The following is a 229,809-nucleotide window of genomic DNA, read 5'->3' on the forward strand; positions in this document are numbered from 1 at the left end:
AGGAGCCAGCCGCCTAAGGTGGGATAGATGATTGGGGTGAAGTCGTAACAAGGTAGCCGTATCGGAAGGTGCGGCTGGATCACCTCCTTTCTAAGGATAAGGAACTGCACATTGGTCTTGTTTAGTCTTGAGAGGTCTTGTGGGGCCTTAGCTCAGCTGGGAGAGCGCCTGCTTTGCACGCAGGAGGTCAGCGGTTCGATCCCGCTAGGCTCCATTGGTGAGAGATCACCAAGTAATGCACATTGAAAATTGAATATCTATATCAAATAGTAACAAGAAAATAAACCGAAACGCTGTAGTATTAATAAGAGTTTATGACTGAAAGGTCAGAAAATAAGGTTAAGTTAATAAGGGCGCACGGTGGATGCCTTGGCACTAGGAGCCGAAGAAGGACGTGACAAACGACGATATGCCTTGGGTAGCTGTAAGTAAGCGATGATCCAGGGATTTCCGAATGGGGGAACCCAACAGGTACTACCTGTTACCCACATCTGTTAAGGATGTGAGGAGGAAGACGCAGTGAACTGAAACATCTAAGTAGCTGCAGGAAGAGAAAGCAAAAGCGATTGCCTTAGTAGCGGCGAGCGAAACGGCAGGAGGGCAAACCGAAGAGTTTACTCTTCGGGGTTGTAGGACTGCAATGTGGACTCAAAGATTATAGAAGAATGATTTGGGAAGATCAGCCAAAGAGAGTAACAGCCTCGTATTTAAAATAGTCTTTGTACCTAGCAGTATCCTGAGTACGGCGGGACACGAGAAATCCCGTCGGAATCTGGGAGGACCATCTCCCAACCCTAAATACTCCCTAGTGACCGATAGTGAACCAGTACCGTGAGGGAAAGGTGAAAAGCACCCCGGGAGGGGAGTGAAATAGAACCTGAAACCGTGTGCCTACAACAAGTTCGAGCCCGTTGATGGGTGAGAGCGTGCCTTTTGTAGAATGAACCGGCGAGTTACGATATGATGCGAGGTTAAGTTGAAGAGACGGAGCCGCAGGGAAACCGAGTCTGAATAGGGCGCATTAGTATCATGTCGTAGACCCGAAACCATGTGACCTACCCATGAGCAGGTTGAAGGTGCGGTAAGACGCACTGGAGGACCGAACCAGGGCACGTTGAAAAGTGCTTGGATGACTTGTGGGTAGCGGAGAAATTCCAAACGAACTTGGAGATAGCTGGTTCTCTCCGAAATAGCTTTAGGGCTAGCGTCGACATAAAGATTCTTGGAGGTAGAGCACTGTTTGGGTGAGGGGTCCATCCCGGATTACCAATCTCAGATAAACTCCGAATGCCAATGAATTATGGTCGGCAGTCAGACTGCGAGTGCTAAGATCCGTAGTCGAAAGGGAAACAGCCCAGACCACCAGCTAAGGTCCCAAAATAATTGTTAAGTGGAAAAGGATGTGGGGTTGCACAGACAACTAGGATGTTAGCTTAGAAGCAGCTATTCATTCAAAGAGTGCGTAATAGCTCACTAGTCGAGTGACCCTGCGCCGAAAATGTACCGGGGCTAAAACAATTTACCGAAGCTGTGGATACCTTTATAGGTATGGTAGGAGAGCGTTCTATGTGTGAAGAAGGTATACCGTGAGGAGTGCTGGAACGCATAGAAGTGAGAATGCCGGTATGAGTAGCGAAAGACAGGTGAGAATCCTGTCCACCGTAAGACTAAGGTTTCCAGGGGAAGGCTCGTCCGCCCTGGGTTAGTCGGGACCTAAGGAGAGACCGAAAGGTGTATCCGATGGACAACAGGTTGATATTCCTGTACTAGAGTATGTAGTGATGGAGGGACGCAGTAGGCTAACTAAAGCAGACGAATGGAAGTGTCTGTCTAAGCAGTGAGGTGTGATATGAGTCAAATGCTTATATCTATAACATTGAGCTGTGATGGGGAGCGAAGTTTAGTAGCGAAGTTAGTGACGTCACACTGCCAAGAAAAGCTTCTAGCGTTTAAACATACTCTACCCGTACCGCAAACCGACACAGGTAGTCGAGGCGAGTAGCCTCAGGTGAGCGAGAGAACTCTCGTTAAGGAACTCGGCAAAATGACCCCGTAACTTCGGGAGAAGGGGTGCTGACTTTAAGTCAGCCGCAGTGAATAGGCCCAAGCAACTGTTTATCAAAAACACAGCTCTCTGCTAAATCGTAAGATGATGTATAGGGGGTGACGCCTGCCCGGTGCTGGAAGGTTAAGAGGAGTGCTTAGCGTAAGCGAAGGTATGAATTGAAGCCCCAGTAAACGGCGGCCGTAACTATAACGGTCCTAAGGTAGCGAAATTCCTTGTCGGGTAAGTTCCGACCCGCACGAAAGGCGTAATGATTTGGGCACTGTCTCAACGAGAGACTCGGTGAAATTTTAGTACCTGTGAAGATGCAGGTTACCCGCGACAGGACGGAAAGACCCCATGGAGCTTTACTGCAGTTTGATATTGAGTGTCTGTACCACATGTACAGGATAGGTAGGAGTCTAAGAGATCGGGACGCCAGTTTCGAAGGAGACGTTGTTGGGATACTACCCTTGTGTTATGGCCACTCTAACCCGGATAGGTAATCCCTATCGGAGACAGTGTCTGACGGGCAGTTTGACTGGGGCGGTCGCCTCCTAAAAGGTAACGGAGGCGCCCAAAGGTTCCCTCAGAATGGTTGGAAATCATTCGCAGAGTGTAAAGGTATAAGGGAGCTTGACTGCGAGAGCTACAACTCGAGCAGGGACGAAAGTCGGGCTTAGTGATCCGGTGGTTCCGTATGGAAGGGCCATCGCTCAACGGATAAAAGCTACCCTGGGGATAACAGGCTTATCTCCCCCAAGAGTTCACATCGACGGGGAGGTTTGGCACCTCGATGTCGGCTCGTCGCATCCTGGGGCTGTAGTCGGTCCCAAGGGTTGGGCTGTTCGCCCATTAAAGCGGCACGCGAGCTGGGTTCAGAACGTCGTGAGACAGTTCGGTCCCTATCCGTCGCGGGCGTAGGAAATTTGAGAGGATCTGCTCCTAGTACGAGAGGACCAGAGTGGACTTACCGCTGGTGTACCAGTTGTCTTGCCAAAGGCATCGCTGGGTAGCTATGTAGGGAAGGGATAAACGCTGAAAGCATCTAAGTGTGAAACCCACCTCAAGATGAGATTTCCCATGATTTTATATCAGTAAGAGCCCTGAGAGATGATCAGGTAGATAGGTTAGAAGTGGAAGTGTGGCGACACATGTAGCGGACTAATACTAATAGCTCGAGGACTTATCCAAAGTAACTGAGAATACGAAGTGTAAGGTTTTCTTGAGATTTGATAGATATTCAATTTTGAGTAGGTATTACTCAGAGTTAAGTGACGATAGCCTAGGAGATACACCTGTACCCATGCCGAACACAGCAGTTAAGCCCTAGAACGCCGGAAGTAGTTGGGGGTTGCCCCCTGTGAGATATGGAAGTCGCTTAGCTCGAGGGAGTTTAGCTCAGCTGGGAGAGCATCTGCCTTACAAGCAGAGGGTCAGCGGTTCGATCCCGTTAACTCCCATAGGTCCCGTAGTGTAGCGGTTATCACGTCGCCCTGTCACGGCGAAGATCGCGGGTTCGATTCCCGTCGGGACCGTTTAAGATAACGGCAGTTATTTTAGACTCGTTAGCTCAGTTGGTAGAGCAATTGACTTTTAATCAATGGGTCACTGGTTCGAGCCCAGTACGGGTCATATTTGCGGGTTTGGCGGAATTGGCAGACGCACCAGATTTAGGATCTGGCGCTTAACGGCGTGGGGGTTCAAGTCCCTTAACCCGCATAATAGAAAGTAGCCGGCTTAGCTCAGTTGGTAGAGCATCTGATTTGTAATCAGAGGGTCGCGTGTTCAAGTCATGTAGCCGGCATTTTTTTATATAGAATAAGAGGTCGATGCGAACGTAGTTCAGTGGTAGAACACCACCTTGCCAAGGTGGGGGTCGCGGGTTCGAATCCCGTCGTTCGCTTAGAGAGGCCGGGGTGGCGGAACTGGCAGACGCACAGGACTTAAAATCCTGCGATTGGTAACGATCGTACCGGTTCGATTCCGGTCCTCGGCATATAATGATGAGCACCCTTAGCTCAACTGGATAGAGTACCTGACTACGAATCAGGCGGTTAGAGGTTCGACTCCTCTAGGGTGCATTTTTTTATTTAACGCGGGAAGTAGCTCAGCTTGGTAGAGTACTTGGTTTGGGACCAAGGTGTCGCAGGTTCGAATCCTGTCTTCCCGATTTATGGCGGTGTAGCTCAGCTGGCTAGAGCGTCCGGTTCATACCCGGGAGGTCGGGGGTTCGATCCCCTTCGCCGCTATATTGATCTTGTTGGACCTTTAGCTCAGCTGGTTAGAGCTCTCGGCTCATAACCGAGTGGTCGTAGGTTCAAGTCCTACAAGGTCCATTGTAAATAATGGAGGATTACCCAAGTCCGGCTGAAGGGAACGGTCTTGAAAACCGTCAGGCGTGTAAAAGCGTGCGTGGGTTCGAATCCCACATCCTCCTTTTTATATTAACGCGGGATGGAGCAGCTCGGTAGCTCGTCGGGCTCATAACCCGAAGGTCGTAGGTTCAAATCCTGCTCCCGCAATTTGGCTCGGTAGCTCAGTTGGTAGAGCAATGGATTGAAGCTCCATGTGTCGGCGGTTCGATTCCGTCTCGCGCCATATTTTGTTTTATTAAGCGGGTGTAGTTTAGTGGTAAAACTACAGCCTTCCAAGCTGTTGTCGCGAGTTCGATTCTCGTCACCCGCTTTGAACGAAAGTTCATACCAAGTTTTTGAACTTGGGCGCGTAGCTCAGGTGGTTAGAGCGCACGCCTGATAAGCGTGAGGTCGGTGGTTCGAGTCCACTCGTGCCCATTAATAGGAGAATTACTCAAGAGGCTGAAGAGGACGGTTTGCTAAATCGTTAGGTCGGGTAACCGGCGCGGGGGTTCGAATCCCCCATTCTCCGTACGTTAAGAGCTGCTAGGCTCTTTTTTTGTATTTAAATCCCCCTTCTAAATCGTTAAAAGGGGGATTTTTTTATTACCATCTTGTTAGTGATATTTCTCCGCTATTTAGCCAGATAGTATGTTTATCTTCAAGTTCGACTTGAAGTTGACCAGATTCTGAGATTTCTTTTGCAAGACCTTTTGTCAATTTTCCATCTAGCTGGAAGGTAACTTCTTTTCCAAGAACGATTGATCTTTCTTTATAGATATAAAGTAGTTCATCTGAATCCGTATTGTAGAAACAATTCCATATTTCGCTGATGAGCTCATTACGACTAATTGATGCAGGTGGCATAAATAGGCTACCTGCTTTTTCTTTTAGGTCATCTGGGAAGTCTGCTATAGAAAAATTTATACCAAGTCCGATAATGACATCTGTAACCAAGTCCGTCTCAACTGATGTCATTGCTTCGGTGAGGATGCCTGCTATCTTTTTATTTTTAAAGTATATGTCATTCACCCATTTGATATCTACTTCTATCATAGTTAGATTTTTAATGGCTTTGTAGACTGCAGCAGCTACAAGGAGAGTATAGGATGGGAGTTTTTCGTAGGGAAGGTTTGGTTGAATATGCAAGGACATATAGATTCCCCCCTGAGATGGAGAATAGTAGGGGCGTTGAAAGCGGCCACGACCTGCTGTTTGACAGGTTGAAAGATAGAGTGTATTTCCTTGGTTTCCAGCCTCAATCCCTTCTTTTGCATCTGTTTGTGTTGATTTGGTCTCAGGTTTGTAGTGAATGGTTAAGTTTGTTTTCTCTTGAATCAAATCAGGCAATATCAGATCGCCTTGAATAAGCTTGTAGCCTCTATTTTTGATACTGTCAATTTCTAGCCCTTCTTGTTGAAGACGTTGGATCGCTTTCCATATGGACGTGCGGCTTAAATTCAGTTCTTCTCCGATTTTCTCTCCGCTGACATAATCGTTTTCTCTAGCTAATATTTGGTAGACTAATTGGTGTGATTTCATTGATTTTCCTTTCTAGCTAAGAGGGAGTGAGCGTATTCATTTCGAGTTTGACTAGGTGTTTTATGAAAGAACTGTTTGTAGGCTTTTGAGAAATGTAGTGGATCTGAAAAACCTACAGAATATGCAATGACTTTGATTGTTTCATTGGTGTGCTCTAGTAACTGTTGAGCACGGTTCATTCGAACGAAAAGTAAATATTCTTTTGGAGAGAGTTGGTGAAATTCTTTAAACACACTAGTTAAGTAACTTCTATGAACCGATAGCTCTTTTGCTAAATCTTGAATGGTGAGCGATTGTGGATAGTGACTATCAATTAATCGTTTGCAGTCAAGATAGAGTTGGTGGGTTGATGAAATATTCTCTTTTTTCTGATTAGGAGCAATAGTTCCTAGATGAAACATCAGTTCATGGAGTTGTCCCATGATGTGGAGTTGAGCCAATTCATTTGATTTTGTAATCTGAGCGAAACGGACAATATTTTCAACGAGTTTTGCAGTTGTCTGGGTATGACTAGTTTCAGATTGGATTAGGTAGGATTGGTCAGAAATTTGAGATAGAGCAAAGTAGTCAGGTGCTCTTCCTCCAGTGATCCCCAACCAGTAGTAAGCCCAAGGATCCTGGCTATCTGCTTGATAGAATGTTAATTCATCTGGTTTTAGTAAAAAGAAATCTCCTACCTTTAAATCAACAATTTTCCCCTTATAATGGAATTGACCTTTTCCTTTAGTAATGTAATGGAGTACATAGGTATCTCGAATAGCTGGGCCAAAAGAGTAGTTAGGCGTGCATTCTTCATAGCCGTAAAAGCTAAGAGAAAGATCAATTGTTCCAGTCTGGTATTCTGAAAAAACGAGCATGTGCTACCTCCTACCTAACATTTTACCATACTTTGTAGACATTTCTCTATTTTAGAAAGCGCTTTTATTTGCTAAAATTTTATTAAGAAATCAATGAGGTACAATTTATGGGAATTCGGATAGAGAATAATCTATTTTACGTTGAGAGTAAAGGTCTAAGTTTGATTATTGAAAATAGGGATGGGTTCTTATTATTAAAACATTTAGGAAAGACTATTAAGAACTATAGAGGTTCTAATAGTGTTTATGAACGCGATCATGCTTTTTCAGGTAATCCCATAGCTACTAATCGAACCTTTAGTTTGGATACGCAACGCCAAATTTTTGGGCAACATGGTTTGGGTGACTTTAGAAAACCAACTTTACAGGTTCAACATGATGCAACTGAAGTAACAGACTTTCGATTTGTAGAAGCAAAGATTTTAAAAGGTCAGAATGGTCCACAGGGCTTACCTTCTCCACACAGCATGGATGCTACAGAGACGCTTGCCTTGATTTTAAAAGATCCTAAGGCTCAACTTAGTCTGACTTTGTATTATACAGCTTTTGATAATGATGCGACAATTGCTAGCTACAGCAAATTGGAAAATAATAGCAATCAGGAAGTTGTCATCCATAAGGACTTTTCTTTCATGGCTGATTTTCCTGCTGCAGCTTACGAAATAGTGACTCTACAAGGAGCTTATGCTCGTGAAAAGACTGTCCGACGTCAACAGGTAGAACAAGGAATCTTTTCGATTAGTTCGAATCGTGGAGCTTCTGGGCATGCTCAAACACCAGCTCTTCTCTTATGTGATCAAGAAGTTACAGAGGATGCTGGGAATGTGTTTGCTCTGCAACTACTGTATAGTGGAAACTTTGAAGCTTTTGTTCAAAAGAATCAACTGAATGAAGTTCGGGTGGCTATTGGGATTAATCCAGAAAACTTTTCTTGGAAGTTAGATGCTGAGGAAAATTTTGAAACACCGGTAGCTTTAGTGACCTATTCAGATAAGGGATTAACTGGTATTAGTCATGAAAGTCAGAATTTTGTACTTAAGCATATTATGCCAAGTGAATTTTCTAAAAAAGAACGTCCAATTCTAATCAATAATTGGGAAGCTACTTACTTTGACTTTCAGAGAGAAAAACTGTTAGAGTTGGCAGATGAAGCTAAGAAAATTGGAATAGAACTTTTTGTATTAGATGATGGGTGGTTTGGTAATCGCTTTGATGATAATCGTGCTTTAGGTGACTGGCGTGTTAATGAGGAAAAATTGGGTGGAAGTCTTGAAAGTCTGATTTCAGCGATCCATGAAAGAGATTTACAGTTTGGGCTTTGGTTAGAACCGGAGATGATTTCTGTTGATAGCGACTTGTATCGTAAACATCCTGACTGGGCTATTCAGGTTCCAGGTTATGAGCATACCTATTCTCGAAATCAATTAGTACTTAATCTTGCCAATCCTCAGGTAGTAGAATATTTGAAAAATGTTTTAGATGAACTCCTCTCTCATCATAAAATTGACTACATCAAATGGGATATGAACCGCAATATCACTAATCTGGGGAATGGTTCAGTTTATCTGGAAACCCAGATGCAGTCTCATCAGTATATGTTGGGGCTTTACGAACTCGTTTCTTATCTGACAGAGAAACACAGTCATATTCTCTTTGAGTCCTGCTCTGGTGGTGGTGGACGAAATGATCTTGGCATGATGCGCTATTTCCCACAAGTCTGGGCTAGTGATAATACTGATGCCATTGCACGTTTACCAATTCAATACGGTTCATCCTATCTCTATCCAACCATTTCTATGGGGGCTCATGTGTCAGCAGTACCAAATCATCAGATGGGACGAATGACACCATTGGAAACTCGTGGTCATGTAGCAATGATGGGAAATTTGGGTTATGAGCTTGATTTGACAAGTTTATCAGATGATGAGAAAGCTGAGATTGCTAATCAGGTGAACTTGTATAAAGAATTGCGACCAGTAGTCCAGTTGGGAAAACAGTATAGGTTAATCAATCCCAATGCTGAATCCAATGAAGCAGCTGTACAATTTAACTATGGAAATCAAACGATTGTAACCTACGTCCGAGTCCTATCAGTTGTGGAAACAATGGAAACCACCTTGAAACTGAAAGACTTAGAAGTGGAAGGGCTTTATGAACTGGAAGGGACAAACATTGTTTACTCGGGTGCAGAGCTCATGTATGCAGGTTTAACTGTTACCTTATCACCAGGAGATTTTTTGAGTAGACAGTATAAATTCAAAAGACTATACTAAAAGCGTATAAATTTATCAAGGAGGCATTCCAATGAAATGGTATAAGAAAGCAGGTTTTCTTTTAGTAGCTGGGGCAAGTTTACTAGGCTTAGTGGCTTGTGGTCAGAATAATCAATCAGCTGATGGTAAGGTAACGATTGAGTTTTTTAACCAGAAGACCGAGATGGCAGACACCTTGCAAAGGATAGTGGATGATTTTGAAAAGGAACACCCTAATATTGATGTGAAGCTGACTACAGTACCCGCAGCTGGAATTGTTCTGAAGACTCGGATTTTATCAGGAGATGTTCCAGATATTATTAATATCTATCCTCAAAATATGGATTTTCAGGAGTGGGCGAAGGCAGGCTATTTTGCAGATATGACAGGAAAACCCTATCTTGAGAACATCAAGAATGACTATGCCGAAAAGTATGCAATCAATAACAAGGTTTATAGTGTGCCTTTAACGGCTAACCTCTATGGAATTTATTACAATAAAACAAAGTTTAAAGAATTAGGACTTGAGGAACCGAAGACTTTTAAAGAGTTTCAAGAGATTGTTAAAAAAATAAAAGATAGTGGGAATTCTCCATTTGCGGTTGCAGGCAATGAAGGCTGGACATTAAATGGTTACCACCAACTTTCTCTCATTACTCTTACGGGTAGTGGAGGCGCGGCTAATAATTACCTTCGCTTTTCAAAACCAAACGCCATCTCTGCAGATGATGCTATTTTAAAAGCAGATGCAGAACGACTCGATTTATTAGCAGATAATGCTCAAGATGGTTGGCGTGGTGCCTCTTATAATGATGCGGTGGTAGCATTTTCGAGTGGAAAAGCCTTGATGATGCCACAAGGATCATGGGCATTAGCCGCAATTAATCAACAGGATCCAAAATTTGAGGTGGGGATGTTTGCTTTTCCTGGAGAAGAAGTAGGAAAAGAAGTCACTGTTGGTGCAGGGGATATGGCATTATCAACTTCAGCTACTACCAAACACCCTAAGGAAACCGAAGAATTTATCAGCTATATGACTAGTCCAAAAGCTATGCAGTCATATTATGATGTAGATGGATCACCAGTTGCTGTAAAAGGCATACAGGAAAAAGAAGACTCAGCGCTTACAGAGATTTCTAAACTGGCATTTACTGACAAACATTATGTTTGGTTGGGCCAACACTGGAATTCTGAAGAAGACTTTTTTAATCTAAGTGCAGGTTACTTGATGGATAAAAATCTGAAAAATATGGCAAACAATCTCAATGCTTTCTTTAATCCAATGAAGGCAGATTTGGACTAGAATAGGAGTTAAGATGATATGGCTATTCGAAAATTTTTAAATAAATACTGGGGTTGGACTTTTTTATTCATCCCGCTTGCTTTACAAGCTATCTTCTTTTACTTTCCAATGGTGCAAGGTGCTTTCTATAGTTTGACGAACTGGACTGGATTAACCTATAATTATAAATTTGTTGGTTTGAATAACTACAAACTGCTGATGATTGATGGGAAATTCTTCACAGCTATATCCTTTACTTTGATTTTAACTCTGGCATTGATTATTGGAGAGATTACGATTGGGGTGGTTGTGGCTCGAGCCTTAAATTCTAAGATGAAGGGGCAGACCTTCTTTAGAGCTTGGTTCTTTTTCCCGGCTGTTTTGTCTGGTTTGACAGTTTCCTTGATTTTTAAACAATTCTTCAACTATGGGCTTCCAACGATTGGAAGAATTTTAGGGATTGGTTTTTTACAAGAGAGTCTATTGGGGACACCAGTCGGAGCGGTAGTGGCAACTATTTTTGTTCTTCTATGGCAAGGAGTAGCAATGCCAATTATTCTCTTTCTTGCTGGTCTTCAGAGTATTCCAAATGATATTTTAGAGGCAGCATCAATTGATGGTGCAACAAGCAAACAAACTTTTTGGAAGATTGAATTGCCCTATTTGCTGCCAACGATTTCTATGGTTTTTATTCTGGCACTTAAGTCCGGTTTGACAGCCTTTGACCAGATTTTTGCCTTGACGAGTGGTGGTCCAAATAATGCTACAACGTCTCTTGGACTTTTAGTCTACAATTATGCCTTCAAGAGTAATCAATATGGATATGCGAATGCAATTGCCTTGATTTTATTCTTAATTATTGGAATTGTTTCTCTGATCCAAATCAAGCTATCAAAGAAATTTGAAATCTAATAGAGGAGTCCTACACATGAAAAAAGAAGAAAAATTGAATCAGTTTTGGAAATATGTCCTCTTGATAGTCGGTGGTATTCTTATACTTGTTCCTTTATTGGTAACAGTATTTAGTTCTTTCAAAATAACTAAGGATATCATGAATCATTTCTTTAGTTTGCCCAATCCTTTTACCCTAAGTAATTATGAACGATTAATTTCGGATGGAATTGGAGGCTATTTCTGGAATTCAGCAGTTATTACGGTGTTATCATTGATTGTAGTAGCTTTCTTTATACCAGCTGCAGCTTATTCCATTGCTCGAAATATGTCCAAGAAAAAAGCCTTTGCAATTATGTATTCGCTCTTGATCTTAGGGATATTTGTTCCATTTCAGGTGATTATGATTCCCATCACAGTTATGATGAGTAAACTCGGTCTAGCGAATATGTGGGGGCTAGTAATACTCTATCTAACTTATGCAATTCCACAGACTCTCTTCTTGTATGTTGGTTATATTAAAATCAGTATACCAGATAGTTTAGATGAAGCTGCAGAAATTGATGGGGCTGATCGTTTTACAATTTATCGTCGAATCATCTTTCCAATGTTGAAGCCCATGCATGCGACAACTTTGATTATCAATGCTCTCTGGTTCTGGAATGACTTTATGCTGCCACTGTTGATTCTGAATAAGGATTCCAAGATGTGGACTTTGCCTCTCTTCCAATACAACTACCAAGGTCAGTACTTCAATGACTATGGCCCAAGTTTTGCATCTTATATTGTGGGAATTGTAACGATAACCATTGTCTACCTCATCTTCCAAAAACATATCATTTCAGGAATGAGTAACGGGGCAGTGAAGTAAAAAAGTGCTTAGGGAATTTATAATTCCACACATAGACGAACGGTTCAGCTTGTTGACAATTCTATGTAGAAAACAAGAAAGTAGTACTTAGTTACTTGCAGTTTATAGTAGTACGAGTTCGAAGTGAACAAAAAATCTAAAAATATCTTTCATTTACGAAGCCAGGTCATATAAGACTTGGCTTTCATCAGAAAAAGGAGACCATCTATGACCATTCAAAATAAAACTATGTTGATTACTTACTCAGATAGTCTTGGAAATAACCTTAAAGACCTGTATGAGAATTTGGAAGAACATTTTGGCGATGCTATTGGGGGAGTTCATCTTCTACCATTTTTCCCATCAACAGGGGATCGTGGATTTGCACCAGTTGACTACGATGAAGTGGATCCAGCGTTTGGTGATTGGGAGGATGTTAAGCGTTTAGGTGAGAAATATTATCTTATGTTTGACTTTATGATTAACCATATTTCTCGTCAATCTAAATATTATAAGGACTATCAAGAAAAACATGAAGCTAGTGAATTTAAAGATCTTTTTTTAAACTGGGACAAGTTTTGGCCAGAGAACCGTCCGACACAGTCTGATGTAGATTCAATCTACAAGCGTAAGGATCGTGCACCAAAGCAAGAGATTGTATTTGCAGATGGTTCAGTAGAACATTTGTGGAATACTTTTGGTGAGGAGCAGATTGATCTTGATGTGACCAAAGAAGTAACGATGAGATTCATCCGTAAAACGATTCAACATCTAGCAAGTAACGGATGTGATTTGATTCGTCTAGATGCCTTTGCTTATGCAGTGAAGAAATTGAATACCAATGATTTCTTTGTGGAACCAGATATTTGGAATTTATTGGACAAAGTTCGAGATATCGCTGCTGAGTATGGGACAGAGCTCTTACCTGAGATTCATGAACACTATTCGATTCAGTTTAAAATAGCGGACCATGATTACTATGTTTACGATTTTGCCCTTCCAATGGTAACCCTTTATACTCTTTACAGTTCCAGAACAGAGCGCTTGGCTAAGTGGTTAAAGATGAGCCCGATGAAGCAATTTACGACACTAGATACCCATGATGGGATTGGAGTGGTGGATGTCAAGGATATCCTGACTGATGAGGAAATTGACTATGCTTCAAATGAGCTCTATAAGGTTGGAGCGAATGTCAAACGTAAGTACTCTAGTGCAGAGTATAACAATCTAGATATCTACCAAATCAATTCAACCTACTATTCTGCGCTTGGAGATGATGATGTCAAGTACTTCCTCGCTCGTCTGATTCAAGCTTTTGCTCCAGGCATTCCTCAGGTTTACTATGTGGGTCTATTAGCAGGAAAAAATGACTTGAAATTGTTAGAAGAAACCAAAGAAGGTCGAAATATTAATCGCCATTACTATAGCAATGAGGAAATAGCAGAAGAAGTTCAACGTCCTGTGGTGAAGGCCCTTCTCAATCTATTTTCTTTCCGTAATCAATCAGAGGCCTTTGACCTAGAAGGGACTATTGACATTGAAACACCAACAGCTCACAGCATTGTAATCAAACGCCAAAATAAAGACAAGTCCGTAACAGCAGTAGCAGAAATTGATTTGCAAAGTCAGATCTATCAAGTAGTGGAAAATGGCAGAAAAATTCAGTTCTAATGCTATATTAATGAAAGAGTTTTTTTGTGGCGAAAACGTGTTCATTGTTCCCAAATGACGGAAAAAATGGTAAAATATAAAGATAGTTTAGCATTTATCTTCTGGAGAAATCCAGAACAGAAAGGATCCGTTTTGAAATCAATTGGATTACTGGATAAGATAAGAGGGCTTTCGAAAAAAGATTTCTTTTTGTATCTGATGATCATAAGTATCTTTTTACCTTTTTATTTATTCTTAGCGCTCTTTGCTTTATATTTGATAGGTTTACTCGTTACTGGTGAGATGAAGGGAATTATCAAAGGATTGGCCAAACATCCTGTACTTCTCTTTTTTATTGCCTACAGTAGTATCATCTCTATCGTCGCCAAGAACTGGCTTGGATTGGTTGCATCTTTACTGATGTTTCTCTTCCTCATTTTCTTTAGCTTCTACCAGAAACGTCTGACACATGCTTTCTTTCGACTGATACTGCAGACAATCTTGTTTGGTAGTGTGCTCTCTGCTGTTTTTGCTACTTTGGAGCATTTCCAAATTGTAAAGAAATTTAACTATGCCTTTCTTTCGCCCAATATGCAAGTGTGGCACCAGAACCGTGCAGAGGTCACCTTCTTTAATCCTAACTACTATGGGATTATCTGTTGCTTCTGTATCATGATTGCCTTTTACCTCTTTACAACGACAAAGTTAAGATGGTTGAAAGTCTTTTGTGTGCTAGCAGGTTTTGTGAATCTATTTGGTTTGAATTTTACGCAAAATAGAACAGCCTTTCCTGCCATCATTGCTGGTGCCATCATTTATCTCTTTACAACCATTAAAAACTGGCGCGCCTTCTGGCTCAGTATTGGAGTTTTTGGGATTGGCCTTTGTTTCCTCTTCTCAAGCGATTTGGGTGTCCGTATGGGAACGCTAGATTCTTCAATGGAGGAGCGCGTTTCAATCTGGAATGCGGGTATGACTTTGTTCAAGCAAAATCCGATTTGGGGTGAGGGTCCACTGACCTATATGAATTCTTTCCCGAGAATCCATGCACCTTACCACGAACACGCGCATAGTCTTTATATCGATACTATTTTAAGTTATGGTTTGATTGGAACCATTCTCCTATCCATTTCTTCGGTTATCCCGGTTCACATGATGATGGATATGAGTCAGGAGTCTGGTAAACGACCAATTATCGGTCTTTATCTCTCCTTCCTTACAGTAGTCGCTGTACATGGAATTTTTGACTTGGCTCTTTTCTGGGTACAGTCAGGATTCATCTTCTTGCTGGTTATGTGCAGTCTACCACTGGAACATCGAACCTTGGTGTCCGAAATGACAGATTAAGTTAATAAATAGTGAAGATCTTCTACTCTAGGTAGGAGGTCTTTTTTGTTGGTGAAAATTATTTCTAAATCGAAATAGTTGACAGATGGAACGAGAGGTGTTACAATAAAAATAATTCGATATAGAAATAAAATGGAGGGATCATGAAAGACAGTCATTTGGTAGCCCATCATATTCGTTTGTTGAATGGGAGGATTTTTCAAAAGTTACTGAATCAGGATCCTGAGGCCCTTTATCGGAGTGAACAAGGAAAGATTTTAGCGGTTTTATGGAATAGTGAGACAGGTTGCGCTACAGCCACAGATATTGCGCTTGCGACTGGTCTCGCTAACAATACGCTAACAACCATGATAAAGAATCTTGAGGAGCAAAACCTGGTCATCATTAGCCCATGTGGAATAGATAAGAGAAAAAAATATGTCAAGTTGACAGAGCGGGGTTGGTCTCAGAAAGAAGTTGGCCATCGTATCAGTCAAAAACTGGATGCTATTTTTTATAAAGGCTTCTCAGAGGAAGAAATTCGCCAGTTTGAAGCCTTTCAAGAAAGAATTTTGGCTAACCTGAAAGAGAAGGGAAATGAGGTTTAGAATGGAGTAAATTAGTTATTAAAAGTTTGGTAACTTGACCAACCGAGGAAAATTTTAAATTGAGGACAAAGAATGATTGAATACAAAAATGTAGCGCTACGCTATACAGAAAAAGATGTTTTGAGAGATGTCAATTTACGGATTGAGAACGGGGAGTTTATGGTTTTAGTTGGACCTTCTGGGTCCGGTAAGACGACCATGATCAAGATGATTAACCGTCTCTTGGAACCAACTGATGGAAATATTTATATGGATGGCAAGCGCATCAAAGACTATGATGAGCGTGAACTTCGTCTTTCTACTGGTTATGTTTTACAGGCCATTGCTCTGTTTCCCAATCTAACGGTTGCGGAAAATATTGCTCTCATTCCTGAGATGAAGGGCTGGACTAAGGAAGAAATAGCGACGAAAACAGAAGAGCTTTTGGCTAAGGTTGGCTTGCCAGTAGCTGAGTATGGGCATCGACTTCCAAGCGAATTATCTGGTGGAGAACAGCAACGGGTCGGCATTGTTCGTGCCATGATTGGTCAGCCTAAGATTCTCCTCATGGATGAGCCCTTTTCGGCCTTGGATGCTATTTCGAGAAAACAGCTACAGGTTCTGACGAAAGAATTACATAAAGAGTTTGGTATGACAACGATTTTTGTGACCCATGATACGGATGAAGCTTTGAAATTGGCAGACCGTATTGCTGTCTTGCAGGATGGAGAGATTCGTCAGGTGGCGAATCCTGAGACGATTTTAAAGGCTCCTGCAACAGACTTTGTAGCAGACTTGTTTGGAGGTAGTGTTCATGGCTAATTTGATATCAACTTTTCAGGATCGCTTTGGTGACTGGGTAACAGCTCTATCTCAACATTTGCAGTTGTCACTGTTGACCTTGTTACTAGCTATTTTTATCGCGATTCCTTTGGCTGTTTATCTTCGCTATCATGAAAAGATGGCGGACTGGGTCTTGCAGATTGCAGGAATTTTCCAGACTATCCCGTCTCTGGCCTTGTTGGGGCTCTTTATCCCTTTGATGGGAATTGGGACCTTGCCAGCTTTGACAGCTCTGGTGATTTATGCGATTTTCCCGATTTTGCAAAATACCATCACTGGGCTAAAGGGAATTGATCCAAGTCTGCAAGAGGCTGGGATTGCCTTTGGGATGACCAGGTGGGAGCGTCTCAAGAAGTTTGAAATTCCACTTGCCATGCCTGTCATTATGTCTGGGATTCGGACGGCAGCGGTCTTGATTATCGGTACGGCGACCTTGGCGGCCTTGATTGGGGCAGGCGGACTGGGTTCCTTTATCCTTTTGGGAATTGACCGCAATAATACCAGTCTGATTTTGATTGGGGCCCTTTCTTCTGCAGTGCTCGCCATTGCCTTTAACTTCCTACTAAAAGTGATGGAAAAAGCAAAATTGCGGACGATTTTCTCTGGTTTTGCCTTGGTGACCATATTGCTGGGTCTGTCTTATAGTCCAGCCCTCTTAGCTCAAAAAGAGAAAGAAAACTTGGTGATTGCTGGGAAATTGGGTCCAGAACCAGAAATTTTGGCCAATATGTATAAACTCCTCATTGAGGAAAATACCAGTATGACTGCGACTGTTAAGCCGAATTTTGGGAAAACAAGCTTCCTCTATGAAGCTCTGAAAAAAGGGGATATTGATATCTATCCTGAATTTACCGGTACGGTGACTGAAAGTTTGCTTCAGCCATCACCGAAAGTGAGTCATGAGCCAGATCAGGTTTATCAAGTGGCGCGTGATGGCATTGCCAAACAGGATCATCTTGCCTATCTCAAACCCATGTCTTATCAAAATACCTACGCTGTAGCTGTTCCGAAAAAGATTGCTCAAGAATATGGCTTGAAGACCATTTCGGACTTGAAAAAAGTGGAAGGGCAGCTGAAAGCAGGTTTTACACTCGAATTTAATGATCGTGAGGATGGAAATAAGGGCTTGCAATCAATGTATGGTCTCAATCTCAATGTAGCGACAATGGAGCCAGCCCTTCGCTACCAGGCAATTCAGTCAGGCGATATTCAAATCACAGATGCCTATTCGACCGATGCAGAGTTGGCGCGTTATGATTTACAGGTATTGGAGGATGTCAAGCAACTCTTCCCACCTTATCAAGGAGCGCCACTCATGAAAGAAGCTCTTCTCAAGAAACATCCTGAGTTGGAGACAGTTCTCAATAAATTGGCTGGTAAAATTACGGAAAGTCAGATGAGCCAGCTCAACTACCAAGTTGGTGTCGAAGGCAAGTCAGCAGAACAAGTAGCCAAAGAATTTCTACAAGAACAAGGTTTGTTGAAGAAATAGCTTGAAAACTTAAACTCAACTTGGTTAAACACCTATACAGAAGAATGCTCAGACAATGTTGTCTGAGCTTTTTTAGTATCAGAATTAATGATTTTCATTTTTAAATGGAAAATAAGAAGAAATTTTCAAGATTTTCTAAAATTTTACTGTAAATACACTTGACTATTCAGATAATAGGTGTATAATGTGTTGTGAACTACTTAACAAATAAGGATTTCCAGCTCATGTCGACTAAGGATGGAAATCTTGTGTATAGACAGTTCAGTAGATATATAATAGAGCGTTGCGTCCGAAAGTCTATCCAGACACGGCTCTTTAAAAACAAAAGGAGAAAATATGACGACTTATTTGCAAACAAAACTCAAGAATATCAAAATAACTCTTGGTGAAATGTCTGGTGGCTACCGCCGTATGGTTGCTGCTATGGCTGATTTGGGATTTTCAGGAACCATGAAGGCTATCTGGAATGACCTCTTTACCAATCGTAGTTTTGCCCAGTGGCTTTACCTACTGGTTTTAGGAAGTTTTCCAATCTGGCTTGAGTTGATTTATGAACACCGCATTGTTGACTGGGTTGGGATGATTTGTAGCCTGACTGGTATTATCTGTGTTATCTTTGTATCGGAAGGTCGAGCAAGTAATTACCTTTTTGGTTTGATTAACTCTGTCATTTACCTTATCTTGGCTCTGCAGAAAGGCTTCTATGGTGAGGTTTTAACAACTCTCTATTTTACAATTATGCAGCCAATTGGTCTCTTGGTTTGGATTTATCAAGCCCAGTTTAAGAAAGAACAACAAGAGTTTGTCGCGCGTAAACTGGACGGCAAGGGTTGGACAAAGTATCTTTCTATTAGTGTTCTTTGGTGGTTGGCCTTTGGGTTCATTTATCAGTCTATCGGAGCCAATCGTCCTTATCGTGATTCTATCACCGATGCGACTAATGGGGTTGGGCAAATTCTCATGACAGCTGTTTACCGTGAACAATGGATATTCTGGGCAGCTACCAATGTCTTTTCAATCTATCTCTGGTGGGGAGAAAGCTTGCAAATTCAAGGAAAATACCTGATTTACTTGATCAATAGTCTCGTTGGTTGGTATCAGTGGAGCAAGGCAGCAAAGAGTGCTTAAAAAGTAAAAAAGGATCAGATGATCCTTTTTTGTGTTAGAGCAAAATGAATAATACCGTAATGACAATAGCGCTCGTTATACGAACGATGTGGTGCGAGATATGTTGTTTTTCTTTCTGTTGGCCGTTCCAGTAGGCACCATAGCAGACGATACTCGAACCCACAATCCATAGAAGAATGGTTGCAAGTGGGACGAAGTAAAAGATGGCTAGAGCCAGAGAAGTGAGGCAACTGCCGACCAAGATGCATGTGTTTCCCAGACTGTAGTTCTTTTGTTTCATAGCTGAAAAAGCAGCAGCAAGATGAAGCAGTGAGAAGGCGAGAGCTAATACAATTGTTAGTATTCCTAGAATCATCGAAGTTAACATAGTTGGTTCCTTTCTGAGTTACAGGCTTAGTTATCAAGTGGAGTTGTAGAGGTCATCTCCATTACATCAAGGTAAAATCTCACCACTTGGTCTTCGGTATAGGATTGTCCTTTTTTTAGCCACCAAGTTAGGGTCTCGATAAAGTTCGTCACAACAAAATGCTGGAGGTAGGAGGCCGGAATGTTTGGATAGGCCTCTTGTAAGTCGTCCGCCACCATGGGATAAACGTGGTGTTCGAGTTCCTTGTGTAGTTGGCGGAGAAAGTAGTCATTTTTGGAAAAAAGGAGACTGGTGACATGGTCCTGGTTTTTCTGAAAATGTAAAAAGATATGTGCGAGGTAGTCCTCGGTAGTAAAGTGTCCTTCCCTTTCAAAGAGATGATGAAAGAGGTAGCGACAAAGCTCATCTAAAAGGAGTTCCTTGCTTTCATAGTGACAGTAAAAAGTAGAACGTCCAACATCTGCTAGGTCAATGATATCCTGAACAGTAGTGGCATCATAGCCCTTGTCGTTCAAAAGTTGTAAAAAAGCTTGATAGATGGCTTTTTTAGTCTTGCTGACTCGACGGTCTCTTTTTGGCATATAGACACTTGAGACAAACTGTTCAGAACTGAACAGGACTGACAGTTTGCTTCTATCCTTTCTTTGGATTTTATTAGATAATACAAATGAAAGAAGTATGTATATACCCATTATACCAAAGGAGGGAGAGAAATGAGTTCTAAAACATCTATCTGGTTAGCTTTTTTCTTAAATTTAAGTTATGCGATTGTTGAGTTTATCGCAGGAGGAATCTTTGGTTCGAGTGCAGTTCTTGCTGATTCTGTTCATGACTTGGGAGATGCTATAGCCATTGGCATCTCAGCCCTTTTAGAAACAACTTCAAACCGTGAAGAAGATAGACAGTACACCTTGGGTTACAAACGTTTTAGTCTTTTAGGGGCCATGCTAACGGCTGTGATTCTTATGATAGGGTCTGTCCTAGTGATCTTGGAAAATATCACAAAGATCGCTCACCCGCAACCCGTCAATGAGAATGGCATCCTCTGGCTGGGAATCATTGCAGTAGTTATCAATGTACTAGCAAGTCTGGTAGTTCGTAAAGGAAAGACAAAGAATGAGTCAATTCTTAGCTTGCATTTTTTGGAAGACACTCTTGGTTGGTTGGCTGTCATCCTAATGGCGATTATCCTCCGATTTACAGATTGGTATATCCTCGATCCATTTTTATCTCTGGTTATTTCTGTCTTTATTCTGTCGAAAGCCATTCCTCGCTTTTGGAGCGCACTGAAGATTTTCCTAGATGCTGTGCCAGAAGGGGTCGAGACAAGTGATTTGGAGAAGGATTTAGAGGCTCTTCCCAATGTCAAAAGTATCAATCAACTTAGTATTTGGTCCATGGACGGTCTAGAGAATAATGCTATTGTCCACATTTGTATTAAGGACTGGGAACAGATGATGGAAACCAAAGAAGTGGTGCGTCAATGTTTAGAAGAAAGAGGCGTGCAGAATATCACTATTGAAGTAGATAGCAGTCAAAGTAACCATGCGCAACATAGGCGGAAGGTGAGAGAGGTAGAGCAGAAGCATGGTCATCATCATTAACAAAACGACCTCTAGCGAGGTCGTTTCGTTATCCTATTCATTCCTCGTACTCTCTCTCAAAGTCAGTCTGGTGCCCAGCATAGTCAAGCTGGGGATTTTGCGACCGTGGAGAACTTCCTTATTAAGAATATCTATACCTGCTCGGCCCATTTCTTCGGTATAGACGGTAATGCTAGAAAGAGGAGGATAGACCTGCTTGGTCAGACTAGTGTCGTTAAAGGAAATAAGGCTGACGCGGTCTGGTAGGCTAATTCCAGCTTCTTGAAGGGCACGGAGGGCACCGATGGCTAAACTATCGCTGGCAGCGAAAAAGGCTGGTGGGAGTTGTTCTCCTAGCTTGTGAATGGCCTCCTTCATCAAGTCATAGCCAGACTGGGCAGTAAAGCTCCCTTGAAAAACCAGTTCTTCATGGTAGATACCATTTGATTGGGTAATGTCTTTGAAGTTTTCTAGTCGCTTATCCTGGATAATTTCTTCCTGGTCGGTTGTTTCCTCAAGGCCTGTGAGAATGCCAATCCGATCCACCCCCTGACTGAGGAAATGGTCTACAACTTGTTTCACAGCAGTGTAAAAATCAGTGATAATACAGGTATGACCTAGTGAGAGGGTGTCACTGTCTATAAAGACTAAAGGTTTTTGGTATTCTTCAAAGGCAGCAATCTGAGCTTGGCTAAATTTTCCGATGCAGAGAATGCCAATCACTTCCTCGCTTAGTGTAAAAGGATGGTCATTAAAATAGCGCAAGATGTCATAGTCCAACTCTTGGGCCCTTTTTTCAATACCGAGACGAATCTGATAGTAGTAGAGGTCGTCCAACTCCCCTTGTTCGCTGACCCATTGGATAATGGCAATCTTTTGCTTGGGTTTGTGGGATTCGCCTGTCTTGAGGTGCTTAGTATAGCCCAGCTCTTCAGCGACAGTTAAAATACGATGTCTGGTTTCTTCTGTGACAGATAGGCTCTGGTCGCGGTTGAGGACACGAGATACGGTCGCGATAGAGACAGAGGCTAGCTGTGCAATGTCTTTTAAGGTAGCCATAAATCCTCCTCCTTTTAGGTTAGTATATCATATTTTTCTGCTTTTTACTGATAGTTTAGTAAAAATTTAGTAAAAAGGATTGACCTTGGCAAATGCCTTGGATACAATAGAAGAAAACGATTACACGTTAAGGTGACTTAACGGACAGTCAAAGGAGAATTCATATGACACAAGATCTTACTACTGAAGCCCTTCGCAAAGACTTTCTTGCCGTTTTTGGTCAAGAAGCAGACCAAACTTTCTTTTCACCAGGTCGTATTAATCTGATTGGTGAACACACAGACTACAACGGTGGGCACGTTTTTCCAGCTGCTATTTCTTTGGGAACCTATGGAGTGGCTCGCAAGCGTGATGACCAAGTTTTGCGTTTCTACTCAGCCAACTTTGAGGACAAGGGTATCATCGAAGTGCCTCTTACTGACCTCAAATTTGAAAAAGAGCACAGCTGGACCAACTATCCAAAAGGGGTTCTTCATTTCTTGCAAGAAGCTGGACACGTGATTGACAAAGGGTTTGATTTTTATGTTTATGGAAATATCCCAAATGGTGCAGGCTTGTCATCATCAGCATCCTTGGAACTTTTGACGGGGGTTGTGGCAGAGCATCTCTTTGGTTTAAAACTAGGCCGTTTGGATTTGGTTAAAATCGGAAAACAAACAGAAAACAACTTTATCGGAGTCAACTCTGGTATTATGGACCAGTTTGCTATCGGTATGGGAGCTGACCAACGGGCCATTTACCTAGATACCAACACCTTGGAGTATGACTTTGTGCCACTTGATTTGAAGGACAATGTTGTTGTTATCATGAACACCAACAAACGCCGTGAACTGGCGGACTCTAAGTACAATGAACGCCGTGCTGAGTGTGAAAAAGCTGTGGAAGAATTGCAAGTTGCCTTGGATATTCAGACCCTGGGTGAATTGGATGAGTGGGCCTTTGACCAATACAGCTATCTAATTAAAGACGAAAATCGCTTAAAACGTGCTCGCCATGCTGTTCTTGAAAATCAACGTACCCTCAAAGCACAAGCAGCTCTTCAGGCAGGTGATTTGGAAACATTTGGTCGCTTGATGAATGCATCTCACGTTTCTCTTGAGCATGATTATGAAGTAACTGGCTTGGAATTGGATACCCTTGTTCACACAGCTTGGGCTCAGGAAGGTGTTCTTGGTGCTCGTATGACAGGGGCAGGATTTGGTGGCTGTGCCATTGCCTTGGTTCAAAAAGATGCTGTTGAGGCTTTTAAGGAGGCTGTAGGCAAGCGCTACGAGGAAGTAGTTGGATACGCTCCAAGCTTCTATATCGCTGAAGTTGCAGGTGGCACTCGCGTCCTTGACTAGTTAAAAGGAGGCTCTATCGTGACCTTAGTAGATAAATTTGTAACACATGTTATTACTGAAAGTTCATTTGAGGAAATGGATCGAATCTACCTGACCAATCGTGTCTTGGCACGAGTGGGAGATGGTGTTTTGGAAGTTGAGACGAATCTGGATAAATTGATTGACCTCAAGGACCAGTTGGTTGAGGAAGCGGTTCGATTAGAGACGATTGAGGATAGTCAGACTGCGCGTGAAATCCTTGGTGCTGAACTGATGGACTTGGTAACCCCTTGTCCAAGTCAGGTTAATCGTGACTTTTGGACAACCTATGCTCACTCTCCTGAGCAGGCGATAGGGGATTTTTACCAGCTCAGCCAGAAAAACGACTACATCAAGCTCAAGGCCATTGCTAAAAATATTGCTTATCGTGTACCATCTGACTACGGAGAACTTGAGATTACCATCAACCTCTCTAAGCCTGAAAAGGATCCAAAGGAGATTGCGGCGGCCAAGTTGGTGCAAGCTAGCAATTATCCCCAGTGTCAGCTTTGTCTAGAGAACGAAGGCTACCATGGTCGGGTTAACCATCCAGCTCGTAGCAATCACCGCATTATTCGTTTTGAAATGGCGGGTCAGGAGTGGGGCTTCCAGTATTCGCCCTATGCTTATTTTAATGAGCACTGTATTTTCTTAGACGGCCAGCACTGTCCGATGGCGATTAGTCGTCAGAGTTTTGAGCGTCTGCTGGCGATTGTAGAGCAATTTCCGGGATATTTTGCAGGTTCGAATGCCGACCTTCCAATCGTGGGAGGCTCTATTCTGACTCATGACCACTATCAGGGAGGCCGTCACGTGTTTCCTATGGAATTGGCTCCCTTGCAAAAGGCTTTCCGATTTGCTGGTTTTGAACAAGTCAAGGCTGGGATTGTCAAGTGGCCTATGTCAGTGCTACGTTTGACTTCGGATTCCAAAGAGGATTTGATTAACTTGGCTGACAAAATTTTGCAGGAATGGCGGCAATATTCAGACCCTGAAGTACAGATTTTGGCAGAGACAGACGGGACACCACACCATACCATTACACCGATTGCTCGTAAACGCGATGGACAGTTTGAGTTGGACTTGGTCTTGCGAGACAATCAGACATCGCCAGAGCATCCTGATGGCATCTATCATCCCCACAAGGATGTCCAACATATCAAGAAGGAAAATATCGGCTTGATTGAGGTCATGGGCTTGGCTATCTTGCCACCTCGTTTGAAGGTAGAAGTGGAGCAAGTCGCTAGCTATCTTGTAGGAGATGGTGAAGCAGTTGCAGACTATCATCAGGAATGGGCAGACCAGCTCAAAGTCCAACATCCAGATCTAGCAGATAAAGAAAAAGCCCTTGAAATCGTCAAGGACTCTGTGGGTGCTATCTTTGCGCGCGTTCTAGAGGATGCGGGGGTTTACAAGCAGACGGAACAAGGACAGGCAGCCTTTATGCGCTTTGTAGAGCAGGTTGGAATTTTGCCAGACTAGGAGCTTTCTCCTTGCACAGTTCTATAAAAAGTAGTATCATAGTGTCGTTTGAACTATCAGGAGGAAACGATGAAAGATTTTCATTTTGACGCTATATCTGCCTTTGAAAATTACGAAATAGAAAAAATGAGAGATGGTCACGTTGTGGTGACGACAAAAGTAGTGGATTCGTCGCTCAACTATTATGGCAATGCCCATGGTGGCTATCTCTTTACCCTTTGTGACCAGATTAGTGGTTTAGTGGTTATCTCACTGGGGCTTGATGGAGTGACGCTTCAGTCCTCTATCAACTACCTCAAGGCAGGAAAACGCGACGATGTGTTGACCATTAAAGGAGAATGTGTCCATCAAGGTCGCACAACCTGTGTCGTGGATGTCGATATCACCAACCAAGAGGGCAGAAATGTCTGCAAGGCAACCTTCACCATGTTTGTCACAGGACAGCGGTCAGAAGAGAGACAGGTGAGGATATAGAGAAACAAAAAAGAGGTCTACACCTCTTTTTTTTATTTCTTTTTCCGATTTAATACTGCATTGAGTACAATAGCCAGTAGGCTGGCTACGACGATTCCGTTTGAGAAGAACATTTGGAAGGCTGTCGGCATGCTGACAAAGAGATTACTATTGTTTAGACCTACACCTGCAGCGATGGATACAGCTGCGATAAGGAAGTTATGTTCATTGTTAGTAAAGTCAACGCGGGCAAGGATTTGCATCCCTTGAAGGGAAACAAAACCAAACATTACCAGCATGGCACCTCCAAGAACAGGGCTTGGAATGATTTGGGCTAGGGCTCCAAACTTAGGTAGGAGTCCAAGGAGAACCAGGAAACCAGCTGCGTAGTAGATTGGCAGACGGGTCTTGATACCTGACAATTTAACCAAACCAACGTTTTGTGAAAATCCTGTGTAAGGGAAGGTGTTAAAGATTCCTCCGAGAAGTACGGCCAGACCTTCTGCACGATAACCGTTGCGCAGGCGCGTGCTGTCGATTGGGTCATTGGTAATATCAGACAAGGCCAAATAAACACCAGTTGACTCAACCATGGACACCGTTGCGATGATACACATCATGACAATAGAGGAGATTTCAAAGGTTGGCACCCCAAAGTATAGGGGAGTGGGAACATGGACAAGCGGTGCTGCCGCAACAGGGGAGAAATCTACCAAGCCCATGGTAGCAGCAATGGCAGTTCCAACGACCAACCCAATCAAAATCGAAATCGACTTGATAAATCCTTTGGTAAAGATGTTGATCAAGAGGATAATCAGAACAGTGATAGCTGCAAGCAAGAGACTTTGACCAGTTGGCTCTGGAACATTATTTCCCATATTTCCAATAGCGACAGGAATCAGGGTCAATCCAATCGTGGTAATGACAGAGCCTGTTACGATAGATGGGAAGAGATTGGCCACTTTTGAGAAAATGCCTGAAATCAGAACTACATAAATCCCAGAAACGATAAGGGCACCAAACATAGCACCGCTACCGTGGCTTTGTCCAATCATAATCAAAGGAGCGACGGATTGGAAGGCAACTCCGAGAACGACTGGTAGTCCAATCCCAAAGTATTTGTTGAGTTGGAGTTGAAGGAAGGTGGCCACCCCACACATGAAGATATCTGTGGAGATAAGATAGGTCAACTGTTCAGCTGAATAGCCAAGAGCTGTCGCAATCATGATGGGAACCAGGATGGATCCTGAGTACATGGCTAGTAAGTGCTGTAAGCCAAGAACGGCTGCTTGCGAGTGTTTTTCTTGTTTTTGCATTAGAGATCTGCCTCCTTAAATACGACCTGACCATTCTCAAAACGATCCAAACGAGCGAGTGATAGAACTGGATAGCCAGCTTTCTCGAGCAAATCACGACCATCCTGGAAGGATTTTTCGATAACAATACCGATGGCTTCGACTTTAGCTCCGGCTTGTTCTATGATTTGGATCAAGCCTTTGGCAGCTTGGCCATTAGCAAGGAAATCATCGACAATCAAGACCTTGTCTTCGGGTGAGAGGAATTTTCCAGCGATGGAAACGGTGCTGGTCACCTGCTTGGTAAAGGAGTAGACTTGGGCGGTTAGGATGCCTTCGTTCATGGTGATGTTTTTAGCTTTCTTGGCGAAAATCATGGGCACATTTAAGGCTTCAGCTGTAAAAACGGCTGGGGCAATGCCTGATGCTTCAATGGTCACGACCTTGGTAATGCCAGCAGAAGCGAATTTTTCCGCAAAAATCTTACCAATCTCTCGCATTAAGCTAAAGTCAACTTGGTGGGTTAAAAAAGAATCCACCTTGAGGATGTTGTCCCCCAAGATATGCCCATCCTCAAGGATGCGCTCTTCTAATAATTTCATAAGACCTCCTAAAGTCTAAAAGTCAGTTTACTTGTTGGTTAACTGTTTCTATAGTGAACCAGTTTGCTAGTACTATGTATTTGATAAAACTAGTACGAGCGAAGCGAGTTTTATCAAATATTTCCCGCCGTAGTGGTATCATAGACAATAATCTTGTTATTGTCTATGACGGGATTTTTGAGACTTTTGGCTCAAAAATTAGGGATGAAATTCCGAAGGAAGTTGCTCCCGTCCGCACTAATTAAGGGAAATATTAAAAATATTTAGTTTACACTTAAAGGCGTACTTTAATAAAAATATTCAAAAAGGACCTACTTAATCCCCTAAGTAAGTCCCCAAAATAGGCATGGCCAACACCATCCCTTCAGCTGACATACTCATTGTTAGGTGTTCCGGCACCTTGTAGAAACGTCGTGCCAATTCACGACATAAACAAGTAAAATGATATTCAATTTTAAATAGGCTACTGCCAATGTTTTTATTTTACACCAATTAGCTTTATAAATCAAATATTTTGTTAGCAAATAGATCATAAAAGCGAACGAATAAAAGGCTGCAACGCTAGAAAGTATTGTAGCCTTTTATTTTTCTATTCGCTAAATCTTAAAAAATAACCATCTGGATCCAAAACGGCAAATTCGTGAGGATAGATGTAGTAATCCCCAACACGAAATGTTCGTTTGGTCAGCGGACGATGGATAGGGTAGTCAGCTTCCAGCAGTTTTTGGTGGAGCTGAGGGACATCTTCAATGCCAAAGGAAATATTGACACCGCGCCCGAAAGGATAGGTTAGTTGGGCTAATTCTTCTGTGCTGCCTTCTTCTAGCATAAGTTGGCAGTCTTCAAGCGAGAGGAAGAGAAATTTCTCCTCTGGACGCTCGTATTCGACAGAAAATCCCAGCAAGTCGCAGTAGAAGTGGCGTGACTTTTCGAGGTCAGATACTACAAATTCAGGAATGACAGCTTGATAGTCCATTAGCTTTCTCCTTAGAGTTCAATTTCCAATACAATCGGCGTATGGTCTTGACGCGCACCTGAGTCAATCATGTCAGACTTAGTCACCTTGTCAGCCACGCGATTGCTGGTGAGCCAGTAGTCGATTCTCCAGCCTGTATTGTTGATTTTAGAAGTCTTGCTGCGTTGTGCCCACCAAGTGTAACGCTCTGGGACATCACCGTGCAAGTAGCGGAAGGTATCGGTGAAGCCTTTAGCCAGTAGGTTGGTGAAGCCAGCACGTTCTTCGTCGGTAAAGCCTGGTGAGCGGCGGTTGCTGGCAGGATTTGCAAGGTCGATTTCCTTGTGGGCTACGTTGTAGTCACCGGTTGCAAGGACTGGTTTTTCTTTGTCTAGTTGAGCCAAATACTCAGCGTATTTGACGTCCCAGACTTGGCGTTCTTCCAAGCGTTTGAGCCCATCACCAGCGTTTGGTGTGTATACTTGGGTTACGAAAAATGTATCAAATTCCAAGGTGATGATGCGGCCTTCCAAGTCCATGGTAGAAGGAGCACCGATTTCTGGGAAGCTAATCGTTGGTGTGAGTTCTTTCTTATAAAGGAACATGGTTCCAGCGTAGCCTTTGCGAGCAGGTTCTTGAGAGGAACGCCAAGTGTTTTCATAACCTGGGAAGAGTTCTTCAAGTACTTCTAGGTGTTTCTTTGTAGGGCCCTTGGCAGAAAGCTTGGTTTCCTGGATAGCGATAATATCAGCATTTTCAGCTACCAAAGTTTGTAGGACTTCTTGGGACAATTTTGCACGAGCTGAGTCGCTCGTTAGGGCTGCATTGAGGGAATCAATATTCCATGAGATGAGTTTCATAAAGTTACCTTTTTCATTCAGATTACAGACTATATTATACCAAAAAAAGGCGCATTTCCCCAACGTATGGTTTGAAAAATCACCCTCTTTCGTTTATAATTAAGAATGATTTTATGAAAGGGAGTGAAAATAGATGAAATTCTATTCTTATGACTATGTCCTCAGCCAAATTGGTCAGCAAAATGGCATCATGATTGCCTTTGGCATCGTCTTATTAGCTGTGACAGGATTTTTTGCTTTTAAGGCTTACCATGATAAAAAGGGCACCAAATTTCGTGAGTTGGTCATGATTTCAGCTTTGACCTTATTAGCTCTCCTTTTGGTCAGCATCACGACTTATCAAAACAATCAAGTATCTAATAATAAATTTCAAGCTTCACTTCATTTCATCGAGCTTGTTTCCAAAGAATTGGGAGTAGACAAGTCAGAGGTCTATGTTAATACTTCTGCGGACACGGATGGCGCACTTATCAAGGTAGGTGATCACTATTACCGTGCCCTGAACGGTAGTGAGCCAGACAAGTACCTGCTAGAGAAAGTGGAATTGTATAAAACAGATGCGATCGAATTGGTGGAGGTGAACAAATGACACTTAATTATATCGAAATTTTAATCAAACTAGCCTTGGGTCTCTTTTCTCTGGTTTTCGTGATTAATGTGACAGGAAAGGGCAACCTAGCGCCTAACTCAGCGATAGATCAAATTCAGAACTATGTACTCGGGGGGATCATCGGTGGGGTGATTTACAATAGCGCTATCAGTATCCTTCAGTATGCAGTTATCCTGATTATATGGACCATTCTGGTCTTGACTCTCAAGTGGCTTAACAACAATGTTCACTTTGTGAAACGTTTGATTGATGGGAAGCCAACCCTGCTCATCAAAAATGGGAAGATTGATCCTGAAGCCTGCCGTTCGGTTGGTTTATCAGCAGCGGACGTAGCTCTTAAGCTCCGTAGTCAGGGAATTTTCCAAATGAAACAAGTCAAACGCGCTATGCAGGAGCAAAACGGTCAACTCATCGTGGTCCAAATGGGAGACGAAAATCCCAAGTATCCTGTTGTCACAGACGGTGTTATCCAAGTTGAAATTTTGGAAACCATTGGACGGAGCGAAGAGTGGTTGCTTGATAACCTCAGCAAACAAGGGTATGACAATGTTGCCAATATCTTTATCGCTGAGTATGACAAGGGTGTCGTCTCAGTCGTAACCTATGAATAAGAAAAACCTGAGGTCTCTGCCTCAGGTTTCCATTTGCAATCAGAAAGGGATTTTATGTCCATTATTCAAAAACTCTGGTGGTTTTTCAAGTTAGAAAAGCGCCGTTATTTAGTCGGGATTGTGGCCTTGGTCTTGGTTTCCGTCCTCAATCTCATTCCCCCCATGGTCATGGGACGGGTGATTGATGCCATAACTGGAGGACAATTAACTCAGCAGGACCTCCTTCTTAACCTATTTTATCTACTGCTGGCAGCCTTTGGGATGTACTATCTGCGCTATGTTTGGCGCATGTATATCCTTGGAACTTCCTATCGTTTGGGGCAGATTATGCGGTCTCGCTTGTTTGAGCATTTTACTAAGATGTCGCCAGCCTTTTATCAGACCTATCGGACAGGGGACCTGATGGCACACGCCACCAATGATATCAATGCCCTAACTCGTCTCGCAGGTGGAGGTGTTATGTCTGCGGTGGATGCTTCTATCACGGCACTGGTGACTTTGCTGACCATGCTCTTTAGCATTTCTTGGCAGATGACCTTGGTTGCCATTCTTCCCCTGCCCTTCATGGCTTATGCGACTAGTCGTCTAGGGAGAAAGACCCACAAGGCCTTTGGCGAATCCCAAGCAGCCTTTTCCGAACTCAATAACAAGGTGCAGGAGTCTGTATCAGGTATCAAGGTGACCAAGGCTTTTGGTTATCAGGCGGACGAGTTGAAGTCCTTTCAAGCAGTCAATGAATTGACCTTCCAAAAGAATCTCCAAACCATGAAATACGACAGTCTCTTTGACCCTATGGTTCTCTTATTTGTTGGTTCATCCTATGTTTTAACCCTTTTGGTCGGTTCCTTAATGGTGCAGGAGGGGCAGATTACAGTTGGGAATCTGGTTACCTTTATCAGCTACTTGGATATGCTGGTCTGGCCTCTTATGGCCATTGGCTTCCTCTTTAATATCACTCAGCGAGGGAAGGTGTCCTATCAGCGGATTGAGGAACTTTTGTCTCAGGAATCACCTGTACAAGATCCTGAGTTTCCTCTGGACGGTATTGAAAATGGACGTTTGGAGTACGTCATTGATAGTTTTGCCTTTGAAAATGAGGAAACACTGACGGATATTCACTTTAGTTTAGAAAAAGGGCAAACTCTGGGCTTGGTCGGGCAGACAGGTTCTGGTAAAACATCCTTGATCAAGCTTCTCTTGCGAGAATACGATGTGGATAAGGGAGCTATTTACCTAAACGGTCACGATATTCGGGATTATCGTCTGACAGACCTACGCAGTCTCATGGGATATGTCCCGCAGGACCAGTTTCTCTTTGCGACCTCTATCTTAGACAATATCCGCTTCGGCAATCCGAACTTGCCTCTTTCAGCAGTCGAGGAAGCGACCAAGCTAGCACAAGTTTACCAAGATATTGTGGACATGCCTCAGGGATTTGATACGTTGATCGGTGAAAAAGGAGTCAGTCTTTCAGGTGGGCAAAAGCAACGTCTGGCCATGAGTCGGGCTATGATTTTAGACCCTGATATCTTGATTTTAGATGATTCCTTGTCAGCTGTGGATGCCAAAACTGAGTATGCGATTATCGACAATCTCAAGGAGACGCGGAAGGACAAGACAACCATTATCACAGCCCATCGCCTCAGTGCAGTTGTCCATGCAGATCTAATCTTGGTTCTGCAAAATGGTCAAATTATCGAACGTGGCAGGCACGAAGACTTGCTAGCCCTGAATGGCTGGTATGCCCAAACTTACCAGTCTCAGCAGTTGGAAATGAAAGGAGAAGAAGATGCAGAATAAGAAAGAACAATGGACTGTATTGAAGCGCCTGATGTCCTATCTCAAGCCCTATGGCCTCCTGACCTTTTTGGCATTAAGTTTTCTCCTTGCGACTACGGTCATTAAAAGCATCATTCCACTTGTAGCTTCCCGCTTTATCGACCAGTACCTGAGCAATCTTAATCAACTGGCCGTGAACGTTTTGCTGGCCTACTATGGTCTTTATATCCTGCAAACTCTAGTTCAGTATGTCGGAAATCTTCTCTTTGCGCGGGTGTCCTACAGTATTGTTAGGGATATTCGTCGTGATGCCTTTGCCAATATGGAGAAGCTGGGCATGTCTTATTTTGACAAGACGCCAGCAGGTTCCATCGTCTCTCGTTTGACAAATGATACCGAGACCATCAGTGATATGTTTTCGGGGATTTTATCCAGCTTTATTTCAGCAGTTTTCATCTTTCTGACAACTCTGTATACCATGTTAGTACTGGATTTTCGTTTGACAGCTTTAGTCTTGCTCTTTCTTCCCTTGATTTTCCTTTTGGTCAATCTCTATCGGAAAAAGTCAGTGAAAATCATCGAAAAAACCAGAAGTCTCTTGTCGGATATCAATAGTAAGCTGGCAGAGAATATCGAGGGAATCAGGATTATCCAAGCCTTTAATCAAGAGAAGCACCTGCAGGCAGAATTTGATGAGATCAATCAAGAATACTTGGTCTACGCCAACCGTTCTGTAGCCTTGGACGCCCTCTTTTTACGTCCTGCCATGAGTTTACTGAAACTCCTAGGTTACGCCGTTTTGATGGCTTACTTTGGTTACCGTGGTCTTTCTATCGGGATAACGGCCGGAACTATGTATGCCTTTATCCAGTACATCAATCGTCTCTTTGATCCCTTGATTGAGGTGACGCAAAACTTTTCAACCCTTCAAACGTCCATGGTATCTGCAGGCCGTGTCTTTGCTCTGATTGACGAGAGGACCTATGAACCCCTTCAGGAAAACAGCCAGACCGAGGTCAAAGAAGGTAATATTCGGTTTGAGCATGTGTGTTTCTCATATGACGGTAAACATCCGATACTGGATGACATTTCCTTTTCGGTTAACAAGGGTGAAACCATTGCCTTTGTAGGACATACAGGTTCTGGGAAGTCTTCTATTATCAATGTCCTCATGCGTTTTTATGAATTTCAGTCAGGCCGAGTTCTCTTGGATGGTGTGGATATTAGGGACTACAGTCAGGAAGAGCTGAGAAAAAATATCGGTCTAGTCTTGCAGGATCCCTTCCTCTATCATGGGACTATCAAGTCCAATATCGCCATGTACCAAGATCTTAGTGATGAAGAGGTCCAGGCTGCGGCTGCCTTTGTGGATGCAGATTCCTTTATTCAGGAGCTTCCGCAGGATTATGATGCACCTGTGTCTGAGCGTGGTTCGAGCTTTTCTACTGGACAGCGTCAGCTTCTTGCCTTTGCCAGAACAGTCGCAAGTCAGCCTAAAATCTTGATTTTGGATGAAGCGACAGCCAATATTGACTCGGAAACAGAAAGTTTGGTTCAAGATTCCCTAGCTAAGATGAGACAGGGGCGGACAACCATTGCCATCGCCCATCGCCTTTCGACCATCCAAGACGCCAACTGCATCTATGTCTTGGACAAGGGGCGCATCATTGAGAGTGGAACCCATGAGGAACTCTTGGCCTTGGAAGGAACCTATCACAAGATGTATAGCTTGCAGGCAGGTGCCATGTCCTAATACTCGTTGAAAATCTATTCTAACCACGTCAGCTTTATCTGCAACCTCAAAGCTGTACTTTGAGCAGCCTGTGGCTAGACTCCTAGTTTGCGTTTTGATTTTCATTGAGTATAAGAAGGAAATTCTTTAAATTACAGATTTCTTGCACCGCCTTTTCTATTTTGTGGTATAATGAAAAATGTTGACAAATAGTATAATAAAAACAAAGGAGAAACAGCATGCTGAAATGGGAAGACTTGCCCGTGGAAATGCAATCAAGCGAGGTTGAGTCTTACTACCAGCTTGTCTCTAAAAGGAAAGGTTCGCTGATTTTCAAGCGTTGTCTGGACTGGGTTCTGGCCTTGGTTTTACTGATTTTGACTTCCCCCATCTTTCTCATCTTGAGCATTTGGATCAAGTTGGATAGCAAGGGACCTGTCATTTACATGCAAGAGCGCGTGACCCAGTACAACCGTCCGTTCAAGATTTGGAAGTTCCGTACTATGGTGACGGATGCGGATAAAAAAGGAAGTCTGGTGACTTCAGCTAATGATAGTCGCATTACCAAAGTGGGAAATTTCATTCGCCGTGTGCGCATGGACGAACTACCTCAGCTGGTCAATGTCCTTAAAGGCGAGATGTCCTTTGTAGGCACAAGACCTGAGGTGCCACGTTACACCGAGCAGTATAGCCCTGAAATGATGGCGACCTTGCTCTTACCAGCCGGAATCACCTCTCCAGCTAGTATCAACTACAAGGATGAGGACACCATCATCAGTCAAATGACGGAGAAAGGTCTGTCAGTTGACCAGGCCTATGTCGAACACGTCCTTCCTGAAAAGATGCGCTATAACCTCGCCTATCTCCGAGAGTTTAGTTTCCTTGGAGACATCAAAATCATGTTTCAAACCGTGTTTGAAGTGCTAAAATAAAGTAGTCATAAGAAAATGAGTACAGATAAAAGGAGCAAATCAATGCCAAATTACAATATTCCATTTTCACCGCCTGATATCACTGAAGCTGAAATTGCTGAAGTAGCGGATACCCTGCGTTCTGGTTGGATTATAACTGGGCCAAAGACAAAAGAACTAGAGCGTCGCTTGTCCCAATACACACAGACGCCTAAGACTGTCTGCCTCAACTCTGCGACAGCCGCTCTTGAGTTGATTTTGCGCGTTTTGGAAGTGGGACCAGGTGATGAAGTCATCGTTCCAGCTATGACCTATACAGCTTCATGTAGTGTTATCACTCACGTAGGAGCAACACCTGTCATGGTGGATATCCAAGCAGATACTTTTGAGATGGACTATGACTTGCTTGAGCAAGCTATCACTGAGAAAACTAAGGTTATCATCCCAGTAGAGCTTGCAGGGATTGTGTGCGACTATGACCGTTTGTTCCAAGTTGTGGAGAAAAAACGTGATCTCTTTACCGCTTCAAGCAAGTGGCAAAAGGCCTTTAACCGTATCGTGATTGTCTCTGATAGTGCCCATGCTTTAGGATCTAAATACAAAGGGCAACCAGCTGGTTCGATCGCTGACTTTACTTCCTTCTCATTCCATGCTGTTAAGAACTTTACAACGGCAGAAGGTGGAAGTGCGACTTGGAAAGCCAATTCAGCGATTGACGACGAAGAGATGTACAAGGAATTCCAAATTCTTTCCCTTCACGGTCAAACCAAAGACGCTCTTGCCAAGATGCAATTGGGTTCTTGGGAATACGATATCGTAACACCAGCCTACAAGTGCAACATGACGGATATCATGGCTTCGATTGGTTTGGTACAATTGGATCGTTACCCAGCTTTGCTACAACGTCGTAAGGACATCGTGGACCGCTATGATCGTGGTTTTACGGGTACTCGTATCCATCCACTGGCACACAAGACTGATACTGTCGAATCTTCACGCCACCTCTACATCACTCATGTAGAAGGAGCAAGCTTAGAAGAACGCAACCTCATCATCCAAGAATTGGCTAAAGCAGGAATTGCAAGTAATGTACACTATAAACCGCTTCCTCTCCTGACAGCCTATAAGAATCTTGGTTTTGATATGGCAGACTATCCAAGAGCCTATGCCTTCTTTGAAAATGAAATTACGCTTCCTCTTCATACAAAATTGAGCGATGAAGAAGTTGATTACATCGTTAAGACTTTGGTGAGAATTTCCGAAGAAATCCTCGGTTCTGGAAAAAAATCATAAAAAAATCTTGACAAAAAGCGGACAATAGCATATAATATTCTCAACAAATCAGAAAAGTAACTATATTTGATCTTCAGGGAGCCTGTGGTGATTGTGAACAGGTGGTTGGAAATAGTGAAAGTGGGCTGATTTTAAAAATGAATTTGAAACAATGAGAATTCGGTGCGCACACCTTACAGTGCAACTTGTTGTTAGACAAGGTAGAGATGTAAAGGGGATAGTCCCTTTATAATTGAGGTGGCACCGCGTTACCAACGCCCTCACACGGAATTTAATTCTGTGTGTGGGCTTTTTTCTATCCGTCATTTTGTTTATCTTTTATTAGGGCGTTGAGTCGCTTTGATGAACTTGAGTTCTATCTACAGCTCCTTGCCTACTACTAAAAGCAAACAAAAAGTCGGATTAATATGGAAAGAGGAAAAATTTTATGACAACTAAAGGTTATTTTGGACAATTTGGTGGTAGTTTTGTACCGGAACCGATTCAGGCTTTATTGGATGAGTTGGAAGTGACATTTGACAAATACAAGGATGATCCAGAATTTTTGGCAGAATTTCGCCATTACTTGAAGGATTATTCAGGTCGTGAAACACCGCTCTATTTTGCAGAAAGTTTGACAGACCACCTAGGTGGAGCTAAGATTTATCTCAAGCGCGAAGACCTGAACCACCTTGGTTCTCACAAGCTTAACAACGTTCTAGGTCAAATCCTTCTTGCCAAACGTATGGGCAAAAAACGAGTGATCGCAGAAACAGGAGCTGGTCAGCACGGTGTTGCGACAGCAGCTGCTGCAGCCAAGTTTGGTATGGCCTGTGATGTCTACATGGGGGCAGAAGATGTGGAGCGTCAACGTCTCAATGTCTTCCGTATGGAGATGATGGGAGCAACTGTTCACGCAGTTGAAACGGGGACACGAACTCTCAAGGATGCGGTCGATGCAGCCTTTGGAGCGTGGATGAATGATCTTGAAGCCTTCTATGTGTTGGGATCTGCTGTGGGTCCTCACCCTTATCCTACCATTGTTCATGAATTCCAAAAGGTCATCAGTGAAGAATCTCGTCGTCAAATCTTAGAAAAAGAAGGTCGCTTACCAGACTACGTTATTGCCTGTGTAGGTGGTGGTTCTAATGCCATCGGTGCTTTTTCACAGTATGTGGCTGATGAAGAAGTCAAATTGGTTGGGGTCGAAGCTGCCGGTCATGGACTTGATACAGACAAACACGCAGCCACTATGACAAAAGGTAGTGTCGGAATTGTTGACGGCATGAAGACCTATGCAGTCTTTAAGGAAGATGGAGAGCTGGCGCCAGTTTACTCTATCTCAGCTGGTTTGGACTATCCAGGCGTTGGTCCAGAACACGCCTACTTTAAAGACTCAGGTCGCGTGGAATATGTCGCAGCGACAGATGAAGAAGCTGTCCAAGCTTTGCTTTTATTAAGCAAGACAGAAGGGATTATCCCAGCAATCGAAAGTTCGCACGCGATTGCAGAAGCGGTCAAACGTGCACCGAAACTAAGTAAAGATGAGATTATCATCATCAATGTCTCTGGTCGTGGAGACAAGGACGTAGCTGCGATTGCAGACTACCTAGAAGCTGAAAAATAAGAGATGGAAAAATTACAGTCTTTTCTCTCACAGAGAGCTTGTGGTTGCTGGAAACAAGCAGAGAATGCTGTAAGGTTGGGTCCATCTGAAACGAGAGAAGAAAACATAATTCTCAAGGGAGTGCCCTTTATCGCACAGCCTGTTACAGAATCTTTCTAAGACAGGAATGAGAGATAGGAGAAATCCTATAATTGAGGTGGCACCGCGAATTTCGTCCTCACGCAAGTTATTTTGCGTGGGGATTTTTATATATTTATCGTAGATATGGTCATCAGTTTTAAACTATACTTCATCAATAGATAGATTTCTATAAAATATTTGTGAACGAAGTGAGCATTGAACCGCTATTTCCCGCCATAGTGGTATTCTAGAGAAGCAAAGATGCTTATCTAGAACGGAATTTTTGAGACCTAAGGCTCAAAAATTAGGGATGAAATTTTGGAGAAAGTTGCTCCCGTCCGCACTATTTAAGGGAAATAGAAAAAGATTAAAAATAAGGAACTGAAAGGGAAATTACAATGGAACGAATCATTCATGGAGATGTCTTATCACCAATCTTGGCTTATATGCGCCTAAAGGGGCAACACAAGGTTATCTTAGAAAGTATTCCGAGAGACAAGGAAACAGCTCGATTTTCTATCCTAGCCTATAATCCAGTTTTTGAGATTAAGTTTGAAAATGGAGTTCTTTATCAAAATGGTCAAGTGATTGATCGGGATCCTTTGGATTTCCTTTATGAAGTGACTCATAAGAGTCAGCACCATTCAGACCTACCTTTTGGTGGAGGAGCTATTGGCTTTGTGGGTTACGATATGATTTCTCTTTATGAAGAGATTGGCCAGATTCCTCAAGATACCATTGGGACGCCAGACATGCATTTCTTTGTCTATGAGAGTTACATAGTTTTTGACCATAAGAAGGAAAAAATCCATGTCATTGAGGATGCTCTTTATAGCAATCGCAGCCAAGAAGATTTGGAAAAAGCTTTGAACCAAGTGCTGGAGGAATTACGCAACCCTGCTCCAAATGAATTTGAAGACTTGGATTTATCTCCGTTGGATTTCAAATCGCATATTGCTCCTCAGAAGTTTGAGCAAATGGTGGAAACCACTCGTGACTTGATTCGTAACGGAGATATGTTCCAATGTGTACTCAGTCAACGCTTCTCAGCAGAAGTTACTGGAAATCCATTTGACTTCTATAGAAATCTCCGCGTGACCAATCCATCCAATTACCTCTATTTCTATGACTTTGGGGATTATCAAATCATCGGTGCCAGTCCGGAAAGTTTGGTTTCTGTCAAAAACGGCATCGTGACAACCAATCCGATTGCGGGTACGCGACCAAGAGGGGCTACGGATGAAGAAGACAAGGCCTTGGCGACTGACCTGCTTTCTGATGAGAAGGAAACAGCAGAACATCGGATGTTAGTAGACTTGGGACGCAATGATATCGGTCGAATCTCTGAAACAGCAAGTGTTCAAGTCACCAAGTATATGGAGGTTGAGCTCTTCCGCTATATTATGCATTTGACCAGCGTGGTCAAGGGGCGTTTGCTTCCAGAACTAACTGCCATGGATGCCTTGAAAGCTACACTTCCAGCTGGAACAGTTTCAGGAGCACCAAAGATTCGGGCGATGAGACGCATCTATGAACTGGAAACAGAAAAACGTGGCCTATACGCAGGAGCAATTGGCTACTTGTCTGCGACGGGTGATATGGATTTGGCCATTGCCATCCGAACTATGATTCTTAAAAATCAAACAGCCTATGTGCAGGCTGGGGCAGGGATTGTCTACGACTCCATCGCCCAAAACGAATACCAAGAAACCATTAACAAGGCTAAATCTATGACTAGAATTGGAGAACTAAGACCATGATTTTATTGATTGACAACTATGATTCCTTTACCTATAACTTGGCCCAATACATCGGGAATTTTGCAGAAGTACAGGTCTTGAGAAATGATGATTCCAAACTGTATGAAGAAGCTGAAAAAGCAGATGGTCTGGTCTTTTCTCCTGGTCCAGGTTGGCCAGTTGATGCTGGAAAGATGGAAGACATGATTCGTGACTTTGCAGGTAAGAAGCCGATTCTAGGAATTTGTTTGGGTCACCAAGCTATCGCAGAAGTCTTTGGTGGACAGTTAGGCTTGGCTCCCAAAGTTATGCATGGGAAACAGAGCCATATCAGCTTTGAAGTGCCTTCTGTTCTCTATCAAGGTATTGAGGATGGTCGTCCAGTCATGCGTTACCACAGTATTTTGATTGAAGAAATGCCAGAAGGCTTTGAAGTGACAGCTCGTTCGACTGATGACCAAGCCATTATGGGAATTCAACACAAAACCCTTCCAATTTATGGCTTCCAGTACCATCCAGAGAGTATCGGAACGCCAGACGGCTTGTCTTCTATTCAGAATTTTATCGAGAAGGTTGTAAAGTGAGGAAACTAGGATGAAAGAGATTATTGAAAAATTAGCAAAATTTGAAAATTTGACAGGTGTGGAAATGACGGATGTCATCGAGCGTATCGTAACCGGGCGTGTAACAGAGGCGCAGATTGCTTCTCTCCTCTTGGCCCTTAAGATGAAGGGGGAAACACCTGAAGAGCGCACAGCCATTGCCCAAGTCATGAGAGGCCATGCCCAACATATTCCAACTGAAATCCATGACGCCATGGACAACTGTGGTACTGGTGGAGACAAGTCCTTCAGCTTTAACATTTCGACCACTGCAGCCTTTGTCTTGGCTGGTGGCGGCATTCATATGGCAAAACACGGTAACCGCTCGATTTCTTCTAAATCGGGTTCGGCAGATGTCCTTCAAGCATTGGGCATCAATCTTGACCTCAAACCAGCTGAACTAGGTAAGGTTTTCGATAAAACTGGAATCGTCTTTCTCTTCGCTAAAAATATGCACCCAGCAATGAAGTACATTATGCCAGCTCGTTTGGAATTAGGGATTCCTACGATTATGAACTTGACTGGTCCCCTGATTCATCCAATGGCCTTGGAAACACAGCTTCTTGGAATTAGTCGTCCAGAACTGCTAGAAAGTACAGCTCAGGTATTGAAAAATATGGGTCGCAAACGTGCCATCGTGGTTGCTGGACCAGAAGGGCTTGATGAAGCTGGCTTGAACGGAACAACCAATATTGCTCTTCTTGAAAATGGCGAAATCACCTTGTCAAGCTTCACTCCGGAGGATCTGGGGATGGAACGTTACGCTATCGAAGATATTCGTGGAGGGAATGCTCAGGAAAATGCAGAAATTTTGCTTAGTGTTCTTAAAAACGAACCAAGCCCATTTTTGGAAACGACAGTTCTAAATGCTGGTCTTGGTTTCTATGCTAATGGTAAGGTTGATAGTATTAAAGAAGGTGTTGCCTTGGCCCGTCAAGTGATTGCTAGTGGCAAGGCCATTGAAAAACTCAGACTGTTACAGGAGTACCAAAAATGAGTCAGGAATTTTTAGCACGAATCTTAGAGCAGAAGGCGCGTGAAGTCGAGCAAATGGAGCTGGAGCAAATCCAGCCCTTGCGCCAGACCTATCGCTTGGCAGAATTTTTGAAGAATCATCAGGACAGATTACAGGTAATCGCTGAGGTCAAGAAAGCTAGCCCTAGTCTGGGAGATATCAATCTCGATGTGGATATTGTGCAACAGGCCCAGACTTATGAAGCAAACGGCGCAGTGATGATTTCGGTTTTGACAGATGAGATTTTCTTTAAAGGACATTTGGATTATCTACGAGAGATCTCCAGTCAGGTAGAGATTCCGACGCTCAACAAGGACTTTATCATCGATGAAAAGCAAATCATCCGTGCTCGCAATGCCGGTGCGACAGTTATTTTGCTCATTGTGGCTGCCTTGTCAGAAGAACGTCTCAAGGAACTGTATGACTACGCGACAGAGCTTGGACTGGAAGTCTTGGTGGAAACCCACAATCTAGCTGAACTAGAAGTAGCCCACAGACTTGGTGCTGAGATTATTGGGGTTAATAATCGCAATTTGACCACCTTTGAAGTCGACTTGCAGACCAGTGTAGACTTGGCCCAGCACTTTAAGGAAGATCGTTATTACATCTCTGAATCTGCTATTTTCACAGGGCAGGATGCGGAACGAGTAGCACCATATTTTAACGGAATTTTGGTGGGAACAGCTCTTATGCAGGCAGAGGATGTGGCTCAAAGAATCAAGGAGTTGCAGATTGACAAAGGTTAAAATTTGTGGACTATCGACCAAAGAAGCGGTAGAGACAGCCGTATCAGCAGGATCAGACTATATCGGTTTTGTCTTCGCACCTAGTAAAAGGCAGGTGACCTTGGAACAGGCTGATGAGCTGGCAAAGCTCATTCCTTCAGACGTAAAAAAGGTTGGTGTATTTGTTTCACCAAGTCGGGCAGAACTGTTAGAAGCGATTGAAAAAGTTGGCTTGGACTTGATTCAAGTTCATGGTCAGGTAGGGGATGATTTGTTTGAGGATTTACCTTGTGCCAGTATTCAGGCTGTGCAAGTGGATGGAAATGGACATGTGCCAAATTCTCAGGCAGATTATCTCCTCTTTGATGCCCCTGTTGCTGGGAGTGGCCAGACCTTTGACTGGGGTCAACTGGATACGACAGGACTAGCTCAGCCCTTCTTTATCGCAGGTGGGCTTAATGAAGATAATGTAGTAAAAGCAATTCAACACTTTACTCCCTATGCAGTAGATGTATCAAGCGGAGTGGAGATAGATGGACAAAAAGATCATGAAAAGATTAGAAGATTTATAGAGAGGGTAAAGCATGGCATATCAAGAACCAAATAAAGATGGATTTTACGGAAAATTCGGCGGACGTTTCGTCCCAGAAACATTGATGACAGCAGTTTTGGACTTGGAGAAGGCCTACCGTGAAAGTCAGGCAGACCCCAGTTTCCAAGAGGAATTAAACCAACTTTTGCGCCAGTATGTAGGACGTGAAACGCCTCTTTACTACGCAAAAAACTTGACCCAGCATATCGGCGGAGCCAAGATTTACCTTAAACGTGAAGATCTCAACCATACAGGCGCCCACAAGATTAACAATGCCTTGGGACAAGTTTTACTGGCTAAACGCATGGGCAAGAAGAAAATTATCGCTGAAACAGGTGCTGGTCAGCACGGTGTGGCAACTGCAACTGCTGCAGCTCTCTTTAACATGGAATGTACCATCTATATGGGTGAGGAAGATGTTAAACGCCAAGCCCTTAATGTCTTCCGTATGGAGCTTTTGGGAGCTAAGGTTGAGGCCGTGACAGATGGTTCGCGCGTGCTCAAGGATGCAGTTAATGCAGCCCTTCGTTCATGGGTAGCTAACATCGATGACACCCACTATATCCTTGGTTCTGCCTTGGGGCCTCATCCTTTCCCAGAAATCGTTCGTGACTTCCAAAGTGTCATCGGTCGAGAGGCTAAACAACAGTACCGTGACTTGACCGGCCAAGATTTGCCAGATGCCCTAGTAGCTTGTGTTGGTGGTGGTTCTAATGCTATCGGACTCTTCCATCCCTTTGTAGAAGATGAGTCAGTAGCCATGTATGGTGCTGAAGCAGCTGGACTTGGTGTAGATACAGAGCATCACGTAGCGACTTTGACCAAAGGCCGTCCAGGTGTTCTTCACGGTTCCCTCATGGATGTGCTCCAAGACGCCCATGGTCAAATTCTTGAAGCCTTCTCTATCTCAGCAGGTTTGGACTATCCAGGTATCGGTCCAGAACATTCTCACTACCACGATATCAAACGTGCCAGCTATGTTCCTGTGACTGACGAGGAAGCCTTGGAAGGATTCCAACTCTTGTCTCGTGTGGAAGGGATTATCCCAGCCTTGGAATCTAGCCATGCCATTGCCTTTGCGGTGAAATTGGCCAAAGAACTCGGACCAGAAAAGTCAATGATTGTCTGTCTATCAGGTCGTGGGGACAAGGATGTGGTCCAAGTCAAAGACCGCTTGGAAGCAGATGCAGCAAAGAAGGGAGAAGCTCATGCCTAAGACACTAACAGAAAAATTGAATGCTATCAAAGCAGCTGGAAAAGGAATTTTTGTTCCCTATATCATGGCTGGAGACCATGAGAAAGGCTTGGATGGTCTCGCTGAAACAATCCACTTTTTAGAAGATTTGGGTGTCTCAGCTATTGAAGTGGGTATTCCCTTTTCTGACCCTGTTGCAGATGGACCTGTTATCGAAGAAGCAGGCTTGCGCAGTTTAGCTCAGGGGACTTCGACCCAGGCTTTGGTTGAAACCTTGAAAACCATTGAAACAGAGGTTCCGCTTGTTATCATGACCTACTTTAACCCCCTCTTTCAGTACGGTGTGGAGAAATTTGTCAAAGATTTGGCAGATACAGCGGTTAAAGGATTGATTATCCCAGACCTGCCTCATGAGCATGCCAACTTTGTGGAGCCATTTTTGGCAGATACAGATATTGCATTGATTCCCCTAGTTAGCTTGACAACAGGACTTGAGCGTCAAAAAGAGTTGATTGAAGGAGCAGAAGGTTTTGTCTATGCCGTTGCCATCAATGGGGTGACAGGGAAGTCAGGCAATTACCGAGCAGACTTGGACAAGCACTTGGCACAATTGCATCAAGTAGCTGACATTCCAGTCTTGACAGGTTTTGGTGTATCAAGTCAAGCCGATGTAGAACGCTTCAATGCGGTGTCAGATGGTGTTATCGTTGGTTCGAAAATTGTAAAAGCTCTCCACCAAGGAGAGCCGATTGAGGACTTTATCAAACAAGCAGTAGCTTACCAAAAATAATCAAACAAGTAGCAAGTAAGAGGAAAGGCACAAAAGGAAGTCTTTCCTTTTTCTTTTGAGGGTATAAGTTCATGAATGACAGTTGAATATTAGTTTGGGTATTGCTTATGAATGGTATCTATATAGTTGGTGAAATGTTTCAGGAAATGCTTAGGAGATATAACAGTGATGTATTTTCCAAAAGCAAGCAAGGTATTGTATCCCCAATCATTGTCGTTTAACGGATAAGTAATCTCGTAAATATCGCTATTAATAGGTTTTATGGCATTATAGCCTAAGAGTTCCACAAATCGATCAAGAACAATTTTCTGGACATGCAGGATGACAGGTACTTTGTTTTCATTCATCCAAGCACCACCATCATAGGGAAGTGGTGTAAAATGTCTTTTTGAAAAAGTATCGGAGAGAGTAAGTTCACTAATTCTAGCAACTTTAAAAACAGAAAAACGCGCTTTATCAGTATCGTAGGCATCCATATACCAACTCCGGTCCTTATAGACAATACGGTAAGGCTCACAATTTTTTTGACTCACCAGTCCTTGTGAATTAATATAGGAAAATTTTATTTTTACTCTACCTCTGATAGCTTCCAATAACTTAAAAATCAAAGTTCGTATTTCCAAGTTCCCTTGAGATAGAGATAAATCAATTTCGAAATCAGAGTATGTATTGGTAGCATTTAATTTCAATATAGCATTGAAAGTAGAGGCATCTTCCAATACTTGATAACGGCTTTTTAAACCAGATTCGATCGAAAGCCTCTCGGATTGGGTCAGGGGAGGTTTATCAGTTTGGAAGTCTTCCATAAGAAAAATGCCTCCATTTTTTCCTTTCATTACATAGAGAGGAATGCCTGCAAGAGATAAATCATCAATATCTCTCATAATAGTTCGTGTGCTGACTTTAAAAAGTTCTGATAATTCTTTAGCTGTTGTTTTTCGTTTATTTACTAAATGAGAAATAATCCCCATTTGACGGTCGATTTTCATAATTTTCTCCTTAAATATGACAGATAGTTGTCATATTACTTTTGTTATGATTATACCATAAAGAAAGGAGTTCATATAATGAAACATCAAACTAAACCATCGTTTACCTTAGTTGGCAAGAGTATTTTGATAGAAGGAACTACAGTTCATGAACATCACTATTCTAAAGAGAAAACGGCATTCTATAATCAGTTATTTAAAGAAGGAATGCTGGGAAAATTGATGCCCCATTCCATAGATAAAAGAGGCTATGCTTTGATAGTTCCTCATAAAGATGGTATACAATACTACGCAGGAGTTGCGGCAAATAATGTTGTGGCAGGTTACGAAAGCATTCTTGTCCCAGAGAAAGATTATTTAGTAAGCTCAGCCAGTGGTGATAAATCAAGACTCTTGTTTGACAAATTGGAGGATAACTTTTTTGAGGGAGAATATAGCTCGCTTTACAATGATGGAATTATCTTAGAAATACTTTTAAACGGTAATCCCATGGATGCAGAAGTTGAGCTTTGGGTTCCCAATTCAACAAACTAATAAGAACTGATAGAAAATTATTATAGTCGCAGCAAGTAAGAGGAAAGGCACAAAAGGAAGTCTTTCCTTTTTCTTTTGCGGGAGAAAAGCTAGGATCCCCGTCGCAGAAGCAAACTGAATCAAGATGAGTAATTCGGTCACACTAAAGACGAGAGCACAAGAAGCCAGAAAGAGAAAATCCCCTGCGCCCATGCGGATATCGATAAAATGAGCCATGATTCCAAGGGCAAGGAAGAAGAGCATAACCAGATTCCAACCACAGAAAGCCATGAGGATTAGGTGGAACGTCAGCCAGACTAGTAAAGGATATTCCTGATGGCGAAAGTCGTAGATGCCCAAGGTCAAACCAGCAGTGATTAGGATGACTTGACCCAAGGAAAGAAAGTCCCAAGACCAAGACAGAAAGATGAGCCCTAAGCCTAGTTCAAAAAGGGCATACCAGAAAGGAAAGCGTACCTTGCAATAGCGACAGCGAAAGCGATTGAAGACCTGAGAGAGGATAGGAATTAGGTCTAACGGACGCAAGCGAGTCTGACAGGAATCGCAGTGACTAGCTGGTCGAATAATGGATTGCTCAGGGAAACGGTCAATGACCAAACCGAGAAAGGAAGCGAGAATGCTCCCGACGAGAAAAAAATAAAGATCAATCATACTTATCTATTCGTAAAAAATAGAAGAAGTAGTATAATAAAGAAACATTGATAAGATGGTGAGGTCAAGATGATGATTCGTTTTGAAGAAAATGTGAGCATAGAAAACGCTCAGCTCTTATGCCAATGGTCCAACTCCCTTGGCAAATCCTTTCAAGAACAATGGATGGGAACAATGATTCCTTTTCCCTTAACAATTCAAATCTTGCAAGATTTGGAAGGAATCTTTTCAATCTTTGATGGACAAGAGTTTGTGGGGCTTATCCAGAAAATCAGACTAGAAGACAGGAATCTTCATATCGGGAGATTTTTTATCAACCCCCAGAAACAGGGACAAGGCTTAGGTAGCCAGGCTTTAAGGAAATTTGTTAGTTTGGCCTTTGAAAATGAAGACATAGATACTATTTCTCTAAATGTCTACGAGGCAAATCAAACAGCTTACAATCTTTACCAAAAAGAAGGATTTGAAATCGTTCAAATGGTTGAAACACCTATACGAAAATACATCATGAAAAAGGGGAGATAGCAGTCACTTGAGATAGAGTTCCAAGGATTTTCAAGGAAAAGGAAGTTATCTTTCAAAGTTAGAAACAAGACTTCTATGATTTCTTAGATAGAGGAGATAAAAAATGTCAAGACCTAGAAAAATACGGATTTTGCTAGCTTCTGTACTTGCCTTAGTTGTTGGCATCAATCTTTATTTTCAGTATCAAAGCCACCAAGAACGCATCCAATTAAAGGCTTCCTTTGAAGAAAAGGACAATATAGCTGTCTTACATCGTTTAATGGATTCAGGGAAATATGCGTCTGACATGCAAAAAGCAGGTTATGTTGTTCCTCCCGACGGTGCTATCCGCTTGGATGGAGGAATTGGCTCCATAGGGATAAAAGGAGACATTGATTTGAAAATGTTGAATCCTGGCAGGGATGAAGTCTCGGTTTTATTTGAAACAATGGTAAATGAGGAAAAAATAAATGCCTACTATATTTTAGACAATCAATTAACCCTAAAACGTAGTTACTATTCACATATTAGGAATCAAAAAAAAAGAAAGTGTGAACATCTCTCAAGCCGAAGAAGAACGCCTGTTAAAGATTGTTCGAAAAGAGTTGAAAGCTTTTCTAGATAAGATGTATCAGACTTTGTATGGTTGATGTTACTAGTGAGAAATGGATGCGAGACTCTGTGCAGAACGTCAACGATGATAAGAAAGGAGGGACAAGAATGTTTACAGAATTGCTTTTTATTGTCTCTTTTGTGTTACTTTTACGTTTGTTTAAAAGTAGTCGCTCACGAATGATTATAGGAGTCTTGTATAGTTTGCTGCTAGTTTGGTTTATCTTTTCAGTTTTGAACTATGGCAAATACACTCTTCAACCCGGTCAATCCGTCAACTTAAGAGTAAATCCCAGAACACAAGATTTGGAATACTATTCAATCTTCATCTTGAAGAAAAATGATTCAGGCAGGATTAAATTAACTGGCTCAAGTGTTTGGAGTGAAAGAAATGGTGATGTATATTATGGAGTAGAGGAACAAAAAATTATAAAAAGCCATGGTTTGGACGAGGAGGATGAAGAACTTCCAAACAAGCAAGTAGATATTTATTTAGAAAAAGATGGAGTTGTTGTGAGTTACCAAGGTGAAAAAGTCTTTGATGCAACCAATAACAAGCCTTACACGATAACTATTACCAATGTGGACAAGAAACCAGCCCAATTTGAAGCTCAGGTGGTGGATAAATAAGCCAGTCTAGTAGTGTGTAAGCTTTTCAATTTTCTTTCTTTAAAAAGGGGCTATATTCTTTTAAACAAGCAAAAAAGCCTTGATTCCAAGGTTTTTTCCTACTGACTGACAATTCCTTTTAACGAAGAATCGGAATCGTTTTTAGGGTCTTATACACAAAAAGAGAACGGTAAACGTTCTCTCTTTGACTACTATTGTTATAAGATAAATTAACTTTTAGTCTTATTTTTCGTCTTTGTGAAGCATGTTTTTAACACCTTCAATAGCGCCTTCGACAGCATCTTTAGCATCTTCAGCAACTTCTTTTACTTTAGAAACAACTTTTTCAGCTGTTCCTTCTTTTTCCATTTTTTCATCGCCGATCATTTTGCCGACACCTTCTTTAATGGAACCTTTTGCTTGGTTTAATTTTTCTTCTGTTGACATGATTCTGCCTCCTTTAAATTGATTGATTTAGACCAGATGAATTAGTGTACGCGAGCATTTTCCTTTGCTTCACCCTTAACGGCTTCAACACCTTCGCCTACTTTTTCTTGAACAGCAGCAACACCTGAACCGATACCAGATTTTACTTTTTCAAATTGTTCTGAAGCAAATTCTCCTGTTGAAGAAGCCACGTCAGTTACTCGGTCTTGAAGGCTAACTGAATCTGCTTCATGCTGTTCCTTCGTTTTGATATCAACAACATTCACATTGACTTCAACAACTTCTAGATCAGTCATTTTTGTAACTTGTGATACGACAACATCTTTGATTTCTTTGTACAAAGCAGGGACATTCTTTTGGTATTCAACAACAATGTTCAAGTCAACTGCAACTTGTTCTTTCCCAACTTCAACATTGACACCATGAGTGACATTATCTGTATTGATAATTTTTTCTGTTAGATTAGAGAAGAATCCTCCATCGACATCCAAAAGTCCAGGTACTTTTTCAATTGAAAGACCAATGATTTTTTGGATGACTTTATCCTCATAAGTGAGTTCCCCTTTAACATCTTGAGAAACAACAGCAACATCTTTTTTTTCTACATTTTTATCTACGTTTGACATACGAGACTCCTTTATTTATTTAAATATTTTTCCTTAACATAGTATCCAGCAAATGCTCCTAAGGCTCCACAGATTAACACAAAGAGTGTTTTGAAAAAGCCAAAGGATAAGATAAAGCAAGCGAGAATGACACCTACTAAACCTGCAATAATTGGATACTGATATTTTTTAAACCATTCCATTTTTTACTTCCTTACTTTACACGACTAACAGTCTTTTTGGTCGTTTTTGGAGGCTCAAATTCTTTAACTTTAACTTCAAGTTTTACCTCACGTTCAATACCAAAGAACTGCTTTAATCCATGAGTTATTTCATTCTGAATGACAAGACATCGTTTTGAGATGTTGTCTGAAGGAAGAATTTTGCCCTCAACATAAACGAAACATTTATTTTTGCGGCTATTTACATGGACCGCTGGTTCTTTCATCAACTGATGATCAATGACCAAACATCGAACAAAGCCTTCAATAGCTGAATTTTTTAGTTTTAATGTATCTTCTTGAGTTTCTAATTGAATCTCTAAATACTGTTTAGGATAGAAGAGTATCGCTAACATTGAAATTAACACTAAAACAGATAGGACAAGTGTCCCCCAAAAGACATATCTAGCAATCAGAAATTCAGCGTAGAAATCTCTCCAACTGAATAAGTGGATTCCTAAATCACTGACCTGATGATAATCTATGAGAATAGGAAGGAAAATAGTCAAGATTAAGATACAGAAAATAAGTAACAATATTTTCTTTGATTTTGACATATTAAATCCTTTCAAATGAAAAGCTTTAAACCATAATTTTACCTGTCTACAGTATTCAAAATTATGGCTTATCACTTTTAATTTCTTATTAGGTAATGCTTATTTTTTACCAAATAGAAATGAAACGACTGCAACAACAATCACAGCACCAACGATTGACGGAATAATAGCCATTCCAGCCAATGAAGGTCCCCAGCTTCCGAGAAGAGATTGCCCTACAGACGAACCGATAAGACCTGCAAAGATATTTGCAATCAATCCCATTGAACCACCTTTTTTAGTGATTGCACCAGCGATGAGACCAATAAGACCTCCTACAATAATGGACCACAACATAGTGTATCCTCCTTTTCTATTTCTAAATCAAAGAGTCAATTTCTTTGATTGAACTAATTATATACTATCTCAACTTGGAAACATAATAGTTCGTCTTAAATTCCGTACTGTAAACATGTACTTTAGATACAAATAAATAAGAAAACCTTGATGCTACTGGGTTTCTAAGGGATTAGACTAGTCTTTTTATGACAAGTAAAAGTCGTTCTAAGAGGATAAATGCACCCCATGTGGTATAATTGCATGAAGATTGAAAGACAATCGTTTAGTTTATTATAAAGAGAGAAAAGCTATTCATGAGAGATTTATTATCGAAAAAAAGTCACAGACAATTAGAATTATTAGAATTACTATTTGAAAACAAACGCTGGTTTCATATTTCAGAACTAGCAGAATTATTGCACTGTACAGAACGTTCTGTAAAAGATGACTTGTCCCAGGTCAGGTCTTCTTTTCCTGACTTGATATTTCATTCCTCAACAAACGGCATCCGTATTATTAATACCGATGATAGTGATATTGAGATGGTCTATCATCATTTTTTTAAGCATTCAACCCATTTTTCAATTTTAGAATTTATCTTCTTTAATGAAGGATGTGATACTGATAGTATTTGCAAAGAGTTTTATATCAGTTCTTCCTCTCTTTACCGTATCATCCGTCACATTAATAAAATTATTAAGAAACAATATCGTTTTGAAATTAGCCTCAATCCAGTTCGAATCACTGGAAATGAAATCGATATCCGTTACTTTTTTGCCCAGTATTTTTCAGAGAAATATTATTTCCTTGAATGGCCCTTTGAAGATTTTTCTGTAGAACCTTTGTGTAAGCTGTTGGCACTGGTCTATAAAGAAACTACATTTCCTGTCAATTTCGCCACTCAACGAATGTTAAAGTTACTCCTCGTAACAAATTTATACCGAATAAAGTTTGGTCATTTCTTGGAAGTTGAGAAAAATTCTTTTAACAATCAATTGTTGGAATCTTTCATGCAGGCAGAAGAAATCGAAGACATTGTAGCCAGCTTTGATTCTGAATATCATATCTCTCTGAATAAAGAAGTGATAGGTCAACTGTTTGTATCCTATTTTCAAAAAATGTTTTTCATAGATGAAGAAGTATTTCTCAACCATGCAAAAACAGACAGCTATGTAAAAAAATCGTATCAGTTATTGGGAGATTTAGTAGATCAGGTATCAAGAGAGTATAATCTCCAAGTAGACAATAGAGATAATCTGATTTGGCATCTGCATAATACAGCACATCTGCATCGCCAGGAATTATCGACAGAGTTTATCTTATTTGATCAAAAAGGCAATACAATCAAAAACTTTCAAAATATTTTCCCTCGATTTGTTTCAGAGGTGAAGGAAGGGATTGAACATTATCTAGAGGCTTTGGATATGGATCGTAATTCAATGAAGGTCAATCATTTGTCTTATACTTTTATCACTCACAGCAAACACTTAGTGTTAAATCTTTTACAAAATCAACCTAAATTAAAGGTTTTGGTCATGAGTAATTTTGATCAGTATCATGCAAAATCAGTAGCTGAGACACTTTCTTACTATTGCAGTAACAATTTTGAACTGGAGGTTTGGGGTGAATTAGAGTTATCCCTTGATGCTCTAAAAGAATCACCTTACGACATCATTATTTCTAATTTTATTATTCCTCCTATTGAAAATAAGAGACTGATCTATTCCAATAATGTCAATACAGTCGCTCTCATCTCCTTGCTTAACGCAATGATGTTTATTCGATTAGACGAGTAACTAAGAATAAAAAAACGCTATCTAGCGTTTTTTCTTATAAGAAAAGAATTTCATCTGTATTAGACTCAGAAGATCCTAAAAAACTAAGCAAAAATGTTGAAATATAAGTGATTTTTGGAAGATACTTGAGGGGATATTATTTAAAACGGGATAACTAAACTGGTCAAAAAATGATTGAGAAATAGTTGCTAAAAAAGCGGTTGCATGATACTATATATTAAAAGGAGGTGAGAATATGGTAGAGCAAAAAAAATCCATTACCATGAAAGATGTTGCTCTAGAAGCGGGAGTTAGCGTTGGGACTGTTTCACGTGTGATCAACAAAGAAAAAGGCATCAAAGAAGTAACCTTGAAAAAAGTGGAACAGGCGATTAAAACCTTGAATTATATTCCGGATTACTACGCAAGAGGAATGAAAAAAAATCGAACGGATACGATAGCTCTAATCGTACCAAGCATCTGGCATCCATTTTTTTCTGAATTTGCCATGCATGTGGAAAATGAAGTGTATAAGAGAAATAATAAATTGCTCTTATGTTCGATAAATGGAACCAACCGAGAACAAGACTATCTGGAAATGTTGCGTCATAATAAGGTTGATGGAGTTGTTGCCATTACCTATAGTCCAATTGAGAACTACCTAACTTCAGGAATTCCCTTTGTTAGTATTGACCGTACCTACTCGGATCTTGACATCCCGTGTGTATCCTCTGATAATGATGCAGGTGGACGAGAAGCCGCGAGGCAACTCATTAAAAAAGGGTGTCAGCATTTGGCTTTTGTAGGTGGGCACAATACAACCATTAATGAAACGAAACGACGTAGGATTTCATTTGAGAAGTATGTCCAAGAAAATAATATACCTTTTAGTATCTTTGACCTAGATGAGACCGTTTCTGATTACCACGAAAAGTTAGAGCAATTTTTAGTGGAGAATCCTTCCATAGATGGAATTTTTACCATTAATGATTTCGCTGCTTTAGATGTTATTGAAATATTAGAGACAAATGGTAAACAAATCCCTGATGATGTTCAAATTATTGGGTATGATGGAATAAAAATGGCTGGAGATAGAAATTTTCTACTTTCAACAATTAAACAACCTTTGGAAGAAATGGCAAAAGAAGCTGTTCGTATTTTGTTTGATATTCTTGATGGAAAGACTGTTAATTTACAGACAATCTTACCAGTAGCATTTATTAAAGGAAAAACAACAAAAAAATAAAAGTAAGTCTTGACAGAAAACGCTATCAATGTTAAAATGAAGTCAAATAAAAGAGATTTATTTTTTAAAACAAAATTGAAACGTTTCAAATAATGATTAGAGAGCGCCGTGCGCTATCTTTTCTGAAACAAAATTGAAACGTTTCAAAAAGGAGGTTGCTATGAATAGCAAAGCGAAGCAAGTTTCTCTTTGGGAACGAATCAAGAAACAGAAACTCTTGTTATTGATGACCGTCCCCGGTTTAGTTTTGACATTTATCTTCAAGTACATTCCTATGTATGGTGTTTTGATAGCCTTTAAAGATTATAATCCCCTAAAAGGAATTATGGGAAGTGACTGGGTAGGATTTTCTGAGTTTACAAAATTTTTGTCTTCACCCAACTTTGGAATCTTGTTGGCTAATACTCTTAAATTGAGTGTTTATGGCTTGTTGCTTGGTTTTTTACCACCAATTATACTTGCGATTATGCTCAATCAGCTCTTGAGTGAAAAAGTTAAGAAACGGATTCAGCTTATTCTATATGCTCCAAACTTTATTTCTGTAGTTGTTATTGTCGGAATGATTTTCCTCTTCTTTTCAGTTGGAGGACCAATCAATAGCTTTCTTTCTATGTTTGGTATCAAAGCGGATTTTCTAACGGATCCAGACTTCTTCCGTCCGCTCTATATCTTTAGTGGTATCTGGCAAGGAATGGGTTGGGCTTCGACACTCTATACAGCGACCTTGGTGAACGTCGATCCTGCCTTGGTAGAAGCCGCTAGACTTGATGGTGCTAATATTTTCCAACGAATCTGGCATATTGACCTTCCTGCTTTGAAGCCAATCATGGTTATCCAGTTTATCTTGGCGGCAGGTGGCATTATGAATGTCGGTTATGAGAAGGCCTTCTTGATGCAAACATCTCTAAACCTTCCAACATCTGAAATTATCTCAACCTATGTCTATAAAGTTGGTCTTGTGTCGGGAGATTATTCTTACTCAACAGCTGTCGGTTTGTTTAATGCAGTGATTAATGTGGTCTTGCTAGTCGCTGTTAACCAAATCGTTAAACGTATGAATAATGGTGAAGGAATTTAAGGAGGAAAACATGAAAAATTCGATCATGGATACAAAATTTGATAGACGTATCTTGCTCTTAAACAAAATCATTATTGTCTTTATCGTTTTGATTACCTTGCTTCCTTTACTTTATATCGTAGTGGCATCCTTTATGGATCCGAAAGTTTTGGTTAGTAGGGGGATTAGTTTTAATCCAGCGGACTGGACAGTAGAAGGGTATCAGCGTGTATTTAGTGACCAATCCATTCTAAAAGGCTTTATTAACTCATTGCTCTATTCTTTTGGCTTTGCAACGTTGACAGTCTTACTATCGGTATTCACTGCCTATCCTTTATCTAAAAAAGATTTAGTAGGGCGTCGTTGGATTAACTATTTCCTTATTGTGACCATGTTCTTTGGTGGAGGTTTGGTTCCAACTTACTTATTGGTAAAAGATTTGGGCATGCTCAACACCCCGTGGGCTATTATCGTACCAGGTGCAATCAATGTTTGGAATATTATTCTTGCTAGAGCTTATTTCCAAGGATTGCCTGAAGAATTGGTTGAAGCTGCGGTCATTGATGGAGCAAATGATTTACAGATATTCTTTAAAATCATGCTTCCTCTTGCAAAACCAATTATGTTCGTTCTCTTTCTTTACGCTTTTGTTGGTCAGTGGAACTCATACTTTGATGCAATGATTTATATCAAGGATCCAAACTTGGAACCATTGCAACTGGTTCTTCGTAAAATTCTCATTCAAAGCCAACCAGGTCAGGACATGATTGGAGCGCAGGCAGCCATGAATGAAATGAAACGCTTGGCTGAATTGATCAAATATGCAACCATTGTCATTTCAAGCTTACCATTGATCGTTATGTATCCATTCTTCCAAAAATACTTTGATAAAGGAATTATGGCTGGTTCACTTAAAGGTTAATAAAATAGAAAAAAATAAGGAGTTTTATCATGAAATTCAAAACATTCTCAAAATCAGCAGTTTTGTTGACAGCTAGTTTAGCGGTGCTTGCAGCCTGTGGCTCTAAAAATACAGCTTCTAGTCCAGATTATAAGTTGGAGGGCGTAACATTCCCACTTCAAGAAACAAAAACCTTGAAATTTATGACTGCTAGCTCACCACTAGCTCCTAAAGACCCAAATGAAAAGCTGATTTTGCAACGTTTAGAGAAGGAAACAGGGGTTCATATTGAGTGGACCAACTACCAATCAGATTTTGCAGAAAAGAGAAACCTGGATATTTCTAGTGGTGATTTGCCAGACGCTATCCACAATGACGGTGCTTCAGATGTGGACTTGATGAACTGGGCTAAGAAAGGGGTTATCATTCCAGTTGAAGATTTAATTGAAAAATACATGCCAAATCTAAAAAAAATTATGGATGAAAATCCAGAATATAAGGCATTGATGACAGCACCTGATGGACATATCTATTCATTCCCATGGATTGAAGAACTTGGATCTGGCAAAGAGTCTATCCACAGTGTTAACGATATGGCCTGGATTAACAAAGATTGGCTTAAAAAACTTGGGCTTGAAATGCCAAAAACTACTGATGAACTTATCAAAGTCTTAGAAGCGTTTAAAACGCAAGATCCAAACGGGAACGGTGAAGCAGACGAAATTCCATTTACTTTTATCAGTGGAAACGGAAATGAAGACTTTAAATTCCTCTTTGGAGCCTTTGGTGTCGGGGATAACGATGATCATATCGTAGTTGGAAATGATGGGAAAGTTGACTTTACAGCAGATAACGATGACTATAAAGAAGGTGTGAAATTCATCCGTCAATTGCAAGAAAAAGGCTTGATTGATAAGGAAGCTTTTGAACACGATTGGAATGGTTATATTGCTAAAGGTCATGATCAAAAATACGGTGTTTATTTCACGTGGGACAAGAACAATGTCACAGGAAGCAATGATAGCTATGATGTTTTACCTGTCCTTGCTGGTCCAAGTGGTCAAAAACATGTAGCTCGTACAAATGGTATGGGATTTGCGCGTGATAAGATGGTCATCACTAGTGTCAACAAAAACCTTGAATTGACAGCTAAATGGATTGATGCCCAATACGCACCTCTTCAATCTGTTCAAAACAACTGGGGAACTTATGGAGATGACAAGCAACAAAATATCTTTGAATTTGACCAAGCAACTAACAGCCTCAAACATTTGCCACTAAACGGAACTGCACCAGCAGAACTTCGTCAAAAAACTGAAGTTGGTGGGCCGCTTGCTATCTTGGACTCTTACTATGGTAAAGTGACAACTATGCCAGATGATGCCAAATGGCGTTTAGATCTCATCAAACAATACTATGTGCCTTACATGAGTAATGATAATAACTATCCGAGAGCCTTCATGACTCAGGAAGATTTGGACAAGATTGCCCACATCGAGGCAGATATGAATGATTATATCTACCGTAAACGAGCTGAATGGATTGTCAATGGCAATATTGATACTGAGTGGGAAGACTATAAGAAAGAACTTGAAAAATACGGACTTTCAGACTACCTCACTATCAAGCAAAAATACTATGATCAATATCAAGCAAATAAGAACTAGAGGTTGATTATGGTTGATAGAACATTTACAGTAGAAAAAGCCAATCGTTTTATAGCAGAAAATAAACATCTTGTTAATCATCAATTTAAGCCAGAAGAACATTTTTCAGCTGAGATTGGCTGGATCAATGATCCAAATGGATTTGTCTATTTTCGTGGAGAGTACCATCTCTTTTATCAGTTCTATCCTTATGATAGTGTCTGGGGACCAATGCACTGGGGTCATGCTAAAAGTAAGGACTTGGTGACTTGGGAGCACTTGCCGGTGGCACTTGCTCCTGACCAAGACTACGATCGCAATGGTTGCTTCTCAGGATCAGCTATCGTCAAAGACGATCGCCTCTGGCTCATGTATACTGGACACATCGAAGAAGAAACCGGTGTCCGTCAAGTGCAAAATATGGCATTTTCAGACGACGGGATTCACTTTGAAAAGATTTCCCAAAATCCAGTTGCAACAGGAGCAGATTTGCCAGACGAGTTGATTGCGGCTGATTTCCGTGATCCAAAACTCTTTGAAAAAGATGGTCGCTATTACTCCGTAGTAGCTGCCAAACACAAGGATAATGTGGGCTGTGTCGTTCTACTAGGGTCCGATAACCTAGTAGAATGGCAGTTCGAATCCATCTTTTTAAAAGGGGTAGAACACCAAGGCTTTATGTGGGAATGTCCAGACTACTTTGAGTTAGATGGAAAAGACTGCATCATTATGTCACCAATGCGCTATCAACGTGAGGGAGATTCTTACCACAATATCAATTCTTCTGTTTTGGTTACAGGTAAGGTAGACTGGGCAGCTAAACAGTTCATTCCTGAAACAGTAGACGAAATCGACCATGGCCAAGATTTCTATGCACCACAGACATTAGAGGATGACCAAAATCGTCGTATCATGATTGCCTGGATGCAGATGTGGGGACGTACACTTCCAAATCATAATCAGGGTCACAAGTGGGCTGGTGTCATGACTCTACCTAGAATCCTCCGATTGGAAGATGGTAAACTCAGACAATTCCCTATAAAAAAAGGAAAAAGAATCCAAATTGACAACGATTGTCGTTACCACTTAGGAAATGATACAGATTATCTTGAATTTGGCTATGATAGTAAAACAAAACAAGTTTACCTTGATCGAAGCCATCTAGCCCAAAAGATTCTGGGTGAAGAATTGGATACCAGTAGACGGTATGTAAATATTGAAGCTAAAGAATTGGAAGTTATTCTAGATAAAAATTCCATCGAGGTTTTTGTCAATCAAGGCGAAGCAAGCTTGACTGCAACTTATTACTTAACAGTGCCAGCTGAGTTATTACGAATCAATTAAAAATTAATACTCTTCGAAAATCTCTTCAAACCACGTCAGCGTCGCCTTGCCGTATATATAGGTAACTGACTTCATCAGTCTTATCCACAACCTCAAAACAGTGTTTTGAGCTGACTTCGTCAGTTCTATCTACAACCTCAAAGCAGTGCTTTGAGCAGCCTACGGCTAGCTTCCTAGTTTGCTCTTTGATTTTCATTGAGTATAAGTTATTTCTCCTAAAGAAAAAGTTCTCTTTCAAGCAAAATGGAAAGAGAACTTTTTTCTAGTTTAGCTGAGAATGTTTCAGTTTAAACATCTCAATTTTATCATTGCAGTAAGCGATTAATTTTTGAGCTTTTTCAAAATCATATCCTTTTTCAGATACTGCCTTCACTATCTTCTCATCAAAATAGGAGCCAGTTAAACCAGTGATTTCTTCTGATAAGGTGAGGTAATAGCCTGTTTCAATCCCCTCATCCAGATCTTTTGAAAGAGACTTCATCAATCGTCCGAAGAGAGACTTTTTCGTCTTTTCATCACTGGAATCATTCCCCAAGTTAGTTGAAATCAAGCCAGGATGGTAGGAATTTATGGTGATGGTTGAACCTATTAAAAAGAACTCTCTAGCCAGATAGCGTGTCATCCAAATAGTGTAGAGCTTAGAATTATTGTAGGCTAAACCAGGATTGTAGTTCTTCTCAAATCCAAAGTCCAAATCCTTGACCTTGGCAAAACGATGCATATAGGAGGAAGTATTGATGACACGGCCATCAGGCGAATTTTCTAACAAGGGACTTAACTCAGTTGTTAAAACATAGGGAACGAGAACCGATAACATAAAGGTTCGTTCGATGTTTTCAGTACTCGTTTTTCGCTCTTTCCCGGCATATAGTCCTGCGTTGTTAAACAAGACATCGATACTTTCAAAATCTCGCTTGATTTCCTCCACAAATCGATAAACGTCCTCTAATTTTGAAAAATCTGCCAAGTAGCTAGACACTCGGCCTCTCAAGGACACTGCACGAACCTCTTGAGTGGCCAATTCCAGTTTTTGAGGATTGCGACCATGGAGGATGACATGATGGCCTTCACTGGCCAGTTTTTTTGCTAAATGCTTACCGATACCGTCAGTAGCACCTGTTATTAGAATTGTTTTGACCATATTAATCCTCCAAGAAAGCCATTAATTCTTTTGAAAATTCGTCTGCATATTGGAAAATCGAACCATGCCCTGCATTGGGATAGATAATGAGCTTGCTTTCTTTTATTTTCTCATGCATGTCATAAGAATTTTCAGTCGGAACCTGCATATCCTTATCTCCGTTGACGATTAAGGTTGGTTGAGTGATGAAGCCAAGGTCGTCCTGCGCATCCTTCCCCCAACATTTAATAGCTTTGAGTTGAGTCAAGAATCCTGGTACGTCCATGTCTTTATCTGCAAATTCCTTGGTGCGCATACCCATTCGGCCCAGAACTTTTAGGGCTTCGATTTTACCTTGTTCATCATGATTGTAGAAGATATAGCGCTTAGGGTCGATCCGTTCGAGTCCAGCTTTAAACATATAGTTAAAGGTTTTCCCGGTCACCTTATCGACCTCTTTTCCACCTCGAGGTCCTGTTCCTGCTAAAATCAAGCGATTGACCAAATTCGGCTTGATTCGGACTATTTCTTGTGCAATCATACCTCCCATGGAAAGACCTAGGAGATTGATTTTATCGTAACCTAGTGCTTCGATAAAGGAAATCGTCTGCTCAGCCATCCCAGGAATCGTCGGAGCAACTTTTCCTTGACTGGCTCCAACACCAGGAAGATCAACTACAATGACATGGTGCTTTTCAGCAATCAAGTCTAGTAGTTTTGGATCCCAGTTATCAAGAGTTGCTGCCAAATGGACAAGCATGAGAAGAGGTAGTTTTGATTTACCTTTACTGAGTTCGCGATAGGCAATTTGATTTCCTTGGATAGTGATGTATTGATTTTTTGTAGTAATATATGACATGATGTTTTCCTTTTTATTTCTTAAAGCTGAGGACTGTTTTACCACTAGAGCGCCCGTTAGCGACCTTGTCTAAGGCGCTATTTACTTCTTCAAATGGATAAACTGTATCGATAGATGGTTTGATTTCTAATTTACTAAAAAGGTCAGCTACCTCTTGTAATTGAGCACCGTTGCTTTCTACAAAGATGAAATGATAGTGAACACCATATTTTTCTGCCATCTTATCAAATTTGCGACCAGCTAAGCCGAGAATCATCTGTTTCCATTTTGGTAGCTTCATACGTTTGGCAAAGTCCCCGTTTGGCATAGCACGGAGAGACACAAGGTGGCCCCCTTTTTTCATGATAGACATTTGTTTTTCAGTTTCAGCCCCACCAAGGGTATCGAGTACATAATCCACCTCACTGACCGTTTTTGTATAATCCTCTGTCTTGTAATCGATAAAACGATCTGCTCCTAGTTTCAATACACGCTCAGCACTATCTCCAGCCCCATTAGTGATGACTTTCAAACCTTTGGCTTTGGTAATCGGAATGGCCATTCCACCAACTCCTCCAGTACCACCAGAGATAAAGATTGTTTTTCCAGCTTGAGCGCCCATGAGTTCTAAGGCTTGCATAATGGTTAGGGCAGTAAGAGGAACAGCAGCAGCTTCCTCATCAGATAGATAGTCTGGTACTTTGGCTAGAGCCTGGCTATCGACAGTTACGTATTCTGCAAAGGCACCGATATGGTCAAGTGGTAAACGACCAAAGACGCGATCTCCTACTTGAAAGTTGTTAACCTTCTTACCAATGCTTTCAATAATACCCACGCCTTCATTACCAGCAGTTTGAGGGAACTTGTAAGGAACAATCATCTTGACCTCACCACGTGAGATCATGTTATCCAGAGGATTGACACCAGCTGCGGTGACTTTGACCAAGACTTGTTTGTCTGTAATACTTGGTTTAGCGATTTCTGTGATGTTGAGTGTGATATTTTTTTTGTTATAAGTAGTGTGTTGTGCGACTTTCATATGATTTCTCTTTTCCTTTTTGATTTGATTTCATATACCTGTATCTAATACAAGTATATGTTGTTTCGAGTAAAAACTGACTTGCTATCAAATCAGTTCCGGACTTGTTTGGCTTGTTTATATAAATTGTCAATGACATCTTCTAAAGTTTGATTTTCTAATTCCTTCTCTAGTTGAGATTCGGCACTAGCGAAAAGCGGTGAAACTGCTCCTTGGATATGTTTTCCAACGGGACAATCAGGCTTGCTATTTTGGTGAACAGGAAATAAACTAATATGATTGATTTCTTGAGTTGCATAATAGATCTCAAGTAAAGTCATTTTCTTTGGAGACTTACTGAGTTGATAACCCGTTTTTCCTTGATGGGAATGAATCAGACCTTCATTTTTCAACAAGGCAATCACCTTACGAATGTAACTAGCATTGGTACCAACACTCTCAGCCAGAGCTTGTGAACTTAAGGCATCCTTGCTTTCACTAATCATGGTTAGGATATGTAAAGCAACTGAGAATTTTGTATCCATATGAACCCCTTTCTAAACCTGTATCCGATACAAGAACAAGTATATCACAATTAAAAAGAAAAGCAAGACTTTTGTTTTAAATTTTTAAAATTTTTTTGAAGAGTGTCATAAGATTAAAGATGTCTGGAAAGGAAGTTCATAAAAAATGTGGGGCAAATCTTGCTTAGACAAGCAAAAAAGCCTTGATTATCAAGGCTTTTTCCTGTTGTATTTAGATGCCCCCTGCATACATGAGTTATAATCCTTTAATTTGAAAAATGTTGATAGAATGGGCTTTTTAATGTGATAGACATGTATAAGTTTTGATAAGAGATGAGAAAAAATAGAAGAATGTCGGACAAATTTCGGACAAAATATATAAGAGGATGATTTAGATAATCTGGAAATATTTTATCAGAATTGAACCTTTTCTAACTTATTAAATTAGCATATAGCTTCTTTCTATATATAAATAGATGATACTATCAATGAAGATAAAATTTTGTCAATTCTAATCTTTTAAAAATTCTTTTCATAAACTTAAATATATTATTTCGTTAATGTTAAAATAAATGTAATATTTTTTTAGTACAATGATAATAAAGTATTTCAAATGCAATTTAGAGCTCTTACATAGTTAGGTTATTCACACTATAAAATTCGTACGAGAATTATTGAGAAAAATTTATGGATTAGTGCTAAAATAGCCTTAACGAAGATGGAAGAGCGATGATTGTCTTTTATAAAGAGGTGGATTATGACTGACTTTACATCGTTTAATAAAGCTTTAGAATATATTGATGCTAATTTAGATTCAGAAATTGAATTGTCAGAAATTTATCGAATAACTTCGTATTCATATGAAGTTTTTGCTAGAATTTTTTCGATTATAAGTGGTATTTCTTTAGGAGATTACATAAGGACTAGGAAGTTGAGTAAAGCGGCTGAGGATTTGCAGGAGAAGCGTGGGAATATTGCAGAAATAGCATTGATATATGGGTATAGTTCCTCTACTTCGTTTTCCTACGCATTTAAAAAGTTCCATGGGAAATCTCCATCGGATGTGAAGTCAGGACAAAGTTTCCGTATTGCTCAGCCGTTGAGACTTTCAGTATCAATCAGAGGAGGAGAATTTGATGCGAGCATTACAGAAAAAGAAACCTTTAAACTAGTAGGCGTTAGTCAGAAATTGAGTCCTAATGAAATGTCGCTGGAAGTTTGGCAGAGTCTAGAGCAAAAATTGCAAGAAAAATTAAGACATATTAAATCTAAAAGCATAGAAATGTATGGGCTTTATTTTGTAACTGAGGAAAATGATGAAAGTCAGTATATGATTGGTTATAGTATGTCTGATGATATAATTGAAAAGCAAGTAACTCGAAAAGGCCTTACTATTATTGAAATACCTTCGATGAAATATGCGGTTCTGCGCTTGGAAGGTGAGGTTACAACAAGCATTCATAACGCTTGGAGCTATTTAATTGAGGTTTTCTTGCCTCAAGAAGGATATAAATATGCGGATAGTTATGATTTGGAATTATATCACGGGAATGATGTTGAAAATTCCGATTTTTATATGGAGTTATGGGTGCCAATAAGAAAGTGTGAATAAAAGGAGTTTTATTATGGTAAACGCTATTGAGATTCGTAACTTAACAATTTCTTACTCTAATGGTAAGATTATTGATAATATTGATTTATTTTTAGAAAAAGGGAAGGTTTATGGTCTTGTAGGAGGAAACGGATCAGGGAAATCTACACTTGTTAATTGTATATTGGGTCTGCTTCCTTATAAAAGAGGGGAAATAGCTATTTTTGGCAAACAAATATACTTTAATAAAACTAGGAAATATGTTTTCTCTGTGTGTAGTGCTGTGTTGCAAGATGTTTCTCTACCTAAAAGACTCACAGTTAAGGAATGTTTACGGCTGTTTGCAATATTGGGGAAAGGTAATTTAGAAAAGGTTGAAGAAGTAATTCATCTTCTCCAACTAGATGAGCAAGAGGAAGTTGCTTATGATAAACTATCTTTTGGACAAAAACAAAGAGTTGTTATTGGCACTGCACTTTTACAAAATTTTGAAATTTTATTTTTAGATGAACCTACTAATGGCCTTGACATAGAAACTAGATATGCCTTATTTTCCATTATGAGTTCGCTACGACAGGAAGGAAAGACTATAGTATTTATTTCACATCGGGAAGAGGAAATTTCTGAAATTTGTGATGATATTATTTTTATTGAAAATAAAAAAGTAAAGGTTAGAAAGGGGAGTCTATCATGAAAAATCTACGAGCTATGATTGCATGCGAACTAAAAACCTTTATTAGAGAGCCGATGGGAGCAGCGTTTATTATTGTTTTTCCATTGATTATGTTCCTTAGTACTATTGTTTTACAAGGTAAAGCGGTTATACAAAGTACATTTCCAGGAAATGTTGGTATGACTGTTGCTGCCGCTGGGTTACTGGGAGTTACAATTAACTTGGCTATGAACCGTGAGAATAAAGTATTAAAGAGATTTCAAACAACAGGCCTTTCTTCTTTAACATTAATTTGTGCTGATTATATTGTCTTATGTATATTTTCAATCCTAGGGATATTAGCTCAACTTATTCTAGCTCTGCTGATCAATGGTATGTTTTTTACTAATTACACTCAATTTATTATTGACTTAATTATTTCATCAATTTACTTTTTTGCGTTAGCTTTCTTTATTGGTTCCTATGTAAAGGAAGTAAAATCTATTCATGCGATAACATCTACTTTATTTACTGTTATGATGATTTTTAGCGGGAGTACCTTTCCTTTAGATAATATGCCTACTCTAACTAAAGCGATTTCCAGTGTTTTACCGTTAACACAGGTAAATTTATTACTCCAGAGTGATTTGATTGGAACAGATTATAAATTTCGCGTAGCCTCTTATATGTATATATTTATAAGTACAATTGTATTCTTAGTAATTGGAAAAAAAACATTCAAGTGGGGGTGAAATAACATGAAAGTTCAAAAAAATTATTTGAATCATGATAATTCTTTGTTAAGAAATTTTACCAGTGAAGAGGATGCGAAGTCTACATTAGATTTGACTTCGTTTTTCTCCCCATACGGACCTTTTAAACGAAATTATTCATATTTTGGTCCGGGTGGAATTTTACAAATGTATGCTAGTTTCACTGAAAATTATGATGTTGATTATATTCTAAATAAGCTCTTAGGCTTATCTGACTTAAATACTGATTTTGATAAAAGTTTAAATGTAGGTGGTAAAGGAATTTACTTGCATCAGGCATTTATTTCTAGTATTTCTGAGATGGCAGAAAGAATGTTTGGTTCTTTAGCATATTTAGAAGCCAAGGACAATATAATTTATTCTACGTATAAGGATTTATTAAAGGAATTAAGCAACAATTAGTTGCTTAATTCCTTCCTAAAATTTTTCATCAACACTATTTGACAAAGAGCCTAATTTAATCAAATCAGAGATGCCTGGAAAGATTGCTCATAAAAAATGTGGGGCAAATGATGGGGCAAATCTGACTTAGACAAGCAAAAAAGCCTTGATTTCAAGGCTTTTTCCTGTTGATTTAGATGCCCCCTGCAGGGCTCGAACCTGCGACCCATAGATTAAGAGTCTACTGCTCTACCAACTGAGCTAAGGAGGCAAAGAAAAAGCTGTATTGGTGCCGAAACTTCACGGTTTGTATTGAACCCGCGCAATTAAGCAGGTGGGCAACTCGCTCTAACTGAAGCTGTTTCCGTGTGAGACGGCCTACATGCTGTTAGAAGACTTTTGTTTCCCTAATAATACAAAAAATAGTCGGTCAACACTTAAGTGTGAAGTCGTACACCACAGCGTTTCTATGTTTATATGATACCACTTTTTCAAAAAAAATCAAGAGGAAAATGCAATTATTTGAAAAGGATTTCACAAGTCTCGTAATTTATCGATGGTTTCCTTGCGTTGCGCCAAGGCCCGTTCGTATTTGCCAGTATCCTCTGGAGTGAAATAGTGCTGGTCTTTGATTTTTTCTGGCAAATAGTCTTGCTTGATCCAGTTTCCAGGATAGTTGTGTGGATAGAGATAGTTTTGCGCGTTGCCCAGTTCTTTGCTACCACTATAATGACCATCGCGCAGGTGTCGTGGGATGGGTAAATGACCTGATGTTTTGAGATCAGCCAGAGCCTTGTCCATCGCGACATAGGCTGAGTTGGATTTTGGAGAGAGGGCCAAATCAATCACCACATTTGCAATGAGGATGCGAGCTTCTGGGAACCCAATTTTTTGGGCAGCGTCTAGAGCAGTTACAGTATGGATCTGGGCTTCAGGATTGGCCAAGCCGATATCTTCATAAGCGATAACAGTCAAGCGACGAGCGAGACTAGGAAGATCCCCAGCCTCAATCAAGCGGGCAGCATAGTGGAGACTGGCATCGACATCCGAGCCACGGATGGATTTTTGTAGGGCTGAGAGGACATCGTAGTGACCGTCCCCATCCTTGTCCATAGTAATGTAACTCCTCTGCAGGCTATTTTCCATGATATCAAGAGTGATATGACGGATGCCTTTGTCATTCTCGGGAGTAGAGAGAACAGCCAGATCCAGCGAGTTAAAGGCAGAACGCAGATCTCCATTTGTAGAGGTCGCGATGAAATCCAGTGCATCATCATCTAACTCAACTGGGAAATCAAAACCTCGTTCAGGGTCAGTTAGGGCGATTTGAATCGCTTCTTTGACATCTTGATTAGATAAAGGTTCCAGTTCAAAAATCTGAACACGACTGCGAATGGCTGGAGTGACAGAAAAGAAGGGATTTTCAGTCGTAGCCCCAATCATGATGACCAGACCACTTTCTAAGAGGGGAAGTAGAAAGTCTTGTTTGGTTTTATCTAGTCGGTGAATCTCGTCTAGCAGGAGGACCAATCCACCAGAGAATTTAGCTTCTTCGGCGATTTCTTGTAGTCGCTTTTTACTATCCACTGTCGCATTAAAGGTCCGAAAGGCATACTTGGTCGTTCCAGCGATGGCAGAGGCAATACTGGTCTTGCCAATACCTGGAGGTCCGTAGAGAATCATGGAGGACAGACGATTGGCTTCCACCATGCGACGGATAATTTTTCCAGGTCCGACCAGATGCTCCTGACCGATGACCTGGTTGATGGTTTTTGGGCGCATGCGAAGCGCGAGATTGTCTGGCATAGCAGTCCTTTCTAACATGGATTTTCTGATGTATATGTGGTAAGATGGTAGTATCTATTTTAGCATATTTCCGAGCAATCGGGGCGATTTAAGAGTCGCATAGAAAGAGGACAAAATGGCAACATACGGATTTTTAGATGTTTTAGAGGAGGAGTTGGACAAGAACTTTCCCTTTGACTTTGAGATTAGTTGGGACAAGCGCAATCACGCGGTAGAAGTGAGTTTTTTACTAGAAGCGCAAAACGCTGCTGGTGTAGAGATGCTGGATGAGGACGGAGAGGTTTCTTCGGATGACATTCTCTTCGAGGAAGCAGTCCTTTTCTACAATCCTACCAAGTCAACAGTTAACGCAGAAGACTATTTAACAGTCATCCCTTACCTACCTAAAAAAGGATTTTCTCGTGAGTTTTTAGCTTATTTTGCCCTTTTCCTCAAAGATACTGCCGAGATTGGGCTGGATGCGCTTGTGGACTTTTTGGAAGACCCAGAAGCAGAGGAATTCGTCATGGAATGGAACCAAGAAGTCTTTGAAGAAGGGAAAGCAGGCTTGGAAGAAGGAGAGTTTTATCCTTATCCGAGATACTAGAGACTAGGGGAGAAAGTATATGAAGAAAATAGTCTTGTCTTTTATTTCTGGTCTGTCCTTTGTTTTTTTGATGCTGGGATTTGTTTTTGGGACGATTGCCTTTAAAGAGCTAGGTTTCTCGTTAGTCTTTGTTCCAGGCTATCTATTTACTTTTCTCAGCATTTATCTGATATTTATCCTTCATGAGCTAGGTCATGCATTTTGCGGTTACCTGACAGGCTATCGCCTGGTGGCTTTTGGATTAGGAAACTTTCTTTTGACCAAAAAGTCAGGCAAGTTTCATCTGAGTCGAACAGCCGTTCTGAAAAATATTGGTGCTCAATATATTGGATTAAAAGAAGATGAAAGCGATCAAAGAATCATCCTGATGCTTGCAGGAGGCTTGATGGTTCATCTTGGTTTGATTTTATTGGCTCTATTGTATGGAATTTTGACAGCTAACTGGTATTTTGCAGCTACTTGGATTTGTCTAAATCTATCTTTTCTTCTCATCAATGCTAAGCCAGTTGGGATTACCGATGGAGCGAAAATCTGGGAATTGCTACAACATCCTGGAAATACGAAATACGCCTACTCGGTGTTGAGGCATTCTGCTCAGACCTTGCTAGCTCCTCAAGAGTATGATTTGAAAGACTTTATCATTCCTGTTGATGAGGATGTGAGAGGGAGTTTTGCTGAAAGCATTCAGATTTTTCAGGGACTAGTATTCATATTGGATGATAATATAGAACTTGCTAAGCGACAGTTTCAGTCTTTGCTAGAGAAAACAGATAATCCAATGTCTAAAACGATTTCTCAATTATATCTTCTTCAAATTGCCTTGCTAGAAGAAGATCATGAAAAAGCGGAGGAGTATGCAAGTAATCGAGGAGTTAAATCCTTTTTGTCTCTAAAAATGGCAGACATGCAGAGCATTCAAGCCTGGTATCAATTTAAGGTAAGGAACGATATGGCTCAAACTCGCAAGGCTATGAAGATTGCTAGACAGAAAATGGATAGCAGTAGAATGTTGCGAGATGAGAAACGCTACTATGAAAACTGGTTAGCAGAGTTGGAGAAAGAATTATCCGAAGGAGTCTGATATGGAAATAGAAATTTCTGATTTTACAGGTTGCAAAATTGCCCTCTTTTGTGAGGATAGGATTTTAACTATCTTACGCGATGACAAAGCAGACATTCCATACCCTAATACCTGGGAATTGCCAGGTGGCGGACGAGAGGGTGATGAAAGTCCTTTTGAGTGCGCAGCGCGTGAAGTTTACGAAGAACTGGGAATTCATCTGACTGAGGATTGTCTGATTTGGAGTAAGGTGTACCCAAGCATGCTTTTTGAGGGGAAGGAATCCGTCTTTCTAGTTGGTAAGTTGGCTCAGGAACAATTTGACAAGATTGTCTTTGGTGACGAAGGACAGGGATATAGACTGATGAGCATTGACGAATTTCTTGACTCAGGCAAGGTTGTGCCCCAGTTGCAGGATAGGGTGAGAGATTATTTGGAGGAGAATAACTACAAGATATGAGTAAATTAACATATAAGTCATATTCATGGGATAAAGACTTTGAAATCAAAGGATATTTTTCTGATAATAAATCAAAGGTAGTTAGCTCTGAAGCAAATAGTGGTATTTTGACATACTCACCTAATGAGATTGTATTAGAAATTTTTGGGGAATTTCCAAATGACGAGGCTATATCTATTAATTTTGGTAATCCTGCTGATAAAATATATGGATTTGATTCCTCAGGCAATCTATTAATTTTGGAATCTTATGGCAGTCCGTATGGAACAGGTAGCAGTTCAGGATTTCCAATGAAAAAATATAGGATAAAGACTTTTAAAATTTTTGAGATAAATTATCAATGGCTTCCAAATACGAATAATTTCAAAGACTTGATAGTTGAATTGATTGACGAATTGGAAGATACTAAAGTCCAGTATTACCAATTCTCTTTTGATCATTTAGCAGATTGGATTGGTAAACCAATTATAAGTACGGAACGTGATTTCGAACAAAAAGATTTTAATATAGAGGTTAACATCTCAGATTATCCATTGACGGAAGTTTTGATAACATCAGAGGATTTGAAATTTAAAGATGTGCCTAGTTATATTTTTTCTTATGATGCACTTAGTGTAGAACCATCTTATAGAATTCACTTATCTTCTCCTACAGATAGAAAGGTCTCTTTTCAGAAATGTTATGATACTTCAATACGGATTAAAGAATTAGTTGAGATGTTATCTGAAAAGCCTTTATCTTTTGAAACGATTGAATTTTTGTGCGAAAAACGTAAGGATAACAACTGGTCTATAATTAGGGGGAAATATTTTGTACAACATTCAAGAAAAAACATTAAATGGGATAAGTATGAACTACACAAAATTTCACTTAATAAACTAGGTGACAATTTTGAAGCTATTATAAATAATTGGTTCGATAAAAGTGAGCAATTAGAATTTATTGTTCGAAGTTTTACAGCCAATTTGCATGGTACTCCTTATCTTGAAGATAGTTTTATAGATTCCATTCGTAATTTAGAAGTATTTGCTAGAAATTTTCGAGGTGAACAACAAGCTGATATTTCTAAAGAAGAAGATATAAATAAACAAAGAGTTTTTGATTTTATTAATAAAAATATTGATGAGAGTTTTAAAAAAATCTTTAGGAATAGGTTGAAATATCAGAGACAGGATAGTGACTTGAGAAAGAAATTACTGGATTTATTTACTAATGTCCCAGGAAAAATAGGGAAGAATAAACTTACTGAGACCTCCATTTCTAGTATTGTTAAAAAGTTGTATGACAGTCGTAACTACTATATTCATGGAGATGAGAAATCAAAATATAAAAATCTAGTAACAGACTTCAATGAAATGTATGAACTTCGTACATTGTGTCAAGAGGTATTACGTTTCTACATATTTCAGGAACTTGGATTAGAATATGACGAGGAGTATTAATAAAATGGAAACATGGCAAGAGTTAAAAGTTACAGTGAAGCGTGAGGGAGAGGAGCTGGTCTCCAATCTCTTGATTGAGCTGGGGGCGCAAGGTGTTGCGATCGAAGACAGCATGGACTATGTGGGAAATGTCGAACGTTTTGGTGAGATTTTCCCAGAGGTCGAGCAACAAGAAGAAATCATAGTGACAGCCTACTATCCTGATACGATTGATGTGGCAGTGGTTGAGGCGGACTTGCAGGCTCGCCTAGCAGAATTGACAGACTTTATGGATCTAGGAGATGTCAAGATGGGTACAACAGCCTTGGCTGAGGAAGACTGGGCTGACAACTGGAAGAAATACTATGAGCCAGCTCGCATCACTCATGACTTGACCATCGTGCCGTCTTGGACGGACTACGAGGCGACTGCTGGAGAAAAGATTATCAAGCTGGATCCTGGGATGGCTTTTGGTACTGGGACCCATCCAACCACTAAGATGAGCCTTTTTGCCTTGGAGCAGGTTCTTCGTGGTGGTGAAACGGTGCTAGATGTGGGGACTGGTTCAGGTGTCCTTTCTATTGCCAGCTCACTTCTTGGCGCTAAGGAAATTTTCGCCTATGACCTGGATGATGTGGCGGTTCGTGTCGCTCAGGAAAATATTGAGCTCAACCCTGGCATGGAAAATATCCATGTAGCAGCTGGAGATTTGCTCAAGGGTGTTGAGATTGAGGCAGATGTGATTGTGGCTAATATCTTGGCGGATATTCTCATTCATCTGACAGAGGATGCTTATCGCTTGGTCAAGGATGAAGGCTACCTGATCATGAGTGGCATTATCAAGGACAAGTGGAACATGGTGCGCGAGTCGGCTGAGTCAGCTGGATTTTTCCTTGAAACTCACATGATTCAAGGGGAGTGGAATGCCTGTGTCTTTAAGAAGACTAAGGATATTTCAGGTGTGATTGGAGGCTAGCATGCAACAGTATTTTGTCAAGGGCAGTGTAGTCTCTCCGGTTACCATTGAGGACAAGGAAACCAGCAAGCATATGTTTCAGGTTATGCGCCTGAAAGAAGAGGATGAAGTGACCTTGGTCTTTGATGATGGGATCAAGCGCTTGGCGCGCGTGCTAGATGTGGAAAATCGTCAGTTTGAGTTGGTCCAAGAATTAGCTGAAAATGTCGAACTTCCCATCCAAGTGACTATCGCATCAGGTTTTCCCAAGGGAGACAAGCTGGAGTTTATCACTCAAAAAGTAACGGAACTGGGTGCCAGCCAGATCTGGGCCTTCCCTGCTGACTGGTCAGTTGCCAAGTGGGACGGCAAGAAATTGGGTAAAAAGGTTGAAAAACTAGAAAAAATCACCCTTGGAGCGGCAGAACAAAGCAAGCGTAATATCGTTCCAAGTATCCAGCTTTTCGAGAAGAAAGCAGATTTTCTAACTCAGTTTGACCAGTTTGACTCTATTATAGTAGCCTATGAAGAATCAGCAAAAGAGGGAGAAGTCGCGGCCCTCTTACAAGCAGTCACTGGTCTTGAAAAGGGAGCTAAATTGCTCTTTATCTTTGGTCCAGAAGGCGGTCTCTCACCTGCAGAAATTGAAAGTTTTGAAGCTAAAGGAGCAGTCTTGGCAGGTCTTGGTCCTCGCATTTTGCGAGCGGAAACAGCACCGCTTTATGCCTTATCAGCCCTTAGTGTTTTAGTAGAATTAGAGAAATAAGAGGAAGAAAATGGAACAAAAACACCGTTCAGAATTTCCAGAAAAGGAACTTTGGGACTTAACAGTCCTATACCAAGACCGTGAGGATTTCTTGCGTGCAATCGAGAAAACGCGCGAAGACATCAACCAATTTAGCCGTGACTACAAGGGCAATCTTCACACTTTTGAGGATTTCGAGAAGGCCTTTGCGGAATTGGAGCAAATCTACATCCAGATGAGCCATATCGGTAATTACGCCTTTATGCCTCAGACGACAGACTATAGCAATGAAGAGTTTGCCAATATTGCCCAAGCTGGGATGGAATTTGAAACAGATGCCAGTGTAGCCTTGACCTTCTTTGACGACGCCTTGGTGGAAGCTGATGAGGAAGTCTTGGACCGTTTGGGTGAATTACCTCACTTGACGGCAGCCATTCGTCAGGCCAAAATCAAAAAAGCCCACTATCTAGGTGCCGATGTGGAGAAGGCTTTGACCAATCTCGGTGAAGTTTTCTACAGTCCACAGGACATTTACACTAAGATGCGAGCTGGGGACTTTGAAATGGCTGACTTTGAAGCCCATGGCAAAATCTACAAAAACAGCTTTGTGACCTACGAAAACTTCTACCAAAACCACGAGGACGCTGAGGTTCGTGAGAAATCTTTCCGTTCTTTCTCAGAGGGACTTCGTAAGCACCAAAATACGGCTGCGGCAGCCTACTTAGCTCAGGTCAAGTCTGAAAAACTGTTGGCAGATATGAAGGGCTACGACTCGGTTTTTGATTATCTTCTAGCTGAGCAAGAAGTGGACCGTGCCATGTTTGACCGTCAGATTGACCTCATCATGAAGGACTTTGCGCCAGTTGCTCAGAGATACCTCAAGCATGTTGCCAAGGTCAATGGTCTTGAAAAGATGACCTTTGCAGACTGGAAATTGGACTTGGACAGCGCCCTTAATCCTGAAGTGACTATTGATGACGCCTATGATTTGGTCATGAAGTCAGTAGAACCTTTGGGACAAGAATATTGTCAGGAAGTTGCGCGCTATCAAGAAGAACGCTGGGTGGACTTTGCTGCTAATAGTGGCAAGGATTCTGGTGGTTATGCGGCGGATCCGTATCGCGTGCACCCTTATGTCCTCATGAGCTGGACTGGTCGTTTGAGTGATGTCTATACCTTGATTCATGAAATCGGACATTCTGGTCAATTTATCTTTTCAGATAATCACCAAAGTTACTTCAATGCTCATATGTCGACCTACTACGTCGAAGCGCCATCAACCTTCAATGAATTGCTTCTTAGTGATTACTTGGAGCACCAATCTGACGACCCTCGTCAAAAACGTTTCGCTCTTGCCCACCGCTTGACAGATACCTACTTCCATAATTTCATCACCCACCTCTTGGAGGCAACCTTCCAGCGTAAGGTTTATACATTGATTGAAGAAGGGGAAACCTTTGGAGCAAGCAAACTCAACAGCATTATGAAGGAAGTTTTGACAGATTTCTGGGGAGATGCTATTGAAATTGATGACGATGCGGCACTGACTTGGATGCGCCAAGCTCACTACTACATGGGCTTGTATAGTTACACTTACTCTGCTGGTCTTGTCATCTCGACTGCAGGTTATCTTCATCTGAAACATTCAGAAACTGGAGCTGAAGATTGGCTTAATCTCCTTAAATCAGGTGGTAGTAAGACACCGCTTGAGTCAGCCATGATTATCGGAGCGGATATCTCAACAGACAAACCACTTCGTGATACCATCCAATTCTTGTCTGACACAGTTGACCAGATTATCGCATACAGTGCTGAGTTGGGAGAGTAAATTAAAAGAGTCTGGGACAAAAGTCTAACCTTAAATATAAAAAGCGAACAAAACGAGTTATCTGACACTCAGAATACTGTCTTGTTCGCTTTTTTTCTAATCTATCGATTTTAAAAATTTATAATAAAGAATTCTAAAATCAAAATTTTTTGTTCAGGCCTCTTAAGTTATCCCCAAAAGCTATCTTCTTCTGCTTGATCTGAAGAGAAGAGCCAAACTTCTTTGATTTTTCCGTCTTCAATACGGAAGAGGTCAATCCCGTTCATATTTAGTTCAGTACCATCAGCACGTGTTCCAAGAAAAGTAACATTAGCTGCGATTAAATCCTTATTGTCAGAAACCCAATTTGTTACCACCTTAAAGGTTCCATTAGTTTTCTCAGCAAATGTAGCCAGGTGAGTTCCTAGCTTGTCCTTACCAACAACTGTACCAGATATACTATGAGTACCAGGTTGATGCCAGATAATATCGTCTGCCATCGTTTCAAAGACACCAGGAAAGTCACCAGCAATTAAAGCTTGGTTATAAGCATTGAAAATTTCTAAGTTTGTTGACATATCTATTCTCCATTTCTTTTTTATGATATAATTGTAACAGTTACAATCTAAAAAACAAGTAGACACTTTTTCGATAGCTGGTATCAAAAGTAGTACTATTATTGATACTAAAAGATAAATTTTTTTAAAAAAATAGAAAGAAGATATTTTATGCCAAATAAAGTGAGTGAGTATGGTATTTGTCCATTTGCGACAACGCAGAGGGTTTTAACGGGGAAATGGGCACTGGTAATCATTTATCAGTTGAGTACGGGTACCAAACGATTTAAAGAATTGCAGAGATTATTGCCTGGGATTACTCAAACTATTTTGACCCGTCATCTCCGTCAATTAGAAAAGGATAAGATTGTTCAACGAAAGGTCTATGCCGAAGTTCCCCCACGAGTTGAGTACAGCTTAACCGAAATGGGGCAGGAATTCAGAGTTGTTTTAGATGCTGTCGAGAAATGGGGTCTGGATTATATTAAGTTGCTAAATGCTAATGAGATAGGCAACTGATAAGTCCCATAGAGGGAATGTATTTTTTATCGAATCCCTCAATTAAAAGACAGTAAGGCAAACCAGTAAATTTCCAATCAATTTTCTTGAAACCCTTTCCTTCTTTTGATAGACTAATACATAGTTTGAAAAAAGGAGACTTATCATGAAAAAATTTGTTGCTGAATTAATCGGTACATTTATGCTTGTGTTCATCGGAACAGGAGCCGTTGTTTTTGGAAATGGTCTTAATGGCCTTGGACACCTTGGAATTGCTTTTGCCTTTGGTTTGGCAATTGTGGTTGCAGCTTTCTCAATCGGAACTGTTTCAGGGGCTCACTTGAACCCGGCTGTTTCAATTGCTATGTTTGTAAATAAACGTTTGTCATCTTCAGAACTTGTAAACTATATCCTTGGACAAGTAGTTGGAGCTTTCCTTGCGTCAGCTGCGGTATTCTTCCTCTTGTCTAACTCAGGCATGTCAACTGTTAGTCTTGGTGAAAATGCCTTGGCAAACGGTGTCACTGTCTTTGGTGGTTTCTTGTTTGAAGTCCTTGCCACTTTCTTGTTTGTCTTGGTTATCATGACTGTAACATCAGCAAGCAAAGGCAATGGTGCGATTGCTGGTTTGGTGATTGGTTTGTCATTGATGGCAATGATCCTTGTGGGATTGAACATTACTGGACTTTCAGTTAACCCAGCTCGTAGCTTGGCACCAGCTGTCTTTGTAGGTGGCGCAGCCCTTCAACAAGTATGGATTTTCATCCTTGCCCCAATCGTTGGTGGTGTTCTTGCAGCTCTTGTTGCGAAAAACTTTCTTGGAACAGAAGAATAATTGAAACTCAAAAAGCCTTGCTCCTCATCTTGAGGAACAGGGCTTTTTCGTATGATACTCTTCGAAAATCTCTTCAAACCACGTCAGCTTCACCTCGCCGTACTCAAGTATAGCCTGCGGCTAGCTTCCTAGTTTGCTCTTTGATTTTCATTGAGTATGAGTTTAGCGGTTGTCAATTTTCTCTGGATAAAGATCGTGTTGGAAGAGGCGTTGTTCTGCCAAGCCTTCATACTTGCTTCCAGGTCTACCATAGTTGTAGTAGGGGTCGATTGAAATGCCCCCGCGTGGAGTGAATTTTCCCCAGACTTCTAAATAGCGAGGGTCTAGCAAGTTGACCAAGTCTTTCCCGATGGTGTTGATACAGTTTTCATGGAAATCTCCATGATTTCGGTAGCTAAAGAGGTAGAGTTTGAGGGATTTTGACTCGACACAGAACTTGTCAGGAATGTAGGAAATATAAATCGTCGCAAAATCTGGCTGAGCAGTGATTGGGCAAAGAGAGGTAAATTCAGGACAGTTGAATTTGATGAAATAGTCATTTTCCACATGACGATTGTAAAAGGATTCGAGGACATCTGGTTGATAGTCAAAGATGTAGTTGGTTTCTTTGTTGCCCAGTAGGCTTAGGTTTTTCATTTCTTCTTGTTGTGACATGATTTTTTCTTTCTAATCTTAAACACCACGTTGGTTGTCGTAGAGGAGGGTATGGAGTTGAGGAAGGACGCGGACATTGCCCCAGCTATCATCAGCGGCGATGCGTTCCCAAAGTTCTTTGAGACGGTCCAGTTGGTCTTGGACAATATTGCCTGTGGCCTTGGGCTCAGGATTTCCAGCCGATAAGAAGAGGACATCTGGTTGGTAGCGTTCTTGAATTCCTTTAGCAAAGGCCAAATCGGCGTCATCAAAGACAGGGATTTTAAAGGTGACTTTGTCTGGATCCAGTTGGGAAACGATGAAATCCAAGGTCTCAAAGTTGACTTCCATCTTGGAGGAAGGAGGTTTGGGGCTGAGAGTGACCTGGTCAATATCTTTTAACCAATTTTGCCAGCGAGAACCTTGGGTCTCAACAGCAAGGGTGACACCACGTTCTTTGAGCTTAGTGACCAGTTCAGCCATGTTGGCTGCTAGGATAGCAGGATTTCCACCAGATAGTGTAACGTAGTCGTAGCTTCCCAGTTTATCCAATTCAGCAATGACCTCGTCAGCCGTCATGCGAGTTGGTTTTTCAGAACCATCCCAAGTAAAGGCGGAGTCACACCAGTCGCAGTGGTAGTCGCAACCAGCAGTACGGACAAACATGGTTTTCTGCCCAATAGCACGACCTTCACCTTGAAAGGTTGGGCCGAAAATTTCCAGAACAGGTAGTTTGAGGACACGTTCCCTAGTCATCTAACCACTCCCGTCTAAACTCTGCAAAGGCAGTTGGAGTCTCATAGAGGCGAACGTATTCCAAACGGAGACCGCGTTCGTCTGGCAACTCTTGACTCATGGTTTGGAAAATCCAGTAAACCATGTTTTCAGCAGTCGTGTTCATATAGGGTAGAGTTTCGTTAAGATAGCGATGATCCAAGTGGGGCTCTAAGTAGTCCTTGTAGATACCTTTGATGTCTCCAAAGTCATAGGTCATACCCCGTTCATCTAAAAATCCACTGACAGCGATTTGCAGATGGTAGGTGTGACCGTGCAGGGATTTGCATTTTCCCTCATAGTGAAAGAGGTGGTGGGCAGCGTCGAAGGTGAACTCTTTTGATACCAGAGTTCTGTGAGGATTGTAGACAAGAGACTCCCCAGTTTCCTGTTTGATTTCTTTGGGTGCAAAAAACATTAACCCTCTCCTTTCTGTAAGAGATAAACATCTAAACCATGTTGACGTAAGTGACAAGCTGGGCAATCCCCACAGCCACTTCCGATAATTCCGTTATAGCAGGTCAAGGTCTTTTCACGGACATAGTCAAAGGCACCGAGTTGGTCGGCTAATTCCCAAGTTTCAGCCTTGTCTAGCCACATGAGAGGTGTTTGGATAACAAAGTTGTAATCCATGGCAAGGTTGAGCGTAACATTGAGAGATTTGACAAAGACATCCCGGCAGTCAGGGTAGCCTGAAAAATCTGTCTCGCAGACACCTGTCACGATGTCTTTAATGCCTCGTTGCTTGGCAAGAACTGCCGCAAAGGACAGAAAGAGGTGGTTGCGACCGTCAACGAAGGTATTGGGAACCTCTCCCTCTTTTTGCTCAATCTCTAAATCAGAGGTCAAGGCATTTTCAGTGATTTGCCCCAGTAGAGACATATCTAAGATGTGATGAGGAATGCCCTGTTCCTTAGCGATTTCTCTAGCAACTTGAATTTCGAGATGATGGCGTTGGCCATAGGCAAAGGTGACTGCTTCGACTGTTTCATAGTGTTCTTTAGCCCAAAAGAGGCAGGTTGTGGAATCTTGACCGCCACTAAAGACGACCAAGGCTGATTGACGTTTCATAGTACTCCTTCCAAAGTGGGACATGTTCAGAGCACGCAAAAAGCTCCCTTGAGGGGAGCTAAAAAATACCAAGTAGAGGTTTTTTTTAGCGATGGCATGTCCCAAACATCGTAATATTCTACCTACAGTCTAGCATATTTTTTGAAAAATGGCAAAGGGCAAGAAAAAAGAGACCAAATAAAGCACTTGGTCTCTCGTGTGATTAGCTCAATTCAGCAACGATGGCCTTGATTTGTTCTGCTGTGTGAACACCAGCAACTTGTTTCACCACTTGGCCGTCTTTTTTGAAGAGAAGAGTTGGGATAGACATGATTCCAAAGGCACGAGCTGTGTTTGGATTTTCATCTACGTCCATTTTAACGATTTTCAAGACATCTTCTGAAAGTTCTTCAGATAATTTATCCAAGATTGGACCTTGCATACGACATGGACCACACCAAGTTGCCCAGAAGTCTACCAAGACCAAACCGTCTTTTGTTTCTTGTTCAAATGTTGCATCTGTAATTGCTTTTGCCATTGTATTTCTCCTTTTTTAGTTATATTGGCTTAAATCTTGTTTCATGAGATAGAAGAAGACATCTCCATAAGTCCCATGGTAGTCCAAATCATGACCATTGTAGGTTAATTTTTGGACAGTGTAGTAATCAGCAACGCCGATAAGGTAGGCATGTTGAGAACGTTCAAAGTCTTGGTAAGACTCGAAAGTCATGGTTCTCTCTTGCTTGCTGGCGTCTAGATAAGTAATTTCGATCATATAAAACTCCTTTGTTCGATCTTGACTTTATTGTACTCCTTGAAAAGAGGAATGTCAAGAAAAATGATTGCGCACGCAACTTTTTTAGAAAATCTGATTATGAAATGAAATCAAGACTCGTCTCCAGTCTTTCTTCGACAGCCTTTTGCAGGTAAGCTAGAGTTGTCTGTCCCTCGTCAGTCAGGCAGATAAAACTTGCCCGTCTATCCTGATCGCAACACCGGCGACTAAGCAAACCACAGTTTTTCTCTTCTAGGCGAGCTACCATTCTAGAAACAGCGCTCGGGCTAAGATGGAGTTTATCTGGTAGGTCAATCTGCCGTAAAGATTTTTCATCAGCTAGGTCCAGATAGTAGAGCAGGTAAAACTCTTTCAAGGTCAACCTTTGTTCACTCTGCTGGGCAATAGTTTCTTCCAACAAGGTTTCCATTTCCTTTTGACGGCGGTTGTAGTCAAACCACTTTTCCAAATAGCTCATTGCTTTCTCCTTTCTTTTCAAAGTAAAAATCACAAAGTCATCACTGACTGTCTCTACAACACAAGATGATTGCGCATGCAATGATTATACTACTTTTAACTAATCCTTGCAAGAAAGAAGAATTGCGATATTTCCTTGAAATTTTCTGAAAAAAGAGTAAACTGGTATGCAAGAAGTCTATTTCGTGGAGTTTAGGATGAAATTATATGTTCAATTAATGATTCTCTTTGTGATTTCTCTAATCGGAGAGGGAATCTCTAGTTTCTTTCATCTGCCCATCCCAGGCAGTATTATTGGTTTGATTATTCTCTTTCTAGCCTTACAGTTCAAGTGGCTGAGAACCAGACATGTCAATATGGTCGGGAATTTCTTGCTGGCCAATATGACCATTCTCTTTTTGCCACCAGCAGTGGGAATCATGGAAAAGTTTGATGTCATTGCTCCTTATCTTTTGCCTATCGTCTTGATTGTCTTTTTTGCGGCTGTCATCAACATTATCCTCATCGCTCTAGTGGTTCAGTTTATCAAGAGACGATTTGAGGGAGATTATGAGAAAGGAGATTCCAAATGAGCGAATTTGTATCCAATCCTTTGTTTGGGATTGCATTATCTATTCTAGCTTATCTATTGGGTATGTTGATTTACAGACGTTTCCCCCATCCATTGACAACACCCTTACTTTTGTCAGCTATTTTTATCATTATTTTCCTTAAGGCGACGGGTATTTCTTATCAAGATTATTACCAAGGTGGCGTTTATCTGAACAACTTGATTGTCCCATCGACAGTGGCTCTAGGGATTCCGCTTTATAAGAGCTTTCACTTGATGAAGCACCATGCGCGGAGTATTCTCTTTGGTAGTCTGCTAGCAGTGGTTGTCAATACTAGCTTCACTGCCATAGTGGCGAAAATATTTGGTATGGACTTTTTCCTAGCTATTTCTCTCTTTCCCAAGTCGGTGACAACCGCTATGGCAGTGGGGATTACAGAAAAATTGCAAGGTCTGACCACTGTGACCTTGGTTGTCGTAGTGGCGACTGGGATTTTAACCAGTGTGATCGGGCCAACCCTTTTGAAGTGGTTGAAGATTGATGATCCAGTGGCTGTCGGACTCTCCCTTGGAGGAACAGGCCACGCAGTCGGAACGGGAACCGCCTTTCGATATGGTTCTATAGCAGGAGCCATGGGTGGTTTAGCTATCGGTGTTACCGGGATTCTCTATGTCTTTGTCAGCCCTATTGTAGCCAGTTTGATATTAAGTTAAAGAAAAACCCAGCTTTCTAGCTGGGCATTTTTTATTGCAAATTAACCTTGTTTTTCAAAATATAGTAGGTACCGAGATAGTAGATAGCTGATAAAAAGAGATCGCGCAAGATTTCTGTACCAATCATCATGTTAAAGTTATTTTCAATTCGGAAAAAGATAGAAACATAACCAATGACGATGGCAATGACGATATAGGCTAGAATTCCCATAGCTGTTCGATACTCGTTAAAGAGTTGTCCGATAGAGATGGAGAGGTAAATGGATAAAATCCATGCGATTGAACCGACAAATAGTGATAGGGCATACAGCCAGCCGTAGCTGAGGTAAGGGGAGATGAAGTTATAGAGGGCAGTGAAGTCTTTTTCTATTGGTGTTAAGAAGATGATGATCAATATACTCAAGATAAAGACAATATAGCTTAAGATGGACCAGACAAGACCGCCTAAAAGTTTTGCAGTGATGATTTGGTGCTCAGAGACAGGCAAGGTCAAGGTCAAGTACCCTTGGCGGTCATAAACACTGCCTTTAAATCTTCGGATGATTAAAAAGATTGTTGCAATCCAAAGAGTGACGCTGAGTCCTCCAAAGACTAGTACTAAAAAGAAGATGAAATAAGCAGCATTGTTAGGATTGTAACTCTGGCTAAGACTGTTAATAAAAGCTCCAATCAAAACTGAAATTGCAAGTACCGCACCGTAGAGTGCCAGATACCATTTATTGACATTTTTAAATTCATAACGAACTAGATTCCAAAACATAATAATCTCCTTTGCTTAGGCTTTAAATTCCTGGCGGAAGAGCTGGTCAATTGATTCACCTGACTCGTAACGAATATCATCAACATTTCCTTGGCGGACGACTTTTCCGTCTTTGAGGAAGATGATCTCATCCAAGATTGGCTCAATATCTGAAATCAAGTGGGTTGAAATCAGCACCGTAGAGGTTGGTGAGTAGTTATTGATGATGGTATTGAGGATATAGTCACGGGCCGCCGGATCCACGCCTCCGATAGGTTCGTCCAGAACGTAGAGGCGGGCTTCACGGCTCATAACCAAGATGAGTTGGACCTTTTCCTTGTTCCCTTTTGATAGTTTCTTGAGGCGACTGTTTTCATCAATACCGAGATCGGCTAAAAGGTGCTGGGCTTTTTCGAGATTGAAATCCTGGTAGAAGGTTTTAAAATAGGTTATAGCATCCTTAACCTTCATCTCTTCATTGAGGTAGGTTGTATCTGGTAGGTAGGAGACGATCGCCTTGGTAGCAGGACTTGGATCCTGTCCGTTAATGAGGACACGTCCTTTATTTGGTTGAAGGAGGCCATTGATCAGTTTGATTAGGGTTGTTTTCCCGGATCCGTTTGGTCCAAGGAGCCCGACAATCTTTCCGGCTGAGATCTCTAGTGAGATATTGTCAAGTGCCGCGGTTGCTCCATATGATTTTGTTACATTTTCAAGTGCTAGTAGTGTCATAGTCTTAAACTCCTTTAATATAGTCGCTTAATACATTTGGCAGTTCTTCTTTTTTGTAGCCAAATTGAAGCATGCAAGAGACGAATTGTTGCAGTTGCTCCTCGGAAAGTTGTTTGCGGGACTGAAGGATGAGGTCCAAATCCTCGGTGACAAAACGACCAGTTGTCCGCTTGCTGTATACAAATCCTTCACGTTCAAGGTCAGACAAGGCGCGCTGAATGGTATTGGGATTGACCCCGGCCTCGCTCGCCAAATCTCTCACGGTAGGGAGCTGTTGGTTGGGTTCCAGTTCATGGGAAACAATCTGTAATTTGATTTTTTCCATAATCTGTAAATAAATCGGTTTTGTATTATCAAATGACCAGGACATCATAGTCTCCTTTCTTTGTCTTTATTGTTCTAATTAAATAATACAATATAACAAAAAACTTGTCAAGTAAAAATAAGAATTGTTTTGGGAATTGCTCAAAAAATGGTATAATGAAAAGAAAACGACAAGGAGGGAAATGCATGCGTTGTCCAAAATGTGGGGCTACCAAGTCAAGTGTTGTTGATAGTCGACAAGCCGAAGAAGGAAATACCATCCGCCGAAGACGTGAGTGCGATGAGTGTCAGCATCGTTTTACAACCTATGAACGAGTAGAAGAAAGAACGCTGGTTGTCGTCAAAAAAGACGGTACACGTGAGCAGTTTTCGAGAGATAAAATCTTTAATGGGATTATCCGCTCAGCCCAGAAACGCCCTGTTTCGAGTGATGAAATCGGCATGGTGGTCAATCGTATCGAGCAAAAACTCCGTAGTCGTAGTGAGAATGAGATCCAAAGTGAATATATTGGGTCTTTAGTCATGGAAGAACTGGCGGAGCTTGATGAGATTACCTATGTTCGTTTTGCCAGTGTTTATCGTAGCTTTAAGGATGTGAGTGAGTTGGAGAGCCTTCTCCAGCAGATCACCCAGTCCTCTAAAAAGAAAAAGGAAAAGTAAATGAAGCCAAATGACCGTTTTTCTTTTCTAAAGAATAATCGGGTGTCGCAAGATACCTCTTCTCTGGTGCAGTGCTACCTCCCGATTATCGGTCAGGAGGCACTGAGCCTCTATCTATATACCATTACCTTTTGGGATGGTGGACAAAAGGAACACCTCTTTTCCCATATCCTCAATCACTTAAACTTTGGCATGCCGACCTTGCTCCAATCCTTTAAAATCTTATCTGCCTTAGATCTGTTGACCCTTTATCAAAGGGGAGAAATCTATGAATTACAGCTTCATTCTCCCATCTCCAGTCAGGAATTTCTAAGTCATTCTGTCTATAGCAGATTATTAGAGAAAAAGATTGGGGATACAGCTGTTTCTGCTATGAAGCAGGCTCCAAGTGAGGGAGAAGCACTCTCTGTTTCTTTGAGCCAAGTATTTCCAATCCTGACCGAAGAAGTGACACCAAGCGAGTCTAAAAGCAAGTTAAAAAATGATTTTGACTTGGAACATTTCCAGCGCCTGATGGCTCGAGATGGCTTGCGTTTTGAAGACGAGCAGGCGGATGTTTTGGAGTTGTTCGCCATCGCAGATGAAAAAAAATGGACCTGGTTTGAAACTTATCAATTAGCCAAGGCGACAGCGGTGGCTCAGGTTATTTCAGTCAAACGCATGCGTGAAAAAATAGCACAAAAACCAGCATCTTCTGACTTCAGCCCCAAAGAAATGACCATTATCAAGGAAGCCAAAAATAAAACTCCCTTGCATTTTTTAGCGGAAATCAAGCAAACGCGTAAGGGAAACATCACCCAGAGTGAGCGAGAACTCCTTCACCAGATGGCGTCTTTAGGCTTGTTGGACGAAGTCATTAATATCGTCTTACTTCTAACTTTTAACAAGGTTGATTCGGCAAATGTCAATGAAAAATATGCCATGAAGGTCGCAAATGACTATGCTTATCAAAAAATTCGGACAGCAGAAGAGGCTGTGCTTCGGATTCGAGAGCGTCAGCAAAAAGGGCAAGAAGACCAGAAATCGAAAACGAGCTCGACTAAGACAAATGTTCCCAAGTGGAGCAATCCAGAATATAAAAATCAAACCAGTGAGGAAACTCGTCTGGAACTAGAACGTAAAAAACAAGAAATGTTAGCCCGATTAGAAGAAGGAGGAGACTAGATGGAAAGTGTTGGTGATGTAATCAAACGTCAGACAAGTCGTTTTCAGTATCAGGACTTGGTCCAGCAGATCATGAAGGACCCCGATGTAGCGGCTTTTATCCAGAAAGAATCCCTCAGCCCAGAGGAGTTGAATCGTAGCGTCTCCAAGTTCAACCAATATATCACAGAACGGGACAAGTTTCTTCGTGGGGATGCGGACTATATAGCGCGTGGCTACAAGCCCATCTTGGTTATGAATCACGGATATGCGGATGTGTCTTATGAAGAAACACCAGAACTAATCGCGGCAGAAAAAGAGGCTGCAATTAAGAATCGTCTCAAATTGATCAATCTACCAGCCAGTCTCAAGAAAGCGAAGTTGGCTCAGATTGATCTGGATGATCTAGGACGGTTGCCGATTTTTGAGAGACTCTATTCCTTTGTTGACCTTTACCCAAGCATCCGAAAAGGCCTCTATCTTTACGGAGATTTTGGTGTTGGAAAGAGTTTTATGATGGCAGCCTTAGCTCACGACCTATCTGAAAAGCGAGGGGCATCAACGACCATTCTCCACTATCCAAGCTTTGTCATTGATGTGAAAAATGCCATCGGTGAAGGATCTGTGAAGACCTTGGTGGATGACATCAAGTTAGCAGAAGTCTTGGTCTTGGATGATATTGGTGCAGAGCAGTCGACTCCTTGGGTACGTGATGAGATTCTCCAAGTCATTCTTCAGTACCGCATGCAGGAAGATTTGCCGACCTTCTTTACTTCCAACTTTAATTTCCAAGATTTGGAAAAACATTTTGCCAAAGGAAAGAATGGAAATGATGAGACTTGGGAAGCTAGACGGGTCATGGAACGAATCCGTTATTTGGCTGAGGAGACAAGACTAGAAGGAGAAAATCGCCGATGACAGAAACCATTAAACTGATGAAAGCTCATACTTCAGTTCGTCGCTTTAAGGAGCAAGAGATTTCTCAAGAACACTTAAATGAAATCTTGACAGCTGCTCAAATGGCGTCATCTTGGAAAAATTTCCAATCCTACTCTGTGATTCTTGTGCGCAGTCAAGAGAAGAAAGATGCCTTATATGAACTGGTTCCCCAGGAAGCCATTCGCCAGTCAGCTGCCTTTTTGCTCTTTGTTGGTGACTTGAATCGAGCGGAAAAGGGAGCAAGCCTTCATACGGACACTTTCCAACCTCAAGGGGTAGAAGGTCTCCTTATCACGTCTGTGGACGCGGCTCTTGCGGGGCAAAATACCTTGCTTGCGGCTGAGAGTCTGGGATATGGTGGTGTTATCATCGGTTTGGTCCGTTACAAGTCAGAAGAAGTGGCAGCGCTTTTTAACCTGCCTGACTATACCTACCCTGTTTTTGGGATTGCCCTTGGCGTGCCAAATCAACAACATGATGTCAAACCAAGACTGCCTTTGAACCAAGTGGTATTTGAAGAAGAATACCAAGAACAGCCAGTTAAAGCGATTTTGGACTATGACCAAGTACAGGCAGACTATGCTGGTGCGCGTGCGACGACCTCTTGGAGTCAACGTTTGGCAGAGCAGTTTGGCCAAGCCGAACCTCGTTCAACTCGGAAGAATCTAGAACAGAAAAAGTTATTGTAGAAAGTGAGAAAACATGGCCTTACCAACTATTGCCATTGTGGGACGTCCCAATGTTGGGAAATCAACCCTATTTAATCGGATCGCTGGTGAGCGGATCTCAATCGTAGAAGATGTCGAGGGTGTGACACGTGACCGTATCTATGCAACGGGTGAGTGGCTCAATCGTTCCTTTAGTATGATTGATACGGGAGGGATTGACGATGTCGATGCTCCCTTCATGGAGCAAATCAAGCACCAGGCAGAAATCGCTATGGAAGAAGCGGATGTCATCGTTTTTGTGGTGTCTGGTAAAGAAGGGATTACAGATGCGGATGAATACGTGGCCCGCAAACTCTATAAAACCCATAAACCTGTTATCCTTGCCGTTAACAAGGTTGACAACCCAGAAATGCGAAATGATATCTTTGATTTCTATGCGCTAGGATTGGGGGAACCGCTGCCAATTTCGTCTGTCCATGGTATCGGTACGGGTGATGTGCTGGATGCTATTGTGGAGAATCTACCACACGAAGTTGAAGAAGAAAATCCAGACGTGATCAAATTCAGCTTGATTGGCCGTCCTAACGTTGGAAAGTCAAGTTTAATCAACGCTATTTTGGGAGAAGACCGTGTGATTGCCAGCCCAGTAGCTGGAACAACGCGTGATGCCATTGATACCCACTTTACAGATACGGATGGACAAGAGTTTACCATGATTGATACAGCGGGTATGCGTAAGTCTGGTAAAGTCTATGAAAATACGGAGAAATACTCTGTCATGCGTGCCATGCGTGCCATTGACCGTTCTGACGTGGTCTTGATGGTCCTCAATGCCGAAGAAGGTATCCGTGAGTACGACAAGCGTATTGCAGGTTTTGCCCACGAAGCCGGTAAAGGGATGATCATCGTGGTCAATAAGTGGGATACCCTTGAGAAAGATAACCACACCATGAAAAAATGGGAAGAAGATATCCGTGAGCAGTTCCAATATCTGCCTTATGCACCGATTGTCTTTGTATCCGCTCTTACCAAGCAACGTCTCCATAAACTGCCTGAGATGATTAAGCAAATCAGTGAAAGCCAAAACACCCGTATCCCATCAGCGGTCTTGAACGATGTCATTATGGATGCTATTGCTATCAATCCAACACCGACAGACAAAGGAAAACGCCTTAAGATTTTCTACGCGACCCAAGTGGCAACCAAGCCACCAACCTTTGTCATCTTTGTCAACGAAGAAGAACTCATGCACTTTTCTTACTTGCGTTTCTTGGAAAATCAAATCCGCAAGGCCTTTGTCTTTGAGGGAACACCGATTCACTTGATCGCGAGAAAACGAAAGTAAACCTTGCTTGTTTTTCTACAAAAATAAACTAAAAGAAGACTTCATAGTCTTCTTTTTTCTATACTAAAAGGGGAGAAAAGAACCTATCAAATTGGAGGAGAATCTGTCATCAAAATTCAATCATTCTCCTATCTTTTGTAATCTATTTGTAATGAAAATGCACTTTCTTTGTAAAAATCAAAATGCTATAATTCCTTAAATCAATTTTCCTTTATCAGGGAGGTTATTATGAAAAAAAGCAGATTATTTAAACATAGTTTGTTGGTTCGCTTGCTTGGGTTGCTGATGATCTTTCTCTTCTTGTCAGCATTCACAGCACCTGAAAAACCAGAGTACGGGATCTATGACCCGGATCATTATTTAACGGATGAGACTATAAGTCAGATTCGGGAATTGAATAATGCAAATAGTAAAAAATCGGAAAAATTCCAGATGGGTGTTTACGTTGTGAAAAGCCTAGATGGAGAAACAATCGAGACTGTAGCCAATGAAATAGCTAGAGCTTGGAAGATTGGCTACTCGGGAGACAATCACGGTGTCTTGATTGTGGTAGCAGTCCAAGATAGAAAATCACGGATTGAAACCAGTAATAATGTGGCCAGTAAGATCACTGACTATCAGACTCACAGGTTCTTGACAACAGCACGTCCTTACTTTAAAAATGGTGACTATAACAAGGGTGTTCTCTCAATAGTCAATAATCTCAACTACATGTTCTATAGTGGATCGAGTACGACTGCTTCAAGTTCTAAAAGTAGTTACGACTATACTACCAACTCTAGTCGCTTAAGGGAACTTGAAAGGTATGCTGGTGAGAGTAGTTCTTCGAGACGTCATCGAAAAAGCAGTTCGAGCGACGGAGTTATCGTATTTGGAGTTCTCATTTACTTCATCGTGATGATTATCGGATTTCTATTTGGTGGTCGTGGTTCACGTGGAGATGGTTCTGGCGGTGGCTGGTGGGGCGGTGACTCATCAGACTCAGGTTCCTCTTGGTCTGATTCGGGCTCCTCTTGGTCTGACTCAGGCTCCGACTCATCTGGAGGCTGGGACGGCGGTGGCTTCGATGGTGGCGGTTCGTCTGATGACTGGTGAGTAATCATATATTGCTCAAACCGATTTTTCCATACAGTAAGGTGACTCCTTTGCAACAGTTCACTCCTTAATTAAAAATAAAAACAAAGTTTGGGAAATTGATTTAAAATCTGAGTATTTTCTCAGAAAAGTTGATAAAAGAAAGTGTTAAGGTTTTGATATGAAACAAAATAAAGTAATTCTCTCAATAGTGGCGATTTTCTTTGGACTACTAGTACTGGGAAGTTGTTCCGCGGTGACGACCTATAATGGTCTGGTTGGTGAACAGACTAAAGTGGAGCAGGCTCAGGCTGATGTCTCGACAGCCCTCCAACGTCGTTCGGACTTGATTGGTAACTTGGTGGAGTCCGTTAAAGGACAAATGAATCATGAAACCGAAGTCTTTACCAAGATTGCGGATGCTAGAGCTAAAATCGGTAGTAGCTCAGTAACTTCGGAAGAAAACCAAAAGGCTCAGGGAGAGTTGAGCTCAGCTCTTTCCCGCTTGATTTCCTTAACGGAGAATTATCCAGAACTCAAGAGCAATCAAAATGTTGAGCAACTAATGGTCGAACTTTCAGGCAGTGAAAATCGTATCTTTGTAGCACGTAAGGATTATAACAAGGTCGCAGCCGAGTACAATCAAAAGTTGAGAAGTTTTCCAACCGTGCTTTTTGCGAATATGATGAACTTTAAAGAAGCTGAAACCTTTAAAGAAACAGAAGAAGCCAAGACAGTTCCTAAGGTCGATTTTGGAACATCTTCATCAAGTCAATAAAGTGAATCAGCCTATGAATAAAGGAATTTCTCTAGTATGACTAGTGATTTCAAACTCAAACCTGGAAAGTCTTTTCCAGGTTTTTTTGTTATAATAAAAGGGAAGAGACAGTGACTGAAATGGAGGTTTGCTATGGAGAAAACAAAAGCCTTTCTTGAAGCGCACTACAAGAGATATATTCTTACGCTTTGCATCCTCTGGTTGCTCGTATTTTTCCTTCCTTGGGATTGGCAAATAGGAGGAGTTTCAGTATATTATTTCGTTATGAAAAAACTCTTTGTGGTTTTTGGAGTTTTATCCATCCTATACTCCGTGCTGATTAAAAAATTCAGTCTTCTCATCTTTGGAATTATCTTTTGCTTGGCCTTCTGGATCAATCTCTTTTGGTATTTTGGGATATTGCCTGTATTCTTGGGAAATTAAACATTAAAAAATAAAGGACTAGACTAGCTTCTAGTCCTTTTTTCTTTCTTATTAAAATAGTTGGAGATATAAAAATAATTTTGTTGACAGCTGTCTGTATGATATAATAAGTCCCGTAAAAAGAAGATTAAGGGATTTGAAAAATGGCTAAAAAAGTAAAAGATTATTATGACTTGGCTTATGCTATGGATTTGAGTCGACGGTTGAAAGAAGCGTCCCCTGCATTTAATGAGCGAAAGTTTAGGCTGTTGTTAGAAAAAGACTTGGAAGAGTTGGAGTTTAGCCAGCGTCAAGAACTCTTGGCTAAAAGTATCAAAGATTGCCTTCCCCTATCTTATGAGGACTCTCTCAAGGTTTTTGAGAAAATTTTGGGTCCTGAGTTAGAGGGTGGTTTAGGTATGTTCTCAGAAGGATATTGGCTTTGGCCAATCGGAAAATATGTAGAGCTATTTGGGGACAAGGAATTTGAATTGAGCGCGGCCTTTAGTAAGGAACTAACCAAGCGATTTACTGGAGAATTTTCCATGAGACCCTTGCTGGCTCGTTATCCTAAAGATACAATGGTTTTGCTGTTAGAATGGAGTCAGGATGAAAATTTGCGCGTTCGCAGACTTGCCAGCGAATGCATGCGTATCCGTCTGCCTTGGGCTAAGAGACAAACCGTGGTATTGGATTATTTTGAGGATTTTACCACTATTCTGACCAATCTAAAGGATGATAGAGACAAGTCCATTCAAAAAAGTGTATCCAATAATCTAAATGATTTGTACAAGGAAGATCCTGATAAGTTTGAAAGGATTCTTCAAACTTGGCAAAAGGAGGAGCTGAGTCCAAGTTGTGCTTGGATCATCAAGCATGCATCTCGAACAAAAAACAAAAAGGTAGCCACAGAAGATTTATGCAAAAAAAGCTGAATTTTGGCTGGCCTTTTCCGTTGTAAATTAAGGATTCTTTCTTGAAAAATAATGGTAAATATGCTAAAATTAAAAGAACATTCTAAAATATTCAGAATAAAAAGTAAGGAAAATCATGGCTAATATTTTAAAAACGATTATTGAAAATGATAAAGGAGAACTTCGTCGTCTGGAAAAGATGGCTGATAAGGTTCTTAATTATGAGAGCCAAATGGCTGCGATGTCAGACGAAGAACTAAAAGCGAAAACTGACGAATTTAAAGAACGATACAATAAGGGTGAATCACTTGATTCATTGCTCTATGAGGCTTTTGCGGTAGTTCGTGAAGCTGCAAAACGTGTCCTTGGGCTTTTCCCTTATAAGGTTCAGGTCATGGGTGGGATTGTTCTTCACCATGGTGACGTTCCAGAGATGCGTACCGGTGAAGGGAAGACCTTGACAGCGACCATGCCAGTGTACCTCAATGCCCTTGCAGGTAAAGGGGTTCACGTAGTTACAGTCAACGAATACCTAACAGAACGTGACGCGACTGAAATGGGTGAATTGTACTCATGGCTCGGTCTGTCAGTAGGGATTAACTTGGCAGCTAAATCTCCAATGGAGAAAAAAGAGGCTTACCTTTGTGATATTACCTACTCAACAAACTCAGAGATTGGTTTCGACTACCTTCGTGATAACATGGTCGTTCGTGCAGAAAACATGGTGCAACGTCCACTCAATTATGCCTTGGTCGATGAGGTTGACTCAATTTTGATCGACGAAGCTCGTACACCATTGATCGTTTCAGGTGCCAACGCAGTTGAAACAAGCCAACTCTACCATATGGCGGACCACTTCGTGAAATCTTTGGACAAGGACGACTATATCATTGACGTTCAGTCTAAGACGATCGGTTTGTCAGATTCTGGTATCGACAAGGCTGAAAGCTACTTCAAACTAGAAAATCTCTATGACATTGAAAATGTAGCTCTTACTCACTTTATCGACAATGCCCTCCGTGCTAACTATATCATGATTCTCGATATCGACTATGTGGTTAGTGAAGAACAAGAAATCTTGATTGTCGACCAATTTACAGGTCGTACCATGGAAGGTCGTCGTTACTCGGATGGTTTGCACCAAGCGATTGAAGCAAAAGAAGGTGTGCCAATCCAAGACGAGACCAAGACTTCAGCTTCTATTACCTATCAAAACCTCTTCCGTATGTATAAGAAATTGGCAGGTATGACAGGTACTGGTAAAACAGAAGAAGAAGAATTCCGCGAAATTTACAACATTCGTGTTATCCCAATCCCAACTAACCGTCCAATTCAACGTATCGACCACTCAGACCTTCTCTATGCAAGCCTTGATGCGAAATTTAAGGCTGTGGTTGAAGATGTAAAAGCTCGTTATCAAAAAGGTCAGCCGGTCTTGGTAGGTACAGTTGCCGTTGAAACGAGTGACTTCCTTTCTAAGAAATTGGTAGCAGCAGGTGTTCCTCACGAAGTCTTGAATGCGAAGAACCACTACAGAGAAGCGCAAATCATCATGAACGCTGGTCAACGTGGCGCCGTTACCATCGCAACCAACATGGCCGGTCGTGGTACCGACATCAAGCTTGGTGAAGGGGTTCGTGAACTTGGTGGACTTTGCGTCATTGGTACAGAACGCCACGAAAGTCGCCGTATTGATAACCAGCTTCGTGGACGTTCAGGGCGTCAAGGAGACCCAGGTGAGTCACAATTCTACTTGTCTCTTGAAGATGATTTGATGAAACGTTTCGGTTCAGAACGTTTGAAAGGTGTCTTTGAACGACTCAACATGTCTGATGAAGCCATTGAATCTCGCATGTTAACGCGTCAAGTTGAAGCAGCTCAAAAACGTGTCGAAGGAAACAACTACGACACTCGTAAACAAGTCCTTCAATACGATGATGTTATGCGTGAACAACGTGAGATTATCTATGCGCAACGCTATGATGTCATTACTGCAGATCGTGACTTGGCACCAGAAATCCATGCTATGATTCGTCGTACCATTGGACGTATCGTGGATGCACATGCACGTTCTAAGGAAGATGAAAAATTAGAAGCAATCTTGAACTTTGCTAAGTATAACTTACTTCCAGAAGATTCAATTAGCCGTTCAGATCTTGCAGGTCTGTCAGACCAAGCTATCAAAGATGAACTTTTCCAACGTGCCTTGAAAGTCTATGATAGCCAAGTTGCTAAGCTTCGTGACGAAGATGCAGTGAAAGAATTCCAAAAAGTCTTGATTCTACGTGTTGTAGACAACAAGTGGACAGACCATATTGATGCTCTTGACCAGTTGCGAAATGCTGTTGGTCTTCGTGGATATGCCCAAAACAACCCTGTTGTAGAATATCAAGCAGAAGGTTTCCGCATGTTTAACGACATGATTGGATCGATTGAATTCGATGTGACCCGCTTGATGATGAAAGCACAAATCCATGAACAAGAACGTCCGCAAACTGAACACAATATCAGTACAACTGCGACTCGTAATATCGCAGCGCAGCAGGCAAGCCTTCCTGAAGATTTGGACTTGAGCCAAATCGGACGAAACGACCAATGCCCATGTGGATCAGGTAAGAAATTTAAGAACTGTCATGGTAAGAGACAATAATATGAGATAAGATACAGGCGGATACCTGGTAAAAATCATTTTTTGCTTGGTGTCCGTTTGCTTTATAAGGAGATGAATCATGGTATTTAAAGCTAAAAGTCCTAAAATTAACATTGAAGAAGTTCGCGCCTTGTCTAAATTAGAGGGAGCGGCTCTTGCGAGAAAAAATCAACGTGATCAGGAATTGGAAGCCATCATTCGTGGGGAAGACCAGCGTATTCTCTTGGTGATTGGACCATGTTCATCTGATAATGAAGAGGCGGTTCTCGAGTATGCCAAGCGTCTATCTGCTTTGCAAGAAGAGGTCAAAGACCGTATTTTTATGGTTATGCGTGTCTATACAGCTAAACCTCGTACCAATGGGGACGGCTATAAGGGCTTGATTCATCAACCAAATGCGACAGAAGCTCCTAGCTTGATCAATGGGATCAAGGCTGTTCGTCAGCTCCACTACCGTGTGATTACCGAGACGGGAATGACAACAGCGGATGAGATGCTTTATCCTGAAAATCTTCCGCTGGTGGATGATTTGATTTCTTATATGGCTGTTGGAGCCCGTTCTGTAGAGGATCAACAGCACCGTTTTGTAGCGAGTGGAGCAGACTTTTCAACAGGATTTAAAAATCCAACATCTGGAAATCTTAATGTTATGTTTAACGGGATTTACGCAGCGCAAAATAAACAGAGTTTCCTTTTCCTCGGTAAAGAGGTGGAAACAACGGGGAATCCATTGTCCCACGCCATTCTTCGCGGTGCCTTGAATGAATACGGGAAAAATATTCCCAACTACTACTATGACAATTTGATGGATACCATTGATCAGTATGAAAAGATGGGCTTGGAAAATCCCTTTATCATCATCGATACCAATCATGACAATTCAGGCAAGCAGTACATGGATCAAATCCGTATCGTTCGTCAGACCTTGATTAACCGTGACTGGAATGAGAAAATCAAGAAATACGTTCGTGGTTTTATGATTGAGTCCTATCTGGAAGATGGACGTCAAAATGAGCCAGAAGTTTTTGGCAAGTCTATCACGGATCCTTGTCTAGGATGGGACAACACAGAAGCACTTGTTCGCGAAATTTACCAAACGCTAGGAGAGTAAGATGGCATTTATCGAAAAAGGTCAAGAAATTGATATTGAAGCAATCAAGGCTGCGACCCAGTTGTCACCTGAAGCCTTGCGAAAGAAAGAAGCCCGCGATAGAGAGTTAGCAGCTATCATCTCGGGTGAGGATGATCGAATCCTTTTGGTGATGGGGCCTTGCTCTTCTGACAATGAAGAAGCAGTACTCGAATATGCTCGTCGCTTAGCAGACTTGCAGAAAAAAGTTGCGGATAAAATCTTTATCGTGATGCGTGTCTATACGGCTAAACCTCGTACCAATGGAGATGGCTATAAGGGAATGATTCATCAACCAAATACCAGCGAAGCGCCTAGTCTCATCAATGGTTTGCAGGCTGTTCGTCAGCTACACTACCGAGTGATTACCGAGACGGGCTTGACGACAGCTGATGAGATGCTTTATCCGTCAAATCTCGTTTTGGTTGATGATCTGGTCAGCTACCATGCTGTAGGGGCTCGTTCAGTGGAAGACCAGGAACACCGCTTTGTAGCCTCTGGGATTGATGCTCCGGTTGGGATGAAAAATCCAACATCTGGAAATCTTGGGGTCATGTTTAATGCCATCTATGCGGCTCAAAACAAGCAAACCTTCCTTTACCATGGTCAAGAAGTGGAAACTTCAGGAAATCCTTTGGCCCACGTTATTCTTCGTGGCGCCATGAACGAATATGGTAAAAATGAACCCAATTTCTACTATGAAACCCTCTTAAATGCCATCAATCGCTATGAGACTATGGGACTTGAAAATCCCTTCATTATCATCGATACCAATCATGACAATTCTGGCAAGCAGTATATGGAACAAATTCGCATTGTTCGTCAAGCCTTGCTGAATCGTGACTGGAATGAAAAGATTAAAAAGACGGTTCGAGGCTTTATGATCGAATCTTACCTAGCAGATGGTCGTCAAAACCAACCAGAAGTCTTTGGTTGCTCCATTACCGACCCTTGTCTAGGATGGGAAAATACAGTAGCTTTGGTAGAAGAAATTTATACTACCTTAACAAAATAAGTGAAAAGGATGGAGTTGGGGGAATCTCAGCTCCTTTTATGAGTATGATAGTTGGACACGGAATTGACATCGAAGAATTGGCTTCGATAGAAAACGCAGTTACACGACGTGAGTGCTTTGCTAAGCGCGTGCTGACCCCTAAAGAAATGGAGCGTTTTGCTAGTCTCAAAGGGCGCAGACAGATCGAATACTTGGCAGGTCGCTGGTCGGCTAAGGAGGCCTTTTCCAAGGCTATGGGAACTGGTATTGGCAAACTGACCTTTCAGGATTTGGAAGTTTTGAACAATGAACGCGGGGCTCCCTATTTTAGTCAGGCACCATTTTCAGGGAAAATTTGGCTATCTATCAGCCATACAGATCAGTTTGTGACAGCCAGTGTTATTTTGGAGGAAAATCATGAAAGCTAGTCCACATAGACCAACCAAGGCTCTGATTCATCTGGGAGCTATTCGACAAAATATTCAGCGAATGGGAGCTCATATCCCTGAAGGAACGCTCAAGTGGGCAGTGGTCAAGGCCAATGCTTATGGTCATGGGGCTGTTGCCGTTGCAACGGCGATTCAAGATGATGTTGATGGATTTTGTGTTTCCAATATTGATGAAGCCATCGAACTTCGTCAGGCTGGACTCAGCAAGAGAATCCTCATTTTAGGAGTTTCTGAGATAGAAGCTGTTGCTCTAGCAAAAGAATACGACATCACCTTGACTGTGGCTGGACTGGAGTGGATTCAAGCGCTCTTAGCTAGGGAGGCAGATTTATCTGGCTTAACTGTCCACCTCAAGATTGACTCAGGGATGGGACGGATTGGTTTTAGAGAGGCCGGTGAGGCTGAGCAGGCTCAAGCCTTGCTCCAACAACACGGTGCTCGCGTTGAAGGAATTTTTACCCACTTTGCGACTGCAGATGAGGAATCAGATACCTACTTTAATGCCCAGTTAGAACGGTTTAAAGCTATTTTGGCCAGTATGAAGGAAGTTCCAGAGCTGGTTCATGCCAGCAACTCAGCAACGACACTCTGGCATGCAGAGACTATTTTCAATGCGGTTCGTATGGGAGACGCTATGTATGGTCTCAATCCAAGTGGAGAGGTCTTGGACTTGCCTTATGATTTGACACCAGCCTTGACCTTGGAGTCTGCCCTGGTTCATGTCAAGACAGTTCCAGCTGGAGCTTGCATGGGCTATGGAGCAACCTATCAGGCGGATAGCGAGCAAGTCATCGCGACCGTGCCAATCGGCTATGCGGATGGTTGGACACGAGACATGCAGAATTTCACTGTCTTGGTAGATGGTCAAGCTTGCCCAATCGTCGGACGAGTATCTATGGACCAAATCACTATTCGGCTGCCTAAGGTTTACCCACTAGGAACAAAAGTAACCCTGATCGGTACCAACGGCGACAAGGAAATCACAGCTACTCAGGTAGCGACCTACCGTGGAACCATTAACTATGAGGTGGTTTGTCTCCTCAGTGACCGTATTCCGAGAGAATATTATTAAAAAAGAAAGGAGTGGAGCATGAATCTACATCAACCCTTGCATGTCTTACCTGGCGTGGGGCCAAAGTCAGCAGAGAAATATGCCAAACTAGGAATTGAAAACTTGCAAGACCTCTTGCTCTACTTTCCTTTCCGTTATGAAGACTTTAAGACCAAGCAGGTGCTAGATCTGGAAGATGGGGAAAAGGCGGTTCTGTCTGGTCAAGTTGTGACTCCTGCCAGTGTCCAGTATTATGGTTTCAAGCGCAATCGCCTGCGTTTTAGTCTCAAGCAGGGAGAAGTTGTTTTTGCGGTGAATTTTTTTAACCAACCTTATCTGGCTGATAAGATAGAGTTGGGTGCAACTCTTGCTGTCTTTGGGAAATGGGACCGTGCCAAGGCCAGTTTGACTGGGATGAAGGTTCTAGCTCAAGTGGAAGATGACCTCCAGCCGGTCTATCGTCTGGCTCAGGGAATCAGTCAGGCCAGTCTGGTCAAGGTCATTAAGACAGCCTTTGATCAGGGATTGGACCTTTTGATTGAGGAAAATCTGCCTCAGTCTTTGCTGGACAAATACAAACTCATGTCCCGTTGCCAGGCTGTCCGTGCCATGCATTTTCCTAAGGATTTAGCAGAATACAAGCAGGCCCTTCGCCGGATCAAGTTTGAGGAACTCTTTTATTTTCAAATGCAGTTGCAGACGCTCAAGTCTGAAAATAGAGTTCAGGGAAGCGGTCTGGTTCTGAATTGGTCTCAGGAAAAAGTGACAGCCGTTAAAGAAAATCTGCCTTTCGCCCTGACTCAAGCTCAGGAAAAGAGTTTGCAGGAAATTTTGGCCGACATGCAGTCCGACCACCACATGAATCGTCTCCTGCAAGGAGATGTGGGGAGCGGAAAAACGGTGGTTGCTGGTTTGGCCATGTTTGCGGCGGTGACGGCTGGCTACCAGGCAGCTCTTATGGTGCCAACAGAAATCCTAGCAGAGCAACACTTTGAGAGTTTACAGAACCTTTTTCCAGACTTGAAACTCGCTCTCTTGACAGGTTCCTTAAAAGCTGCAGAAAAAAGAGAAGTTTTAGAGACCATTGCCAAGGGTGAGGCTGACTTTATTATCGGAACCCACGCTCTGATACAGGATGGGGTTGATTATGCTCGTCTTGGTTTGATTATCATCGATGAGCAGCACCGTTTTGGTGTGGGCCAAAGGCGTATTTTACGGGAAAAAGGGGACAATCCTGACGTTCTCATGATGACGGCAACGCCCATTCCACGAACCTTGGCTATCACAGCCTTTGGCGATATGGATGTTTCTATTATTGACCAGATGCCAGCAGGGCGGAAGCCGATTGTGACGCGCTGGATCAAACATGAGCAACTGCCTCAGGTCTTGACTTGGTTAGAGGGAGAAATTCAAAAAGGTTCGCAAGCCTATGTCATCTCTCCCTTGATTGAAGAGTCTGAAGCTCTGGATCTGAAAAATGCCATTGCCTTATCTGAGGAGTTGACGGCTCATTTTGCTGGCAAGGCAGGAGTAGCCCTCCTACATGGCAAGATGAAGAGTGATGAAAAAGACCAGATCATGCAGGATTTCAAAGAGCGAAAAACAGATATTCTAGTTTCGACAACTGTTATCGAGGTTGGGGTCAATGTCCCTAATGCGACCGTCATGATTATCATGGATGCCGATCGGTTCGGTCTCAGCCAGCTTCACCAGCTCAGAGGTCGTGTTGGTCGGGGTGACAAGCAGTCCTACGCTGTTCTTGTAGCTAATCCCAAGACGGATTCTGGGAAGGACCGCATGCGTATCATGACAGAAACCACCAATGGATTTGTCCTTGCGGAGGAAGATTTGAAAATGCGTGGTTCTGGAGAGATTTTTGGAACCAGACAGTCAGGACTGCCAGAGTTTCAAGTGGCGGATATTATCGAAGATTTTACGATTTTAGAAGAAGCCAGAAAGGTTGCCAGCTACATTAGTTCGATAGAAGGTTGGCAAGAGGATCCGGAGTGGCGCATGATTGCTCTCCATCTAGAAAAGAGAGAACATCTGGATTAATACTCTTCGAAAATCTCTTCAAACCACGTCAACGTCGCCTTGGATTATATATGTAACTGACTTCGTCAGTCTTATCTACAACCTCAAAGCAGTGCTTTGAGCAACCTACGGCTAGTTTCCTAGTTTGCTCTTTGATTTTCATTGAGTATAAGCTTTCTCTAAGGAAAACTTAAGCTAGCTTTTAGGTTTGGGTCTTATATTAGAGTCATCAAAAAGAAACGAGGACTCATACATGACTATTAAAGTAACCTACCAAAAGAAATTTCAGACTTTCAAACTAGAGAAAGGAGCTAGCACCTATTGATACACAGAGAGCGGAAACGCTCTTTTTATTTTTAAAACTACTTTCAGACGATCAGTTTCAGGGAGGAGAATCTAAAATCACTTTCTATTTAGCATTCTTTCTTGCATTGCCTTCCTAGATATGCTAGAGTTATGATAGCGATTACACATCAAAAGGAGCATGCTATGAAAAATCCAGCTTTGTTAGAAGAAATCAAGACTTATAAAGGACGGGATGAGATTCCAGAAGACTTTGATGCTTTCTGGGATGAAGAGGTCAAAAAAGTTTCATCTCTTCCAACCTACCAGTTGGAGGAAAGAGATTTCCACATTCCCCAAGTCAAGTGCTATGAGCTCACTTTTGAAGGAACCAATGAAGGCAAGGTCTATGCGCGTGTCGTCCTTCCAAAGAGTGAAGGTAAAGTTCCGTTAATCTTCCACTTTCATGGCTATATGGGACGTGGTTGGGACTGGGCCGACATGCTAGCCTATACTGTAGCTGGTTACGGTGTTGTTTCCATGGACGTTCGAGGTCAGTCGGGCTATTCGCAAGACGGCTTGCGCTCTCCACTAGGAAATACGGTGAAGGGGCATATCATCCGTGGTGCTGTGGAAGGTCGGGAACAGCTCTTTTATAAGGATGTTTATCTGGATATATACCAGTTAGTTGAAATTGTTGCTAGTCTGCCTCAGGTGGATGAGAAAAGACTTTCTAGCTATGGTGCCTCACAAGGTGGGGCTTTAGCCCTGGTTGCAGCAGCGCTCAATCCTCGGATTCAGAAAACAGTTGCCATCTATCCCTTCTTGTCAGACTTTAGACGAGTACTTGAGATTGGCAATACCAGTGAGGCCTATGATGAACTCTTCCGTTATTTCAAGTTCCACGATCCCTTCCATGAAACAGAGGAGGAAATCATGGCGACCCTTGCCTATATCGATGTGAAAAATCTTGCCCATCGCATTCAAGGTGAGGTCAAGATGATTACAGGCTTGGACGACGATGTTTGCTATCCTATTACCCAGTTTGCGATTTACAACCGCCTAACTTGCAACAAGGCCTATCGCATCATGCCAGAGTATGCCCACGAAGCCATGAATGTTTTTGTCAATGACCAAGTCTATAACTGGCTCTGTGGCAGTGAGATTCCTTTTAAGTACGTAAGATAATGAATGAGAGAGCCCAGGAGCTCTCTTTTTTATGTCCAAAACCTGAAAGTACTTTTAGAAAATTTAAAATATTAAAATATTCTTAAAAGTAAAATCTATTCTGTGGGAACACAGATATAAATATAAGACTTTATTGTATAATAAAGGAAAAGTCACTTGTGAAAGGAGGAAAAAGGCTGCCGGGTGGTTAAAAACTCGGACTCAGCAGAAAATGGGAGAGGATTGGGAGCTCTCATTAAGTTGGATACTTTCTTGTAAAACTTGTCTCTTGAAGAGACAATAAAAATTTTTAAAGAAAAAAGAAAGCGCTTTATTTTATGGAAAATGAAAGGACAAACATGAATTACAAATCTTTAGATCGGAAACAGCGATACGGAATTCGAAAATTTGCAGTCGGGGCAGCATCGGTAGTGATTGGTACAGTGGTATTTGGAGCAAATCCAGTCTTAGCTCAAGAGCAAGCCAATGCAGCAGGAGCCAATACAGAAACTGTCGAACCTGGTCAAGGTTTATCAGAATTGCCAAAAGAAGTGTCCTCGGGAGATCTTGCTCATTTGGATAAAGATTTGGTTGGTAAATTGGCAGCAGCTCAAGACAACGGCGTTGAGGTGGACCAAGACCATTTGAAAAAAAATGAGAGTGCAGAGTCAGAAACTCCATCCTCTACGGAAACCCCTGCAGAAGAAGCAAATAAGGAAGAGGAATCAGAGGATCAGGGTGCTATTCCTCGTGACTATTACTCAAGAGATTTAAAAAATGCTAATCCTGTCCTTGAAAAAGAAGATGTTGAAACCAATGCAGCAAATGGTCAGAGAGTTGATTTATCAAATGAACTAGACAAACTAAAGCAACTAAAAAATGCTACAGTTCACATGGAGTTCAAACCAGATGCATCAGCTCCACGCTTTTACAATCTCTTCTCTGTATCCAGTGACACCAAGGAAAATGAGTACTTTACTATGTCGGTCCTTGATAATACAGCTCTTATTGAAGGGCGTGGCGCTAACGGAGAACAGTTCTATGATAAGTATACAGATGCTCCTTTGAAAGTTCGCCCTGGACAATGGAATTCTGTGACCTTTACTGTCGAACAACCGACAGCGGAGTTACCTCATGGTCGAGTTCGTCTCTATGTGAACGGTGTCTTATCTCGAACAAGCCTCAAATCTGGTAACTTTATCAAAGATATGCCAGATGTTAATCAAGTTCAACTTGGAGCAACCAAACGGGCCAATAAAACAGTTTGGGCATCAAACCTACAAGTGCGAAACCTAACTGTTTATGATCGTGCTTTAAGCCCAGATGAAGTTCAGACAAGAAGTCAACTATTTGAAAGAGGTGATTTAGAAAAGAAACTTCCTGAGGGAGCGAAAATCTCAGAGAAAGAAGACGTCTTTGAAAGTGGAATGAACAATCAACCAAATAAAGATGGCATCAAGAGTTATCGTATTCCTGCTCTTCTCAAGACAGATAAAGGAACGCTGATTGCAGGTGCAGATGAACGTCGTCTCCATTCGAGTGACTGGGGTGATATCGGCATGGTCATCAGACGTAGTGAAGATAATGGTAAAACTTGGGGAGATCGAGTAACCATTACCAACTTACGTGACAATCCAAGAGCTTCTGACCCATCAATTGGTTCACCAGTGAATATTGATATGACCTTGACTCAAGATCCTGAAACCAAACGCATCTTTGCCATTTACGACATGTTCCCAGAAGGAAAAGGGATCTTTGGAATGTCTTCGCAAAAAGAAGAAGCTTACAAAGAAATCAATGGTAAAACCTATCAACTCCTCTATCGAGAAGGTGAACAGGAAGCTTATACTATTCGAGAAAATGGTACAGTTTACACTCCAGATGGTAAAGCAACAGACTACCGCGTTGTTGTAGATCCTGTTAAACCGGCCTATAGCGACAAGGGTGATCTATACAAGGGTGATCAGCTACTAGGCAATATTTACTTCACAACAAACAAAACTTCTCCATTTAGAATTGCGAAGGATAGCTATCTATGGATGTCTTATAGTGATGATGACGGGAAGACCTGGTCAGCGCCTCAAGATATTACTCCGATGGTCAAAGCCGATTGGATGAAATTCCTAGGAGTAGGTCCTGGAGTGGGGATTACCCTTCGTACCGGACCACATAAAGGTCGAATCGTCGTTCCTGTCTATACGACTAACCGAGCTAACCACCTCAATGGTTCTCAATCATCTCGAATCATCTACTCAGACGACCATGGTAAGACTTGGCATATGGGTGGTGGTGTCAACGACAATCGTACACTTTATGATGGTACAGTAGTCGATTCAAGTACCATGAGCAATTATTATGCTCAAAATACGGAAGCTTCAGTTGTTCAGTTAAACAATGGGGACCTCAAACTCTTTATGCGTGGGTTGACAGAAGATCTACAGGTTGCAACCAGTCATGATGGTGGTCTAACTTGGGACAATAACGTTGAACGCTACGATGTGCCAGACGTTTATGTTCAAATGGCTGCGACTCACACGGTTCAAAATGGCAAAGAGTATATTCTATTAGCAAATGCAAATGGTCCTGGTCGTAAAAATGGTTATATTCGAGTGGCTCGTGTAGAAGAAGATGGTCAGTTAACTTGGTTGCACCACCATTTGATTCAAGAAGGTGAGTATGCTTATAACTCACTTCAACAAATCGGGCCAGATGAATTTGGACTTTTATACGAACACTATGCTCCTGGAGGTGTTCCATACACACTTTCCTTCAAGAAATTCAACTGGGATTTCTTAAGCAAAGACAGAATTTCTCCTAAAGAAGCAAAAGTAAAATATGCTATCCAAAAATGGCCAGGTATTATTGCCATGGAGTTCGATTCGGAAGTATTGGTCAACAAGGCTCCGACCCTTCAATTGGCAAATGGCAAGACAGCAACCTTTATGACCCAGTACGATACAAAAACTCTCCTATTCACAATAGATACAGAAGATATGGGGCAAAGAATTACAGGTCTAGCTGAGGGTGCAATCGAAAGCATGCACAATTTACCAGTTTCTTTAGCTGGCTCTAAACTAAGCGATGGTATTAATGGCAGTGAAGCTGCTATCCATGAGGTTCCAGAGTTCACAGGAGGCGTTAATGCGGAAGAAGCCGCTGTAGCTGAGATACCAGAGTACACTGGACCATTGGCAACAGTAGGTGAAGAACCAGCACCAACAGTAGAAAAACCAGAATTCACTGGTGGAGTCAATGCTGTTGAGGCAGCAGTCCATGAACTTCCAGAGTTCAAGGGTGGTGTCAATGCGGTTCTAGCAGCCTCAAACGAGCTTCCGGAATATAGAGGAGGTGCTAACTTTGTCTTAGCAGCTTCAAATGACCTGCCAGAGTATAAGGGTGGAGTCAATGGCGCTGAGGCAGCAGTCCTTGAAGTGCCAGAGTACAAGGGAGATACCAATCTAGTATTAGCAGCTGCAGACAACAAACTGTCTCTAGGCCAAGATGTGACCTATCAAGCGCCAGCAGCTAAACAAGATGAACTTCCAAATACGGGAAGCAAGGATACAAACTCACTAATTTCTCTTGGCCTTGCGGGCGTCTTCTTATCACTCTTTGCATTTGGCAAGAAGAGAAAAGAATAATAAGTAAAAGCTATTTGAGTAACTCTCAGAAGAGATAGCAGGTTTTAAGCCTGCTATCTTTTTTGACGATATTCAGGTTGATTTGAAATCATAAGAGGCCTGAAACTACTTTCAGGATAGTCTGTTCTATAAAATAGTTTTGAAACTGAAATCTATTCTACTACAAGTTATTGAAAGCGCTTAACAAATGATATATAATAAGCCCATAAGAACAAGAAAGGGAGGAAAGAGGATGCCACAGATCAGCAAAGAAGCCTTGATTGAACAAATCAAAGATGGAATCATTGTCTCTTGCCAGGCACTTCCTCACGAACCGCTTTATACAGAAGCGGGAGGAGTCATTCCCTTGCTAGTCAAAGCGGCTGAGCAAGGTGGAGCAGTCGGTATTCGAGCAAACAGTGTTCGCGATATCAAGGAGATTAAGGAGGTTACGAAACTACCGATTATCGGGATCATCAAACGTGATTATCCGCCACAGGAGCCATTCATTACAGCGACTATGAGAGAAGTTGATGAACTGGCTGAACTAGATATTGAGGTCATTGCTCTGGATTGTACCAAACGTGAACGTTACGACGGTTTGGAAATTCAGGACTTTATCCGACAAGTCAAAGAAAAATATCCGCATCAACTCTTAATGGCTGATACTAGCACGTTTGAAGAGGGTATAGCAGCGGTTGAAGCAGGAATTGATTTTGTTGGAACGACCCTATCAGGTTATACCTCCTATAGTCCTAAGGTAGATGGTCCAGACTTTGAACTGATCAAAAAACTCTGCGATGCCGGCGTGGATGTCATCGCTGAAGGGAAAATTCATACACCAGAACAAGCCAAGCAAATCCTTGAATATGGGGTGCGAGGTATCGTTGTTGGTGGAGCGATTACTAGACCAAAAGAGATTACGGAACGCTTTGTTGCCGGTCTTAAATAACACAATCTCAAAAAAGAGGAGAGTGGTCGATGCGTCGGATAAAATGAAAACGTATACAAATGTAAACTTGCTCATTATCCAATATGGATACGCTTATCAATTAGGAGAATACAAATGAAATTTAGAAAACTAGCTTGTACAGTACTTGCGGGTGCTGCGATTCTTGGCCTTGCGGCTTGTGGTAACTCTGGTGGAAGTAAAGATGCTGGAAGTTCTAGTAGCGATAGCGGAAAAACAGAAATCACTTGGTGGGCATTCCCAGTCTTCACACAAGAAAAAACGGGTGACGGTGTTGGAACTTATGAAAAATCAATCATCGAAGCTTTCGAAAAAGCAAATCCAGATGTAAAAGTGAAATTGGAAACCATCGACTTCAAGTCAGGTCCTGAAAAGATTACAACAGCCATCGAAGCAGGAACAGCGCCAGACGTACTTTTTGACGCACCAGGGCGTATCATCCAATACGGTAAAAATGGTAAATTGGCTGAGTTGAACGACCTCTTCACAGACGAATTTGTCAAAGATGTCAACAACGAAAACATCGTACAAGCAAGTAAGGCTGGAGACAAAGCCTACATGTATCCAATCAGTTCAGCACCATTCTACATGGCAATGAACAAGAAAATGTTGGAAGATGCTGGTGTAGCTAACCTTGTTAAAGAAGGTTGGACAACTGATGACTTTGAAAAAGTTTTGAAAGCCCTTAAAGATAAAGGCTACACTCCAGGTTCATTGTTCAGTGCTGGTCAAGGGGGAGACCAAGGAACACGTGCCTTCATCGCAAACCTTTATGGCGGTTCTGTAACAGACAAAGACGTAACCAAATATACAACAGACGATCCTAAATTCGTCAAAGGTCTTGAAAAAGCTGCTAGCTGGATTAAAGACGGTTTGTTGAACAACGGTTCACAATTTGACGGTGGAGCAGACATCCAAAACTTTGCGAACGGTCAAACTTCATACACAATCCTTTGGGCACCAGCTCAAAACGGTATCCAAGCGAAACTCTTGGAAGCAAGTAAGGTAGACGTGGTAGAAGTACCATTCCCATCAGACTCTGGTAAACCATCTCTTGAATACCTTGTAAACGGATTTGCAGTATTTAATAACAAAGACGATAAGAAAGTCGCAGCTGCTAAGAAATTCGTTCAATTCATCGCAGATGACAAAGAATGGGGTCCTAAAGACGTAGTTCGTACAGGTGCCTTCCCAGTTCGTACTTCATTTGGTAAACTTTATGAAGACAAACGTATGGAAACAATCAGTGGCTGGACTAAATACTACTCACCATACTATAACACTATCGATGGATTTGCTGAAATGAGAACACTTTGGTTCCCAATGTTGCAATCTGTATCAAATGGTGACGAAAAACCAGCGGATGCTTTGAAAGCCTTCACTGAAAAAGCTAACGAAACAATCAAAAAAGCTACAAAACAATAAGCACTAAGTCAGATTGATTCCCCCCTTTTCCCTGTGCACTATGGTGTAAGAAAAGGGGGACTTTTGTTTGAAATGGTAGGAACTGTCACGAAATTAAAATGAAGTTCTTACATAAGCGAATCTTAAAAAATTTCATTTTGGTTTTAAAACAGTTCAAGAAAATCAAAAACTATTCTATTTGAAAGAGAGGTGCCGACTGTGAAAGTCAATAAAATTCGTATGCGGGAAACAGTGATTTCCTACGCTTTCCTAGCACCAGTGTTATTCTTCTTTGTGATCTTTGTCTTGGCTCCTATGATTATGGGATTCATTACAAGTTTCTTCAACTACTCCATGACTAAATTTGAGTTTGTGGGCTTGGACAACTACATTCGTATGTTTAAAGACCCTGTCTTTGTGAAGTCTTTGATCAATACCGTTATCCTGGTTATTGGATCTGTTCCGATTGTGGTTCTCTTCTCGCTCTTTGTAGCATCTCAAACCTATCATCAAAACGCCATTGCCCGTTCTTTCTATCGTTTCGTCTTCTTCCTTCCTGTAGTTACAGGTAGTGTTGCCGTAACGGTTGTATGGAAATGGATTTATGACCCACTATCAGGGATTTTGAACTTTGTCCTTAAGTCAAGTCATATTATCAGCCAAAACATTTCTTGGTTGGGTGACAAAAACTGGGCTTTGCTAGCGATTATGATTATCCTTTTGACAACATCTGTTGGTCAACCGATTATCCTTTATATCGCTGCTATGGGAAATATTGACAACTCACTTGTTGAAGCAGCGCGTGTGGACGGTGCGACTGAGTTTCAAGTCTTCTGGAAGATCAAATGGCCTAGCCTTCTTCCAACAACTCTTTACATCGCAATCATTACGACCATCAACTCATTCCAGTGTTTCGCCTTGATTCAGTTGTTGACTTCTGGTGGTCCAAACTACTCAACAAGTACACTGATGTACTACCTTTACGAAAAAGCTTTCCAATTGACAGAATATGGCTATGCAAATACTATCGGTGTCTTCTTGGCGGTGATGATTGCCATTGTCAGCTTTGCTCAATTCAAGATCCTCGGAAACGACGTAGAATACTAAAGAAAGGAGACAGTTATGCAACCTACACAAAAGAAACCCTTAACAGCTTTCACTGTTATCTCAACGATTATCTTGCTCTTGTTGACCGTACTGTTCATCTTTCCATTCTACTGGATCTTGACAGGGGCCTTCAAATCACAGCCTGATACCATTATGATTCCGCCACAGTGGTTCCCTAAAATGCCAACCATGGAAAACTTCCAACAACTCATGGTGCAAAACCCTGCTATGCAGTGGATGTGGAACTCTGTATTTATCTCACTGGTAACCATGTTCCTAGTCTGTGCAACCTCTTCTCTAGCAGGTTATGTCTTGGCTAAAAAACGTTTCTATGGTCAGCGCATTCTTTTTGCAGTCTTTATCGCTGCCATGGCTCTTCCAAAACAAGTTGTCCTTGTACCATTGGTACGTATCGTCAACTTCATGGGAATTCACGATACTCTTTGGGCAGTTATCCTGCCTTTGATTGGATGGCCATTCGGTGTCTTCCTCATGAAACAGTTCAGTGAAAACATCCCAACAGAATTGCTTGAATCAGCTAAAATCGACGGTTGTGGTGAGATTCGTACCTTCTGGAGCGTAGCCTTCCCTATTGTGAAACCAGGATTTGCAGCCCTTGCAATCTTTACCTTCATCAATACTTGGAACGACTACTTCATGCAGTTGGTTATGTTGACTTCACGTCAAAACTTGACCATCTCACTCGGGGTTGCGACCATGCAGGCCGAAATGGCAACCAACTATGGTTTGATCATGGCAGGTGCAGCTCTTGCAGCCGTGCCAATCGTAACGGTCTTCCTTGTCTTCCAAAAATCCTTCACTCAAGGGATCACTATGGGAGCTGTTAAAGGATAATGCTCTGCGAAAATCGAGTTTAAACTACATCAGCATCACCTTGCCATACTTAAGTATTGCCTGGGGTTAGCTTCCTAGTTTGTTCTTCGATTTTCGTTGAGTATAAGAGAATACAGAGTTATAAGTGTCTACAAAATGGAGAGTATGCAGTTACTTCGTGAAGTTTTGTCAGACACTTATAAACTTAAGAATGAACTTTTTTCATGATACTAGTTAGAGTAGGTTCGTTTTATGGTGGCTATTTCCCGCTTTAGTGGTGTCTAAGATAAGCATCTTACGCTTATCTTAGACGGAATTTTTGAGACTGACGATAAAAGATTAAAAGGCTCAAAAATTAGGAATGAAATACCGAAGGAATTTGCTTCCGTCCGCACTATTACAGGAAAATAGAGAAAGGATGAATCGGAACTGAAAAATAGTAACTATCAGAAACGAAGGAAATAGTATGATTTTTGAAGATTTGAAAAACATCGCCTTTTACAAAGGGATTCACCCCAATCTAGACAAGGCTATCGACTATCTCTATCAGCACCGTAAGGATTCTTTCGAACTCGGTAAGTATGAGATTGACGGGGACAAGGTCTTTCTAGTTGTGCAGGAAAATGTCCTCAATCAGGCTGAAAATGATCAATTTGAGCATCATAAGAACTATGCAGATTTGCATTTGCTGGTAGAAGGGCATGAATATTCGAGCTACGGTTCACGTATCAAAGACGAGGCGGTAGCATTCGATGAAGCGAGCGACATTGGCTTTGTCCATTGTCATGAACGCTACCCACTCTTGTTGGGCTATCACAATTTTGCAATTTTCTTCCCAGGAGAACCACACCAGCCAAATGGCTACGCAGGGATGGAAGAAAAAGTTCGCAAGTATCTCTTTAAAATTTTGATTGATTAAAAGAATCAGGAGGAGCAAACATGGCACAAAAAGGAGTAAGCCTTATCAAGGCAGCATTTGATACAGATAATTTTCTCATGCGTTTCAGTGAGAAGGTCTTGGATATCGTCACAGTCAATCTTCTTTTTGTCGTCTCTTGTTTGCCCATCGTGACGATTGGAGTGGCAAAAATTAGCCTCTATGAGACCATGTTTGAGATTAAGAGAAGCAGACGAGTACCAGTTTTCAGAACCTATCTAAGAGCTTTCAAGCAAAATCTGAAACTGGGGCTTCAGTTAGGTCTGTTAGAGTTGGGCATTGTCTCATTAAGCCTTCTAGATCTCTACCTCTTCTGGGGACAGACCGCTTTGCCTTTCCAGCTTGTGAAAGCTATTTGTTTGGGGATTCTCATCTTCCTTACTCTCGTGATGCTGGCTAGTTATCCCATCGCTGCGCGCTATGATTTGTCTTGGAAAGAGGTGTTGCAAAAGGGGCTTATCTTGGCAAGTTTTAACTTTCCATGGTTCTTCCTCATGTTAGCCATTCTCTTTCTTATTGTGATGGTTCTTTATCTATCCGCCTTCACTCTCCTTTTGGGTGGATCGGTCTTTATCCTCTTTGGTTTTGGTTTGCTGGTCTTTCTCCAAGCAGGATTGATGGAGAAAATCTTCGCCAAATACCAGTAGGATGAGGTGTTTCTGAAACTACTTTCAATCGTTACAGTTTCTAAAATACAAGTAGAAACTAAAATCTAAGTGTATACAAGATATTGAAAGCGATTTTCACAAGGTGTATACTAAACTTGTAAAAAATAGAACTGCTCTCAGCAGGAAAAAAGAAATCTTAGGAGAAAATCTATGTCAGATTTGAAAAAATACGAAGGTGTCATTCCAGCCTTCTACGCATGTTATGATGATCAAGGAGAAGTCAGTCCAGAGCGTACGCGCGCCTTGGTTCAATACTTCATTGATAAGGGAGTTCAAGGTCTCTATGTCAATGGTTCTTCTGGTGAATGTATCTACCAAAGCGTGGCAGACCGCAAGTTGATTTTGGAAGAAGTCATGGCAGTTGCCAAAGGGAAATTGACCATCATTGCTCACGTGGCTTGCAACAACACAAAAGATAGTATGGAACTTGCTCGCCACGCGGAAAGCTTGGGTGTAGATGCCATTGCAACGATTCCACCGATTTACTTCCGCTTACCAGAATACTCAGTTGCTAAATACTGGAATGATATCAGTTCTGCAGCTCCAAACACAGACTACGTGATTTATAATATTCCTCAATTGGCAGGTGTTGCTTTGACGCCAAGTCTCTACACAGAAATGTTGAAGAATCCTCGTGTTATCGGTGTTAAGAACTCTTCTATGCCAGTTCAAGATGTCCAAACCTTTGTCAGTCTTGGTGGAGAAGACCACATCGTCTTTAATGGTCCAGATGAACAGTTCCTAGGTGGCCGTCTCATGGGTGCTAAGGCTGGTATCGGTGGTACTTATGGTGCTATGCCAGAACTCTTCTTGAAACTCAATTAGTTGATTGCTAAGAAAGACTTGGAGACAGCGCGTGAATTGCAATACGCTATCAATGCAATCATTGGCAAACTCACATCTGCACATGGAAATATGTACGGTGTCATCAAAGAAGTCTTGAAAATCAATGAGGGACTTAACATTGGATCAGTTCGTTCGCCATTGACACCAGTGACTGAAGAAGATCGTCCAGTTGTAGAAGCAGCTGCAGCCTTGATTCGTGAAACCAAGGAGCGCTTCCTCTAATCTATAAGGAGGTAATTATGACACACTACGTTGCAATTGATATCGGTGGAACCAACATCAAATATGGTTTGATCGACCAAGAAGGCCAACTTGTTGAATCGCATGAAATGCCAACTGAGGCGCATAAGGGTGGACCCCATATCTTACAAAAGACAAAAGATATCGTAGCCAGTTATCTAGAAAAAGGCCCAGTAGCAGGTGTTGCCATTTCTTCTGCTGGGATGGTGGATCCAGACAAGGGTGAGATTTTCTATGCCGGACCGCAAATCCCTAACTATGCAGGAACCCAGTTCAAGAAGGAAATCGAGACGAGCTTTGATATTCCTTGTGAGATTGAGAATGATGTCAACTGTGCAGGTCTGGCTGAGGCCGTATCTGGTTCAGGCAAGGGAGCGAGTGTGACACTTTGCTTGACCATTGGAACAGGTATCGGTGGTTGCTTGATTATGGATGGGAAAGTCTTTCATGGATTTAGCAACTCAGCCTGCGAAGTCGGTTATATGCATATGCAGGATGGAGCTTTCCAAGATCTTGCCTCTACGACAGCCTTGGTGGAGTATGTAGCAGCAGCTCATGGAGACTCAGTTGATCAGTGGAATGGCCGACGCATCTTTAAGGAAGCTACCGAAGGCAACAAGATTTGTATGGTTGGTATTGACCGCATGGTAGACTATCTAGGAAAAGGTCTGGCAAATATTTGCTACGTTGCCAATCCAGAAGTGGTCATCCTCGGTGGCGGTATCATGGGGCAAGAGGCTATCCTCAAACCAAAGATTCGCACAGCCTTGAAGGCGGCCTTGGTGCCAAGCCTAGCTGAAAAAACACGATTAGAATTTGCCCATCACCAAAATACAGCAGGGATGTTGGGCGCCTATTATCATTTTAAAACAAAACAATCCTAGTTTGGAGCTATAGAATTAAGAAAAACACTGAATCACTACTTGAGTGAAAACTGTTTTGCTTAATTCTTTTTTTATTGAAAAATTTGAGTCAAAGGAGGTAATCGTGAGAGACTAGTAGAAAATAACCCCCTTGTATGAGAGGTTAAGGCGAGATGATGAACTACAAGGAGAGAGCAATTCTATCAGCCATTGAATTAATATTTAGCTTGAGTAAATGGGAAAATGTGGAAAAATGATATAATGAGATGGGCGAAAAATTGACTAATTAGAATTTATAGAGGTGAGAAAAATGCAATGACAACCTATTCACCTGAAATCGAAATCATATAAAATTACGAGGAGATTGTAAGATGAGTAATTATATAAAATTAAATGAAGATAGATGGAATAATGTAAAAAATGACTACACTGAGCCATTGACACATGAAGAATTAGAAGAAGTTAGAAAACATCCAATTTCTGTTGCCCTAACTGTTGGGAAAAAAGTTCCGATAGAATGGTTTGAAAAAGCCAAGGGAAAAAAGATATTAGGGTTAGCTTGTGGTGGTGGACAGCAGGGTCCAGTTTTTGCTCTAAAAGGTTATGATGTCACCATTATGGATTTTTCTAAATCACAATTAGAAAGAGATGAAATGGTTGCAAAACGAGAAGGTTTAAAAATCAATACGGTTCAAAGCGATATGACAAAAGCATTTCCATTTGAAGATGAAACTTTTGATATTGTTTTTAATCCGGTTTCAAATGTATACATAGAAGATTTAGAAAATATGTATAAAGAAACCTCTCGCGTATTGAAAAAGGGTGGACTCTTAATGGTCGGATTTATGAATCCTTGGATCTACATGTATGATGCTGACATTGTATGGGACAAACCCGATGAGGAATTGCTTTTAAAGTTTTCACTCCCTTTTAATTCAAGAGAGCTTGAAGAGGAAGGTAAAATCACCATCAATCCAGAATATGGATATGAATTTAGCCATACCTTAGAAAATCAGATTAGAGGACAACTAAAAAACGGTCTCGCTATGATTGATTTTTATGAATCATGTGACAAAAGACATCGATTATCACCTTATGGAAATGACTACATCGCTACACTTTGCATTAAACTATAATCTTATAGAATATACTTCTGGAGAATAGCTCGTTTTATTTTACGATTAGAATTTGCCCATCACCAAAATACCGCAGGGATGTTGGGTGCCTATTATCATTTCAAAACAAAACAATCCTAGTTTGGTTCAACCAAACTAGGATTTTCTAACGCGTTTTTGTCTACGATAGCCGTTGAGCTTTTTATTTTCCCAATAGCTGTTAAAGATTTTTTCCTTGCTCTCGCGATTGATTTCTAAAAAGTAGGCATAAATCAAATCTATTAAAATGAGCATAGGGAGTTGAGCGGAAATACGCTGGATGTAAGAAGATTGACTATGGCTTGCCACAAGGACTGTTTCGGTATAGGCCTGACCGTTTTTGTTTGGAGAGCTGGTAAATAAAATGGTCTTGGCACCCATTTCCTTGGCATCCAACAAACTATCGAGGACGGATTGGGTAGTTCCTGATAGGGAAAAGCCAAGTACCAGACAGTTTTCATCCATGATACTGGTCGTCCAAGCAAAGCCATCCTGATCGGTCAAAGCTTCACAGACAACACCTAGTCGCATAAAGCGCAGTTTCATCTCACGGGCAATCAGACCAGAACTTCCCGTCCCAAAGAAGTAAACTCGTTCTGCGTCATCGATTAATTGGGCGACGCGTTCCAGTTGTTCTTCGTCAATCAAATCCTGTGTTTGTTCTCGCATGATACTGTAGCTTCGCAAAACACGTTTGGTTAAAGGACTGTGTTTGTGCGAATGAGTGTCTTGTTTATCGGCCTGATGCTGGTATTGAAAGACGAATTCTCGGTAGCCTGTAAAACCACACTTTTTGGCAAATCGGGTCAAGGCTGCTTGGGAGATATGTAATTTCTGGGTAACTTGCTGAGAAGAGAGATCATCTTGGATTGTTTCAGTTTGTAAAAAATAGCGAGCGATTTCTTGCTCGAGCTCGGTTAATTCTTCAAAATGGAGATCGATTATGGTTGCGATATCTGGCTTGTTCATGAGGCTCCTTTTTATGAGTCAAAGTCTTAAAAGTTAACGCTTTCCTAACTATTACTATCATTATATCATAGAAAATAGGATAACCAAATAAAAAGGCATTTTCAGTTAAAAGTCAAAAAATGCTTCGACTTTTCCAAGAGTTTCTTCGTAAAATATGGTACAATGAAATGTACTGAGCTTCACCTATTTGCTCTATTATTTTAGGGGAAATAAAGGTGAAAATCAGAAATTTTTCTAGAAAAGAGTCTTAGTTGTATGAGAAAATTTAATAGCCATTCGATTCCGATTCGGCTTAATTTACTATTTGCGATTGTCATCCTGCTCTTTATGGCTATTATTGGTCGTTTATTATACATGCAGGTGCTTAATAAGGATTTTTATGAAACAAAATTGGCCTCAGCCAGCCAAACAAGGGTAACAACCAGTTCAGCTCGTGGACAGATCTATGATGCTGCAGGGAAACCCTTGGTAGAAAATACTGTCAAGCAGGTTGTTTCTTTCACACGAAACAATAAAATGACGGCAGCTGAATTGAAGGAGACAGCCAAGAAACTCCTCACATATGTAAATGTGACCTCCCCTAATTTGACAGACCGTCAGATTGCAGACTACTACTTGGCGGACCAGGACGTTTACAAAAAAACAGTCGAATCCTTGCCAAGTGATAAACGCCTAGATTCAGATGGGAACCGCTTATCTGAAGCGACTCTCTACAATAATGCAGTTGAAAGTATTGACGTGAGTCAACTCAATTATACAGATGACCAGAAAAAGGAAATCTATCTCTTTAGTCAGCTCAATGCCGTTGAAAATTTTGCGACGGGCACCATTTCTACGGATGCCTTGAATGATACCCAAGTTGCTCTCGTTGCATCAGCGTCCAAGGAATTACCAGGTATCAGTATTTCAACCTCATGGGATAGAAAAGTCCTAGACACTTCTTTGTCTTCAATTGTAGGTAGTGTATCAAGTGAAACATCAGGTCTTCCAGCAGAGGGAGTCGATGCCTATCTTAAAAAAGGGTATTCTCTCAATGACCGAGTGGGAACTTCCTATCTTGAAAAGCAATATGAAGATGTTCTCCAAGGCAAACGCTCCGTCAAAGAAATCCACCTCGACAAACACGGAAATATGGAAAGTGTAGAAAATGTCGAAGAAGGAAGCAAAGGAAACAATATCAAGTTAACGGTTGACCTAGCTTTCCAGAATGGTGTAGATAACCTACTCAAGAGCTACTTCAACTCGGAGTTGGGTAACGGTGGAGCCAAATATTCTGAAGGGGTTTACGCCGTAGCCCTCAATCCTAAAACCGGTGCAGTTCTAGCTATGTCAGGTGTCAAGCATGATGTCGAATCCGGTGAATTAAGTTCAGATTCGCTTGGAACGATAACCAATGTCTTTGTACCAGGGTCTGTCGTTAAGGCGGCAACCCTTAGCTCTGGTTGGGAAAATGGGGTCTTGTCAGGAAATCAAACTTTGACAGATCAGCCGATTGTTTTTCAAGGTTCGGCTCCGATCAATTCATGGTATACCTTGTCCTATGGCTCCTTCCCTATCACAGCAGTTGAGGCTCTAGAGTACTCTTCTAATACCTACATGGTTCAGACTGCGCTAGGGATCATGGGGCAGTCCTACCAGCCAAATATGATAGTCGCAACTGATCAGTTAGAAACTGCAATGGGCAAGTTGCGATCAACCTTTGGGGAATATGGACTTGGAGCTTCAACAGAGATTGACCTCCCAGATGAGTCTACAGGATTTACACCAAAAGAATTTGATTTGGCCAACTATATTAATAACGCCTTTGGTCAGTTTGACAACTACACACCGATGCAGTTAGCCCAGTATGTCGCAACCATTGCAAACAATGGCGTACGATTGGCTCCTCACATCGTTGAGGGAGTTTATGGAAACAATGAACAAGGTGGCTTAGGAAATCTAGTTCAAGAAACAGCCACCAAGGAACTGAACAAGATCAACATCTCAGAAGCGGATATGGCTCTCTTGCACCAAGGTTTCTATCAAGTTTCGCATGGAACGAGCGCTCTGACAACTGGTCGTGCCTTTTCAAATGGCTCATCCGTTTCCATCAGTGGGAAGACAGGTACTGCCGAAAGTTATGTCAATGGTGGCCAAAAAGCCAATAATACCAACGCAGTTGCTTATGCTCCGTCTGATAATCCTCAAATCGCGGTCGCAGTCGTCTTTCCTCATAATACCAACCTAACAAATGGTGTCGGACCTTCAATTGCACGAGATATTATCAACCTCTATAACCAACAACATCCAATGAATTAGAAAGGAACTTATGCTGTATCCAACACCTATTGCCAAGTTAATTGATAGCTATTCGAAGCTTCCAGGTATCGGAATCAAAACGGCTACCCGTCTCGCCTTCTATACCATTGGAATGTCTGATGACGATGTCAATGAATTTGCCAAAAACCTTCTATCTGCCAAGCGGGAATTGACCTATTGTTCCATCTGTGGTCGCTTGACGGATGATGACCCTTGCTCGATCTGTACAGATCCGACTCGAGACCAGACAACCATCTTAGTGCTAGAGGATAGTCGCGATGTGGCTACTATGGAAAATATCCAAGAATACCACGGACTCTATCATGTCTTGCACGGTCTCATTTCTCCTATGAATGGTATCAGTCCAGACGATATCAATCTCAAGAGCCTCATGACCCGTCTCATGGATAGTGAGGTTTCAGAGGTAATCGTGGCAACCAATGCGACGGCAGATGGGGAAGCGACATCTATGTATCTCTCTCGTTTGCTCAAGCCAGCTGGTATCAAGGTCACTCGTCTAGCACGAGGACTAGCCGTGGGAGCAGATATCGAGTATGCGGACGAAGTCACACTCTTACGAGCCATTGAAAATCGGACAGAGTTGTAGGAGTAGACAAATTTACGAACTAAATTTATTCATAAGAAAATTAAGGAGACCGACTTTGATGTTATAGGTCTCTTTTATGTTTCTTAAATTCTAGTACCATGTTCAAGTTTCAAAAAAGAAGCAAATATGATATACTAAAGAACGAGTATTCTATTAGAATTAGGACAAGCAATATGAAACAAACAATTATTCTTTTATACGGTGGGCGTAGTGCAGAGCGTGAAGTCTCTGTCCTTTCAGCTGAAAGTGTTATGCGTGCGGTCAACTACGACCGTTTCACAGTCAAGACTTTCTTCATCAGCCAGTCAGGTGACTTTATCAAAACGCAAGAATTTAACCAGACTCCAGGTCAAGAGGATCGTCTCATGACCAATGAAACGATTGATTGGAATAAGAAAGTTGCACCAAGTGCCATCTACGAAGAAGGTGCAGTGGTCTTTCCAGTTCTTCATGGTCCGATGGGAGAAGATGGTTCTGTTCAAGGATTCCTTGAAGTTTTGAAAATGCCCTATGTCGGCTGCAATATCTTGTCATCCAGCCTTGCCATGGATAAAATTACAACCAAACGTGTTTTAGAATCTGTCGGGATTACCCAAGTTCCTTATGTGGCCATCGTTGAAGGTGATGATGTGACTGCTAAAATCGCTGAAGTTGAAGAAAAATTGACTTATCCAGTCTTCACAAAGCCGTCAAACATGGGTTCAAGTGTCGGTATTTCTAAGTCTGAAAACCACGAGGAACTCCGCCGAGCTTTGGAACTTGCCTTCCAATATGACAGCCGTGTCTTGGTAGAGCAAGGAGTGAACGCCCGTGAAATCGAGGTTGGTCTCTTGGGCAACTACGATGTCAAGAGCACTTTGCCAGGTGAAGTGGTCAAGGATGTTGCCTTTTATGACTATGATGCCAAATATATCGATAACAAGATTACCATGGACATCCCAGCCAAGATTAGTGATGATGTAGTAGCTGTCATGCGTCAAAATGCAGAAACTGCCTTCCGTGCGATTGGTGGTCTCGGTCTGTCTCGTTGTGATTTCTTCTATACAGATAAGGACGAGATTTTCCTAAACGAGCTGAATACCATGCCAGGTTTTACCCAGTGGTCTATGTATCCACTACTTTGGGACAATATGGGAATCAGCTACCCAGAACTAATCGAGCATTTGGTTGACCTTGCTAAGCAAAGTTTTGACAAGCGCGAAGCGCATTTGCTATAAAAATGAAAGAGAGGGTAGAAGCCAGAACTATCACTGCATGGTGATTAGAGTTCTCGGACTTCAACCCCTTTTTAAAGGAGTAGAAATGAAATTAACAATCCATGAAGTTGCCCAAGCTGTTGGAGCTAAAAATGATGTTAGTCTTTTTGCGGACGTTCAGTTAGAAAAAGCTGAGTTTGACAGTCGTTTGATTGGGCCAGGTGATTTGTTTGTGCCACTCAAAGGAGCGCGTGACGGTCATGACTTTATCGAAACAGCTTTTGAAAATGGTGCAGTAGTAACCTTGTCTGAGAAAGAGATTGCAAATCATCCCTACATTCTAGTAGACGATGTCTTGACTGCCTTTCAAATCCTCGCAGCCTACTATCTTGAAAAAACGGCAGTTGATGTCTTTGCAGTAACGGGTTCAAATGGCAAGACGACTACCAAGGATATGTTGGCACATTTACTGTCAACAACCTACAAGACCTACAAAACTCAGGGCAATTACAATAACGAAATTGGCCTTCCCTACACAGTTCTCCACATGCCTGAAGGGACAGAAAAGTTGGTCTTGGAGATGGGACAGGATCACCTAGGAGATATCCATCTTTTGTCTGAATTGGCTCATCCTAAGACAGCCATTGTGACCTTGGTTGGAGAGGCTCATTTGGCCTTTTTCAAAGACCGTTCGGAGATTGCTAAAGGGAAAATGCAAATTGCAGATGGTATGGCGCCTGGTTCCTTGCTTTTAGCACCAGCCGACTCCATTGTAGAGGACTATTTGCCCACTGATAAAAAAGTGGTCCGTTTTGGGCAAGGAGCAGAGCTGGAAATTACAGACTTGATTGAGCGCAAGGATAGTCTGACCTTTAAGGCTAATTTTTTGGAACAAACCCTCGATTTGCCAGTGACAGGTAAGTACAATGCCACCAATGCTATGATTGCTGCTTATGTGGCTCTACAAGAAGGAGTTTCAGAGGAACAGATTCGTCAGGCCTTCCAGAACCTAGAATTGACTCGTAACCGTACCGAGTGGAAGAAAGCTGCTAATGGAGCAGATATCCTGTCAGATGTGTACAATGCCAATCCCACTGCTATGAAGTTGATTTTGGAGACATTCTCTGCCATTCCAGCTAACGAACGAGGCAAGAAAATTGCTGTTCTAGCAGATATGAAGGAACTCGGCGACCAGTCTGTTCAGCTCCATAACCAGATGATTTTGAGCCTATCGCCAGATGTGCTGGATACCGTTATTTTCTATGGAGAAGACATTGCCGAATTAAGCCAACTTGCTAGTCAAATGTTCCCAATCGGTCACGTTTTCTACTTCAAGAAAACAGCTGACGAGGACCAATTTGAAGACCTAGTCAAGCGGGTTAAGGAAAGACTCGGTGCCAATGACCAAATTTTGCTCAAAGGATCGAACTCCATGAATCTAGCCAAGCTGGTAGAAAGTTTAGAAAATGAATGCAAGTGATTTCACCAAGTATCTGCAAAGAATGCTAGCCATTACGGATACTGGATTAACCTTTACAAAAGATCCTTTCGACCGTGAGCGCTACGAGGACTTGCGAATCCTGTTATCTGAAATGTTGAATCAGGTATCAGACCTCGATGCAGAAGAAGTGGCAGAAGTCTTGAAACCAACGTCCGCTTATGCAACTCCTCTGATGGACGTCCGTGCTTGGATTGTTGAGGATGAAAAAGTCTGTTTAGTTAGAGGAAAAGGGGAGGATAGTTGGGCTTTGCCAGGTGGTTTTGGTGAAGTTGGCTATTCTCTAACCGAAAATATTCTTAAAGAAATTGAAGAAGAAACCGGCTTTACAGCAAAAGCTGAAAGGTTACTTGCAGTTTTTGACACCAATCGTTTCCAACTACAGAGCAAACAATATGCAAAGTTTGTCTTTGAATGCCAACTTCTTGATGGACAATTTCAAGAGAATCAAGAAATTGCTGAGCTTCAATTTTTTGCCATTGACCAATTGCCAGTCTTATCTGAAAAACGCATCACCAAGGAGCAAATGGAGATTCTTTGGCAAGTTTATAAAGGACAAAGAGACCAATATGTTGATTAGTTTATGCTAGAGAAGTTGACAAATCAAAAAAGGGTATCTGCAAGGTGCATTTCTGCAATACAAATGATATAATATGTTGCGAATTTAAGACGCAAGTATTCTATGCATGGCATGGAATCAAGTTTTTCAAAAAATTTAAAAGCTGGGGAAAGTGAATTTTTTACTGCCTCTAGCTAGATGAACGAGGAATAGAATATGAATTTGTGGGATAAATTATTTACCACACAGATATCAGAACCGCCCCAGTTTGAACTCCACTGGTACATTGGTTTGTTATGTTTACTGGCTCTTACTTTCTATGCTTCTTATCGTTTTCGCGATAAAGTGGCTTACAAGCGTTTTATTCAGATCCTTCAGTCTGTTCAACTGATTGTTCTGTACAGCTGGTATTGGGGGAATCACATGCCTCTGTCAGAAAGTTTGCCCTTCTATCATTGCCGTATCGCCATGTTTGTGATGCTCTTGATTCCAGGGACATCCAAGTACAAACAGTACTTTGCTCTTTTAGGAACTTTTGGAGCAACAGCAGCACTGGCTTACCCACTCTTTGATCCCTACCCATTTCCACACGTAACCATTTTGTCCTTCATTATCGGACATGTTGCCCTTTTAGGAAATGCGCTCCTATACTTGTTTAGAAACTATCAGCCTTCCTTTCTCGATTTGAAGAATGTGACGGTGATCACCTTCGCCTTAAATGGCTTGATATGGGTTGTCAACTTAGTTGTAGGTGGGGATTATGGCTTTTTAAACAAACCACCACTTGTTGGAAGTTTCGGCCAGCCCTTAAATTATCTCATTGTTTCGACTGTTATCGTGATAGCAATTCGCTTAACAGGGAAATTAGTAGAAAATTTTTTACAACAAAAATCGGAAGAATTTATTCAAGAGAAGATCTAAAATGATCTTCTCTTTTTTGGATTTTTAAGAAACAAAAAGGAAATTGTGAACGTTAACTTCAAATAATCTCTTAGAAGAAGAATTTTTCTAGAATTTTCTCAAAAAACATGCAGGAATTTTATCAAAAACTAAGCACGATTGGATTTTTTGTGTTATAATATTCTTTGAATAGCTATGCCCAAACATAGTTATTAAATAGAAGTGAGAAACTTGGAAGACAGAGAGGATGCGATGTAATGACTAGAGATGGTTTTTTTACAGGCTTAGATATCGGAACTAGCTCGATTAAAGTGCTAGTAGCTGAGCATAGAGATGGCGAAGTAAATGTAATTGGTGTTAGCAATGCCAAAAGTAAAGGTGTCAAAGACGGAATTATTGTTGATATTGAAGCAGCTGCTTCAGCAATCAAATCTGCAATCACACAGGCAGAAGAGAAAGCTGGTATTTCTATTAAGTCTGTTAACGTTGGCCTTCCAGCAAATCTCTTGCAGGTTGAACCAACACAAGGAATGATTCCTGTAACTTCAGATACTAAAGAAATCACAGATCAAGATGTTGAAAATGTTGTCAAATCAGCTTTGACAAAGAGCATGACTCCTGACCGTGAAGTGATTACCTTTATTCCAGAAGAATTCATTGTGGATGGTTTCCAAGGAATTCGTGACCCTCGTGGTATGATGGGTGTCCGCTTGGAAATGCGTGGTCTGCTTTACACAGGTCCTCGTACAATTCTACACAATCTTCGCAAGACGGTTGAGCGTGTAGGTATTCATGTTGATAATGTGATTATTTCACCTTTGGCAATCGTGAACTCCGTTCTCAATGAAGGTGAACGTGAATTTGGTGCGACTGTCATTGACATGGGTGGAGGTCAGACTACTGTAGCGACTATCCGCAACCAAGAATTGCAGTTCACTAACATCTACCAAGAAGGTGGAGATTACGTTACTAAAGACATTTCTAAAGTCTTGAAAACATCTCAAAAAATTGCAGAAAGTTTGAAACTGAACTATGGTGAAGCTTACGTTCCACTAGCAAGTAACGAAACTTTCCAAGTTGAAGTAATTGGTGAAGTAGAACCTGTTGAAGTAACAGAAAGCTACTTGGCAGAAATTATCTCAGCACGCATCAAACATATCTTTGACCAAATCAAACAAGAGTTGGAAAGAAGACACTTGTTGGATTTGCCAGGAGGTATCGTCCTTATCGGTGGAAATGCAATTTTGCCAGGAATTGTTGAATTAGCCCAAGAAGTATTTGGTGTTCGCGTAAAACTCTATGTACCAAATCAAGTTGGAATTCGCAACCCTGCATTTGCGCACGTGATTAGCTTGTCTGAGTTTGCTGGTAAATTGACGGAAGTCAATCTTCTTGCTCAAAAAGCAGTTAAAGGAGATGAATTCCTTCGTCAAAAACCAATCAACTTTGGCATTCCAAATCAACGTTTGAATCCAGTAGCGCAACCAAGTCCAGCACAAGCAGCTCCAGCTGAAACTGTGCAGGAAGCTCCAGTTGCTCCCAAGGAAGAATTCCAAGCAAGTTCTCAAAGTAAACCGAAGCTAACAGAACGTTTCCGTGGTTTGATCGGAAGCATGTTTGATGAATAAAAGAGGATAAGAAATTATGACATTTTCATTTGATACAGCAGCAACTCAAGGCGCAGTTATTAAGGTAATTGGTGTCGGTGGTGGTGGTGGTAACGCCATTAACCGCATGGTTGACGAAGGTGTTGCTGGTGTAGAATTTATCGCAGCCAACACTGATGTACAAGCCCTTAGCAGTACGAAAGCAGAAACAGTTATCCAACTTGGTCCTAAATTGACTCGTGGTTTGGGTGCTGGAGGTCGTCCAGAAGTTGGACGTAAAGCTGCAGAAGAAAGTGAAGAAGCTTTGACGGAAGCTATCACTGGAGCAGACATGGTCTTTATCACTGCAGGTATGGGTGGTGGATCTGGTACAGGTGCAGCCCCTGTTATTGCACGTATCGCTAAAGATCTTGGTGCTCTTACAGTTGGTGTTGTGACACGTCCTTTCGGATTTGAAGGAAGCAAACGTGGCCAGTACGCTGTAGAAGGAATCAACGAACTTCGCGAGCATGTTGATACTTTGTTGATTATCTCTAACAACAACTTGCTTGAAATCGTTGATAAGAAAACGCCACTTCTTGAAGCTCTTAGCGAAGCAGATAACGTTCTTCGCCAAGGTGTTCAAGGAATCACTGACTTGATCACGAACCCAGGATTGATTAACCTTGACTTTGCTGACGTGAAAACTGTAATGGCAAACAAAGGAAATGCTCTTATGGGTATCGGTATCGGTAGTGGTGAAGAACGCGTTGTTGAAGCGGCTCGTAAAGCAATTTACTCTCCACTTCTTGAAACAACTATCGATGGTGCAGAGGATGTCATCGTCAACGTTACTGGTGGTCTTGACTTGACATTGATTGAAGCAGAAGAAGCTTCAGAAATAGTCAACCAAGCAGCTGGTCAAGGTGTAAATATCTGGCTTGGAACATCAATTGACGAAAGCATGAAGGATGAAATCCGTGTTACAGTTGTAGCGACAGGTGTTCGTCAAGAGCGCGTGGAAAAAGTAGTTGGAGCTCGTAACAACCAACCAGTTGGACGTCCAACAACTAAAGCTCCTCAAGCACACACATTTGACCGTCAATTCGACTTGGAAGAGACAGCAGAATTGCCTAAATCAAGCCCTCGTCGCTTTGAAACAAACCAAGCGTCTGCTTTTGGAGACTGGGACTTGCGTCGTGAGTCTATTGTTCGCCAAACAGATCCAGTTGTTTCACCGGTAGAACGCTTCGAAACACCAGTTTCACAAGATGAAGATGAGTTGGATACACCTCCATTCTTCAAAAATCGTTAATCAATGAATTTGAAAAAAAATACTGAATTAGTTTTTCAGCAAATAGCTGATGCTAGTCAAGAAGCCAACCGTGCTCTAGATGCTGTTTCAGTAATCGCAGTGACAAAGTATGTAGATGTACAAACAGCGGAAGCCTTGCTTCCGCTTGGTGTCCGTCATATAGGTGAAAATCGAGTTGATAAATTTTTAGAAAAATATCAGGCCTTGAAAGATTACCCAGTTACTTGGCATTTAATAGGAACACTACAGAGACGGAAAGTGAAAGAAGTAATCCCATATGTGGATTACTTTCATGCTTTAGACTCCTTAAAGTTAGCCCAGGAAATTCAAAAGAGAACAGATCATGTTATCAAGTGTTTCTTGCAGGTCAATATTTCTGGGGAAGAAAGCAAGCATGGGTTTTCAAAAGAAGAATTGCTAGAACTTTTGCCAGAATTGGCTAAGTTAGATCAGATTGAGTATGTTGGTTTAATGACCATGGCTCCTTTTGAGGCAGACAGTGATAAATTGAAAGAAATTTTCAAGGATACGCAGGCTCTGCAAGCAGAAATTAGAGAAAAACAAATCCCTAATATGCCGATGACAGAGCTAAGCATGGGAATGAGTCGTGATTTTAAAGAAGCGATTCAGTTCGGCTCAACCTTTGTTCGAATCGGTACAGCATTTTTTAAATAGGAGAGAGCTATGTCTTTAAAAGATAGATTCGATAAATTTATAGATTATTTCACAGAAGACGGAGAAGAAACGACTAACTACCAGACTCAACAAGAGGAAACAGTTAGCCCAGCCATCTCATCTTCTAAAGAATTACCAGCACCTGCTCAGTCAGGATCAGCAAAAGATGCAAATATTACTCGTCTTCATGCGCGTCAGCAAGAATTGGCAATGCAAAGTCACCGTTCAGATGAGAAAGTGACAATTGACGTTCGCTATCCAAGAAAATATGAAGATGCAACGGAAATTGTAGATTTGTTGGCTGGAAATGAAAGTATTTTGATTGATTTCCAATACATGACAGAGGTACAAGCCCGTCGTTGCCTTGATTACTTGGATGGAGCCCGTCATGTCTTGGCTGGAAATATGAAAAAAGTTGCGAGTACGATGTATCTATTGACTCCTGTCAACGTTATCGTGAATATTGAAGATATCAAACTTCCAGATGAATCACAAAGCGCTGAGTTTGGTTTTGATATTAAACGAAATAGAGCAAGATAATGATTTTCTTAATCCGTTTAATCCAAAATGCGGTTAGCATTTACTCCATCATTCTCGTTGCATTTGCTCTTCTTTCATGGTTTCCAAATGCCTATGAAAGCCAGCTAGGTCGTTTAGTTATCAGACTTGCTCGCCCAGTTATTGAGCCACTTCGTAAGCTCCATCTACAATTTGCTGGTCTTGATTTTACGGTTTGGGCGGCGCTGATTCTGATTCAGTTTGTTGGAAATATCTTAACACGACTAATCCTATTACTATGACAGTAAATCGAGCCATTTATCAACATTTTTCCCAAGATGATATTCCTTTTATTGATAAGGGATTAGAGTGGATCAAGCGGGTAGAAGATACATATGCACCGGTGCTTACTCCATTTATCAATCCCCATCAGGAACAGATCTTGAGGGTGCTAGCTGGGACATATGGACTGGGTTGCCAAAGTAGTGGTGATTTTCTTCCGACAGAGTCGGTTCGAGTTCTTCTCTATCCAGATTACTTTGAACCAGAGATATCAGACTTTGAAATGGCTTTGTTGGAAATTTGCTATCCGAGTAAGTTTGAACAACTGAGTCATGGAAAAATATTGGGAACAATCATCAACCAACTAGGAATTGACCGTAAATTATTTGGTGATATCTTGGTAGATGAAAAGAGAGCACAGATTTTTGTCAATCGCGATTTCATTCCTCTTTTTCAGGATGGAATAAGAAAGATTGGCAGACTTCCTGTATCGCTGGAGGAACGTCCTTTTACCGATAGGATTTTGTCTAAAATTGATTATAGAGAACGAGAAATTTTAGTTTCGAGTTTTCGATTGGATGCCCTCTTATCAAGTGCCTTGAAATTATCTAGAAACCAAGCTAGTCAACTGATAGAGAAAAAATCTGTCCAGGTAAACTATCATCTGGTTGAAAAAAGTGATTACCAGGTTGCAGTTGGAGATTTGATCAGTGTGAGAAAGTTTGGTCGTTTGAAAGTTGTCAAAGACAATGGTCAGACAAAAAGAGACAAGATAAAACTAAGCATTCAATTATTATTAAGTAAGTGAGGAAAAGTATGCCAATTACATCGTTAGAAATTAAAGATAAAACCTTTGGTACAAGATTTAGAGGTTTTGACCCAGAAGAAGTAGATGAGTTTCTTGATATCGTTGTTCGTGATTATGAAGACTTGGTGCGTAGCAATCACGACAAAGAAACGCACATCAAGAACTTGGAAGAGCGTTTGTCTTACTTTGATGAAATGAAGGATTCCTTGAGCCAATCAGTTTTGATTGCCCAGGATACTGCTGAGCGTGTCAAACAAGCTGCTCAAGAACGTTCAAACAATATTATTCAACAAGCTGAACAAGACGCTCAGCGTTTGCTCGAAGAAGCGAAATACAAGGCAAACGAAATTCTTCGTCAGGCAACAGATAATGCTAAGAAAGTTGCCGTTGAGACTGAAGAATTGAAGAACAAGAGTCGTGTATTCCATCAACGCCTCAAGTCTACGATTGAAAGTCAATTGGCTATTGTCGAGTCATCTGATTGGGAAGATATTCTTCGCCCAACAGCTACTTACCTTCAAACAAGTGATGAAGCCTTTAAAGAGGTGGTTGGTGAAGTTCTTGGTGAATCAGTATCTTTACAATCAGAGGAAGAGCCTATTGATATGACTCGTCAATTCACACCAGAAGAGGTTGCTGAATTGCAAGCTCGTATCGAGGCTGGCAATAAAGAATTAGCTGAGTTTGAGGCTCAACAAAATCAACAGACAGAAGAAATTGACCAGCATGAAAAGTCAGTTGAAGTAGAAGCTACTGCGGCAACTGAGGACGATGCAAACAAAGAATCTGTTCTTATCCTATAAAAAATGTGAGAACAAGATCGAACTAACTATATTTTCAGCGAGTGGGAGATGGTGAGAGTCCTGCAATCCCTAGTGGTTAGATTATCCTCTCAACAAAAATCTAGTCTGAAAGCAGTAAGACTGGACGTCCCCCACGTTACGGGAAAAGAGGAAAAGAGACCCTGTCTTTTTTCGAACAAAGGTGGTACCACGATTTTCGTCCTTTTTGCGAATCGTGGTTTTTATTTTGTCATTTTAAATTAAAGGAGTAACAATGAAACTTAAAGAAACCCTCAATCTAGGGAAAACAGACTTTCCTATGCGTGCTGGTCTTCCAACTAAAGAACCAGTTTGGCAAAAAGAATGGGAAGAAGCAAAACTTTACCAACGTCGTCAAGAATTGAACCAAGGAAAACCGCATTTCACTTTGCATGATGGACCTCCGTATGCAAACGGAAATATCCACGTTGGACATGCCATGAACAAGATTTCTAAAGATATTATTGTTCGTTCGAAATCTATGTCAGGGTTTTACGCCCCTTACATCCCAGGTTGGGATACACATGGTCTGCCAATCGAGCAAGTCTTGGCAAAACAAGGTGTTAAACGCAAAGAAATGGACTTGGTTGAGTACTTGAAACTTTGCCGCGAGTACGCTCTTTCTCAAGTAGATAAACAACGTGAAGACTTTAAACGATTGGGTGTTTCTGGTGACTGGGAAAATCCTTATGTGACTTTGACTCCGGACTATGAAGCGGCTCAGATCCGTGTCTTCGGAGAAATGGCTAAGAAAGGCTACATCTACCGTGGTGCCAAGCCAGTTTACTGGTCTTGGTCATCTGAATCAGCTCTTGCTGAAGCGGAAATTGAATACCATGACTTGCTTTCAACTTCCCTTTACTATGCTAACCGCGTCAAAGACGGAAAAGGTGTCCTAGATACAGACACTTACATCGTAGTTTGGACAACTACTCCATTTACTATCACAGCTTCTCGTGGTTTGACAGTTGGAGCTGATATTGACTATGTATTGGTACAACCAGCTGGTGAATCTCGTAAGTTTGTAGTTGCTTCAGAATTGTTGAATAGCTTGTCTGAGAAATTTAGTTGGGCGGATGTTCAAGTCTTGGCGACCTACCGTGGTCAAGAATTGAACCACATTGTGACAGTCCACCCATGGGATACAGCTGTAGATGAGTTGGTGATCCTTGGTGACCACGTTACGACTGACTCTGGTACAGGTATCGTCCATACAGCCCCTGGTTTTGGTGAGGACGACTACAATGTCGGTGTTGCCAACGGCCTTGAAGTTGCTGTAACAGTTAACGAACGCGGTATTATGATGGAAAATGCTGGCTCTGACTTTGAAGGTCAATTCTATGACAAAGTTGTACCAACTGTTATCGAAAAACTGGGTGATTTGCTCCTTGCTCAAGAAGAAATTTCTCACTCATACCCATTTGACTGGCGTACCAAGAAACCAATCATCTGGCGTGCTGTTCCACAGTGGTTTGCCTCTGTATCTAAATTCCGTCAAGAAATCTTGGATGAAATTGAAAAAGTGAAGTTCCACTCAGAATGGGGAAAAGTTCGTCTTTACAATATGATTCGTGACCGTGGTGACTGGGTTATCTCTCGTCAACGTGCTTGGGGTGTTCCACTTCCAATCTTCTACGCAGAAGATGGTACAGCTATCATGACTGCTGAAACGATTGAACACGTGGCTCAACTCTTTGAGGAACACGGTTCTATCGTCTGGTGGGAACGTGAGGCCAAAGACCTCTTGCCAGAAGGCTTTAGCCATCCAGGTTCACCAAATGGAGAATTCAAAAAAGAAACAGACATTATGGACGTATGGTTTGACTCAGGTTCATCATGGAATGGAGTGGTGGTAAATCGTCCAGAACTCAAATATCCAGCAGACCTCTACCTTGAGGGTTCTGACCAATACCGTGGTTGGTTCAACTCTTCACTCATCACATCTGTTGCCAACCATGGCGTAGCGCCATACAAACAAATTTTATCACAAGGATTTGCCCTTGATGGTAAAGGTGAGAAGATGTCTAAATCTCTTGGAAATACCATCGCTCCAAGTGATGTTGAAAAACAATTTGGTGCGGAAATCTTGCGTCTCTGGGTAACAAGTGTGGACTCAAGCAACGACGTGCGTATCTCTATGGATATCTTGAGCCAAGTCTCTGAAACTTACCGTAAGATCCGTAACACTCTTCGTTTCTTGATTGCCAATACATCTGACTTTAACCCAGCTCAAGATGCAGTAGCTTACGATGAGCTTCGTTCTGTTGACAAGTACATGACCATTCGCTTTAACCAGCTTGTGAAAACGATTCGTGATGCCTATGCCAACTTTGAATTCTTGACAATCTACAAGGCCTTGGTGAACTTTATCAACGTTGACTTGTCAGCCTTCTACCTTGATTTTGCTAAAGACGTTGTCTACATTGAAGGTGCCAAATCACTCGAACGCCGTCAAATGCAGACAGTCTTCTATGACATTCTTGTCAAAATCACCAAACTCTTGACACCAATCCTTCCTCACACTGCAGAAGAAATCTGGTCATATCTTGAGTTTGAAGCTGAAGACTTCGTTCAATTGTCTGAATTACCAGAGGCTCAAACTTTTGCCAACCAAGAAGAAATCTTGGATACATGGGCAGCCTTCATGGACTTCCGTGGACAAGCCCAAAAAGCCTTGGAAGAAGCTCGTAATGCCAAAGTAATCGGTAAATCACTCGAAGCCCACTTGACAGTTTATCCAAATGAAGTGGTGAAAACTCTTCTTGGAGCAGTGGATAGCAATGTAGCTCAACTTTTGATCGTGTCAGAATTGACCATCGCAGAAGGACCAGCTCCAGAAGGCGCAGTTAGCTTTGAGGATGTTGCCTTTACAGTTGAACGCGCTGCAGGTGAAGTTTGTGACCGTTGCCGTCGTATCGACCCAACAACAGCAGAACGCAGCTACCATGCAGTCATCTGTGACCACTGTGCAAGCATCGTAGAAGAAAACTTTGCGGCTGCAGTTGCAGAAGGATTTGAAGCGAAATAATCAGAAAGAGACTGAGAAAGGTCGTTAAAATCAAAAAAACGCATAATATCAAGAGTTCAAGTGCTTTGATATTATGCGTTTTATCATGGGAAAATTTACTAGTCCATTTCTTCAAATGAAGTTCTTCCTGGCCTATCCGTGTAGATAATTAACATAATCAACTATTCAGTTTTCTCATAATTTTATATTTCTACTAATTATAAAGAGACTATAGAACTTAAAATTATTTTTTGAAAATCAATATTTATTATAAAATTTTATAAGATTGTTTAATTTTTAGATAAATTATGATAGAATAATACATATAAAAATTTTAAGGAGATTATTATGAAAACAAATACACTTGCTCGTGTTAACGCTATTTTTGGTCTTATTTCAGGAATTGTATTGCTTTTAGCGCCAGTCATCATGTTTATCATGGCTATTGGAGCTGCTGCGGCAACTGAAGACGCAGATGTAACGGTTGGGACATTGACAGGGCTCTCAATTATTTTGTCATTGGTTAAAATTGCTGTTTTAGTGTTGGGAATTGTGGCTATTGTTTATTATAAAGATGATGAACGTGTTACGAATGCACCTTCTGTCTTGCTCATTGTAGGTGGTGCGGTCGGCTTGATTCCATTTTTGGGATGGGTAGGTGGAATTCTAACCATTATTGGTGGTTCACTTTACATTGGAACATTGAAAAAATTTGTAATTGAAGAGTAGTAGTTTTCCAATTATTTGGACGAGACTATTTTCATCCTCTATCAAGAACAATTATGATAGTACGATAAAGAGAAGACTGCTAAGCTCTTCTCTTTTTAGTTGATTTTAACTAGCTTTTTTGTGAAAAATTGTGTAAAATAGAATAGATAAACGAGGGACACCTCGAAAAATAAAAGGAGAATCCATCTAATGGTAAAATTGGTTTTTGCTCGCCACGGTGAGTCTGAATGGAACAAAGCTAACCTTTTCACTGGTTGGGCTGATGTTGATTTGTCTGATAAAGGAACACAACAAGCGATTGACGCTGGTAAATTGATCAAAGAAGCTGGTATCGAATTTGACCAAGCTTACACTTCAGTATTGAAACGTGCAATCAAAACAACAAACTTGGCTCTTGAAGCTGCTGACCAACTCTGGGTTCCAGTTGAAAAATCATGGCGCTTGAACGAACGTCACTATGGTGGTTTGACTGGTAAAAACAAAGCTGAAGCTGCTGAACAATTTGGTGATGAGCAAGTTCACATCTGGCGTCGTTCATACGATGTATTGCCTCCTGCAATGCCTCATGATGACGAATACTCAGCTCACACTGACCGTCGTTACGCTTCACTTGACGATTCAGTCATTCCAGATGCTGAAAACTTGAAAGTGACTTTGGAACGTGCCCTTCCATTCTGGGAAGATAAAATCGCTCCAGCGCTTAAAGATGGTAAAAACGTATTCGTAGGAGCTCACGGTAACTCAATCCGTGCCCTTGTAAAACACATCAAACACTTGTCAGATGATGAAATCATGGGTGTAGAAATCCCTAACTTCCCACCATTGGTATTCGAATTCGATGAAAAATTGAACGTCGTAAAAGAATACTACCTTGGAAAATAATCTATAAACAGAAGGCCTAGGAATTCCTAGGCTTTTTTGTATTTGCTTCTAGTTTCCAATTAGTTGGAAAAGCGTTATAAATGATAGTAAAGAGTGACTTAATTGTAAGAAAGAGAGAAAGACGATGGCTTACAGGCTCTTTGTCAACTGTAGTGGGTTGATGAAAAGGGCTAGTAAGGTGAAACGATCTAATCGAGTGGTTATTCTAGGGTAATTAAAAACGATTTATCGTGCTGAAAATTTAGAAATGGCAGTACAAGCTTTAGAGGACTTTATCGCTGAATGGAAGCCAAAGTATAGGTAAGTCATGGAAAGTCTGGAGAATACGGATAATCTTTTAACTTTTTTCCAGTTTTCCTACCAAATTTGGCACAGCATTTATTCGACAAACCTCATTGAGTCTCTCAACAAAGAAATTAAATGTCAAACGAAAAAGAAGGTTCTTTTTCCTAACGAAGAAGCCCTGGACCGTTACTTAGTTACTTTGTTTGAAGATTATAATTTCAAGCAAAGTCAACGAATCCATAAAGGGTTTGGTCAATGTTCTGACACACTTGAAAGCTTATTTGATTAGCACTCCATAACTCTACTTGAGTGTTTACACATAATTATTGACAGTATCTAAAGCGTTTTTAGTGTAATTCGTATATAGTTGTTGACAAAACATTTTAACAGTAAAAGAGTGCAACTTTATTTGTTCACTCTTTTTTTGCGTATAACAGAAAAATTTTTGATAAATAGAATAGTATTGCTACTTATTTATCAAAAATTTACGATGATTAGACGAAAGAATACTTTGCCCCAAAAATAGCATTTAGAAATATTTAGAAGATAAATAATGTGTCGCAATACTCCAAATGGTTAGTTTTCTAAGTGTAAGCTTGTTCTTAGGCAGGCTATTATTCCTTTACTAAAGGTAAAGAAATGGTGACTTTTAAGCCTGGATAATTGTCCAAAAAAACAATTTCACCTTGATGTAATTTAATAATTTGTTTGGTGATAACTGTTCCCATACCATGTGATTCATAATTAGTTGATTTTTGATTTAGCTCAGTAATTTTTTGAGCTGTAATATCTCCTTGATCCGCAATGACGATGAGCACTTTATTATCAGATAATTGATAAGTCAGATCAATCTGGTTAGAGCCGCTGTGCATAATACTATTAAGCAAGAGATTTCTAAAAGCTCTTGCTAATAAAGTTACCTCTCCTTTTACCAACACTGTCTCGGCAGGCAAATCAAAATGAAGTGTAATTGTTTCATAATTATTCAATATATCGGCAATTACTGTTCGTAGGACAGCAACCAAATCGAGATTGGAAAATTCGGAGTGACGCTTTTGGTTATCCAATAAGTAGCTCATATTGAGATTAGAAATCATTTCTTTCATAGTTTGAATCTGATTTTCAATTTCCTCTGTCTGCTTTCCTTTGCCATATTGCTGCTCTAACTGACTGTTATAACCTGATATGAGCATAAGAGGATTGCGTAAATCATGACTGACCCCTCTAATCCATTGCTCTTTCATCGTGTTGCTTTCTTCCAAAATATGAGATGTTTCATTGAGAGCCGTCTTAATTTCAGAGAAATTTCCCTTTTCTTTAAGAACGATATTTTGACCTTGAGATAAAGAAGTGACAGCAGTAATAATCGGCTCCATCTCCTTTTTAATACGCAACTTTGATCGGCTCAAAAGAATAAAAATAAGTAAAAGAATAATACCCAAGAAAACAAGTCCCAAACTGAGAAAATTCCTAATAAATTGCGTATTAGCATAGAAATTAAATTTTGCTAAGGAATGCTTTTTAGGATAGCCCAAAACTAAAATTTGCTGACCACGTACATAGGAGAAAACAGGGTAATCTTCTAAATACCAACGTGAAAATTTAACCATATCAGCATTCGTATAATGCCTTTTGAGTCCTTTAGGTAAATGATAAGATTGGACAATATTGCCATCTTGATTCAGTACCATAGCCCAAGTATTTTGTTTATCCATTTCAATTTTGCTGCTTTTATCAAAATTGAAATTATTCTCTTGACTCGATTGAGCGATTTTAGTGTAAAGTAGTTCCGGTTTTTCCTTTCCATAGAAACTAAAATAGGCTGAGAAAACCAAACCATAAACAAAAACAAGTCCTATGATTAAAGCCAAGATTAATAGAACATACCTGGTTAATAACTTAGTAAAAAATTTAACGGTATCCATTTAATTCACCTTTAGTTTGTAACCCAAACCTTTAACCGTTATTAAGCTTTCTGGTTTAGAAGGATTGGCTTCAATCTTTTGTCGAATCTTACGAATATGAGCCATTAGGGTATTATCATAGCCTTGGTATTGTAATCCCCAGACCTTTTCTAAGAGTTGGTCAAAAGTGACAATGCGATTCTTATTATCATATAAGACCTTAAGAATACTGTATTCCTTAGCTGTCAGCTGAATCTCTAGTTTTCCTTTGGTAATCAAGGCTTGGCTAAAATGCACCTGGCAAGCAGGCAAAACAAGGGTATCTTCCTTTTCGGGATAGGCTCTTTTTAGGATGGAAAGAATACGCAACTCCAAATCTCTTGGACGGAAAGGCTTGATAATATAGTCATCTGCCCCTAACTCAAAGCCCTGATATTGTTTTTCTATATCGGAGATTGCCGACAAAAACAAAACAGGAACCATTGAAGTCTTACGGATGCCCTTTAAAACTTCAAATCCTGATCCTTCAGGCAGCATAATGTCTAAAATAACTAAATCAAAAGATTTTTCTTCAAATTGCTCCAAAGCTTCTTTTTGTGATTGTACACTTGTTAGATTGCTAAACCCAGCAATGCTCAATGATTCTTGCACTATTTCTAAAATTTCTGGGTTATCGTCTAAAATTAAGATCTTCTTTTCTTTATAATTCATACTATTACCTCAACAAGACTAGTATAACACATTGCTTCCTTAGTCAAGGACTTTAAAGTAAAAATTAAGGAAGAATTAAGGTAATGAACAGGTTAAAATAAAGGAGTTTCATTATAATGAAAATAGCGAAAGGATATAACATCACTCTAAGATTTTTAAAGGAGAAAACAAATGAACAATTATATCGTTGAAACCAACCAATTAAGTAAGGATTTTTCAGGTGAAGTAGCCGTTAATCAGCTCTCTATTCATATTAGAAAAAATGAAATTTATGGTTTTTTGGGACCAAATGGTGCTGGTAAGAGTACTGCTATGAAAATGCTTTTAGGATTGTTGCAACCAAGCCACGGTTCCATTAAGCTCTTTGGAAAAACCTTTAATAGCAATCAAATATCACTCCTCTCAAATGTAGGTTCCCTCATTGAAGAGCCCTCTTACTATGCTAATTTGACCGGTTATGAAAATCTTGAAATTATCCAAAAATTGCTTAAATTACCAAAAAGAAATATTGATGAAGTCTTAAAGATTGTCAAACTTTTCGATCAAAAAGACAAGCTAGTTAAAAACTATTCACTAGGCATGAAACAACGTTTAGGAATTGCGTTAGCTATTGTTAAATTTCCTAAATTACTGATTTTGGATGAGCCAACTAATGGTTTAGACCCTGCTGGTATTCAAGAAATTCGTGAGCTTATCAAATCTTTACCACAAAAATACGATATGACTATCATCGTTTCTAGCCATATTCTTTCAGAAATTGAACAGATGGCTACAACTGTTGGTATTATCAATCATGGTCAATTACTTTTTGAAGGCCACCTATCTGACCTTGAAGAAGATGAAAAATATCTGTTTGAGACCAGTGATGATGTAACTGCTAAAAGAATACTAATGTTCAATGGTTTTAATTTGGATGATGACCCAAAATTGATTATCAACGATAACAATAAAGTTAATATAGCCACTGCTATTCGACTCTTAGTTGAAAATGATGTTGATATTTATCAAGTTCGTATGATTCGTCGATCGCTGGAAGATGTTTTCCTTGATATGACAGGACGGGAAGGAAGTGTTTTGTAATGCTAAATTTACAATTAGAATTTATCAAACTAAAAAGACGGTCTTTCTTGCTATCCTTGATTGCTATTGTAGCAGTGGGCTTGATTTGGAGTAGCGTTGTTATCAAATATGAATTACCTAAAACACATGAGGCCTATAATGCCATTTATACCATGACTTACTTGAATGATTTTATTTTGCCACTTTTCATTGCAGTTTTAGCGTCTAGACTACTGGAATTGGAACATCTAGGCAAAACTTTTAAACTCTTGCAAACCAGTAACGAAAGTCCTTGGCAACTTTTTAAAGCTAAATTGACTGTGATGGCTATTTTTGCCTTTGTTGTCAGTTTGATTCAAACGCTTTTTCTGAAATTTATTATTCAAGGCATGCAGGTCAGTGTGACACCTGTTTCATTGAGTCTCTTTTTGTTCACAACTTTTTTGGTTTGTCTCTTTCTGTCTTGTTTACATCTTTGCTTAGCTTTTATCTATCCAAAGCCAAGTGTGACAGTAGTAACAGGCTTAATTGGTTCCTTCCTGTCATTTATAGGTATCGGTGCGTTACCAGTTCCTATTCGTATTTTCATTCCTTGGCAATATTTCTCTATGATGGGAATCGCTAAACGGGTGGCTGGAACTAACACTTATCTTTTTCAATACGATAATGCTTATCCCTTTAAATTAGTCGTATTATTGCTTATCATTTTTTTAAGCATCTTTGCCAGTAAAAAACTCATTGGAAAGGCGGATCTATTATGATTATTTTTGAATTTAAAAAAATCAAAAAAAGTGCTATTCCGATAACGCTAATCTTCTTTAACCTTGTTGGGTCCTTATTGGGAGCAATGATTTACGCTCTCAATCGAAAGGTGCTCCTAGATGGTACACAAGCTCACGTCCTTTGGGGACAAACAGTTTTCTATTCCTCGCAGGTATTTACTCCTATTCTGATCGGGATTATCTGTTCCATCAGTTGTCAATTCGAGGAAAGTAATAAAAACTGGCAGCGCTTATTAAGTATTCCGGTTAAAGCCAATCGTATCATTTTATCAAAAATCACCAGCTTATCACTAGTCATGGCTATTAGTCAACTGATAGTTCTTCTCTTTTATATTATCAGCGCTTTGGTTTTGAAGGTACCTTTTGCAAATTATCTACTGGACTTTTTGCTTTGGTCTATCACAGGTTGGATAGCAACCATTACTATTGTCACCATTCAAATTTTTCTTAGTATTCGCTTAAAAAATTTCGCAGTGCCTATTCTTATATCAGCTATTTTGGCTATGGCAGGACTTATGACCCTCTTTATTGGACAAGGTCTTTTTAGAATTTTCCCTTATGCTCAGATTGCTGTTGGTGATCGAGCTCGTTCCTTAGTCCCTTTTACCTTATCTGAATTTATCCTTTTCTTAGTTGTTAATAGTGCTTATATTTTTGTCTTCTATACCTTAGCAGTTAGACAGCTTAAAAAGAGATTTATTTAATCTCATTTATAGTGAAAAACATGAAGAAAGCGAAGATTTATCGTAATTGTTATACAATTAATGATCAGCAAATAAACAGTGGGCTCTTTGTCAACTGTAGTGGTTTGATGAAAAGTTATAACCTGGAGAGGACCAAATTGGTTCTCTCCTTTTTGATGTTCAAAGCAATGAGAATTCTAGTTTTAAAGTTGTCAAAGTTCCGGAAGCCAAAAGCATTTCGCTTGATGACTTTGATAAGATTATTGGTAGCCTCTAGTTTTACGTTTGAGTAGGGAAGTTCCAGTGCATTCATGATCTTGTCCTTATCTTTCAAAAAGGTCTTAAAAACAGTTTGAAAAATAGGATTTACAGAAGAAATTGTTTCTTCAATAAGAACAAAGAATGGTCAGCCTGTTTCTCTTGAAAATGAAATAGTAACAGTTGATAGAGCTCATAGTGCTCTCTAAGTTCCTGAGAGTAGGCAAGTATCTTTTCTAGAATCTCTTTATTGGTCAGGTGTGAGCGAAAAGTTGGTCGATAAAAACGTTTATCACTGAGTTTACGGCTATCCTGTTGAATGAGTTTCCAGTAACGTTTGATCGCCCTGTACTCGTGCGATTTTCGATCCAACTGATTCATGATTTGGATGCGAAGGTGGTTCATAGCTCGACTGAGATGCTGGACAATGTGAAAGCGGTCGAGGACGATTTTAGCAGAAGGAAATAGTTTTCTGGCAATATCGTAGTAGGGACTAAACATGTCCATGGTAATGACTTTCACACGACTTCTCACCTGTCTAGAATAGCGAAGGAAATGATTGCGAATAGTTGCTTGAGTCCGTCCATCTAGGATAGCTACGATCTTTCTTGAATCAAAATCCTGTGCAATGAAGCTTATCTTACCTTTCTTGAAGCTGTACTCATCCCAGTTCATATGTTCTGGAAGGTAGTTGAGATTTGGTGGTTCTTTTTGACTAAGGAAGTCTCTGCGACAGCCATTTTCCCGCATACTTTACAGCGAAAACGGCGTTTTCTCAATCGAATAAGAGTTTTGTAGCCCGCACACTCTAGATAGGGAATTTTAGATTCTTTTTAGAAGTCATATTTAGCCATTTGTCCTTGACAATCGAGATACTTAGGAGCAGGATAATCTAGCTTAGCGATGACTTCCTTATGTGTTCTAGCATCCAGATAATCCAAGATTATGATGTTCTTGTCTTTAATTCCGAGTATGTTTGTGATAAAATTTAATTGTTCCATAAGATTCTTTCTAATGAGGGTTTGGTCACTTTTTCATTATAGGTCTTATGGGGCTTTTTTCTACAACAAAATCGGCTCTATAATTCCTATGGTGGCTTTACCCACTACAGAAATTATAGAGTCGGCTTACATTGAAATGAAACACAGCTACAAGCGTTACCAGGTTGGGGATACAGAGATTGTGGCTAATCGTGATGTGAATTTTGAAATTGAAAAAGGGGAGCTGGTTATCATACTTGGCGCTTCAGGTGCTGGAAAATCAACCGTTCTCAATCTTTTAGGAGGTATGGATACCAATGATGAGGGGGAGATTTGGATTGATGGTGCCAATATTGCCAACTATAGTTCGCACCAACGAACAAACTATCGTCGTGAAGATGTAGGCTTTGTTTTTCAATTTTACAATCTGGTCTCCAATCTGACAGCCAAGGAAAATGTGGAACTGGCTTCAGAAATCGTGACAGATGCCTTGGATCCAGAGCAAGTACTCAAAGACGTAGGGCTAGGTCATCGCCTGAATAACTTTCCAGCCCAGCTTTCTGGAGGGGAGCAACAGCGAGTCTCCATTGCACGCGCTATAGCCAAAAATCCTAAAATCTTCCTTTGTGATGAACCGACAGGTTCCTTGGATTACCAGACGGGGAAGCAAGTCTTGAAGATTCTCCAAGATATGTCTAGTCAAAAAGGAGCAACGGTGATTATCGTGACCCACAATGGCGCGCTAGCTCCTATTGCAGATCGGGTGATTCACATGCGCGATGCCACGGTTAAGAGCATGACGGTCAATGAGCATCCGCAGGATATCGATACATTGGAGTATTAGCATGAAAAAAACGTATCGGAAAGACCTATTTCAGTCAGTGACGGCTTCAAAGGGACGCTTTGTTTCTATCTTAACCTTGATGATGCTGGGTTCTTTAGCCCTAGTAGGTCTTAAAGTAGCCAGTCCAAACATGGAACGCACGGCAGGGGATTATCTCCGTAAAGCCAATACCCTGGATCTGGCAGTAATAGCTGATTATGGCTTGGACAAAGAAGACCAAGACGAACTAAAGATCCTTCAAGGAGCAAGTGTTGAGTTTGGCTATATGGCAGACCTAACCGTTGAAAATAGTGAAGAAGCGGTTCGACTTTATTCCAAGCCAGAGGGGCTTTCAACCTTCCAAGTGACAGAAGGGCGACTGCCAGAGGCTGATGAGGAAATTGCCCTAGCCAACTTCTGGAAAGACCGCTATCAGATTGGGCAGACCATTACCTTTACTAAGAAAGAAGAAGGGAAGTCCGTCCTAAAATCCCAAACTTTTACAATTACTGGATTTGTTCAGTCGGGTGAGATGCTTTCTAAAAAAGACTTAGGGAGTGCTAGCAGTGGAAATGGAAGCTTGGCTGGCTATGGAGTAATTTTACCCAGTCAGTTTGACTCAGATGTTTATAGTATTGCGCGTGTGCGCTATGACGATTTAAAAAATCTGGATACTTTTTCATCAGACTATAAGACCAAACGAGCCCAACATCAGGAAGAGTTGCAAGACTTACTTGCTGATAATGGTCAAAAAAGATTGGCAAGTATCAAATCAAATGGGCAAAAGAGCTTGGAAGAGGGCAAAGAACAGCTCCAAACTGCTGAAAGCAACCTTGAAAATGGCAAGAGTCAGTTAGAGCAGGCCGAAAGTCGCTTGAAAACGCAAGAAGAACAAGCGACCGCTTTACCAGAACCGCAAAAGAGTCAAATCGAGGGACATCTGACAAAAGCTAAGGAAGAACTGGCGACAAAAAAAGAAAAACTGGCTCAGACAGAGAGTGATCTAACTAAGGAAAAAGAGAAGCTTGAACAGCGTCAGAAAGACCTTGATGAACTGGCAGAGCCGAAATACCACGTATACAATCGCCAAACCATGCCAGGTGGTCAAGGCTACCGCATGTACAGCAATTTATCAACAAGTATTCGTTCTATCGGAAATATTTTCCCCGTGGTGCTATATATGGTCGCTGTAATGGTGACCTTTACAACGATGACTCGCTTTGTAGATGAAGAACGCACCAATGCTGGTATTTTTAAGGCCTTGGGTTACCGGAACCGAGATATAGTTGCAAAGTTTGTCCTCTATGGTTTTCTTGCAGGAACTGTGGGAACCATTATAGGAACGCTTCTTGGACATTATCTCCTTGCAGGCGTCATTTCGGATGTTATAACAGCTGGGATGGTCGTTGGGAAAAGCCAGGAGTATTTTTACTGGTCTTATAGCCTCCTTGCCCTAGCCTTGAGTTGGGTATCCAGTGTCTTGCCAGCTTATCTGGTGGCGCGGAGGGAATTACACGATGAATCAGCCCAACTCTTACTCCCAAAACCTCCCGTTAAGGGATCAAAGATTTTGCTGGAACGCCTGAGCTTTATTTGGAATCGTCTGAGCTTTACTCATAAGGTTACGGCAAGAAATATTTTCCGTTATAAGCAACGGATGTTGATGACCATTTTTGGAGTTGCAGGTTCGATGGCTCTCTTATTTGCAGGTCTTGGCATTCAGTCTTCTGTAGGAGGAGTTGTCGAGCGTCAATTTGAACAAATCCAGCAATACCAGATGATTGTAGCGGAAAAGAGCAGTGCGACGGAGCAAGAAAAAGCAGATCTGGAAAGTGCCTTGCAGGCTGAATCTATCCATGCTTACCAAAAGATTTATTCTAAATCCATTGAAAAAGATTTTAAAGGAAAAGCAGGACTTCAAACCATCACCATGATGGTTACTAGTGGAGAAGACTTCAAGCCCTTTATCGCATTAGAGGAAAATGGCCAAGAGGTGGAGATTACTGCTGGAGCGGTCGTGAGTCAAAAACTAGCTCAACTAGCAAATGTTAAGGTTGGGGACGAGCTGGAGCTTGATGGGAAGGAAATTAAGGTCGCGGCTATTTCTGAAAACTATGTTGGACACTTTGTTTATCTCAATAGAGCGACTTACGAACAAGTCTACGGCACCCGTCCTCAAGACAATACCTACCTAGTAAAATTAAAAGATCCAACACCTTCCAATACGGAGAAAGAAGCGGCTAGCTTTATGGAAAAAGCAGCTATTTCTGGGGTAGTCCAAAATACAACGGCTATCCATCTCTTTGAATCCGTGGCTAGTTCGCTCAATAAAACCATGGCCATCCTTGTCCTTGTTTCCGTTTTACTAGCCATTGTCATCCTCTACAATCTCACTAACATCAATGTGGCAGAACGTATTCGTGAACTTTCCACTATTAAGGTTCTCGGTTTCCATAATAAAGAAGTGACCCTCTATATCTACCGCGAGACTATGGTGCTGTCCCTTGTGGGGATTGCTCTCGGTTTGGTAGCTGGCCACTATTTACATCAATTTTTGATTCAAATGATTTCACCAGCCACCATACTTTTTTATCCACAAGTTAGCTGGGAAGTCTATGCTCTTCCAATCGTCGCAGTGACTGTAATCTTAGCTTTACTGGGGGTCTTTGTCAATTACCACTTGAGAAAAGTGGATATGCTCGAAGCCCTGAAATCAGTAGAGTAATTCAAGCGTTTAAACAGTAAATCAGTTGACAAAGTCCCTGCTTCTTGGTAGAATAAGAACTGTCGTAAAGACAAATAACTTCTTCTTGGTTACAGGCATGCCAACCTGTCACTCGGATGAAGCCAAATAAAAAGGAGAAACATCATGGCAATCTCAAAAGAGAAAAAAAATGAAATCATCGCACAATATGCACGTCACGAAGGTGATACAGGTTCAGTAGAGGTTCAAGTTGCTGTCCTTACTTGGGAAATCAACCACCTTAACGAACACATCAAACAACACAAAAAAGACCACGCTACTTACCGTGGATTGATGAAGAAAATCGGTCGCCGTCGTAACTTGCTTGCATACTTGCGTAAAAACGACGTTAACCGTTACCGTGAGTTGATCAACTCTCTCGGACTTCGTCGTTAATCTGCTTTATTTTCTACTTACATTGCGTTGTCACCTTACCTCGATATACTAAAGTATTATCTTCGGTTACGGTTCCTAGCACTGTAAGGTAAAATAAACCAGATCATCTCCCTTCGGGGAGATTTTTTGTTTCACTAAAATTTTTATACAATCTTCGGCTCATCGCCTAGTCTATAAACGGTTTATCCGGCAAGAATCATGATGCTAAGGGCGTTAAAAATCCGTATGAAAATAGGGAAAGGAAACAGTGTTCGATGAACACAAGGAGTTTCATCTTTTTCACTAGGATTTTAGCCCGAGCTCAAATCAGCTCTCTGATATTCAGAGAGCTTTTTTATTGAGGTTTTATCGGTCACAATTTTGGATACTACAAAAACCTAGAACATGAAGTGATGTTTTATTTAGGAGGTTTTATCGGTCACAATTTTGGATACTACAAAAACCTATCAGCGTTTTACTATCATTTGGGTCTGGTTTTATCGGTCACAATTTTGGAGACTACAAAAACAGACACAAGCAGGTGATATCTCTGCCTATAGTTTTATCGGTCACAATTTTGGAGACTACAAAAACAGACAAGCTGTCGCCAAACATGGTCAACTAGTTTTATCGGTCACAATTTTGGAGACTACAAAAACCGATTCGGGAGCTTGTTCAAACTCATAAGCGTTTTATCGGTCACAATTTTGGAGACTACAAAAACTAGATTTCAACCAGTCTCTTATCAACCAGTGTTTTATCGGTCACAATTTTGGAGACTACAAAAACCTGGATTATGAAGTGTCAACGGCTGAAGACGTTTTATCGGTCACAATTTTGGAGACTACAAAAACACTTTTACGTCGCAAACCAGACATCAAATGTTTTATCGGTCACAATTTTGGAGACTACAAAAACAGGTATTTGTCAATATCGGTGGGATTTCAGGTTTTATCGGTCACAATTTTGGAGACTACAAAAACGCAGATGTTGAAAAAACATTGATCAATCGGGTTTTATCGGTCACAATTTTGGATACTACAAAAACAAATCAGACAAGTCAAAACCATTCCCCTGAGTTTTATCGGTCACAATTTTGGATACTACAAAAACTCGCCAGACTTGATGGAGCTTCATGGGCTTGGTTTTATCGGTCACAATTTTGGATACTACAAAAACCTCAAATGGTATCAGCTAATGACACCATGAAGGTGCGCAGTTACTCGGCTTTTCAAGCCGAGTAACTGTCTGCAAGCCCCCTCGGAGAGCCCACACTTTACGAAGTAAAGTATAGTATGTTATACTTTACATGGAAGTAGTCACCGAATTTCAGTTAGAAATTACTTTGTAACTACGTTTTGAGGAGGAGTAAAATGCTTTCCTACGTTCGACATTACCCACTAGCGATAGCTAAATTAATGTGTCTGTGCTCTCCTAAAATCTGCTAATTTATTACTGACTAATACAGGAGGCTTTTATGGGACAGACAATCATATCTGCTATTGGTGTTTATATTTCCACCAGTATCGATTATTTAATTATTTTAATTATTTTATTTGCACAGCTATCACAGAATAAACAGAAATGGCATATTTATGCGGGGCAATATCTAGGAACAGGCTTACTTGTAGGGGCGAGTTTAGTTGCTGCTTATGTCGTTAATTTCGTGCCTGAAGAATGGATGGTTGGATTGCTTGGTTTAATCCCTATCTATTTAGGGATTCGCTTTGCAATTGTTGGAGAAGGTGAGGAAGAAGAGGAAGAAATTATTGAAAGATTAGAACAAAGCAAGGCAAATCAACTGTTTTGGACAGTTACATTGCTGACAATTGCGTCTGGCGGAGATAATTTAGGTATCTATATACCTTATTTTGCTTCGTTAGATCGGTCACAGACCCTCGTGGCGTTGCTTGTGTTTGTAATCGGCATAATTATCTTTTGCGAGATTAGTCGGATGTTATCCTCTATTCCGTTAATATTCGAGACAATTGAAAAATACGAGCGAATCATTGTGCCCTTAGTATTCATTCTACTTGGACTATACATCATGTATGAAAATGGCACGATAGAGACTTTTCTGATCGTGTAGATTTTTTTGTTTCACTAGGATTTTAGCCCGGGCTCAAATCAGCTCTCTAATTTTAGAGGGCTTTTTATGTTGCCACTTTACCTCGATATACCCAAGTATAATCTTCGGTTACGATTATTAGCACTGTAAGACCAACTATATTTATTTTTCTCATCTTGTTCCATTGTTGAAAATATGGTATACTTTTCATGAGAATTTTCTAAATTTTTAATTTTGTCTAAGGAGGTTTTCATGCTTTCCAAATTTTCTGGAAGCCGACAAGATTTGCAATTTGTGTTGTTTTTGGGTATTTTGCTAAGTGTTTTAGGAATTTCACTTTTTCTAGCTGTTTCTATGGGGTCCGTAGCGATTGATTTAGGAGATACCTATCGAATCATTTTGAGCAGATTGGGATTTCCTCTTGAGATAGGAGAGGTTTCCAAGTCTACTCTTGCCATTGTATGGAATATGAGGTTCCCCCGAGTATTGTTAGGTCTGATAGTAGGGGCTGGTCTTTCTATGTGTGGTAGCGTGATGCAGTCTACAGTGAACAATCCCATCGCAGAGCCTTATGTCTTAGGAATTTCTGCGGGTGCAACTCTAGGGGCAACTTTGAGCATCATTCTTGGTTTAAAATTGGTGATTAGCCTTGGAGCTTTCCTTGGAGCTATTTTGGCAACAATCGCTGTCCTTATCATTGCCTCTATGCAGGGAAGGATGACGACTTCTAGTCTGATCTTATCAGGAACGGTGGTCAATGCTCTCTTTCTGGCATTTTCCAACTTTATTATCTCAGTTGGCGCTAATGCGGACAGTGTGATGACCATTAAGTTTTGGACCATGGGTTCGCTTGCTGGGACTACCTGGTCTGACTTAGTCCTGCCAACTATAGTAGTAGGATTGGCCTTTCTATTTTTCGCTACCCAGTATCGTGTTTTTAATGCGATGATGATGGGAGATGAGGCTGCTTTAACTTTGGGGATTCCCTTACGCTTTTATTGGTATCTTTATGTGACCATGGTGGCTGTGTTGACAGCGGTCTTAGTGGCAACCTGTGGGATTATTGGATTTGTTGGTCTGATTACTCCTCACTTAGCTCGAGGGTTAGTAGGAACGAATTACAGGAGACTTTTTCCTGTTGCGACCTTGCTAGGTGCCCTCTTTGTCATCTGGGCAGATGTACTCTCCCGTATCATCATTCCAAACGCTGAGTTGCCGATTGGTATTTTCACAGCCTTAGTAGGTGCTCCCTTCTTTATCTACATTGTTGGAGGTAGGCGAAGGGAGGTGAGGGCCTGATATGGACTTGATTTGTCAGAATGTCCACTTTGGACTAGGAGAGAAAAAAATCCTCAAAGGAGTTTCTCTTAAGGTTGAGGGGCATCAATTTCACACGATACTAGGACCAAATGGAAGTGGGAAAACCAGTCTTCTTAAACTCCTCTATCGTCAGGAAAAGGCGGACAAAGGCTTGATAAGCCTAGATGGAAAGCCACTGGAGCATTGGTCACTCAAAGAAACAGCCAAGCAAATGGCAGTTGTAACCCAGTTTAATCAATTGCAGTTTGATTGTACAGTTGAGGAAATCGTCTTGCTGGGAAGAACTCCCCACCTCTCTTTTTTACAGAAGGAAAAGGAAAGGGATTATGCCCTCGTTCAAGATGCTCTCGTCAAGGTGGATATGCTTGAGAAGAAAACTCGTCTCTATTCGTCTCTTTCAGGTGGGGAGAAACAGCGAGTCTTATTAGCACGCGCCTTGGCGCAAGAACCGACTCTCTTGCTCCTGGACGAGCCAACCAATCACCTGGATATCAAGTATCAGCTAGACTTGTTAGCCATTGTAAAAAATCTCAAGGTCAATGTTCTAGCTGTCCTACATGATATTCAACTTGCTTGTCGCTATTCGGATTATCTCTATCTGATGAAAGAAGGAGAAATCCTTTACCAAGGGACTCCAAAGGAGACCATCACCCCTGAGTCATTGCAAACTGTATACGGAGTTCAAAGTCAGGTGACTTGGACCGAGGATCAGCAAGCTATGATTCACTATTTATAAGAATGAAAAGGAAAACAAGATGAAAAAAACACTAAGCATTTTACTCGTAACAGTAGCTACCCTAACCATGGCAGCTTGTGGCAATACTACTACAGAAAAAACTACCACACAGTCTAGTACAGAAACAAGTCAGAAGGCCAGCACAGAGACGACTTATCCACTTACGGTCAAAACCTATGATGCTAAGGGAAATGAAGTCGAACAAGTCTTTGACAAGGCACCTGAAAAAGTTATCACCAACAATCTTTCAACCACTGAAATCTTATTGGAGTTAGGCTTGAAGGATAAAATTGCTGGCATGCTTAACCCAGACAATGCTGTGACGGACAAATACAAGGACGCGATTGCGACGATTCCTCAAATTGGGGACAAAAAAACAGTCTCACAAGAGACAGTCCTTTCTTATGAACCAGACGCAGTAATGGGTCGGAATATGATGTTTTCTGAAAAATCCTTGGGAACAGTTATCACTTGGAATGAAAATAAAATCCCAGTCTATACGCAAAAAGCTTCTCTCTCAACGATTCAGCAAGATTTGGGAAATATTGTAGAAGACGTTAAAAATCTTGGAATGATTTTCAATGTTCAGGACAAGGCCAATGAATACGCAACCCAATTACAAGCTAAAATTGACGCTGTTAAGAAAGCAAACCCAGCAAGCCAAGGTGAAAAGAAAAAGGCTTTGATTATGGTTGCTTATAACGACGAAACCTTCGGTGCTTACAAGTCTGCTTTGCAAGAAAGCCTGTTAAATCAACTTGGTTATACCAACGTTGCAACGGGAACATCAGGCTTAACCTTGGAAAATCTCGTGTCAATGGATCCTGAGTTGATTATCTATGTGACCAGCGACCGCAATAAAAAATTGGATGCCAACGCAGTAGAGTTGATGAAGGCAAATGAAGTTTTGGAAAACGTTCCTGCAATTAAGAATCAAAAAATCATGACCATTTCTTACGATGAGTTGATGGACTATGGTCCAGCAGTGATTGATTCCCTTGAGAAAATCAATGACTTTATCAATAAATAATGAGTTTGATTGGGAAGGGATCCAAGTCAAGGTCAGCCTTCCTTCGACCTATGATCCTAACCAAACCTATCCAGCGATTCTCTTGAATGATGGAAACTTGGATTTCCTCTCATCCCTTTCAGAATCTGTGATTTTAGTGGGCTTGACCTCTAAAAATCGCCTAGACGATTACACTCCATGGAAGGCAGCTGCTCTGAGAGATAGGGCTCCAGATTTTGGCGGTCAGGCAAATGCCTATCATGGTCATTTATTTGGAGATCTTTTAGATAAGTTGCAGTCGCTTTATCGCCTGGACAAAAATCGCCTTGCCTATGGAGGATACTCACTAGGTGGCTTGGCGGCCGTCTACAGTCTTTTCAGCTTTGCCAAGGTATCCTGTGTCTTCTCCATCTGCGGTTCTTTTTGGTATCCTGATTTTGTTTCTTTCTGTAAGGAAGAAAAGCTGGAAAATCTGGACTGCTTGCTGTATTTACAGAATGGTCAAACAGAAGGAGCCCATCATACCAATCGCTTGGCTCAAGCACCAGTCTATGCTGAGCAGATTCATACCAGTCTTCAGAAATACTATCCGACTAGTCAGTTTGTCTTTGATCCCTATGGGCATCATGAGCAAGTGACGGAACGATTCCTAGCCTTTTCCAGCTGGCTGGCCCAAAAATGGAAAATCAAATAAAAGAAATATCCCTTGGCAAAAGCCAAGGGATAATTGTATTTTTTAACCAAGAGACTCTCTCTTCTTATCTGGATTCCAGATAAAACTTGCGATGAAGGTAAAGATAATCGTTAGGATACCAACAATCACAGCAAGGATGAGGGCAGGGATGCGGACAAACCACCAGAGTGGGTTTGGTTTTTTATCGTTGTGCCATTGTTTGGTTTCTTCATCCAAACGTTGGAATTCTGCTTGGATACGATCTGCAACCATTTCGATTCCTTCATCATTCATTTTCTTGATGTCTGAGATATCGATAGGATTTCCAAAGTTCATATCCACACGTTCACGGCTAACCAAGCCTTTCAAGGTCATGGGACCGGTGTAGGTAACCGGCATGATACGGACCTTGGCCATTTTGGCAATCAGAGCAACGCCACCCTTGACATCGTTTGAGTGACGGCTCCCACTTGGAAACATGATGAGAGAACGGTCGCTTTTTTTGAGGACGTTGATAGGGTACTTGATGGCAGAGGCGTTAGGTTTTTCCCGGTCGATAGGAAAGGCGCCACACATACGGATCCACCAGCCAAAGATGCGGTTGTTAAACAGCTCTTTTTTGGCTATAAAGATGAACTGTTTTGGCTTGGTCGCAAAGGCCATGTAAACAGGATCCCACCAGGTACGGTGAGGTGCGACGAGGATATAGTTTTCGTCTCGGCTAGGGATTTTATCAGTATTGTGATAGTGGGCATTGCCATTGATGGACCACAAGATCAGCATGACTAGTCCACGCAAATAAGTATAAAACATGAGATCTCCTTCGATTGTATTGCTTTTATTATTATACCTTATCAAAAGATTACTGGCAAACTTTTTCAGTTATCAGCCAACAGTTTTAGATGGGATTAGAATTCTTTTAAAAAAAATGATATGATAGAATTTATGGATAAAAATATAATAATGGGATTAACCCAAAGAGAAGTCGAGGAAAGACAGGCTCAAGGTTTGGTCAATGACTTTACCGCGTCGGCCAGTACCAGTACTTGGCAAATCGTTAAACGAAATGTTTTTACACTTTTTAACGCGTTAAACTTTGCCATTGCTTTGGCGCTAGCTTTTGTGCAGGCTTGGAGCAATTTGGTCTTCTTTGCTGTTATCTGCTTTAACGCTTTTTCTGGAATTGTGACCGAGCTACGGGCCAAACATATGGTGGACAAGCTCAATCTCATGACCAAGGAAAAGGTCAAGACTATTCGTGATGGCCAAGAAGTGGCTCTGAATCCTGAAGAATTGGTGTTAGGAGATGTCATTCGTTTGTCTGCAGGAGAGCAGATTCCTAGTGATGCCTTGGTTTTGGAAGGCTTTGCGGAAGTCAATGAAGCCATGTTAACGGGTGAGAGTGATTTGGTGCAAAAAGAAGTGGATACCTTGCTTTTATCAGGGAGTTTCCTAGCCAGTGGCGCTGTTTTGGCTCAAGTTCACCATGTCGGGGCAGACAACTATGCTTCCAAACTCATGCTGGAAGCCAAGACCGTTAAACCAATCAACTCTCGTATCATGAAATCACTGGACAAGCTAGCTGGTTTTACTGGGAAGATTATCATTCCCTTTGGTCTAGCTCTCCTGCTAGAAGCCTTGATGATAAAAGGCTTGCCCCTCAAGTCATCCGTTGTAAATTCGTCAACAGCCCTTTTGGGAATGTTGCCCAAGGGAATTGCCCTTTTGACCATTACTTCACTCTTGACTGCGGTGATCAAGCTGGGCTTGAAAAAGGTTTTAGTGCAGGAGATGTACTCTGTTGAGACCTTGGCGCGCGTGGATATGCTCTGTCTGGACAAGACGGGAACCATCACTCAAGGAAAGATGCAGGTGGAGGCGGTTCTTCCGCTGACGGAAACTTATGGTGATGAGGCTATTACTAACATTCTGACCAGTTATATGGCCCATACTGAGGATAAAAATCCAACCGCCCAAGCTATTCGCCAGCGTTTCCAAGGAAAGGTTGCCTACCCTATGATTTCCAATCTTCCTTTCTCTAGCGACCGCAAGTGGGGAGCAATGGAGTTGGAAGGGCTAGGGACAGTTTTCTTAGGGGCGCCTGAGATGTTGTTGGACTCTGAAGTACCAGAAGCCAGAGAGGCTCTAGAGAGAGGGTCACGTGTCTTGGTCTTGGCACTCAGTCATGAAAAACTAAATCATCACAAACCACAGAAACCATCTGATATTCAGGCTCTGGCCTTGCTGGAGATTTTGGACCCCATTCGAGAAGGAGCAGCTGAGACACTAGACTACCTCCGTTCCCAGGAAGTGGGACTCAAGATTATCTCTGGTGACAATCCGGTCACTGTATCTAGCATTGCCCAGAAGGCTGGCTTTGCTGACTATCACAGCTATGTAGATTGCTCAAAAATCACGGATGAGGAATTGATGGCCATGGCTGAAGAGACAGCCATTTTCGGTCGTGTTTCCCCTCATCAAAAGAAACTCATCATCCAAACGCTGAAAAAAGCAGGGCATACAACAGCAATGACAGGGGACGGAGTCAATGATATTCTGGCCCTTCGTGAGGCGGATTGTTCTATCGTGATGGCTGAGGGAGATCCGGCGACGCGTCAGATTGCCAATCTGGTTCTCTTGAACTCAGACTTTAATGATGTTCCTGAGATTCTCTTTGAAGGCCGTCGTGTGGTTAATAACATCGCTCATATCGCACCGATTTTCTTGATTAAGACCATCTATTCCTTCCTGTTAGCGGTGATTTGTATCGCTAGCGCACTTCTAGGACGGTCTGAGTGGATCTTGATTTTCCCCTTCATTCCGATCCAGATTACCATGATTGACCAATTTGTGGAAGGTTTCCCGCCATTCGTTCTGACTTTTGAGCGGAATATCAAGCCTGTTGAGCCAAATTTCCTCAGAAGATCTATGCTTCGTGCCCTACCAAGCGCTCTCATGGTCGTATTTAGCGTCCTTTTTGTGAAAATATTTGGAGCGAGTCAAGGTTGGTCTGAGATAGAAATCTCAACCCTCCTCTATTATCTCCTTGGATCAATTGGTTTCTTATCCGTATTTAGAGCTTGCATGCCATTCACTCTCTGGCGTACCCTCTTGATTGTCTGGTCAGTAGGAGGTTTCCTAGCTACAGCTCTCTTCCCAAGAATTCAAAAACTGCTTGAAATTTCGACACTTACAGGACAAACATTGCCTGTTTATGGTGCCATGATGCTGGTCTTTACCGTGATTTTCATTCTAACCAGTCGTTATCAAGTTAGAAAATAAAGAAAGACTGTAATCTGTGGATTGCGGTCTTTTTAGGTGCAGGAGTGCTAGCTGAAATGTGGTATAATAAGAGGTAACAGAGTTTTGGAAAGTGAGAGAAGATGATTTCAAAGAGATTAGAATTGGTAGCTTCCTTTGTGCCACAGGGGGCCGTTTTACTAGATGTGGGGAGTGACCATGCTTATCTGCCGATTGACTTGGTTGAAAGAGGAAAAATCAAAAGTGCCATTGCAGGTGAGGTTGTGGAAGGACCCTATCAGTCTGCGGTCAAAAATGTTGAGGCTCACGGTCTAAAGGAGAAAATCCAAGTCCGTTTAGCCAATGGTTTGGCAGCCTTTGAAGAGGCAGACCAAGTATCGGTTATCACCATTGCTGGCATGGGAGGTCGTTTGATTGCTACCATATTGGAAGAAGGCTTGGACAAGTTAGTTAATGTAGAACGTTTAATCCTCCAGCCCAATAATCGTGAAGACGACTTGCGCATCTGGTTGCAAGAGCACGGATTTCAGATCGTAGCAGAAAGCATTCTAGAAGAAGCTGGCAAGTTTTATGAAATTCTAGTTGTGGAAGCAGGACAAATGAAATTATCAGCCAGTGATGTTCGTTTTGGACCTTTCTTGTCCAAAGAGGTCAGTCCAGTATTTGTCAAAAAATGGCAAAAAGAAGCTGTTAAGCTAGAGTTCGCCCTCGGACAAATCCCAGAAAAAAATCTGGAGGAACGTCAAGTTCTAGCTCATAAAATTCAAGCCATCAAGGAGGTGCTCCATGTTAGCAAGTGAAGTGATTAAACGTTATGAGGATTTTTGTCCTCAGGAATTTTCCATGGAGGGAGACAGTCGTGGCCTGCAAATTGGAACTCTAGACAAGGATATTCAAAGGGTCATGGTTGCTCTGGATATTCGTGAAGAGACGGTGGCTGAAGCCATTGAAAAGGGTGTGGACTTGATTATCGTTAAGCACGCGCCAATTTTCCGTCCGATTAAGGATTTGGTAGCCAGCCGTCCACAAAATCAGATTTACATTGATTTGATTAAGTATGACATTGCCGTTTATGTCAGTCACACCAATATTGACATCGTTGAGAATGGTCTCAATGACTGGTTCTGCCAGATGCTAGGCATTGAGGAGACGACTTATCTCCAGGAAACAGGCCCAGAACGTGGGATTGGGCGTATTGGTGACATTCAACCTCAAACATATGAAGAATTTGCCAGTCATGTCAAGCAAGTATTTGACTTAGATAGCCTTCGCATGGTGCATTATCAAGAGAGTGATTTGAAGAAGGAAATTTCAAGAGTTGCCATTTGCGGTGGTAGTGGTCAGTCTTTCTATCCTGATGCTTTGGCAAAGGGGGCAGATGTCTATATTACTGGTGACATCTACTACCACACAGCTCAGGATATGTTGTCAGATGGCTTGTTAGCGCTGGACCCGGGCCACTATATCGAAGTGCTTTTTGTGGAAAAAATTACTGCGCTCCTTGCCCAATGGAAGGCAGAGAAGGGCTGGGGCATTGATATCTTGCCTAGTCAAGCATCAACCAATCCTTTCCACCATATTTAGTTAGAAGGTGAAGACAATGAAAAGAGTTGCCATTATTGGAGCAGGGATTGTAGGGGCAACTGCTGCCTACTACCTCTCCAAAGAAGCAGATTTAGAGGTGACCGTTTTTGACCATGGACAAGGTCAGGCTACCAAGGCTGCAGCAGGAATTATCAGTCCTTGGTTTTCAAAACGCCGCAATAAAGCTTGGTACAAGATGGCACGCTTGGGGGCTGACTTTTATGTTGATTTGTTGGCTGATTTAGAAAAGTCTGGTCAGGAAATTGACTTTTATCAGCGTTCGGGAGTCTTTCTCTTGAAAAAGGACGAATCCAAGTTAGAAGAACTCTATAAACTAGCCCTCCAGCGTAGGGAAGAATCTCCCTTGATAGGTCAATTAGCCATTTTAGACCAAGCATCTGCAAATGAATTATTTCCTGGTTTGCAGGGATTTGACCGCCTGCTCTATGCTTCTGGTGGGGCGAGAGTAGATGGCCACCTCTTAGTGACTCGTTTGCTAAAAGCTAGTCAAGTCAAGCTGGTTAAAGAAAAAGTGAGTCTGACACCTTTAGCATCAGGTTACCAGATTGATGAAGAGGTGTTTGATCAGGTTATTTTGGCGACGGGAGCTTGGCTGGGGTACATATTAGAACCCTTGGGTTATGATGTGGATGTTCGCCCTCAGAAAGGGCAACTCCGAGATTATCAGATTTCCAAAGATATGGAAACTTACCCTGTTGTCATGCCAGAGGGGGAGTGGGATTTGATCCCTTTTTCAGGTGGGAAATTGTCCTTGGGCGCTACTCATGAAAATGATATGGGATTTGATTTGACGGTAGATGAAACCTTGCTCCAACAAATGGAGGATGCGGCCTTGCCTCACTATCCAGCCTTGGCAGAAGCGAAATCATCGGGTGAGCGTGTGGGAATTCGTGCCTACACCAGTGATTTCTCCCCTTTCTTTGGGCAGGTACCAGGATTGGCAGGTGTCTATGCGGCTAGTGGACTAGGTTCATCAGGCCTCACAACTGGGCCTATCATTGGTTACCACTTAGCTCAACTGATCCAAGACAAGGAGTTGACCTTGGACCCAGTAAATTATCCAATCGCAAACTATGTCAAACGGGTAAAAAGAGAATAGAATTTTACTGAAATTTTAGCAGGTAGTTTAGGATGTCAAATGACATTCCCTATCAAAAATGATAAAATAAGAAAAAATAATCCGAGAATCGAGGAAAAAAGATGCAAGAAAAGATTTTGGTAACGGGTGGTGCTGGATTTATCGGGACCCATACTGTTATTGAGTTGATCCAATCAGGTCATCAAGTGGTTGTGGTGGATAATCTTGTCAATAGCAATCGTAAAAGTTTAGAAGTTGTTGAAAGAATCACAGGAGTTGAGATTCCTTTTTATGAGGCAGATATCCGTGACACAGATACACTCAGAGATATTTTCAAGCAGGAAGAACCGACTGGTGTCATTCACTTTGCGGGTTTGAAGGCTGTTGGCGAATCAACCCGTATCCCTCTTGCCTACTATGACAACAATATCGCAGGAACTGTCAGCCTTCTAAAAGCCATGGAAGAAAATAACTGTAAGAACATCATCTTCAGTTCTTCTGCGACAGTTTACGGAGATCCTCACACTGTTCCAATCTTGGAAGATTTCCCACTTTCAGTGACCAATCCATACGGTCGTACTAAGCTGATGTTAGAGGAAATTTTGACGGATATCTACAAGGCAGATTCAGAATGGAATGTGGTTTTGCTTCGTTACTTTAATCCAATCGGAGCGCATGAAAGTGGAGACTTGGGAGAAAATCCTAACGGAATTCCAAACAATCTCTTGCCTTATGTTTCACAAGTAGCAGTGGGCAAACTAGAACAAGTACAAGTTTTTGGAGATGATTACGATACAGAAGATGGAACTGGGGTTCGTGACTATATCCATGTCGTAGACCTTGCTAAAGGTCACGTTGCAGCTTTGAAAAAACTCCAAAAAGGTTCAGGTCTAAACATTTATAACCTTGGAACTGGTAAAGGTTACTCCGTTCTTGAAATTATCCAAAATATGGAAAAAGCAGTGGGACGTCCTATTCCTTACCGCATCGTAGAACGCCGCCCAGGTGATATAGCTGCCTGCTACTCAGACCCAGCAAAAGCCAAAGCAGAACTCGGATGGGAAGCAGAACTCGACATTACTCAAATGTGTGAAGACGCATGGCGTTGGCAAAGCAAGCATCCAAATGGATTTGAAGACTAAGATGATGATTTCAATCATCGTCCCTTGTCTAAACGAAGAGGAAGTACTTCCTCTTTTTTATCAGTCTGTGGAAGCTCTGCTTCCTGACTTGGGAGCAGAAGTCGAATATGTCTTTGTAGACGATGGCTCAAGCGATGGGACCTTAGAGCTTTTGAAGACCTATCGGGAGCAAAATCCTGCGGTCCGTTATGTCTCATTCTCACGAAATTTTGGGAAAGAGGCAGCCTTATACGCAGGCTTGCAGCATGCAACTGGAGACTTGGTGGTCGTGATGGATGCAGACCTTCAGGATCCTCCTAGTATGCTACTTGAGATGAAAGCCTTACTAGACCAAAATGCAGACTTGGACTGTGTTGGGACACGGAGAACTAGTCGGGAGGGAGAACCCTTTTTCCGCAGTTTCTGTGCTGACCTCTTTTACCGCCTCATGCAAAAAATTAGCCCAGTAGCCTTGCCCTCGGGTGTCCGTGATTTTCGCATGATGAGAAGGTCTGTGGTAGATGCTATTTTAACCCTGACCGAATCCAATCGATTTTCTAAAGGACTCTTTGCCTGGGTGGGTTTTAAAACGCACTATCTTGATTATCCAAACGTTGAACGACAGGCTGGCAAGACCAGTTGGAGTTTTAGACAACTCTTTTTCTACTCGATTGAAGGGATTCTTAACTTTTCAGATTTCCCCTTGAGTATAGCCTTTGTAGCGGGACTCCTATCTTGTTTTCTTTCTTTTGTGATGACATTTTTTGTAGTGTTTCGGACTCTTATCTTGGGAAATCCGACATCTGGTTGGACCTCTTTGATGGCTGTCATTCTCTTTCTTGGAGGGATTCAACTCCTGACGATTGGGATTCTCGGTAAGTATATCAGTAAGATTTATCTAGAAACCAAAAAAAGACCACTCTATCTCGTCAAAGAAAAAAGTGACCTTTCTCTTGTTGAAGGAAAAAAATAACCAAAAAAGACTATAATTTTACCTAGAAATATGCTAAACTAGTAAGTGTGGGAAAAATGAGAAAAAACAATTATATTTATTCCCTGCTTCCTACGATGGATCTTTTAGAAGTGCACGTGTAGGACAATTTTTGATGGCCTCCAGAACATCGCTGGTCTCAGCGATTTCTCTTTGCAATTCAACTGGATCATCGTAAAATCGAACGATTCCATTATCATGGTAATCAAAGAGTTCAGAATAGGTTTGGCAAAGCCCGCAGGCGATGCACCGTTCAGGTATAAGTGTGACTTTCATATTTATATTGTAATAAGAAAATGTAAAAAAAACAAGGAGTAAGGTATGGAAAAAGAACCGTGGCAAGAAGATATTTACGAAAACAATGAGGAAGAAACAAGATCAGAGCGTCGACACCGGAAACAAAAAGGGAAAGGCGTAGTTGCCAATCGTGTCTTGACAGTTCTAGCTAGCCTCTTCTTTGTAATTGTTGTAGCGATGGTAGTTGTATTGATTTACCTATCAACCGGTGGAAGCAATCGTACATCATCTTTGAAGGACTTCTATGATGCATCGTCTCCTTCTACAAGTTCAAGTTCTAAAGTGGAAGAATCATCATCTTCAAGTAGCAAGGTAGAGGAAACAACTTCTTCTGAATCAACACCTTCACAGAGCAGTTCGGAAGAACATACTACAGAGGGTGAAGGAACACTTACAGTACAGCCTGGAGAGGGAGAAGCAGCTCTTGCTCAGCGTGCAGGAATTTCCATTGCTCAGCTAGAAGCCCTAAATCCTTCTCACATGTCATCTGGCTCTTGGTTTGCCAACCCAGGTGATGTGATTAAGACAAGATAGGAGTCATTCATGAAGACAATTCAAATTGCTATCGATGGTCCAGCTTCGAGTGGTAAGAGTACGGTCGCAAAGATTGTCGCTAAAGATTTTGGTTACACTTATCTGGATACAGGGGCTATGTACCGTGCTGCGACTTATATAGCGCTCAAGCACCAGTTGGATGCAGGAAATGTAGATCAACTTCTTGAGCTTCTTAACCAACATCCCATTAGTTTTGGTCGTTCAGAAACAGGTGAGCAACTTGTTTTTGTAGGGGATGTTGATATTACGCATCCGATTCGTGAAAATGAAGTGACCAACAAGGTTTCAAGTATTGCTGCCATTCCTGAGGTGCGTGAGAAACTGGTTTCGCTCCAGCAAGAGATTGCTCAGCAAGGTGGTATCGTCATGGATGGGCGTGATATCGGGACGGTTGTTTTACCACAAGCTGAACTCAAGATTTTCCTAGTGGCTTCTGTTGAAGAAAGAGCAGAGCGTCGTTACAAGGAAAATATTGCTAAAGGGATTGAAACAGACCTTGAAACGTTGAAAGAGGAAATTGCGGCGCGTGACTACAAGGATAGTCATCGTGAAACCTCACCTCTCAAACAGGCTGAGGATGCAGTTTACCTTGACACAACTGGACTAAGTATCCAAGAAGTGGTTGAAAAAATTGAATCAGAAGCAAAAAAATATATGTCCTAGGGACGAGAGGAGCAGGCTAAATGAAGCCTGCTCCTTTTCTCTCTTTTGCGCGCGTTTCAAAACAGCCTTTTTGGGAGAATTTTGATAAAATAGTAGTATCAATAAAAAGGACGGAAGCATGACAAAGAAAATCATAGCCATTTGGGCCCAAGATGAAAAAGGTGTGATTGGGAAGGAAGACCGTCTCCCTTGGCATTTGCCAGCAGAGTTGCAACATTTTAAGGAAACAACTTTAAATCATGCTATACTGATGGGACGAGTGACCTTTGATGGTATGGGACGTCGTCTGCTTCCAAAACGGCAAACCCTGATTTTAACGCGCAATAGCGAAGAAGTCATAGATGGGGCGCTCGTATTTCAAGATGTGGAGTCTGTTTTAGCGTGGTATCAGAGTCAGGAAAAAAATCTCTATATCATTGGCGGAAAGCAGATTTTTCAGGCTTTTGAGCCTTATTTAGATGAAATCATCGTGACACAGATTCATGCTCAGGTGGAGGGAGATACCTATTTTCCTGAGGAGTTTGACTTGTCTCGTTTTGAGACAGTAGCAAGCAAATCTTACACCCGAGATGAGAAAAACGACTATGATTTTACCATCGAATACCGGGATAGAAAGGAAGTCTAATGGAGCGCAGTATATTTGGATTTTTTACAGCTTTTTTGTGTGTGATCTGTATTTTGACTGGAGCACAGGCTTTTCGTAAGAAGCGCTATGGACTGTCTGCCTTACTCTGGTTGAATGCTTTTACCAATCTGGTAAACAGTGTCCACGCTTTTTATATGACCTTATTTTAGATAGAATGATAAATTAGAATGGAAGGAAATCATGCCTACAAATAGGAAAAATGATATGATGGTTTATTGCTCATTTTGTGGCAAGAGCCAAGAAGAAGTAAAGAAAATAATCGCTGGGAACAACGCCTTTATCTGTAATGAATGTGTGGAGTTGGCCCAGGAAATCATTCGGGAGGAGTTGGCCGAGGAAGTTTTGGCAGACTTGTCTGAAGTACCAAAACCAATCGAACTCCTCAATATCCTAAATCACTATGTGATTGGTCAAGATCGTGCCAAACGTGCCTTGGCAGTGGCTGTATACAATCACTATAAACGCATCAATTTCCACGATACGCGTGAAGAGTCAGAAGATGTGGATTTGCAGAAGTCAAATATCCTGATGATTGGTCCAACTGGTTCTGGGAAAACTTTCTTGGCTCAGACTTTGGCTAAGAGCTTGAATGTACCTTTTGCTATTGCAGATGCGACAGCTCTTACTGAGGCTGGGTATGTGGGTGAGGACGTGGAAAATATCCTCCTCAAACTCTTGCAGGCTGCTGACTTTAACATCGAACGTGCAGAGCGTGGAATTATTTACGTGGATGAAATTGACAAGATTGCCAAGAAGAGCGAGAACGTGTCTATCACACGTGATGTTTCGGGTGAAGGAGTGCAACAAGCCCTTCTTAAAATCATCGAAGGAACTGTAGCCAGCGTACCACCTCAGGGTGGACGCAAACATCCGCAACAAGAGATGATTCAGGTGGACACTAAAAATATCCTCTTCATCGTGGGTGGTGCCTTTGATGGCATCGAAGAAATCGTTAAACAACGTCTGGGTGAGAAAGTTATTGGATTTGGTCAAAACAACAAGGCGATTGACGAAAACAGCTCCTACATGCAAGAAATCATCGCAGAAGACATTCAAAAATTCGGGATTATCCCTGAGTTGATTGGACGCTTGCCTGTATTTGCTGCTCTTGAGCAATTGACAGTTGATGACTTGGTTCGCATCCTGAAAGAGCCAAGAAATGCCTTGGTGAAACAATACCAAACCTTGCTTTCTTATGATGACGTTGAGTTGGAATTTGACGATGAAGCCCTTCAGGAAATCGCCAATAAGGCTATCGAACGCAAAACTGGTGCGCGTGGTCTTCGGTCTATTATCGAAGAAACCATGCTAGACGTTATGTTTGAAGTTCCAAGTCAAGAAAATGTGAAATTGGTTCGCATCACAAAAGAAGCTGTCGATGGAACGGAAAAACCAATCCTAGAAACAGCCTAGAGGTGACTATGGAACTTAATACACACAATGCTGAAATCTTGCTCAGTGCGGCCAATAAATCCCACTATCCGCAAGATGACCTGCCAGAGATTGCCCTTGCAGGGCGTTCAAATGTTGGCAAATCTAGCTTTATCAACACCATGCTGAACCGCAAGAATCTTGCTCGTACATCGGGGAAACCTGGTAAAACCCAGCTACTCAACTTCTTTAACATTGATGACAAGATGCGCTTTGTGGATGTACCAGGTTATGGCTATGCCCGCGTTTCCAAAAAGGAGCGTGAAAAGTGGGGGCGCATGATTGAGGAGTACCTAACGACTCGGGAAAATCTCCGTGCGGTTGTCAGTTTGGTGGATCTCCGCCACAACCCGTCAGCAGATGATGTGCAGATGTACGAATTTCTCAAGTATTATGAGATTCCAGTTATCATCGTTGCGACCAAGGCGGACAAGATTCCTCGTGGTAAGTGGAATAAGCACGAATCAGCAATCAAAAAGAAATTAAACTTTGACCCAAGTGACGACTTCATCCTCTTTTCATCTGTCAGCAAGGCAGGGATGGATCAGGCTTGGGATGCAATATTAGAAAAATTGTGAGGGAAAGAAATGGCAAAAACAATTCATACAGACAAAGCTCCAAAAGCAATCGGACCATATGTTCAAGGAAAAATCGTTGGCAATCTTTTGTTTGCTAGCGGTCAAGTTCCCCTATCTCCTGAAACTGGAGAAATTGTAGGAGAAACGATCCAAGAACAGACAGAACAAGTCTTGAAAAATATCGGCGCTATTTTGGCAGAAGCAGGAACAGACTTTGACCATGTTGTTAAAACAACTTGCTTCTTGAGCGATATGAATGACTTTGTTCCTTTTAACGAGGTTTACCAGACTGCCTTTAAAGAGGAATTTCCAGCTCGTTCAGCTGTAGAGGTTGCACGTCTTCCTCGTGATGTAAAAGTCGAAATTGAAGTGATCGCAGAGATTGGATAAGCTAGTTGAAGTTTGGCTCTGCCAAACTTTTTTTGATATAAGGAGAGATAGATGACAAAGAAACAACTTCACCTGGTGATTGTGACAGGGATGAGTGGTGCAGGGAAAACGGTAGCCATTCAGTCCTTCGAGGATTTGGGATATTTCACTATTGACAATATGCCGCCAGCCCTCTTGCCAAAGTTTTTGCAGTTGGTAGAGACCAAGGATGATGACCATAAGTTAGCCCTAGTAGTCGATATGCGGAGCCGTTCCTTCTTTTCAGAGATTCAGGCTGTTTTGGATGAATTGGAAAACCAAGACGATTTGGATTTTAAAATTCTCTTTTTGGATGCAAAAGATAAGGAATTGGTGGCACGCTATAAGGAAACTAGAAGAAGTCACCCTCTAGCTGCTGATGGTCGGATTTTAGATGGCATCAAGCTGGAACGTGAACTCTTGGCACCTTTGAAAAACATGAGTCAAAATGTGGTGGATACGACAGAACTCACTCCTCGTGAACTGCGTAAAACCATTGCAGAGCAATTTTCAGACCAAGAACAAGCCCAGTCTTTCCGTATCGAAGTCATGTCTTTTGGATTCAAGTATGGTATCCCGATCGATGCAGACTTGGTTTTTGATGTTCGTTTCTTGCCAAATCCATACTACCTTCCGGAGCTCCGTAATCAGACAGGTGAGGATCAAGCAGTTTATGACTATGTGATGAATCATGAAGAGTCTGAAAGTTTCTATCAGCACTTGCTTGCCTTGATTGAGCCCATTTTGCCAAGTTACAAAAAAGAAGGCAAGTCTGTTTTAACTATCGCAGTAGGTTGTACAGGTGGACAGCACCGTAGTGTTGCCTTTGCCAAACGAATTGCTGAGGACCTTGCTAAAAACTGGCCTGTCAATGAAAGCCATCGTGACAAAGACAGAAGAAAGGAAACGGTAAACCGTTCATGAGAAAACCAAAGATAACGGTAATTGGTGGAGGAACTGGTATCCCCGTCATTTTGAAAAGCTTGCGAGAAAAGGATGTTGATATCGCAGCCATCGTAACGGTAGCTGATGATGGTGGATCTTCTGGTGAGCTAAGAAAGAATATCCAACAGCTGACACCACCAGGTGATCTTCGCAATGTCCTGGTAGCCATGTCGGATATGCCTAAATTTTATGAGAAGGTTTTTCAGTACCGCTTTTCAGAAGAGGCTGGAGCTTTTGCGGGTCATCCGCTAGGAAATATTATCATTGCTGGCCTATCTGAAATGCAAGGGTCCACTTACAATGCCATGCAGCTGCTAAGTCTCTTTTTCCACACAACAGGAAAAATCTACCCCTCAAGCGATCAGCCTTTGACACTGCATGCAGTCTTTAAAGACGGTTCTGAGGTGGCAGGTGAGAGCCACATTGCAGATCATCCCGGCATGATCGACCATGTTTATGTGACCAATACCTTGGATGATGAAACACCGCAAGCCAGCCGTCGAGTGGTCAATACTATCCTAGAGAGTGACATGATTGTCTTGGGGCCTGGTTCCCTCTTTACATCGATTTTGCCGAATATTGTCATTGAGGAGATCGGGCAGGCTCTCTTGGAGACTAAGGCAGAGATCGCCTATGTCTGCAATATCATGACCCAGCGTGGGGAAACAGAGTACTTTTCAGACAGTGACCACGTGGAAGTCCTCCATCGACACTTAGGTCGGCCTTTTATTGATACAGTCTTGGTTAATATCGAAAAGGTTCCTAGAGAATACATGGATACCAACCGTTTTGATGAATATTTGGTTCAGGTAGAGCATGACTTTGCTGGTCTTTGCAAGCAGGTTCCTCGTGTGATTTCATCCAACTTCCTTCGTTTGGAAAATGGAGGTGCCTTCCATGATGGCGATTTGATTGTAGATGAATTGATGCGCATTATACAGGTGAGAAAATGAGTTTTACAGTCGCAGTAAAAGAGGAAATTCTTGGTCAACATCATCTAAGCCGACATGAATTGTCTGCCATCATCAAGATGTCTGGCAGTATCGGTCTCTCGACTTCTGGCCTAACCTTGTCAGTGGTGACTGAAAATGCTAAGTTGGCTCGGCATCTCTATGAGTCCTTTCTCCATTTTTATGAGATTAAGTCTGAGATTCGACACCATCAGAGAAGCAATCTTCGCAAGAATCGTGTCTACACGGTCTATACCGATGAGAGAGTGCAGGAGCTTTTAGCTGATTTGCGGCTTGCGGATTCCTTCTTTGGTTTGGAGACGGGCATTGATCCCGATATTTTAGCAGATGAAGAAGCTGGTCGTGCTTACTTATGTGGAGCCTTTCTGGCAAATGGTAGTATTCGAGATCCTGAGTCTGGCAAGTACCAGTTGGAGATCAGTTCCGTTTATCTGGACCACGCCCAAGGACTAGCCTCTCTCCTCCAGCAATTTTTACTGGATGCCAAGGTTATTGAGCGCAAGAAAGGTGCAGTTACCTATCTCCAGCGTGCAGAAGATATCATGGATTTCTTGATCGTGATTGGGGCCATGCAGGCTCGTGATAACTTTGAGCGTGTCAAGATTTTGCGTGAAACCCGTAACGATCTCAATCGCGCCAATAACGCTGAAACAGCCAATATCGCTCGGACAGTTTCTGCCAGTATGAAGACCATTAATAATATCAGTAAAATCAAAGATAGAATGGGCTTGGAAAATTTACCCGTGGATTTGCAAGAGGTGGCTCAGTTGCGAATCCAGCACCCAGACTACTCTATCCAGCAGTTGGCAGATAGCCTGAGCAATCCCCTAACCAAAAGTGGTGTCAACCACAGACTCAGAAAGATCAATAAAATAGCAGATGAATTATAAAACCACGAATCGTTGATCCGTGGTTCTTTTCTTATAAACTGGTTGAGTGTTTTGGTTGAACTTTTTGTTCTGGGTCGATGTAGTTGATAGCATTGTTAACAGCTGTTGGAGCTTCACCCAGTCCTGTAGCAATCAAATCAATCTTACCTTCATAGTAGCAGCAGTCGCCGATAGCATAGATACCTGCTTGGCTAGACTCTTGCTTGCTATTGACGATAATCTTGTGACGGTTGAGGTCCAGACCCCAATTTTTAAGATTACCAACAGAAGACTTGAAGCCGTAGTTGACAAAGAGATGGTCTACTTCGATAGTTTCGGTTTCATCTGATTTGACTTTGGTGATTTCTAGTTTGTCGAGTGTTTTACCATCTCCAAGGAGTTGGCTAGGGACGAACGGTGTCTTGATGGTCACAGATGATTCTTGCAGGGCTTGCACACTATGTTCCAAGGCGCGGAAGTTATCTCGACGGTGAACAAGGATAGTTGGCGCAATTTTTTCAAAAGCTAGAGCCCAGTCCACAGCTGAGTCTCCCCCACCAAGGATGGTTACTTTCTTCCCAGCGTATTGTTGGATATTGGAAACGTGGTAGTGGATATTTTCATAGTTTTCGACGCCATCTAATTCGAGTGGACGTGGTTTAAAGGCACCACCACCCATGGCAATGATGACTGTTTTGGTCAGGTGGCTTCCTTTGTTGGTTGTGATGGTAAAACCTTGAACTTGCTTTTCAATCTCAAGAACAGTTTCGTTGAGGTGAACAGGTGTTTCAAAGCCGTTTAGCTGTTCAATCAAGCGATTGGTCAGCTCTTCCCCAGTTAAGTTTGGAAAACCTGGTACATCAAGGATTTGCTTCTCAGGATAGAGGATGGCAGGCTGGCCACCTAGCTGGGGAAGGGAGTCGATGATTTGGACTTTGGCTTGGCGGAGGTGGGCGTAAAAGGCAGCAAAGAGCCCAACAGGACCGCCACCTACAATAGTAATATCATAAAGTTGAGACATGATTTCTCCTTCGTTTTTTCTAATCAGTTTATTTTATCATATTTTTGCTTAATTTAAAATGAGGTAGGATAGGGAAAAAATGGGCAAAAAATGGTATAATGGTACAGAAAGTGTTTTGACAGGGAGGAGGCCAGGGATGAATTTTCAACCATTATCCAATTTGCAATACTGGACGAGTTTGTTTTCAAGCCCTTGGACAATAGTCACCAATCTGATTGATATTCTCATTGTGACTTATATTTTATATCATTTTACCAAAGCGATTGCAGGGACCAAAATCATGATATTGGTACGGGGAGTCCTGGTCTTTATTTTAGGCCAGATTTTGTCCAATATGATTGGTTTGACGACCATTTCCTGGTTGATCAATCAGATCATCACTTATGGGGTTATCGCAGCAGTAGTTATCTTTTCACCAGAGATTCGGACTGGTTTGGAGAGATTGGGTCGAGCTACTGATTTCTTCTACAATGCCCCTATTAGTGCGGAAGAGCAAATGGTTCGTGCCTTTGTCAAATCAGTCGAGTACATGAGTCCTCGTAAGATTGGTGCTCTGGTAGCAGTTCAGCGAGTGAGAACCTTGCAGGAGTACATCTCAACTGGGATTCCTCTAGATGCTAAAATTTCCTCTGAGTTATTGATTAATATCTTTATCCCCAATACTCCCTTGCACGATGGTGCGGTCATTGTCAGAGAAGACAGGATCGCCGTAACTTCAGCCTACCTACCCCTGACTGAAAATACAGGAATTTCCAAGGAGTTTGGGACACGTCACAGGGCAGCGATTGGTTTGTCGGAAGTATCAGATGCTCTTACCTTTGTGGTTTCAGAGGAAACAGGCGGAATCTCAATCACCTATAATGGAGTCTTTAAGCATGATTTGACCTTGGAAGAGTTTGAATCGGAGTTAAGAAGAATCTTGCTTCCGACATCAGAGAAAAAACAGGGTCTGAAAGAGCGTTTGCTAGGAGGATTGAAACATGAGAAAAAATAGCCTTTATATTATTTCTTCCTTCTTTTTCGCCTGCATCCTCTTTGTCTATGCGACTTCAACAAACTATCAGAATAGCAACAGTGCCAGACAAGTGCGGACAGAAACCTATACCAATACGGTTCTTAATGTCCCAATCGATATTCAGTATGACAGTGATCAGTACTTTATTAGTGGTTTTACATCTGAAGTGACCGTCTTTCTGACTGGGTCAAACAGAGTTGCTTTGGCAAGCGAGATGCAGGAAAGCACTCGGAAATTCAAGGTCAAAGCTGACTTAACCAATGCCAGTGTAGGAACCATCGAAGTGCCTCTGACTATTGAAAATTTACCGAGTGGTTTGACGGCTGTTGCGACACCGCAAAAGATAACAGTGAAGGTTGGTAAAAAAGCAAAACGTGATAATGTAATCGTTGTGCCGGAGATTGACCCTAGCCAGATTGATTCTCGTGTGAAAATTGATACAGTCACTGTGTCAGATGAAAAAGTAACGGTTATTAGTGACGAGGAAACTCTCTCTAGAGTAGATCGTGTTATTGCCATCTTGCCGACGAGTGAACGGATAACAGGTAACTACTCGGCCTCTGTTCCACTACAAGCAGTTGATAAAAATGGAAATGTCTTGCCAAGCGTCATTATGCCATTTGACACTACAATGAAAATTACAACCAAAACAGTATCGTCTAGCTCGAGTTCTTCGTCAACGACCTCGTCAACGGGCTCTTCAACCAGCAGCTCGTCTTCAACGAGTTCAGAAACGAAACCAGACTCGTCTAAACAGGACTAAATAAAATAGTAGAAAAGGATGATAAATAAAATGGGTAAATATTTTGGGACCGATGGAGTCCGTGGAGAAGCAAACGTAGAACTGACACCAGAATTGGCCTTTAAATTGGGACGTTTTGGTGGTTATGTTCTTAGCCAACATGAAACGGAAGCCCCTAAAGTCTTTGTAGGACGTGATACACGTATTTCAGGAGAAATGCTAGAATCTGCCTTAGTGGCAGGTCTCCTCTCTGTAGGGATTCACGTCTACAAACTCGGTGTCCTTGCAACACCAGCAGTAGCTTATTTGGTCAAAACTGAGGGAGCCAGTGCAGGTGTCATGATTTCCGCTAGTCACAACCCAGCCCTTGATAATGGAATTAAGTTCTTTGGAGGGGATGGCTTCAAACTTGATGACGAAAAAGAAGCAGAAATCGAAGCCTTGTTGGACGCTACAGAAGACACCCTTCCTCGTCCAAGTGCCGAAGGCTTGGGAACCTTGGTGGACTATCCAGAAGGTTTACGTAAGTATGAAGGCTACCTTGTTTCAACTGGAACGCCTCTTGAAGGAATGAAAGTGGCCTTGGACACAGCAAACGGTGCAGCGTCTACAAGTGCTCGTCAAATCTTTGCAGACCTTGGGGCTCAAATAACTGTTATCGGTGAGACACCAGATGGTCTTAACATCAACTTGAATGTGGGTTCTACACACCCAGAAGCTCTCCAAGAACTAGTCAAAGAAAGCCAGTCAGCTATTGGTTTGGCCTTTGACGGAGACAGTGACCGCTTGATTGCTGTCGATGAAAATGGCGATATTGTCGATGGTGATAAGATTATGTATATCATTGGGAAATACCTTTCTGAAAAAGGTCAGTTGGCTCAAAACACCATCGTAACAACGGTTATGTCTAACCTTGGCTTCCATAAGGCCTTGGAGAGTGCTGGCATTAACAAGGCAGTGACTGCTGTTGGTGATCGCTATGTCGTTGAAGAAATGAGAAAATCAGGCTACAACCTTGGTGGTGAACAATCAGGCCACGTTATCTTGATGGATTACAATACAACTGGTGATGGTCAATTATCAGCTGTCCAATTGACTAAAATCATGAAAGAAACAGGCAAGAGCTTGTCTCAACTAGCATCAGAAGTGACGATTTACCCACAAAAACTGGTTAATATCCGAGTCGAAAATGCTATGAAAGAGAAAGCCATGGAAGTACCAGCCATCAAGACAATCATCGAAAAGATGGAAGAAGAAATGGCAGGGAACGGTCGTATCCTTGTCCGCCCAAGTGGAACAGAACCCCTCTTGCGTGTCATGGCAGAAGCCCCAACAACAGAAGAAGTTAACTACTACGTAGATACAATTGCTGCTGTTGTTAAAGATGAAATTGGAATTGACTAAAGCCTAGAAAACTAGATGAAATGATAAAAATGTGGTACAATTGCATAGTAAATTGTAGCAATGGGAGAGAAAAATGAATCTTAAACGAGAACAAGAATTTGTTAGCCAGTATCACTTTGATGCTCGTAACTTTGAATGGGAAAATGAAAATGGAGCTCCTGAAACCAAGGTAGACGTGAACTTTCAGTTGCTCCAACATGACCAAGAAAATCAAGTAACTTCTTTAGTCGTTATCTTGAGTTTCATGATTGTCTTTGACAAATTTGTCATCAGCGGAACAATTTCTCAAGTTAACCATGTGGAAGACCGTATTGTCAACGAACCAAGCGAATTTAACCAAGAAGAAGTCGAAACCTTGGCACGTCCATGCTTGAACATGCTCAACCGTTTGACTTATGAAGTAACAGAAATCGCCTTGGATCTTCCAGGGATCAATTTGGAGTTTTAGTCATGAAATTAGCTGTCATTACAGATTCTTCAGCCTATTTAGATGAGAGGACGCTGCAAAGAGAGAATCTATTTATCTTGGATATTCCTGTCAATATTGATGGGGAAGAGTATGTCGAAGGTGTCAATCTGACTGCTGAGGAATTTTATCAAAAAATGGCTCAGTCTGCAGAATTGCCTAAGACCAGTCAACCAAGTATTGCCAAATTAGATGAGATTCTAAGTTCCTTGAAAGACGAGGGTTATACTCATGTCTTGGGCCTCTTTCTTTCGTGAGGAATTTCAGGCTTTTATCAGAACATCCAATATATGTTAGACGAGTATGAAGGTTTGACCATTGCCTTTCCAGATACCCATATCACAAGTTCCCCTCTAGGATTTATGGTAGAGAGTGCCTTTGAATGGGCAGAACAAGGCGATGATTTTGCCCAGATTCAGGAGAAGTTGGGGATTCAAATTGCTGATAATTCAGCCTTTATCATAGTAGATGATCTCGACCACTTGGTTAAAGGAGGACGTTTGTCAAATGGGGCAGCCGTCTTAGGGAATCTCCTCAGTATCAAGCCTATCCTTTACTTTAATGACCAAGGAGTGATTGAAGTTTACGAAAAAGTTCGTACAGAAAAGAAAGCAATCAAACGTTTGGTGGAAATCATCAAGGAGTTGACAAAAGATGGGGACTACCGTATTACAGTCATTCATGGGAACGCACCTCAGAAGGCAGCGGATTTACGTCAGTTTTTGATTGAGAGTGGTGTGACTTCTGAGATTCCAATTGTTAGCTTTGGTAGTGTCATTGGGACCCACCTTGGAGAAGGCAGTATCGCCTTGAGCTATACACCAATCGTCTAAATTGTTCTTACAGGCTTTGTATCTTAGAAATTGAACACGGGCTACCTGCCTCTTGAAAAAAGATGCCTGTCTTGCCTTTCATGGAAAGTCAGCGCCATTCCCTATTTTTCATGGGCAGCTAACGTCCTTTGTATCTTAGACAGGAGTAGAGATGAGTATTCGAGTAATTATTGCCGGTTTTAAGGGAAAGATGGGCCAAGCTGCTTGTCAGATGGTCTTGGCTGATCCAGACTTGGACTTGGTCGCAGTTTTGGATTCTTTTGAGTCTGAGTCAGAGTGGCAGGGGATTCCTGTCTTTAATGATAAGGCTGACTTGGCTGGTTTTGAAGCGGATATCTGGGTGGATTTTACTACACCAGCCGTTGCTTACGAAAATACGCGTTTTGCCCTTGAAAATGGCTTTGCTCCTGTCGTAGGAACAACTGGATTCACTAGTGAAGAAATTGCAGAATTAAAAGCATTTTCCCGTGAACAAGATTTGGGTGGCTTGATTGCCCCTAACTTTGCCTTGGGGGCTGTCTTGCTTATGCAATTTGCGACGCAGGCTGCCAAATATTTCCCCAATGTGGAGATTATCGAGCTTCATCATGACAAGAAAAAAGATGCTCCGAGCGGAACAGCTATTAAAACGGCTGAGCTGATGGCGGAAGTGCGAGAGTCTATCCAACAAGGTGCGCCTGATGAGGAAGAATTGATTGCTGGTGCCCGTGGTGCTGATTTTGATGGCATGCGGATCCACTCAGTTCGTTTGCCAGGCTTAGTAGCTCATCAAGAAGTTATCTTTGGCAATCAGGGAGAAGGATTGACCCTTCGTCATGACTCCTATGATCGCAGCTCCTTCATGACAGGGGTCAATTTGGGAATCAAAGAAGTTGTCAAGCGTCATGAGCTTGTCTATGGATTAGAACACTTATTATGAGATTAACGCAAATGCCTTCTGAATTTCAGAAGGCTTTACCAGTATTAGAAAAAATTAAAGAAGCAGGTTTTGAAGCCTATTTTGTTGGGGGCTCTGTTCGAGATGCCCTCCTCAATCGCCCCATCCACGATGTGGACATTGCGACTTCTTCCTATCCAGAAGAGACCAAGCAGATTTTTCCGCGAACAGCCGATATCGGAATCGAGCACGGAACCGTCTTGGTTTTAGATGGGGACGAGGAGTATGAGGTAACGACCTTTCGGACGGAGGATGTCTATGTGGACTATCGTAGACCTAGTGCGGTCTCCTTTGTTCGTTCGCTAGAAGAAGACCTCAAGCGCCGTGATTTCACAGTTAATGCCTTTGCCTTGGATGAGACAGGTGAAATCATTGACTTGTTCCATGGATTAGAAGATTTGAAAAACCAAGTCTTGCGAGCAGTTGGAGTGGCTAGTGAGCGTTTCAACGAAGATGCTTTGCGGATTATGCGTGGTTTCCGTTTTCAGGCCAGTCTTGGTTTTAAACTTGAGTCAGAAACTTTTGAAGCGATGAAGACTTTGACGCCACTTTTGGAGAAAATTTCTGTGGAGCGCACCTTCGTTGAGTTTGATAAACTCTTGCTGGCACCTTTTTGGCGAGTTGGTCTGTCTTCCATGATTGAGAGTCGAGCTTATGACTATCTTCCAGATATGGCAGGGAACCAGGACAAGCTCAACAGACTGTTTGATTTGGAGACTGAGTTCACTTTTGAATCTTCCGAACAAGCCTGGGCAGCTCTATTGTGGGCTTTGGAGATTAAAGATGCGCAACCATTTTTGAAACATTGGAAGACCTCACGCCAATTTGCCAAGCAGGTTCAGGATTTGCTGACTATTTTGGCTTTGCGAGAAGAAGGAGAGCTGAGCAAGCGGGATTGTTATCGCTTTGACTTGGATTTGCTTTTGCAGGCTGAAAATCTTCGTCAGGCTCAAGGAAAAGAAGTCAACCCACAAACCATCAAAGAAACTTACCAGAGTTTGTCCATTCATGATAAGAAAGAAATCCAAATCAATGGTGGTGTTTTGATTAAGGAATATGGTTATCAACCTGGGCCAGATTTGGGAGAGATTTTAACAGAGATTGAGTTTGCCATTGTCGATGGAGAATTGGAAAATGACCGTCAAGCCATCCATGTTTACCTAAGGGAGAAAAAATGAGTGATTTTATCGTTGAAAAACTAAGTAAATCCGTTGGTGACAAGACAGTTTTTAAGGATATTTCCTTTATCATCCATGACCTAGACAGAATCGGTCTAATCGGTGTCAATGGAACGGGTAAGACTACCCTTTTAGATGTTCTTTCTGGAGTTTCAGGTTTTGATGGTGATGTCAGTCCTTTTTCAGCTAAAAATGATTACCAGATTGGCTACTTGACTCAGGATCCAGATTTTGACGACAGTAAGACTGTTCTAGATACCGTTCTGTCCAGCGACCTCAAAGAAATCCAGTTGATTCGTGAGTATGAACTCCTCATGCTCAACTATAGCGAGGATAAGCAGGCTCGTTTGGAACGGGTCATGGCTGAGATGGATTCTCTCCAAGCCTGGGAAATCGAAAGTCAGATTAAGACTGTTCTCAGCAAGTTGGGTATTCAGGATTTGTCGACTCCAGTTGGTGAATTGTCAGGTGGTCTGAGAAGACGGGTCCAGTTGGCGCAAGTTCTCCTAGGAAACCACGACCTCTTGCTTCTGGACGAGCCGACCAACCACCTGGACATTGCGACCATTGAGTGGCTGACTCTCTTTTTGAAAAATTCCAAGAAAACAGTTCTCTTTATCACCCACGATCGTTATTTCCTAGACGCTTTATCAACACGGATTTTCGAATTGGATCGCGCAGGATTGACTGAGTATCAGGGAAATTATCAGGACTATGTTCGCCTCAAGGCAGAACAAGATGAGCGTGATGCAGCACTTCTCCACAAAAAAGAACAACTCTATAAGCAAGAATTAGCCTGGATGCGCAGACAACCGCAAGCGCGTGCGACCAAGCAACAGGCCCGTATCAATCGTTTCCACGATTTGAAAAAAGAAGTTTCAGGTGGCGTTGCTGAGACAGACTTGACCATGAACTTTGAAACTAGCCGTATTGGTAAGAAGGTCATCGAGTTTAAGGATGTTTCCTTTGCTTATGAGAATAAGCCGATATTGCAAGATTTTAATCTCTTGGTGCAAGCTAAAGACCGTATCGGTATCGTTGGGGACAATGGTGTTGGGAAGTCAACCCTGCTTAACCTCATCGCAGGAAGTCTTGAGCCGACTAAAGGTCAGGTTATCATAGGTGAGACGGTTCGCATTGCCTATTTCTCTCAACAAATTGATGGCCTGGATGAAAGCAAGCGCGTTATCAATTACCTGCAGGAAGTGGCAGAAGAGGTTAAGACCAGTGGTGGTTCCACAACTTCCATCGCTGAGTTGCTGGAGCAGTTCCTCTTCCCACGTTCGACACATGGAACCTTGATTGAGAAATTGTCTGGTGGAGAGAAAAAACGCCTTTATCTCCTAAAACTACTTTTGGAAAAACCAAATGTTCTTCTTTTGGACGAGCCGACAAATGACCTAGATATTGCGACCTTGACAGTTTTGGAAAATTTCTTGCAGAGCTTTGCAGGGCCAGTATTGACAGTCAGCCACGACCGTTATTTCCTAGATAAGGTAGCGACCAAGATTCTCGCTTTTGAGGATGGCAAGATTCGTCCTTTCTTTGGTCATTACACCGACTACCTTGATGAAAAAGCTTTTGAAACTGATATGGCCAATCAAGTGCAAAAGGCAGAAAAGGAGAAAGTGGTCAAGGTTCGTGAAGACAAGAAACGCATGACCTACCAAGAAAAGCAGGAGTGGGCAAGCATTGAAGGCGATATTGAAGCCTTGGAAAATCGTATCGCTGCTATTGAAGAAGAAATGCAGGCAAACGGCTCTGACTTTGGTAAACTAGCTACTCTTCAAAAAAAACTAGATGAGAAAAACGAAGCACTCCTTGAAAAATACGAACGTTATGAATACCTAAGTGAGTTGGCATGATGGAAGAAAAAATCATTAAACGTAGTCCCAAGAAAATCATTTGGAATACCTTGTTCGGTCTTTTCGTCTTGTTACCTCTATCTTATCTCTATTCGTATTCGGAAAAGGGGAGCAAACTTCATGCGATAAGTCTTTTGTTTATGCTGGTTGTCCTCTTTTGTGCTGGAGTAATCATTTATCAGACATACAGACTGTTAAGCTTGGATAAGGAGTATTTGAGATGCACAGTTGAGGGGTTTTACTACAAACCAAACCCAAAGAAACCCAGTCATTTCTATGCTTGGGCAGATGTAGAGGAATTTTCCTTCTCTCGGATTGGAGGAAAGTATAGGAATTCCTATCGGATTGAAGTTTATTTTAAAAATAAGGAAAATGTGAAATCCCAATCACTTATAGCTCTACTGAAGAGAAGGTGTTTCCCTTTTCATCCGTCAGCAGATTTGATCATCCCTATCATTCTACTAGATGTAGATTTTCCTGAAAGGGTCTATGAGATCATGAAGTACTATGAAAGAGAATGGCGTATCGAACAAAATCGTCAAGCAAGAAAAGAGGCAAAACAAGCTTTGAAAAGCAATTCTTCCAAACTGTCATAGTTCGTCTTTGCTTAAAGTAGAATAATCAAAATGGCCCTATCCACTGGATAGGGTCATTGTTTGTCTTCTTTTTTAGTTTCTTGGTGGAAGATGTTTTGCCAAGTCTCATGGCGACGCCAGATACTGGTGTGGACGATGCCATCTAGCTCATAGCAAATGAGCTTGGTTTTCTGACTAATGGAGGTAATCTGAATGTTCTTAATCGTAGCACTAAGTTCTTTTTCAGCCTTATAAGCCTCTTTATCCATCTGCTCTCCATCTTGACGGATATAGAGAAAGTCCTCAGCAAGGAGTTCTTCTAGCTGATTTCCTTGGTCAATCAATTGCTCACGCATGAGCAGTTTTTTATAGACATTGTCTAAAATCTCGTCCTCAGGTATGGGAGCTGGTTCGATATGGACATCGGTATCAAAGACTCCAAAACGCTCTTCCAGCATGGATTCGACCTGGTCTGCAATTTCGTGACTTTCATAGACTGATAAATCAGGATTCATCTCCAGGGTGATATCAAGGTAGATATTGCTACCGTAGGTCCGCCCTCTTTGGGACTTGACCTTACTAATCTTTGGGATTTCCATTATAGCCTTTTGGTAGTCCTCTAGCAGACGGTCATCAAAACCATCTGAAAGACTGAAGGAAGACTCGATAAAGATATCGTAAGCTGTCTTTAAGATGAAGAAAGTGATAATGATAGCGACTAATTTATCCACGATTGGATAATTGAAACTGCTGGCTAGGATAGCAATGGAGGTTCCAAGTGAGGTGACAGCATCGGAAAGATTGTCCTTGGCAGCTGCCTTGAGAGCCTTGGATTTGGATTTCTTACTGAGGCGTGTGTTATAGAGATAAACAGCAAACATAACCGCTGCTGAAATGATTCCTAGAATCGCTCCCAGAGGATCAATGGGTGTTTGTTCCCGACTGAGGATTTTTTGAATGGTGTCCCGAAGCACATCAAAACCAACATAGAACATGATGATGGAAGTAATCAAGCTAGCCAAATCTTCAATCTTCCAGTGACCAAAGCGATGGTCACGGTCTGCAGGTTGGCGGGCCATCCGAATCCCAATCAAGAGAGCAACATTTCCGATAATATCGGATACGTTGTTAAAACCATCTGCCACCAAACTGGAAGAATGCAGGAGGTGACCAGTTGCCAATTTTGCTGCAGACAAGAGGAGGTAGGTCGAAATGCTGATAATGGCTCCACGTTCTGCCAATTTAAGATTTGACATGGATTGGTTCATCGGGCTTCCTTTCTAGTCATATAGTATTCTACCATTATACTGGTTTTCATGGGAAAATTCAAACGATATAGGCTTACAAGATTGGAGGTAAGCTAGTTTTTTATAAGGAAATGTGGTAGAATTGAAGAGTAATATTTATTCGAAAGAGAGCTTGTAATGATAAATAAAAATATGGTCAGTAGGCTACTTAGCTTAAGTTTTTTATTTTTGCCATTTTTATTTTTTTATCTCTATATATCGATGAGAGGTTTTGAATATCCTGTAGTAGATGATATCATGGTGAATCAAACTATATTATCTGGGGATAATATGCTATTACCCTATGTAGGAATTTTATTATCTACAGGGTTGGTCTTTCTTCAAAAAATTTTTACTGATTGGAATATTTTTTTTATCTTTTTAGTTAGTATTTATTGTATTAGTTTTGGTGTCTATGCTATCTTTTTTTATAAGAAAAAACTGTATCTTTTGCTTCCAATTGTGTTTTTAGCCCAATTGATACTTATTAAATATTTTTCTTTTTCCGTTATCGCATATTTATCAGCTACAGCAGCAACTTTTTTACTATTTGACAAAAGGTACATTTCAGGACTATCACTATTGTTCATTGGTTTATCCATTCGACCTCAAATTATATCAAGCTTTATTTTACTGTTATTCCCTTTTCTGCTATTTGAGTGGATATCTTCTAAAAAAAGAAAAGAAGTTGTTTTATTATTTAGCGTCATTTTACTAATTTTTGCTTCCAATAAACTATATACACTAGGGAAAGCTGACGTACAGGAGTATTTGACATGGAATGCCCTAAGTACGAATTTGAGAGATTATCCTGCTATTGATTATCAAAGACATGCGAATGAATTTGAAGCTTTGGGAGTAAGTGAGAATGATTTGAATGTCTCCACCTACTGGTTATTTGCTGAAAAAAAAGCCTTAAGTAATACTCTTTTAACAAACATTCAATCTGTTCGTTCCCTTTCAGAGAAATACTCGTTTAATCTGCTTCAGATGATATCAGATTTTTTTAAGAATAGTATTCTGATAACCTTCTCTTTAGTACTGATTAGTTGGTTTTTGATTTTTAAGCCTAAGAAGTTATACGGATGGTTTGTACCGATTTCCCCCTTACTTTTAATTGGAGCTCTCTTTGTTAGACAGAGGGTAGTAGAGCGCGTATATATCCCTCTAATAGTATGTTTCTTAGTAGTATTTATGTTTTATGCTCGATCATTTTATGAAAAAAGACGTTTATTTGATAAGAGGAAGGTGTTCCTTAGCTTACAAATAATGGGAATACTAGGAGGAGCAGTATGGATAAATCAGCTTGGACAAGAACTGTATTGGTTTCCCTATATTCAATCGTCAGTAGTCTCAGAGTACCAAAATCTTGTACAGAGGAATTCGGATAAACTTATTGTTTTTGGTGGATATGGCACTTTGGTTTCTTCACAGCCTACATTGTCAACTTTTAAATTAAGACCCAATCAGTTAGTGACAAATACAACTACATTAGGAAATTGGCAAACTTTTTCTCCTCATTATTATGAACAAATGAAACGATACGGAGTTGAAGAACCTGAAAATCTGTTGTCTTCTGCAATCAACAATCAGAATATTCTCTTCTTTTGGTCCACTTCCTCAGGGAATATGGATAGTGTTAAAAAAATTATGAAAGAACATTATCAGAAGGATGTTTACTTTGAGGAAGTTGAATCTGTCACTTCAGATATGAGCGTTTATCGTTTAAAATTAGGAACAGGAGGATAGTATGAAGAACCGAATTGGTTACATAGATATGTCTAAAGGTTTAGCAATTATATTAGTTATCATTGGACATAGTAGCTTCGTTCCAAATAATGCAAAGTTGCTTCTCTATTCATTCCACATACCGTTGTTCTTTTTCTTATCTGGTTTTACTTTGAATGTTAGAAAATACGAAACCTTCTCAGGCTATTGTTTAAATAAGGTAAAGAGTTTAGTTATTCCTTTTTTCTTGCTAAATAGTTTTGTTTTTCTGTTTCAACTTTTTGTTATGTACCCTGATCAGGTTCTGAGTTTTGATATTCTTCATTTTATAAAACAGTTACTGATTTCAGACCGTTTGCATATTTATTTTCAATTATGGTTTTTGAATGTGATGTTTTTGGCTCATGTTTTCAGTTACTTTATTTTAAAGAGAAGATGGAATTTGAGCCAGTGGGTGATAATAATCTTATCTCTCTTGGTTTTGGTCTATCTCGGACAGAAGGTATATGAGAGGGAGTATTATTTAATTTGGAATATTGATTTAGTTCCTGTTGCTCTGATTTTCATCTTGCTGGGAGTATGGACTAAGAATAATTTACATCAGTTAGAAAAGTATTTTTCAATTTACCTTTTACCGATTGGACTTATTCTTACCAATTATAGTAGTAAACTAAACTATCGAGTGAGTGGCCATCAAATTGTTGATTTGTATTATCAGCAAATTGGGAATCATTTCTTATTTTACTTGGCAGCTATTTCAGGAATTTGGAGTGTTCTTATATTTTTTAAAACAATTCCAGAGAGTTCCATTTTGAAATCAATCGGACAAAAAACGTTGATTTATTATGGAGTACATTCGCCGATAGTTCTGGTGTTAGTAGAAAAATTAGTTAAAGAATTGTCTACGAAATATACTGGAATTTTTGTTAATCAATATATAACGACAGTTTTTGTAGTTATATTAACAATTTTGGGCTGTGAATTGATAGTCAGGATGTTTAGAGGAACCAACTTTCCTTTTGGGATAAAAAGATTAGGAGAAAGAGATGAGTAGACACAAGCCAATTTTATATATTGTTGTTCCATGTTACAACGAAGAACAAGTCTTACCGCATACTAATCCAATGTTTGTTGAAAAAATTGAACAATTAATAAAGAAAGAAGAAATCCACTGCCATAGTAAAATTATGTATGTAAATGATGGTAGTAAGGATCGGACTTGGGAACTGATAGAAAGTTATGCTAAATCTATCCCTTCTGTGGTTGGTGTATCGCAAAGTCGTAACAGAGGTCATCAAAGTAGTGTACTTGCAGGTATGTATGAGGCCATTCAGTTTGCTGATATTGTCATTACCATTGATGCCGATGGACAAGATGATATCAATTGTATGGATAAAATGATTGAAGAATATAAAAGCGGTTCTGAAATTGTCTACGGTGTACGTGATAACCGTGATACGGACTCTGCTTTTAAACGAATTACAGCTGAAGGTTTTTATAAAGTTTTACGCCTATTTGGAGCAGAAGTTGTTTTTAATCATGCTGACTATCGATTGGTTTCTAAAAGATTCTTGAAGGAATTAGAAAAATTCACTGAAGTCAATCTATTTCTTCGTGGTTTAATGCCTTTAGTTGGCTTTAAATATTCTTACGTTTCGTATAAGCGACATGAACGAATTGCTGGTGAGAGCCATTACCCACTGTCTAAAATGCTTGGTTTAGCTATGGATGGTATTACAAGTTTATCAATCAAACCGATTCGGTTGATTACAAGTCTTGGTGTTTTGACGTCACTCTTTAGTTTTCTATTGATTATTTGGGTTGTATGGAGTAAGTTTGCTGGTACAGTCGTGGCTGGATGGGCGAGCACCTATGCAATAGTTAGCCTACTTGGTGGAGTTCAATTGATTAGTTTGGGCGTAATTGGTGAGTATGTTGGAAAGATTTATCTGGAAACAAAACGGCGTCCTAGATATATTATCAGTGAACGTACTTTTGATCCAGAAAGTGTTTCATCGGATTTTAACCATTGAAAAATTTTCAAATTTTGATATAATAGTACTACTCAAGGGAGTAGCTGGCAGAAACCTGTGATAGTGTCGTCATTCCGAATTGTATACTGAAAAGTATGTTTTCCGGCACTATCTTAAACAGCGAGACTTGTTATGATTAACAGGTCTCTTTTTGTTTGTCGTGAAAAGATAGGACAGAAAGAGAACTTGTTTTGCACACAATGTCAAGGAGGAGACACATGTCAAAAGAACAAAAACGCCAAGCGTTTTACACTCAAAGTCCTGAAGAGGTCTTGAAGTCAGTTGAAGCAACTGAGCAAGGTCTTTCGTCAAGCGAAGCACAGAAACGCCTAGCTGAATATGGACGCAATGAACTGGAAGAGGGTGAGAAAAAATCTCTCTTGGTCAAGTTTATCGAGCAATTTAAGGATTTGATGATTATCATCCTAATTGCTGCGGCCATCTTGTCAGTCGTAACTTCTGGTGGGGAAGATATCGCAGATGCCATCATCATCCTAGCCGTGGTTATCATCAATGCTGCCTTCGGTGTTTACCAAGAAGGAAAAGCAGAAGAAGCCATCGAAGCCCTCAAATCTATGTCCAGTCCAGCTGCTCGCGTTGTTCGTGATGGACACATGGCAGAGATTGATTCCAAAGAATTGGTACCAGGAGATATCGTTTCCCTTGAAGCTGGTGATGTAGTACCAGCAGACCTACGTTTGCTAGAAGCTAATTCTCTTAAAATCGAAGAAGCAGCCTTGACAGGTGAGTCTGTGCCAGTTGAAAAAGACTTGTCAGTCGAGCTTGCTGCAGACGCTGGTATTGGTGACCGTGTCAATATGGCCTTCCAAAACTCAAACGTGACCTACGGTCGTGGTCTTGGTGTTGTTGTCAATACAGGTATGTACACTGAAGTGGGTCATATCGCTGGCATGCTCCAAGATGCGGATGAGACAGACACACCACTCAAACAAAACTTGAACAACCTTTCTAAGATCTTGACCTATGCAATTTTGGTCATTGCCCTTGTTACTTTTGTAGTTGGAGTCTTCATTCAAGGCAAAGATCCACTTGGTGAGTTGATGACCTCTGTTGCGCTTGCTGTTGCAGCCATTCCCGAAGGGCTTCCTGCTATTGTAACCATCGTTCTTGCCCTCGGTACTCAAGTTTTGGCTAAACGAAACTCTATCGTTCGTAAGTTGCCAGCAGTTGAAACGCTTGGTTCAACAGAAATCATCGCTTCTGATAAGACTGGTACGCTTACCATGAACAAGATGACAGTCGAAAAAGTCTTCTACGATGCGGTTCTACATGACTCAGCTGATGACATTGAACTTGGCTTGGACATGCCGCTTCTTCGTTCAGTTGTTTTGGCCAATGATACTAAAATTGATGTGGAAGGCAACCTGATTGGTGACCCAACCGAAACAGCCTTCATCCAGTATGCCTTGGATAAGGGCTATGATGTTAAAGGGTTCTTAGAGAAATATCCTCGTGTAGCTGAATTGCCGTTTGACTCAGATCGTAAACTCATGTCAACGGTTCACCCATTGCCAGATGGTACATTCCTTGTAGCGGTTAAGGGAGCTCCAGACCAACTTTTGAAACGTTGTGTTGCTCGTGATAAGGCTGGAGATGTTGCTCCGATTGATGAGAAAGTCACTGAATTAATCCATACAAACAACTCGGAAATGGCTCACCAAGCCTTGCGTGTCCTTGCAGGTGCTTATAAGATTATCGATAGTATTCCAGAAAATCTTACTTCTGAAGAGCTTGAAAACAACTTGATCTTTACTGGTTTGATTGGGATGATTGACCCTGAACGTGCCGAAGCGGCAGAAGCGGTTCGTGTGGCTAAGGAAGCGGGAATCCGTCCAATCATGATTACAGGTGACCACCAAGATACAGCAGAAGCTATTGCTAAACGTTTGGGAATCATCGATGAAAATGACTCAGAGGACCATGTCTTGACTGGTGCTGAGCTCAACGAACTTTCTGATGAAGAATTTGAAAAAGTCGTTGGTCAATACTCTGTTTACGCACGTGTATCTCCAGAACATAAAGTTCGTATCGTGAAAGCTTGGCAAAACCAAGGTAAGGTTGTTGCCATGACAGGTGACGGTGTTAATGATGCGCCAGCTCTGAAAACAGCCGACATCGGTATCGGTATGGGAATCACTGGTACTGAGGTTTCTAAGGGTGCATCTGACATGATTCTTGCAGATGATAACTTTGCGACTATCATCGTCGCAGTTGAAGAAGGACGTAAGGTCTTCTCAAATATTCAAAAGACCATTCAGTACCTACTTTCTGCCAATACGGCTGAAGTATTAACCATCTTCCTATCAACCTTGTTTGGTTGGGATGTCTTGCAGCCAGTTCATCTCTTGTGGATCAACTTGGTAACCGATACCTTCCCAGCTATCGCTCTTGGTGTTGAACCAGCTGAGCCAGGTGTTATGACCCACAAACCACGTGGACGCAAATCAAGCTTCTTCTCAGGTGGGGTCATGAGTTCTATTATCTATCAAGGTGTACTCCAAGGGGCACTCGTCTTGACTGTTTATGGTCTTGCTCTTGCCTATCCAGTTCATGTAGGAGACAACCAAGCCATTCACGCAGATGCCCTTACAATGGCCTTTGCAACACTCGGTTTGATTCAGCTCTTCCATGCCTACAACGTTAAGTCTGTTTACCAATCCATCTTGACAGTTGGACCATTCAAGTCTAAGACCTTCAACTGGTCTATCTTGGTATCCTTCATTCTTCTTATGGCAACGATCGTTGTAGAACCACTTGAAGGTATCTTCCACGTAACCAAACTAGACCTATCGCAATGGGCTATTGTTCTAGCTGGAAGCTTCTCAATGATACTTATCGTCGAAATCGTCAAGTTTGTTCAACGTAAACTTGGTCTTGATAAGAATGCGATTTAAAAAGAAAGTCATCTTCGGATGGCTTTTTTTGCATTTGAGGGAAAGAGTTAGTGGTTACCCCCTTTTGTGCTATAATAAAGTAAAGATGTAAGGAGCGTAAGAGAATGGAAAAGAGAATTGTCCGAGATGTCTTATTCTTGTCTCAGGTTTCGAAACCTGCAAGTCAGGAAGACCTTTATCTGGCTAAGGATTTGCAGGATACCCTGCTGGCTAATCGCGAGACATGTGTCGGTCTGGCGGCTAATATGATTGGGGAGCAGAAGCGCGTGATTATCTTTAATCTTGGCCTAGTTCCCATGGTTATGTTTAATCCCATTCTTCTTTCCTATAAAGGACCTTATGAGACAGAGGAAGGTTGTTTGTCTTTGACTGGGGTTCGAACGACGACTCGTTATGAAACGATTACGGTTTCCTATCGTGATAGTAAGTGGCAGGAGCAGACCATTACGTTAACAGGTTTTCCAGCTCAGATCTGCCAACATGAACTGGATCATTTGGAAGGACGAATTATTTAGGAGGAATTCAGATGAAACGCATACTATTTGAACTTGTTTTTATCGCAACGACTTGGTATATCTTTTTACCACCCTTCAATCTGACTAGTTGGGAATTCATCTTCTTTCTCTGTGGGCATCTGGTGGTGATGGGGATTTTGTTTAGTTTCCGCAAGGATACCAATCTCCTCAAAACTGTTCATGTTCGTCATGGCAAGGTTGCCAACGAACTCAACCTAGAAGGGCTTCATTTTAATAAACTAGGTGGAGGATTGTTTCTGACTGCAGGTATCATTTTTGCCCTTGCTGGTCTGGTTGGCTTAGTGACCTCTAGCTTTTTCCAAGCAAAAAATTATGCTAATGTGGTGTCTATCACAGAAAAAGACTTTAAAGATTTTCCTAAGAGTGATACCAGTAAGGTTCCAATCCTAGATCGGAGCACTGCAGAAAAGATTGGAGACCGTTATCTAGGCTCTCTGACGGATAAGGTCTCCCAGTACGTAGCAGCAGATACTTATACCCAGCTGACAGTTGATGGCAAACCCTATCGGGTGACTCCTTTGGAGTATGCCGACCCGATCAAATGGTTTAATAATCAGTCCAAAGGAATTGGCGAGTATATCAAGGTTGATATGGTGACAGGAAATGCGGAATTGGTGGATTTAAAAACGCCAATGAAGTATTCAGACTCTGAGTATTTTAATCGTGATGTCAAACGTCATCTTCGGATCAAGTACCCAACCAAGATTTTTAAAACGCCCTCCTTTGAGGTGGATGATGAAGGCAATCCCTTCTATGTAGCAACCGTTTATCAAAAGCAGTTTGGTCTAGGAGTCCCGCGTCCTTCATCTGTTATTATCTTAGATGCCACCAATGGAGAAACCAAGGAATACAGCTTGGATGAAGTACCAGAATGGGTGGATCGTGTCTATCCAGCTGAAGAAACCATCGAGCAAATCAACTACAACGGCAAGTATAAAGACGGCTTCTGGAATGCCTTGATTTCTAAGAAAAATGTTACTCAAACGACCGAGGGCTATAACTATCTTTCTATCGGAAATGACATTTATCTCTATACGGGGGTGACTTCAGCCAACGCTGACGAAAGTAATCTAGGATTTATCCTTGAAAATATGCGCACTGGTGAAATCACCAAGTACAATCTAGCTTCAGCAACCGAAGAATCAGCCCGTGCTTCCGCAGAAGGAGCAGTGCAAGAGAAGGCCTACAAGGCTACCTTCCCTATCCTTGTTAATCTCAATGACAAGCCTCTTTATATCATGGGCTTGAAGGACAATGCAGGCTTGGTCAAGGAGTATGCATTGGTCGATGCCGTGGAGTACCAAAACGTCATCGTAGCAACTACGGTAGATGAACTCCTCAGCAAGTATGCCAATAAAAACGACTTCGACCTGGATAATGAAACGGTAGAAAGTATCAAGGGAGTGGTTTCAGACCTTAAATCAGCTGTTATCAAGGGGGATACCGTCTATTTCTTTAAAGTTGATGGAAAGATTTATAAGGTCAAGGCTTCCGTGTCAGACGACCTTCCTTACCTTGAAAATGGCCAATCCTTCGAAGGTCAAGTTGGAAAAGATAATTACCTCAAGACCTTCAAAGTGAAGTAAGCAAAGAAACCTCGGTATAAACCGAGGTTTTTCAGATGAAATTCTTGGTCGTGATTGAAAAATATGCTACACTAACAATATGAAAATTTTAATCCCAACAGCCAAAGAAATGAACACCGAAATCCCTAGTTTAGATGCGTATCCATTGCGTCCTGAAAGTCAGGCAGTCCTTGACTCACTGGCGCACTACTCAGCTAGTGAATTAGAGACTTTTTATAAGGTATCTGCCGAGAAAGCAGAAGAAGAGTACGCTCATATTCAAGCCTTAAAAGATCAGAGGGCTAAGAATTATCCAGCCTTGAAACTCTTTGACGGTCTCATGTATCGCTACATCAAACGAGATGGGTTAACCGAGGCTGAACAAACCTATCTTGAAGATCATGTTTTAATTACATCAGCTTTGTATGGCGTAGTTCCAGCCCTATCTCCCATGGCTCCTCACCGTTTGGACTTTTTGATGAAATTAAAAGTAGCTGGTAAAACCCTAAAGACTCATTGGAAGTCAGCCTACGATGAGGCGCTACAGGATGAGGACTTGATATTTTCTCTTTTGTCATCAGAGTTTGAAACAGTATTTTCGAAGGAAATCAGAGAAAAGATGGTGACCTTCAAATTTATGGAGGACAAGGTAGGTCAGTTGAAAATCCACTCAACTATTTCAAAGAAAGCGCGTGGGGCCTTTTTGACAGCCTTGATAGAAGGGCAAGTCCAAACGGTTGACCAAGCTCGTAAGCTCAGCTTTGCCGATTTTGACTACCGACCTGATTTATCAAGCGACTCAGAACTCGTCTTTGTGAAACAAGCATAAAACCAGCTCATTCGAGCTGGTTTTTGCTTTATTAGTTGATGGCTGCAAGAAGGTCGTCCGCTTGTTTAGCAAGTGATGAAGAAGTTGCTTCATCTAACACCAATTTTCCGTCTGCCCAAGCAGAGTCATTGACACGTGCAGCAGTGAAATCACCAACGACTTGTGTACGGATAAATGGCAAGAGGTCTTTATAAATAGCAAAGAGTTGATCGTGACCGGCATTGGCTACAGACGAGACAGTAACAAACTTGTCTTGGAGGGCAGAAACGCCACGAGTATCAGACAAGTCAAGGGCACGAGAGAGCCAGTCAAGCAAGTTTTTCACTGTTCCAGGGATAGAGAAGTTGTAGACTGGAGAGAAGATCCAGATAGCATCCGCAGCAAGGACTGCTTCACGAGCAGCATCTACAGCTGGATGGGTTGGAACTTCCAAATCTTGGCTGAAGAGAGGAACAGCTGAGTAATCAAGATAGCTAACTTCCGCTTTTCCAGCAAGTGCTTTTTCAGCTTCGAGGGCCATTTGGTGGTTGAAAGAACCTTGGCGTAGTGATCCGACGATAAATAGTACTTTTTTAGACATGATGTGTCTCCTTTAGTTTAAAATTCAAAGAGCGAACTCTTTTGTTACCATCCATGTTACAACAAATAATACTAATTAGCAATAATTTTGCTCACAAATTTTTAAAATTTTTTAAAATGCGGATTAAGTCTTCCTTTTCGCCATCTTCCAAGATGCTGAGTGCTTCTACGATAGAATCGATATGGTCAGGAAGAACCTCTTCGATTTTTCTGCGTCCTGCAGGTGTTAATTTCAGGAAAAAGGAGCGACGATCCTTGGGGTCGCAAGTTCTAGAAATCCACCCATCTCGAACCATATTTCGAATGACAACAGTCATGTTTCCAGAAGTGGCTAGCATTTTTTCAATCAAGTCCTGAATGCGTAGTTCTCCCTTGCTATAGAGGGTCTCCAGAACGGAAAATTGAGTAGGGGTTAGTCCGTGTTCTTTGGCAGCATTGGCTTCATATGGTTTAAAAGTTCGTATGGCTTTGTTGAGGACGATAGCCGTTTTTAAGTCTAATTGATTATCGGAAATTTTCTCTTTCAAATTTTGTTTCATAAGGTTATTTTATCAATAATGAGAGAGAAAAACAAGAACTTACATTTTATAGGAAAAGAATCTTAGAATGTTCCTGTCTTCACTTGTAATAAAGGAGGAGAGATGGTAAAATAGACGAGTGAAACTAAGACAAAAAAAAGCAAAAAACAAGCTACTTTTACAGTATGGAATCGGCATTTCTCTGGTAGTACTAGTCATGACGACTTCCTTCCTTTATCTGATATCACTCAGCATGAAACCCTATCAAGATGCCAGAGTTGAAGGAGAAAAACTGGCCAAGCAGTATGCAGAATTGGAAAAGGCAGATCAGGTTGATTTTTATAATGGACTAGAAGGTTATTACAGCGTTTTAGGACATAATAAAAAGCAAGAGGCCATTGCCGTACTGATTGAAAAGAATGACCACAAGATTTATGTTTATCAGCTTGATAAGGGGATTTCTCAAGACAAGGCAGCGACGATTTCGAGGGAAAAAGGAGCTAGCGACATTGACAAGATTACCTTTGGTCGTTATCAGGACAAGCCGATTTGGGAAGTCAAGTCAGGAAACCAGTACTATCTGGTTGACTTTGAAACAGGAGCAGTGATCCAATAAGGAGGGCATATGAAACTATCCAAACGTGTACTAGAAATGGAAGAAAGCGTCACTCTAGCCAGTGATGCAAGAGCCAAAGCATTAAAAGCTCAGGGAAAAGATGTTCTTTTCTTAACCTTGGGACAGCCTGATTTTCATACTCCTGAAAACATTCAGGATGCAGCGATAGAAGCGATTCGAGATGGACGAGCTTCCTTCTATACAGTTGCTTCAGGCCTACCAGAGTTAAAAGCGGCGGTTAATACCTATTTTGAACGCTACTATGGGTATTCCGTAGCAGCTAACGAGGTTACCTTTGCCACTGGTGCCAAGTTCTCTCTCTACACCTTCTTTATGGCTGTGGTCAATCCAGGTGATGAGGTCATCATCCCTACACCATACTGGGTCAGCTATGGAGATCAAGTCAAAATGGCAGAAGGAGTGCCAGTCTTTGTCCAGGCCAAGGAAGACAATCACTTTAAAGTAACAGTAGAGCAGCTAGAAGCAGCTCGAACAGATAAGACCAAGGTCTTGGTTCTCAATTCGCCATCGAATCCGACCGGTATGATCTACTCTCGTGAGGAACTCTTGGCTATCGGAAATTGGGCGGTTGAACATGATGTCCTTATCCTAGCGGATGATATTTATGGTCGTCTGGTTTATAACGGGAACGAATTTGTTCCAATCTCTAGTCTGTCAGAAGCTATTCGCAAGCAAACCATCGTGATTAACGGTGTATCTAAGGCTTATGCCATGACTGGTTGGCGGGTAGGTTATGCTGTGGGAAATCCTGAAATTATCGCTGCTATGAGCAAATTGACAGGACAAACAACCTCAAACCTGACTGCTGTATCACAATATGCTACCATTGAAGCCCTGACTGGACCACAAGACTCTGTCGAAACCATGCGCCAAGCTTTTGAGGAACGTTTGAACACTATTTACCCTCTATTGTGCCAAGTACCAGGATTTGAAGTTGTCAAGCCCCAAGGAGCCTTCTATCTCTTCCCAAATGTTAAAAAAGCGATGGAAATGAAGGGTTATACCGATGTGACAGCATTTACAACGGCTATTCTTGAGGAAGTCGGTCTTGCCTTGATTACAGGAGCTGGATTTGGAGCACCAGAAAATGTTCGTCTCAGCTATGCGACAGATATGGATACCTTGAAAGAAGCTATTCGTCGTTTGCATCAATTTATGGAAAAATAAAACTTAGAATCTTCGCCTTTTTAGTGAAGATTTTTTGTAACGAAAATCTCGCGATTTTTCTCTAGTAGAACCTAGCTATCACATTCTATTTATGGTAAAATAGTGGGTAATGATGTCTTCGGACAAGTTAAACGAAAAAAGGAAGATAGATTATGACAAAACGTGTAACAATTATCGATGTAAAAGACTACGTTGGTCAAGAAGTGACCATCGGAGCCTGGGTTGCCAACAAATCAGGAAAAGGGAAAATTGCCTTCTTGCAATTGCGTGACGGAACAGCCTTCTTCCAAGGTGTAGCCTTTAAACCAAACTTTGTAGAAAAATTTGGTGAAGAGGTAGGTCTTGAAAAATTTGAAACGATCAAACACTTGAGTCAAGAAACGTCTGTTTATGTGACAGGAATTGTCAAAGAAGACGAACGTTCTAAGTTTGGCTATGAGTTGGATATTACAGACATCGAAGTGATCGGTGAATCTCAAGACTACCCTATCACACCAAAAGAACACGGAACAGACTTCTTGATGGACAACCGTCACTTATGGCTCCGCTCTCGTAAGCAAGTAGCAGTTATGCAAATCCGTAACGCGATTATCTATGCGACTTATGAGTTTTTCGACAAGAATGGATTCATGAAGTTTGATAGCCCAATCCTTTCAGGAAATGCAGCAGAAGATTCAACAGAACTTTTTGAAACAGACTACTTTGGAACGCCAGCCTACTTGAGCCAATCAGGTCAGCTTTATCTTGAAGCGGGTGCTATGGCTCTTGGCCGTGTCTTTGACTTTGGTCCAGTATTCCGTGCTGAAAAATCAAAAACGCGCCGTCACTTGACTGAGTTCTGGATGATGGACGCTGAATACTCATACTTGACACACGATGAGTCACTTGACTTGCAAGAAGCGTATGTAAAAGCCCTTCTTCAAGGTGTTCTAGATCGTGCGCCTCAAGCCTTGGAAACCTTGGAACGTGATACAGAGCTCTTGAAACGCTACATTGCAGAGCCATTCAAACGAATCACTTACGATCAAGCCATTGACCTCTTGCAAGAGCATGAAAACGATGAAGATGCTGACTACGAACACCTTGAGCATGGTGATGACTTTGGTTCACCACATGAAACTTGGATCTCAAACCACTTTGGTGTGCCAACATTTGTCATGAACTACCCAGCAGCTATCAAGGCCTTCTACATGAAACCAGTTCCTGGAAATCCAGAGCGCGTGCTTTGTGCAGATTTGCTTGCTCCAGAAGGCTATGGAGAAATCATTGGTGGTTCTATGCGTGAGGAAGACTACGATGCCCTTGTAGCTAAGATGGAAGAACTGGGTATGGATCGTACAGAGTATGAATTCTACCTTGACCTTCGTAAATACGGTACAGTACCACACGGTGGATTTGGTATCGGTATCGAGCGTATGGTAACTTTCGCAGCAGGTACAAAACACATCCGTGAAGCTATTCCATTCCCACGTATGTTGCACCGTATCAAACCATAAAATAAATCCAAACGCCCTTAGGGCGTTTTTTCAAAGTAGAAGAAAGAAGAGGTGGAGAACATGTAAAGCACAGCTTAACAAGTGACAAACACAAAGATACAAATACACTTGTTAAAGGAGAAACTATGTTTAAACGAAATTACCGGAAGAATATCGGTCTCATGGCTGGTGTGGAATTTTTTGCCTTTCTGGGCATTACCAGCTTTTGGATTCTATTTCTCAGTCAAAACGGGATGTCGCTTTGGCAGATTGGCTTATTGGAAAGTATTTTTCATGCCACCAGTGTCATCTGTGAAATTCCTTCTGGAATGTTAGCTGACCGCTATTCCTATAAAACCAATCTATATTTAAGTCGAATAGCTGGGATTGCGTCGTCTATTCTCATGTTAGTAGGGCAAGGTAATTTTTGGATTTACGCACTCGCTATGGTGGTGAGTGCCTTGTCTTATAATTTTGATTCGGGGACGAGTGCAGCCATGGTTTATGATTCGGCCGTGGAGGCTGGATTAAAAGAGCGCTACTTATCTATCTCAAGTTTTATGTCAGGAGTAGCAGAAGGAACTCGGTCTTTGGGGACCGTTTTAGCGGGATTTTTTGTCCATGGTCAATTGCACTTGACTTACTATATCATAATTGTTACTTCTATAATCGTTCTTTTCCTAACTTGGATGCTAAAAGAGCCTAGTGTTAAAGCGCAAAAATCTGAGCGTCTGACAATGAAAAAAATAATCTGGACTGTCAAAGAGGAGTTGCGGAGAAACCCCAGTCTTTTTAGTTGGATGATTCTTTCCCAAATCATCGGGACACTGATGTGCATGTTTTATTTTTACTATCAAAATCAACTTCCCGACTTAGAAGGGTGGCAGATTTCGATGGTCATGTTGATGGGCAGTGTTTTGAATATCTGGGCAGTTTATCTAGCAAGTAAGATTGGAAAGAAGTATTCAGCCTTAAAGTTATTTCCCATTCTTGTACTCTTGACGGGAGGAACTTATTTGCTTTCCTACTTTGGTACGCCGCTGATTTATATTTTGGTTTATTTGATCAGTAACGCCTTATATGCTCTCTTTCAGCCGATTTTTGATAATGATTTACAAAAGCGACTCCCAAGTGAGGTACGGGCAACCATGCTAAGTGTCTACTCTATGATGTTCAGCCTAAGCATGATTATCATTTTTCCTCTGACGGGATGGTTGATTGACTATCTAGGATTTGTAGTAGCCTTCCTTTACTTAGGGCTCATTTTAGTACTAGCCAGCTTTTTGCTATTTTTCATTTTGAAAGAGATGGCCGGAGCTTTGAAACTGGAAGAGGATGTTATTTCTAAGTAATAAAGTTATTTTTTCACTTTTATCTTTTTTACTTGCTATCTATCAGTTTTTCTAGTATAATAGTTTATTGTGAGCAAACCTCACTTACCCCTTGCAAAGACTAGGGGTCATTAGACCAAAAGGAGGAACATATCAATGGCTAAATACGAAATTCTTTATATCATTCGTCCAAACATTGAAGAAGAAGCGAAAAACGCTTTGGTAGCACGTTTTGACTCTATCTTGACTGACAACGGTGCAACTGTTGTTGAATCAAAATCATGGGAAAAACGTCGTCTTGCATACGAAATCCAAGATTTCCGTGAAGGACTTTACCACATCGTTAACGTTGAAGCAAACGACGACGCAGCTCTTAAAGAGTTTGACCGTCTTTCAAAAATCAACGCTGACATTCTTCGTCACATGATCGTCAAACTTGACGCGTAAGAAGGTAAATTATGATTAACAATGTTGTACTTGTAGGGCGTATGACACGTGACGCTGAGTTGCGTTATACCCCATCAAATGTAGCAGTTGCGACTTTTACTCTTGCAGTAAACCGTACATTTAAGAGTCAAAATGGCGTACGTGAGGCTGATTTCATCAATGTCGTTATGTGGCGCCAACAGGCTGAAAATCTTGCTAACTGGGCTAAGAAAGGCTCTCTTATCGGGATCACAGGCCGTATCCAGACTCGTAGTTACGATAACCAGCAAGGACAACGTGTCTACGTAACAGAAGTCGTGGCTGAGAATTTCCAAATGTTGGAAAGCCGCGGAGTGCGTGAAGGACATACAGGTGGAGCTTATTCTGCACCAACTGCTGGTCAATCAGCACCTGCAAATCCAGTACCAGACTTTTCACGTTCTGAAAATCCATTTGGAGTAACCAATCCATTGGACATTTCAGATGATGATTTACCATTCTAATGGACAATTAATACTATAAAGGAGAAAAAACATGGCTCAACAACGTCGTGGCGGATTCAAACGCCGTAAAAAAGTTGATTACATCGCAGCAAACAAAATTGAATATGTTGATTACAAAGATACTGAGCTTCTTAGCCGTTTCGTTTCAGAACGTGGGAAAATCCTTCCACGTCGTGTAACAGGAACTTCAGCTAAAAACCAACGTAAAGTAACAACAGCTATCAAACGCGCTCGCGTAATGGCTTTGATGCCTTTCGTAAACGAAGATTAAAGAAAAGACCCTTACGGGTCTTTTTTTCAGGTCCGAGTGGACCTCTTTTTCAGATTTTTATAGGATTTTGTTAGAAAGGATTCCCTGTTGACCTAGTAAGACTCTTTTGTTTTACTAGGTTTTTTCTTTTAATCTTTATTATCGTGCTATAATGGTAGGAGAAAGCTATAAAGGAGCAACTTATGAAGACGACATGTTCAATTAGAAAAATGCAAGAATCTGACATTAAAGATCTATCTCGAGGATTTATCAGCCAAGGTTGGCCGGGTAGAGAAGAAATTTTGGCTAGATATTTTCTTGAACAAGAATGTGGGGAGAGAGAAGTCTTAGTTGCAGAGGTTGAGGGTGCTTTAGCGGGTTATATCACAATTTTGCCCTGCGCTAAGCAGGGGCCTTTTGCAGAAATCTATCCAGAACTCTCAGATTTCAATGTCTTTGAACCTTTTCAAAATCAAGGTATTGGAAATCTCTTGCTGGAAGAAGCAGAAAAACGAGTTAGGCTCATATCGGATAAGGTGACCCTTGGTGTGGGGCTCCATTCAGGGTATGGACCTGCCCAGAGATTGTACATCAAACGAGGCTATATTCCAGATGGGACGGGTGTTTGGTATCAGAACCATCAACCGGCCATGAATGCGGTTTGTGAAGATATCGGAGAATTGGTCTTGTATCTGTCGAAAAATTTGTTTTAAGACAGATTTTATAAGGTTTAAATTTTAAATATAGTAAATAATCACAGTTCCTTTTTCATTCGAAAAAGGGACTTTTTTGTTTGAAATTGTTTGATTTATTCCTCAAAGTGATAAAATATAATTGTTTGAAATATCAAGATAAAAATAAATATCGAAAAAAACATATAAGACTTAGTTTTTTAAAATACGGACTCTTTTGAAAAGTCTTAAAATTTCCTAAAATAAGGCTTTTGAAAGGTTGTAAATAAAATTGTTACAAAAAGGTTACAGATTGTTAAAATTAAATTAAATGCAATAATATAATTTGGAAAAAATTTGACATATAAATTAATTGACGGTAAAATAATTAAGATAATCAAATTAATTGATTTGCGCAATAATTAGATATAAAGATTAATCTGATGTGTCAAATTTTATTATAGTAGAAGGATAGCATAATGAAGAAACTGAAAGTGATGGTTGTTTTTGGAACACGACCAGAAGCTATTAAAATGGCCCCTTTAGTGTTAGAATTGCAAAAACATAGTGACAGCATTGAGACGATCACAGTTGTGACAGCTCAGCACCGTCAAATGCTTGATCAAGTTCTTGAAACTTTTAGCATCGAGCCACATTATGACCTGGATATTATGGGGAAAAATCAATCCCTCTTAGATATTACTGGAAAAATTTTAGAAAAGTTTGATCCAGTTGTTAAGCAAGAACTTCCAGATATGATTCTTGTTCACGGAGACACAACGACAACTTTTGCAGCAAGTTTAGTTGCTTTCTATAATCAGGTACGAATCGGCCACGTTGAAGCTGGTTTAAGGACTTTTGATAAGTATTCTCCTTTCCCAGAAGAAATGAATCGTCAGATGACAGATAACCTTGCGGATCTTTATTTTGCTCCAACTAGTGAGAGTAAAGAAAATCTTCTTAAGGAAAATCATCCTGAGTCTGCTATTGTCATTACGGGAAATACAGCCATTGATGCCTTGAAACTAACCGTTCAATCGGATTACTATCATGAAGTTCTAGATCAATTGGATCCAGATAAGAAACTTGTATTGGTAACCATGCACCGTCGTGAAAATCAAGGTCAACCAATGAGAAATGTCTTTACAGCTTTACGTGAGATGGTCGATCTTCATCAGGAAATTGAAGTTGTTTATCCTGTTCACCTTAGCCCTGCTGTGCAAGAAGCAGCAAAAGATATCTTAGCCGGTCACGATCGTATTCACTTGATTGAGCCTTTAGATGTACTTGATTTTCATAATTTGGCTTCAAGAAGCTATTTTATCATGACCGACTCTGGTGGTGTTCAGGAAGAGGCGCCTTCTCTGGGCAAACCTGTCCTTGTCCTTCGTGACACGACGGAACGTCCAGAAGGAGTAAGAGCAGGTACGTTGAAGCTAGTTGGTACGGATCCAGTACGTGTGAAAGAAGCAATGGCAGCACTCTTAATAGATGAAACTCTTTATAGACAAATGTCTCAGGCACCAAATCCTTATGGAGATGGAAGAGCTTCTGAACGAATCGTACAATCCATTCAACAGTACTTTGGGGCAGCGACTTCTGTATCTGAATTCAAAGGGGGGAAATAAGATAAAATGAAAAATTGGAGTCAATTTAAAAACTGGCTTATGGCTTTGCTTGCTTGTGAGGTCATTCTTTTGGTGCTTTGTTTTTTGTATGCTCGAGCAATCATTTTAGAACAAATCTTGTTTTTAGCTTTAGCCTTGTTTGCAGTGTTGGTATTATCTGACCTTTTGCTTACTTGGACCCTTATCTTAGCATTTGGTTTTGGACTTATCGTTTTGGTTGCGGGTGTGGTTTATATCCCAATCATTCAACTGATCTTCTTATTAATCAGTTTTCCACTTTTGATTGGGATTCTACTTAAGGTTCGTTATTATTTCTTCAAGGTGGCCTCAAAGGTCCAAGAACAGGAAGACGAAGCTCGAGCAGATTACCAAGCTATGGTCACTGAACAAAGTGATGTTACGGTTCAATCTCTATTGATTCATTGGGCACATGAAGATTTGTTCTTCCAGATTAAACCGAAAGAACATAACCAGATGCTCAGTCGTATTCAAGAGGTAATTGCTCAGGAATTGAGTTACAATGATAAGCTTTATTACGTTTCAGATGGTAATTTTCTCGTTCTGTCTAGCAGTAACCAATATTCCTTGAAAGAGCTTTACTTTAATGATTTGCAGGAGAAACTAAGCAGTTTAGTTTTTCATGGAGAAGAAGGCAATCAAGAAATTCAGTTCCAAACAGGCTATTTGGTGATTAACTCTGATAATAAAGATAAATACCAAGACTACGCAGATGTAGCCAGTCATCTCAAACGTCAACTAGAGACAGATGTAATTGTAGAATATTAGGAGGGAAACATGACTCTAACCGAACTATTTTTTGGTATTGCTTTGGGACTCAGTCTCGCCTTTGGCATTTGTTTTATCATACTATTTATTGCATACAATATTCTTTACCATCGAGTGAACAAAAATTTTAAGGCGGTGAATCATGATTAGTCAAATGTTAATGATTTTTACCTTGCTTACAATTTGGATTTCTCTAGCTTGGGGCTTGGTAATTCTCTTTTCGGCAGTACACTTTTGGTTTAAACACAGTGATTTTCGTGTAGACACTTCGCCGCTACCTTATTATCCTAAGGTAACGATTGTTGTTCCTGCTCATAATGAGGATGTGGTTATTGCCCAAACAGCAAAAGCTATCTTGGATATGAACTATCCTCACGACCGTGTGGAGTTGCTTCTATTCGCAGATAACTGTTCAGATAACACCTATGCAGAATGTTTGTCTGTACAAGCCATGCCTGAGTATGCAGGAAGAAATCTGACGATTATCGACCGTACTGGTACGGGAGGAAAGGCGGGCGTTCTAAACGATGCTTTGGAGATGGCAACGGGCGAATACATCTGTGTCTATGATGCGGATGCTATGCCTGAAAAAAATGCTCTTTATTTCCTTGTCAAAGAAGTGATGAAAGATCCAGAACGCCATGTGGCATCTTTCGGTCGCAACAAGACTCGAAATGCCAATCAAAATTTCTTGACTCGTTGTATTAATCAGGAAATCGTTGTTACTCAGCGCGTGCACCACGTTGGGATGTGGCATCTCTTTAAAATTGGGCGTATCCCAGGAACCAACTTTATCATTCAAACCGACTTTGTAAAGAGTATCGGTGGTTGGAAAAATGGTGCCTTAACCGAGGATACCGATATTTCCTTCAAAATCATGCAGAGTGGTAAATTGATTGCCCTTGCCTATAATTCTGAGGCTTTCCAACAAGAACCTGAGACCTTAAAGAGTTACTATATGCAGCGTAAACGTTGGGCAAAAGGAAATTATGAAGTTGTTCTCTCGAACTTTAAGCATTTATTTGGCAGAGCAAACTGGCGCGTTAAACTAGAAGTCTTTAACTATTCTTGTGTTTTCTTTTGGTTTAACTTTGCCATTGTTCTGTCGGATTTGATTTTCCTAGCGAATGTGCTAGCAATCTGCCTTAATTTTTTCTTCCCAGATGTCAGGGTTCCATTTGCTTTTGATGCGGATAATATCTACATCGCCCAGCTCATGCTCTTCAACTGGATACTCATGATTGGTCTCTATTTGATGCAAATTATGACAGCATTGGCAAGTCAATTTGGACAAGCGACGACTAAACAAATCTGGTTGGCCTTGGCTGCCTATTTCTCTTATGCACAGATGTTTATCGTTGTATCCGTTGATTCCATTTCTTCAATCGTGCTGGATAAAGTACTCCGACGAAAAGAAACCAAGTGGGTTAAAACCAAGCGGTTTGCAGGATAGGAGGTTCTATGAAAACGAATAAATTAAAATATGTCTGGTTTGTACTCATCCTTTCTATCTTTTGTTTAGCCTTGTTTTTAGTAAGAGGAAGGACCAAAATCGAGATGCGGAATCGAATTTACAGCCAATGGAGCCAGCAGTTCCTTGTTACAAAAGGCAATCAGTCTTATGTTCGTACGACGAGTGATTCGGAGGAGACAATAGTTCTATCTGAAGCCCAAAGTTATGGCATGCTCATAACGGTTTTAGCAGCCCAAAAAGGGCAAGCGACACAAGCAGATTTTGAGAGTCTTTATCGCTATTATCAAAATCATCGTATCGAGGGAACGCAGTTGATGTCTTGGAAGCAAGTGATCACAAATAGTAGCGAAACGGTTGAGAAGCAAAACGCAACTGATGGAGATCTCTACATCGCTTATTCTTTGATTGAAGCTGCCAAGCAGTGGCCGGATAAGGCGCAGGAATACCAAGCACAAGCTAAAAAAATCTTAGAAGATATTCTTCGATACAATTACAATGAAGAGACAGGAGTGCTAACAGTAGGAAACTGGGCAAATAAGGATTCCGATTATTATTACTTGATGCGGACGTCTGATACTCTTCCTCACTATTTCCAGTCTTTCTATGACCTGACTGGAAACAAACAGTGGCTAGATGTTAAGGATAAGATGCTTGGGCAATTGGAGCAAATCAGTTCTCATTCTGATACGGGTCTCTTGCCAGACTTTATCTGGGCTGAGAAGTCAGGGGCACGTCTTGTTGATGCCAACACTATCGAATCTCAATACGATGGAGCGTATTCTTATAATGCTTGCCGTTTGCCATATCACTTGTCTCAGAGTCAGGATGAAAGAAGCCAAAAACTCGTTCAAAAGATGATGGATTTCTTTATGAAAGAGCAACGTATTTATGCTGGTTATGACTTGAATGGAACTGCCCTCAATCAATACCAGGCAGGTAGTTTCTTGGCCCCGATTACCTATGCGTCTGACAAGGGAGAAGGCTATCTGAAACTTCTTCAGCAAAATAAATACATTTTCACACAAGATTTACCTTTGGACAACTACTATGATGCAACGATGATTACCATGATTGCTCTAGAGATGTTCTAGAATGAAAAGAGAGGGTTAGTTTAACTGGCTCTCTTTTTGATAGGATTTTCATCTTTTTTCAAAAAAGGAATTTCATCAGCTTTATGGTATAATGGAAAGAGTGATGGAAAAGAGGTAGAGAGATGGATGCGAAATTAAAATACAAGGCAAAGAAGATTAAAATCGTCTTTTTTGATATCGATGATACCTTGCGTACGTCAAAGACAGGTTTTATTCCAGCTACAATTCCCACTGTCTTTAAACAGTTGCGTGAAAAAGGAATTTTAACAGGAATTGCCTCTGGTCGTGGCATTTTTGGTGTTGTTCCAGAGATTCGTGAGCTCAAGCCGGACTTTTTTGTAACCCTAAATGGGGCTTATATAGAAGATAAAAAAGGCCAGGTCTTTTATCAGCATCAGATTGAGAAGTTAGATGTTGAGGAGTATGTCTCTTGGACCAAGCGAGAGGGAATTGAATATGGCTTGGTTGGCAGTCATGACGCTAAACTCTCCACTCGAACAGAACTGATCAGTGAGGCTATTGATCCCATTTATCCAAACTTGGATGTGGATCCAGACTTCCATGAAAAAGCAGACATTTATCAGATGTGGACATTTGAAGATAAAGGAGATGCCTTGCGCTTGCCAGAGTCTTTATCGGATAAACTTCGCATGGTGCGTTGGCATGAACATTCATCTGATATCGTGCCTATTTCAGGTTCAAAAGCCACAGGTGTAGCCAAGGTGGTGGACCATTTAGGCTTGAAACCAGAGAATGTCATGGTTTTTGGTGACGGTCTCAACGACTTGGAACTCTTTGATTATGCTGGAATCAGCATTGCTATGGGTGTTTCCCATGAAAAGATCAAAGAAAAAGCAGATTATATTACAAAAACAGTAGAAGAAGATGGCATTTTTGATGCCTTAGAAGGATTTGGTATGGTAGAAAAAGAATTGCATTTCCCACAAGTAGACATTGAAACAGTAGAAGGTCCGTTGGCGACTATTAAGACAAATTACGGAGACTTGCGTATCAAGCTCTTCCCTGAACATGCTCCCAAAACAGTAGCCAACTTTGTTGCTCTGTCAAAAGATGGTTACTATGATGGTGTAATTTTCCACCGAATTATCAAGGATTTTATGATCCAAGGTGGAGATCCAACTGGTACTGGTATGGGGGGAGAATCAATCTACGGCGACTCTTTTGAAGATGAATTCTCAGAAGAACTTTACAACATCCGTGGTGCCCTTTCTATGGCCAATGCGGGTCCAAATACCAATGGTAGCCAGTTCTTTATCGTTCAAAACCAACATTTGCCGTACTCTAAGAAAGAGATTGCGCGTGGTGGCTGGCCTGAACCAATCGCTGAGATTTATGCAGAACAAGGTGGAACTCCTCACCTTGACCGCCGCCATACTGTTTTTGGGCAATTGATAGATGCAGAATCTTTTGCGGTCTTGGATGCCATTGCAGCTGTTGAGACTGGTGCAATGGACAAGCCAGTTGAAGATGTAGTAATTGAAACGATTGAAATTGAGGACTAGAATGAAAATTGGTGATAAGCTAACTGGGCGTATTACAGGAATTCAGCCCTATGGTGCCTTTGTCGAGTTAGAGACAGGGGTGACAGGGCTGATTCACATCTCGGAGATTCGGACGGGATTTATTGAAAATATCTATGACATTTTAAAAATTGGCGATGAAGTCCAAGTTCAGGTGGTGGATTTTGACGAATACACTGGGAAGGCTAGTCTTTCCATACGTACCTTGGAAGAGGAAAAGCATCAATTACCAAGACGGAGACGTTTTTCAAATGATCGGATCAAGCACGGTTTTGCGCCTCTTGCCCGAATGATGCCTGTTTGGACGCGCGAGGCATTAGAGCATTTAAAGAAGAAGCCATAAATACGATTATCTAAATCATTTGTAATATTAACATCATTTGTTATAATAAAAGTATGAAAGAAGAACAATTATTAAAACCAGGAGAGCGAATCAACCAGCTCTTTTCGACAGATATCAAGATCATCCAAAATAGAGAGGTGTTTAGCTATTCGGTGGATAGTGTTCTCTTGTCACGCTTTCCACGCTTTCCTAAAAATGGCTTAATTGTGGACTTTTGTGCTGGCAATGGTGCAGTAGGACTTTTTGCAAGTAGTCGTACCAAGGCAAAAATTCTCTCTGTAGAAATTCAGGAGCGTTTGGCGGATATGGCAGAGCGTTCGGTTCAGTTGAATGGCTTGGAAGAGCAGATGCAGGTCATCTGTGATGATTTGAAAAATATGCCAGCCCACATTCAGGGAAGTAAGGTGGATATGATTTTATGCAATCCTCCTTATTTTAAGGTGGATCCGCATTCTAATCTCAACGAGAGTGAACACTACCTTCTGGCCAGACACGAAATTACGACTAACCTAAAAGAAATTTGCCGTAGTGCTCAGAGTATTCTCAAGTCTAATGGTCGTTTGGCCATGGTTCATCGTCCAGATCGGCTCTTGGATATCTTAGACATGCTTCAACGCCATAATTTGGCACCCAAGCGCCTGCAATTTGTCTATCCTAAACGTGAGAAGGAGGCCAATATGCTCTTAATCGAAGCTATCAAGGATGGATCGACCAGTGGCTTTAAGGTCTTGCCACCACTCATCGTTCACAATGATGATGGTTCCTATACACCAGAAATTCAAGAGATTTACTATGGATCATAAGGCCTATATGTATGTGGTGGAGTGTCGCGACGGATCTTACTATACTGGTTATACGACAGACGTTAAGAAACGCCTTGCCGTTCATAATAGTGGTAAGGGAGCCAAATATACCCGAGCTCGCTTGCCAGTCAAACTCATCTATGCTCAAGGTTTTGCTAGTAAGGAAGAAGCCATGTCTGCCGAAGCTCTCCTCAAACGAAAGAAACGTCCACAGAAAGAACGATTTTTATCTGAAAATCAAGAGAAAAATCTAGTCAACCATATTGATGTCTAACGAGGAGTCCTTTGGCTCCTCTTACTTTTGTCAAAAGAGGAAAAAAGTGCTAAAATAAGATGAATAAATTTAAAGAGGTATTATCATGTCTAAGATTCTAGTATTTGGTCACCAAAATCCAGACTCAGATGCCATCGGGTCATCTGTAGCCTTTGCTTACCTTGCAAAAGAGGCTTATGGATTGGACACAGAAGCTGTAGCACTTGGAACTCCAAATGAAGAAACAGCTTTCGTTTTGAACTATTTTGGTGTAGAAGCACCACGCGTCATCACATCTGCTAAAGCAGAAGGTGCAGAGCAAGTCATCTTGACTGACCACAATGAATTCCAACAATCAGTGTCAGATATTGCTGAAGTAGAAGTTTACGGAGTTGTGGATCACCACCGTGTGGCTAATTTTGAAACTGCCAGCCCGCTCTACATGCGCTTGGAACCAGTTGGATCAGCTTCATCTATCGTTTACCGCATGTTCAAAGAACATGGTGTAGCAGTTCCTAAAGAAATTGCAGGTTTGATGCTTTCAGGTTTGATTTCAGATACTCTTCTTTTGAAATCTCCAACAACTCACCCATCTGATAAAGTGATTGCGCCTGAGTTGGCAGAAATAGCAGGTGTCAACTTGGAAGAGTACGGTCTTGCTATGCTGAAAGCTGGTACAAACTTGGCTAGTAAATCTGCTGAAGAATTGATTGACATCGATGCTAAGACCTTTGAACTCAATGGAAATAAGGTTCGTGTTGCCCAAGTCAATACAGTTGATATTGCTGAAGTCTTGGAACGCCAAGCAGAAATCGAAGCAGCAATGCAAGCAGCTAATGCAGCAAACGGCTACTCAGACTTTGTCTTGATGATTACAGACATCGTCAACTCAAACTCAGAAATCCTTGCTCTTGGATCAAACATGGACAAGGTGGAAGCTGCCTTTAATTTCAAACTTGAAAACAACCACGCTTTCCTTCCAGGTGCTGTTTCACGTAAGAAACAAGTGGTGCCACAGTTGACTGAAAGCTTTAATGGGTAATTCTTAATGAATATTTGGAACTGTTAATTTGACTATTTATAGAAGGTGATAGCATGATGCGATTGATTGAAGGACTGCGCTTTTTGGTTGAGGTTGTGGCAATCCTTGGTCTTTTCTTCGTGTCTGTGATACAAATTTCTTGGCTGGAAAAATTCCTATTTTTTCTTCTAGCAGTTCTATTAATCTTATTTTGGGCGCGATATATGGCACCAAAATCTCCACATGCTTTTAAAAAATAGCATCGCCTCGTTGCTGAGACATCGATTTTTATTTTAGTTAGTGGTAGTTTTTGGCATTTGTATGGATTGCAAATAGGAATCCTATACTTAGCTCTGTCTTTTGGAAGTTTGGGTCTGCTTTATTATTTTCAGCTAGAGTAATTCTTATAATATATTTAATGAATTATTTAAATGGTAATTATTTGACTGGAGATTGACACGAGAAAACAGTGTTTTCCATATAGCTAAAGGGGTTTCGGCTCCTTTTTTCTAGGAGAGAAAGATGTTAGAAAATGGTGATTTGATTTTTGTGAAGGACCTTTCAGATATGGGGCAGGCTATCCAGGCTTCTACGGGGAACTATAGTCATGTAGCCATCTTTTTGGACGGTTTCATTTACCATGCTAGTGGGCAAGCTGGTGTCATTTGTCAAGAACCGGCTGAATTTTTTGAACCAACTCATCTCTACGATCTTTATGTCTATCCAGAGCTGGAAGCTGACTTGGTAAAGGAGAGAGCTAGCAAACATTTAGGTGCACCTTATAATAGCTCGTTTTATCCAGATGGTTCTGGCTTTTATTGCTCCCAGTATATCGCTGAAATCCTACCGATTTTTGAAACTATTGCCATGAAATTTGGGGACGGGGAGCAGGAAATCAGTGATTTTTGGAGGGAATACTACAGGAAACTCGAACTTCCAGTGCCTCTGAATCAACCAGGGACCAATCCTAGTCAACTAGCAGCATCCCCTCTATTAGAATGTAAAGAAAGGAATCTTCATGATTCAGATTTTTAATCCCTCCCGTTTGACTCGACAGCCATTTTTTATAGATTTGGTGGACTATCTGGACCAGCATGATGATGTGATCCTCCGAGAAATCAAGGCCCAGTTTCCAGATGTGGCAGTTGATAAACTCATGGAAGAGTATATAAAGGCAGGTTTGATCCGAAGGGAAAACAAACGTTATTCCCTTAATCTCCCTTTTCTAGAATCAATAGACAGTCTGGTCCTTGACCAAGAGATTTTTGTCAGAGAGGATAGTCCAGTCTATCAAGCTTTGCTGAAAAAGACTTTTGAGACAGAATTGCGCAATCAAACCAATGCAGCCATTTTAGTCGAATCTACAGATTTTGCTAGAGAAAAGATGACCCTGTCTAATTATTTCTACAAGGTCAAGAATCAATATCCTTTGACAGAAAAACAGCAGGAACTCTATGCCATTTTGGGAGATGTCAATCCTGAGTATGCCCTCAAGTATATGACGACTTTTTTACTGAAATTCCTCAAAAAAGACCAGCTCATGCAGAAACGTCGTGATATCTTTGTGGACAGTTTAGTCGTTCTAGGCTATATTGTGCAAAATGAAGCTGGAAAGTATGAGTTGGCCGTCGATTTTGACAAGGAGAGATTGTCTTTCCATTTGTCTTAATTAGTTGCTTTTGAGCAGATTGTTTGACTTTGCCAAAGAATAAGCATAAACTGAATGTAAGCGATAACGTTTATCGTATTAAAAGCAAAGGAGACAGAGCTATGTCACTTGAAAATAAATTGGATCAAGCAACTGGTGCTATCAAAGAAGGATTTGGTAAAGTTACTGGCGATAGTAAGACAGAAGCAGAAGGTACTGTAGAAAAAACAGTTGCGAAAGCAAAAGAAGTTGTTGAAGATGCTAAAGGCGCTGTAGAAGGTGCCGTTGAAGGTCTTAAAAACTCATTTAAGAAAGAAGACTAAAAAAATCAAGGGAATGTTTCCCTTGATTTTTTTATAGATAACGTTCTGCGATAGCTGCGTCTCCAGGATAGTCTTCTTTCTTTCCTTGGACGATTTGGTAACAATCAGCTCCCTTGCCTGCAATAATCACAGCATCGAGTTCTTGATTTGTGATGGCCATCGCCGCCTTGATGGCTTCTTCACGATCGGCAATCTTTTCAACAGGATGACTGATGTAGCAGCTAATTTCTTCAGCAATGGCCATTGGATCTTCATAGTTTGGATCATCAGCGGTGAGAAAGACTTGAATTTCAGGATGTTGATTGAGAAGGAGTCCAAAGTCTTTGCGACGACTTTCACCCTTGTTTCCAGTCGAACCGAGAACCAGAACAATCTTTCCAGTTTGATGGGTTTCAACAACAGAAATCAGTTTTTTCAGACTGTCGCCATTGTGAGCATAGTCTATGAAGACCTTGGCTCCATTTTTCTGAGTGAGAACTTCCATACGTCCAGGAACGCGGGTTGCAGCGATCCCTTTTTTGATGTCCTCCAGACTGGCACCTAGACGAAGACAGGCAAGTCCTGCAGCAACGGCATTTTCTTGATTGAAGTGACCGATGAGTTGGATATCATAATCACCAGCGAGTTTACCTGTAGCGGAAAAGCTAAAGGCTTTGGAGTTCTCAATTTGGTTACTTGACTGGCTACCATAGAAGTCATGCTCTTGATCTTCTACTTGTTCTTTCAATACAGAAAAGTGGTCCATGTCGCTATTAATGACAACTGCTCGGCTATTTTTCATCAAGAGACGTTTGTGATAGAAGTAGTCTTCAAAGCTAGGATGCTCAATCGGACCGATATGGTCAGGAGTGATGTTAAGAAAGACACCTACATCAAAGGTCAGACCATAGACTCGATGAACAAGATAGGCTTGGCTAGAGACTTCCATTACAAGATGGGTTCTTCCATTTTTAACAGCCTGAGCCATCATGTCGAAAAGATCGATATTTTCAGGCGTTGAGAAGGCAGATTTAAAGAAGGTCTCGCCATCCAGAGTTGTGTTCATAGTTGACAAGAGAGCTGTTGGGTAGCGTTGAGATAGGATGTGGTAAGCAAAGTACGCTGCTGTCGTCTTTCCTTTTGTCCCTGTGAAAGCGAGAATTTTGAGTTTCTCTTGTGGATTACCATAGAATTCCATCGCAATCAAACTCATGGCTTTCTTGATATCGTTCACAACGATGACGGGGATACCAACCTCGTAGTCCTTTTCTGCGACATACCAAGCTAAGCCTTGCGTTATAGCGGATAGGAGGTATTCTTTTTTAAAGGCAGCGCCTTTTGCAAAAAAAAGAGTGCCTTCTTTTACTTTTCTGCTGTCATAACTGATGCTATCAAAAACAACTTCACTGTAGTTGTAGTGGTAATGTCCTTGGTCAATAATCTCGCGAAAAAGGCCATCCTTCTTTAAAATATCTAATACGGTTTCAATCTTAATCATACTTTCTATTATAAACTTCAAGTCTGAATTTTACAAGTAACAAGGAAAAGTTTATAATGGAAGATAAGGAACTTTTCCTAGTTATCAAAATTGAATGAGGAAGCTATGTCTAACGAAAACAATCACCAGCAAGCCCAGATGTTGCGAGGGACTGCTTGGCTAACAGCTAGTAACTTTATTAGTCGCCTCCTTGGTGCTATCTACATTATTCCCTGGTATATCTGGATGGGGACCTATGCTGCCAAGGCAAATGGCCTCTTTACCATGGGCTACAATATTTACGCCTGGTTCTTGCTGATTTCGACAGCGGGTATCCCAGTTGCGGTCGCCAAACAAGTGGCTAAGTACAATACCATGCGAGAAGAAGAGCATAGCTTTGCCTTGATTCGGAGTTTCCTAAGCTTTATGACGGGCTTGGGCATAGTCTTTGCTTTGGTCTTGTATCTCTTTTCTCCCTGGTTAGCAGATTTGTCAGGTGTGGGGAAAGACCTGATTCCCATCATGCAGAGCTTGGCTTGGGCAGTCTTGATTTTCCCATCTATGAGTGTCATCCGAGGATTCTTCCAAGGGATGAATAACCTGAAACCCTATGCTATGAGTCAAATCGCCGAGCAGGTAATCCGTGTTATCTGGATGTTGATGGCAACCTTCTTCATTATGAAGATGGGTTCTGGTGACTACTTATCAGCCGTTACCCAATCGACCTTTGCGGCCTTTGTGGGGATGGTGGCAAGTTTTGCAGTCTTGATTTATTTCCTTGCCCAAGAAGGTTTGCTTAAAAGAGTTTTTGAAACACGGGATAAGATCAATAGTAAGCGACTTTTGGTTGATACCATCAAGGAAGCCATTCCCTTTATCCTGACAGGATCAGCCATTCAACTCTTCCAAATCTTAGACCAGATGACCTTTATCAATAGTATGAAGTGGTTTACTAACTACAGCAATGAAGACTTGGTTGTCATGTTTTCTTATTTCTCAGCCAATCCTAATAAAATTACTATGATTTTAATCTCTGTGGGAGTTTCAATCGGGAGTGTCGGCTTGCCGCTGTTGACGGAAAACTATGTAAAAGGCGACTTGCAGGCGGCGGCTCGCCTAGTCCAAGATAGCCTTACCATGCTCTTCTTATTTCTACTGCCTGCAACGGTTGGAGTGGTCATGGTAGGGGAGCCTCTTTATACAGTTTTTTACGGTAAGCCAGATAGTCTGGCCATGGGTTTATTTGTCTTTGCAGTTTTGCAGTCTACTATCCTAGGTTTGTACATGGTCTTGTCTCCTATGCTTCAGGCCATGTTCCGAAACCGCAAGGCAGTTCTATACTTTATCTATGGTTCCATTGCTAAGATCGTCTTGCAATTGCCAACCATTGCTATTTTCCACAGCTACGGTCCCTTGATTTCAACGACTATCGGTTTGATTATTCCGAATGTCCTGATGTACCGAGATATCTGCCAGGTAACGGGTGCTCGTAGAAAGATTATCTTGAAACGGACTATTTTGATCACCATCTTGACTCTTGTCATGTTTATCCTAGTTGGCTTCTTGCAGTGGCTACTCGGTTTTGTCTTCCAACCAAGTGGACGTTTCTGGAGTTTCCTTTATGTGGCTCTCATCGGAGGGCTTGGAGGAGGCCTTTATGGCTTGATGAGCCTACGGACACGACTCTTAGACAAGATAATCGGCAAAGCTCAAGCAGACCGACTACGTACACGATTGAAAATATCGTAAAAAGATTTATAAATAAAAGTAATAAATTTAACCTTTCTTTAACAGAAAGGTTTTTATACTACATTTTTCTTAAAAAAAGAGAACTTTTTCTAAAATCAAGAGCAAAAAATATGCTTTTTTAAGTTTTTCTTCAGAAATCACTTGACTAAATAAAACCAAAGCTGTATAATAAGACAAAACTTTTAAACAGGAGGTTCTGGAAATGAAAAAGTCTAAGGCCAAGTATCTGACACTTGCAAGTGTCGTGTTAAGCGCAGGTATCTTACTGAGCGCATGTGGAAATTCAAGTAGCGCTACTAAAACATATAACTATGTTTATTCGAACGATCCATCTAGTTTGAACTATCTTGCAGAAAACCGTGCAACAACCAATGACATCGTGACCAATTTGGTGGATGGGTTGATGGAAAATGACCAATACGGTAACTATGTTCCATCATTGGCAGAGGATTGGACTGTTTCTCAGGACGGTTTGACCTATACTTACAAATTGCGTAAGGATGCAAAATGGTATACTTATGAGGGTGAAGAATACGCCCCTGTAACGGCCCAAGACTTTGTGACAGGTTTGAAATATGCTGCTGATAAAAAATCCGAAGCCTTGTACCTGGTTCAAGACTCTGTAGCAGGTTTGGATGACTATATCAACGGGAAAACAACTGACTTTTCAACAGTCGGTGTTAAGGCTATTGATGACCAAACAGTTCAGTACACTTTGACACGTCCAGAACCTTATTGGAATTCTAAAACAACTTCAACCATTCTCTTCCCTGTCAATGCAGACTTCTTGAAATCAAAAGGGGATGATTTTGGTAAGGTAGATCCTTCTAGCATTTTGTACAGTGGACCTTTCTTGATGAAATCGTTTGTTTCAAAATCTGTTATCGAATACAAGAAAAATCCAAATTACTGGGATGCTAAAAATGTCTTTGTGGACGATGTGAAATTGACTTACTATGACGGTAGTGACCAGGATGCCCTAGCTCGTAACTTCGTAGAAGGAGTATACAGCTACGCACTTCTCTACCCAAATAGCTCAAGCTTTGAAGGCATTAAAGAGAAGAACAAGGATAACATCATCTATAGTATGCAAAACGCAACTTCTTATTACTTGAACTTCAACTTAGACAGAAAATCTTATAACTTCACTTCTAAATCCTCAGATATCGAAAAGAAATCAACCCAAGAAGCAGTTCTGAATAAAAACTTCCGTCAAGCCTTCAACTATGCTTATAACCGTACAGCCTATGGAGCACAATCTCAAGGGGAAGAAGGAGCAACAAAGATTATTCGTAACTTGGTTGTACCTCCTACGTTTGTAAGTATCAACGGAAAAGACTTTGGCGATGTTGTTTCAGAAAAGATGGTCAACTATGGCCAAGAATGGCAAGGAATCAACTTTGCAGATGCACAAGATCCATACTACAATCCTGATAAAGCTAAAGCTAAATTTGCAGAAGCTAAGAAAGAATTGGAAGCTAAGGGTGTGCAATTCCCAATCCACTTGGATGTAACAGTTGACCAATCAGCTAAAAAAGGTGTACTTGAAGCAAGTTCTTTGAAACAATCCATCGAATCTGTTCTAGGAGCTGAGAATGTGGTTATCGATATCCAACAGCTATCAACAGATGACTTTGACAACTCTAGCTACCTCGCTCAAACCGCAGCTCAAAAAGACTTTGATATCTATAATGGCGGTTGGAGTGCTGACTACTTGGATCCATCAAGCTATCTTGATATCTTAAATGTCAATAACGGTGGTATGTTGCAAAACATTGGTCTAGAACCAGGTGAGGTCAATGACAAGGCTAAGGCAGTTGGTCTGGATACTTACACTCAAATGTTAGAAGAAGCGAACAAGGAGCAAGAACCAGCGAAACGTTATGAAAAATATGCGGAAATTCAAGCTTGGCTCGTTGATAGCGCCCTTGCTATTCCAAACGTTTCTCAGGGTGGAACACCGACCTTGAGAAAGACAGTTCCATTCTCATCACCATTCTCACAAGCTGGAAATAAGGGTGTCGAATCATACAAGTATCTCAAGTTGCAAGATAAGACTGTAACGGCTGATGAGTATGAAAAAGCTAAAGAAAAATGGCAGAAAGAAAAAGAAGAATCAAATAAAAAAGCCCAAGAAGAACTGGCAAAACATGTTAAATAACCAGTCTATTCAACAGGAAAAACGATAGTTTCTCAAGGAACTATCGTTTTTATATAGTTTGAAACTATAACTAGCTCTTGAAAACAAGAAAATGAGTTAGTAAAAATAAGTGGTACAATAGTTACTATAGATTTGGAGGTATTGTATGAGCAAAGAACTACACATCAACACAATTTTGGCCCAGGCGGGAATCAAGTCAGATGAGGCTACAGGTGCCTTGGTAACGCCGCTTCATTTTTCAACCACTTATCAGCATCCAGAGTTCGGTCAGTCTACGGGATTTGACTATACTCGTACCAAAAATCCAACTCGCAGTAAGGCGGAGGAAGTCTTGGCGGCAATCGAATCAGCAGATTATGCCCTAGCGACAAGCTCAGGTATGGCTGCGATTGTACTGGCCTTTAGTGTTTTTCCAGTAGGAAGTAAAGTCTTGGCTGTACGCGATCTGTATGGGGGTTCTTTCCGTTGGTTCAATCAAGTCGAGCAAGAAGGCCGTTTCCATTTTACCTATGCCAATACAGAAGAAGAGCTTGTCGCTGAGTTAGAGAAAGATGTGGATGTTCTCTATATTGAAACACCAACCAATCCCTTGATGTTGGAATTTGATATTGCCAAACTAGCCAAACTAGCTCATGCCAAGGGTGCCAAGGTAGTGGTAGACAATACCTTTTACAGTCCGATTTATCAACGTCCGATTGAAGACGGTGCGGATATCGTTCTTCATTCAGCAACCAAGTATCTAGCAGGGCACAATGATGTCTTGGCTGGTGTGGTTGTGACTAATAGTTTAGAACTATATGAACAACTGTTCTACAATCTCAATACGACTGGTGCGGTCTTGTCACCATTTGATAGTTATCAGTTGATTCGTGGTCTCAAAACCCTGCCTCTTCGTATGGAGCGTTCTACAGTCAATGCCCAAGAAGTGGTTGCCTTTTTGAAGGATTCACCTGCTGTCAAGGAAGTGCTCTATACTGGACGTGGGGGTATGATTTCCTTTAAAGTAGTGGACGAAAAACGTATTCCTCATATTTTGAATAGTCTCAAGGTCTTTTCATTTGCGGAAAGTTTGGGTGGGGTAGAAAGTCTGATCACCTATCCGACAACTCAGACTCATGCGGATATTCCAGCAGAAGTGCGCCATTCCTATGGCTTAACAGATGACCTCCTGCGCTTGTCAATTGGGATTGAAGATGCTAGAGATTTGATTGCGGACTTGCGCCAAGCTTTGGAAGGATAAGATAGATATGGGAAAATATGATTTTACAAGTCTGCCCAATCGTTTTGGGCACCATACCTATAAATGGAAAGAAGCAGAAGCTGACCGAGAAGTTCTACCAGCCTGGATAGCAGATATGGACTTTGTGGTTTTGCCTGAGGTTCGACAAGCTGTACAAGCCTATGCAGATCAGTTAGTCTATGGCTATACTTATGCTAGTGATGCTTTGATTCAGTCGGTTCAGGACTGGGAAGCCAATCAACACGGGTATCGCTTTGACAAGGATTCCCTCGTCTTTATAGAGGGAGTGGTACCAGCTATTTCAACAGCTATTCAAGCCTTTACAAAAGAAGGAGAGGCTGTTCTGATTAATACACCGGTCTATCCACCGTTTGCACGCAGTGTCAAACTGAACAATCGCAGATTGATTACCAATTCTTTGGTGGAAAAGGATGGGCTGTTTGAGATTGACTTTGACCAGTTGGAGAAGGAATTGGTGGAAGAGGATGTGAAGCTTTATATCCTTTGCAATCCCCACAATCCTGGTGGACGTGTTTGGGAAAAGGAAGTGTTAGAAAAGATTGGGCATCTCTGCCAAAAACACGGTGTTTTGCTTGTTTCAGATGAGATTCACCAAGATTTGGCCCTCTTTGGTCATAAACACCAGTCTTTTAACACCATTGATCCCGCCTTTAAAGACTTTGCCCTAATCTTGAGCAGTGCTACTAAAACTTTTAATATTGCTGGGACGAAAAATTCCTATGCAGTGATTGAAAATCCAAAGCTTCGTGTTTCTTTCCAAAAACGCCAGTTGGCCAATAACCAACATGAAATCTCAGGCTTGGGGTATTTGGCGACAGAAGCTGCCTACCGTTATGGTAAGGACTGGTTAGGAGACTTAAAAGAAGTCATCGAGGACCACATTAACTATGTAGTGGATTTTTTGGGCAACGAAACCAAGATTAAGGTCATGAAACCGCAAGGTACCTACTTGATCTGGCTTGATTTTTCAGCCTATGACCTAACGGATGACCGCTTGCAAGAGCTTTTGAAGAATGAAGCCAAGGTTATCTTGAACCGAGGTTTGGACTTTGGGGAGGAGGGAACTCTTCATGCCCGCCTCAATGTAGCTATGCCGAAGTCAGTACTGGAAGAGGTTTGTCAACGCATCGTGACCACTTTTGCTACCCTTTAAAAATCGAGCCTTCTAGGAGAAAAGTCTTCCTAGAAGGCTATTTTCGTGGGGGAAAATGTGGTATAATGAAAAGATAAGATAAAGGGGTAACTATGGCTAAATTGATTCCGGGGAAGTTGCGCATGGAGGGTGTTACTCTCTATGAAACGGACAATATTGAGATTATCAAGGAAAAAGGGAGTCGCCTCTACACACGTGTCGCGGGAGAAGACTTGCGCTACAGTTTAGAGGATAATCTGGTTTTTTGTGCTTGCGATTTTTTCCAAAAAAGAGGTTACTGTGTTCACCTCGCAGCGCTCGAGCATTATCTGAAGAATGATGAAGAAGGCCAGGTGATTTTACAAGCCTTAGAAAAAGGACATGAAGAGCAAGAAGAGGTCGAAATCAAGGTTAGTTTTGGCGGTAGTTTTTTGGAGCGGATCCAACCTCAGAAGCGAGAGAAAATCTACACTTTGTCGGCTCAAGGTCAGGTGGAAGCTGGGACCAATCGCCTCCTTTGGACACTCCGAATCGGTTTAATTGATAGTCAAAAATATTATGTCATCCGTGATATCCCACTCTTTTTGAAGGTCTTAGTCCATCGAAAACCATATATGATTGGGAAATACTATGAAAATGACTTGTCTTGGGATGCTTTTGATACAGCTAGTCAAGAAGTTCTTACTTTTTTACGTGGCTTGATTGAGGAGGGGCTGAGTCAAGACCTCTTTTTCCCCAATCAAGGTCGTCACCTCTTTTTCCCTCTGACCTTTTTTGAACAAGGGGTAGAGTTGCTGATGAATTTGGAGGATTCTTATTTTGAGCACCAGATTACTAGTTATGAAAATCTTCTCTTTCATGATTTAGATCCAGATGCAGAACTGTTCTCTTTTTCCGTGCAGGAGTATCCCGATTATTTTGAGATGGAGATTTCTGAAAGTGAGCGAGTCAACGTATTCTATGGGGGAGCGGTTCTCTTTCGTAAGGGAAATCTTTATCTCTTAAACCCTGAACAAATCAGCCTTCTAAAGGAACTCAAGGAGCTCCCTCAGGAGGAAAGCGGGAGGAAATTCCTCCAGTTTGATAACAGTGATCGTGACCGTCTAGCCGCCTGCCTGCCTTTGTTTAGACAGCTGGGCACAGTTTCTGCTCCTGAGCGCTTACAAATACGATCCTTTTCACCAATCTTTTACTTTGATAGGGAGGATGACGGCCGCATCCGTTTGGATATCCAGTTTGACTATGGAGATGTTAAGGTGACTAGTCGTCAACAGCTGGAACAATTACCTTTTTCAAGCGATGCCGTCTTGGGAAATCAGCTATTTCAAGTCTGTTTAGGGGCTGGTTTTGAGGCTGATTTTCAGTCTTGGAGACAGGCTTTGAAGCCAGAGGCAGTTTATTCTTTCTTTCACCATACGATTCCAGCTTTTGAGAAATTGGGGTTGGTTTTCTTGTCTGATGAGATGAATCAGCTCTACAGCGTCCAAGCTCCTCAGGTTCAGATTGAGTCCAAGGGAGGACTGTTGGAGATTCAGTTTGATTTCCAAGGGATTGCCCAAGAAGAGATTGATCAAGCTCTTAAAGCCCTGACCAGCAATCAGGATTTCTATATCAGTTCTTCTGACCAAGTGTACTTTTTTGATGAGGAGACCAAGCAGATTCGTCAAAATTTGCAGGAACTGGGGGTTGAGCTAAAAGATGGTTCTTTCCAAGCGCGAAAATCTCTGGCTTACAGTCTGTCTCAGTTGTTTGAAGGTCGAGACAGGATCTCCTTCTCGGAAGAATTTCAGCATTTAGCTCATGATTTGACCCATCCAGAGGATTTTCCTTTGGGAGATATACGGGTGCAGGCGAGTTTGAGAGACTATCAGGAAAAGGGAGTCCGTTGGCTCCAGATGCTTCATCACTATGGCTTTAGTGGCATCCTGGCAGATGATATGGGACTGGGAAAAACACTGCAAACCATCGCTTTTTTGACGAGTCAGGTGAGAGAAGATAGTCGAGTCTTGATTTTGGCTCCGTCAGGTTTGATCTACAATTGGGCAGATGAATTTAGGAAATTTGCCCCACAGTTGGATTTGGCTGTCGTTCATGGTTTGAAAGCGAATCGAGAAGCGATTCTTTCTGAAAATCACCAAATCTATGTGACTAGCTATGCCACCTTTCGTCAAGACAGCGAGCTTTATCAAGAGATGGCTTTTGATTTTCTCTTCTTAGATGAAGCCCAGGTCATGAAAAATGCCCAAACCAAGATTGCTCAGAGTTTGCGCCAGTTTGTGGTGCCAGCAGTTTTTGCTTTGTCAGGTACGCCCATCGAAAATCATTTAGGAGAGTTGTGGTCTATCTTCCAAATTGTGCTACCGGGGCTCTTACCAAGTAAAAAGGAGTTTATGAAATTACCGGCTGACCGAGTCGCGCAGTTTATCAAGCCCTTTGTCATGAGGCGTAAGAAAGAAGAAGTTCTTACAGAACTGCCTGACCTGATCGAAGTCGTCTATAAAAATGAACTGGAAGACCAGCAGAAGGCCATCTATCTAGTCCAGTTGCAACAGATGCGAGACCGCCTAGCGCAAGTGACAGATCAGGAATTCCAAAGAAGTCGGGTAGAAATCTTATCTGGACTCATGCGATTGCGACAGATTTGCGATACGCCAGCTCTCTTTATGGACGATTACCAAGGAGCCAGTGGTAAACTCGATAGTCTCCGAGATTTATTGCTTCAAGTGGCTGATGGTGGGCATCGGGTCTTGATTTTCTCCCAGTTCAAAGGAATGTTGGAAAAAATCGAGCAAGAACTCCCAGACTTGGGCTTGACCTCCTTCAAAATCACAGGTTCAACTCCTGCTCATGACAGACAGGAGATGACTAAGGCCTTTAACCAAGGGGAAAGAGATGCCTTTCTCATCTCCCTTAAGGCGGGTGGTGTTGGTCTCAATCTAACGGGAGCTGATACGGTTATTTTGGTTGACCTTTGGTGGAATCCGGCTGTCGAAGCCCAAGCTATCGGACGCGCTCACCGCATGGGGCAGGAGCAGATGGTCGAGGTTTATCGTTTGATTACCAAGGGGACCATTGAAGAGAAAATCCAAGAACTTCAAGAACAAAAGAAACATTTGGTTTCCCAAGTTTTAGATGGTACGGAGTCGCGTGCGAGTCTCAGTCTGGCAGAAATTCGTGAAATTTTGGGAATTTCTGAAGCCAGCACTTGAAAAATCAAGACAATACGCTATAATGAAGTGTTGAAAGGAAATACAAAATGAAACAAGATCGATTTCCATTGGTGTCAGATGATGAGATCATGCTGACCAAAATGCCAGTCATGGACTTGTACGATGAGTCAGACTTTATTAGCAATATCAAAGGTGATTACCGCGATAAGAACTATTTGGAATGGTCTCCTATCAATGAGGAAGAAACCGTAGTTTCTCCAGTGGTTAATAAGGAGTCAAAGCCAAGTCCAGAACCTAAAAAAGTTGAAAAAACCTATGCTGAATTGGCTCGAGAAGAGGCGCGTGCGGACTTGAAGAAGAAACGTTCAGCCAAGTATTTGACTCAGGATGTTAGTCATACTAGACGACACAATGGTTCAACACTTGTTCGTCAAGGAAACCAACCAACAGCACCATTTCAAAAGGAAAATCCAGGTGAGTTTGCCAAATTTAGTAAAAACTTGAGCCAGTCTCACTATATCTTAGCTGAGGAGGTTGGTCAAGTGGCGAATCCAACTCCGAAAAACCAAATGGAAAAAGCTAAAAAGAACAACTACGATTTTCTAAAGAAGAGTCAAATCTATAATAAAAAGAATAAGCAAACAGAACAGGAACGTCAGGTTGCCCAAGAGTTGAATCTGACAAGAATTACTGAGTAGGGGAGAAAAGCATGTCAAAAACATATCATTTTATTGGAATCAAGGGATCAGGGATGAGTGCCCTAGCTTTGATGTTGCACCAAATGGGACACAAGGTTCAAGGTTCAGACGTTGAAAAATACTACTTTACTCAACGTGGGCTAGAGCAGGCAGGAATTGCGATTCTTCCTTTTGATGAAAAGAACCTACAAGGTGATGTGGAGATTATCGCGGGGAATGCCTTCCGTCCAGATAACAACGTTGAAATCGCCTATGCAGATCAAAATGGTATCAGCTACAAACGTTACCATGAATTCCTAGGTAGCTTTATGCGCGACTTTGTCAGCATGGGAGTGGCAGGAGCTCATGGCAAAACTTCAACAACCGGTATGTTGTCACACGTCTTGTCTCACATCACAGATACCAGTTTCTTGATTGGTGACGGAACGGGTCGTGGTTCAGCCAATGCCAAATATTTTGTCTTTGAATCAGACGAATATGAGCGCCATTTCATGCCTTACCATCCAGAATACTCTATCATCACCAACATTGACTTTGACCATCCAGACTACTTTACAAGTCTAGAGGACGTTTTCAATGCCTTTAACGACTATGCCAAACAAATTACCAAAGGTTTGTTTGTATACGGTGAGGATGCTGAGTTGCGTAAGATCACTGCCAATGCGCCAATCTATTACTATGGGTTTGAAGCTGAGGGCAATGACTTTGTAGCTAGTGATCTTCTTCGTTCTACGACTGGTTCAACATTCACCGTTCACTTCCGTGGACAAGAGTTGGGTCAATTCCACATTCCAACCTTTGGTCGTCACAATATTATGAATGCGACAGCTGTTATTGGTCTTCTTTACACAGCTGGATTTGATTTGAACTTGGTCCGTGAACACTTGAAAACTTTTGCAGGTGTTAAGCGTCGTTTCACTGAAAAAATAGTCAATGATACAGTGATTATTGATGACTTTGCCCACCATCCAACAGAAATCATTGCAACCTTGGATGCGGCTCGTCAAAAATATCCAAGCAAGGAAATCGTAGCAATCTTCCAACCGCATACCTTTACAAGAACCATTGCCTTGTTGGACGAATTTGCCCATGCTTTGAACCAAGCGGATGCGGTTTACCTAGCACAAATTTATGGATCAGCTCGTGAAGTGGACCATGGTGATGTCAAAGTAGAAGACTTAGCCAATAAAATCAACAAGAAACACCAGGTTATCACTGTTGAGAATGTATCTCCACTCCTAGACCATGACAATGCTGTTTACGTCTTTATGGGTGCTGGAGACATCCAAACCTATGAATATTCATTTGAACGTCTCTTGTCTAACTTGACAAGCAACGTCCAATAAGGAAAACAGATGGAAATTCCAATTACTATAAGGCAAGCTACCTTATCAGATTTAGAAGAAATGTTGGCGATTGAAGAAGCCAATCCTTCGTTAGAAGAGGCACTTAGCCGTCAATCCTTAGAAGAGAGTATCCGCAAGACTGCGGGTACCTTTCTTGTAGCTGGGGATGAAAATCGGCTCCTAGGCTATGTTTTAGGAGAAGCTGAGTCTATTCATTCCAAATGGATAGAAATAAAATCCTTGACCATTCATCCTGACCATTGGGGACAGGGGCTGGGAACTCTTCTTCTTGCAGCCTTGAAACAGGTGACAGTCGAACTAGATTATCAAGGTATTCTTTTGCAGAGTCCTGATGAACTACTATCTTATTTTGAAATGAATGGTTTTGTTGAAGAAGAAGAAGTGACAGAGAATCATTATGGCAGTAGTTCTGAATGGTATCTGACTTGGGTCAATCCTTTTTATCAGGAGGAAATATGAAAATCAGACAAGCAAGATTTTCGGATTTAGATCGGATTATAGAGATAGAACTAGAGAATTTTTCCCTTGAAGAAGCCATTCCTCGTTCGGTCTTTGAGGCGCATTTGCGGGAAATTCAGACCAGTTTTCTCGTAGCTGAAAAAGAGGGGCGTATTCTTGGTTATATCGAAGGTCCAGTCGTCCCACACCGCTATCTAGATGATCAGTCCTTTACAGAAAAAATAAAAGACTATAGCCATCAACCTGGAGGTTATATTTCTGTGACTTGCCTATCGATTGCCAAGGAAGCACAAGCTTTGGGGGTAGGGAAAAGACTATTAAAGGCTCTGAAAGAAGTCGCTTTAGAACATGAACGAGAGGGCATTAACCTGACGTGTCATGATTACCTTATCTCCTATTACGAAAAGCACGGCTTTGTTAATGAGGGAATATCCCAGTCAAGCTTTGCTGGGGAAACATGGTATGATATGGTCTGGCAGCCTGAAAATAAAGAAAACAGCTAGGGAATGCCCTAGTTGGTTGCTTTTCTGAGACTTTTAAGATATAATATTATGGATTGTCAACAAGGAGGTAATGCTTTTGACTGAAAAATCAAGAGAAGAAGAAAAATTAAGCTTTAAAGAGCAAATTCTACGTGATTTAGAAAGAGTAAAAGAACAAGATAGAAGAGAGAAAGAAGTAGAGATTCTAAATCTGACGGCTTCATCATCCCAAGCTAGTTCAGCAACTCCTTCAGATCTTGAACCAGAAACGTCAACAGAAGAGTTGATGGCTGATTCCCTATCTGTTGTCGATAAAATCCTAAAGAATGCACCAAGTGTTCCTCCACTTTCAAGTGCTAGAACTGATGAAATGGATGAACAAGAAGAGAAAGAGATTAGACAGCCAATCATCGACAAGATTGAGGTTGTAGAATCTGAAGAACCTCTAGTAGAGCCGATTCATCTGGCTGAAGAACCTGTAGTGGAACCTGTTCAGCCTAAGGTAGAACCAGTTGAGCTTAAACCCGAAGAAAAAGATTTTAACGATACTCCGACTAAGGTTGCCGTAACCTATAAAACAGAAGACAAGAAAGAGGAAATCACCCCAGGGATGCCTGAAAGAGTTGAGCCTGTTTCTACAGAATCTAGCAGTGGATTAGCTGATGCTCCGCGTCGTAGTCGTCGTCAAGGTGCAACACCAACTAAGAAAAAGAAAAAATCAAAAGCTAAAGGTTGCCTAGTAACAGTTCTAGTTCTCCTAGTACTCGTTGCAGTTGGTGGTTACTTTGGTTATGGTTACGTTCAAGATTCCTTGAAACCTGTGGACGCGAGCTCTAAGGACTACGTAACGGTTCAAATCCCAGACGGTGCAAATGTTCAAGAAATTGGAAGCACCTTGGAAAAATCTGGTTTGGTTAAACATGGACTTATCTTTAGTCTTTATGCTAAATATTATAGCCATGCTAACTTGAAGTCAGGTTATTACAACTTGAAGAAGAGTATGAGTACGGATGAGTTGATTCAAGAATTAGAAAAAGGTGGGACTCCTGAAGCTCAGGCACCTGTTCTTGCAAACTTGACAATTCCAGAAGGCTATACATTAGAGCAAATCGCTCAAACAGTAGGACAACTTCAAGGTGAATTTAAAGAACCTCTTACTGCGGATGCTTTCTTGGCAAAAGCTCAAGATGAGACCTTTATCTCACAATTAGTAGCCAAGTATCCAAACCTACTTGGAAGTCTTCCAACAAAAGACAGTGGCGTTCGTTATCGTCTTGAAGGTTACCTTTTCCCAGCAACCTATACGATCAAAGACGATACAACTGTTGAAAGTTTGATTGATGAGATGGTGGCTGCTATGGATAAGGCTATGTCACCATATTACGCTACGATCAAAGAAAAGAATCTGACAGTTAATGAATTGCTCAGCATTGCTTCTCTTGTCGAAAAAGAAGGTGCTAAGACCGAAGACCGCAAGAAAATCGCAGGTGTCTTCTATAACCGCTTGAATGTTGGTATGCCACTTCAAAGTAATATCGCTATCCTATATGCTCAAGGAAAACTTGGTCAAAAGATTAGTTTAGCAGATGACGCTGGAATTGATACAACGATTGATTCACCATACAATGTTTATACACACCTTGGCCTCATGCCTGGACCGGTTGATAGCCCAAGTTTGGATGCGATTGAAGCAAGTGTAAACCAAACAAAGAGTGAGTACTTGTACTTTGTAGCCAATGTTGAAGACGGTAAAGTATACTTTGCGACAACAAAAGAAGAACATGATCAAAACGTTGCAGAGCATATCAATAGTAAGTTACCTCAAGCAAGTAGTTCAAACTAAAATTATGTGGTTTTCCACATAATTTTGTTTTAAAAAAGTAAATAGAATAGAAAGTTAAAAAAATGGCAGAAAAAACTTACCCAATGACCCTTGAAGAAAAGGAAAAACTAGAAAAAGAATTAGAGGAGTTGAAACTCGTCCGTCGTCCCGAAGTCGTAGAGCGTATCAAGATTGCTCGTTCCTATGGAGACCTTTCAGAAAATAGTGAGTATGAAGCAGCGAAAGATGAACAAGCTTTTGTTGAAGGACAAATTTCAAGTCTAGAAACAAAAATTCGTTATGCTGAAATTGTTAATAGCGATGCAGTTGCCCAAGATGAGGTAGCAATCGGTAAAACAGTAACAATCCAAGAAGTCGGTGAAGACGAAGAAGAGGTCTACATCATCGTCGGTTCTGCAGGTGCAGATGCTTTTGCTGGTAAAGTATCAAATGAAAGTCCGATTGGCCGTGCTCTAATTGGCAAGAAGACTGGCGATACTGCAACGATTGAAACACCAGTTGGTAGCTATGATGTCAAAATCTTAAAGGTTGAAAAAACAGCCTAAATAGGATGAAAAAGGAGTAGTGAAGGCCTTGCCTTGCTCAACTCCTTTTTGGTTTTTTGGATAAAAAGGAGACTATATGAGTGAAAATAAGAAGAAAAACAAAATGGAGCGTGGTTTAACCAATCGCCATGTGCAGGTGATGGCTATTGCGGGAACAATCGGAACAGGACTTTTCTTAGGTGCTGGTCGCTCTATCAGCCTTACAGGACCTTCTATCATCCTGATTTATATGATTACAGGAGCCTTTATGTTTTTGATGATGAGGGCTGTTGGGGAGATGCTGTATCAGGATCCAGAACAACATACCTTTATCAACTTTATCACCCGTCATTTGGGGAAAGGTTGGGGATATTTCTCAGTTTGGTCTTATTGGTTGTCAGTTGTCTTTATCGGTATGGCAGAAATCACTGCCATCTCAGATTATGTTCGCTTCTGGTTTCCCACCTGGCCTAGCTGGATGATTCAACTTGTCTTTTTAACGATTTTGGCTTTGGTCAATCTGATTGCGGTTAAGCTCTTTGGAGAAGTCGAGTTTTGGTTTGCTATGGTCAAGATTGTGGCGATTTTAGCCATGATTGCCACTGGGGTCTTTATGGTTTTGACAGGCTTTAAGACACCGCACGGTGTTGCAAGTTTGGCAAATATCAGCGACCAGTTCTCTCTTTTCCCAAACGGAGTTATGAACTTTGTCATGGCCTTTCAAATGGTATTTTTTGCCTATCTGATGATTGAGTTTATCGGGGTGACAACTTCAGAAACAAAGAACCCTCGTCAGGTACTTCCTAAAGCTGTTAAGGAAATTCCTCTCAGAATTATCTTCTTCTATGGGGGAGCTCTCATTGCGATTATGGCCATTATTCCTTGGTCTTATCTTAATTCTTCAGATTCTCCATTTGTAACGGTTTTTGAACTGGCAGGGATCAAGTGGGCAGCGGCTCTAATCAACTTTGTTGTCTTGACCTCAGCGGCGTCTGCGCTTAACTCAACTCTCTACTCAACAGGGAGACACTTATATCAGATTGCCCATGATTCGCCCAATCGTTTCTTAAAGGCCATCAAGGTCGATACCCTTTCTCGCCACAATGTTCCACAAAATGCCATCATCGCCTCAGCAATTTTGATTGCTCTGGCTGCCTTTATCAATGTGTTGCCAGGTGTTTCAGATGCCTTTGCTTTGATTACAGCATCTTCATCAGGTGTTTACATCGCGATTTATATCTTGATCATGGTGGCCCATCTCAAATACCGCAAGTCACAAGACTTCATGGCTGATGGCTACCTCATGCCTCAGTATCGCTTGCTTAATCCCCTAACCATTCTCTTTTTCGTCTTTGTTTTTGCGACTCTCTTTTTGCAAGAGTCTACCTTTATGGGGGCAGTTGGTTCTGCCATCTGGATCCTTGTTTTTGGGATTTATAGCCAGTGGAAATTTAGAAAATAACTCATGGACTCATCAACTCTGCTTGGTGAGTTTTTTCTAGTTTGACAGTCCATCTAAATAAGACTATAATCAAGCTGTAGCAGTTTATTAGGAGGTTTGGATGCACGTTAGATTGGAAAATAAGGAATCTCATAAAGCGCAGGAAATAGGGGACTTGATTCGTGCTTATAATCGTTCTAAAAGAGAAGAGGCTGAAAGCGAGCCACTGAACCTTTATGTCGAAGACGAAAAGGGCAATCTCATGGCAGGCTTAGTAGCAGAGACTTTCGGAAATTGGTTGGAAATCGAGTATTTGTTTGTGAAAGAGGAATTGAGGGGACAAGGAATTGGTTCAAAACTATTGCAGCGAGCTGAAAATGAAGCCAAGAATCGAAACTGTCGTTTTTCTTTCGTGAATACTTACCAGTTTCAAGCACCAGATTTTTATAAAAGGCATGGCTACAAGGAAGTCTTTGCCTTGCAAGACTACCCCTATACAGGGCAAAGATTTTATTACCAAAAGGATTTGTAAGCTATTACTCTGCGAAAATCAAATAGGAAATCTTCACATCACTATGGAGGTAGGTTAATGGATATCATACTAGATATGGGCAACGTCTTATTAGAATGGAACAAGGATAAGATTTTACAAGGCGTTTCGGATACGAAGGAAGAATATTTGGTTTTAGATAAAGCCATTTTTCAGTCGGGACTTTGGGAAAGATTAGATCTTGGGACCATGACGAGAGAAGAGTTGGTGTTTAAAGTTGTGTCGATGATTGGAAGTACCTATCAAAAGAAAGTCGAAGAAGTTATCTGGAACTGGCTTAGCTACATTGATATTTATAGGGAAGTCTTTCCTGTTTTGTCAGAACTAAAGAAAAAGGGACATCGCATCTTTGTCTTGTCCAATACCTCAAAGGTATTTTATGACTTGCTGGAAGAGCAACTATCTCCCTTAAAAGAACTTTTAGATGGTTTTGTCCTATCCTGTGATATAAAAGCTATAAAGCCTGATTTGGCAATGTTTAAGGGGATTCTCGATAAATACCAGCTAGATCCTACAAATTGTGTCTTTCTAGACGATATTGAGGACAATACAATCGCAGCTCAGAAATTGGGCATCAAGGGCTGTCAGGTCAAGAAAAGAAGTGATGTCGTCGATATTTTGAAATCCTATATTTGAACTCAACACTCTCTACTTTTGTGGTAGAGAGTTTTCTTGTTAATAAAATCTTACAAAATGACATTTATATATTGCATTAAGTTGGATATATGGTATAATGTTTTTAAAAGAAGCGCAACTTTTTAAAATTTTGAAGGAGGATGCTAGTGGCTAAAAATTTAAAATTAAAATTAGCTCGGGTAGAGCGTGATTTAACACAAGGGGAATTGGCAGAAGCTGTAGGTGTTACTAGGCAGACTATAGGCTTGATTGAAGCTGGGAAATACAATCCCAGTCTCTCCCTCTGCCAGTCCATTTGCAGATGTTTAGGCAAAACTTTAGACCAACTATTTTGGGAGGAAGAAGATGAAAAATAGATTTTTTTATTATCAATTATTAGACGAAAGAGAAGAACAACTGATTAACAAAGCTGGTGCAGAGTCTTTTTATATGTTTATCGGGCTCATTCTGCTAAGCTATCTGGTGGCAGTATTAGCACCTGCTCTTTTTAATCCTGATATTCTTCTGGTTACCCTTCTTTTAGGAATTTTCTTCTTTTTCAATCGTGCACGACAACTTGGAGTGACCTACTATAGTCGTTTTCATTTTACGATTGTAGGGTGTTTGCTGGTAACTCTTGCTATTACGACTCTCTTGATGTTACAGAATTATCAATTCAATATCGAAATTTATCAGTACAATCCTTTGAACGTTAAATACTTGTCTGCTTGGGTTATTACTTATCTGATTTACCTGCCTTGGGTTTTTATCGGCAATCTCGGCCTTAAAAGTTATGGTGAATGGGCTCAAAAAAAGTTTGAGCGAGATATGGATGAACTGGAGAGTGGAGAATAGCTTGTTATCTTTTTATCAATCTCGGTAAAATGTGTTATAATAGTACTAATTTATTGGATGGTGTGAAAGTGGTAGAATACGTTCATACCTTTGTAAAAAAGGAAGAAGGAAAACAGATGTATCCAGATGATAGTTTGACATTGCACACGGACTTGTACCAGATCAATATGATGCAAGTTTACTTTGACCAAGGAATTCACAATAAAAAGGCGGTCTTTGAAGTTTATTTCCGCCAGCAACCTTTTCAGAACGGTTATGCAGTTTTCGCTGGCTTGGAAAGAATTGTACATTATCTTAAAGACTTACGCTTTTCTGATAGCGATATTGCCTACTTGGAGTCGCTTGGCTATCATGGGGCGTTCTTAGACTACCTCCGCAATTTCAAGTTGGAGTTGACGGTTCGTTCTGCTCAGGAAGGGGACTTAGTCTTTGCCAATGAACCGATTGTACAGGTGGAAGGTCCTCTAGCCCAATGTCAATTAGTCGAAACGGCTCTCTTAAACATCGTTAACTTTCAAACCTTGATAGCGACTAAGGCAGCACGTATTCGTTCGGTTATCGAAGATGAACCTTTGATGGAGTTCGGGACACGTCGTGCGCAAGAAATGGATGCGGCTATCTGGGGAACACGCGCAGCCGTGATTGGTGGCGCTAATGGAACCAGCAACGTGCGTGCTGGTAAACTCTTTGACATTCCTGTCTTAGGAACCCACGCTCATGCCTTGGTACAGGTTTATGGAAACGACTATGAAGCCTTCAAGGCCTATGCGGCGACCCATCGTGATTGTGTCTTTCTTGTGGATACCTATGACACCCTTCGCATCGGCGTGCCAGCTGCTATTCAGGTGGCGCGTGAGCTAGGTGACCAGATTAACTTTATGGGTGTACGGATTGACTCTGGGGATATTGCCTACATTTCCAAGAAAGTCCGTCAGCAATTGGACGAGGCTGGCTTTACAGAGGCTAAGATTTATGCTTCTAATGACCTTGATGAAAATACTATTCTCAACCTCAAGATGCAAAAGGCTAAGATTGATGTATGGGGTGTGGGAACCAAGCTGATTACAGCTTATGATCAACCAGCTCTTGGGGCAGTTTATAAGATTGTTGCGATTGAAGATGAGAATGGTCAGATGCGCAATACTATCAAACTGTCTAATAATGCTGAAAAAGTGTCAACGCCAGGTAAGAAGCAGGTGTGGCGCATTACCAGCCGTGAAAAAGGCAAGTCAGAAGGTGACTACATTACTTATGATGGTGTGGATGTGAGTGACATGACAGAAATCAAGATGTTCCATCCGACCTATACCTACATCAAAAAGACCGTTCGTAATTTTGATGCCGTTCCTCTCTTGGTAGATATTTTTAAAGAAGGAACATTAGTTTACAACCTGCCTAGTTTGACTGAGATTCAGTCCTATGCTCGCAAAGAATTTGACAAACTTTGGGATGAGTACAAACGCGTGCTCAATCCGCAGCACTATCCAGTGGACTTGGCGCGTGATATTTGGCAAGATAAGATGGATTTGATTGATAAGATGCGCAAGGAAGCTCTTGGTGAAGGAGAAGAAGAATGAGTTTGCAAGAGACTATTATCCAGCAACTAGGTGTCAAGCCAGTGATTGACGCTCAGGAAGAAATTCGTCGTTCGATTGATTTCTTAAAGAGATACTTGAAAAAACACCCCTTCCTTAAAACCTTTGTACTAGGGATTTCTGGAGGACAAGACTCAACCTTGGCAGGGCGCTTAGCACAATTAGCTATGGAAGAAATGCGAGCAGAGACAGGAGATGACAGCTACCAATTTATCGCTGTCCGTCTGCCATACGGAGTGCAAGCTGATGAAGCAGATGCTCAAAAAGCCCTCGCTTTCATCCAGCCAGATGTCAGCTTGGTTGTGAATATCAAGGAATCAGCTGATGCTATGACAGCTGCAGTCGAAGCGACAGGAAGTCCTGTTTCAGACTTTAACAAAGGCAATATTAAAGCTCGTAGTCGTATGATTGCCCAATACGCCCTTGCGGGTGCCCATAGCGGAGCTGTCATTGGAACAGACCATGCTGCGGAAAATATCACAGGCTTTTTTACTAAGTTTGGTGACGGTGGTGCAGATATTCTCCCTCTTTATCGCCTCAATAAACGTCAAGGAAAACAACTCTTGAAGGAACTAGGTGCAGACCCAGCACTTTATGAAAAAATCCCAACAGCAGACCTAGAAGAAGACAAACCTGGACTTGCTGACGAAGTAGCCCTCGGAGTCACTTACAATGAAATTGATGACTACCTCGAAGGCAAGGCAATCAGCCCAGAAGCCCAAGAAACTATCGAAAATTGGTGGCACAAAGGCCAACACAAACGCCACCTACCAATCACCGTATTTGACGACTTTTGGGAGTAAAAAGGTCCAGTGGACCTTTTTACCCTGAGCCTAGAAATGAGAAAGCGAGCTAGCATCATGAAATCTATTGGTACGCAAATGTTACAGACAGAACGTTTAATCTTGAGAAGATTTGTGGAGAGTGATGCGGAAGCCATGTTTCAAAATTGGGCTTCATCTGCTGAGAATCTGACCTATGTCACTTGGAATCCTCATCCTGATGTTGTGGTGACTCGGAACTCGATTCGAAATTGGGTTGCTTCTTATGCCAATCCCAACTATTACAAATGGGCCATTTGTCTCAAAGAAAACCTAGAGCATGTGATAGGAGATATCAGCATCGTTGAAATGCATGAGATTGACTCTAGTTGTGAAATTGGCTATATTTTAGGAAAAAATTATTGGGGTCGTGGTATGATGACGGAGGCCTTGAAAGCTGTGTTAGACTTCTGTTTTACTCAAGCAGGTTTTCAAAAAGTCAGAGCTCGTTACGCCAGTCTCAACCCAGCTTCAGGCCGTGTCATGGAGAAGGCTGGAATGTCCTATCTAAAAACTATTACCAATGGTGTGGAGAGAAAAGATTACGTTGCGGACCTTATTTATTACCAGATAAGCAGGGAAGAAAGGTGATCTTCTTTTCTGTTTCTATCAAAGCCAGACCTTGTCTGGCTTTTTTTGTGCAAGATTTCTGAATAAACTGATTAAATTCCTATTTTTCCCTATCATTGTCCCTGTTTTTTCTGAAGTTTTGGGGTTATAATAGTCCTATCAAATCAAAGAACGGAGGAAGGCAATGGACAATGTAATCTTTTTTATCAGTGTTTTTCTTACTGGAATTCTTTCCTTCTTTTCTCCTTGTATTTTACCCTTGTTACCTGTCTATGCGGGGGTCTTACTTGATGACAAAGATGGTGCTCAGGTTTCTAGCGGAAAATTTTCAATCTCAGTTGTTAGTTTATTGCGAACTATGGCCTTTATAGCGGGGATTTCCTTTGTTTTTATCTTACTGGGTTATGGAGCTGGTTTTTTAGGCAATTTGCTGTATGCTTCTTGGTTTCAGTATGTGACGGGTGCGATTATCATTCTCTTGGGCTTGCACCAGATGGATGTTTTACATTTGCAGGGACTCTACAAGGAAAGAAGGCTACAATTAAAGAGACAAGGGCAAAAGGGTCAGGACTATAGTCAGGCATTTTTACTGGGGTTAACCTTTAGTTTTGCTTGGACGCCGTGTGTAGGGCCGGTTCTGGGCTCTGTTTTAGCCTTGGCGGCTTCAGGTGGTTCAGGAGCTTGGCAGGGAGCCGGTCTCATGTTGGTCTATACGCTAGGTTTGGCGCTACCATTTTTGGTTCTAGCTCTTGCCTCCAGCTATGTTTTGAAACATTTCCGAAAACTCCATCCCTACCTCGGGACCCTCAAAAAAGTGGGTGGTTTCCTCATTATCGTGATGGGAATTTTGGTGCTTTTGGGGAATGCTTCCATTTTGACTACATTATTTGAATAGAGAGGAAAAAGAAATGAAAAAATGGCAAACATGTCTCCTTGGAGTAGGCTCAATCTGTTGCTTGGCAGCCTGTTCGGCTAAAAATATGGCAGACGAGTCTACTATGAAGGAGCAAACCAAAACAGAACAAGTTAGTTCACAAACTGCCACTAAAGGTCAGGAAGTCGCTGATTTTGAACTGACAGGTGTAGATGGCAAGACCTATCGTTTGTTTGATTACAAGGGCAAGAAAGTCTATCTCAAATTCTGGGCTTCTTGGTGTTCCATCTGTCTAGCCAGTCTTCCAGATACCGATGAAATCGCTAAGGATGCTGGTGATGACTATGTGGTCTTGACAGTGGTCTCTCCTGGTCACAAGGGGGAGCAAGCTGAAGCGGACTTTAAGAATTGGTACAAGGGATTGGATTATAAAAATTTTCCAGTTTTAATTGATCCATCAGGTAAACTCTTGGAAAGTTATGGTGTCCGTTCTTACCCCACCCAAGCCTTTATAGACAAGGAAGGCAAGCTGGTCAAAACGCAACCAGGTTTTATGGATAAGGATATGATTTTAAAAGAATTGAAAGAAATGGGGTAGAGAAAGGCTATGAATGATAAAGTAAAACTTTTTGTCTTGGTAGGGGTCATTCTCCTAGCCATAACCGGTTTTTATTTTCTATTGACGCGAAATGCAGGGCAGACAGATAGCTCGCAAATTGAGAAAGCATCCGTTAGCCAAGGAGGAAAAACAGTGAAAAAAACAGAAGTGAGTAAAGACGCAGACTTGCACGAAATTTATCTAGCTGGGGGATGTTTCTGGGGAGTGGAGGAATACTTCTCACGCGTGCCTGGAGTGACAGATGCCGTTTCTGGCTATGCAAACGGTAGAGGGGAAACAACCAAGTACGAATTGATCAATCAAACTGGACATGCAGAGACTGTTCATGTCACTTACGACGCCAATCAAATTTCCCTCAAAGAAATTCTTCTTCATTACTTCCGCATTATCAATCCAACCAGCAAAAATAAACAAGGAAATGATGTGGGGACCCAGTATCGTACCGGCGTTTATTATACAGATGACAAGGATTTGGAGGTGATCAACCAAGTCTTTGATGAGGTAGCTAAGAAATACGACCAACCTTTGGCAGTTGAAAAGGAAAACTTGAAGAATTTTGTGGTGGCGGAGGATTATCACCAAGACTACCTAAAGAAAAATCCAAATGGCTACTGCCATATCAATGTCAATCAGGCTGCCTATCCCGTCATTGATGCCAGCAAATATCCTAAACCAAGCGATGAAGAATTGAAAAAGACCTTGTCACCTGAGGAGTATGCAGTTACCCAGAAAAATCAAACAGAACGAGCTTTTTCAAACCGTTACTGGGATAAATTTGAATCTGGTATCTATGTGGATGTGGCAACTGGCGAACCCCTCTTTTCATCAAAGGACAAGTTTGAGTCTGGTTGTGGCTGGCCTAGTTTCACCCAACCAATCAGCCCAGATGTTGCTACCTACAAGGAAGATAAGTCCTACAATATGACGCGTATGGAAGTGAGAAGCCGAGTTGGAGATTCTCACCTTGGCCATGTCTTTACAGATGGGCCTCAGGACAAGGGTGGCTTGCGCTACTGTATCAATAGTCTCTCTATCCGCTTTATTCCCAAAGACCAAATGGCAGAAAAAGGCTATGCTTATTTACTAGATTATGTTGATTAAGAGGGCTTTCCTAAGCAGTTAGAGGAGAATTTTGCTATACTGATACTAGTAAGTGACAAAGGAGCAGAGCATGACCTACACAATCTTAATCGTAGAAGATGAGTATCTGGTAAGACAAGGATTGACCAAGCTGGTTAATGTAGCGGCCTACGATATGGAAATCATCGGTCAGGCTGAAAATGGAAGGCAGGCTTGGGACTTAATTCAAAAGCAGGTGCCAGATATCATTTTAACCGATATCAACATGCCTCAGCTAAATGGCATCCAGTTGGCCAGTCTGGTACGAGAAACCTATCCCCAGGTGCATCTGGTATTTTTGACGGGTTACGATGATTTTGATTATGCCTTGTCTGCTGTCAAACTCGGTGTAGATGATTACCTGCTCAAACCCTTTTCGCGTCAGGATATTGAGGAAATGTTGGGGAAAATCAAGCAAAAACTAGACAAGGAAGAAAAAGAAGAGCAGTTACAAGATTTACTGACCGATAAGTTTGAGGGAAACCTGGCTCAGAAGATTCAGTCTCATCTGGCTGACAGTCAGTTTAGTTTAAAGTCTTTGGCCAGTGACTTGGGCTTTAGTCCGACTTATCTGAGCTCCTTGATTAAGAAAGAGTTGGGTCTGCCTTTTCAGGATTACCTGGTGAGAGAACGTGTCAAACAAGCCAAGCTCTTGCTTCTGACCACAGATTTAAAGATTTATGAGATCGCAGAGAAGGTTGGTTTTGAAGATATGAACTACTTTACCCAACGCTTTAAACAGATTGCAGGTGTGACACCTCGTCAGTTTAAGAAGGGAGAAGGCCGATGAAGCGTTCTTCTCTCCTAGTCAGAATGGTTATTTCCATCTTTCTGGTCTTTCTCATTCTCCTAGCTGTGGTTGGGACTTTCTATTATCAATCTAGTTCATCAGCCATTGAGGCCACTATTGAGGGCAATAGCCAAACGACCATTAGCCAAACTAGTCACTTTATTCAGTCTTATATCAAAAAATTAGAAACCACCTCGACCAGTTTGACCCAGCAGAAGGATGTCTTAGCCTATGGTGAGAATCCTAACCAAGTCCAAGCCAAGGGAATCCGAGATCTGTTTTTGACGATCTTAAAGGCAGACCAGGACTTGAAAACGGTGGTACTGGTCACCAAATCCGGTCAGGTCATTTCTACAGATGACAGTGTGCAGATGAAAACTTCCTCAGATATGATGGCTGAGGATTGGTACCAAAAGGCCATTCATCAGGGAGCTAAGCCAGTTTTAACCCCAGCTCGTAAATCAGATAGTCAGTGGGTTATTTCTGTCACTCAGGAACTTGTTGATGCAAAGGGAGCCAATCTTGGTGTGCTTCGTTTAGATATTTCCTACGAAACTCTGGAAGCCTATCTCAACCAACTTCAGTTGGGCCAGCAGGGCTTTGCCTTTATCATCAATGAAAACCATGAATTTG

220 protein-coding genes, 19 tRNA genes, 3 rRNA genes, 8 pseudogenes, 1 CRISPR repeat array, 1 riboswitch and 2 other annotated features (2 of these 254 running past the window's edge) are annotated in these 229,809 nt (G+C 41.4%); of the genes and pseudogenes, 205 read left to right on the forward strand and 45 right to left on the reverse strand.

The genetic code is table 11. From position 1 onward, the window contains the following. The 21 genes from I6H78_RS07390 to I6H78_RS07490 all read left to right on the forward strand — a co-directional run. Positions 1-90, forward strand: a 16S ribosomal RNA gene (locus I6H78_RS07390); it begins 1,459 nt to the left of the window's first position. Between the two features lie 51 nt (positions 91-141). Next, positions 142-214, forward strand: a tRNA-Ala gene (locus I6H78_RS07395). A gap of 123 nt (positions 215-337) precedes the next feature. Then, positions 338-3,238, forward strand: a 23S ribosomal RNA gene (locus I6H78_RS07400). 76 nt (positions 3,239-3,314) lie between these two features. Next, positions 3,315-3,430 (forward strand): 5S ribosomal RNA (rrf, locus tag I6H78_RS07405). Together the 16S, 23S and 5S rRNA genes with 18 tRNA genes alongside form the textbook arrangement of a ribosomal RNA operon. Before the next feature lie 4 nt (positions 3,431-3,434). Next, positions 3,435-3,507, forward strand: a tRNA-Val gene (locus tag I6H78_RS07410). Between the two features lie 2 nt (positions 3,508-3,509). Next, positions 3,510-3,582 (forward strand) — tRNA-Asp (locus I6H78_RS07415). Between the two features lie 24 nt (positions 3,583-3,606). After that, positions 3,607-3,679 (forward strand) — tRNA-Lys (locus I6H78_RS07420). A 5-nt stretch (positions 3,680-3,684) separates the two neighbouring features. After that, a tRNA-Leu gene (locus I6H78_RS07425) sits at positions 3,685-3,766 on the forward strand. 12 nt (positions 3,767-3,778) lie between these two features. Next, positions 3,779-3,851, forward strand: a tRNA-Thr gene (locus I6H78_RS07430). Between the two features lie 27 nt (positions 3,852-3,878). Further along, positions 3,879-3,950 (forward strand) — tRNA-Gly (locus I6H78_RS07435). A gap of 7 nt (positions 3,951-3,957) precedes the next feature. After that, positions 3,958-4,043 (forward strand) — tRNA-Leu (locus I6H78_RS07440). Between the two features lie 11 nt (positions 4,044-4,054). Beyond that, positions 4,055-4,128, forward strand: a tRNA-Arg gene (locus I6H78_RS07445). Between the two features lie 15 nt (positions 4,129-4,143). Beyond that, positions 4,144-4,217, forward strand: a tRNA-Pro gene (locus tag I6H78_RS07450). Positions 4,218-4,222: 5 nt separating this feature from the next. Continuing rightward, positions 4,223-4,296: transfer RNA gene (locus I6H78_RS07455), tRNA-Met, on the forward strand. Positions 4,297-4,309: 13 nt separating this feature from the next. Next, positions 4,310-4,383 (forward strand) — tRNA-Ile (locus I6H78_RS07460). A gap of 11 nt (positions 4,384-4,394) precedes the next feature. Then, positions 4,395-4,484: transfer RNA gene (locus I6H78_RS07465), tRNA-Ser, on the forward strand. Positions 4,485-4,495: 11 nt separating this feature from the next. Beyond that, positions 4,496-4,569 (forward strand) — tRNA-Met (locus I6H78_RS07470). A 3-nt stretch (positions 4,570-4,572) separates the two neighbouring features. After that, positions 4,573-4,645, forward strand: a tRNA-Phe gene (locus tag I6H78_RS07475). A 16-nt stretch (positions 4,646-4,661) separates the two neighbouring features. After that, positions 4,662-4,732, forward strand: a tRNA-Gly gene (locus I6H78_RS07480). A 33-nt stretch (positions 4,733-4,765) separates the two neighbouring features. Continuing rightward, a tRNA-Ile gene (locus tag I6H78_RS07485) sits at positions 4,766-4,839 on the forward strand. A gap of 6 nt (positions 4,840-4,845) precedes the next feature. Beyond that, a tRNA-Ser gene (locus I6H78_RS07490) sits at positions 4,846-4,933 on the forward strand. A gap of 74 nt (positions 4,934-5,007) precedes the next feature. On the opposite strand, the gene birA is transcribed toward I6H78_RS07490, so the two are convergent. Together birA and I6H78_RS07500 are read right to left on the reverse strand one after the other, a co-directional pair. Further along, positions 5,008-5,943, reverse strand: a complete 936-nt coding sequence (gene birA, locus I6H78_RS07495; protein ID WP_198459268.1) for a bifunctional biotin--[acetyl-CoA-carboxylase] ligase/biotin operon repressor BirA — start codon at positions 5,941-5,943, stop codon at positions 5,008-5,010. Further along, entirely contained in the window at positions 5,940-6,800 is an 861-nt protein-coding gene (locus tag I6H78_RS07500) for an AraC family transcriptional regulator (protein WP_198459269.1), read from the reverse strand. The genes birA and I6H78_RS07500 overlap by 4 nt, the downstream gene beginning before the upstream one ends. Positions 6,801-6,907: 107 nt before the next feature. Here I6H78_RS07500 and I6H78_RS07505 point away from each other — a divergent pair, with 107 nt between their 5' ends. The 10 genes from I6H78_RS07505 (at position 6,908) to pnuC (ending at position 19,101) form a co-directional block, all read left to right on the forward strand. Further along, positions 6,908-9,073 carry an alpha-galactosidase gene (locus I6H78_RS07505; protein WP_198459270.1) on the forward strand — a complete coding sequence of 722 codons (2,166 nt, stop codon included), beginning with the start codon at positions 6,908-6,910 and terminating at the stop codon, positions 9,071-9,073. Between the two features lie 31 nt (positions 9,074-9,104). After that, complete coding sequence (locus I6H78_RS07510; RefSeq protein ID WP_198459271.1) at positions 9,105-10,355, forward strand: extracellular solute-binding protein; 1,251 nt, start codon at positions 9,105-9,107, stop codon at positions 10,353-10,355. Between the two features lie 18 nt (positions 10,356-10,373). Then, on the forward strand, positions 10,374-11,246 hold the full coding sequence (locus I6H78_RS07515) for a carbohydrate ABC transporter permease (RefSeq protein WP_198459272.1): 873 nt from the start codon (positions 10,374-10,376) through the stop codon (positions 11,244-11,246). Between the two features lie 16 nt (positions 11,247-11,262). Further along, entirely contained in the window at positions 11,263-12,096 is an 834-nt protein-coding gene (locus I6H78_RS07520) for a carbohydrate ABC transporter permease (protein ID WP_198459273.1), read from the forward strand. A 207-nt stretch (positions 12,097-12,303) separates the two neighbouring features. Continuing rightward, positions 12,304-13,746: a sucrose phosphorylase gene (gtfA, locus tag I6H78_RS07525; RefSeq protein ID WP_198459274.1), complete on the forward strand. Its 1,443-nt coding sequence runs from the start codon at positions 12,304-12,306 to the stop codon at positions 13,744-13,746. 132 nt (positions 13,747-13,878) lie between these two features. Then, entirely contained in the window at positions 13,879-15,072 is a 1,194-nt protein-coding gene (locus tag I6H78_RS07530; protein WP_025170970.1) for an O-antigen ligase family protein, read from the forward strand. A gap of 143 nt (positions 15,073-15,215) precedes the next feature. Next, positions 15,216-15,659 (forward strand): MarR family winged helix-turn-helix transcriptional regulator, encoded by a 444-nt coding sequence (locus I6H78_RS07535; RefSeq protein ID WP_198459275.1) that lies wholly within the window; start codon positions 15,216-15,218, stop codon positions 15,657-15,659. Positions 15,660-15,731: 72 nt separating this feature from the next. Continuing rightward, positions 15,732-16,460, forward strand: coding sequence for an ATP-binding cassette domain-containing protein (locus tag I6H78_RS07540; RefSeq protein WP_198459276.1), 729 nt, complete (start codon positions 15,732-15,734; stop codon positions 16,458-16,460). Further along, positions 16,453-17,973 (forward strand): ABC transporter permease/substrate-binding protein, encoded by a 1,521-nt coding sequence (locus tag I6H78_RS07545; protein WP_198459277.1) that lies wholly within the window; start codon positions 16,453-16,455, stop codon positions 17,971-17,973. The genes I6H78_RS07540 and I6H78_RS07545 overlap by 8 nt, the downstream gene beginning before the upstream one ends. A 336-nt stretch (positions 17,974-18,309) precedes the next feature. Continuing rightward, a complete protein-coding gene (pnuC, locus tag I6H78_RS07550; RefSeq protein ID WP_198459278.1) occupies positions 18,310-19,101 on the forward strand; it encodes a nicotinamide riboside transporter PnuC in 792 nt (263 codons plus the stop codon). Between the two features lie 34 nt (positions 19,102-19,135). On the opposite strand, the gene I6H78_RS07555 is transcribed toward pnuC, so the two are convergent. After that, on the reverse strand, positions 19,136-19,468 hold the full coding sequence (locus I6H78_RS07555) for a hypothetical protein (protein ID WP_042768763.1): 333 nt from the start codon (positions 19,466-19,468) through the stop codon (positions 19,136-19,138). 26 nt (positions 19,469-19,494) lie between these two features. Then, positions 19,495-20,049, reverse strand: a complete 555-nt coding sequence (locus I6H78_RS07560) for a TetR/AcrR family transcriptional regulator (protein WP_198459279.1) — start codon at positions 20,047-20,049, stop codon at positions 19,495-19,497. A gap of 132 nt (positions 20,050-20,181) precedes the next feature. On the opposite strand from I6H78_RS07560, the gene I6H78_RS07565 reads away from it, so the two are divergent. Beyond that, on the forward strand, positions 20,182-21,072 hold the full coding sequence (locus tag I6H78_RS07565) for a cation diffusion facilitator family transporter (protein WP_198459280.1): 891 nt from the start codon (positions 20,182-20,184) through the stop codon (positions 21,070-21,072). Positions 21,073-21,105: 33 nt separating this feature from the next. On the opposite strand, the gene galR is transcribed toward I6H78_RS07565, so the two are convergent. Beyond that, positions 21,106-22,110 (reverse strand): DNA-binding transcriptional regulator GalR, encoded by a 1,005-nt coding sequence (galR, locus tag I6H78_RS07570; protein WP_198459281.1) that lies wholly within the window; start codon positions 22,108-22,110, stop codon positions 21,106-21,108. A 164-nt stretch (positions 22,111-22,274) separates the two neighbouring features. On the opposite strand from galR, the gene I6H78_RS07575 reads away from it, so the two are divergent. The 3 genes from I6H78_RS07575 to I6H78_RS07585 all read left to right on the forward strand — a co-directional run bounded on the left by I6H78_RS07575 (position 22,275) and on the right by I6H78_RS07585 (position 25,427). Next, positions 22,275-23,453, forward strand: a complete 1,179-nt coding sequence (locus I6H78_RS07575; RefSeq protein ID WP_198459282.1) for a galactokinase — start codon at positions 22,275-22,277, stop codon at positions 23,451-23,453. 18 nt (positions 23,454-23,471) lie between these two features. Next, positions 23,472-24,953 (forward strand): UDP-glucose--hexose-1-phosphate uridylyltransferase, encoded by a 1,482-nt coding sequence (locus I6H78_RS07580; protein ID WP_198459283.1) that lies wholly within the window; start codon positions 23,472-23,474, stop codon positions 24,951-24,953. A 69-nt stretch (positions 24,954-25,022) separates the two neighbouring features. Then, entirely contained in the window at positions 25,023-25,427 is a 405-nt protein-coding gene (locus I6H78_RS07585) for a PaaI family thioesterase (protein WP_198459284.1), read from the forward strand. Between the two features lie 32 nt (positions 25,428-25,459). Here the strand turns inward: I6H78_RS07585 and I6H78_RS07590 are convergent, their stop codons facing one another. The 4 genes from I6H78_RS07590 to I6H78_RS07605 all read right to left on the reverse strand — a co-directional run bounded on the left by I6H78_RS07590 (position 25,460) and on the right by I6H78_RS07605 (position 29,118). Further along, complete coding sequence (locus tag I6H78_RS07590) at positions 25,460-26,722, reverse strand: nucleobase:cation symporter-2 family protein (RefSeq protein WP_198459285.1); 1,263 nt, start codon at positions 26,720-26,722, stop codon at positions 25,460-25,462. Beyond that, entirely contained in the window at positions 26,722-27,303 is a 582-nt protein-coding gene (locus tag I6H78_RS07595) for a xanthine phosphoribosyltransferase (protein WP_084859516.1), read from the reverse strand. Before I6H78_RS07595 ends, I6H78_RS07590 begins: the two co-directional genes overlap by 1 nt. 360 nt (positions 27,304-27,663) lie before the next feature. Beyond that, positions 27,664-27,759, reverse strand: a riboswitch (purine riboswitch). A 133-nt stretch (positions 27,760-27,892) separates the two neighbouring features. Next, positions 27,893-28,279 (reverse strand): bleomycin resistance protein, encoded by a 387-nt coding sequence (locus I6H78_RS07600; protein WP_198459286.1) that lies wholly within the window; start codon positions 28,277-28,279, stop codon positions 27,893-27,895. Positions 28,280-28,290: 11 nt separating this feature from the next. Beyond that, positions 28,291-29,118 carry an exodeoxyribonuclease III gene (locus tag I6H78_RS07605; protein ID WP_198459287.1) on the reverse strand — a complete coding sequence of 276 codons (828 nt, stop codon included), beginning with the start codon at positions 29,116-29,118 and terminating at the stop codon, positions 28,291-28,293. Between the two features lie 133 nt (positions 29,119-29,251). Between I6H78_RS07605 and I6H78_RS07610 the strand changes: the two genes are divergently transcribed. The 14 genes from I6H78_RS07610 (at position 29,252) to trpA (ending at position 44,438) form a co-directional block, all read left to right on the forward strand. Next, positions 29,252-29,707 carry a DUF3290 family protein gene (locus I6H78_RS07610; protein WP_084945004.1) on the forward strand — a complete coding sequence of 152 codons (456 nt, stop codon included), beginning with the start codon at positions 29,252-29,254 and terminating at the stop codon, positions 29,705-29,707. Then, complete coding sequence (locus tag I6H78_RS07615) at positions 29,704-30,339, forward strand: DUF421 domain-containing protein (protein WP_084920229.1); 636 nt, start codon at positions 29,704-29,706, stop codon at positions 30,337-30,339. Before I6H78_RS07610 ends, I6H78_RS07615 begins: the two co-directional genes overlap by 4 nt. A 54-nt stretch (positions 30,340-30,393) precedes the next feature. Further along, positions 30,394-32,139 (forward strand): ABC transporter ATP-binding protein, encoded by a 1,746-nt coding sequence (locus tag I6H78_RS07620; protein ID WP_198459288.1) that lies wholly within the window; start codon positions 30,394-30,396, stop codon positions 32,137-32,139. Continuing rightward, positions 32,129-33,871 (forward strand): ABC transporter ATP-binding protein, encoded by a 1,743-nt coding sequence (locus I6H78_RS07625; protein WP_198459289.1) that lies wholly within the window; start codon positions 32,129-32,131, stop codon positions 33,869-33,871. Before I6H78_RS07620 ends, I6H78_RS07625 begins: the two co-directional genes overlap by 11 nt. A 218-nt stretch (positions 33,872-34,089) precedes the next feature. Continuing rightward, entirely contained in the window at positions 34,090-34,782 is a 693-nt protein-coding gene (locus I6H78_RS07630; RefSeq protein ID WP_000922229.1) for a sugar transferase, read from the forward strand. 42 nt (positions 34,783-34,824) lie between these two features. Next, positions 34,825-36,054, forward strand: coding sequence for a DegT/DnrJ/EryC1/StrS family aminotransferase (locus tag I6H78_RS07635; RefSeq protein ID WP_198459290.1), 1,230 nt, complete (start codon positions 34,825-34,827; stop codon positions 36,052-36,054). 40 nt (positions 36,055-36,094) lie between these two features. After that, positions 36,095-36,319, forward strand: a binding site (T-box leader). 162 nt (positions 36,320-36,481) lie between these two features. Further along, positions 36,482-37,660, forward strand: a complete 1,179-nt coding sequence (trpB, locus tag I6H78_RS07640) for a tryptophan synthase subunit beta (protein WP_198459291.1) — start codon at positions 36,482-36,484, stop codon at positions 37,658-37,660. After that, positions 37,657-37,882, forward strand: a binding site (T-box leader). Its footprint overlaps the gene before it by 4 nt. 296 nt (positions 37,883-38,178) lie before the next feature. After that, positions 38,179-39,540 carry an anthranilate synthase component I gene (trpE, locus tag I6H78_RS07645; protein WP_198459292.1) on the forward strand — a complete coding sequence of 454 codons (1,362 nt, stop codon included), beginning with the start codon at positions 38,179-38,181 and terminating at the stop codon, positions 39,538-39,540. Next, positions 39,537-40,103, forward strand: a complete 567-nt coding sequence (locus I6H78_RS07650) for an aminodeoxychorismate/anthranilate synthase component II (RefSeq protein ID WP_198459293.1) — start codon at positions 39,537-39,539, stop codon at positions 40,101-40,103. The genes trpE and I6H78_RS07650 overlap by 4 nt, the downstream gene beginning before the upstream one ends. Positions 40,104-40,113: 10 nt before the next feature. Next, the gene (trpD, locus tag I6H78_RS07655) at positions 40,114-41,118 is read left to right on the forward strand and encodes an anthranilate phosphoribosyltransferase (protein WP_198459294.1); all 1,005 of its coding nucleotides are present in this window, start codon (positions 40,114-40,116) and stop codon (positions 41,116-41,118) included. After that, a complete protein-coding gene (gene trpC / locus I6H78_RS07660) occupies positions 41,115-41,882 on the forward strand; it encodes an indole-3-glycerol phosphate synthase TrpC (RefSeq protein WP_198459295.1) in 768 nt (255 codons plus the stop codon). Before trpD ends, trpC begins: the two co-directional genes overlap by 4 nt. After that, positions 41,869-42,468: a phosphoribosylanthranilate isomerase gene (locus tag I6H78_RS07665; protein WP_198459296.1), complete on the forward strand. Its 600-nt coding sequence runs from the start codon at positions 41,869-41,871 to the stop codon at positions 42,466-42,468. The genes trpC and I6H78_RS07665 overlap by 14 nt, the downstream gene beginning before the upstream one ends. Further along, positions 42,446-43,669 carry a tryptophan synthase subunit beta gene (gene trpB / locus I6H78_RS07670; RefSeq protein ID WP_198459297.1) on the forward strand — a complete coding sequence of 408 codons (1,224 nt, stop codon included), beginning with the start codon at positions 42,446-42,448 and terminating at the stop codon, positions 43,667-43,669. Before I6H78_RS07665 ends, trpB (I6H78_RS07670) begins: the two co-directional genes overlap by 23 nt. Next, complete coding sequence (gene trpA / locus I6H78_RS07675) at positions 43,662-44,438, forward strand: tryptophan synthase subunit alpha (RefSeq protein WP_198459298.1); 777 nt, start codon at positions 43,662-43,664, stop codon at positions 44,436-44,438. The genes trpB (I6H78_RS07670) and trpA overlap by 8 nt, the downstream gene beginning before the upstream one ends. Here trpA and I6H78_RS09485 read toward each other — a convergent pair. Further along, a pseudogene (locus I6H78_RS09485) lies at positions 44,410-44,496 on the reverse strand (prepilin peptidase); the annotation flags it as partial. The gene trpA and the pseudogene I6H78_RS09485 sit on opposite strands and share 29 nt — an antisense overlap. 31 nt (positions 44,497-44,527) lie before the next feature. Then, complete coding sequence (locus tag I6H78_RS07680) at positions 44,528-45,427, reverse strand: helix-turn-helix transcriptional regulator (RefSeq protein ID WP_000687279.1); 900 nt, start codon at positions 45,425-45,427, stop codon at positions 44,528-44,530. A 78-nt stretch (positions 45,428-45,505) separates the two neighbouring features. On the opposite strand from I6H78_RS07680, the gene I6H78_RS07685 reads away from it, so the two are divergent. Beyond that, positions 45,506-45,961, forward strand: a complete 456-nt coding sequence (locus I6H78_RS07685; RefSeq protein WP_198459299.1) for an effector binding domain-containing protein — start codon at positions 45,506-45,508, stop codon at positions 45,959-45,961. Here the strand turns inward: I6H78_RS07685 and I6H78_RS07690 are convergent. Continuing rightward, positions 45,950-46,612 (reverse strand): prepilin peptidase, encoded by a 663-nt coding sequence (locus I6H78_RS07690; RefSeq protein ID WP_198459300.1) that lies wholly within the window; start codon positions 46,610-46,612, stop codon positions 45,950-45,952. The two genes, I6H78_RS07685 and I6H78_RS07690, sit on opposite strands and share 12 nt — an antisense overlap. Before the next feature lie 69 nt (positions 46,613-46,681). Here I6H78_RS07690 and I6H78_RS07695 point away from each other — a divergent pair, with 69 nt between their 5' ends. The 3 genes and pseudogenes from I6H78_RS07695 (at position 46,682) to I6H78_RS07705 (ending at position 48,358) form a co-directional block, all read left to right on the forward strand. Continuing rightward, positions 46,682-47,137: a GNAT family N-acetyltransferase gene (locus tag I6H78_RS07695; RefSeq protein WP_084849241.1), complete on the forward strand. Its 456-nt coding sequence runs from the start codon at positions 46,682-46,684 to the stop codon at positions 47,135-47,137. A 103-nt stretch (positions 47,138-47,240) separates the two neighbouring features. Continuing rightward, positions 47,241-47,766: pseudogene (locus I6H78_RS07700) on the forward strand (thiol-disulfide isomerase). A gap of 70 nt (positions 47,767-47,836) precedes the next feature. Continuing rightward, on the forward strand, positions 47,837-48,358 hold the full coding sequence (locus I6H78_RS07705) for a hypothetical protein (RefSeq protein WP_198459301.1): 522 nt from the start codon (positions 47,837-47,839) through the stop codon (positions 48,356-48,358). Positions 48,359-48,580: 222 nt separating this feature from the next. Here I6H78_RS07705 and I6H78_RS07710 read toward each other — a convergent pair whose 3' ends face one another. From I6H78_RS07710 to I6H78_RS07730, 5 genes are all read right to left on the reverse strand, one after another. Next, positions 48,581-48,784 carry a CsbD family protein gene (locus I6H78_RS07710; RefSeq protein ID WP_000102421.1) on the reverse strand — a complete coding sequence of 68 codons (204 nt, stop codon included), beginning with the start codon at positions 48,782-48,784 and terminating at the stop codon, positions 48,581-48,583. Positions 48,785-48,825: 41 nt separating this feature from the next. Beyond that, positions 48,826-49,410: an Asp23/Gls24 family envelope stress response protein gene (locus I6H78_RS07715; protein ID WP_198459302.1), complete on the reverse strand. Its 585-nt coding sequence runs from the start codon at positions 49,408-49,410 to the stop codon at positions 48,826-48,828. Positions 49,411-49,421: 11 nt separating this feature from the next. Continuing rightward, entirely contained in the window at positions 49,422-49,592 is a 171-nt protein-coding gene (locus I6H78_RS07720) for a DUF2273 domain-containing protein (protein ID WP_000454669.1), read from the reverse strand. A gap of 11 nt (positions 49,593-49,603) precedes the next feature. Next, positions 49,604-50,167, reverse strand: coding sequence for an alkaline shock response membrane anchor protein AmaP (gene amaP / locus I6H78_RS07725; protein ID WP_198459303.1), 564 nt, complete (start codon positions 50,165-50,167; stop codon positions 49,604-49,606). Positions 50,168-50,266: 99 nt separating this feature from the next. Then, entirely contained in the window at positions 50,267-50,503 is a 237-nt protein-coding gene (locus I6H78_RS07730; protein WP_000964741.1) for a GlsB/YeaQ/YmgE family stress response membrane protein, read from the reverse strand. Between the two features lie 296 nt (positions 50,504-50,799). Here I6H78_RS07730 and I6H78_RS07735 point away from each other — a divergent pair, with 296 nt between their 5' ends. From I6H78_RS07735 to I6H78_RS07760, 6 genes are all read left to right on the forward strand, one after another. After that, positions 50,800-52,281 (forward strand): M protein trans-acting positive regulator PRD domain-containing protein, encoded by a 1,482-nt coding sequence (locus I6H78_RS07735; RefSeq protein WP_198459304.1) that lies wholly within the window; start codon positions 50,800-50,802, stop codon positions 52,279-52,281. A 235-nt stretch (positions 52,282-52,516) separates the two neighbouring features. Beyond that, positions 52,517-53,506 (forward strand): LacI family DNA-binding transcriptional regulator, encoded by a 990-nt coding sequence (locus I6H78_RS07740; protein ID WP_198459305.1) that lies wholly within the window; start codon positions 52,517-52,519, stop codon positions 53,504-53,506. Between the two features lie 160 nt (positions 53,507-53,666). Further along, the gene (locus I6H78_RS07745) at positions 53,667-54,584 is read left to right on the forward strand and encodes an ABC transporter permease (protein WP_198459306.1); all 918 of its coding nucleotides are present in this window, start codon (positions 53,667-53,669) and stop codon (positions 54,582-54,584) included. 10 nt (positions 54,585-54,594) lie between these two features. After that, complete coding sequence (locus I6H78_RS07750) at positions 54,595-55,485, forward strand: carbohydrate ABC transporter permease (RefSeq protein ID WP_198459307.1); 891 nt, start codon at positions 54,595-54,597, stop codon at positions 55,483-55,485. 29 nt (positions 55,486-55,514) lie between these two features. Then, on the forward strand, positions 55,515-57,131 hold the full coding sequence (locus tag I6H78_RS07755; RefSeq protein WP_198459308.1) for an ABC transporter substrate-binding protein: 1,617 nt from the start codon (positions 55,515-55,517) through the stop codon (positions 57,129-57,131). 9 nt (positions 57,132-57,140) lie between these two features. Next, the gene (locus tag I6H78_RS07760; protein WP_198459309.1) at positions 57,141-58,454 is read left to right on the forward strand and encodes a glycoside hydrolase family 32 protein; all 1,314 of its coding nucleotides are present in this window, start codon (positions 57,141-57,143) and stop codon (positions 58,452-58,454) included. Positions 58,455-58,716: 262 nt separating this feature from the next. Here the strand turns inward: I6H78_RS07760 and I6H78_RS07765 are convergent, their stop codons facing one another. The 4 genes from I6H78_RS07765 to I6H78_RS07780 form a co-directional block, all read right to left on the reverse strand. Continuing rightward, complete coding sequence (locus tag I6H78_RS07765; protein WP_198459310.1) at positions 58,717-59,595, reverse strand: SDR family NAD(P)-dependent oxidoreductase; 879 nt, start codon at positions 59,593-59,595, stop codon at positions 58,717-58,719. Position 59,596: 1 nt separating this feature from the next. Continuing rightward, entirely contained in the window at positions 59,597-60,433 is an 837-nt protein-coding gene (locus I6H78_RS07770; RefSeq protein WP_198459311.1) for an alpha/beta fold hydrolase, read from the reverse strand. A gap of 13 nt (positions 60,434-60,446) precedes the next feature. Then, complete coding sequence (locus I6H78_RS07775; protein ID WP_198459312.1) at positions 60,447-61,451, reverse strand: NADP-dependent oxidoreductase; 1,005 nt, start codon at positions 61,449-61,451, stop codon at positions 60,447-60,449. 92 nt (positions 61,452-61,543) lie between these two features. Continuing rightward, positions 61,544-61,975 carry an Rrf2 family transcriptional regulator gene (locus tag I6H78_RS07780; protein WP_198459313.1) on the reverse strand — a complete coding sequence of 144 codons (432 nt, stop codon included), beginning with the start codon at positions 61,973-61,975 and terminating at the stop codon, positions 61,544-61,546. A gap of 736 nt (positions 61,976-62,711) precedes the next feature. Between I6H78_RS07780 and I6H78_RS07785 the strand changes: the two genes are divergently transcribed. From I6H78_RS07785 to I6H78_RS07800, 4 genes are read left to right on the forward strand one after another with little or no spacing between them, the layout of a single operon-like run. Then, on the forward strand, positions 62,712-63,566 hold the full coding sequence (locus I6H78_RS07785; protein WP_198459314.1) for an AraC family transcriptional regulator: 855 nt from the start codon (positions 62,712-62,714) through the stop codon (positions 63,564-63,566). Between the two features lie 13 nt (positions 63,567-63,579). Further along, positions 63,580-64,239 carry an ABC transporter ATP-binding protein gene (locus tag I6H78_RS07790; protein WP_198459315.1) on the forward strand — a complete coding sequence of 220 codons (660 nt, stop codon included), beginning with the start codon at positions 63,580-63,582 and terminating at the stop codon, positions 64,237-64,239. Continuing rightward, on the forward strand, positions 64,236-64,949 hold the full coding sequence (locus tag I6H78_RS07795; RefSeq protein WP_198459316.1) for an ABC transporter permease: 714 nt from the start codon (positions 64,236-64,238) through the stop codon (positions 64,947-64,949). The genes I6H78_RS07790 and I6H78_RS07795 overlap by 4 nt, the downstream gene beginning before the upstream one ends. A 6-nt stretch (positions 64,950-64,955) precedes the next feature. Continuing rightward, positions 64,956-65,372 (forward strand): hypothetical protein, encoded by a 417-nt coding sequence (locus I6H78_RS07800; protein ID WP_198459317.1) that lies wholly within the window; start codon positions 64,956-64,958, stop codon positions 65,370-65,372. 177 nt (positions 65,373-65,549) lie between these two features. On the opposite strand, the gene I6H78_RS07805 is transcribed toward I6H78_RS07800, so the two are convergent. Then, positions 65,550-65,622: transfer RNA gene (locus tag I6H78_RS07805), tRNA-Lys, on the reverse strand. A 263-nt stretch (positions 65,623-65,885) separates the two neighbouring features. Continuing rightward, positions 65,886-67,157: a replication-associated recombination protein A gene (locus tag I6H78_RS07810; RefSeq protein ID WP_198459318.1), complete on the reverse strand. Its 1,272-nt coding sequence runs from the start codon at positions 67,155-67,157 to the stop codon at positions 65,886-65,888. A 115-nt stretch (positions 67,158-67,272) separates the two neighbouring features. Between I6H78_RS07810 and I6H78_RS07815 the strand changes: the two genes are divergently transcribed. From I6H78_RS07815 to pepF, 7 genes are read left to right on the forward strand one after another with little or no spacing between them, the layout of a single operon-like run. Further along, on the forward strand, positions 67,273-67,743 hold the full coding sequence (locus tag I6H78_RS07815; protein WP_198459319.1) for a DUF3013 family protein: 471 nt from the start codon (positions 67,273-67,275) through the stop codon (positions 67,741-67,743). Positions 67,744-67,762: 19 nt separating this feature from the next. After that, positions 67,763-68,824, forward strand: a complete 1,062-nt coding sequence (locus I6H78_RS07820; RefSeq protein ID WP_198459320.1) for a site-2 protease family protein — start codon at positions 67,763-67,765, stop codon at positions 68,822-68,824. Position 68,825: 1 nt separating this feature from the next. Continuing rightward, positions 68,826-69,263 (forward strand): NUDIX hydrolase, encoded by a 438-nt coding sequence (locus I6H78_RS07825; RefSeq protein ID WP_198459321.1) that lies wholly within the window; start codon positions 68,826-68,828, stop codon positions 69,261-69,263. Further along, positions 69,260-70,705: an ApeA N-terminal domain 1-containing protein gene (locus tag I6H78_RS07830; RefSeq protein ID WP_198459322.1), complete on the forward strand. Its 1,446-nt coding sequence runs from the start codon at positions 69,260-69,262 to the stop codon at positions 70,703-70,705. Before I6H78_RS07825 ends, I6H78_RS07830 begins: the two co-directional genes overlap by 4 nt. Positions 70,706-70,709: 4 nt before the next feature. Beyond that, positions 70,710-71,660, forward strand: coding sequence for a 50S ribosomal protein L11 methyltransferase (prmA, locus tag I6H78_RS07835; protein WP_198459323.1), 951 nt, complete (start codon positions 70,710-70,712; stop codon positions 71,658-71,660). A 1-nt stretch (position 71,661) separates the two neighbouring features. Beyond that, positions 71,662-72,405: a 16S rRNA (uracil(1498)-N(3))-methyltransferase gene (locus tag I6H78_RS07840; RefSeq protein ID WP_198459324.1), complete on the forward strand. Its 744-nt coding sequence runs from the start codon at positions 71,662-71,664 to the stop codon at positions 72,403-72,405. Between the two features lie 10 nt (positions 72,406-72,415). Continuing rightward, on the forward strand, positions 72,416-74,212 hold the full coding sequence (gene pepF, locus I6H78_RS07845; RefSeq protein WP_198459325.1) for an oligoendopeptidase F: 1,797 nt from the start codon (positions 72,416-72,418) through the stop codon (positions 74,210-74,212). A gap of 167 nt (positions 74,213-74,379) precedes the next feature. On the opposite strand, the gene I6H78_RS07850 is transcribed toward pepF, so the two are convergent. Then, the gene (locus tag I6H78_RS07850; protein ID WP_005591134.1) at positions 74,380-74,769 is read right to left on the reverse strand and encodes a nuclear transport factor 2 family protein; all 390 of its coding nucleotides are present in this window, start codon (positions 74,767-74,769) and stop codon (positions 74,380-74,382) included. Positions 74,770-74,919: 150 nt separating this feature from the next. On the opposite strand from I6H78_RS07850, the gene I6H78_RS07855 reads away from it, so the two are divergent. Beyond that, positions 74,920-75,267: a winged helix-turn-helix transcriptional regulator gene (locus tag I6H78_RS07855; protein ID WP_125848464.1), complete on the forward strand. Its 348-nt coding sequence runs from the start codon at positions 74,920-74,922 to the stop codon at positions 75,265-75,267. A gap of 145 nt (positions 75,268-75,412) precedes the next feature. After that, positions 75,413-76,081, forward strand: coding sequence for an MIP/aquaporin family protein (locus I6H78_RS07860; protein ID WP_198459326.1), 669 nt, complete (start codon positions 75,413-75,415; stop codon positions 76,079-76,081). A gap of 162 nt (positions 76,082-76,243) precedes the next feature. On the opposite strand, the gene queF is transcribed toward I6H78_RS07860, so the two are convergent. The 7 genes from queF to I6H78_RS07895 form a co-directional block, all read right to left on the reverse strand. Continuing rightward, positions 76,244-76,735 carry a preQ(1) synthase gene (queF, locus tag I6H78_RS07865; RefSeq protein WP_198459327.1) on the reverse strand — a complete coding sequence of 164 codons (492 nt, stop codon included), beginning with the start codon at positions 76,733-76,735 and terminating at the stop codon, positions 76,244-76,246. A gap of 18 nt (positions 76,736-76,753) precedes the next feature. Then, entirely contained in the window at positions 76,754-77,470 is a 717-nt protein-coding gene (gene queE / locus I6H78_RS07870; RefSeq protein ID WP_198459328.1) for a 7-carboxy-7-deazaguanine synthase QueE, read from the reverse strand. Continuing rightward, positions 77,463-77,906: a 6-carboxytetrahydropterin synthase QueD gene (gene queD, locus I6H78_RS07875; RefSeq protein WP_084911470.1), complete on the reverse strand. Its 444-nt coding sequence runs from the start codon at positions 77,904-77,906 to the stop codon at positions 77,463-77,465. The genes queE and queD overlap by 8 nt, the downstream gene beginning before the upstream one ends. Continuing rightward, positions 77,906-78,559 carry a 7-cyano-7-deazaguanine synthase QueC gene (queC, locus tag I6H78_RS07880; RefSeq protein WP_198459329.1) on the reverse strand — a complete coding sequence of 218 codons (654 nt, stop codon included), beginning with the start codon at positions 78,557-78,559 and terminating at the stop codon, positions 77,906-77,908. Before queC ends, queD begins: the two co-directional genes overlap by 1 nt. Positions 78,560-78,761: 202 nt before the next feature. Beyond that, complete coding sequence (gene trxA, locus I6H78_RS07885) at positions 78,762-79,076, reverse strand: thioredoxin (protein ID WP_001029581.1); 315 nt, start codon at positions 79,074-79,076, stop codon at positions 78,762-78,764. A 15-nt stretch (positions 79,077-79,091) separates the two neighbouring features. Next, positions 79,092-79,313 (reverse strand): DUF4649 family protein, encoded by a 222-nt coding sequence (locus tag I6H78_RS07890; RefSeq protein WP_198459330.1) that lies wholly within the window; start codon positions 79,311-79,313, stop codon positions 79,092-79,094. A 97-nt stretch (positions 79,314-79,410) separates the two neighbouring features. Beyond that, positions 79,411-79,791 carry a MarR family winged helix-turn-helix transcriptional regulator gene (locus I6H78_RS07895; RefSeq protein WP_198459331.1) on the reverse strand — a complete coding sequence of 127 codons (381 nt, stop codon included), beginning with the start codon at positions 79,789-79,791 and terminating at the stop codon, positions 79,411-79,413. 196 nt (positions 79,792-79,987) lie between these two features. Between I6H78_RS07895 and I6H78_RS07900 the strand changes: the two genes are divergently transcribed. Both I6H78_RS07900 and I6H78_RS07905 read left to right on the forward strand, forming a co-directional pair. Further along, the gene (locus tag I6H78_RS07900; protein WP_143952424.1) at positions 79,988-80,362 is read left to right on the forward strand and encodes a CidA/LrgA family protein; all 375 of its coding nucleotides are present in this window, start codon (positions 79,988-79,990) and stop codon (positions 80,360-80,362) included. Beyond that, on the forward strand, positions 80,359-81,054 hold the full coding sequence (locus tag I6H78_RS07905; RefSeq protein WP_198459332.1) for an LrgB family protein: 696 nt from the start codon (positions 80,359-80,361) through the stop codon (positions 81,052-81,054). Before I6H78_RS07900 ends, I6H78_RS07905 begins: the two co-directional genes overlap by 4 nt. 31 nt (positions 81,055-81,085) lie before the next feature. On the opposite strand, the gene I6H78_RS07910 is transcribed toward I6H78_RS07905, so the two are convergent. Genes I6H78_RS07910 through I6H78_RS07920 form a run of 3 tightly spaced genes read right to left on the reverse strand, consistent with a single transcriptional unit; the run spans position 81,086 to position 82,895 of the window. Further along, entirely contained in the window at positions 81,086-81,814 is a 729-nt protein-coding gene (locus tag I6H78_RS07910; RefSeq protein WP_198459333.1) for a hypothetical protein, read from the reverse strand. 15 nt (positions 81,815-81,829) lie between these two features. Next, complete coding sequence (locus I6H78_RS07915; protein WP_169446420.1) at positions 81,830-82,525, reverse strand: ABC transporter ATP-binding protein; 696 nt, start codon at positions 82,523-82,525, stop codon at positions 81,830-81,832. A gap of 4 nt (positions 82,526-82,529) precedes the next feature. Continuing rightward, positions 82,530-82,895 carry a GntR family transcriptional regulator gene (locus tag I6H78_RS07920; protein WP_000119117.1) on the reverse strand — a complete coding sequence of 122 codons (366 nt, stop codon included), beginning with the start codon at positions 82,893-82,895 and terminating at the stop codon, positions 82,530-82,532. Positions 82,896-83,035: 140 nt separating this feature from the next. Here I6H78_RS07920 and nrdR point away from each other — a divergent pair, with 140 nt between their 5' ends. From nrdR to I6H78_RS08050, 27 genes and pseudogenes are all read left to right on the forward strand, one after another. Further along, a complete protein-coding gene (gene nrdR, locus I6H78_RS07925; protein ID WP_001203676.1) occupies positions 83,036-83,509 on the forward strand; it encodes a transcriptional regulator NrdR in 474 nt (157 codons plus the stop codon). Next, complete coding sequence (locus I6H78_RS07930) at positions 83,510-84,673, forward strand: DnaD domain protein (protein ID WP_198459334.1); 1,164 nt, start codon at positions 83,510-83,512, stop codon at positions 84,671-84,673. Further along, positions 84,674-85,570, forward strand: coding sequence for a primosomal protein DnaI (gene dnaI / locus I6H78_RS07935; RefSeq protein ID WP_000446489.1), 897 nt, complete (start codon positions 84,674-84,676; stop codon positions 85,568-85,570). Further along, positions 85,567-86,280 carry an NADPH-dependent oxidoreductase gene (locus I6H78_RS07940; protein ID WP_198459335.1) on the forward strand — a complete coding sequence of 238 codons (714 nt, stop codon included), beginning with the start codon at positions 85,567-85,569 and terminating at the stop codon, positions 86,278-86,280. The genes dnaI and I6H78_RS07940 overlap by 4 nt, the downstream gene beginning before the upstream one ends. A 13-nt stretch (positions 86,281-86,293) precedes the next feature. Further along, complete coding sequence (der, locus tag I6H78_RS07945) at positions 86,294-87,604, forward strand: ribosome biogenesis GTPase Der (protein WP_001207688.1); 1,311 nt, start codon at positions 86,294-86,296, stop codon at positions 87,602-87,604. A 228-nt stretch (positions 87,605-87,832) separates the two neighbouring features. Then, positions 87,833-88,699, forward strand: a complete 867-nt coding sequence (locus I6H78_RS07950; protein WP_198459336.1) for a TPM domain-containing protein — start codon at positions 87,833-87,835, stop codon at positions 88,697-88,699. 160 nt (positions 88,700-88,859) lie between these two features. Then, the gene (locus tag I6H78_RS07955) at positions 88,860-89,456 is read left to right on the forward strand and encodes a LemA family protein (protein WP_000812473.1); all 597 of its coding nucleotides are present in this window, start codon (positions 88,860-88,862) and stop codon (positions 89,454-89,456) included. A 132-nt stretch (positions 89,457-89,588) separates the two neighbouring features. Continuing rightward, entirely contained in the window at positions 89,589-89,879 is a 291-nt protein-coding gene (locus I6H78_RS07960) for a hypothetical protein (RefSeq protein WP_198459337.1), read from the forward strand. 143 nt (positions 89,880-90,022) lie between these two features. Next, complete coding sequence (locus tag I6H78_RS07965; protein ID WP_198459338.1) at positions 90,023-90,793, forward strand: DNA alkylation repair protein; 771 nt, start codon at positions 90,023-90,025, stop codon at positions 90,791-90,793. A 115-nt stretch (positions 90,794-90,908) separates the two neighbouring features. Then, positions 90,909-93,422 (forward strand): preprotein translocase subunit SecA, encoded by a 2,514-nt coding sequence (gene secA, locus I6H78_RS07970; RefSeq protein WP_001284115.1) that lies wholly within the window; start codon positions 90,909-90,911, stop codon positions 93,420-93,422. A gap of 79 nt (positions 93,423-93,501) precedes the next feature. After that, on the forward strand, positions 93,502-94,533 hold the full coding sequence (locus I6H78_RS07975) for a 3-deoxy-7-phosphoheptulonate synthase (RefSeq protein ID WP_000231307.1): 1,032 nt from the start codon (positions 93,502-93,504) through the stop codon (positions 94,531-94,533). A 1-nt stretch (position 94,534) separates the two neighbouring features. Beyond that, positions 94,535-95,566, forward strand: coding sequence for a 3-deoxy-7-phosphoheptulonate synthase (locus I6H78_RS07980; RefSeq protein WP_000864028.1), 1,032 nt, complete (start codon positions 94,535-94,537; stop codon positions 95,564-95,566). A gap of 44 nt (positions 95,567-95,610) precedes the next feature. Beyond that, positions 95,611-95,973: a holo-ACP synthase gene (acpS, locus tag I6H78_RS07985; RefSeq protein ID WP_198460241.1), complete on the forward strand. Its 363-nt coding sequence runs from the start codon at positions 95,611-95,613 to the stop codon at positions 95,971-95,973. Further along, the gene (alr, locus tag I6H78_RS07990; protein WP_198459339.1) at positions 95,963-97,066 is read left to right on the forward strand and encodes an alanine racemase; all 1,104 of its coding nucleotides are present in this window, start codon (positions 95,963-95,965) and stop codon (positions 97,064-97,066) included. Before acpS ends, alr begins: the two co-directional genes overlap by 11 nt. A gap of 18 nt (positions 97,067-97,084) precedes the next feature. Continuing rightward, positions 97,085-99,100: an ATP-dependent DNA helicase RecG gene (gene recG, locus I6H78_RS07995; protein ID WP_198459340.1), complete on the forward strand. Its 2,016-nt coding sequence runs from the start codon at positions 97,085-97,087 to the stop codon at positions 99,098-99,100. 468 nt (positions 99,101-99,568) lie between these two features. After that, a complete protein-coding gene (locus I6H78_RS08000) occupies positions 99,569-100,549 on the forward strand; it encodes an acetylxylan esterase (RefSeq protein WP_198459341.1) in 981 nt (326 codons plus the stop codon). A 338-nt stretch (positions 100,550-100,887) separates the two neighbouring features. Beyond that, complete coding sequence (locus tag I6H78_RS08005; protein WP_198459342.1) at positions 100,888-104,169, forward strand: SIALI-17 repeat-containing surface protein; 3,282 nt, start codon at positions 100,888-100,890, stop codon at positions 104,167-104,169. Between the two features lie 232 nt (positions 104,170-104,401). Next, the gene (locus I6H78_RS08010; RefSeq protein ID WP_001135657.1) at positions 104,402-105,100 is read left to right on the forward strand and encodes an N-acetylmannosamine-6-phosphate 2-epimerase; all 699 of its coding nucleotides are present in this window, start codon (positions 104,402-104,404) and stop codon (positions 105,098-105,100) included. A gap of 114 nt (positions 105,101-105,214) precedes the next feature. Continuing rightward, positions 105,215-106,543 (forward strand): extracellular solute-binding protein, encoded by a 1,329-nt coding sequence (locus I6H78_RS08015; RefSeq protein WP_084878772.1) that lies wholly within the window; start codon positions 105,215-105,217, stop codon positions 106,541-106,543. A gap of 219 nt (positions 106,544-106,762) precedes the next feature. Beyond that, positions 106,763-107,629, forward strand: coding sequence for a carbohydrate ABC transporter permease (locus tag I6H78_RS08020; protein ID WP_161801140.1), 867 nt, complete (start codon positions 106,763-106,765; stop codon positions 107,627-107,629). 15 nt (positions 107,630-107,644) lie between these two features. After that, a complete protein-coding gene (locus tag I6H78_RS08025) occupies positions 107,645-108,484 on the forward strand; it encodes a carbohydrate ABC transporter permease (RefSeq protein ID WP_001183243.1) in 840 nt (279 codons plus the stop codon). A 445-nt stretch (positions 108,485-108,929) separates the two neighbouring features. Next, positions 108,930-109,382: a NanQ anomerase/TabA/YiaL family protein gene (locus I6H78_RS08030; protein WP_198459343.1), complete on the forward strand. Its 453-nt coding sequence runs from the start codon at positions 108,930-108,932 to the stop codon at positions 109,380-109,382. Between the two features lie 20 nt (positions 109,383-109,402). Further along, positions 109,403-110,047 (forward strand): YesL family protein, encoded by a 645-nt coding sequence (locus I6H78_RS08035; RefSeq protein WP_198459344.1) that lies wholly within the window; start codon positions 109,403-109,405, stop codon positions 110,045-110,047. A gap of 171 nt (positions 110,048-110,218) precedes the next feature. Continuing rightward, positions 110,219-111,136 (forward strand): annotated as a pseudogene (locus I6H78_RS08040) (dihydrodipicolinate synthase family protein). 17 nt (positions 111,137-111,153) lie between these two features. Next, on the forward strand, positions 111,154-112,038 hold the full coding sequence (locus I6H78_RS08045) for an ROK family protein (RefSeq protein ID WP_198459345.1): 885 nt from the start codon (positions 111,154-111,156) through the stop codon (positions 112,036-112,038). 121 nt (positions 112,039-112,159) lie between these two features. Then, positions 112,160-112,222 (forward strand): annotated as a pseudogene (locus I6H78_RS09490) (recombinase family protein); the annotation flags it as partial. Between the two features lie 166 nt (positions 112,223-112,388). Beyond that, positions 112,389-113,153 carry a class I SAM-dependent methyltransferase gene (locus I6H78_RS08050; RefSeq protein ID WP_198459346.1) on the forward strand — a complete coding sequence of 255 codons (765 nt, stop codon included), beginning with the start codon at positions 112,389-112,391 and terminating at the stop codon, positions 113,151-113,153. A gap of 135 nt (positions 113,154-113,288) precedes the next feature. Here the strand turns inward: I6H78_RS08050 and I6H78_RS08055 are convergent, their stop codons facing one another. Further along, positions 113,289-114,140 carry a MurR/RpiR family transcriptional regulator gene (locus tag I6H78_RS08055; RefSeq protein ID WP_198459347.1) on the reverse strand — a complete coding sequence of 284 codons (852 nt, stop codon included), beginning with the start codon at positions 114,138-114,140 and terminating at the stop codon, positions 113,289-113,291. A 255-nt stretch (positions 114,141-114,395) separates the two neighbouring features. Here I6H78_RS08055 and pbp2b point away from each other — a divergent pair, with 255 nt between their 5' ends. The 17 genes and pseudogenes from pbp2b to I6H78_RS08140 all read left to right on the forward strand — a co-directional run. Next, complete coding sequence (gene pbp2b / locus I6H78_RS08060) at positions 114,396-116,438, forward strand: penicillin-binding protein PBP2B (protein ID WP_198459348.1); 2,043 nt, start codon at positions 114,396-114,398, stop codon at positions 116,436-116,438. 10 nt (positions 116,439-116,448) lie between these two features. Next, positions 116,449-117,045 carry a recombination mediator RecR gene (gene recR / locus I6H78_RS08065; protein ID WP_000966756.1) on the forward strand — a complete coding sequence of 199 codons (597 nt, stop codon included), beginning with the start codon at positions 116,449-116,451 and terminating at the stop codon, positions 117,043-117,045. A gap of 173 nt (positions 117,046-117,218) precedes the next feature. Then, on the forward strand, positions 117,219-118,262 hold the full coding sequence (locus tag I6H78_RS08070; RefSeq protein WP_198459349.1) for a D-alanine--D-alanine ligase: 1,044 nt from the start codon (positions 117,219-117,221) through the stop codon (positions 118,260-118,262). A gap of 85 nt (positions 118,263-118,347) precedes the next feature. After that, entirely contained in the window at positions 118,348-119,721 is a 1,374-nt protein-coding gene (locus I6H78_RS08075) for a UDP-N-acetylmuramoyl-tripeptide--D-alanyl-D-alanine ligase (RefSeq protein ID WP_198459350.1), read from the forward strand. Then, on the forward strand, positions 119,708-120,319 hold the full coding sequence (locus I6H78_RS08080) for an NUDIX hydrolase (RefSeq protein ID WP_198459351.1): 612 nt from the start codon (positions 119,708-119,710) through the stop codon (positions 120,317-120,319). Before I6H78_RS08075 ends, I6H78_RS08080 begins: the two co-directional genes overlap by 14 nt. Positions 120,320-120,514: 195 nt before the next feature. Then, a complete protein-coding gene (locus tag I6H78_RS08085; RefSeq protein ID WP_198459352.1) occupies positions 120,515-121,219 on the forward strand; it encodes a YwaF family protein in 705 nt (234 codons plus the stop codon). Between the two features lie 236 nt (positions 121,220-121,455). Further along, positions 121,456-122,826 carry a cell division protein FtsA gene (gene ftsA, locus I6H78_RS08090; RefSeq protein WP_000196345.1) on the forward strand — a complete coding sequence of 457 codons (1,371 nt, stop codon included), beginning with the start codon at positions 121,456-121,458 and terminating at the stop codon, positions 122,824-122,826. Between the two features lie 16 nt (positions 122,827-122,842). Beyond that, on the forward strand, positions 122,843-124,099 hold the full coding sequence (gene ftsZ, locus I6H78_RS08095) for a cell division protein FtsZ (protein WP_198459353.1): 1,257 nt from the start codon (positions 122,843-122,845) through the stop codon (positions 124,097-124,099). Between the two features lie 3 nt (positions 124,100-124,102). Next, positions 124,103-124,774, forward strand: coding sequence for a YggS family pyridoxal phosphate-dependent enzyme (locus I6H78_RS08100; protein ID WP_198459354.1), 672 nt, complete (start codon positions 124,103-124,105; stop codon positions 124,772-124,774). 9 nt (positions 124,775-124,783) lie between these two features. Then, a complete protein-coding gene (locus I6H78_RS08105; RefSeq protein ID WP_000053366.1) occupies positions 124,784-125,314 on the forward strand; it encodes a cell division protein SepF in 531 nt (176 codons plus the stop codon). Then, complete coding sequence (locus tag I6H78_RS08110) at positions 125,314-125,574, forward strand: YggT family protein (RefSeq protein ID WP_198459355.1); 261 nt, start codon at positions 125,314-125,316, stop codon at positions 125,572-125,574. The genes I6H78_RS08105 and I6H78_RS08110 overlap by 1 nt, the downstream gene beginning before the upstream one ends. Further along, positions 125,571-126,362 (forward strand): YlmH family RNA-binding protein, encoded by a 792-nt coding sequence (locus tag I6H78_RS08115; RefSeq protein ID WP_198459356.1) that lies wholly within the window; start codon positions 125,571-125,573, stop codon positions 126,360-126,362. The genes I6H78_RS08110 and I6H78_RS08115 overlap by 4 nt, the downstream gene beginning before the upstream one ends. 8 nt (positions 126,363-126,370) lie before the next feature. Continuing rightward, positions 126,371-127,165 carry a DivIVA domain-containing protein gene (locus tag I6H78_RS08120; RefSeq protein WP_198459357.1) on the forward strand — a complete coding sequence of 265 codons (795 nt, stop codon included), beginning with the start codon at positions 126,371-126,373 and terminating at the stop codon, positions 127,163-127,165. Positions 127,166-127,418: 253 nt separating this feature from the next. Next, positions 127,419-130,211 carry an isoleucine--tRNA ligase gene (gene ileS, locus I6H78_RS08125; protein ID WP_198459358.1) on the forward strand — a complete coding sequence of 931 codons (2,793 nt, stop codon included), beginning with the start codon at positions 127,419-127,421 and terminating at the stop codon, positions 130,209-130,211. A 327-nt stretch (positions 130,212-130,538) separates the two neighbouring features. Next, complete coding sequence (locus tag I6H78_RS08130) at positions 130,539-130,919, forward strand: hypothetical protein (RefSeq protein ID WP_198459359.1); 381 nt, start codon at positions 130,539-130,541, stop codon at positions 130,917-130,919. A 189-nt stretch (positions 130,920-131,108) separates the two neighbouring features. Continuing rightward, positions 131,109-131,801 carry a phosphoglycerate mutase gene (locus I6H78_RS08135; RefSeq protein WP_000240120.1) on the forward strand — a complete coding sequence of 231 codons (693 nt, stop codon included), beginning with the start codon at positions 131,109-131,111 and terminating at the stop codon, positions 131,799-131,801. 169 nt (positions 131,802-131,970) lie between these two features. Continuing rightward, positions 131,971-132,375 (forward strand): annotated as a pseudogene (locus I6H78_RS08140) (transposase); the annotation flags it as partial. 325 nt (positions 132,376-132,700) lie between these two features. On the opposite strand, the gene I6H78_RS08145 reads toward I6H78_RS08140, so the two are convergent. Both I6H78_RS08145 and I6H78_RS08150 read right to left on the reverse strand, forming a co-directional pair. Further along, entirely contained in the window at positions 132,701-134,011 is a 1,311-nt protein-coding gene (locus I6H78_RS08145) for a sensor histidine kinase (protein ID WP_198459360.1), read from the reverse strand. After that, positions 134,012-134,701 carry a response regulator transcription factor gene (locus I6H78_RS08150; RefSeq protein ID WP_001106859.1) on the reverse strand — a complete coding sequence of 230 codons (690 nt, stop codon included), beginning with the start codon at positions 134,699-134,701 and terminating at the stop codon, positions 134,012-134,014. Positions 134,702-134,872: 171 nt separating this feature from the next. On the opposite strand from I6H78_RS08150, the gene I6H78_RS08155 reads away from it, so the two are divergent. Genes I6H78_RS08155 through I6H78_RS08165 form a run of 3 tightly spaced genes read left to right on the forward strand, consistent with a single transcriptional unit; the run spans position 134,873 to position 137,246 of the window. Then, positions 134,873-135,781, forward strand: a complete 909-nt coding sequence (locus tag I6H78_RS08155) for an ABC transporter ATP-binding protein (protein ID WP_125841443.1) — start codon at positions 134,873-134,875, stop codon at positions 135,779-135,781. Beyond that, positions 135,781-136,521, forward strand: coding sequence for an ABC transporter permease (locus tag I6H78_RS08160; protein ID WP_008809654.1), 741 nt, complete (start codon positions 135,781-135,783; stop codon positions 136,519-136,521). The genes I6H78_RS08155 and I6H78_RS08160 overlap by 1 nt, the downstream gene beginning before the upstream one ends. Next, positions 136,518-137,246 carry an ABC transporter permease gene (locus I6H78_RS08165; protein WP_198459361.1) on the forward strand — a complete coding sequence of 243 codons (729 nt, stop codon included), beginning with the start codon at positions 136,518-136,520 and terminating at the stop codon, positions 137,244-137,246. The genes I6H78_RS08160 and I6H78_RS08165 overlap by 4 nt, the downstream gene beginning before the upstream one ends. Before the next feature lie 115 nt (positions 137,247-137,361). Here the strand turns inward: I6H78_RS08165 and I6H78_RS08170 are convergent. After that, positions 137,362-138,484, reverse strand: a pseudogene (locus tag I6H78_RS08170) (ISL3 family transposase). Between the two features lie 88 nt (positions 138,485-138,572). Between I6H78_RS08170 and I6H78_RS08175 the strand changes: the two are divergent. From I6H78_RS08175 to I6H78_RS08210, 8 genes are all read left to right on the forward strand, one after another. Beyond that, positions 138,573-139,307 carry an ABC transporter ATP-binding protein gene (locus I6H78_RS08175; RefSeq protein WP_198459362.1) on the forward strand — a complete coding sequence of 245 codons (735 nt, stop codon included), beginning with the start codon at positions 138,573-138,575 and terminating at the stop codon, positions 139,305-139,307. Beyond that, positions 139,303-142,011 (forward strand): FtsX-like permease family protein, encoded by a 2,709-nt coding sequence (locus I6H78_RS08180; protein WP_198460242.1) that lies wholly within the window; start codon positions 139,303-139,305, stop codon positions 142,009-142,011. The genes I6H78_RS08175 and I6H78_RS08180 overlap by 5 nt, the downstream gene beginning before the upstream one ends. 144 nt (positions 142,012-142,155) lie before the next feature. Continuing rightward, the gene (rpsO, locus tag I6H78_RS08185; protein WP_001018251.1) at positions 142,156-142,425 is read left to right on the forward strand and encodes a 30S ribosomal protein S15; all 270 of its coding nucleotides are present in this window, start codon (positions 142,156-142,158) and stop codon (positions 142,423-142,425) included. 342 nt (positions 142,426-142,767) lie between these two features. Beyond that, positions 142,768-143,583: direct repeats of the CRISPR family, unit length 35 nt; unit sequence GTTTTATCGGTCACAATTTTGGAGACTACAAAAAC. 298 nt (positions 143,584-143,881) lie between these two features. After that, positions 143,882-144,493, forward strand: a complete 612-nt coding sequence (locus I6H78_RS08190; RefSeq protein ID WP_198459363.1) for a CadD family cadmium resistance transporter — start codon at positions 143,882-143,884, stop codon at positions 144,491-144,493. Positions 144,494-144,724: 231 nt separating this feature from the next. Continuing rightward, the gene (locus I6H78_RS08195) at positions 144,725-145,771 is read left to right on the forward strand and encodes a FecCD family ABC transporter permease (RefSeq protein ID WP_198459364.1); all 1,047 of its coding nucleotides are present in this window, start codon (positions 144,725-144,727) and stop codon (positions 145,769-145,771) included. A 1-nt stretch (position 145,772) separates the two neighbouring features. Further along, a complete protein-coding gene (locus tag I6H78_RS08200) occupies positions 145,773-146,528 on the forward strand; it encodes an ABC transporter ATP-binding protein (RefSeq protein WP_198459365.1) in 756 nt (251 codons plus the stop codon). 19 nt (positions 146,529-146,547) lie between these two features. After that, positions 146,548-147,558: an ABC transporter substrate-binding protein gene (locus tag I6H78_RS08205; RefSeq protein ID WP_198459366.1), complete on the forward strand. Its 1,011-nt coding sequence runs from the start codon at positions 146,548-146,550 to the stop codon at positions 147,556-147,558. Further along, on the forward strand, positions 147,539-148,231 hold the full coding sequence (locus I6H78_RS08210) for an alpha/beta hydrolase-fold protein (protein ID WP_198459367.1): 693 nt from the start codon (positions 147,539-147,541) through the stop codon (positions 148,229-148,231). The genes I6H78_RS08205 and I6H78_RS08210 overlap by 20 nt, the downstream gene beginning before the upstream one ends. Positions 148,232-148,273: 42 nt before the next feature. On the opposite strand, the gene I6H78_RS08215 is transcribed toward I6H78_RS08210, so the two are convergent. Beyond that, positions 148,274-149,023, reverse strand: a complete 750-nt coding sequence (locus tag I6H78_RS08215; protein ID WP_198459368.1) for a lysophospholipid acyltransferase family protein — start codon at positions 149,021-149,023, stop codon at positions 148,274-148,276. Positions 149,024-149,155: 132 nt separating this feature from the next. Between I6H78_RS08215 and I6H78_RS08220 the strand changes: the two genes are divergently transcribed. The 6 genes and pseudogenes from I6H78_RS08220 (at position 149,156) to I6H78_RS08245 (ending at position 156,264) form a co-directional block, all read left to right on the forward strand. After that, positions 149,156-151,492: a cation-translocating P-type ATPase gene (locus I6H78_RS08220; protein WP_198460243.1), complete on the forward strand. Its 2,337-nt coding sequence runs from the start codon at positions 149,156-149,158 to the stop codon at positions 151,490-151,492. 101 nt (positions 151,493-151,593) lie between these two features. After that, on the forward strand, positions 151,594-152,271 hold the full coding sequence (locus I6H78_RS08225; protein WP_198459369.1) for a tRNA (adenine(22)-N(1))-methyltransferase: 678 nt from the start codon (positions 151,594-151,596) through the stop codon (positions 152,269-152,271). Then, on the forward strand, positions 152,258-153,055 hold the full coding sequence (locus I6H78_RS08230; protein ID WP_198459370.1) for a Nif3-like dinuclear metal center hexameric protein: 798 nt from the start codon (positions 152,258-152,260) through the stop codon (positions 153,053-153,055). The genes I6H78_RS08225 and I6H78_RS08230 overlap by 14 nt, the downstream gene beginning before the upstream one ends. 16 nt (positions 153,056-153,071) lie before the next feature. Further along, positions 153,072-154,175, forward strand: a complete 1,104-nt coding sequence (locus tag I6H78_RS08235; RefSeq protein ID WP_198459371.1) for an NAD(P)/FAD-dependent oxidoreductase — start codon at positions 153,072-153,074, stop codon at positions 154,173-154,175. A gap of 101 nt (positions 154,176-154,276) precedes the next feature. Next, positions 154,277-155,296 carry a UDP-glucose 4-epimerase GalE gene (galE, locus tag I6H78_RS08240; RefSeq protein WP_198459372.1) on the forward strand — a complete coding sequence of 340 codons (1,020 nt, stop codon included), beginning with the start codon at positions 154,277-154,279 and terminating at the stop codon, positions 155,294-155,296. A 1-nt stretch (position 155,297) separates the two neighbouring features. Beyond that, positions 155,298-156,264, forward strand: a pseudogene (locus I6H78_RS08245) (glycosyltransferase family 2 protein). Positions 156,265-156,338: 74 nt separating this feature from the next. Here the strand turns inward: I6H78_RS08245 and I6H78_RS08250 are convergent. Further along, on the reverse strand, positions 156,339-156,542 hold the full coding sequence (locus tag I6H78_RS08250) for a ferredoxin (protein WP_002874767.1): 204 nt from the start codon (positions 156,540-156,542) through the stop codon (positions 156,339-156,341). 45 nt (positions 156,543-156,587) lie between these two features. Between I6H78_RS08250 and I6H78_RS08255 the strand changes: the two genes are divergently transcribed. The 9 genes from I6H78_RS08255 (at position 156,588) to whiA (ending at position 163,650) form a co-directional block, all read left to right on the forward strand. After that, complete coding sequence (locus tag I6H78_RS08255) at positions 156,588-157,097, forward strand: SAG1386/EF1546 family surface-associated protein (RefSeq protein WP_000410193.1); 510 nt, start codon at positions 156,588-156,590, stop codon at positions 157,095-157,097. Positions 157,098-157,106: 9 nt separating this feature from the next. Continuing rightward, a complete protein-coding gene (gene cmk / locus I6H78_RS08260; protein ID WP_000849406.1) occupies positions 157,107-157,781 on the forward strand; it encodes a (d)CMP kinase in 675 nt (224 codons plus the stop codon). A gap of 118 nt (positions 157,782-157,899) precedes the next feature. Further along, entirely contained in the window at positions 157,900-158,406 is a 507-nt protein-coding gene (locus tag I6H78_RS08265) for a dihydrofolate reductase (protein ID WP_000162308.1), read from the forward strand. 201 nt (positions 158,407-158,607) lie between these two features. Continuing rightward, a complete protein-coding gene (clpX, locus tag I6H78_RS08270; RefSeq protein WP_002874765.1) occupies positions 158,608-159,840 on the forward strand; it encodes an ATP-dependent Clp protease ATP-binding subunit ClpX in 1,233 nt (410 codons plus the stop codon). Positions 159,841-159,848: 8 nt separating this feature from the next. Continuing rightward, positions 159,849-160,436: a ribosome biogenesis GTP-binding protein YihA/YsxC gene (yihA, locus tag I6H78_RS08275; protein ID WP_198459374.1), complete on the forward strand. Its 588-nt coding sequence runs from the start codon at positions 159,849-159,851 to the stop codon at positions 160,434-160,436. A 9-nt stretch (positions 160,437-160,445) separates the two neighbouring features. Further along, complete coding sequence (locus I6H78_RS08280; RefSeq protein ID WP_001140420.1) at positions 160,446-160,826, forward strand: RidA family protein; 381 nt, start codon at positions 160,446-160,448, stop codon at positions 160,824-160,826. A 51-nt stretch (positions 160,827-160,877) separates the two neighbouring features. After that, the gene (gene rapZ / locus I6H78_RS08285; protein ID WP_000163046.1) at positions 160,878-161,768 is read left to right on the forward strand and encodes an RNase adapter RapZ; all 891 of its coding nucleotides are present in this window, start codon (positions 160,878-160,880) and stop codon (positions 161,766-161,768) included. Next, positions 161,765-162,742: a YvcK family protein gene (locus I6H78_RS08290; RefSeq protein ID WP_001231060.1), complete on the forward strand. Its 978-nt coding sequence runs from the start codon at positions 161,765-161,767 to the stop codon at positions 162,740-162,742. Before rapZ ends, I6H78_RS08290 begins: the two co-directional genes overlap by 4 nt. After that, positions 162,739-163,650: a DNA-binding protein WhiA gene (gene whiA / locus I6H78_RS08295; protein WP_042902710.1), complete on the forward strand. Its 912-nt coding sequence runs from the start codon at positions 162,739-162,741 to the stop codon at positions 163,648-163,650. The genes I6H78_RS08290 and whiA overlap by 4 nt, the downstream gene beginning before the upstream one ends. A 31-nt stretch (positions 163,651-163,681) precedes the next feature. Here the strand turns inward: whiA and I6H78_RS08300 are convergent, their stop codons facing one another. After that, the gene (locus I6H78_RS08300; RefSeq protein ID WP_198459375.1) at positions 163,682-164,650 is read right to left on the reverse strand and encodes an NAD(P)/FAD-dependent oxidoreductase; all 969 of its coding nucleotides are present in this window, start codon (positions 164,648-164,650) and stop codon (positions 163,682-163,684) included. Between the two features lie 136 nt (positions 164,651-164,786). Between I6H78_RS08300 and cdaA the strand changes: the two genes are divergently transcribed. From cdaA to I6H78_RS08345, 9 genes and pseudogenes are all read left to right on the forward strand, one after another. Next, complete coding sequence (gene cdaA, locus I6H78_RS08305) at positions 164,787-165,644, forward strand: diadenylate cyclase CdaA (protein ID WP_033630051.1); 858 nt, start codon at positions 164,787-164,789, stop codon at positions 165,642-165,644. After that, positions 165,631-166,428 carry a CdaR family protein gene (locus I6H78_RS08310; protein ID WP_198459376.1) on the forward strand — a complete coding sequence of 266 codons (798 nt, stop codon included), beginning with the start codon at positions 165,631-165,633 and terminating at the stop codon, positions 166,426-166,428. The genes cdaA and I6H78_RS08310 overlap by 14 nt, the downstream gene beginning before the upstream one ends. 30 nt (positions 166,429-166,458) lie before the next feature. Then, on the forward strand, positions 166,459-167,811 hold the full coding sequence (gene glmM / locus I6H78_RS08315) for a phosphoglucosamine mutase (RefSeq protein WP_198460244.1): 1,353 nt from the start codon (positions 166,459-166,461) through the stop codon (positions 167,809-167,811). Positions 167,812-167,884: 73 nt separating this feature from the next. Next, positions 167,885-168,259 carry a DUF1149 family protein gene (locus tag I6H78_RS08320; protein ID WP_038805513.1) on the forward strand — a complete coding sequence of 125 codons (375 nt, stop codon included), beginning with the start codon at positions 167,885-167,887 and terminating at the stop codon, positions 168,257-168,259. A gap of 2 nt (positions 168,260-168,261) precedes the next feature. Next, positions 168,262-169,110, forward strand: a pseudogene (locus I6H78_RS08325) (DegV family protein). Between the two features lie 151 nt (positions 169,111-169,261). Continuing rightward, complete coding sequence (gene dapB / locus I6H78_RS08330) at positions 169,262-170,029, forward strand: 4-hydroxy-tetrahydrodipicolinate reductase (RefSeq protein ID WP_198459377.1); 768 nt, start codon at positions 169,262-169,264, stop codon at positions 170,027-170,029. Beyond that, on the forward strand, positions 170,026-171,225 hold the full coding sequence (locus I6H78_RS08335) for a CCA tRNA nucleotidyltransferase (protein WP_198459378.1): 1,200 nt from the start codon (positions 170,026-170,028) through the stop codon (positions 171,223-171,225). Before dapB ends, I6H78_RS08335 begins: the two co-directional genes overlap by 4 nt. Next, a complete protein-coding gene (locus tag I6H78_RS08340) occupies positions 171,222-173,090 on the forward strand; it encodes an ABC-F family ATP-binding cassette domain-containing protein (RefSeq protein ID WP_198459379.1) in 1,869 nt (622 codons plus the stop codon). Before I6H78_RS08335 ends, I6H78_RS08340 begins: the two co-directional genes overlap by 4 nt. Further along, entirely contained in the window at positions 173,087-173,686 is a 600-nt protein-coding gene (locus I6H78_RS08345; RefSeq protein ID WP_198459380.1) for a hypothetical protein, read from the forward strand. The genes I6H78_RS08340 and I6H78_RS08345 overlap by 4 nt, the downstream gene beginning before the upstream one ends. Positions 173,687-173,739: 53 nt before the next feature. On the opposite strand, the gene mntE is transcribed toward I6H78_RS08345, so the two are convergent. After that, positions 173,740-174,933, reverse strand: a complete 1,194-nt coding sequence (mntE, locus tag I6H78_RS08350; protein WP_198459381.1) for a CDF family manganese efflux transporter MntE — start codon at positions 174,931-174,933, stop codon at positions 173,740-173,742. 156 nt (positions 174,934-175,089) lie between these two features. Here mntE and I6H78_RS08355 point away from each other — a divergent pair, with 156 nt between their 5' ends. The 7 genes from I6H78_RS08355 to yaaA all read left to right on the forward strand — a co-directional run bounded on the left by I6H78_RS08355 (position 175,090) and on the right by yaaA (position 184,557). Beyond that, the gene (locus tag I6H78_RS08355; RefSeq protein WP_198459382.1) at positions 175,090-176,700 is read left to right on the forward strand and encodes a hypothetical protein; all 1,611 of its coding nucleotides are present in this window, start codon (positions 175,090-175,092) and stop codon (positions 176,698-176,700) included. 1 nt (position 176,701) lies between these two features. Further along, positions 176,702-177,733 (forward strand): acyltransferase family protein, encoded by a 1,032-nt coding sequence (locus tag I6H78_RS08360; protein ID WP_198459383.1) that lies wholly within the window; start codon positions 176,702-176,704, stop codon positions 177,731-177,733. Beyond that, positions 177,726-178,712 (forward strand): glycosyltransferase family 2 protein, encoded by a 987-nt coding sequence (locus tag I6H78_RS08365; protein WP_198459384.1) that lies wholly within the window; start codon positions 177,726-177,728, stop codon positions 178,710-178,712. The genes I6H78_RS08360 and I6H78_RS08365 overlap by 8 nt, the downstream gene beginning before the upstream one ends. A gap of 218 nt (positions 178,713-178,930) precedes the next feature. Next, positions 178,931-181,627: a cation-translocating P-type ATPase gene (locus I6H78_RS08370; RefSeq protein ID WP_198459385.1), complete on the forward strand. Its 2,697-nt coding sequence runs from the start codon at positions 178,931-178,933 to the stop codon at positions 181,625-181,627. 104 nt (positions 181,628-181,731) lie between these two features. Then, positions 181,732-182,142, forward strand: coding sequence for a peptide deformylase (locus tag I6H78_RS08375; RefSeq protein ID WP_000415397.1), 411 nt, complete (start codon positions 181,732-181,734; stop codon positions 182,140-182,142). A gap of 11 nt (positions 182,143-182,153) precedes the next feature. Continuing rightward, positions 182,154-183,749 (forward strand): hypothetical protein, encoded by a 1,596-nt coding sequence (locus I6H78_RS08380; protein WP_198459386.1) that lies wholly within the window; start codon positions 182,154-182,156, stop codon positions 183,747-183,749. Between the two features lie 79 nt (positions 183,750-183,828). Beyond that, positions 183,829-184,557 carry a peroxide stress protein YaaA gene (yaaA, locus tag I6H78_RS08385; RefSeq protein ID WP_198459387.1) on the forward strand — a complete coding sequence of 243 codons (729 nt, stop codon included), beginning with the start codon at positions 183,829-183,831 and terminating at the stop codon, positions 184,555-184,557. 31 nt (positions 184,558-184,588) lie between these two features. Here the strand turns inward: yaaA and I6H78_RS08390 are convergent, their stop codons facing one another. Both I6H78_RS08390 and I6H78_RS08395 read right to left on the reverse strand, forming a co-directional pair. Further along, entirely contained in the window at positions 184,589-185,137 is a 549-nt protein-coding gene (locus tag I6H78_RS08390; RefSeq protein WP_198459388.1) for an NADPH-dependent FMN reductase, read from the reverse strand. Positions 185,138-185,228: 91 nt separating this feature from the next. Then, a complete protein-coding gene (locus I6H78_RS08395) occupies positions 185,229-185,675 on the reverse strand; it encodes a MarR family winged helix-turn-helix transcriptional regulator (RefSeq protein ID WP_198459389.1) in 447 nt (148 codons plus the stop codon). Between the two features lie 118 nt (positions 185,676-185,793). On the opposite strand from I6H78_RS08395, the gene I6H78_RS08400 reads away from it, so the two are divergent. From I6H78_RS08400 to I6H78_RS08500, 21 genes are all read left to right on the forward strand, one after another. Further along, positions 185,794-186,270, forward strand: coding sequence for a cell wall elongation regulator TseB-like domain-containing protein (locus tag I6H78_RS08400; RefSeq protein WP_084849166.1), 477 nt, complete (start codon positions 185,794-185,796; stop codon positions 186,268-186,270). Positions 186,271-186,279: 9 nt separating this feature from the next. Next, positions 186,280-187,458, forward strand: coding sequence for a pyridoxal phosphate-dependent aminotransferase (locus I6H78_RS08405; protein ID WP_198459390.1), 1,179 nt, complete (start codon positions 186,280-186,282; stop codon positions 187,456-187,458). 152 nt (positions 187,459-187,610) lie between these two features. Further along, positions 187,611-188,954, forward strand: a complete 1,344-nt coding sequence (gene asnS / locus I6H78_RS08410) for an asparagine--tRNA ligase (protein ID WP_416069078.1) — start codon at positions 187,611-187,613, stop codon at positions 188,952-188,954. A 125-nt stretch (positions 188,955-189,079) separates the two neighbouring features. After that, positions 189,080-190,285: an MFS transporter gene (locus I6H78_RS08415; RefSeq protein ID WP_198459391.1), complete on the forward strand. Its 1,206-nt coding sequence runs from the start codon at positions 189,080-189,082 to the stop codon at positions 190,283-190,285. Between the two features lie 135 nt (positions 190,286-190,420). Next, positions 190,421-190,711, forward strand: a complete 291-nt coding sequence (rpsF, locus tag I6H78_RS08420) for a 30S ribosomal protein S6 (protein WP_001151782.1) — start codon at positions 190,421-190,423, stop codon at positions 190,709-190,711. A gap of 11 nt (positions 190,712-190,722) precedes the next feature. After that, entirely contained in the window at positions 190,723-191,193 is a 471-nt protein-coding gene (gene ssbA / locus I6H78_RS08425) for a single-stranded DNA-binding protein SsbA (RefSeq protein WP_198459392.1), read from the forward strand. A gap of 31 nt (positions 191,194-191,224) precedes the next feature. Next, positions 191,225-191,464, forward strand: coding sequence for a 30S ribosomal protein S18 (gene rpsR, locus I6H78_RS08430; protein ID WP_000068664.1), 240 nt, complete (start codon positions 191,225-191,227; stop codon positions 191,462-191,464). A 182-nt stretch (positions 191,465-191,646) separates the two neighbouring features. Further along, a complete protein-coding gene (locus I6H78_RS08435) occupies positions 191,647-192,156 on the forward strand; it encodes a GNAT family N-acetyltransferase (protein ID WP_198459393.1) in 510 nt (169 codons plus the stop codon). A 437-nt stretch (positions 192,157-192,593) separates the two neighbouring features. Continuing rightward, entirely contained in the window at positions 192,594-193,742 is a 1,149-nt protein-coding gene (gene wecB, locus I6H78_RS08440; RefSeq protein WP_198459394.1) for a non-hydrolyzing UDP-N-acetylglucosamine 2-epimerase, read from the forward strand. 6 nt (positions 193,743-193,748) lie between these two features. Further along, a complete protein-coding gene (locus I6H78_RS08445) occupies positions 193,749-194,528 on the forward strand; it encodes a hypothetical protein (RefSeq protein ID WP_198459395.1) in 780 nt (259 codons plus the stop codon). A 142-nt stretch (positions 194,529-194,670) separates the two neighbouring features. Further along, entirely contained in the window at positions 194,671-195,981 is a 1,311-nt protein-coding gene (locus I6H78_RS08450; RefSeq protein WP_198459396.1) for a glycosyltransferase family 2 protein, read from the forward strand. Between the two features lie 8 nt (positions 195,982-195,989). Next, on the forward strand, positions 195,990-197,093 hold the full coding sequence (locus tag I6H78_RS08455) for a glycosyl hydrolase family 8 (protein WP_198459397.1): 1,104 nt from the start codon (positions 195,990-195,992) through the stop codon (positions 197,091-197,093). Between the two features lie 122 nt (positions 197,094-197,215). After that, entirely contained in the window at positions 197,216-198,616 is a 1,401-nt protein-coding gene (locus tag I6H78_RS08460) for a bifunctional Cof-type HAD-IIB family hydrolase/peptidylprolyl isomerase (protein ID WP_198459398.1), read from the forward strand. A gap of 1 nt (position 198,617) precedes the next feature. Then, positions 198,618-198,977 (forward strand): S1 RNA-binding domain-containing protein, encoded by a 360-nt coding sequence (locus I6H78_RS08465; protein ID WP_000689618.1) that lies wholly within the window; start codon positions 198,618-198,620, stop codon positions 198,975-198,977. Between the two features lie 53 nt (positions 198,978-199,030). Continuing rightward, positions 199,031-199,780, forward strand: coding sequence for a tRNA1(Val) (adenine(37)-N6)-methyltransferase (locus tag I6H78_RS08470; protein ID WP_198459399.1), 750 nt, complete (start codon positions 199,031-199,033; stop codon positions 199,778-199,780). Beyond that, the gene (locus tag I6H78_RS08475; RefSeq protein ID WP_198459400.1) at positions 199,770-200,054 is read left to right on the forward strand and encodes a GIY-YIG nuclease family protein; all 285 of its coding nucleotides are present in this window, start codon (positions 199,770-199,772) and stop codon (positions 200,052-200,054) included. Before I6H78_RS08470 ends, I6H78_RS08475 begins: the two co-directional genes overlap by 11 nt. Before the next feature lie 85 nt (positions 200,055-200,139). Continuing rightward, positions 200,140-201,075 carry a manganese-dependent inorganic pyrophosphatase gene (locus I6H78_RS08480; RefSeq protein ID WP_198459401.1) on the forward strand — a complete coding sequence of 312 codons (936 nt, stop codon included), beginning with the start codon at positions 200,140-200,142 and terminating at the stop codon, positions 201,073-201,075. Positions 201,076-201,128: 53 nt separating this feature from the next. Beyond that, entirely contained in the window at positions 201,129-201,314 is a 186-nt protein-coding gene (locus I6H78_RS09425) for a DUF2568 domain-containing protein (protein WP_232619933.1), read from the forward strand. A 262-nt stretch (positions 201,315-201,576) separates the two neighbouring features. Next, on the forward strand, positions 201,577-202,089 hold the full coding sequence (locus I6H78_RS08490) for a YiiX/YebB-like N1pC/P60 family cysteine hydrolase (RefSeq protein ID WP_198459402.1): 513 nt from the start codon (positions 201,577-201,579) through the stop codon (positions 202,087-202,089). Continuing rightward, positions 202,073-202,723, forward strand: coding sequence for a DUF1803 domain-containing protein (locus I6H78_RS08495; protein ID WP_198459403.1), 651 nt, complete (start codon positions 202,073-202,075; stop codon positions 202,721-202,723). Before I6H78_RS08490 ends, I6H78_RS08495 begins: the two co-directional genes overlap by 17 nt. Before the next feature lie 101 nt (positions 202,724-202,824). After that, complete coding sequence (locus tag I6H78_RS08500; protein ID WP_000051179.1) at positions 202,825-203,025, forward strand: CsbD family protein; 201 nt, start codon at positions 202,825-202,827, stop codon at positions 203,023-203,025. 31 nt (positions 203,026-203,056) lie between these two features. Here I6H78_RS08500 and I6H78_RS08505 read toward each other — a convergent pair whose 3' ends face one another. Then, entirely contained in the window at positions 203,057-204,502 is a 1,446-nt protein-coding gene (locus I6H78_RS08505; protein ID WP_198459404.1) for a UDP-N-acetylmuramoyl-L-alanyl-D-glutamate--L-lysine ligase, read from the reverse strand. A 105-nt stretch (positions 204,503-204,607) separates the two neighbouring features. On the opposite strand from I6H78_RS08505, the gene I6H78_RS08510 reads away from it, so the two are divergent. The 24 genes from I6H78_RS08510 to I6H78_RS08625 form a co-directional block, all read left to right on the forward strand. Continuing rightward, on the forward strand, positions 204,608-206,230 hold the full coding sequence (locus tag I6H78_RS08510; protein WP_198459405.1) for a putative polysaccharide biosynthesis protein: 1,623 nt from the start codon (positions 204,608-204,610) through the stop codon (positions 206,228-206,230). Positions 206,231-206,432: 202 nt separating this feature from the next. Beyond that, positions 206,433-208,391, forward strand: coding sequence for a peptide ABC transporter substrate-binding protein (locus I6H78_RS08515; RefSeq protein ID WP_198459406.1), 1,959 nt, complete (start codon positions 206,433-206,435; stop codon positions 208,389-208,391). Between the two features lie 145 nt (positions 208,392-208,536). Next, a complete protein-coding gene (locus I6H78_RS08520; RefSeq protein WP_198459407.1) occupies positions 208,537-209,631 on the forward strand; it encodes a cystathionine gamma-synthase in 1,095 nt (364 codons plus the stop codon). Between the two features lie 7 nt (positions 209,632-209,638). Then, the gene (locus I6H78_RS08525; protein WP_198459408.1) at positions 209,639-210,805 is read left to right on the forward strand and encodes a MalY/PatB family protein; all 1,167 of its coding nucleotides are present in this window, start codon (positions 209,639-209,641) and stop codon (positions 210,803-210,805) included. Between the two features lie 92 nt (positions 210,806-210,897). Continuing rightward, complete coding sequence (locus tag I6H78_RS08530; protein WP_198459409.1) at positions 210,898-213,993, forward strand: DEAD/DEAH box helicase; 3,096 nt, start codon at positions 210,898-210,900, stop codon at positions 213,991-213,993. A gap of 47 nt (positions 213,994-214,040) precedes the next feature. Beyond that, positions 214,041-214,652: a cystathionine gamma-synthase gene (locus tag I6H78_RS08535; protein ID WP_125422310.1), complete on the forward strand. Its 612-nt coding sequence runs from the start codon at positions 214,041-214,043 to the stop codon at positions 214,650-214,652. A gap of 11 nt (positions 214,653-214,663) precedes the next feature. Next, the gene (gene murC, locus I6H78_RS08540) at positions 214,664-215,998 is read left to right on the forward strand and encodes a UDP-N-acetylmuramate--L-alanine ligase (protein ID WP_000048076.1); all 1,335 of its coding nucleotides are present in this window, start codon (positions 214,664-214,666) and stop codon (positions 215,996-215,998) included. 9 nt (positions 215,999-216,007) lie between these two features. Continuing rightward, positions 216,008-216,478 carry a GNAT family N-acetyltransferase gene (locus tag I6H78_RS08545; RefSeq protein WP_198459410.1) on the forward strand — a complete coding sequence of 157 codons (471 nt, stop codon included), beginning with the start codon at positions 216,008-216,010 and terminating at the stop codon, positions 216,476-216,478. Next, on the forward strand, positions 216,475-216,981 hold the full coding sequence (locus I6H78_RS08550) for a GNAT family N-acetyltransferase (RefSeq protein WP_198459411.1): 507 nt from the start codon (positions 216,475-216,477) through the stop codon (positions 216,979-216,981). The genes I6H78_RS08545 and I6H78_RS08550 overlap by 4 nt, the downstream gene beginning before the upstream one ends. 70 nt (positions 216,982-217,051) lie before the next feature. Beyond that, on the forward strand, positions 217,052-218,803 hold the full coding sequence (gene mltG / locus I6H78_RS08555) for an endolytic transglycosylase MltG (RefSeq protein ID WP_198459412.1): 1,752 nt from the start codon (positions 217,052-217,054) through the stop codon (positions 218,801-218,803). A 62-nt stretch (positions 218,804-218,865) separates the two neighbouring features. Continuing rightward, positions 218,866-219,348: a transcription elongation factor GreA gene (greA, locus tag I6H78_RS08560; RefSeq protein ID WP_000818765.1), complete on the forward strand. Its 483-nt coding sequence runs from the start codon at positions 218,866-218,868 to the stop codon at positions 219,346-219,348. A gap of 76 nt (positions 219,349-219,424) precedes the next feature. Further along, the gene (locus tag I6H78_RS08565) at positions 219,425-220,789 is read left to right on the forward strand and encodes an amino acid permease (RefSeq protein ID WP_198459413.1); all 1,365 of its coding nucleotides are present in this window, start codon (positions 219,425-219,427) and stop codon (positions 220,787-220,789) included. Between the two features lie 100 nt (positions 220,790-220,889). Next, positions 220,890-221,300 (forward strand): GNAT family N-acetyltransferase, encoded by a 411-nt coding sequence (locus tag I6H78_RS08570; RefSeq protein WP_198459414.1) that lies wholly within the window; start codon positions 220,890-220,892, stop codon positions 221,298-221,300. 57 nt (positions 221,301-221,357) lie between these two features. Beyond that, positions 221,358-221,954, forward strand: coding sequence for an HAD family hydrolase (locus I6H78_RS08575; protein ID WP_198459415.1), 597 nt, complete (start codon positions 221,358-221,360; stop codon positions 221,952-221,954). A 146-nt stretch (positions 221,955-222,100) separates the two neighbouring features. Continuing rightward, on the forward strand, positions 222,101-222,310 hold the full coding sequence (locus I6H78_RS08580; RefSeq protein WP_162284509.1) for a helix-turn-helix transcriptional regulator: 210 nt from the start codon (positions 222,101-222,103) through the stop codon (positions 222,308-222,310). Beyond that, positions 222,300-222,788, forward strand: coding sequence for a DUF6773 family protein (locus tag I6H78_RS08585; protein WP_198459416.1), 489 nt, complete (start codon positions 222,300-222,302; stop codon positions 222,786-222,788). Before I6H78_RS08580 ends, I6H78_RS08585 begins: the two co-directional genes overlap by 11 nt. A 116-nt stretch (positions 222,789-222,904) precedes the next feature. Beyond that, positions 222,905-224,365, forward strand: coding sequence for a nicotinate phosphoribosyltransferase (locus I6H78_RS08590; RefSeq protein ID WP_198459417.1), 1,461 nt, complete (start codon positions 222,905-222,907; stop codon positions 224,363-224,365). Next, positions 224,362-225,186 (forward strand): ammonia-dependent NAD(+) synthetase, encoded by an 825-nt coding sequence (nadE, locus tag I6H78_RS08595; RefSeq protein ID WP_198459418.1) that lies wholly within the window; start codon positions 224,362-224,364, stop codon positions 225,184-225,186. The genes I6H78_RS08590 and nadE overlap by 4 nt, the downstream gene beginning before the upstream one ends. 57 nt (positions 225,187-225,243) lie before the next feature. Further along, positions 225,244-225,795, forward strand: coding sequence for a GNAT family N-acetyltransferase (locus I6H78_RS08600; protein WP_198459419.1), 552 nt, complete (start codon positions 225,244-225,246; stop codon positions 225,793-225,795). 163 nt (positions 225,796-225,958) lie between these two features. After that, positions 225,959-226,669: a thiol-disulfide oxidoreductase-associated membrane protein CcdA2 gene (ccdA2, locus tag I6H78_RS08605; RefSeq protein WP_198459420.1), complete on the forward strand. Its 711-nt coding sequence runs from the start codon at positions 225,959-225,961 to the stop codon at positions 226,667-226,669. 13 nt (positions 226,670-226,682) lie between these two features. Continuing rightward, positions 226,683-227,246, forward strand: a complete 564-nt coding sequence (locus tag I6H78_RS08610; protein WP_198459421.1) for a redoxin family protein — start codon at positions 226,683-226,685, stop codon at positions 227,244-227,246. A gap of 9 nt (positions 227,247-227,255) precedes the next feature. After that, the gene (msrB, locus tag I6H78_RS08615) at positions 227,256-228,368 is read left to right on the forward strand and encodes a peptide-methionine (R)-S-oxide reductase MsrB (protein ID WP_198459422.1); all 1,113 of its coding nucleotides are present in this window, start codon (positions 227,256-227,258) and stop codon (positions 228,366-228,368) included. Between the two features lie 70 nt (positions 228,369-228,438). Continuing rightward, positions 228,439-229,176 carry a response regulator transcription factor gene (locus I6H78_RS08620; protein WP_033584528.1) on the forward strand — a complete coding sequence of 246 codons (738 nt, stop codon included), beginning with the start codon at positions 228,439-228,441 and terminating at the stop codon, positions 229,174-229,176. Further along, on the forward strand, positions 229,173-229,809 hold the 5' end (the start) of the coding sequence (locus I6H78_RS08625; protein WP_198459423.1) for a cache domain-containing sensor histidine kinase. Its footprint extends 1,055 nt past the window's final position; only the first 637 of its 1,692 coding nucleotides appear in the window; its start codon is at positions 229,173-229,175; the stop codon falls past the right edge of the window. The genes I6H78_RS08620 and I6H78_RS08625 overlap by 4 nt, the downstream gene beginning before the upstream one ends.

The sequence above is a fragment of the Streptococcus oralis genome, from assembly GCF_016127915.1.
Lineage (GTDB): Bacteria > Bacillota > Bacilli > Lactobacillales > Streptococcaceae > Streptococcus > Streptococcus oralis_BO.

What these genes read in the sequence shown, in the direction of transcription:
- birA (WP_198459268.1), bottom strand. Translation starts at nt 5,943, where the DNA reads ATGAAATCACACCAATTAGTCTACCAAATATTAGCTAGAGAAAACGAT.
- I6H78_RS07500 (WP_198459269.1), bottom strand. Translation starts at nt 6,800, where the DNA reads ATGCTCGTTTTTTCAGAATACCAGACTGGAACAATTGATCTTTCTCTT.
- I6H78_RS07505 (WP_198459270.1), top strand. Translation starts at nt 6,908, where the DNA reads ATGGGAATTCGGATAGAGAATAATCTATTTTACGTTGAGAGTAAAGGT.
- I6H78_RS07510 (WP_198459271.1), top strand. Translation starts at nt 9,105, where the DNA reads ATGAAATGGTATAAGAAAGCAGGTTTTCTTTTAGTAGCTGGGGCAAGT.
- I6H78_RS07515 (WP_198459272.1), top strand. Translation starts at nt 10,374, where the DNA reads ATGGCTATTCGAAAATTTTTAAATAAATACTGGGGTTGGACTTTTTTA.
- I6H78_RS07520 (WP_198459273.1), top strand. Translation starts at nt 11,263, where the DNA reads ATGAAAAAAGAAGAAAAATTGAATCAGTTTTGGAAATATGTCCTCTTG.
- gtfA (WP_198459274.1), top strand. Translation starts at nt 12,304, where the DNA reads ATGACCATTCAAAATAAAACTATGTTGATTACTTACTCAGATAGTCTT.
- I6H78_RS07535 (WP_198459275.1), top strand. Translation starts at nt 15,216, where the DNA reads ATGAAAGACAGTCATTTGGTAGCCCATCATATTCGTTTGTTGAATGGG.
- I6H78_RS07540 (WP_198459276.1), top strand. Translation starts at nt 15,732, where the DNA reads ATGATTGAATACAAAAATGTAGCGCTACGCTATACAGAAAAAGATGTT.
- I6H78_RS07545 (WP_198459277.1), top strand. Translation starts at nt 16,453, where the DNA reads ATGGCTAATTTGATATCAACTTTTCAGGATCGCTTTGGTGACTGGGTA.
- pnuC (WP_198459278.1), top strand. Translation starts at nt 18,310, where the DNA reads ATGACGACTTATTTGCAAACAAAACTCAAGAATATCAAAATAACTCTT.
- I6H78_RS07555 (WP_042768763.1), bottom strand. Translation starts at nt 19,468, where the DNA reads ATGTTAACTTCGATGATTCTAGGAATACTAACAATTGTATTAGCTCTC.
- I6H78_RS07560 (WP_198459279.1), bottom strand. Translation starts at nt 20,049, where the DNA reads ATGCCAAAAAGAGACCGTCGAGTCAGCAAGACTAAAAAAGCCATCTAT.
- I6H78_RS07565 (WP_198459280.1), top strand. Translation starts at nt 20,182, where the DNA reads ATGAGTTCTAAAACATCTATCTGGTTAGCTTTTTTCTTAAATTTAAGT.
- galR (WP_198459281.1), bottom strand. Translation starts at nt 22,110, where the DNA reads ATGGCTACCTTAAAAGACATTGCACAGCTAGCCTCTGTCTCTATCGCG.
- I6H78_RS07575 (WP_198459282.1), top strand. Translation starts at nt 22,275, where the DNA reads ATGACACAAGATCTTACTACTGAAGCCCTTCGCAAAGACTTTCTTGCC.
- I6H78_RS07585 (WP_198459284.1), top strand. Translation starts at nt 25,023, where the DNA reads ATGAAAGATTTTCATTTTGACGCTATATCTGCCTTTGAAAATTACGAA.
- I6H78_RS07590 (WP_198459285.1), bottom strand. Translation starts at nt 26,722, where the DNA reads ATGCAAAAACAAGAAAAACACTCGCAAGCAGCCGTTCTTGGCTTACAG.
- I6H78_RS07595 (WP_084859516.1), bottom strand. Translation starts at nt 27,303, where the DNA reads ATGAAATTATTAGAAGAGCGCATCCTTGAGGATGGGCATATCTTGGGG.
- I6H78_RS07600 (WP_198459286.1), bottom strand. Translation starts at nt 28,279, where the DNA reads ATGGACTATCAAGCTGTCATTCCTGAATTTGTAGTATCTGACCTCGAA.
- I6H78_RS07605 (WP_198459287.1), bottom strand. Translation starts at nt 29,118, where the DNA reads ATGAAACTCATCTCATGGAATATTGATTCCCTCAATGCAGCCCTAACG.
- I6H78_RS07610 (WP_084945004.1), top strand. Translation starts at nt 29,252, where the DNA reads ATGAAATTCTATTCTTATGACTATGTCCTCAGCCAAATTGGTCAGCAA.
- I6H78_RS07615 (WP_084920229.1), top strand. Translation starts at nt 29,704, where the DNA reads ATGACACTTAATTATATCGAAATTTTAATCAAACTAGCCTTGGGTCTC.
- I6H78_RS07620 (WP_198459288.1), top strand. Translation starts at nt 30,394, where the DNA reads ATGTCCATTATTCAAAAACTCTGGTGGTTTTTCAAGTTAGAAAAGCGC.
- I6H78_RS07625 (WP_198459289.1), top strand. Translation starts at nt 32,129, where the DNA reads ATGCAGAATAAGAAAGAACAATGGACTGTATTGAAGCGCCTGATGTCC.
- I6H78_RS07630 (WP_000922229.1), top strand. Translation starts at nt 34,090, where the DNA reads ATGCTGAAATGGGAAGACTTGCCCGTGGAAATGCAATCAAGCGAGGTT.
- I6H78_RS07635 (WP_198459290.1), top strand. Translation starts at nt 34,825, where the DNA reads ATGCCAAATTACAATATTCCATTTTCACCGCCTGATATCACTGAAGCT.
- trpB (WP_198459291.1), top strand. Translation starts at nt 36,482, where the DNA reads ATGACAACTAAAGGTTATTTTGGACAATTTGGTGGTAGTTTTGTACCG.
- trpE (WP_198459292.1), top strand. Translation starts at nt 38,179, where the DNA reads ATGGAACGAATCATTCATGGAGATGTCTTATCACCAATCTTGGCTTAT.
- I6H78_RS07650 (WP_198459293.1), top strand. Translation starts at nt 39,537, where the DNA reads ATGATTTTATTGATTGACAACTATGATTCCTTTACCTATAACTTGGCC.
- trpD (WP_198459294.1), top strand. Translation starts at nt 40,114, where the DNA reads ATGAAAGAGATTATTGAAAAATTAGCAAAATTTGAAAATTTGACAGGT.
- trpC (WP_198459295.1), top strand. Translation starts at nt 41,115, where the DNA reads ATGAGTCAGGAATTTTTAGCACGAATCTTAGAGCAGAAGGCGCGTGAA.
- trpB (WP_198459297.1), top strand. Translation starts at nt 42,446, where the DNA reads ATGGCATATCAAGAACCAAATAAAGATGGATTTTACGGAAAATTCGGC.
- trpA (WP_198459298.1), top strand. Translation starts at nt 43,662, where the DNA reads ATGCCTAAGACACTAACAGAAAAATTGAATGCTATCAAAGCAGCTGGA.
- I6H78_RS07680 (WP_000687279.1), bottom strand. Translation starts at nt 45,427, where the DNA reads ATGAAAATCGACCGTCAAATGGGGATTATTTCTCATTTAGTAAATAAA.
- I6H78_RS07685 (WP_198459299.1), top strand. Translation starts at nt 45,506, where the DNA reads ATGAAACATCAAACTAAACCATCGTTTACCTTAGTTGGCAAGAGTATT.
- I6H78_RS07690 (WP_198459300.1), bottom strand. Translation starts at nt 46,612, where the DNA reads ATGATTGATCTTTATTTTTTTCTCGTCGGGAGCATTCTCGCTTCCTTT.
- I6H78_RS07695 (WP_084849241.1), top strand. Translation starts at nt 46,682, where the DNA reads ATGATGATTCGTTTTGAAGAAAATGTGAGCATAGAAAACGCTCAGCTC.
- I6H78_RS07705 (WP_198459301.1), top strand. Translation starts at nt 47,837, where the DNA reads ATGTTTACAGAATTGCTTTTTATTGTCTCTTTTGTGTTACTTTTACGT.
- I6H78_RS07710 (WP_000102421.1), bottom strand. Translation starts at nt 48,784, where the DNA reads ATGTCAACAGAAGAAAAATTAAACCAAGCAAAAGGTTCCATTAAAGAA.
- I6H78_RS07715 (WP_198459302.1), bottom strand. Translation starts at nt 49,410, where the DNA reads ATGTCAAACGTAGATAAAAATGTAGAAAAAAAAGATGTTGCTGTTGTT.
- I6H78_RS07720 (WP_000454669.1), bottom strand. Translation starts at nt 49,592, where the DNA reads ATGGAATGGTTTAAAAAATATCAGTATCCAATTATTGCAGGTTTAGTA.
- amaP (WP_198459303.1), bottom strand. Translation starts at nt 50,167, where the DNA reads ATGTCAAAATCAAAGAAAATATTGTTACTTATTTTCTGTATCTTAATC.
- I6H78_RS07730 (WP_000964741.1), bottom strand. Translation starts at nt 50,503, where the DNA reads ATGTTGTGGTCCATTATTGTAGGAGGTCTTATTGGTCTCATCGCTGGT.
- I6H78_RS07735 (WP_198459304.1), top strand. Translation starts at nt 50,800, where the DNA reads ATGAGAGATTTATTATCGAAAAAAAGTCACAGACAATTAGAATTATTA.
- I6H78_RS07740 (WP_198459305.1), top strand. Translation starts at nt 52,517, where the DNA reads ATGGTAGAGCAAAAAAAATCCATTACCATGAAAGATGTTGCTCTAGAA.
- I6H78_RS07745 (WP_198459306.1), top strand. Translation starts at nt 53,667, where the DNA reads ATGAATAGCAAAGCGAAGCAAGTTTCTCTTTGGGAACGAATCAAGAAA.
- I6H78_RS07750 (WP_198459307.1), top strand. Translation starts at nt 54,595, where the DNA reads ATGAAAAATTCGATCATGGATACAAAATTTGATAGACGTATCTTGCTC.
- I6H78_RS07755 (WP_198459308.1), top strand. Translation starts at nt 55,515, where the DNA reads ATGAAATTCAAAACATTCTCAAAATCAGCAGTTTTGTTGACAGCTAGT.
- I6H78_RS07760 (WP_198459309.1), top strand. Translation starts at nt 57,141, where the DNA reads ATGGTTGATAGAACATTTACAGTAGAAAAAGCCAATCGTTTTATAGCA.
- I6H78_RS07765 (WP_198459310.1), bottom strand. Translation starts at nt 59,595, where the DNA reads ATGGTCAAAACAATTCTAATAACAGGTGCTACTGACGGTATCGGTAAG.
- I6H78_RS07770 (WP_198459311.1), bottom strand. Translation starts at nt 60,433, where the DNA reads ATGTCATATATTACTACAAAAAATCAATACATCACTATCCAAGGAAAT.
- I6H78_RS07775 (WP_198459312.1), bottom strand. Translation starts at nt 61,451, where the DNA reads ATGAAAGTCGCACAACACACTACTTATAACAAAAAAAATATCACACTC.
- I6H78_RS07780 (WP_198459313.1), bottom strand. Translation starts at nt 61,975, where the DNA reads ATGGATACAAAATTCTCAGTTGCTTTACATATCCTAACCATGATTAGT.
- I6H78_RS07785 (WP_198459314.1), top strand. Translation starts at nt 62,712, where the DNA reads ATGACTGACTTTACATCGTTTAATAAAGCTTTAGAATATATTGATGCT.
- I6H78_RS07790 (WP_198459315.1), top strand. Translation starts at nt 63,580, where the DNA reads ATGGTAAACGCTATTGAGATTCGTAACTTAACAATTTCTTACTCTAAT.
- I6H78_RS07795 (WP_198459316.1), top strand. Translation starts at nt 64,236, where the DNA reads ATGAAAAATCTACGAGCTATGATTGCATGCGAACTAAAAACCTTTATT.
- I6H78_RS07800 (WP_198459317.1), top strand. Translation starts at nt 64,956, where the DNA reads ATGAAAGTTCAAAAAAATTATTTGAATCATGATAATTCTTTGTTAAGA.
- I6H78_RS07810 (WP_198459318.1), bottom strand. Translation starts at nt 67,157, where the DNA reads ATGCCAGACAATCTCGCGCTTCGCATGCGCCCAAAAACCATCAACCAG.
- I6H78_RS07815 (WP_198459319.1), top strand. Translation starts at nt 67,273, where the DNA reads ATGGCAACATACGGATTTTTAGATGTTTTAGAGGAGGAGTTGGACAAG.
- I6H78_RS07820 (WP_198459320.1), top strand. Translation starts at nt 67,763, where the DNA reads ATGAAGAAAATAGTCTTGTCTTTTATTTCTGGTCTGTCCTTTGTTTTT.
- I6H78_RS07825 (WP_198459321.1), top strand. Translation starts at nt 68,826, where the DNA reads ATGGAAATAGAAATTTCTGATTTTACAGGTTGCAAAATTGCCCTCTTT.
- I6H78_RS07830 (WP_198459322.1), top strand. Translation starts at nt 69,260, where the DNA reads ATGAGTAAATTAACATATAAGTCATATTCATGGGATAAAGACTTTGAA.
- prmA (WP_198459323.1), top strand. Translation starts at nt 70,710, where the DNA reads ATGGAAACATGGCAAGAGTTAAAAGTTACAGTGAAGCGTGAGGGAGAG.
- I6H78_RS07840 (WP_198459324.1), top strand. Translation starts at nt 71,662, where the DNA reads ATGCAACAGTATTTTGTCAAGGGCAGTGTAGTCTCTCCGGTTACCATT.
- pepF (WP_198459325.1), top strand. Translation starts at nt 72,416, where the DNA reads ATGGAACAAAAACACCGTTCAGAATTTCCAGAAAAGGAACTTTGGGAC.
- I6H78_RS07850 (WP_005591134.1), bottom strand. Translation starts at nt 74,769, where the DNA reads ATGTCAACAAACTTAGAAATTTTCAATGCTTATAACCAAGCTTTAATT.
- I6H78_RS07855 (WP_125848464.1), top strand. Translation starts at nt 74,920, where the DNA reads ATGCCAAATAAAGTGAGTGAGTATGGTATTTGTCCATTTGCGACAACG.
- I6H78_RS07860 (WP_198459326.1), top strand. Translation starts at nt 75,413, where the DNA reads ATGAAAAAATTTGTTGCTGAATTAATCGGTACATTTATGCTTGTGTTC.
- queF (WP_198459327.1), bottom strand. Translation starts at nt 76,735, where the DNA reads ATGTCACAACAAGAAGAAATGAAAAACCTAAGCCTACTGGGCAACAAA.
- queE (WP_198459328.1), bottom strand. Translation starts at nt 77,470, where the DNA reads ATGACTAGGGAACGTGTCCTCAAACTACCTGTTCTGGAAATTTTCGGC.
- queD (WP_084911470.1), bottom strand. Translation starts at nt 77,906, where the DNA reads ATGTTTTTTGCACCCAAAGAAATCAAACAGGAAACTGGGGAGTCTCTT.
- queC (WP_198459329.1), bottom strand. Translation starts at nt 78,559, where the DNA reads ATGAAACGTCAATCAGCCTTGGTCGTCTTTAGTGGCGGTCAAGATTCC.
- trxA (WP_001029581.1), bottom strand. Translation starts at nt 79,076, where the DNA reads ATGGCAAAAGCAATTACAGATGCAACATTTGAACAAGAAACAAAAGAC.
- I6H78_RS07890 (WP_198459330.1), bottom strand. Translation starts at nt 79,313, where the DNA reads ATGATCGAAATTACTTATCTAGACGCCAGCAAGCAAGAGAGAACCATG.
- I6H78_RS07895 (WP_198459331.1), bottom strand. Translation starts at nt 79,791, where the DNA reads ATGAGCTATTTGGAAAAGTGGTTTGACTACAACCGCCGTCAAAAGGAA.
- I6H78_RS07900 (WP_143952424.1), top strand. Translation starts at nt 79,988, where the DNA reads ATGAAATTATATGTTCAATTAATGATTCTCTTTGTGATTTCTCTAATC.
- I6H78_RS07905 (WP_198459332.1), top strand. Translation starts at nt 80,359, where the DNA reads ATGAGCGAATTTGTATCCAATCCTTTGTTTGGGATTGCATTATCTATT.
- I6H78_RS07910 (WP_198459333.1), bottom strand. Translation starts at nt 81,814, where the DNA reads ATGTTTTGGAATCTAGTTCGTTATGAATTTAAAAATGTCAATAAATGG.
- I6H78_RS07915 (WP_169446420.1), bottom strand. Translation starts at nt 82,525, where the DNA reads ATGACACTACTAGCACTTGAAAATGTAACAAAATCATATGGAGCAACC.
- I6H78_RS07920 (WP_000119117.1), bottom strand. Translation starts at nt 82,895, where the DNA reads ATGTCCTGGTCATTTGATAATACAAAACCGATTTATTTACAGATTATG.
- nrdR (WP_001203676.1), top strand. Translation starts at nt 83,036, where the DNA reads ATGCGTTGTCCAAAATGTGGGGCTACCAAGTCAAGTGTTGTTGATAGT.
- I6H78_RS07930 (WP_198459334.1), top strand. Translation starts at nt 83,510, where the DNA reads ATGAAGCCAAATGACCGTTTTTCTTTTCTAAAGAATAATCGGGTGTCG.
- dnaI (WP_000446489.1), top strand. Translation starts at nt 84,674, where the DNA reads ATGGAAAGTGTTGGTGATGTAATCAAACGTCAGACAAGTCGTTTTCAG.
- I6H78_RS07940 (WP_198459335.1), top strand. Translation starts at nt 85,567, where the DNA reads ATGACAGAAACCATTAAACTGATGAAAGCTCATACTTCAGTTCGTCGC.
- der (WP_001207688.1), top strand. Translation starts at nt 86,294, where the DNA reads ATGGCCTTACCAACTATTGCCATTGTGGGACGTCCCAATGTTGGGAAA.
- I6H78_RS07950 (WP_198459336.1), top strand. Translation starts at nt 87,833, where the DNA reads ATGAAAAAAAGCAGATTATTTAAACATAGTTTGTTGGTTCGCTTGCTT.
- I6H78_RS07955 (WP_000812473.1), top strand. Translation starts at nt 88,860, where the DNA reads ATGAAACAAAATAAAGTAATTCTCTCAATAGTGGCGATTTTCTTTGGA.
- I6H78_RS07960 (WP_198459337.1), top strand. Translation starts at nt 89,589, where the DNA reads ATGGAGAAAACAAAAGCCTTTCTTGAAGCGCACTACAAGAGATATATT.
- I6H78_RS07965 (WP_198459338.1), top strand. Translation starts at nt 90,023, where the DNA reads ATGGCTAAAAAAGTAAAAGATTATTATGACTTGGCTTATGCTATGGAT.
- secA (WP_001284115.1), top strand. Translation starts at nt 90,909, where the DNA reads ATGGCTAATATTTTAAAAACGATTATTGAAAATGATAAAGGAGAACTT.
- I6H78_RS07975 (WP_000231307.1), top strand. Translation starts at nt 93,502, where the DNA reads ATGGTATTTAAAGCTAAAAGTCCTAAAATTAACATTGAAGAAGTTCGC.
- I6H78_RS07980 (WP_000864028.1), top strand. Translation starts at nt 94,535, where the DNA reads ATGGCATTTATCGAAAAAGGTCAAGAAATTGATATTGAAGCAATCAAG.
- acpS (WP_198460241.1), top strand. Translation starts at nt 95,611, where the DNA reads ATGATAGTTGGACACGGAATTGACATCGAAGAATTGGCTTCGATAGAA.
- alr (WP_198459339.1), top strand. Translation starts at nt 95,963, where the DNA reads ATGAAAGCTAGTCCACATAGACCAACCAAGGCTCTGATTCATCTGGGA.
- recG (WP_198459340.1), top strand. Translation starts at nt 97,085, where the DNA reads ATGAATCTACATCAACCCTTGCATGTCTTACCTGGCGTGGGGCCAAAG.
- I6H78_RS08000 (WP_198459341.1), top strand. Translation starts at nt 99,569, where the DNA reads ATGAAAAATCCAGCTTTGTTAGAAGAAATCAAGACTTATAAAGGACGG.
- I6H78_RS08005 (WP_198459342.1), top strand. Translation starts at nt 100,888, where the DNA reads ATGAATTACAAATCTTTAGATCGGAAACAGCGATACGGAATTCGAAAA.
- I6H78_RS08010 (WP_001135657.1), top strand. Translation starts at nt 104,402, where the DNA reads ATGCCACAGATCAGCAAAGAAGCCTTGATTGAACAAATCAAAGATGGA.
- I6H78_RS08015 (WP_084878772.1), top strand. Translation starts at nt 105,215, where the DNA reads ATGAAATTTAGAAAACTAGCTTGTACAGTACTTGCGGGTGCTGCGATT.
- I6H78_RS08020 (WP_161801140.1), top strand. Translation starts at nt 106,763, where the DNA reads ATGCGGGAAACAGTGATTTCCTACGCTTTCCTAGCACCAGTGTTATTC.
- I6H78_RS08025 (WP_001183243.1), top strand. Translation starts at nt 107,645, where the DNA reads ATGCAACCTACACAAAAGAAACCCTTAACAGCTTTCACTGTTATCTCA.
- I6H78_RS08030 (WP_198459343.1), top strand. Translation starts at nt 108,930, where the DNA reads ATGATTTTTGAAGATTTGAAAAACATCGCCTTTTACAAAGGGATTCAC.
- I6H78_RS08035 (WP_198459344.1), top strand. Translation starts at nt 109,403, where the DNA reads ATGGCACAAAAAGGAGTAAGCCTTATCAAGGCAGCATTTGATACAGAT.
- I6H78_RS08045 (WP_198459345.1), top strand. Translation starts at nt 111,154, where the DNA reads ATGACACACTACGTTGCAATTGATATCGGTGGAACCAACATCAAATAT.
- I6H78_RS08050 (WP_198459346.1), top strand. Translation starts at nt 112,389, where the DNA reads ATGAGTAATTATATAAAATTAAATGAAGATAGATGGAATAATGTAAAA.
- I6H78_RS08055 (WP_198459347.1), bottom strand. Translation starts at nt 114,140, where the DNA reads ATGAACAAGCCAGATATCGCAACCATAATCGATCTCCATTTTGAAGAA.
- pbp2b (WP_198459348.1), top strand. Translation starts at nt 114,396, where the DNA reads ATGAGAAAATTTAATAGCCATTCGATTCCGATTCGGCTTAATTTACTA.
- recR (WP_000966756.1), top strand. Translation starts at nt 116,449, where the DNA reads ATGCTGTATCCAACACCTATTGCCAAGTTAATTGATAGCTATTCGAAG.
- I6H78_RS08070 (WP_198459349.1), top strand. Translation starts at nt 117,219, where the DNA reads ATGAAACAAACAATTATTCTTTTATACGGTGGGCGTAGTGCAGAGCGT.
- I6H78_RS08075 (WP_198459350.1), top strand. Translation starts at nt 118,348, where the DNA reads ATGAAATTAACAATCCATGAAGTTGCCCAAGCTGTTGGAGCTAAAAAT.
- I6H78_RS08080 (WP_198459351.1), top strand. Translation starts at nt 119,708, where the DNA reads ATGAATGCAAGTGATTTCACCAAGTATCTGCAAAGAATGCTAGCCATT.
- I6H78_RS08085 (WP_198459352.1), top strand. Translation starts at nt 120,515, where the DNA reads ATGAATTTGTGGGATAAATTATTTACCACACAGATATCAGAACCGCCC.
- ftsA (WP_000196345.1), top strand. Translation starts at nt 121,456, where the DNA reads ATGACTAGAGATGGTTTTTTTACAGGCTTAGATATCGGAACTAGCTCG.
- ftsZ (WP_198459353.1), top strand. Translation starts at nt 122,843, where the DNA reads ATGACATTTTCATTTGATACAGCAGCAACTCAAGGCGCAGTTATTAAG.
- I6H78_RS08100 (WP_198459354.1), top strand. Translation starts at nt 124,103, where the DNA reads ATGAATTTGAAAAAAAATACTGAATTAGTTTTTCAGCAAATAGCTGAT.
- I6H78_RS08105 (WP_000053366.1), top strand. Translation starts at nt 124,784, where the DNA reads ATGTCTTTAAAAGATAGATTCGATAAATTTATAGATTATTTCACAGAA.
- I6H78_RS08110 (WP_198459355.1), top strand. Translation starts at nt 125,314, where the DNA reads ATGATTTTCTTAATCCGTTTAATCCAAAATGCGGTTAGCATTTACTCC.
- I6H78_RS08115 (WP_198459356.1), top strand. Translation starts at nt 125,571, where the DNA reads ATGACAGTAAATCGAGCCATTTATCAACATTTTTCCCAAGATGATATT.
- I6H78_RS08120 (WP_198459357.1), top strand. Translation starts at nt 126,371, where the DNA reads ATGCCAATTACATCGTTAGAAATTAAAGATAAAACCTTTGGTACAAGA.
- ileS (WP_198459358.1), top strand. Translation starts at nt 127,419, where the DNA reads ATGAAACTTAAAGAAACCCTCAATCTAGGGAAAACAGACTTTCCTATG.
- I6H78_RS08130 (WP_198459359.1), top strand. Translation starts at nt 130,539, where the DNA reads ATGAAAACAAATACACTTGCTCGTGTTAACGCTATTTTTGGTCTTATT.
- I6H78_RS08135 (WP_000240120.1), top strand. Translation starts at nt 131,109, where the DNA reads ATGGTAAAATTGGTTTTTGCTCGCCACGGTGAGTCTGAATGGAACAAA.
- I6H78_RS08145 (WP_198459360.1), bottom strand. Translation starts at nt 134,011, where the DNA reads ATGGATACCGTTAAATTTTTTACTAAGTTATTAACCAGGTATGTTCTA.
- I6H78_RS08150 (WP_001106859.1), bottom strand. Translation starts at nt 134,701, where the DNA reads ATGAATTATAAAGAAAAGAAGATCTTAATTTTAGACGATAACCCAGAA.
- I6H78_RS08155 (WP_125841443.1), top strand. Translation starts at nt 134,873, where the DNA reads ATGAACAATTATATCGTTGAAACCAACCAATTAAGTAAGGATTTTTCA.
- I6H78_RS08160 (WP_008809654.1), top strand. Translation starts at nt 135,781, where the DNA reads ATGCTAAATTTACAATTAGAATTTATCAAACTAAAAAGACGGTCTTTC.
- I6H78_RS08165 (WP_198459361.1), top strand. Translation starts at nt 136,518, where the DNA reads ATGATTATTTTTGAATTTAAAAAAATCAAAAAAAGTGCTATTCCGATA.
- I6H78_RS08175 (WP_198459362.1), top strand. Translation starts at nt 138,573, where the DNA reads ATGGTGGCTTTACCCACTACAGAAATTATAGAGTCGGCTTACATTGAA.
- rpsO (WP_001018251.1), top strand. Translation starts at nt 142,156, where the DNA reads ATGGCAATCTCAAAAGAGAAAAAAAATGAAATCATCGCACAATATGCA.
- I6H78_RS08190 (WP_198459363.1), top strand. Translation starts at nt 143,882, where the DNA reads ATGGGACAGACAATCATATCTGCTATTGGTGTTTATATTTCCACCAGT.
- I6H78_RS08195 (WP_198459364.1), top strand. Translation starts at nt 144,725, where the DNA reads ATGCTTTCCAAATTTTCTGGAAGCCGACAAGATTTGCAATTTGTGTTG.
- I6H78_RS08200 (WP_198459365.1), top strand. Translation starts at nt 145,773, where the DNA reads ATGGACTTGATTTGTCAGAATGTCCACTTTGGACTAGGAGAGAAAAAA.
- I6H78_RS08205 (WP_198459366.1), top strand. Translation starts at nt 146,548, where the DNA reads ATGAAAAAAACACTAAGCATTTTACTCGTAACAGTAGCTACCCTAACC.
- I6H78_RS08210 (WP_198459367.1), top strand. Translation starts at nt 147,539, where the DNA reads ATGACTTTATCAATAAATAATGAGTTTGATTGGGAAGGGATCCAAGTC.
- I6H78_RS08215 (WP_198459368.1), bottom strand. Translation starts at nt 149,023, where the DNA reads ATGTTTTATACTTATTTGCGTGGACTAGTCATGCTGATCTTGTGGTCC.
- I6H78_RS08220 (WP_198460243.1), top strand. Translation starts at nt 149,156, where the DNA reads ATGGATAAAAATATAATAATGGGATTAACCCAAAGAGAAGTCGAGGAA.
- I6H78_RS08225 (WP_198459369.1), top strand. Translation starts at nt 151,594, where the DNA reads ATGATTTCAAAGAGATTAGAATTGGTAGCTTCCTTTGTGCCACAGGGG.
- I6H78_RS08230 (WP_198459370.1), top strand. Translation starts at nt 152,258, where the DNA reads ATGTTAGCAAGTGAAGTGATTAAACGTTATGAGGATTTTTGTCCTCAG.
- I6H78_RS08235 (WP_198459371.1), top strand. Translation starts at nt 153,072, where the DNA reads ATGAAAAGAGTTGCCATTATTGGAGCAGGGATTGTAGGGGCAACTGCT.
- galE (WP_198459372.1), top strand. Translation starts at nt 154,277, where the DNA reads ATGCAAGAAAAGATTTTGGTAACGGGTGGTGCTGGATTTATCGGGACC.
- I6H78_RS08250 (WP_002874767.1), bottom strand. Translation starts at nt 156,542, where the DNA reads ATGAAAGTCACACTTATACCTGAACGGTGCATCGCCTGCGGGCTTTGC.
- I6H78_RS08255 (WP_000410193.1), top strand. Translation starts at nt 156,588, where the DNA reads ATGGAAAAAGAACCGTGGCAAGAAGATATTTACGAAAACAATGAGGAA.
- cmk (WP_000849406.1), top strand. Translation starts at nt 157,107, where the DNA reads ATGAAGACAATTCAAATTGCTATCGATGGTCCAGCTTCGAGTGGTAAG.
- I6H78_RS08265 (WP_000162308.1), top strand. Translation starts at nt 157,900, where the DNA reads ATGACAAAGAAAATCATAGCCATTTGGGCCCAAGATGAAAAAGGTGTG.
- clpX (WP_002874765.1), top strand. Translation starts at nt 158,608, where the DNA reads ATGCCTACAAATAGGAAAAATGATATGATGGTTTATTGCTCATTTTGT.
- yihA (WP_198459374.1), top strand. Translation starts at nt 159,849, where the DNA reads ATGGAACTTAATACACACAATGCTGAAATCTTGCTCAGTGCGGCCAAT.
- I6H78_RS08280 (WP_001140420.1), top strand. Translation starts at nt 160,446, where the DNA reads ATGGCAAAAACAATTCATACAGACAAAGCTCCAAAAGCAATCGGACCA.
- rapZ (WP_000163046.1), top strand. Translation starts at nt 160,878, where the DNA reads ATGACAAAGAAACAACTTCACCTGGTGATTGTGACAGGGATGAGTGGT.
- I6H78_RS08290 (WP_001231060.1), top strand. Translation starts at nt 161,765, where the DNA reads ATGAGAAAACCAAAGATAACGGTAATTGGTGGAGGAACTGGTATCCCC.
- whiA (WP_042902710.1), top strand. Translation starts at nt 162,739, where the DNA reads ATGAGTTTTACAGTCGCAGTAAAAGAGGAAATTCTTGGTCAACATCAT.
- I6H78_RS08300 (WP_198459375.1), bottom strand. Translation starts at nt 164,650, where the DNA reads ATGTCTCAACTTTATGATATTACTATTGTAGGTGGCGGTCCTGTTGGG.
- cdaA (WP_033630051.1), top strand. Translation starts at nt 164,787, where the DNA reads ATGAATTTTCAACCATTATCCAATTTGCAATACTGGACGAGTTTGTTT.
- I6H78_RS08310 (WP_198459376.1), top strand. Translation starts at nt 165,631, where the DNA reads ATGAGAAAAAATAGCCTTTATATTATTTCTTCCTTCTTTTTCGCCTGC.
- glmM (WP_198460244.1), top strand. Translation starts at nt 166,459, where the DNA reads ATGGGTAAATATTTTGGGACCGATGGAGTCCGTGGAGAAGCAAACGTA.
- I6H78_RS08320 (WP_038805513.1), top strand. Translation starts at nt 167,885, where the DNA reads ATGAATCTTAAACGAGAACAAGAATTTGTTAGCCAGTATCACTTTGAT.
- dapB (WP_198459377.1), top strand. Translation starts at nt 169,262, where the DNA reads ATGAGTATTCGAGTAATTATTGCCGGTTTTAAGGGAAAGATGGGCCAA.
- I6H78_RS08335 (WP_198459378.1), top strand. Translation starts at nt 170,026, where the DNA reads ATGAGATTAACGCAAATGCCTTCTGAATTTCAGAAGGCTTTACCAGTA.
- I6H78_RS08340 (WP_198459379.1), top strand. Translation starts at nt 171,222, where the DNA reads ATGAGTGATTTTATCGTTGAAAAACTAAGTAAATCCGTTGGTGACAAG.
- I6H78_RS08345 (WP_198459380.1), top strand. Translation starts at nt 173,087, where the DNA reads ATGATGGAAGAAAAAATCATTAAACGTAGTCCCAAGAAAATCATTTGG.
- mntE (WP_198459381.1), bottom strand. Translation starts at nt 174,933, where the DNA reads ATGAACCAATCCATGTCAAATCTTAAATTGGCAGAACGTGGAGCCATT.
- I6H78_RS08355 (WP_198459382.1), top strand. Translation starts at nt 175,090, where the DNA reads ATGATAAATAAAAATATGGTCAGTAGGCTACTTAGCTTAAGTTTTTTA.
- I6H78_RS08360 (WP_198459383.1), top strand. Translation starts at nt 176,702, where the DNA reads ATGAAGAACCGAATTGGTTACATAGATATGTCTAAAGGTTTAGCAATT.
- I6H78_RS08365 (WP_198459384.1), top strand. Translation starts at nt 177,726, where the DNA reads ATGAGTAGACACAAGCCAATTTTATATATTGTTGTTCCATGTTACAAC.
- I6H78_RS08370 (WP_198459385.1), top strand. Translation starts at nt 178,931, where the DNA reads ATGTCAAAAGAACAAAAACGCCAAGCGTTTTACACTCAAAGTCCTGAA.
- I6H78_RS08375 (WP_000415397.1), top strand. Translation starts at nt 181,732, where the DNA reads ATGGAAAAGAGAATTGTCCGAGATGTCTTATTCTTGTCTCAGGTTTCG.
- I6H78_RS08380 (WP_198459386.1), top strand. Translation starts at nt 182,154, where the DNA reads ATGAAACGCATACTATTTGAACTTGTTTTTATCGCAACGACTTGGTAT.
- yaaA (WP_198459387.1), top strand. Translation starts at nt 183,829, where the DNA reads ATGAAAATTTTAATCCCAACAGCCAAAGAAATGAACACCGAAATCCCT.
- I6H78_RS08390 (WP_198459388.1), bottom strand. Translation starts at nt 185,137, where the DNA reads ATGTCTAAAAAAGTACTATTTATCGTCGGATCACTACGCCAAGGTTCT.
- I6H78_RS08395 (WP_198459389.1), bottom strand. Translation starts at nt 185,675, where the DNA reads ATGAAACAAAATTTGAAAGAGAAAATTTCCGATAATCAATTAGACTTA.
- I6H78_RS08405 (WP_198459390.1), top strand. Translation starts at nt 186,280, where the DNA reads ATGAAACTATCCAAACGTGTACTAGAAATGGAAGAAAGCGTCACTCTA.
- asnS (WP_416069078.1), top strand. Translation starts at nt 187,611, where the DNA reads ATGACAAAACGTGTAACAATTATCGATGTAAAAGACTACGTTGGTCAA.
- I6H78_RS08415 (WP_198459391.1), top strand. Translation starts at nt 189,080, where the DNA reads ATGTTTAAACGAAATTACCGGAAGAATATCGGTCTCATGGCTGGTGTG.
- rpsF (WP_001151782.1), top strand. Translation starts at nt 190,421, where the DNA reads ATGGCTAAATACGAAATTCTTTATATCATTCGTCCAAACATTGAAGAA.
- ssbA (WP_198459392.1), top strand. Translation starts at nt 190,723, where the DNA reads ATGATTAACAATGTTGTACTTGTAGGGCGTATGACACGTGACGCTGAG.
- rpsR (WP_000068664.1), top strand. Translation starts at nt 191,225, where the DNA reads ATGGCTCAACAACGTCGTGGCGGATTCAAACGCCGTAAAAAAGTTGAT.
- I6H78_RS08435 (WP_198459393.1), top strand. Translation starts at nt 191,647, where the DNA reads ATGAAGACGACATGTTCAATTAGAAAAATGCAAGAATCTGACATTAAA.
- wecB (WP_198459394.1), top strand. Translation starts at nt 192,594, where the DNA reads ATGAAGAAACTGAAAGTGATGGTTGTTTTTGGAACACGACCAGAAGCT.
- I6H78_RS08445 (WP_198459395.1), top strand. Translation starts at nt 193,749, where the DNA reads ATGAAAAATTGGAGTCAATTTAAAAACTGGCTTATGGCTTTGCTTGCT.
- I6H78_RS08450 (WP_198459396.1), top strand. Translation starts at nt 194,671, where the DNA reads ATGATTAGTCAAATGTTAATGATTTTTACCTTGCTTACAATTTGGATT.
- I6H78_RS08455 (WP_198459397.1), top strand. Translation starts at nt 195,990, where the DNA reads ATGAAAACGAATAAATTAAAATATGTCTGGTTTGTACTCATCCTTTCT.
- I6H78_RS08460 (WP_198459398.1), top strand. Translation starts at nt 197,216, where the DNA reads ATGGATGCGAAATTAAAATACAAGGCAAAGAAGATTAAAATCGTCTTT.
- I6H78_RS08465 (WP_000689618.1), top strand. Translation starts at nt 198,618, where the DNA reads ATGAAAATTGGTGATAAGCTAACTGGGCGTATTACAGGAATTCAGCCC.
- I6H78_RS08470 (WP_198459399.1), top strand. Translation starts at nt 199,031, where the DNA reads ATGAAAGAAGAACAATTATTAAAACCAGGAGAGCGAATCAACCAGCTC.
- I6H78_RS08475 (WP_198459400.1), top strand. Translation starts at nt 199,770, where the DNA reads ATGGATCATAAGGCCTATATGTATGTGGTGGAGTGTCGCGACGGATCT.
- I6H78_RS08480 (WP_198459401.1), top strand. Translation starts at nt 200,140, where the DNA reads ATGTCTAAGATTCTAGTATTTGGTCACCAAAATCCAGACTCAGATGCC.
- I6H78_RS09425 (WP_232619933.1), top strand. Translation starts at nt 201,129, where the DNA reads ATGATGCGATTGATTGAAGGACTGCGCTTTTTGGTTGAGGTTGTGGCA.
- I6H78_RS08490 (WP_198459402.1), top strand. Translation starts at nt 201,577, where the DNA reads ATGTTAGAAAATGGTGATTTGATTTTTGTGAAGGACCTTTCAGATATG.
- I6H78_RS08495 (WP_198459403.1), top strand. Translation starts at nt 202,073, where the DNA reads ATGATTCAGATTTTTAATCCCTCCCGTTTGACTCGACAGCCATTTTTT.
- I6H78_RS08500 (WP_000051179.1), top strand. Translation starts at nt 202,825, where the DNA reads ATGTCACTTGAAAATAAATTGGATCAAGCAACTGGTGCTATCAAAGAA.
- I6H78_RS08505 (WP_198459404.1), bottom strand. Translation starts at nt 204,502, where the DNA reads ATGATTAAGATTGAAACCGTATTAGATATTTTAAAGAAGGATGGCCTT.
- I6H78_RS08510 (WP_198459405.1), top strand. Translation starts at nt 204,608, where the DNA reads ATGTCTAACGAAAACAATCACCAGCAAGCCCAGATGTTGCGAGGGACT.
- I6H78_RS08515 (WP_198459406.1), top strand. Translation starts at nt 206,433, where the DNA reads ATGAAAAAGTCTAAGGCCAAGTATCTGACACTTGCAAGTGTCGTGTTA.
- I6H78_RS08520 (WP_198459407.1), top strand. Translation starts at nt 208,537, where the DNA reads ATGAGCAAAGAACTACACATCAACACAATTTTGGCCCAGGCGGGAATC.
- I6H78_RS08525 (WP_198459408.1), top strand. Translation starts at nt 209,639, where the DNA reads ATGGGAAAATATGATTTTACAAGTCTGCCCAATCGTTTTGGGCACCAT.
- I6H78_RS08530 (WP_198459409.1), top strand. Translation starts at nt 210,898, where the DNA reads ATGGCTAAATTGATTCCGGGGAAGTTGCGCATGGAGGGTGTTACTCTC.
- I6H78_RS08535 (WP_125422310.1), top strand. Translation starts at nt 214,041, where the DNA reads ATGAAACAAGATCGATTTCCATTGGTGTCAGATGATGAGATCATGCTG.
- murC (WP_000048076.1), top strand. Translation starts at nt 214,664, where the DNA reads ATGTCAAAAACATATCATTTTATTGGAATCAAGGGATCAGGGATGAGT.
- I6H78_RS08545 (WP_198459410.1), top strand. Translation starts at nt 216,008, where the DNA reads ATGGAAATTCCAATTACTATAAGGCAAGCTACCTTATCAGATTTAGAA.
- I6H78_RS08550 (WP_198459411.1), top strand. Translation starts at nt 216,475, where the DNA reads ATGAAAATCAGACAAGCAAGATTTTCGGATTTAGATCGGATTATAGAG.
- mltG (WP_198459412.1), top strand. Translation starts at nt 217,052, where the DNA reads ATGCTTTTGACTGAAAAATCAAGAGAAGAAGAAAAATTAAGCTTTAAA.
- greA (WP_000818765.1), top strand. Translation starts at nt 218,866, where the DNA reads ATGGCAGAAAAAACTTACCCAATGACCCTTGAAGAAAAGGAAAAACTA.
- I6H78_RS08565 (WP_198459413.1), top strand. Translation starts at nt 219,425, where the DNA reads ATGAGTGAAAATAAGAAGAAAAACAAAATGGAGCGTGGTTTAACCAAT.
- I6H78_RS08570 (WP_198459414.1), top strand. Translation starts at nt 220,890, where the DNA reads ATGCACGTTAGATTGGAAAATAAGGAATCTCATAAAGCGCAGGAAATA.
- I6H78_RS08575 (WP_198459415.1), top strand. Translation starts at nt 221,358, where the DNA reads ATGGATATCATACTAGATATGGGCAACGTCTTATTAGAATGGAACAAG.
- I6H78_RS08585 (WP_198459416.1), top strand. Translation starts at nt 222,300, where the DNA reads ATGAAAAATAGATTTTTTTATTATCAATTATTAGACGAAAGAGAAGAA.
- I6H78_RS08590 (WP_198459417.1), top strand. Translation starts at nt 222,905, where the DNA reads ATGTATCCAGATGATAGTTTGACATTGCACACGGACTTGTACCAGATC.
- nadE (WP_198459418.1), top strand. Translation starts at nt 224,362, where the DNA reads ATGAGTTTGCAAGAGACTATTATCCAGCAACTAGGTGTCAAGCCAGTG.
- I6H78_RS08600 (WP_198459419.1), top strand. Translation starts at nt 225,244, where the DNA reads ATGAAATCTATTGGTACGCAAATGTTACAGACAGAACGTTTAATCTTG.
- ccdA2 (WP_198459420.1), top strand. Translation starts at nt 225,959, where the DNA reads ATGGACAATGTAATCTTTTTTATCAGTGTTTTTCTTACTGGAATTCTT.
- I6H78_RS08610 (WP_198459421.1), top strand. Translation starts at nt 226,683, where the DNA reads ATGAAAAAATGGCAAACATGTCTCCTTGGAGTAGGCTCAATCTGTTGC.
- msrB (WP_198459422.1), top strand. Translation starts at nt 227,256, where the DNA reads ATGAATGATAAAGTAAAACTTTTTGTCTTGGTAGGGGTCATTCTCCTA.
- I6H78_RS08620 (WP_033584528.1), top strand. Translation starts at nt 228,439, where the DNA reads ATGACCTACACAATCTTAATCGTAGAAGATGAGTATCTGGTAAGACAA.